The sequence below is a fragment of the Streptomyces sp. CWNU-52B genome (assembly GCF_047444975.1).
Taxonomy (GTDB): domain Bacteria; phylum Actinomycetota; class Actinomycetes; order Streptomycetales; family Streptomycetaceae; genus Streptomyces.
The window spans coordinates 1-193,547 of the sequence record NZ_JBLFJV010000024.1; the positions used below are offsets into that span (position 1 = coordinate 1).

General features: G+C 71.3%; 170 protein-coding genes, 1 other RNA gene, 2 pseudogenes and 1 riboswitch. Of the genes and pseudogenes, 90 read left to right on the forward strand and 83 right to left on the reverse strand.

Features of this window, described 5'->3' with window-relative positions; genetic code table 11:
- Positions 1-392: 392 nt before the first annotated feature.
- Entirely contained in the window at positions 393-1,364 is a 972-nt protein-coding gene (locus tag ACLVWQ_RS23215) for a peptidoglycan-binding domain-containing protein (RefSeq protein WP_414111056.1), read from the reverse strand.
- A 167-nt stretch (positions 1,365-1,531) separates the two neighbouring features.
- On the opposite strand from ACLVWQ_RS23215, the gene ACLVWQ_RS23220 reads away from it, so the two are divergent.
- From ACLVWQ_RS23220 to ACLVWQ_RS23230, 3 genes are all read left to right on the forward strand, one after another.
- Positions 1,532-3,610, forward strand: a complete 2,079-nt coding sequence (locus tag ACLVWQ_RS23220; protein WP_414111057.1) for a DHA2 family efflux MFS transporter permease subunit — start codon at positions 1,532-1,534, stop codon at positions 3,608-3,610.
- A 218-nt stretch (positions 3,611-3,828) separates the two neighbouring features.
- Positions 3,829-4,527, forward strand: coding sequence for a hypothetical protein (locus ACLVWQ_RS23225; protein WP_414111058.1), 699 nt, complete (start codon positions 3,829-3,831; stop codon positions 4,525-4,527).
- A gap of 5 nt (positions 4,528-4,532) precedes the next feature.
- The gene (locus ACLVWQ_RS23230) at positions 4,533-5,135 is read left to right on the forward strand and encodes a hypothetical protein (RefSeq protein WP_414111059.1); all 603 of its coding nucleotides are present in this window, start codon (positions 4,533-4,535) and stop codon (positions 5,133-5,135) included.
- A 70-nt stretch (positions 5,136-5,205) separates the two neighbouring features.
- Here ACLVWQ_RS23230 and ACLVWQ_RS23235 read toward each other — a convergent pair whose 3' ends face one another.
- A complete protein-coding gene (locus tag ACLVWQ_RS23235) occupies positions 5,206-5,616 on the reverse strand; it encodes a DUF1992 domain-containing protein (protein WP_414111060.1) in 411 nt (136 codons plus the stop codon).
- Positions 5,617-5,842: 226 nt separating this feature from the next.
- On the opposite strand from ACLVWQ_RS23235, the gene ACLVWQ_RS23240 reads away from it, so the two are divergent.
- Entirely contained in the window at positions 5,843-6,238 is a 396-nt protein-coding gene (locus ACLVWQ_RS23240; RefSeq protein ID WP_414111061.1) for a hypothetical protein, read from the forward strand.
- A 78-nt stretch (positions 6,239-6,316) separates the two neighbouring features.
- Here ACLVWQ_RS23240 and ACLVWQ_RS23245 read toward each other — a convergent pair whose 3' ends face one another.
- Positions 6,317-6,988 (reverse strand): O-methyltransferase, encoded by a 672-nt coding sequence (locus ACLVWQ_RS23245; RefSeq protein WP_414111063.1) that lies wholly within the window; start codon positions 6,986-6,988, stop codon positions 6,317-6,319.
- A 322-nt stretch (positions 6,989-7,310) separates the two neighbouring features.
- Between ACLVWQ_RS23245 and ACLVWQ_RS23250 the strand changes: the two genes are divergently transcribed.
- Entirely contained in the window at positions 7,311-9,416 is a 2,106-nt protein-coding gene (locus tag ACLVWQ_RS23250) for a bifunctional glycosyltransferase 87/phosphatase PAP2 family protein (protein ID WP_414111064.1), read from the forward strand.
- On the opposite strand, the gene ACLVWQ_RS23255 is transcribed toward ACLVWQ_RS23250, so the two are convergent.
- Positions 9,370-11,037, reverse strand: coding sequence for a hypothetical protein (locus ACLVWQ_RS23255; protein ID WP_414111065.1), 1,668 nt, complete (start codon positions 11,035-11,037; stop codon positions 9,370-9,372). The genes ACLVWQ_RS23250 and ACLVWQ_RS23255 overlap by 47 nt on opposite strands.
- A 158-nt stretch (positions 11,038-11,195) precedes the next feature.
- A complete protein-coding gene (locus tag ACLVWQ_RS23260) occupies positions 11,196-12,440 on the reverse strand; it encodes a cytochrome P450 (protein WP_414111066.1) in 1,245 nt (414 codons plus the stop codon).
- 304 nt (positions 12,441-12,744) lie between these two features.
- On the opposite strand from ACLVWQ_RS23260, the gene ACLVWQ_RS23265 reads away from it, so the two are divergent.
- Together ACLVWQ_RS23265 and ACLVWQ_RS23270 are read left to right on the forward strand one after the other, a co-directional pair.
- A complete protein-coding gene (locus tag ACLVWQ_RS23265; RefSeq protein ID WP_414111067.1) occupies positions 12,745-13,914 on the forward strand; it encodes a steroid 3-ketoacyl-CoA thiolase in 1,170 nt (389 codons plus the stop codon).
- Positions 13,915-14,292: 378 nt separating this feature from the next.
- Complete coding sequence (locus ACLVWQ_RS23270) at positions 14,293-15,189, forward strand: alpha/beta hydrolase (protein WP_414111068.1); 897 nt, start codon at positions 14,293-14,295, stop codon at positions 15,187-15,189.
- 83 nt (positions 15,190-15,272) lie between these two features.
- Here ACLVWQ_RS23270 and ACLVWQ_RS23275 read toward each other — a convergent pair whose 3' ends face one another.
- A complete protein-coding gene (locus ACLVWQ_RS23275; protein WP_414111069.1) occupies positions 15,273-16,202 on the reverse strand; it encodes an alpha/beta fold hydrolase in 930 nt (309 codons plus the stop codon).
- Positions 16,203-16,310: 108 nt separating this feature from the next.
- On the opposite strand from ACLVWQ_RS23275, the gene ACLVWQ_RS23280 reads away from it, so the two are divergent.
- Positions 16,311-16,784: a MarR family winged helix-turn-helix transcriptional regulator gene (locus tag ACLVWQ_RS23280; protein ID WP_414111070.1), complete on the forward strand. Its 474-nt coding sequence runs from the start codon at positions 16,311-16,313 to the stop codon at positions 16,782-16,784.
- 76 nt (positions 16,785-16,860) lie between these two features.
- Here the strand turns inward: ACLVWQ_RS23280 and ACLVWQ_RS23285 are convergent, their stop codons facing one another.
- Genes ACLVWQ_RS23285 through ACLVWQ_RS23295 form a run of 3 tightly spaced genes read right to left on the reverse strand, consistent with a single transcriptional unit; the run spans position 16,861 to position 18,153 of the window.
- Positions 16,861-17,055, reverse strand: a complete 195-nt coding sequence (locus tag ACLVWQ_RS23285; protein ID WP_414111071.1) for a hypothetical protein — start codon at positions 17,053-17,055, stop codon at positions 16,861-16,863.
- Positions 17,052-17,345, reverse strand: coding sequence for a DUF397 domain-containing protein (locus ACLVWQ_RS23290; protein ID WP_414111072.1), 294 nt, complete (start codon positions 17,343-17,345; stop codon positions 17,052-17,054). Before ACLVWQ_RS23290 ends, ACLVWQ_RS23285 begins: the two co-directional genes overlap by 4 nt.
- On the reverse strand, positions 17,293-18,153 hold the full coding sequence (locus ACLVWQ_RS23295; RefSeq protein WP_414111073.1) for a helix-turn-helix domain-containing protein: 861 nt from the start codon (positions 18,151-18,153) through the stop codon (positions 17,293-17,295). The genes ACLVWQ_RS23290 and ACLVWQ_RS23295 overlap by 53 nt, the downstream gene beginning before the upstream one ends.
- 97 nt (positions 18,154-18,250) lie before the next feature.
- On the opposite strand from ACLVWQ_RS23295, the gene ACLVWQ_RS23300 reads away from it, so the two are divergent.
- On the forward strand, positions 18,251-18,673 hold the full coding sequence (locus tag ACLVWQ_RS23300) for an ATP-binding protein (protein ID WP_414111074.1): 423 nt from the start codon (positions 18,251-18,253) through the stop codon (positions 18,671-18,673).
- 41 nt (positions 18,674-18,714) lie between these two features.
- Here the strand turns inward: ACLVWQ_RS23300 and ACLVWQ_RS23305 are convergent, their stop codons facing one another.
- The 3 genes from ACLVWQ_RS23305 to ACLVWQ_RS23315 all read right to left on the reverse strand — a co-directional run bounded on the left by ACLVWQ_RS23305 (position 18,715) and on the right by ACLVWQ_RS23315 (position 21,740).
- Complete coding sequence (locus ACLVWQ_RS23305; RefSeq protein WP_414111075.1) at positions 18,715-19,527, reverse strand: acyl carrier protein; 813 nt, start codon at positions 19,525-19,527, stop codon at positions 18,715-18,717.
- A gap of 394 nt (positions 19,528-19,921) precedes the next feature.
- Positions 19,922-20,347, reverse strand: a complete 426-nt coding sequence (locus ACLVWQ_RS23310) for a transglycosylase SLT domain-containing protein (RefSeq protein ID WP_414111076.1) — start codon at positions 20,345-20,347, stop codon at positions 19,922-19,924.
- A gap of 382 nt (positions 20,348-20,729) precedes the next feature.
- Positions 20,730-21,740, reverse strand: coding sequence for a hypothetical protein (locus tag ACLVWQ_RS23315; protein ID WP_414111077.1), 1,011 nt, complete (start codon positions 21,738-21,740; stop codon positions 20,730-20,732).
- A gap of 179 nt (positions 21,741-21,919) precedes the next feature.
- Here ACLVWQ_RS23315 and ACLVWQ_RS23320 point away from each other — a divergent pair, with 179 nt between their 5' ends.
- Complete coding sequence (locus ACLVWQ_RS23320; RefSeq protein ID WP_414111078.1) at positions 21,920-22,804, forward strand: helix-turn-helix transcriptional regulator; 885 nt, start codon at positions 21,920-21,922, stop codon at positions 22,802-22,804.
- Here the strand turns inward: ACLVWQ_RS23320 and ACLVWQ_RS23325 are convergent.
- The 5 genes from ACLVWQ_RS23325 to ACLVWQ_RS23345 are packed head-to-tail and all read right to left on the reverse strand — an operon-like array spanning position 22,801 to position 28,708.
- Positions 22,801-23,652 carry an ECF transporter S component gene (locus ACLVWQ_RS23325; RefSeq protein ID WP_414111079.1) on the reverse strand — a complete coding sequence of 284 codons (852 nt, stop codon included), beginning with the start codon at positions 23,650-23,652 and terminating at the stop codon, positions 22,801-22,803. The genes ACLVWQ_RS23320 and ACLVWQ_RS23325 overlap by 4 nt on opposite strands.
- On the reverse strand, positions 23,649-25,415 hold the full coding sequence (locus tag ACLVWQ_RS23330) for an ABC transporter ATP-binding protein (protein WP_414111081.1): 1,767 nt from the start codon (positions 25,413-25,415) through the stop codon (positions 23,649-23,651). Before ACLVWQ_RS23330 ends, ACLVWQ_RS23325 begins: the two co-directional genes overlap by 4 nt.
- A complete protein-coding gene (locus ACLVWQ_RS23335; RefSeq protein ID WP_414111082.1) occupies positions 25,412-26,677 on the reverse strand; it encodes an energy-coupling factor transporter transmembrane component T in 1,266 nt (421 codons plus the stop codon). Before ACLVWQ_RS23335 ends, ACLVWQ_RS23330 begins: the two co-directional genes overlap by 4 nt.
- A gap of 19 nt (positions 26,678-26,696) precedes the next feature.
- Positions 26,697-27,413 (reverse strand): SCO2322 family protein, encoded by a 717-nt coding sequence (locus tag ACLVWQ_RS23340; RefSeq protein WP_414111083.1) that lies wholly within the window; start codon positions 27,411-27,413, stop codon positions 26,697-26,699.
- The gene (locus tag ACLVWQ_RS23345) at positions 27,410-28,708 is read right to left on the reverse strand and encodes a prenyltransferase/squalene oxidase repeat-containing protein (RefSeq protein ID WP_414111084.1); all 1,299 of its coding nucleotides are present in this window, start codon (positions 28,706-28,708) and stop codon (positions 27,410-27,412) included. Before ACLVWQ_RS23345 ends, ACLVWQ_RS23340 begins: the two co-directional genes overlap by 4 nt.
- Positions 28,709-28,833: 125 nt before the next feature.
- Positions 28,834-28,912: riboswitch (cobalamin riboswitch) on the reverse strand.
- A gap of 88 nt (positions 28,913-29,000) precedes the next feature.
- Between ACLVWQ_RS23345 and ACLVWQ_RS23350 the strand changes: the two genes are divergently transcribed.
- Complete coding sequence (locus ACLVWQ_RS23350; RefSeq protein ID WP_414111085.1) at positions 29,001-29,801, forward strand: phosphotransferase; 801 nt, start codon at positions 29,001-29,003, stop codon at positions 29,799-29,801.
- A gap of 60 nt (positions 29,802-29,861) precedes the next feature.
- On the opposite strand, the gene ACLVWQ_RS23355 is transcribed toward ACLVWQ_RS23350, so the two are convergent.
- A complete protein-coding gene (locus tag ACLVWQ_RS23355; protein ID WP_414111086.1) occupies positions 29,862-30,950 on the reverse strand; it encodes a PP2C family protein-serine/threonine phosphatase in 1,089 nt (362 codons plus the stop codon).
- Between the two features lie 486 nt (positions 30,951-31,436).
- Here ACLVWQ_RS23355 and ACLVWQ_RS23360 point away from each other — a divergent pair, with 486 nt between their 5' ends.
- Positions 31,437-33,761: an ATP-binding protein gene (locus ACLVWQ_RS23360; protein ID WP_414111087.1), complete on the forward strand. Its 2,325-nt coding sequence runs from the start codon at positions 31,437-31,439 to the stop codon at positions 33,759-33,761.
- A gap of 61 nt (positions 33,762-33,822) precedes the next feature.
- On the opposite strand, the gene ACLVWQ_RS23365 is transcribed toward ACLVWQ_RS23360, so the two are convergent.
- Positions 33,823-34,845 (reverse strand): MBL fold metallo-hydrolase, encoded by a 1,023-nt coding sequence (locus ACLVWQ_RS23365; RefSeq protein ID WP_414111088.1) that lies wholly within the window; start codon positions 34,843-34,845, stop codon positions 33,823-33,825.
- 201 nt (positions 34,846-35,046) lie between these two features.
- Here ACLVWQ_RS23365 and ACLVWQ_RS23370 point away from each other — a divergent pair, with 201 nt between their 5' ends.
- Positions 35,047-36,504, forward strand: a complete 1,458-nt coding sequence (locus ACLVWQ_RS23370; RefSeq protein ID WP_414111089.1) for an aldehyde dehydrogenase — start codon at positions 35,047-35,049, stop codon at positions 36,502-36,504.
- 3 nt (positions 36,505-36,507) lie between these two features.
- Positions 36,508-36,741, forward strand: coding sequence for a ferredoxin (locus tag ACLVWQ_RS23375; protein ID WP_414111090.1), 234 nt, complete (start codon positions 36,508-36,510; stop codon positions 36,739-36,741).
- 165 nt (positions 36,742-36,906) lie between these two features.
- On the opposite strand, the gene ACLVWQ_RS23380 is transcribed toward ACLVWQ_RS23375, so the two are convergent.
- Positions 36,907-37,563: a TetR family transcriptional regulator gene (locus ACLVWQ_RS23380; protein ID WP_414111091.1), complete on the reverse strand. Its 657-nt coding sequence runs from the start codon at positions 37,561-37,563 to the stop codon at positions 36,907-36,909.
- A gap of 218 nt (positions 37,564-37,781) precedes the next feature.
- Between ACLVWQ_RS23380 and ACLVWQ_RS23385 the strand changes: the two genes are divergently transcribed.
- Genes ACLVWQ_RS23385 through ACLVWQ_RS23395 form a run of 3 tightly spaced genes read left to right on the forward strand, consistent with a single transcriptional unit; the run spans position 37,782 to position 41,043 of the window.
- On the forward strand, positions 37,782-39,212 hold the full coding sequence (locus tag ACLVWQ_RS23385) for a glycosyltransferase family 4 protein (protein WP_414111093.1): 1,431 nt from the start codon (positions 37,782-37,784) through the stop codon (positions 39,210-39,212).
- Positions 39,206-39,976 carry a methyltransferase domain-containing protein gene (locus ACLVWQ_RS23390; protein WP_414111094.1) on the forward strand — a complete coding sequence of 257 codons (771 nt, stop codon included), beginning with the start codon at positions 39,206-39,208 and terminating at the stop codon, positions 39,974-39,976. Before ACLVWQ_RS23385 ends, ACLVWQ_RS23390 begins: the two co-directional genes overlap by 7 nt.
- Complete coding sequence (locus ACLVWQ_RS23395) at positions 39,973-41,043, forward strand: prenyltransferase (RefSeq protein WP_414111095.1); 1,071 nt, start codon at positions 39,973-39,975, stop codon at positions 41,041-41,043. Before ACLVWQ_RS23390 ends, ACLVWQ_RS23395 begins: the two co-directional genes overlap by 4 nt.
- Positions 41,044-41,089: 46 nt before the next feature.
- Here ACLVWQ_RS23395 and ACLVWQ_RS23400 read toward each other — a convergent pair whose 3' ends face one another.
- Positions 41,090-41,383, reverse strand: a complete 294-nt coding sequence (locus tag ACLVWQ_RS23400; RefSeq protein ID WP_414111096.1) for a hypothetical protein — start codon at positions 41,381-41,383, stop codon at positions 41,090-41,092.
- A 268-nt stretch (positions 41,384-41,651) separates the two neighbouring features.
- Between ACLVWQ_RS23400 and ACLVWQ_RS23405 the strand changes: the two genes are divergently transcribed.
- Together ACLVWQ_RS23405 and ACLVWQ_RS23410 are read left to right on the forward strand one after the other, a co-directional pair.
- Entirely contained in the window at positions 41,652-42,113 is a 462-nt protein-coding gene (locus ACLVWQ_RS23405) for a nuclear transport factor 2 family protein (protein ID WP_414111097.1), read from the forward strand.
- Between the two features lie 46 nt (positions 42,114-42,159).
- A complete protein-coding gene (locus ACLVWQ_RS23410; protein ID WP_414111098.1) occupies positions 42,160-42,792 on the forward strand; it encodes a TetR/AcrR family transcriptional regulator in 633 nt (210 codons plus the stop codon).
- A 60-nt stretch (positions 42,793-42,852) separates the two neighbouring features.
- Here the strand turns inward: ACLVWQ_RS23410 and ACLVWQ_RS23415 are convergent, their stop codons facing one another.
- From ACLVWQ_RS23415 to ACLVWQ_RS23455, 9 genes are all read right to left on the reverse strand, one after another.
- Entirely contained in the window at positions 42,853-43,860 is a 1,008-nt protein-coding gene (locus tag ACLVWQ_RS23415; RefSeq protein ID WP_414111099.1) for an LLM class F420-dependent oxidoreductase, read from the reverse strand.
- Positions 43,861-44,000: 140 nt separating this feature from the next.
- The gene (locus ACLVWQ_RS23420) at positions 44,001-44,852 is read right to left on the reverse strand and encodes a hypothetical protein (RefSeq protein ID WP_414111100.1); all 852 of its coding nucleotides are present in this window, start codon (positions 44,850-44,852) and stop codon (positions 44,001-44,003) included.
- Positions 44,853-45,029: 177 nt separating this feature from the next.
- A complete protein-coding gene (locus tag ACLVWQ_RS23425) occupies positions 45,030-46,016 on the reverse strand; it encodes an N-acetylmuramoyl-L-alanine amidase (RefSeq protein WP_414111101.1) in 987 nt (328 codons plus the stop codon).
- A 45-nt stretch (positions 46,017-46,061) separates the two neighbouring features.
- Positions 46,062-46,718: a class I SAM-dependent methyltransferase gene (locus ACLVWQ_RS23430; RefSeq protein ID WP_414111102.1), complete on the reverse strand. Its 657-nt coding sequence runs from the start codon at positions 46,716-46,718 to the stop codon at positions 46,062-46,064.
- A gap of 626 nt (positions 46,719-47,344) precedes the next feature.
- Positions 47,345-49,135: an MFS transporter gene (locus ACLVWQ_RS23435; RefSeq protein WP_414111103.1), complete on the reverse strand. Its 1,791-nt coding sequence runs from the start codon at positions 49,133-49,135 to the stop codon at positions 47,345-47,347.
- Between the two features lie 166 nt (positions 49,136-49,301).
- On the reverse strand, positions 49,302-49,934 hold the full coding sequence (locus ACLVWQ_RS23440; protein WP_414111226.1) for a response regulator: 633 nt from the start codon (positions 49,932-49,934) through the stop codon (positions 49,302-49,304).
- A gap of 269 nt (positions 49,935-50,203) precedes the next feature.
- Positions 50,204-51,523: a sensor histidine kinase gene (locus ACLVWQ_RS23445; protein WP_414111104.1), complete on the reverse strand. Its 1,320-nt coding sequence runs from the start codon at positions 51,521-51,523 to the stop codon at positions 50,204-50,206.
- 14 nt (positions 51,524-51,537) lie between these two features.
- Positions 51,538-52,257, reverse strand: a complete 720-nt coding sequence (locus tag ACLVWQ_RS23450) for an ABC transporter permease (RefSeq protein WP_414111105.1) — start codon at positions 52,255-52,257, stop codon at positions 51,538-51,540.
- Positions 52,257-53,207: an ABC transporter ATP-binding protein gene (locus tag ACLVWQ_RS23455; protein WP_414111227.1), complete on the reverse strand. Its 951-nt coding sequence runs from the start codon at positions 53,205-53,207 to the stop codon at positions 52,257-52,259. The genes ACLVWQ_RS23450 and ACLVWQ_RS23455 overlap by 1 nt, the downstream gene beginning before the upstream one ends.
- A gap of 382 nt (positions 53,208-53,589) precedes the next feature.
- Between ACLVWQ_RS23455 and ACLVWQ_RS23460 the strand changes: the two genes are divergently transcribed.
- From ACLVWQ_RS23460 to ACLVWQ_RS23470, 3 genes are all read left to right on the forward strand, one after another.
- Positions 53,590-54,549 (forward strand): MaoC/PaaZ C-terminal domain-containing protein, encoded by a 960-nt coding sequence (locus ACLVWQ_RS23460; RefSeq protein WP_414111106.1) that lies wholly within the window; start codon positions 53,590-53,592, stop codon positions 54,547-54,549.
- Positions 54,550-54,640: 91 nt separating this feature from the next.
- Positions 54,641-55,717, forward strand: coding sequence for a Zn-dependent alcohol dehydrogenase (locus ACLVWQ_RS23465; protein ID WP_414111107.1), 1,077 nt, complete (start codon positions 54,641-54,643; stop codon positions 55,715-55,717).
- Between the two features lie 40 nt (positions 55,718-55,757).
- Positions 55,758-56,741 carry a 3-oxoacyl-ACP reductase gene (locus tag ACLVWQ_RS23470; RefSeq protein ID WP_414111108.1) on the forward strand — a complete coding sequence of 328 codons (984 nt, stop codon included), beginning with the start codon at positions 55,758-55,760 and terminating at the stop codon, positions 56,739-56,741.
- A gap of 150 nt (positions 56,742-56,891) precedes the next feature.
- On the opposite strand, the gene ACLVWQ_RS23475 is transcribed toward ACLVWQ_RS23470, so the two are convergent.
- Together ACLVWQ_RS23475 and ACLVWQ_RS23480 are read right to left on the reverse strand one after the other, a co-directional pair.
- Positions 56,892-57,068: a hypothetical protein gene (locus tag ACLVWQ_RS23475; protein WP_414111109.1), complete on the reverse strand. Its 177-nt coding sequence runs from the start codon at positions 57,066-57,068 to the stop codon at positions 56,892-56,894.
- Between the two features lie 396 nt (positions 57,069-57,464).
- Positions 57,465-58,652: pseudogene (locus ACLVWQ_RS23480) on the reverse strand (hypothetical protein); the annotation flags it as partial.
- Positions 58,653-58,905: 253 nt separating this feature from the next.
- On the opposite strand from ACLVWQ_RS23480, the gene ACLVWQ_RS23485 reads away from it, so the two are divergent.
- The 3 genes from ACLVWQ_RS23485 to ACLVWQ_RS23495 all read left to right on the forward strand — a co-directional run bounded on the left by ACLVWQ_RS23485 (position 58,906) and on the right by ACLVWQ_RS23495 (position 61,461).
- The gene (locus ACLVWQ_RS23485; protein ID WP_414111110.1) at positions 58,906-59,757 is read left to right on the forward strand and encodes a Nif3-like dinuclear metal center hexameric protein; all 852 of its coding nucleotides are present in this window, start codon (positions 58,906-58,908) and stop codon (positions 59,755-59,757) included.
- On the forward strand, positions 59,754-60,497 hold the full coding sequence (locus ACLVWQ_RS23490) for a zinc ribbon domain-containing protein (RefSeq protein ID WP_414111228.1): 744 nt from the start codon (positions 59,754-59,756) through the stop codon (positions 60,495-60,497). Before ACLVWQ_RS23485 ends, ACLVWQ_RS23490 begins: the two co-directional genes overlap by 4 nt.
- Before the next feature lie 280 nt (positions 60,498-60,777).
- On the forward strand, positions 60,778-61,461 hold the full coding sequence (locus ACLVWQ_RS23495; RefSeq protein ID WP_414111111.1) for a histidine phosphatase family protein: 684 nt from the start codon (positions 60,778-60,780) through the stop codon (positions 61,459-61,461).
- Positions 61,462-61,526: 65 nt separating this feature from the next.
- Here ACLVWQ_RS23495 and eda read toward each other — a convergent pair whose 3' ends face one another.
- The 4 genes from eda to ACLVWQ_RS23515 all read right to left on the reverse strand — a co-directional run bounded on the left by eda (position 61,527) and on the right by ACLVWQ_RS23515 (position 64,622).
- A complete protein-coding gene (gene eda / locus ACLVWQ_RS23500) occupies positions 61,527-62,180 on the reverse strand; it encodes a bifunctional 4-hydroxy-2-oxoglutarate aldolase/2-dehydro-3-deoxy-phosphogluconate aldolase (protein ID WP_414111112.1) in 654 nt (217 codons plus the stop codon).
- A 118-nt stretch (positions 62,181-62,298) separates the two neighbouring features.
- Positions 62,299-63,111 (reverse strand): peroxide stress protein YaaA, encoded by an 813-nt coding sequence (gene yaaA / locus ACLVWQ_RS23505; protein WP_414111113.1) that lies wholly within the window; start codon positions 63,109-63,111, stop codon positions 62,299-62,301.
- Between the two features lie 48 nt (positions 63,112-63,159).
- The gene (locus ACLVWQ_RS23510; RefSeq protein WP_414111114.1) at positions 63,160-63,786 is read right to left on the reverse strand and encodes a hypothetical protein; all 627 of its coding nucleotides are present in this window, start codon (positions 63,784-63,786) and stop codon (positions 63,160-63,162) included.
- Positions 63,783-64,622, reverse strand: a complete 840-nt coding sequence (locus tag ACLVWQ_RS23515) for a MerR family transcriptional regulator (protein WP_414111115.1) — start codon at positions 64,620-64,622, stop codon at positions 63,783-63,785. Before ACLVWQ_RS23515 ends, ACLVWQ_RS23510 begins: the two co-directional genes overlap by 4 nt.
- Before the next feature lie 104 nt (positions 64,623-64,726).
- Here ACLVWQ_RS23515 and ACLVWQ_RS23520 point away from each other — a divergent pair, with 104 nt between their 5' ends.
- Together ACLVWQ_RS23520 and ACLVWQ_RS23525 are read left to right on the forward strand one after the other, a co-directional pair.
- On the forward strand, positions 64,727-65,578 hold the full coding sequence (locus tag ACLVWQ_RS23520; RefSeq protein ID WP_414111117.1) for an AraC family transcriptional regulator: 852 nt from the start codon (positions 64,727-64,729) through the stop codon (positions 65,576-65,578).
- 19 nt (positions 65,579-65,597) lie between these two features.
- The gene (locus ACLVWQ_RS23525; protein ID WP_414111118.1) at positions 65,598-66,566 is read left to right on the forward strand and encodes a DMT family transporter; all 969 of its coding nucleotides are present in this window, start codon (positions 65,598-65,600) and stop codon (positions 66,564-66,566) included.
- Between the two features lie 59 nt (positions 66,567-66,625).
- On the opposite strand, the gene ACLVWQ_RS23530 is transcribed toward ACLVWQ_RS23525, so the two are convergent.
- The 4 genes from ACLVWQ_RS23530 to ACLVWQ_RS23545 form a co-directional block, all read right to left on the reverse strand.
- Positions 66,626-68,845 (reverse strand): xanthine dehydrogenase family protein molybdopterin-binding subunit, encoded by a 2,220-nt coding sequence (locus ACLVWQ_RS23530; protein ID WP_414111119.1) that lies wholly within the window; start codon positions 68,843-68,845, stop codon positions 66,626-66,628.
- Entirely contained in the window at positions 68,842-69,891 is a 1,050-nt protein-coding gene (locus ACLVWQ_RS23535; protein WP_414111120.1) for an FAD binding domain-containing protein, read from the reverse strand. The genes ACLVWQ_RS23530 and ACLVWQ_RS23535 overlap by 4 nt, the downstream gene beginning before the upstream one ends.
- Positions 69,892-69,893: 2 nt before the next feature.
- A complete protein-coding gene (locus tag ACLVWQ_RS23540; protein WP_414111121.1) occupies positions 69,894-70,409 on the reverse strand; it encodes a (2Fe-2S)-binding protein in 516 nt (171 codons plus the stop codon).
- A 114-nt stretch (positions 70,410-70,523) separates the two neighbouring features.
- Positions 70,524-73,547 carry an AAA family ATPase gene (locus tag ACLVWQ_RS23545; protein WP_414111122.1) on the reverse strand — a complete coding sequence of 1,008 codons (3,024 nt, stop codon included), beginning with the start codon at positions 73,545-73,547 and terminating at the stop codon, positions 70,524-70,526.
- 270 nt (positions 73,548-73,817) lie between these two features.
- Here ACLVWQ_RS23545 and rnpB point away from each other — a divergent pair.
- The 3 genes from rnpB to ACLVWQ_RS23560 all read left to right on the forward strand — a co-directional run bounded on the left by rnpB (position 73,818) and on the right by ACLVWQ_RS23560 (position 78,331).
- Positions 73,818-74,225, forward strand: an RNA gene (gene rnpB, locus ACLVWQ_RS23550) — RNase P RNA component class A.
- 236 nt (positions 74,226-74,461) lie between these two features.
- On the forward strand, positions 74,462-77,239 hold the full coding sequence (locus tag ACLVWQ_RS23555; RefSeq protein ID WP_414111123.1) for a hypothetical protein: 2,778 nt from the start codon (positions 74,462-74,464) through the stop codon (positions 77,237-77,239).
- 255 nt (positions 77,240-77,494) lie between these two features.
- Positions 77,495-78,331, forward strand: a complete 837-nt coding sequence (locus ACLVWQ_RS23560) for a hypothetical protein (protein ID WP_414111124.1) — start codon at positions 77,495-77,497, stop codon at positions 78,329-78,331.
- 54 nt (positions 78,332-78,385) lie between these two features.
- Here the strand turns inward: ACLVWQ_RS23560 and ACLVWQ_RS23565 are convergent, their stop codons facing one another.
- Both ACLVWQ_RS23565 and ACLVWQ_RS23570 read right to left on the reverse strand, forming a co-directional pair.
- Positions 78,386-79,024 (reverse strand): DUF6879 family protein, encoded by a 639-nt coding sequence (locus ACLVWQ_RS23565; RefSeq protein ID WP_414111125.1) that lies wholly within the window; start codon positions 79,022-79,024, stop codon positions 78,386-78,388.
- Entirely contained in the window at positions 79,017-79,286 is a 270-nt protein-coding gene (locus ACLVWQ_RS23570; RefSeq protein ID WP_414111229.1) for a hypothetical protein, read from the reverse strand. Before ACLVWQ_RS23570 ends, ACLVWQ_RS23565 begins: the two co-directional genes overlap by 8 nt.
- Before the next feature lie 224 nt (positions 79,287-79,510).
- On the opposite strand from ACLVWQ_RS23570, the gene ACLVWQ_RS23575 reads away from it, so the two are divergent.
- Entirely contained in the window at positions 79,511-79,921 is a 411-nt protein-coding gene (locus ACLVWQ_RS23575) for a hypothetical protein (RefSeq protein WP_414111126.1), read from the forward strand.
- Complete coding sequence (locus tag ACLVWQ_RS23580) at positions 79,918-82,074, forward strand: tetratricopeptide repeat protein (RefSeq protein ID WP_414111127.1); 2,157 nt, start codon at positions 79,918-79,920, stop codon at positions 82,072-82,074. The genes ACLVWQ_RS23575 and ACLVWQ_RS23580 overlap by 4 nt, the downstream gene beginning before the upstream one ends.
- 54 nt (positions 82,075-82,128) lie before the next feature.
- On the opposite strand, the gene ACLVWQ_RS23585 is transcribed toward ACLVWQ_RS23580, so the two are convergent.
- Positions 82,129-82,956 (reverse strand): MerR family transcriptional regulator, encoded by an 828-nt coding sequence (locus ACLVWQ_RS23585; protein WP_414111128.1) that lies wholly within the window; start codon positions 82,954-82,956, stop codon positions 82,129-82,131.
- Between the two features lie 271 nt (positions 82,957-83,227).
- Here ACLVWQ_RS23585 and ACLVWQ_RS23590 point away from each other — a divergent pair, with 271 nt between their 5' ends.
- The 3 genes from ACLVWQ_RS23590 to ACLVWQ_RS23600 all read left to right on the forward strand — a co-directional run bounded on the left by ACLVWQ_RS23590 (position 83,228) and on the right by ACLVWQ_RS23600 (position 85,324).
- Complete coding sequence (locus tag ACLVWQ_RS23590) at positions 83,228-84,004, forward strand: SDR family oxidoreductase (RefSeq protein ID WP_414111129.1); 777 nt, start codon at positions 83,228-83,230, stop codon at positions 84,002-84,004.
- Positions 84,005-84,123: 119 nt separating this feature from the next.
- Entirely contained in the window at positions 84,124-84,960 is an 837-nt protein-coding gene (locus tag ACLVWQ_RS23595; RefSeq protein WP_414111130.1) for an LLM class F420-dependent oxidoreductase, read from the forward strand.
- 175 nt (positions 84,961-85,135) lie between these two features.
- Complete coding sequence (locus tag ACLVWQ_RS23600) at positions 85,136-85,324, forward strand: hypothetical protein (protein WP_414111131.1); 189 nt, start codon at positions 85,136-85,138, stop codon at positions 85,322-85,324.
- Between the two features lie 16 nt (positions 85,325-85,340).
- On the opposite strand, the gene ACLVWQ_RS23605 is transcribed toward ACLVWQ_RS23600, so the two are convergent.
- From ACLVWQ_RS23605 to ACLVWQ_RS23625, 5 genes are all read right to left on the reverse strand, one after another.
- Positions 85,341-86,543 carry a hypothetical protein gene (locus ACLVWQ_RS23605; protein WP_414111132.1) on the reverse strand — a complete coding sequence of 401 codons (1,203 nt, stop codon included), beginning with the start codon at positions 86,541-86,543 and terminating at the stop codon, positions 85,341-85,343.
- Positions 86,544-86,578: 35 nt separating this feature from the next.
- Positions 86,579-87,580, reverse strand: coding sequence for a hypothetical protein (locus tag ACLVWQ_RS23610; protein ID WP_414111133.1), 1,002 nt, complete (start codon positions 87,578-87,580; stop codon positions 86,579-86,581).
- Complete coding sequence (gene fxsT / locus ACLVWQ_RS23615) at positions 87,573-91,547, reverse strand: FxSxx-COOH system tetratricopeptide repeat protein (RefSeq protein ID WP_414111134.1); 3,975 nt, start codon at positions 91,545-91,547, stop codon at positions 87,573-87,575. The genes ACLVWQ_RS23610 and fxsT overlap by 8 nt, the downstream gene beginning before the upstream one ends.
- Positions 91,544-92,854 carry an FxsC protein gene (gene fsxC, locus ACLVWQ_RS23620; RefSeq protein ID WP_414111135.1) on the reverse strand — a complete coding sequence of 437 codons (1,311 nt, stop codon included), beginning with the start codon at positions 92,852-92,854 and terminating at the stop codon, positions 91,544-91,546. The genes fxsT and fsxC overlap by 4 nt, the downstream gene beginning before the upstream one ends.
- A gap of 253 nt (positions 92,855-93,107) precedes the next feature.
- On the reverse strand, positions 93,108-94,370 hold the full coding sequence (locus tag ACLVWQ_RS23625; protein WP_414111230.1) for a radical SAM protein: 1,263 nt from the start codon (positions 94,368-94,370) through the stop codon (positions 93,108-93,110).
- Positions 94,371-94,730: 360 nt separating this feature from the next.
- Here ACLVWQ_RS23625 and ACLVWQ_RS23630 point away from each other — a divergent pair, with 360 nt between their 5' ends.
- Entirely contained in the window at positions 94,731-95,801 is a 1,071-nt protein-coding gene (locus ACLVWQ_RS23630) for a TIR domain-containing protein (protein ID WP_414111136.1), read from the forward strand.
- A gap of 43 nt (positions 95,802-95,844) precedes the next feature.
- On the opposite strand, the gene ACLVWQ_RS23635 is transcribed toward ACLVWQ_RS23630, so the two are convergent.
- Complete coding sequence (locus tag ACLVWQ_RS23635) at positions 95,845-96,717, reverse strand: hypothetical protein (RefSeq protein WP_414111137.1); 873 nt, start codon at positions 96,715-96,717, stop codon at positions 95,845-95,847.
- Between the two features lie 132 nt (positions 96,718-96,849).
- Here ACLVWQ_RS23635 and ACLVWQ_RS23640 point away from each other — a divergent pair, with 132 nt between their 5' ends.
- Together ACLVWQ_RS23640 and ACLVWQ_RS23645 are read left to right on the forward strand one after the other, a co-directional pair.
- Positions 96,850-97,500, forward strand: coding sequence for a hypothetical protein (locus ACLVWQ_RS23640; protein ID WP_414111138.1), 651 nt, complete (start codon positions 96,850-96,852; stop codon positions 97,498-97,500).
- 229 nt (positions 97,501-97,729) lie between these two features.
- Positions 97,730-98,392, forward strand: a complete 663-nt coding sequence (locus tag ACLVWQ_RS23645) for a DUF4333 domain-containing protein (protein ID WP_414111139.1) — start codon at positions 97,730-97,732, stop codon at positions 98,390-98,392.
- A 16-nt stretch (positions 98,393-98,408) separates the two neighbouring features.
- Here ACLVWQ_RS23645 and ACLVWQ_RS23650 read toward each other — a convergent pair whose 3' ends face one another.
- Positions 98,409-99,704 (reverse strand): PQQ-binding-like beta-propeller repeat protein, encoded by a 1,296-nt coding sequence (locus ACLVWQ_RS23650; RefSeq protein ID WP_414111140.1) that lies wholly within the window; start codon positions 99,702-99,704, stop codon positions 98,409-98,411.
- Positions 99,705-99,925: 221 nt separating this feature from the next.
- Positions 99,926-100,597, reverse strand: a complete 672-nt coding sequence (locus tag ACLVWQ_RS23655) for a GntR family transcriptional regulator (protein ID WP_414111141.1) — start codon at positions 100,595-100,597, stop codon at positions 99,926-99,928.
- 196 nt (positions 100,598-100,793) lie between these two features.
- On the opposite strand from ACLVWQ_RS23655, the gene ACLVWQ_RS23660 reads away from it, so the two are divergent.
- From ACLVWQ_RS23660 to ACLVWQ_RS23715, 12 genes are all read left to right on the forward strand, one after another.
- On the forward strand, positions 100,794-101,825 hold the full coding sequence (locus tag ACLVWQ_RS23660) for an amidohydrolase family protein (RefSeq protein ID WP_414111142.1): 1,032 nt from the start codon (positions 100,794-100,796) through the stop codon (positions 101,823-101,825).
- Between the two features lie 35 nt (positions 101,826-101,860).
- Complete coding sequence (locus ACLVWQ_RS23665; protein WP_414111143.1) at positions 101,861-102,727, forward strand: amidohydrolase family protein; 867 nt, start codon at positions 101,861-101,863, stop codon at positions 102,725-102,727.
- Positions 102,720-103,616 carry a hypothetical protein gene (locus ACLVWQ_RS23670; RefSeq protein WP_414111144.1) on the forward strand — a complete coding sequence of 299 codons (897 nt, stop codon included), beginning with the start codon at positions 102,720-102,722 and terminating at the stop codon, positions 103,614-103,616. Before ACLVWQ_RS23665 ends, ACLVWQ_RS23670 begins: the two co-directional genes overlap by 8 nt.
- A gap of 101 nt (positions 103,617-103,717) precedes the next feature.
- On the forward strand, positions 103,718-105,040 hold the full coding sequence (locus tag ACLVWQ_RS23675) for a cation:dicarboxylate symporter family transporter (protein ID WP_414111145.1): 1,323 nt from the start codon (positions 103,718-103,720) through the stop codon (positions 105,038-105,040).
- Positions 105,041-105,142: 102 nt separating this feature from the next.
- Positions 105,143-108,475 (forward strand): ATP-binding protein, encoded by a 3,333-nt coding sequence (locus tag ACLVWQ_RS23680; RefSeq protein WP_414111146.1) that lies wholly within the window; start codon positions 105,143-105,145, stop codon positions 108,473-108,475.
- A 164-nt stretch (positions 108,476-108,639) separates the two neighbouring features.
- Positions 108,640-109,092, forward strand: a complete 453-nt coding sequence (locus ACLVWQ_RS23685; RefSeq protein WP_414111147.1) for a helix-turn-helix transcriptional regulator — start codon at positions 108,640-108,642, stop codon at positions 109,090-109,092.
- Positions 109,093-109,167: 75 nt separating this feature from the next.
- Entirely contained in the window at positions 109,168-109,908 is a 741-nt protein-coding gene (locus ACLVWQ_RS23690) for a FadR/GntR family transcriptional regulator (RefSeq protein ID WP_414111148.1), read from the forward strand.
- A 172-nt stretch (positions 109,909-110,080) separates the two neighbouring features.
- Positions 110,081-110,518, forward strand: a complete 438-nt coding sequence (locus tag ACLVWQ_RS23695) for a VOC family protein (RefSeq protein ID WP_414111149.1) — start codon at positions 110,081-110,083, stop codon at positions 110,516-110,518.
- 162 nt (positions 110,519-110,680) lie between these two features.
- Positions 110,681-112,084 carry a GntP family permease gene (locus tag ACLVWQ_RS23700; RefSeq protein WP_414111150.1) on the forward strand — a complete coding sequence of 468 codons (1,404 nt, stop codon included), beginning with the start codon at positions 110,681-110,683 and terminating at the stop codon, positions 112,082-112,084.
- Positions 112,085-112,160: 76 nt separating this feature from the next.
- Positions 112,161-113,264 carry an isocitrate/isopropylmalate dehydrogenase family protein gene (locus ACLVWQ_RS23705; protein ID WP_414111151.1) on the forward strand — a complete coding sequence of 368 codons (1,104 nt, stop codon included), beginning with the start codon at positions 112,161-112,163 and terminating at the stop codon, positions 113,262-113,264.
- Entirely contained in the window at positions 113,265-114,743 is a 1,479-nt protein-coding gene (locus ACLVWQ_RS23710; protein WP_414111152.1) for a four-carbon acid sugar kinase family protein, read from the forward strand.
- On the forward strand, positions 114,737-115,612 hold the full coding sequence (locus ACLVWQ_RS23715; RefSeq protein WP_414111153.1) for a class II fructose-bisphosphate aldolase: 876 nt from the start codon (positions 114,737-114,739) through the stop codon (positions 115,610-115,612). The genes ACLVWQ_RS23710 and ACLVWQ_RS23715 overlap by 7 nt, the downstream gene beginning before the upstream one ends.
- A gap of 115 nt (positions 115,613-115,727) precedes the next feature.
- Here ACLVWQ_RS23715 and ACLVWQ_RS23720 read toward each other — a convergent pair whose 3' ends face one another.
- Positions 115,728-116,354, reverse strand: coding sequence for a TetR/AcrR family transcriptional regulator (locus ACLVWQ_RS23720; RefSeq protein WP_414111154.1), 627 nt, complete (start codon positions 116,352-116,354; stop codon positions 115,728-115,730).
- A 159-nt stretch (positions 116,355-116,513) separates the two neighbouring features.
- On the opposite strand from ACLVWQ_RS23720, the gene ACLVWQ_RS23725 reads away from it, so the two are divergent.
- The 3 genes from ACLVWQ_RS23725 to ACLVWQ_RS23735 all read left to right on the forward strand — a co-directional run bounded on the left by ACLVWQ_RS23725 (position 116,514) and on the right by ACLVWQ_RS23735 (position 118,867).
- Entirely contained in the window at positions 116,514-117,248 is a 735-nt protein-coding gene (locus ACLVWQ_RS23725) for an SDR family NAD(P)-dependent oxidoreductase (protein ID WP_414111155.1), read from the forward strand.
- A gap of 68 nt (positions 117,249-117,316) precedes the next feature.
- Positions 117,317-117,940 (forward strand): NADPH-dependent F420 reductase, encoded by a 624-nt coding sequence (locus ACLVWQ_RS23730; protein ID WP_414111156.1) that lies wholly within the window; start codon positions 117,317-117,319, stop codon positions 117,938-117,940.
- 36 nt (positions 117,941-117,976) lie between these two features.
- Entirely contained in the window at positions 117,977-118,867 is an 891-nt protein-coding gene (locus ACLVWQ_RS23735) for a TIGR03619 family F420-dependent LLM class oxidoreductase (protein ID WP_414111157.1), read from the forward strand.
- A gap of 258 nt (positions 118,868-119,125) precedes the next feature.
- On the opposite strand, the gene ACLVWQ_RS23740 is transcribed toward ACLVWQ_RS23735, so the two are convergent.
- The 3 genes from ACLVWQ_RS23740 to ACLVWQ_RS23750 form a co-directional block, all read right to left on the reverse strand.
- Positions 119,126-119,851, reverse strand: coding sequence for a polysaccharide deacetylase family protein (locus ACLVWQ_RS23740; RefSeq protein WP_414111158.1), 726 nt, complete (start codon positions 119,849-119,851; stop codon positions 119,126-119,128).
- Complete coding sequence (locus ACLVWQ_RS23745) at positions 119,848-120,519, reverse strand: glycoside hydrolase family 11 protein (RefSeq protein WP_414111159.1); 672 nt, start codon at positions 120,517-120,519, stop codon at positions 119,848-119,850. Before ACLVWQ_RS23745 ends, ACLVWQ_RS23740 begins: the two co-directional genes overlap by 4 nt.
- 331 nt (positions 120,520-120,850) lie before the next feature.
- Positions 120,851-121,438, reverse strand: a complete 588-nt coding sequence (locus tag ACLVWQ_RS23750) for a MarR family winged helix-turn-helix transcriptional regulator (protein WP_414111160.1) — start codon at positions 121,436-121,438, stop codon at positions 120,851-120,853.
- 130 nt (positions 121,439-121,568) lie between these two features.
- Here ACLVWQ_RS23750 and ACLVWQ_RS23755 point away from each other — a divergent pair, with 130 nt between their 5' ends.
- On the forward strand, positions 121,569-122,084 hold the full coding sequence (locus ACLVWQ_RS23755; RefSeq protein WP_414111161.1) for a YceI family protein: 516 nt from the start codon (positions 121,569-121,571) through the stop codon (positions 122,082-122,084).
- Between the two features lie 68 nt (positions 122,085-122,152).
- Here ACLVWQ_RS23755 and ACLVWQ_RS23760 read toward each other — a convergent pair whose 3' ends face one another.
- Entirely contained in the window at positions 122,153-122,722 is a 570-nt protein-coding gene (locus ACLVWQ_RS23760) for a DoxX family membrane protein (RefSeq protein WP_414111162.1), read from the reverse strand.
- A 163-nt stretch (positions 122,723-122,885) separates the two neighbouring features.
- Here ACLVWQ_RS23760 and ACLVWQ_RS23765 point away from each other — a divergent pair, with 163 nt between their 5' ends.
- Positions 122,886-123,212: a nuclear transport factor 2 family protein gene (locus ACLVWQ_RS23765; RefSeq protein WP_414111163.1), complete on the forward strand. Its 327-nt coding sequence runs from the start codon at positions 122,886-122,888 to the stop codon at positions 123,210-123,212.
- A gap of 708 nt (positions 123,213-123,920) precedes the next feature.
- Positions 123,921-125,576 carry an alkaline phosphatase D family protein gene (locus tag ACLVWQ_RS23770; protein WP_414111164.1) on the forward strand — a complete coding sequence of 552 codons (1,656 nt, stop codon included), beginning with the start codon at positions 123,921-123,923 and terminating at the stop codon, positions 125,574-125,576.
- Between the two features lie 263 nt (positions 125,577-125,839).
- On the opposite strand, the gene ACLVWQ_RS23775 is transcribed toward ACLVWQ_RS23770, so the two are convergent.
- Positions 125,840-126,841, reverse strand: coding sequence for a Gfo/Idh/MocA family protein (locus ACLVWQ_RS23775; protein WP_414111165.1), 1,002 nt, complete (start codon positions 126,839-126,841; stop codon positions 125,840-125,842).
- A gap of 126 nt (positions 126,842-126,967) precedes the next feature.
- Here ACLVWQ_RS23775 and ACLVWQ_RS23780 point away from each other — a divergent pair, with 126 nt between their 5' ends.
- From ACLVWQ_RS23780 to ACLVWQ_RS23795, 4 genes are all read left to right on the forward strand, one after another.
- Positions 126,968-128,299, forward strand: a complete 1,332-nt coding sequence (locus tag ACLVWQ_RS23780; RefSeq protein WP_414111166.1) for a Bcr/CflA family multidrug efflux MFS transporter — start codon at positions 126,968-126,970, stop codon at positions 128,297-128,299.
- Positions 128,227-129,429, forward strand: a complete 1,203-nt coding sequence (locus ACLVWQ_RS23785) for a serine hydrolase domain-containing protein (RefSeq protein WP_414111167.1) — start codon at positions 128,227-128,229, stop codon at positions 129,427-129,429. The genes ACLVWQ_RS23780 and ACLVWQ_RS23785 overlap by 73 nt, the downstream gene beginning before the upstream one ends.
- 110 nt (positions 129,430-129,539) lie before the next feature.
- The gene (locus ACLVWQ_RS23790; RefSeq protein ID WP_414111168.1) at positions 129,540-130,565 is read left to right on the forward strand and encodes a small ribosomal subunit Rsm22 family protein; all 1,026 of its coding nucleotides are present in this window, start codon (positions 129,540-129,542) and stop codon (positions 130,563-130,565) included.
- Positions 130,566-130,680: 115 nt separating this feature from the next.
- A complete protein-coding gene (locus ACLVWQ_RS23795; RefSeq protein ID WP_414111169.1) occupies positions 130,681-131,304 on the forward strand; it encodes a TetR/AcrR family transcriptional regulator in 624 nt (207 codons plus the stop codon).
- Here ACLVWQ_RS23795 and ACLVWQ_RS23800 read toward each other — a convergent pair.
- Entirely contained in the window at positions 131,283-132,134 is an 852-nt protein-coding gene (locus ACLVWQ_RS23800; RefSeq protein WP_414111170.1) for a glycerophosphodiester phosphodiesterase, read from the reverse strand. The two genes, ACLVWQ_RS23795 and ACLVWQ_RS23800, sit on opposite strands and share 22 nt — an antisense overlap.
- 168 nt (positions 132,135-132,302) lie before the next feature.
- Here ACLVWQ_RS23800 and ACLVWQ_RS23805 point away from each other — a divergent pair, with 168 nt between their 5' ends.
- Positions 132,303-133,034 carry a bifunctional DNA primase/polymerase gene (locus tag ACLVWQ_RS23805; RefSeq protein ID WP_414111171.1) on the forward strand — a complete coding sequence of 244 codons (732 nt, stop codon included), beginning with the start codon at positions 132,303-132,305 and terminating at the stop codon, positions 133,032-133,034.
- Positions 133,035-133,321: 287 nt separating this feature from the next.
- Here the strand turns inward: ACLVWQ_RS23805 and ACLVWQ_RS23810 are convergent, their stop codons facing one another.
- From ACLVWQ_RS23810 to ACLVWQ_RS23840, 7 genes and pseudogenes are all read right to left on the reverse strand, one after another.
- A complete protein-coding gene (locus ACLVWQ_RS23810; protein WP_414111172.1) occupies positions 133,322-134,329 on the reverse strand; it encodes a hypothetical protein in 1,008 nt (335 codons plus the stop codon).
- Positions 134,304-135,250, reverse strand: a pseudogene (gene efeU, locus ACLVWQ_RS23815) (iron uptake transporter permease EfeU). Before efeU ends, ACLVWQ_RS23810 begins: the two are co-directional and overlap by 26 nt.
- A 3-nt stretch (positions 135,251-135,253) precedes the next feature.
- Complete coding sequence (gene efeB / locus ACLVWQ_RS23820) at positions 135,254-136,558, reverse strand: iron uptake transporter deferrochelatase/peroxidase subunit (protein ID WP_414111173.1); 1,305 nt, start codon at positions 136,556-136,558, stop codon at positions 135,254-135,256.
- Positions 136,559-136,567: 9 nt separating this feature from the next.
- On the reverse strand, positions 136,568-137,728 hold the full coding sequence (gene efeO, locus ACLVWQ_RS23825; RefSeq protein WP_414111174.1) for an iron uptake system protein EfeO: 1,161 nt from the start codon (positions 137,726-137,728) through the stop codon (positions 136,568-136,570).
- A gap of 177 nt (positions 137,729-137,905) precedes the next feature.
- Positions 137,906-138,766 carry a heme ABC transporter ATP-binding protein gene (locus ACLVWQ_RS23830; RefSeq protein WP_414111175.1) on the reverse strand — a complete coding sequence of 287 codons (861 nt, stop codon included), beginning with the start codon at positions 138,764-138,766 and terminating at the stop codon, positions 137,906-137,908.
- Positions 138,763-139,872: a FecCD family ABC transporter permease gene (locus tag ACLVWQ_RS23835; protein WP_414111176.1), complete on the reverse strand. Its 1,110-nt coding sequence runs from the start codon at positions 139,870-139,872 to the stop codon at positions 138,763-138,765. Before ACLVWQ_RS23835 ends, ACLVWQ_RS23830 begins: the two co-directional genes overlap by 4 nt.
- On the reverse strand, positions 139,869-140,867 hold the full coding sequence (locus tag ACLVWQ_RS23840) for a heme/hemin ABC transporter substrate-binding protein (RefSeq protein WP_414111177.1): 999 nt from the start codon (positions 140,865-140,867) through the stop codon (positions 139,869-139,871). Before ACLVWQ_RS23840 ends, ACLVWQ_RS23835 begins: the two co-directional genes overlap by 4 nt.
- A 204-nt stretch (positions 140,868-141,071) precedes the next feature.
- Here ACLVWQ_RS23840 and ACLVWQ_RS23845 point away from each other — a divergent pair, with 204 nt between their 5' ends.
- From ACLVWQ_RS23845 to ACLVWQ_RS23855, 3 genes are all read left to right on the forward strand, one after another.
- A complete protein-coding gene (locus ACLVWQ_RS23845; RefSeq protein WP_414111178.1) occupies positions 141,072-142,583 on the forward strand; it encodes an HtaA domain-containing protein in 1,512 nt (503 codons plus the stop codon).
- A 117-nt stretch (positions 142,584-142,700) separates the two neighbouring features.
- On the forward strand, positions 142,701-144,185 hold the full coding sequence (locus tag ACLVWQ_RS23850) for an HtaA domain-containing protein (protein ID WP_414111179.1): 1,485 nt from the start codon (positions 142,701-142,703) through the stop codon (positions 144,183-144,185).
- 40 nt (positions 144,186-144,225) lie between these two features.
- Complete coding sequence (locus tag ACLVWQ_RS23855) at positions 144,226-144,870, forward strand: PhzF family phenazine biosynthesis protein (RefSeq protein WP_414111180.1); 645 nt, start codon at positions 144,226-144,228, stop codon at positions 144,868-144,870.
- Positions 144,871-145,152: 282 nt separating this feature from the next.
- Here ACLVWQ_RS23855 and ACLVWQ_RS23860 read toward each other — a convergent pair whose 3' ends face one another.
- Both ACLVWQ_RS23860 and map read right to left on the reverse strand, forming a co-directional pair.
- The gene (locus tag ACLVWQ_RS23860) at positions 145,153-145,812 is read right to left on the reverse strand and encodes a heme oxygenase (biliverdin-producing) (protein ID WP_414111181.1); all 660 of its coding nucleotides are present in this window, start codon (positions 145,810-145,812) and stop codon (positions 145,153-145,155) included.
- Between the two features lie 183 nt (positions 145,813-145,995).
- Positions 145,996-146,853: a type I methionyl aminopeptidase gene (map, locus tag ACLVWQ_RS23865; RefSeq protein ID WP_414111182.1), complete on the reverse strand. Its 858-nt coding sequence runs from the start codon at positions 146,851-146,853 to the stop codon at positions 145,996-145,998.
- A 58-nt stretch (positions 146,854-146,911) separates the two neighbouring features.
- Between map and ACLVWQ_RS23870 the strand changes: the two genes are divergently transcribed.
- Positions 146,912-147,142 carry a hypothetical protein gene (locus tag ACLVWQ_RS23870; RefSeq protein WP_414111183.1) on the forward strand — a complete coding sequence of 77 codons (231 nt, stop codon included), beginning with the start codon at positions 146,912-146,914 and terminating at the stop codon, positions 147,140-147,142.
- 205 nt (positions 147,143-147,347) lie between these two features.
- Here ACLVWQ_RS23870 and ACLVWQ_RS23875 read toward each other — a convergent pair whose 3' ends face one another.
- Positions 147,348-147,995 (reverse strand): hypothetical protein, encoded by a 648-nt coding sequence (locus ACLVWQ_RS23875; protein ID WP_414111184.1) that lies wholly within the window; start codon positions 147,993-147,995, stop codon positions 147,348-147,350.
- Between the two features lie 103 nt (positions 147,996-148,098).
- On the opposite strand from ACLVWQ_RS23875, the gene ACLVWQ_RS23880 reads away from it, so the two are divergent.
- The 3 genes from ACLVWQ_RS23880 to ACLVWQ_RS23890 all read left to right on the forward strand — a co-directional run bounded on the left by ACLVWQ_RS23880 (position 148,099) and on the right by ACLVWQ_RS23890 (position 150,297).
- Entirely contained in the window at positions 148,099-149,202 is a 1,104-nt protein-coding gene (locus ACLVWQ_RS23880; protein ID WP_414111185.1) for a sialidase family protein, read from the forward strand.
- Positions 149,203-149,256: 54 nt separating this feature from the next.
- Positions 149,257-149,961, forward strand: a complete 705-nt coding sequence (gene npdG, locus ACLVWQ_RS23885) for an NADPH-dependent F420 reductase (RefSeq protein WP_414111186.1) — start codon at positions 149,257-149,259, stop codon at positions 149,959-149,961.
- A 144-nt stretch (positions 149,962-150,105) separates the two neighbouring features.
- Positions 150,106-150,297 (forward strand): hypothetical protein, encoded by a 192-nt coding sequence (locus ACLVWQ_RS23890; RefSeq protein WP_414111187.1) that lies wholly within the window; start codon positions 150,106-150,108, stop codon positions 150,295-150,297.
- 13 nt (positions 150,298-150,310) lie between these two features.
- On the opposite strand, the gene ACLVWQ_RS23895 is transcribed toward ACLVWQ_RS23890, so the two are convergent.
- A complete protein-coding gene (locus tag ACLVWQ_RS23895) occupies positions 150,311-151,111 on the reverse strand; it encodes a site-2 protease family protein (protein ID WP_414111188.1) in 801 nt (266 codons plus the stop codon).
- A 190-nt stretch (positions 151,112-151,301) separates the two neighbouring features.
- Between ACLVWQ_RS23895 and ACLVWQ_RS23900 the strand changes: the two genes are divergently transcribed.
- Positions 151,302-154,691 carry an AfsR/SARP family transcriptional regulator gene (locus ACLVWQ_RS23900; protein ID WP_414111189.1) on the forward strand — a complete coding sequence of 1,130 codons (3,390 nt, stop codon included), beginning with the start codon at positions 151,302-151,304 and terminating at the stop codon, positions 154,689-154,691.
- A 5-nt stretch (positions 154,692-154,696) separates the two neighbouring features.
- On the opposite strand, the gene ACLVWQ_RS23905 is transcribed toward ACLVWQ_RS23900, so the two are convergent.
- The 3 genes from ACLVWQ_RS23905 to panB form a co-directional block, all read right to left on the reverse strand.
- Positions 154,697-155,524: an ABC transporter permease gene (locus tag ACLVWQ_RS23905; protein WP_414111190.1), complete on the reverse strand. Its 828-nt coding sequence runs from the start codon at positions 155,522-155,524 to the stop codon at positions 154,697-154,699.
- A complete protein-coding gene (locus ACLVWQ_RS23910) occupies positions 155,521-156,597 on the reverse strand; it encodes an ATP-binding cassette domain-containing protein (protein WP_414111191.1) in 1,077 nt (358 codons plus the stop codon). Before ACLVWQ_RS23910 ends, ACLVWQ_RS23905 begins: the two co-directional genes overlap by 4 nt.
- A gap of 217 nt (positions 156,598-156,814) precedes the next feature.
- Positions 156,815-157,690, reverse strand: a complete 876-nt coding sequence (panB, locus tag ACLVWQ_RS23915) for a 3-methyl-2-oxobutanoate hydroxymethyltransferase (protein ID WP_414111192.1) — start codon at positions 157,688-157,690, stop codon at positions 156,815-156,817.
- 208 nt (positions 157,691-157,898) lie between these two features.
- On the opposite strand from panB, the gene ACLVWQ_RS23920 reads away from it, so the two are divergent.
- The 4 genes from ACLVWQ_RS23920 to ACLVWQ_RS23935 all read left to right on the forward strand — a co-directional run bounded on the left by ACLVWQ_RS23920 (position 157,899) and on the right by ACLVWQ_RS23935 (position 162,925).
- Positions 157,899-159,473 carry an MFS transporter gene (locus ACLVWQ_RS23920; RefSeq protein ID WP_414111193.1) on the forward strand — a complete coding sequence of 525 codons (1,575 nt, stop codon included), beginning with the start codon at positions 157,899-157,901 and terminating at the stop codon, positions 159,471-159,473.
- A 173-nt stretch (positions 159,474-159,646) separates the two neighbouring features.
- Positions 159,647-160,285, forward strand: a complete 639-nt coding sequence (locus tag ACLVWQ_RS23925; RefSeq protein WP_414111194.1) for a TetR/AcrR family transcriptional regulator — start codon at positions 159,647-159,649, stop codon at positions 160,283-160,285.
- Positions 160,286-160,568: 283 nt separating this feature from the next.
- Positions 160,569-161,606, forward strand: coding sequence for an endonuclease/exonuclease/phosphatase family protein (locus ACLVWQ_RS23930; RefSeq protein WP_414111195.1), 1,038 nt, complete (start codon positions 160,569-160,571; stop codon positions 161,604-161,606).
- Positions 161,607-161,695: 89 nt separating this feature from the next.
- Positions 161,696-162,925, forward strand: coding sequence for an MFS transporter (locus ACLVWQ_RS23935; RefSeq protein WP_414111196.1), 1,230 nt, complete (start codon positions 161,696-161,698; stop codon positions 162,923-162,925).
- Between the two features lie 119 nt (positions 162,926-163,044).
- Here the strand turns inward: ACLVWQ_RS23935 and ACLVWQ_RS23940 are convergent, their stop codons facing one another.
- Positions 163,045-164,799 (reverse strand): NAD+ synthase, encoded by a 1,755-nt coding sequence (locus tag ACLVWQ_RS23940; protein WP_414111197.1) that lies wholly within the window; start codon positions 164,797-164,799, stop codon positions 163,045-163,047.
- 162 nt (positions 164,800-164,961) lie between these two features.
- On the opposite strand from ACLVWQ_RS23940, the gene ACLVWQ_RS23945 reads away from it, so the two are divergent.
- Positions 164,962-165,657 carry a DUF998 domain-containing protein gene (locus ACLVWQ_RS23945; RefSeq protein ID WP_414111198.1) on the forward strand — a complete coding sequence of 232 codons (696 nt, stop codon included), beginning with the start codon at positions 164,962-164,964 and terminating at the stop codon, positions 165,655-165,657.
- A complete protein-coding gene (locus ACLVWQ_RS23950) occupies positions 165,654-166,586 on the forward strand; it encodes an alpha/beta fold hydrolase (protein ID WP_414111199.1) in 933 nt (310 codons plus the stop codon). The genes ACLVWQ_RS23945 and ACLVWQ_RS23950 overlap by 4 nt, the downstream gene beginning before the upstream one ends.
- 6 nt (positions 166,587-166,592) lie before the next feature.
- Here the strand turns inward: ACLVWQ_RS23950 and ACLVWQ_RS23955 are convergent, their stop codons facing one another.
- From ACLVWQ_RS23955 to ACLVWQ_RS23965, 3 genes are all read right to left on the reverse strand, one after another.
- Positions 166,593-168,536 carry a protease pro-enzyme activation domain-containing protein gene (locus ACLVWQ_RS23955; protein WP_414111200.1) on the reverse strand — a complete coding sequence of 648 codons (1,944 nt, stop codon included), beginning with the start codon at positions 168,534-168,536 and terminating at the stop codon, positions 166,593-166,595.
- A gap of 204 nt (positions 168,537-168,740) precedes the next feature.
- Complete coding sequence (locus ACLVWQ_RS23960; RefSeq protein ID WP_414111201.1) at positions 168,741-169,373, reverse strand: DUF305 domain-containing protein; 633 nt, start codon at positions 169,371-169,373, stop codon at positions 168,741-168,743.
- A complete protein-coding gene (locus ACLVWQ_RS23965; RefSeq protein WP_414111202.1) occupies positions 169,370-170,047 on the reverse strand; it encodes a DUF3105 domain-containing protein in 678 nt (225 codons plus the stop codon). Before ACLVWQ_RS23965 ends, ACLVWQ_RS23960 begins: the two co-directional genes overlap by 4 nt.
- A 164-nt stretch (positions 170,048-170,211) precedes the next feature.
- On the opposite strand from ACLVWQ_RS23965, the gene ACLVWQ_RS23970 reads away from it, so the two are divergent.
- Entirely contained in the window at positions 170,212-170,643 is a 432-nt protein-coding gene (locus tag ACLVWQ_RS23970; RefSeq protein WP_414111203.1) for an RrF2 family transcriptional regulator, read from the forward strand.
- Positions 170,644-170,751: 108 nt separating this feature from the next.
- On the opposite strand, the gene ACLVWQ_RS23975 is transcribed toward ACLVWQ_RS23970, so the two are convergent.
- Positions 170,752-171,999 (reverse strand): globin domain-containing protein, encoded by a 1,248-nt coding sequence (locus ACLVWQ_RS23975; RefSeq protein WP_414111204.1) that lies wholly within the window; start codon positions 171,997-171,999, stop codon positions 170,752-170,754.
- A gap of 298 nt (positions 172,000-172,297) precedes the next feature.
- Here ACLVWQ_RS23975 and glnA point away from each other — a divergent pair, with 298 nt between their 5' ends.
- The 3 genes from glnA (at position 172,298) to ACLVWQ_RS23990 (ending at position 174,722) form a co-directional block, all read left to right on the forward strand.
- Positions 172,298-173,659 carry a type I glutamate--ammonia ligase gene (glnA, locus tag ACLVWQ_RS23980; RefSeq protein ID WP_414111205.1) on the forward strand — a complete coding sequence of 454 codons (1,362 nt, stop codon included), beginning with the start codon at positions 172,298-172,300 and terminating at the stop codon, positions 173,657-173,659.
- A 187-nt stretch (positions 173,660-173,846) separates the two neighbouring features.
- On the forward strand, positions 173,847-174,248 hold the full coding sequence (locus tag ACLVWQ_RS23985) for a peptidase inhibitor family I36 protein (protein WP_414111206.1): 402 nt from the start codon (positions 173,847-173,849) through the stop codon (positions 174,246-174,248).
- A 63-nt stretch (positions 174,249-174,311) separates the two neighbouring features.
- A complete protein-coding gene (locus tag ACLVWQ_RS23990; RefSeq protein WP_414111207.1) occupies positions 174,312-174,722 on the forward strand; it encodes a peptidase inhibitor family I36 protein in 411 nt (136 codons plus the stop codon).
- A 10-nt stretch (positions 174,723-174,732) separates the two neighbouring features.
- Here the strand turns inward: ACLVWQ_RS23990 and ACLVWQ_RS23995 are convergent, their stop codons facing one another.
- Together ACLVWQ_RS23995 and ACLVWQ_RS24000 are read right to left on the reverse strand one after the other, a co-directional pair.
- On the reverse strand, positions 174,733-175,218 hold the full coding sequence (locus tag ACLVWQ_RS23995) for an SgcJ/EcaC family oxidoreductase (RefSeq protein ID WP_414111208.1): 486 nt from the start codon (positions 175,216-175,218) through the stop codon (positions 174,733-174,735).
- 4 nt (positions 175,219-175,222) lie between these two features.
- A complete protein-coding gene (locus ACLVWQ_RS24000; RefSeq protein ID WP_414111209.1) occupies positions 175,223-176,188 on the reverse strand; it encodes a helix-turn-helix domain-containing protein in 966 nt (321 codons plus the stop codon).
- Between the two features lie 101 nt (positions 176,189-176,289).
- On the opposite strand from ACLVWQ_RS24000, the gene ACLVWQ_RS24005 reads away from it, so the two are divergent.
- On the forward strand, positions 176,290-176,814 hold the full coding sequence (locus ACLVWQ_RS24005; RefSeq protein WP_414111210.1) for a hypothetical protein: 525 nt from the start codon (positions 176,290-176,292) through the stop codon (positions 176,812-176,814).
- A 16-nt stretch (positions 176,815-176,830) separates the two neighbouring features.
- Here the strand turns inward: ACLVWQ_RS24005 and ACLVWQ_RS24010 are convergent, their stop codons facing one another.
- Positions 176,831-177,775 (reverse strand): LysR substrate-binding domain-containing protein, encoded by a 945-nt coding sequence (locus tag ACLVWQ_RS24010; RefSeq protein WP_414111211.1) that lies wholly within the window; start codon positions 177,773-177,775, stop codon positions 176,831-176,833.
- 130 nt (positions 177,776-177,905) lie between these two features.
- Here ACLVWQ_RS24010 and ACLVWQ_RS24015 point away from each other — a divergent pair, with 130 nt between their 5' ends.
- The 4 genes from ACLVWQ_RS24015 to ACLVWQ_RS24030 all read left to right on the forward strand — a co-directional run bounded on the left by ACLVWQ_RS24015 (position 177,906) and on the right by ACLVWQ_RS24030 (position 180,535).
- A complete protein-coding gene (locus tag ACLVWQ_RS24015; protein ID WP_414111212.1) occupies positions 177,906-178,844 on the forward strand; it encodes an NAD-dependent epimerase/dehydratase family protein in 939 nt (312 codons plus the stop codon).
- 28 nt (positions 178,845-178,872) lie between these two features.
- On the forward strand, positions 178,873-179,415 hold the full coding sequence (locus ACLVWQ_RS24020) for a dinucleotide-binding protein (RefSeq protein WP_414111213.1): 543 nt from the start codon (positions 178,873-178,875) through the stop codon (positions 179,413-179,415).
- A gap of 55 nt (positions 179,416-179,470) precedes the next feature.
- Positions 179,471-179,974 carry an SRPBCC family protein gene (locus ACLVWQ_RS24025; RefSeq protein ID WP_414111214.1) on the forward strand — a complete coding sequence of 168 codons (504 nt, stop codon included), beginning with the start codon at positions 179,471-179,473 and terminating at the stop codon, positions 179,972-179,974.
- Positions 179,975-180,037: 63 nt separating this feature from the next.
- Positions 180,038-180,535 carry an SRPBCC domain-containing protein gene (locus tag ACLVWQ_RS24030; RefSeq protein ID WP_414111215.1) on the forward strand — a complete coding sequence of 166 codons (498 nt, stop codon included), beginning with the start codon at positions 180,038-180,040 and terminating at the stop codon, positions 180,533-180,535.
- Positions 180,536-180,595: 60 nt separating this feature from the next.
- Here ACLVWQ_RS24030 and ACLVWQ_RS24035 read toward each other — a convergent pair whose 3' ends face one another.
- A complete protein-coding gene (locus ACLVWQ_RS24035; protein WP_414111216.1) occupies positions 180,596-181,078 on the reverse strand; it encodes a VOC family protein in 483 nt (160 codons plus the stop codon).
- A gap of 207 nt (positions 181,079-181,285) precedes the next feature.
- On the opposite strand from ACLVWQ_RS24035, the gene ACLVWQ_RS24040 reads away from it, so the two are divergent.
- Positions 181,286-184,291, forward strand: a complete 3,006-nt coding sequence (locus ACLVWQ_RS24040; RefSeq protein WP_414111217.1) for a bifunctional [glutamine synthetase] adenylyltransferase/[glutamine synthetase]-adenylyl-L-tyrosine phosphorylase — start codon at positions 181,286-181,288, stop codon at positions 184,289-184,291.
- A gap of 12 nt (positions 184,292-184,303) precedes the next feature.
- Here the strand turns inward: ACLVWQ_RS24040 and ACLVWQ_RS24045 are convergent, their stop codons facing one another.
- On the reverse strand, positions 184,304-185,239 hold the full coding sequence (locus ACLVWQ_RS24045; RefSeq protein WP_414111218.1) for a phosphatase PAP2 family protein: 936 nt from the start codon (positions 185,237-185,239) through the stop codon (positions 184,304-184,306).
- Positions 185,240-185,346: 107 nt separating this feature from the next.
- Positions 185,347-186,381, reverse strand: a complete 1,035-nt coding sequence (locus ACLVWQ_RS24050; RefSeq protein WP_414111219.1) for a LacI family DNA-binding transcriptional regulator — start codon at positions 186,379-186,381, stop codon at positions 185,347-185,349.
- A 496-nt stretch (positions 186,382-186,877) separates the two neighbouring features.
- Here ACLVWQ_RS24050 and ACLVWQ_RS24055 point away from each other — a divergent pair, with 496 nt between their 5' ends.
- From ACLVWQ_RS24055 to ACLVWQ_RS24075, 5 genes are all read left to right on the forward strand, one after another.
- Positions 186,878-188,152: an extracellular solute-binding protein gene (locus ACLVWQ_RS24055; protein WP_414111220.1), complete on the forward strand. Its 1,275-nt coding sequence runs from the start codon at positions 186,878-186,880 to the stop codon at positions 188,150-188,152.
- 103 nt (positions 188,153-188,255) lie between these two features.
- A complete protein-coding gene (locus tag ACLVWQ_RS24060) occupies positions 188,256-189,260 on the forward strand; it encodes a carbohydrate ABC transporter permease (protein WP_414111221.1) in 1,005 nt (334 codons plus the stop codon).
- Positions 189,261-189,273: 13 nt separating this feature from the next.
- Positions 189,274-190,185, forward strand: coding sequence for a sugar ABC transporter permease (locus tag ACLVWQ_RS24065; RefSeq protein ID WP_414111222.1), 912 nt, complete (start codon positions 189,274-189,276; stop codon positions 190,183-190,185).
- A gap of 54 nt (positions 190,186-190,239) precedes the next feature.
- Positions 190,240-191,925, forward strand: coding sequence for a glycoside hydrolase family 13 protein (locus ACLVWQ_RS24070; protein WP_414111223.1), 1,686 nt, complete (start codon positions 190,240-190,242; stop codon positions 191,923-191,925).
- A gap of 172 nt (positions 191,926-192,097) precedes the next feature.
- A complete protein-coding gene (locus ACLVWQ_RS24075) occupies positions 192,098-193,480 on the forward strand; it encodes an alpha-amylase (protein WP_414111225.1) in 1,383 nt (460 codons plus the stop codon).
- Positions 193,481-193,547 lie beyond the last annotated feature (67 nt).

The following is a 193,547-nucleotide window of genomic DNA, read 5'->3' on the forward strand; positions in this document are numbered from 1 at the left end:
TGCGGGTTGTGGGGGTTGGGGGGCGGGCCGGGGTTCATCGGCCGGATGCGGTTGTTCGGGATCTTCGGGGGGTTCGGGTCGAGGTTTTGGGGAGTGAGGGTGTGCGGTTGCACCTGGGGTGATGTCGGGTGCGGGCTCGGTGGGGGCTGGGTGCGCCGTTCCCCGCGCCCCTTGGGTGGGCTGGGGTTGTGTGTTGGGTGCGCCGCCGGTGGGGGCTGAGTGCGCAGTTCCCCGCGCCCCTAGGGGATGGTGGGCTTGAGGCCGGTGGTGAGTGCGGCCTTGGTGGGGGTTGAGCGCGCAGTTCCCCGCGCCCCTTAGGGGTTGGTTGTTGGGGTGTTGGTTGGAGTTGTACCCGGGGATCCGGGGGCCTGAACTTGTGGTTCCGGATGGGGTTATGGCTCTTTGGTTTCTGACTCCAGGCGCTGGCGGGTCAGTTGGTCGTAGATGCCGCGGTTCTCGTTGATGCCCCGGGTGAGTTGGTAGTTGCGTACCGCGTTCTCTGTTCGGTTGTCGTAGTCGCCGTCCGCGTTGCCCACGTACAGGGCCAACTGCTTGAGGCGCAGCTGTAGTTCGGTGACCTCGGGGCCCTCGTCGCCGGGGCGCAGCACCACCGGCTGTTCGGTTCGGTCCGTCGGTTCGGGGGACGGCTCGTCGGGGTCCGGCGAGTTCTCCTCCCCGGGCGCTCGCGTCGTGGCGGTCGTACGGGACGGAGTCGCCGACTCCGTCGGCTTCTTGTTCGAGGCGGCCGACTCCGTCGCACTCGCACTCGAACTCACGCCGGTCGACTCGGACGCCGAGGCCGACGTCGACGCCGACGGTGACGCGGAGTCCGGCGGGGGCCGCTCGGCCACGGACGCGTCCGGCACGCTCGCGCGTATGTCGTCCGGGGCCGCGTCGTTCCGCGACGGCGACTCGTACGAGAACAGTCCGCTCGCGAACCCGGCGGCCGCGACCACCACGGCAGTGGCACCCGCGCCCACGAGCGCGAAGCGGCGGCGTCGGCTGCCGGTCGTGTTCTCGGCGGGGTCCTCGGCGTCCGGGAAGTCGGCGAAGCCGGGGGGCGGTGAGGGCGGCGGGGGTGAGGGCAGGCGTGGCTCGGGGTGCTTGCGCTGTTTCGGGATCGCGATGGTTCCCGCGTCCTCGGGGACGTCCTCGGGGGTGCCCGCGGAAGCCTCCGCCCGTACCTCCAGGTCCACGTAGGGGCGTATGCGCAGCGGGTCGAAGTCCTCCGCGGCGGCTGCCTCGGCGGTCCGGGTCTCCAGCAGCTCGTCCGCCGCTCTGCGGGCGCAGCCGCATGTCGGAGAGCCCCCGGTCTCCCTGGGGGCCCCGCACTCCGGGCATATGTGGCCGCTGGGGTCGCTCACGTGTGAATCCCTCTCCGTACGAACTCCAGCGATTATGCAGACCCCCTCCACACAATCTCCGGGTTACCCCCGGAATCCCGGACACCTGGCCGAATTCAACAGGCCATAACCGGTCACACCGACCAGGATGGGGAGAGGAACGGGTTTCTCGTGGCCGGGAGGTCTTCATGGCCGAGGACGCACACCGCGCGCAGGGCAGGGATCACTCGCGCGGTGCCACCGCCGTGCCGCAGCACGTACAGGGCGGTGTCCTCGTCTCGATCGGGGCGCTGCTCCTGGGCATGCTGCTGGCCGCGCTCGACCAGACGATCGTGTCGACCGCGCTGCCGACGATCGTCAGCGACCTCGGCGGCCTCGACCACCTGTCGTGGGTCGTCACGGCCTACCTGCTGGCCTCCACCGCCGCCACCCCGCTCTGGGGCAAGCTCGGGGACCAGTACGGACGCAAGAAGCTGTTCCAGATCGCCGTCGTGATCTTCCTGATCGGCTCGGCGCTGTGCGGCATGGCGCAGAACATGCCCCAGCTGATCGCCTTCCGCGCCCTTCAGGGCCTCGGCGGCGGCGGGCTCATCGTGCTGTCGATGGCGATCGTCGGCGACCTCGTCCCGCCCCGGGAGAGGGGCAAGTACCAGGGCCTGTTCGGTGCGGTCTTCGGCGCCACCAGCGTCCTCGGGCCGCTGCTCGGCGGGCTGTTCACCGAGCATCTGAGCTGGCGCTGGGTCTTCTACATCAACCTTCCCGTCGGGGTCGTCGCGCTCGCCGTCATCGCCGCCGTGCTGCACATCCCGGTCCGCTCGCGGCGGCACACGATCGACTACCTCGGTACGTTCCTGATCGCGGCCGTCGCCACCTGCCTGGTCCTCGTCGCCTCGCTCGGCGGCTCCACCTGGGCCTGGGGCTCGGCGCGGATCATCGGCCTGGCGGTGCTGGCCGTCGTGCTCGCCGCGGCCTTCGTGGCCGTCGAGCGCCGCGCCGCCGAACCGGTGCTCCCGCTGAAGCTGTTCCGGATCCGCACCTTCGTGCTCGCCGCCGTGATCAGCTTCGTCGTCGGCTTCGCGATGTTCGGCGCCATGACGTACCTGCCGACGTTCCTCCAGGTCGTCCAGGGCGTGACACCCACCATGTCGGGCGTCCACATGCTGCCGATGGTGGCGGGGCTGCTGTTCTCCTCGACCCTGTCCGGGCAGATCGTCAGCCGCACCGGCCGCTGGAAGGTCTTCCCCATCGCGGGCACCGCCGTGACGGCCCTGGGCCTGGTGCTCCTCCATCAGCTCGACGTGGACAGCTCCACGGGCGAGATGAGCGTGTACTTCCTCGTCTTCGGCCTGGGCCTCGGCCTCGTCATGCAGGTCCTCGTCCTGATCGTGCAGAACGCCGTCACGTACGAGGACCTGGGCGTCGCCACCTCGGGCGCCACCTTCTTCCGCTCCATCGGCGCCTCGTTCGGCGTCGCCATCTTCGGCTCGCTCTTCGCGAGCCGCCTGGGCGACCAGCTGACCGACGTGCTCCGCGGACAGCGGCTCCCGCCGGGGCTGAGCGCCGACGCGCTGAAGTCCGACCCGAAGATCATCGGCGAGCTGCCTGCCCTGCTCCGGCCGCCGGTCGTCGAGGCGTACGCGGTCTCCATCACGGACGTCTTCCTGTACGCGGCCCCGGTCACCCTCGTCGGCTTCGTGCTCGCCTGGTTCCTGCGCGAGGACAAGCTGCGCGGCTCGGTGACGGCACCCGACGCCACCCAGACGCTCGCCAGCAACCCCGTCGAACGCTCCTCCTACGACGAGGTGTGCCGCGCGCTGTCCGTGCTCGGCACCCGCGAGGGGCGGCGGCAGATCTACGAGAAGATCACCGCCCGCGCCGGGTACGACCTGCTGCCCGCCGCGAGCTGGCTGCTGCTGCGCATCCGGCGGCACGGCTGGGCCGAGCCCGCCGCCCTCGCCGAGTACAGCGCGGTGCCCCTGCCGGTCGTCATCGCGGCCGCCCGGCAGGTGGAGGAGCGGCGTCTCGCCGTACGCGAGGGCCTCGACCTCGTCCTCACCGAGCAAGGCCGTGAGGTGGCCGAGCGGCTGTCCGGGGCCCGGGAGGAGTCCCTCGCCGAGCTCCTCGGCGACTGGTGGGGCCCGGACCGGCCCACCGACCTCGTCCAGCTCGTGCGGGAGCTCAACTCCGAGCTGTGCGGGTCCGACGGGGAGCGCCCGCACGAGGAGTCGGCGCCGCGGCCGGCCGACCGGACCCGCCTCGCCAAGTGAGACCGGTACGTGAGACCGGCGAGCGAGACGGGCGAGCGAGACGGGCGAGCGAGACCGGCGAAGTGCGATCCGCGAGTGAGGCCCACGAGGCGAGTCGACCCGCGGCCTGCTTGAGGTTCCGCGCGGTCCGGATCCGGGCCGCGCCCGTTTGGGTGTCCGCGTCCGGGCAACACGGGCTGTGAAGCGGCCCGCTGGGCCCCGAACCCGGAAGGCAATCCATGTCCACAGGCGTGATCATCGTTCTGATCGTGGTCGCGGTGGCCCTTGTCGCCGTCGTGGCCGCCCGGCTCGTGACGGCCCGCGGGGCGGGCGGCGGGCGAGGTCTGAAGCGGCGCTTCGGGCCCGAGTACGACCGGGTGGTCGCCCGGCACGACGGCGACACCCAGGCCGCCGAACGCGAACTCGAAGAGCGGGTGAAGCAGCACGGTTCGCTGCGCGAGCAGCCGCTGGACCCGGCGGCGCGCGAGCGGTACGCGGTCCGCTGGACCGCGATCCAGGAGCAGTTCGTCGACTCGCCGCGGGACGCCGTCGTCGAGGCGGACCGGCTGGTCTCCGAGGTGGCGGGCGCGCGCGGCTTCCCGGACGGCGACCGTTACGAGGAGCAGCTCGCCGCGCTGTCCGTGCACCACGCGCACCACGTGAACGGGTACCGGCGGGTCCACCTGGCCGCGCACCCGAACGCCGCCGGCGCGGACCGGGCCGACACGGAGGAACTGCGCGAGGCCCTGGTCGAGGCCCGCGCCCTCTTCGAGACCCTGACCTCCGCCTCTGCCTCCGCCGCCACCCCTGCCTCCGCCTCGGCGCGGAAGACCGACGCGGGAGGAGCGGCGACCACCACCCGGACCGACGACGACAGTGCCCGTGGCCGGTCGCACCTGCCGTGGGCGCTCAACAGGCGCGACGCCAAGGGGAGTTGAGACGCATGCCGGACCAGCGGAACGAACAGAGCGCACAGAACACGCAGCGCACACAGAACACGCAGCGCACCCAGAGCACCCAGAGCGAACCGAACGAACACGCCCGTGAGGAGCGTGCCCGCGAAGGCCGGGACACGCTCGTCGGCGAGAGGCTCGTGCCCGCTCCGGGCGGCCCCGCCACCGCCCCGGACACGGACACGGGTACAGGTACAGGTACGCGTACGGGTACGAGCGAGGGCACAGGCACGGGCGGCCGGAGCGGCGCGTCCCGTGAGGCCGTCCTCGGTGCCGAGGCGAGGGTGAACGCCGGGACCGCCGCCGGCACCAGCGGGCGGCTCATGCCGCACGGCGACGGCGACAAGTGGTCGTTGCGACTGCAGCACGCGGTCGCCGGGTTCGTCGACGGGCCCAAGGGCTCGGTCGAGGAGGCGGACCAGGTGCTCCAGGAGGTCGTGGAGCGGTTCACCGACGCCGTCACCGAGCGGCGGCGCGCCCTGCGCACGTCCTGGCAGACCACGGGCGGCGACAAGGACAGGGCCGAGACGGAGCAACTGCGGCTGGCCCTGCGCGACTACCGCGAGCTGACGGAACGCCTGCTGAAGATCTGACCCCACGGTGCCGAAGGTCTGACCCCACCGTGAAGGAGGCCCTGCCCGGGTGACGTGCCGGGGCGGGGCCTCAGTCGTGCCGGGCGCGGCGCTCGTGCCACGCGCGGACGATCTCCTCCACGTCGTACGGCTTGAGTCCCAGAGGCGGACCCGGCGGCGGCTTGAACATCATCTCGCGGATCCGCACGTTGATCTCCGTGACGATCTCCCGCACCACACGCTCCGAGGGCGCCGCGGCGGCCGCCTCCAGCGCGTCCTCGGCCTCCTTGCGCAACGCCAGCGTCGGAGGCAGTACGGACAAGCCCTCGCGGGCCATCTTCTGCTTGATCCACCACAGTTCGTCGTACGACGTGTCGGGGCCGCTCGGCAGCGGCTTGCCCGCACCGGCGAGTTCGGTGAACTCACCGCGGGCCTCCGCGTCGCGGATCTGCTTGTCGACCCAGGACTCGAAGCCGACCCCGGGAGGTTTGCGCTCGGTCATACGTCCATTGTGCCGGAGGGGTCCCGGGTCAGCGGGCCCACGGGACCTGGCAGCGGGCCCCGGCGGGACGTACGAGCACGCCGAACGGTATGCGACTGTGTCGGGCCGCGGCGGACGGTGGGGGTCCGGGCGAATTATCATTCGGCGGCGAAAGGTCGCCGGGCGTCCAGCACGTTCCGGCGCGGGACAATCGGAACGCGGGAACGCGGGGGACGAAGGAGCGCACGTGCTCGAACTCACCATGGCCACGGTGTCCGGTACGGACGCCGGCGCGACGGCCGGAATGCAGATGGCCGACGCGCCGAGCGAGCCGGGAGCCGTGCTGCGGGTGGGGCGCGACCGGGGCACGTGCCGCCTCGCGACGCCCGACGACTGGCTGTTCGTCTCCCGGGTCCACCTGGAGTTCCTCTGCGGGCCCGACGGGGTCTGGCAGGTGACCTGGCTGCGGGGCTCGCACGACGACCCCTCGTCCGAGGTGCGGCTCGTGCTGACGGGCGGGGTTCAGCAGGCCCTTCCGTACGGCGGCACGGCGACGCTGCCCACCGGCGGCTCCGGCGAGCTGATAGTCCAGGACCGTACGGGTCCGCGCAGCGTGAACGTGGGCTTCTACCACGAGGCCTGAGAACCCGGGAAGTCCTTGAGGGGGGCGGGGCCCCCTCTGTGGCGCGTCGGGGCGCCGGCGCCCCGGCCCGTCGCGCGTCTAGGGCAGCACGCGCGCCAGGGCGAACCCGTCGTACCCCTTCACCCCCACCGTCTGGATCGCCGTCGCGGTCAGCTCGGGGTGCTGGGCGAAGAGGTCGAGGGCCTCGCGGGTGCCCCGCACGCTCGGGTCGTCGGTGGTGGCGTCGGTGACGGCGCCGCCGCGGACGACGTTGTCGAGGATGATCAGGCTGCCCGGTCGGGTGAGCTTCACGGCCCACTCCACATAGCGGGCGTTGTTCACCTTGTCCGCGTCGATGAAGACCACGTCGAAGGGGTCGGGGTTCTCGTCGGCCAGCGTCCGCAGGCCGAGCAGGGCGGGCCCCACCCGGACCTCGGTGATCTTGTCCAGGCCGGCGCGGGCGAGGTTGTGCCGGGCCACCTCGGCGTGCTGTTCGCTGTACTCCAGGGTGATCAGCCGGCCGTCCTGAGGGAGCGCGCGGGCCAGCCAGATGGTGCTGTAGCCGCCGAGCGTGCCGATCTCCAGGATGCGCGTCGCGCCCTGGATCACGGCGAGGAGATGCAGCAGCTTGCCCTGGTTCGGGGCGACGTTGATCTGGGGCAGCCCGGCCGCGTCGCTGTCGCGCAGCGCGTCGGTCAGGGCGGCGTCCGGCGGGGCGAGGAGGCCGGTGAAGTAGTCGTCCACGTCGTGCCAGAGCTGCGGCTCGGTCATGCGGTAGGCCTTTCGTCTGTCTAGTTAGGTTCTCTAACTAGTTCTGTTGCCGAATATAGACGGTTACCCCCAGGTCGGGTGGTTGTATTCCCGTCACGGCCGCGCGTGGCGGCGTGCCGTGGAGCCGTATCGGCCGTACAACACATTCATCCGGGCGAAAGGCTGACGCACGTCAGGTGAAGTGGGGGTTGCCTGCGTCTCACAACGGGGGTGGTGCGAGCCTCGTAGAGTTCGAACGGGAAACAGACGCACGAGACCGATGGGTACTCATGGTGATGCATGAGGACACAGGGGATGAACGGGGCGGGAGGGCCGACGGCACGTGGCGAATGTGGAGCACGGTGGACGACCAGGTGATGCCTTCGGGGCGGCGGCGCCCGGGACGGCGAAGGCACGGCTGGGAGTGGTCCGCGCGGGCCTCTGGCTGATCGCCGCGGTCCTGGCGGTACGGCAGGTCGCCGCCGTCCTGAGTACGCCGAAGGGCGAGCGTCTGACGGAGCTGGAGACCTGGGTCGGACCCGACGGCGTGCTGCATGTGAACGGGTCGCTGTACGACTCGACGCGTTTCACGGGCACACCGTTCAGCGGACTCGTCCTCAAGCCCCTCACCAAGGCCGCCGAGCAGGCGCTCGGCTGGGGCTGGACCTTCGGCACGCTGCTGCTGGTCGTCGCCCTCGGCCTGGTCGCCGCGCGCGCCCTGCCCCAGCCCGTGGGCCGCCGTACGGCGCTGCTGGCCGCGCCCGTCGCGATCAGCCTGCTGATGCTGTCGCTCCCCGTGCGCAACGCGCTCTACCTCGGCCAGACCAGCATCATCCCGGTCCTGCTGGTGCTCCTCGGCTGTTTCGCCGTACGAGGGGAACGGGTCAGCGGGGTACTGATCGGCCTCGCCGCGGCCCTGCAGCCGACCGTCCTGCTCTTCGCGCCGCTCCTGTGGTTCACCGGCCGCCGCCGCGCCGCCGTCTCCGCCGCGCTCACCTTCGCCGCGTCCACCGCGCTCGCGTGGGCGGCGATGCCGCACGACTCGTACCGCTACTGGGTGCACCACCTGGCCGGGGTCGGTCTCGGCAGGCCCGCCGACGACCTCGCCAACCAGTCGCTGCACGGGGCGCTGCTGCGCCTCGGTGCCGAGGGCCCGCTGGAGATCGCGCTCTTCCTCGCGCTCGGCACGGCCGTCGCCGTGCTCGGCCTGCGCCGCGCCGTGCGCTACGCCCGCGACGGGCAGCTGCTGCTCGCCGTCGCGGTCACCGGCTGCGTCGCCGTCGCCGTGGCGCCGACCACCTGGCAGCACCAGCTGCTGTGGGTGCTGCTCGCGATGGCCGGCCGGGTCGGCAAGAAGGCGGGCGACCGGTACGTGTGGCCGGTCGCCGTCATCCTCGTGATGACGCTTCCGGCCAAGATGATGCTGCCGAACATGGCGGCGCTCTACCCGCTGCGTGACAACGTCGTGCTGATCGCCGCCCTCGCCGCGGCGGTCGCGGTCCCGTTCCTGTCCCGCACGTCCGAGCACTACCGCTCACCGATCCCGACCCGGTACGCGGATCCGGTGCCCGCGCGCTGGCGGCGGGTGCCCCTGCTGCCGTTCCTCGGCAGGGTCCTCACCCGGCCGAACCTCCTCCTCGAACTGCTGCTGATCCGCGTCGGCTACTCCGCGTACCAGCAGGTCAGACTCGCGGCGACCGGTGGTACCAACACCGGCGGCCGGGCCACCGCCGAGCACCACGGCGAGCAGGTCCACTCCATCGAGCAGTTCTTCTTCATCGACATCGAGCACTGGGTCAACCACACGGTGACGAAGGTGGGGTGGCTGGAGGACTTCTTCAACTTCTACTACACGTCGTTCCACTTCGTGGTCCCGCTCAGCGTCCTCGGCGTCCTGTACGCGCGCAGGCCCGCCGACTACCGCTGGGCCCGTGCGGCGCTCGGCTTCGCCACGCTGTTCGCGCTCGTCGGGTTCTGGCTCTACCCGCTGGCCCCGCCGCGCCTGATGCCGGGCCTCGGCTTCATCGACACCGTGCACGGCGTGCAGGACTTCTCCAAGCCGGACTACGGGACGCTGACCGCGCTCACCAACCAGTACGCGGCGATGCCCTCGCTGCACTTCGGCTGGTCGCTGTGGTGCGGGCTCGTCATCGCGATCCTCGCCCCGAAGTGGTGGATGAAGGCCCTCGGTCTGCTCCACCCGCTGTTCACGGTCTCCGCGATCGTGGCGACCGGCAACCACTGGGTGCTGGACGCGGTGGGCGGCGCGGCCGTCGTCGGCGCGGGCTTCGGGCTGACCTACCTGCTCCAGGGGCCCAGGCCCCGGCCGCTCGCGCTCGCGAAGGCGGCCAACGAGACCCACCCGGCCCAGGAGGCGCAGGCGGCCGAGGAAGCGCAGGCGGTCAGCAGCGGGGAGCCGGGCCCGGCGAAGGACCGTACCCCGAGCTGATCCGGTACTCACCCGGCGAGGTCACCGTCAGCCGCGTGAACTCGCCCTCCTTCTTGAGGCAGCCGCCCTCGGCGTACAGCCAGGGCGAGTAGGCGACCCGCACGGTCACCGTGCCGGGGCGTGGGACGCGCACCACGACCTCGGCGCTGTCGGCCCGTACGACCGACGCGGGCGACGACACCAGCGGCACCGCCCCGCGCACCCGGTAGACCCGCCAGTTCGTGTCCTGCCACACCGGCTCAAGCCAGGGTGTGCCGTCCCTGACCAGGCGTGCCTCGTCCTCCGCGAAGCCGTCCGGCTTTCCCGAGGGCAGCACGACGAAACCGACCGCCCACCGGTCCAGCCAGGCACGGTAGGTCTCCGCCGAGAACGTGCCGTCGTAGAAGAGCCGCCCGCGCTCCATGTCCAGCTGCCGGTTCCAGCCGCGCGCCAGGTTCACGTGCGGGGCGAGCGCGGTGGCCTCGCGGTGGTTGCGGGCCGGGACCACCTCGACCCGCGTACGGTCGGCGCCGAGCCGGTCCAGGGCCGCCACGACGCTGGTGGTGTCGTGGGCCCAGGCGGGCACCACCGTGGACACCTCCAGATCGTCGACGGTCTTCTTGCCGACCCAGCACACGGAGAAGACGAGCGCCATCGTGAGCGCGACCCGTCTCCTTCTGTTCCTGCGCCACCGGGACTCCACCGGGTCCCCTGAACCCGATGCCGATCCCGGTACCGCGAGCAGCGCGGCGAGCAGGGCGGCGGGGGCGAACAGTTCCGCGAGGCGCTCCACGTTCGTGCCGACCGGGGAGGGGACCAGGAACGTGAGGACCGTCCCGGCCGCGTACACGGCGGCGCCCCGGCGCAGCACCAGCCAGTCGCGCGGCGCCAGCGTCAGCACGACCACACCGAGCAGCGCCGGCGGCCAGATCCGGGAGGCGGGCATCAGCTGCTCGCCGGTGAACGGGAAGAGCAGCGTGGTCGCGCCCACCACCAGCACCGGGGGCACGATGAGCGCGGCGGCCCGCGCCCGGTCCCGTACGAGGGCGTGGCCGGCGCCCGCGACGACCAGGAACAGGCCCGCCACCGGGCTGGCCATGGCCGAGAGCGCCGCGTACGCCACGGCGGACGGTGTGCGCCGCTCCCGGGTCAGCGTCACACAGGCCGCGAGTGCGAGGGCCACGCCGAGTGCGAAGGTCGTACGCCCCGACGCGACGTTGCACCACAGGGCGAGTGACGCGAGCAGCGCGGGGCCGAGCGGGCGGCGGATCCCCGTACGGACGAGGAGGGCCGCGGCCAGCCAGGCGGCGACGAGCCCGGCCGCCACGGTGACCGTCCGCACGCCGAAGGCCGCCATCAGGTAGGGCGAGATCAGGCTGTAGTTGGCGGTGTGCATCCCGCCGTACCAGAAGAGGCTGTACGCCGAACCGCTGTGCCGGGAGGCGAAGTCGGCCCAGGCCTCCTGTGCGGCGAGGTCACCGCCGCCGGTGGCGAGGAACAGCCACCACAGCACGTACAGCGGAACGGTGGGAAGAGTGGCGAGGAGGGGCACCCGGTGCCGCCTCCAGACCGGTCGGAGGTCCCGCTTCCGGGAGGCCAGGACGCCCTCCGGCCGGATGGGGGACAGGTCGGCTGTGACCACGGCTCGGCGTTTCCGTTCGAAGTCTTCGAAGGTGTGAGTTGGCTGTGCCACCTGTGAAGACGCGCGACGGATCAAAAACGTTCACCGGGTACCGCCGGAAGGGGACCCGGGGAGGCGGGGCGCGGCGGAGGGGAACGCCCTGCCTCCCCGGGGTGTGGTCAACCGGCGCTGACCTGCAGCTCCTTCACACCGTTGAGCCAGGCCGAGCGCAGCCGGCGCGGGTCCCCGGCCAGGCGCATCGCGGGCATCGCGTCGGCGATCGCGTTGAAGATGAGGTCGATCTCCAGGGTGGCCAGGGACTTGCCGAGGCAGAAGTGCGGGCCGCCGCCCCCGAAGCCGAGGTGCGGGTTCGGGTCGCGTGCGACGTCGAAGACCTCGGGGTGGTCGAAGACCTCCGGGTCGTTGTTGGCGGAGGAGTAGAAGAGGCCGACGCGGTCGCCCTTCCTGATCTGCTTGCCGGCCAGTTCGGTGTCCTGGGTGGCCGTGCGCTGGAAGGAGACGACGGGGGTGGCCCAGCGGACGATCTCCTCGGCGGCGGTTGCCGGGCGCTCCCGCTTGTAGAGGTCCCACTGGTCGGGGTGGGTGAGGAAGGCGTGCATGCCGTGCGTGATGGCGTTACGGGTCGTCTCGTTGCCCGCGACGGCCAGCATCAGCACGAAGAAGCCGAACTCGTCGGAGGCGAGGTTGCCCTCGTTCTCGGCGGCCACCAGTGTGGTGGCGATGTCCTTGGCGGGGCACTGCTTGCGGTCGGCGGACATGTTCATCGCGTAGGCGAGGATCTCGGTGGCTGCCTCCTGGCCGATCTCCTCGGTGATGGCGTACTCCGGGTCGTCGTACGCGATCATCTTGTTGGACCAGTCGAAGATCTTGGCGCGGTCGTCCTGCGGGATGCCGATGAGCTCCGCTATCGCCTGGAGGGGCAGTTCGCAGGCGACCTCGGTGACGAAGTCGAAGGAGCCGCCGGGGCCCGCGTTGGCGAGGGCGGTCTCCACGATCCGGCCCGCGCGCGCGTGCAGGTTGTCCTCCAGGGCGCGGATGGCGCGCGGGGTGAAGCCGCGCTGGACGATCTGGCGGACCCGGGTGTGCTCGGGCGGGTCCATGTTGAGCAGGATCAGCCGCTGGGCGTCGATCGCGTCGCGCTCCATGTGCTCGTTGAAGCGGATGATCGCGGTGTTGAGGGTGGAGGAGAACAACTCGGGGTGCGTGGACACGTACTTGACGTCGGCGTGCCGGGTGACGGCCCAGTAGCCCTCGTCCCCGAAGCCGGCGAGGCCCGGCGCCTGGGGGATCCAGCGGACCGGTTCGGCGCGGCGCAGCTCGGCGAACTCCGGGAGGGGCACACGGTGGTGCAGCACATCGGGGTCGGTGAAATCGAACCCGTCGGGCAGCGCTGGACAGGGCATCGGCAACTCCAGTCGTGCGACGGTCGGGTCCCGACGGGTACGGCCCACCTCGCCGTCCTGACGGCCCATCAGAAGCCGGGATGTGCCGTGAAGGTAGTAACGGGTTCTACAAGAGGCAAGAGGCGCGGCACCCCGAATTCCGTGCGGGATTCGTGCAGATCACGACTTCGGGAGCTGCACGACCCTTGCGGTGACCGGCGCCGGGTCAGCAGACTGCACACAGAACTAGAACGCGTACTAGTTCAGCGTGGCGGGTGGGCCGGGACGCCCGCGCCGCGCGGGTGACCCGAGGAGAGGACTCCCCATGGCCGCGGAACCCGTGATCGTCGAAGCCGTACGCACCCCCATAGGCAAGCGCGGTGGCGCGCTCGCCAATCTGCATCCCGCCTATCTGCTGGGCGAGACCTACCGTGAACTCCTCGGCCGCACCGGTATCCAGGCGGACTGCGTCGAGCAGATCGTCGGCGGCACGGTGACGCACGCCGGCGAGCAGTCGATGAATCCGGCGCGCACGGCCTGGCTGACGATGGGGCTGCCGTACGAGACGGCGGCGACGACGGTCGACTGCCAGTGCGGTTCCTCGCAGCAGGCCTCGCACATGGTCGCCAACATGGTCGCGGCGGGCGTGATCGACGTCGGTATCTCGTGCGGCGTGGAGGCCATGTCGCGGGTGCCGCTGGGCTCCGGGTCGAAGCACGGCCCCGGCAAGCCGTTCCCCGACGAGTCGAACGTGGACCTGCCGAACCAGTTCGAGGCGGCGGAGCGGGTGGCCCGCCATCGTGCCCTGACCCGGGAGGACGTGGACACGCTGGGGCTCGTCTCGCAGGAGCGGGCGGCGGTCGCCTGGTCGGAGGAGCGGTTCAAGCGGGAGACGTTCGCCGTGCAGGTGCCCACGACGGAGGAGGAGCAGGCCGCCGGGCAGGGCATGTGGCGACTGGTGGACCGGGACGAGGGACTGCGCGACACCTCCATGGAGGCCCTCGCGGGGCTGAAGCCGGTCATGCCGCGGGCGGTCCACACGGCGGGCAACTCGTCCCAGATCTCGGACGGCTCCTCCGCGATCATGTGGGCGTCGAAGCGGATGGCGCGGGCGCTGAAGCTCCGCCCGCGCGCCCGGATCGTCGCCCAGGCGCTGGTGGGCTCCGACCCGCACTTCCACCTGGACGGACCGATCGACGCGACGAAGGCGGTCCTGGGCAAGGCCGGGATGACGCTGAAGGACATCGACATCGTCGAGATCAACGAGGCGTTCGCGTCGGTGGTGCTGAGCTGGGCGCAGGTCTTCGAGCAGGACCTGGCGAAGGTGAACGTGAACGGCGGCGCCATCGCCCTGGGCCACCCGGTGGGCGCCACCGGGGCCCGCCTCATCACGACGGCCCTGCATGAACTGGAGCGCAGGGACAAGGAGTTCGCGCTGATCACGATGTGCGCGGGCGGGGCGCTGGCGACGGGGACGATCATTCAGCGGCTGTAGCCGCCGGTCCGCCGAGATTTCGCAGCAGCCCGTTGCCGCCGGTGGCAACGGGCTGCTGCGGGCTGCCCGGGGGCGGGGCACCCGGAGGGGGCGTCCGCCCGCGGACGACCGGTCCGCCGACGGAACCGGCGACTTCACCGATGGCGCTGAGCCGGAACAGTCCTACGGTGTTGCTGTTTTTCGCACGCAGGACCGTGCACCACCGACGCGCATCCGAGAAACCCTCGTTGCTTCCGTGACGTGACACCACGTCCTCCCACCACGGGCTCACTCGCCCAGCCATGCGCAGGACACGCTCCACCGGAGTCACCGCTCCCGTGTCACCCACGGAACCTGGTGAAAGGACCGTTCGTGCACACACCCCCCACGCACACGCACATGCCCACGCCGCGCCCTCGCCGACCGCGCGGCCGGCTCACGGCACTGCTGACCGCGGTCGCCGCCCTCGCCGGTCTGACGACGACCTTCACGGGTACGGCGCACGCCGCGGACAACCCCTACGAGCGCGGCCCGGCGCCGACCAACGCGAGTATCGAGGCCGCGAGAGGCTCGTACGCCGTCTCGCAGACGACCGTGTCCCGGGCCAGCGTGACCGCTTTCGGCGGCGGTACCGTCTACTACCCGACCAGCACCAGCGACGGGACCTTCGGGGCGGTGGCCGTCTCGCCCGGGTTCACCGCTTCCCAGTCGTCGGTCTCGTGGCTGGGTCCCCGGCTGGCGTCCCAGGGCTTCGTGGTGATCACCATCGACACCCTCAGCACCCTCGACCAGCCGGCCGCCCGCGGTGACCAACTGCTCGCGGCCCTGGACTACTTGACGCAGAGCAGCAGTGTCCGCACCCGGATCGACAGCACCCGGCTCGGCGTCATGGGGCACTCCATGGGCGGCGGTGGTTCGCTCGAAGCGGCCAAGGACCGGCCGTCGTTGCAGGCCGCGGTCCCGCTCACGCCGTGGAACACGGACAAGACCTGGCCGGAGGTCCAGACGCCCACCCTGATCGTCGGAGCGGACGGCGACACGGTCGCCCCGGTCTCCTCGCACGCGGAGCCCTTCTACACGAGCCTGCCGTCCGGCCTGAACCGCGCCTACCTGGAGCTGAACAACGCCACGCACTCCGCCCCGACCTCGTCGAACACGACGGTCGCGAAGTACAGCCTCTCCTGGCTGAAGCGGTTCATCGACAACGACACCCGCTACGAACAGTTCCTGTGCCCGCTGCCTCCGGCGAGCACGACGATCGAGGAGTACCGCGGCAACTGCCCCCACACGGGCTGAGCCACTCATGACTTGTCCGCCGGCGTGCCCGACTGGCCGGCGGACAAAGTCGGTGGCGCACGCGGCTCGGACTCGCCTCGGACTCACTCGGTGTCGACCCGACCGGTGAACTCCAGTACGGCAGCCGCGAGTTCTTCAGGGGCCTCCTGGGCGATGAGATGCCCGACACCCTCAAGACGCACCGCGGTGACCTGCCCGGTGGTCACCTGGCGGAAGGTCGCCTCGGTGATTCCTCCGTGGCCGGCGCGCTCAACGGTGAGGACGGGGGCGGTGATCGGGTGGGTGGCGGCCAGGGCCTTGGTCGTGCCGTTGTCGGTGAAGATGCCTTGGTAGAGGCCCTCCGTGCCCCGCCAGGCGTTCGGGCGCGCGTAGGTCCGTACGAACTCGTCGACGTCGGTCTCGGTGATGGCGCCCTCCGTGCCGTTCATCAGGGGGAGCGCCCAGTCGGCCAGCAACTCGCGTTCGTGGCCCGGGAGGAGCATGCCGGGGATGCCCGGCGTGCCGAGGAAACCGACGTGCCAGGAACCGGAGTTGTTCACGTCGGCCAGGGCTTCGAGTCCGAAGCCGACCAGGGCCGTCTCGACCCCGGTGAAGCTGATGACGTCCTCGGGGTGCGTCGCCGCGAAGCGGAAGCCCGTGCCGCCGCTGATGTCCTGGCAGAGGAGATGGACGGGGCCCGCGCCGATGTGCGCGACGAGCTGATGCAGGTCCTCGGCGCTGACCGCCTCGCCGTACTCGGTGTCGCCGTTGCCGGAGTCGCCGAACCCGCGGAGGTCGGGGGCGAAGACCCGGTGGGCCTGTGCGAGCAGCGGGATCAGCTTGCGGAACGCCCACCAGGTCTCCGGCCACCCGTGCACCAGCAGGACGGGAGTACCGGTGGTGCCGGCGGAGACGTAGTGCAGCCGCGTTCCGTTGATGTCCGCGAGGTGGTGGGTGGCGCCGGGGATGGTCGCGCCGGCGGGCGTGAGGTGCGTGGAGGCGGCGATGGATGTGGATGCGGACGCGGACGTCATGAGGGGGCTCCTAAATTGACAACCTGGTTGTCTACTAAAGTAGGCAACCAGGTTGTCTACGTCAAGCGTGCCCGTGGGGAGGCCCAGGCCCGGCCGTATCCTGGCCGCATGTCCAGATCAGGCGCCGACCTCGCGCTGCTCCTGCTGGCCGGCTTCCGTACGTTCGCGGATCGGGCCACCGCCGAACTCGCCGAGCGCGGGTACGAGGATGTCCGGCCGGTGCACGACTTCGCCCTCCACTCGATCCTGTCCGGGGCCGACAGCGCCTCTGAACTCGCTCGCAGGATGGCGGTCACGAAGCAGGCGGCCGCCAAGACGATCGCCGTACTGGAGGAGCGCGGCTACGTCACGCGCGAGCCCGACGCGAGCGACCGGCGCCGCATGCGCCTCCGCGTCACCGAGCACGGCCTCGCCATGCTGCGGCAGGGCGAGGCGATCTTCGACGAACTGCGCAAGCAGTGGGAGAGCCAGGTGGGCGCGGAGTCGCTGTCGGCGCTTGAGGAGACGCTGCGGCCGTTCGTCGGCGAGGGGGCGATCCGGCTGGACTCACCGGGCTGGATCGCACGCGACCTGGACACGTAGAGGCTCCGGCGGGCAGAAGCTCCGCCGTACGGTCACGCTGGACGGCCTTGGCCGCCTTCGCTGTCGGGGGAAGGGGTTACGCGCAGTTCGCCCTGCCTTGGGTCTGCTGCTTTCGGGCTTGGTGGAGCTGGTCGCGGAACGACTGGACTTCTTCGTCGGTGACGGGGCCGTGTTCGGCCTCCGTCACCGTGATGAGTTCGTTGAGGTTGGCGCGCTCGATCGAGGTGGCCGCGCCGACCGGGCTCGAACGGTCACTCGCGCGTCTGTTCATCGGCCGTGGGTGGCCGTCGCCGTCCAGTTGAGGAATGTGGTGAAGGTGGCGGGGTCGAGGGTGAGGATCGGCCCCGCCGGGGTCTTTGAGTCGCGGATGGCGATGGTGATGGTGGCGGCGGTGGGTATGTCGGCGATCTCGACGCACTCGCCGCCTTGGTCGCTGCTGTACGTCGACTTGCGCCAGGCGAGGGGGCCGGTGAGGGCGCACTCCAGGCAGGAGCCGCCTGTGTCACCGCTATAGCTTGACTTGCGCCACCGAGTGCTTTTCGGACGTGAGTTGCTTCCCATAGCGTTCCTCCATCACGTGCCGGATCAGCGCTGCCGAGTCCTTCACCGACAGAGCCGCAGCCTGTAGATGATCGTAACGGAGTGAGCGAGACTCGACCGCGTCAGGATTGGCAGTGGGGTGCCCTGTTTCGTAGTCCTCGCTGTAGACGATGGTCGGGTCGCCTGCGAAGTGGAAGATGTCGAAGGAGCCCATCAGTCCGGCATGGGCCCCCACTTCGTACGGCAGTACCTGGATGTTCACGCGAGGGTTTCTCTCGTGGGCCAACAGGCTCAGCAGTTGCTCCCGCATGACCTTCTCGCCGCCGACTTTCTGGTGGAGCACCGCCTCGCTCAGCACCGCCCAGAACACAGGTGGTTCGGCCTTCTCGAAGATGTGTTGACGTGCGATTCGCGCAGCGGTCCGGCTGTCCAGGTCGTGATCGTTCACCGCGCTGAGCACGGCCCGGGCGTACGCCTTCGTCTGGAGCAGGCCGTGCACCAGTTGAGGCTGGAAGATGTAGATCGCTGTCGCCCGCGCCTCCAACTCCGCCACCTGCCGGAACCACGCAGGCAACTGACTGCGCATCACCAGTGTGACGAGTCTCGACAGCAGCCCTCCCGTTCCCAGCGCCGCGTCCGCCCGTTCGCTGAACTGCTGTGTGGGTAGTTTCCGGGCCGTTTCGATCTGACCGACCAGAGAACCGGTGTAGCTGACGATTTCTCCGAGTTGTTTTTGGGTCAGTCCGGCGGTCTCGCGATGGCGGCGCAACTCGAATCCGTAGTAGTCGAGCGGTGAAGCGCCTGGGTCGAGGACGTTGATGTGGGTCACGGCGGCCCCTCTCGTACGATCCGCAGCCAGGTCCACGGCGGAACCCGTTGCATTCATTCGGTAGCCGAGGGTAGTCATGTGGCGCCAGTCTTGTGGCGTGAACTACTACATTCCGCCCACCCTCGCGGGCCCCCGCTCCACCCAGTACCGCATGCGCCTCTCGGTCGGCGAGCACTCGCCCCGGTACGTCCGCCGCATCGTGCGGTCGTGCCTGCGCGAGTGGGAGATGGCCGAGCTGATCGAGGCCGTGGAGCTGGGCGTCACCGAGCTGCTCGCCAATGTCGTACGCCATGTCCCGGACCGGCGTTGTGTGTTCCTGCTGCTGCGGCAGACCGCGGGGGTCCGGGTGGAGATCGCGGACGGGTCCTCGCGGCTGCCCGTCCCGCCCACCGACCTGTCGCTGGACGCGGAAGGCGGTCGTGGTCTCGTCCTGCTCGACGCCGTGGTCGACAAGTGGGGAGTGGAGTCCAGAGCCGGCGGCGGCAAGGTCGTGTGGTTCGAGTGCGGGCGACGGCGCTGAAGGCCACCCTCGTTCGGGCGCGGGTGGCCTTCAGGCGGTGGTTACGCGCGAGGCAGCGAGGTGTTGGTGACCGGGAGCCGCTGTTCCGCGCCCGTCACATAGAGGTCCCTCGGTGCCGTGCGCAGCGTGAACGTGTCGTCGTAGTCCCGGACGCGCACCGAGATCACGAAGAAGCCGTCGTCCTCGGTGGTCGTCTCCTCGCGGTACTGGCTCTCCCAGTAGGTCTGCAGGAAGACCTCGGTGTCCCCGGGCTCGACCCCCTTGGGGAGGGTGACCTTGCCCTGGACGACGAGGACGTCGCCCGCCTTCACCTTCTTCCTGTTGACCGTGTAGCTGACGGAGCTGGACCGGGTGTCGGTGGCCACGAAGGTGTCCGCGAAATAGCCGTCCTGCGGGGTGTTGGGGTTGCCGTCCTCGTCGTACTGGGCCGTGATCTGCACCTCCTGCTGGACGTTGAGCAGGCTGCCGGCGCCCTCGTGGTCGATGCTGACGCCGGCGATGGTGAACTTTCCGTCGGCGTCGCTGACCGGCTTGCCCAGCTCGCGCGGTTCGTAGTACGTCGGGTCGATCGGGTCGCCCCACGGGTTCCAGGTGGTGAAGCGGACGACCTCCTCGACGGTGACGGGGATGTGGGGCGCCGGGGTGCCGTCGGCCTTGGTGACGGTGCCGGTGACGTCGACGCGGCGGTTGTCGTAGTCGGTGCTCGTCGGGTTGGTGCTCACGGTCAGCACGTAGGCGTCGCCGGGGGCCGCGTCCGCGGGCTCCGCCGAGGCGGCGGGGGCGGACAGGGCGCCTGCGGCGAGCAAAAGCGCGGCGGTGGCGGCGAGCCGCGTCGGTAGGGACTTTCTGGGCACAGTGAACTCCAGGCTCGGTCGGGACTGAGGAGTCGCGCCGGGCGGCACCGGTTCCGCCACGGCGCAGGTGTGCGACGCATCGGGTTCGACCGGCTGGGCGGAGCGGGAGTTGTACCTGTGCGGTTCTCGTTACGCGGCTGTGGCGGGAGGTGGTTTTGTGTGGATTTCGGGTTCACCTGGGCGTCGGCCGCAGGACGCCTGGATGTGTGGTGCGGTGCGGTGTGCGGTGCGACGTGAGTGGTGCGACGTGAGTGGTGTGTGGTGCGTGACGTGGTGGTCGGCTCGGGCATGACGAAGGCGGCGGCCCGGGGATCAGGGTCGCCGCCTTCGCGTGCGGGGGGTGCGTACGGGTCACGTACGGAGGTTGTGCGGTTGTGCTGTTGTGCCGGCCGGCTCAGTACCAGCCGTGGGTCTGCCAGAAGTTCCAGGCGCCCGTCGGGCTGCCGTAGCGGTCGTTCATGTAGTCGAGGCCCCACTTGATCTGGGTCTTCGGGTTCGTCTTCCAGTCGGATCCGGCCGAGGCCATCTTCGAGGCCGGCAGGGCCTGGACCAGGCCGTAGGCACCGGAGGAGGAGTTCGTGGCGCTGACGTTCCAGCCGCTCTCGTGCTCGACGATCTTGGAGAACGCCTTGTAGTCGGCGTCGTCGTGGATCATCTTCTGCGCGGTCGCCTTGGCCGAGACGGAGCTGGCCGCCGTGGGGGAAGCGGCCTGGGCGGGACCCGCCGCGAACACCATGCCGGACGCGGCGGCGGCGACAGCGGCACCGGTGAGGGCCGTCTTCGGGTTGGCGATGCGGCGGATGCGGGTGGAGAAGGGCACGGAGAACCTTTTCTTCGGGGACGGGGGCGGTCGCTCGTACGCCCTGACGTCAGTCCTGGCATGCGGTGGAACCGGGGCCCGGGGGCCCGTCGGTGCCTTGCGACTCCTCCAGAGAAACAGGCCGACAAGGCGTCCGCAATGCCCCCTTTTGCTAGTGATGGTCGTACCCGCCGCGAAAGGTCCCTCTGTGGCGTGGCTCTCAAACCGCAGGTCGGAGGGGGTGCGGCTGTGGGCATGACAAAGGGATCGGCTACGAGCGTGCTTAGTGGAGGACCAAGGTCCTGTGGGCCGCCTCACTGCCGTCGCCCCTCGGAGGTGACGGGAAGTAGTTGTCGCTTCTACAGCGTGCCGCCGGGGCGGGGGCCTGGGCTTGGGCCGGGTCTCAGCGGTCGTCGAGGGGAGCGGTGGTCAGGTCAGTGGCCAGGCGAGCTGTCAGAAGGTTGGCGTCCCCGCCCGTGGTGAGCGCACCGCTGCTGACGTAGACGGTGTCTTCGTCGACGGCGACGGCGGTCGTGTTCTGCAGGCCGTCGCTCTCGTCCAGGACCGTACGGTCGGGCCTGCCCGGGGTGATGAGTACGACCTCGCTGGGCAGGTTGAGGGCGGCCAGCAGTTGGTCACCGCGTCCCGTGAAGGCGAAGTCGTCGACGCTGTCCAGCCCCGAGGCCCTGATCCGGGGTGTCCCGGCCGTTCCCTTGCCCGTCAGCGGGATGCGGATGATCGTTCCCCGGTCGATGTTGGACACCCACACGGCACCGTTGTGCACCTTCACGCCGTTGGCGCCGAAGAAGCCGGCCGGGGTGGTCGGGGAGAGGTCAGGCCCCTCGGCCCAGACCGTCGCCGTCCCGGTGTGCGGGCGGACCCGCCACACCTTCCCCTGTGTGGAGTCGGTGATGTAGAAGTCCCCCGTGCGGTCGTCCCGGGCGAGCCCGTTGGCGAAACTCGCCGCCGGCAGGGCCGCGACGCGTACCGGTTCGCCGCCGGGGCGCAGCTTCCACAGGCCGGTGAGGTGCTTGTCGCCCGCGGAGTAGAGGAAGTGGAGAGTGCCGTCCTCGGTTCGCTCGACTCCTGTCACGGAGGCGGCTCCGGTGGTCGGGGTGTGCACGCCACCGTCCGCCGGGAGCGGCATGGTGGCCAGCACCTGGACGCGCCCGTCGAGGGAGACGTGTGCCACCTGCCTGGACAGGATGAGGCCGACGTCGGCCGAACCGTCGGGCTCCACGACGACGCTCTCCGCCACCTGCCCGTTCGGCCGGTCGAAGTGCGCCATGACGCGTGGGTCGGAGAGGGGTGGGGTGGCCGCTTCGGCCGGTGCCGGGACGGTGGTGAGCGCGATCATCGCGCCCGCGGTGGCCATCGCCAGGCGGACGGTCAGGTGTTTCTGCTGCTTCTGCACGAGTGGCTCCGAATGTGGTGCGTTGAGGTGCGTCGCGTTGAGGTGCGTTGCCGGTCCGGCCCGCACGCGAAACAGCGTCGATCTCCCCGTGCCGCACAGCCAGTGCCCCGCTCAACCCTGGAACCGCAGTACCACGCTGAGCGCCGTCCCCTGGGCGACGACTGGACGACAATGGGGCAATGATCCGCTCGGAGAACTCCCTGGGTGAGGCGTTGCGTGCCTGGCGTGACCGCCTCACGACGGACGACGTCGGCCTGCCGGCCACGGGACGCCGACGGACGGCCGGCCTGCGGCGCGAGGAAGTCGCGTCGCTCGCCGGAGTCTCCGTCGACTACCTCCTGCGCCTGGAGCAGGGCCGCGCCCGATGCCCGTCGCGCCACGTGCTCGCCTCGATCGCCCGTGCGCTGCGGCTGGAGGGCGACGAGGTGTGCCATCTGCATCTCGTCGCGGGGCTGCTGCCGCCGGTGCCAGGGCAGGTTCCGCATGAGGTGTCCCCGAGCGTCGACCGGCTCGTCAGCCGGTGGGGAGACATTCCGGTGGGGGTGTTCTCGGCCTCGTGGACCCTGCTGACCTGGACGCGGTCCTGGGTGACGCTGCTGGGCGACCCGGACGCCCGGCCACCGCGCGAACGGAACCTGGTGCGAGCGGTCTTCGCCGAACCGGCGCCGGCCGACCGTCGTTCCGCGCTTTTCCCCGCCGACCAGAGGGGCAACCCCGCCTTCAAAGCGGCTCTCGTCGCCGATCTGCGGCTGGCTCGTGCCGCGTACCCGGGGGAGAGGGAACTGGACGCGCTGATTCAGGAGACCGCGCGAAGCAGTGCGGACTTCCGGGAGCTGTGGGCCACCGCGACGCTCGGTTCGCGGCTCGGCGGCCGTACGCGGGTCCGGCATCCGCTCGTCGGCGAGATCGTGCTGGACGGCGACGTGCTGAAGGTGCCGGACCACGACGTGAGGATCGTGACGTACACGGCGGAGCCCGGCACACCGGACGCGGAGAAGCTCGACCTGCTGCGGGGTACCACCGCCCGCTCCGCGCTGCCGCTCTCCGCCGGGCGTTCCGGCTAGGAACGGTCCTCGAAGCTGACCGGTGTCTCGAAAGCCGCCCTCCGTGTGGCGCGGCGGAGTGCCTTGAGGACCGTTGCGCCCAGGGTGAGGGTCAGGACGACCGTCACCGTGGCCCGGCCCAGGTCCCAGCCGAGCGACGTGGCCAGGCAGTACGCGACGAAGCGGGCCAGGTTCGTGTGCACCGCGTCCGCCGGGTCGAAGGCGACGTTCGACGACAGCGCGTCCATGAAGGGCCAGCCCGCCAGGTTCATGAACGTGCCGTACGCGAAGGCCGCGAGGAAGCCGTACGCCGCCAGCATCGCCAACTCGCCCCTGCCGCGCAGCCGGTCGGGGCCCGGGAGCAGCCCCGCGCCCATCGTGAACCAGCCCATGGAGAGCATCTGGAACGGCATCCAGGGCCCGACCCCGCCCGTGAGCAGCGCGGACGCGAACATCGTGACCGCCCCGAGCACGAAGCCGAACCCCGGCCCCAGCACCCGCCCGCTCAGCACCATCAGGAAGAACATCGGCTCGATCCCCGCCGTACCGGCGCCGATCGGGCGCAGCGCGGCCCCGGTCGCGGCGAGCACCCCGAGCATCGCCACGGCCTTGGGGCCGAGACCCGACTCGGAGATCGTCGCCGCCACCACCCCGACCAGCAGCACGAGCAGCCCCGCGAACAGCCACGGCGCGTCCTTGGAGTGGGCGCCGACCTGCGAGGTCGGACCGCTGAAGAAGGGCCAGGTCAGCGCGGCGAGACCGATGACTCCGACCAGGACGAGGGCGGCGACGGAGCGAGGGCCCAGGTGGACGGGGCGGGCCTGGGGCTGTGGCTTGGGCTGGGATCGGGTCTGGGGCCGGGAGGTCATGACGACTCTCCGTCCGTCGGCTCGGGCGCGCCCAGCGCCTCGCGCACCTGGGACACCGTCAGCCACTTCTGCGGCGAGAGGACCTTGGTGACCTGCGGGGCGAAGGACGGCGAGGCGACGACGACCTCGGCCGTCGGGCCGTCGGCCACGGGTTCGCCGTCGGCGAGGATGACGACCCGGTGGGAGAGTTCGGCGGCCAGCTCCACGTCATGCGTGGCCAGGACGATCGCGTGGCCGTCGGACGCGAGCGACCGCAACAGGGTGACCAGGCGGGACTTGGCCGCGTAGTCGAGGCCGCGGGTCGGCTCGTCGAGCAGGATCAGGGGCGGTCTGGCCGTGAGCACGACGGCCAGGGCCAGGGTGAGCCGCTGCCCCTCCGACAGGTCCCGCGGATGCGTGCCGTCCTCGATGCCCGGCAGCAGCTCGGACACCAGCGCCCGGCACGTGCCCGGCCGGGCGCCCGCGTCGGCGTCCGCCGCCGCGCACTCACCGGCCACCGTGTCCGCGTACAGCAGGTCACGGGGCTCCTGCGGTACGAGGCCGACGTGGCGGATGAGTTCGCCGGGCGCCGTGCGGTCCGGCTGGAGGCCGCCCACGCGGACGGAGCCCGCCGCCGGGGGGACCAGGCCGACCAGGGCGGAGAGCAGTGTCGACTTGCCCGCGCCGTTGCGGCCCATGAGCGCGACGGTCTCCCCGGGGACGACGGTCAGGGAGACGTCGTGGAGCACCTCGGCGCGGCCGCGGCGGACCGCGAGACCGTCGACGACCGTCGTGCGGGCGGCGACGGGAGCCGGGACGGCTTCGGGTGTGCGTCTGCGGAAGAGGCGCGGGCGGCGGGAGCGGGCGGGTGCCACGTCGGCGCCCGCACCCGGGACCGCACCCGAGACCGCACCCGCACTCGCACCCGCGGCCGGCACGTCGTCCCCGGTCCTCCGGGGCTCCTCGATTCCCGCCAGGCGGTCCCGCAGCGGGCCCGCCTGGCGTCGGGCGTCCCGGACCGTCAGCGGCAGGGGCGACCAGCCGCCGAGCCGGCCCAGGGCCACCACCGGGGGGTACACGGGCGACACGGCCATGACCTCGGCGGGCGTGCCCAGCGTCAACGGGGCGCCCGGGGACGGGAGAAGAGCCACCAGGTCGGCGTACTGCACGACGCGTTCCAGGCGGTGTTCGGCCATGAGGACCGTCGTGCCGAGGTCGTGGACGAGACGCTGGAGGACCGCGAGGACCTCCTCGGCGGCGGCCGGGTCGAGGGCCGAGGTCGGCTCGTCGAGGACCAGGACCCTGGGGTGCGGGGTGAGGACCGAGCCGATCGCCACCCGCTGCTGCTGTCCGCCGGAGAGCGTGGCGATGGGGCGGTCGCGCAGTTCGGCCAGGCCCAGCAGGTCCAGCGTCTCCTCCACCCGGCGGCGCATCACGTCCGGAGCCAGGCCCAACGACTCCATTCCGTAAGCGAGTTCGTCCTCGACCGTGTCCGTGACGAAGTGCGACAGCGGGTCCTGGCCCACCGTGCCGACCACGTCGGCGAGTTCGCGGGGCTTGTGCGTGCGGGTGTCACGGCCCGCGACCGTCACGCGCCCGCGCAGGGTGCCGCCCGTGAAGTGCGGGACCAGCCCGCTCACCGCACCCAGGAGCGTCGACTTGCCGACCCCGGACGGGCCCACCAGGAGCACCAACTCACCCTCCGGGACGGCGAGTTCGATGCCCCGGACGGTGGGCTCCGGAGCCCCGTCGTACGTCACGGAGACATCCTCGAAGCGGATCATGAGGGCTCCTCGCCGAGGCTCTGGCCGGGGTTCTTGGGGGCAGGGACGGGGGAAGGGGCGGGGGCCGCGAAGGCCGGAGTCAGGCCGAGGAGGATCGCCGCCGCGGGCCACAGCGGGAGCGTCGGCGCCGTCAGCGGGACGACACCGGGGTGCAGGGCCGCGTAGGCGTAGGTGTCATGTGTGGCGTACAGGATCAGCAGCGCCGCGACGGCCGCCCCGGACGCGGCGACGAGCCAGGCGCGCACGCCCCACGCGTCCGGCCGGTACCGGGTGCGCAGCGAGCGGCGGCCACCGAGCCACAGGCCGCCGAGGGCCGCGCCGAGTCCGGCGAGCATCACGGGCAGACCGTAGGCGCCGCCCTCCGCGGTGAGCAGGCCGTACGTTCCCGCGCAGACCCCGACCAGACCGCCGAGGGTGAGCGCGGCGGTGGTACGGCGGACGGCCGGGGCCACCTCGGCGGTGCGGCCGTAACCCCGCGCGTCCATCGCCGCCGCGAGGGCCACCGAACGCTCCAACGCGCCCTCCAGGACCGGCAGTCCGACCTGGAGCAGGCCACGCACCCCGTTGTCGGGCCGGCCGCGCAGGCGCCGGGCCGCGCGCAGCCGCTGGACGTCCGCGATCAGGTTGGGGGCGAAGGTGAGCGCGACCACGACGGCGACTCCCGCCTCGTACAGGGCGCCTGGCAGTGATTTGAGGAGGCGGGCCGGGTTGGCGAGGGCGTTGGCGGCGCCCACGCAGATGAGGAGCGTGGCGAGTTTCAGACCGTCGTAGAGGGCGAAGACCAGGCCCTCCGCCGTGACCCGGCCACCGACACGGATGCCCTCCGCCCAGTCGGGGAGCGGGAGTTCGGGGAGGGTGACGAGGATGTGCGTACCGGGAATGGGGGAGCCGAGGACGACGGCGAAGGCCAGCCGGATGCCGAGCACGACGAGCGCGAGCTTGACGAAGGCACCGTACGAACGGGCCCAGGGAGCCTCCGTCCGGCGCGCCGCCACCACGTAACCGGAGACACCGACGAGCAGGGCGAGGAGGAGGGGGTTGGTGGTACGGGACGCGGCCGTTCCGAGCCCCAGCGCCCAGATCCACCAGGCGCCGGGATGGACGGCGTTGGTACGGGTCGCGTGCGGGGCGCGGAGGCGGTGCAGGGCCCTGCGGGTGCGCGCGGAGGCTCCGTGCCCGTGCCCGACCCCGTGTTCGTGGGCGCGAGCACCGCCGCCGGGGCCATCGGTGCCCGCGTCGGTGGTGGTGTCGCCGGTGGTCATCACGTGCGTCCCGGCCCCGTCAGCCGCGTCGCCGACGGGCCTGCCAGAGCGCGGCCGCGCCCAGCACGGCCACGGCGCCGATACCGGCCACCAGGCCCACCGAAGGGCCGCCGTCCCCGGATTCCCCCGATTCCCCCGATTCCCCGGATTTTCCGGGTCGGCTCGCCTTGTCGCCCGACTGCGCGTCGCCCGACACGGCTTCGCCGCAGCCCGTGCGGGGGTAGCCCGCGATGGCGCACAGCAGGGCGTTCGTGTCGTAACGCAGCGGCTTGGCGACGGAGGCGAGGGCGTCGGCGGTCGTCGCGTCCTCGTCGACGCGTGCGCACGCCGTACGCGGGCTCGGGTCCGGCGGTGTCGAACCGGCCGGCGCGTCCTTCGCCGTACCGAAGTCGAGGACGAGGGCGACCCGTTTGGTGCCCTCCTCCGCCGGCGTCCTCGCGCAGATCGTCGCGAAGCCGGCCTCCCCGCGGGGCTTCGCCGAGTGCTTCGAGTCCTCGCTCAGCGAGAAACGGAAACCCTGGACGTCACCGTCGGACGGCCGCGCGGTCGACGGGCCCTGTGCCGCGTACACCCACGTACCGCCCGCGCTGTCGCCGGACGCGCGGTCCCAGAAGGACCAGTAGCGGTAGCCGACCGCCTGGGCCTGCCCCGCCGTACCGAGCACGGCGAGCAGGAGGACCGGGATCAGCACCGTGATCAGCGTCGGGACGGGAAGGGTCGGGCGGCGGCGGGTCACGGCTGTTGCTTCTTCTTGGTGCGGGTGCTCAGGAGGAAGCCGATGCCGATGCCGCCGACCAGGCCGACCCCGACGATCCACCAGACGCCGACCCCGTCGTCGTCCTTGTCCTCGTCCTGCTCGTCCTTCCGCTCGGCGTCCTGCTCGGCGGAGGAGTCCGGGGCACCGGCCGCCGGGCCGGTCGCGCCGAGCTGCTTCACCAGGTCGGCGCCGCCGAAGTCGCGCGGGTCCGTCCCGGCGGCGTGCGCCGCGAAGATCAGCTGCGCGTACGCGGCCGGGCCGCTCTTCGCCGCCCAGGGGCCGGAGTTCTTCTCCAGCCAGGCCAGGGCCTTCGCGGCGTCGGCGGAGCGGCCCGCCGCCGCGAGCGCGACGACCGCGTCCGCGGTGTTGCCGTGGTCGGGCTGGTCCTCGGCGCCCGCGAGCGCGGACTGCAGGTGACCGGTCTCGGCGACCGCGTCGGCGAGGTACGTGGCACCGTCGGCCGCCGCCTGCTCCGGGGTGGGGGAGTCGCCGCCCGTGCACTCGGTGGGCGTGACGGACTCTTCGTCGTCCTTGTCGTCCTTGTCGTCCTTGTCGTCCGCGGGGTCGGCCACCAGGCCCTCGCCCAGGGCGCCGAGCACGCCCGCGGCCGTGGCGTCGGCGTTCGCCGCGAGCTTGCCCTTCTTGTCGGGCTGGAAGGCGAAGGCGCCCCCGCCGTCCTCGTCGCAGGGGACGGCGAGCCCGCGCAGGGCGTCGTACGGCGTCCGGTCGTCCTTGGACCGCAGGTCCCGCGGGTCGGTGTCCGCCGCCTCCAGGGCCCCGATCACGAGGGCCGTCGAGTTGGTGTCGCTGGCCCCGCCGGGGAGGTAACCCCAGCCGCCGTCCTTGTTCTGCGCGGACTTCAGCCACTTCACGGCCGCCCCGGTCACGGCGTCGTCCGTGTCGAGGGCTTCCAGGGCCTGGACCGCGGCGGCGGTGCTGTTCGTGTCGAGCTGCGTCTTGGCGTCGCACTTCGTCGCCGGGTCCGCGCGGTAGGCCGCGAAGCCGCCATCGGCGCACTGCTGCCCGGTGAGCCAGTCGACGGCCTTCGCGGCGGGCCGTACGCCCACCGTGTGCTGGGCGAGCAGCGCGAGCGACTGCCGCCAGACACCGTCGTACGTGGGATCGGCGGTGCCGTACAGACCCGACGGGGTCGACGGGGACGGGGCCTGGGACGGGGACGCGGCGGGTGACTCGTCGGCGAGGGCGGCCGGCGTGAACGCCGCGCCGATCACGGCGGTGGCGGCCAGTACCGCTGCGCTGCGGCGGACAAACATGATCGGCGGGTGCCTCTCCCTGCGGGGAGCCGGGCAGCCCGGGGCACGGGCGGCTCGGCTCCGTATGCCTCGACGGTGCCGGTCACCGGCGGTCCCGGTGACGCGAGCCGGTCACGTTCCGCACGGGGCAATCCGGCTCACCGCCCGTCAGGGACAGGGCGGTACACGGCTGCGGGTCAGCGCCGGATTTGCACCGGCTTCCCCCCGTACGGGTGTGATGACGACCTCCTCACTGTACCGGCCCGTAGCAACACCTCTGGGGCCAGGCCGCGCGGGCGGGTAGCTTCGGCGCATGGGGAGTCACGCACGGATCGGCGGGCGTCACCTACGGGTCGGCGGGCTCGTCGGATCGGGCCGCACGGCGGACGTCTACGCGCTGGAACACGGGGGAGAGGGGGAGCCGGACGGCGGGGCCTGGGTGCTGCGCCGCTACCGGGACAGCCGCGGTGACGCGTCCCGCGCGGCGGACGTCATGGCGTACGTACGTGACCACGGTTACCCCGTGCCACGGGTGCAGACGGCGGCCTCGCGGACCGACCTGGTGATGGAGCGGCTGACCGGTCCGACGCTGGTCGGGGCGATGACGGAGGGCGTGCTCACCCCGGCCGAGGCCGGAGCGTCGCTCGCCCGGCTGCTGTGTGCGCTGCACACGATCCCGGCCCGGCTCTCGACCGACCCCGGTGTCCGCGTCCTGCATCTGGACCTGCATCCGGACAACGTCCTGCTCACCCCGGCCGGCCCGATGGTGATCGACTGGGACGACACCGAGGAGGGGCCGCCCGGCCTCGACTGGAGCATGTCAGCGGTGATCCTCGCGCAGATCGCGGTGGCGGAGGGCGACCCCCGTGCCGCACCGGTGCGCGAGGTGCTGGCCGCACTGCTCGCCGGCTGCCCCGACCCGGCCCTTCTGACGGGGCCGATCGGTCGGAAGGGCCGGACGGGGCAGAAGGGTTCGACGGGCGGGCGCGGAGAGCTGGGCCGGGCGAGGGAGCGGCGAGCCGCCAATCCGACGATGAGCCGTACCGAGCTGGAACTCCTCGGCGACGCCGAGGAGTTGATCCGCGAGCTGCTGGCCGGCCGCGAGGACTTCTAGCGCCCCAGTGCCTCAGAGCCCCAGCGCCCCAGTGCCTCAGCGCCCCGTGCTTCTTGCCTTCTAAAGCCCTCGGTGGGCCGGGAGTTGTGCGGGGATCGTGGCCTGGGTGGGCTGGCAGAGGACGAGGGCCAGATCGTCCACGAGTGAGGCGCCCGTGTGGGTGAGGAGCCGGGAGTGGAGGGTGTCGAGGGCCTGGTCGGGGAGCGGGTCGCGCAGGGCCTGGGCCGCCTCCGTGAGGAACGGGAAGAACGTGCCGTCGGGTGCGCGGGCCTCGGTGAGGCCGTCCGTGTAGAGGAGGAGGCGGTCGCCCGGCTGAAGGCGTACGCGGTACTGGCGCGGATCGGGCCCGAGGCCCAACGGCAGCGTGGTGACAGCCGGTTCGAGGAGCTCGATGCGCTGGCCGGCGCGCAGGGGCGCGGGGTGACCGCAGTTGACCAGTCTGACCTCGCCCGGCGCGAACTCCGCGAGGAGCGCGGTGACGAAGTCCTCCGCGCCCAGATCCGGGGCGATACGTTTGTCCAGGCCGGTGGCGACTGTCGTCAAGTCCGGGACCGTGTAGGCGAGTTCACGGAACCCGGCCACCGTCTCGGCGGTCAGCCGGATGGCTTCGAGGCCGTGTCCGCGTACGTCGCCGACGAGGACCCGCAGGCCGTAAGGCGTCACCGCGACGTCGTACAGGTCCCCGCCGATCGCCGACTCGCTCACGGCGCAGTGGTAGCGCGTGGAGATGTGCGTGCCGGCGAGGTTCTGGGACAGCGGTCGCACGACGGCGGCCTGGGTGATCCGCGCGACCTCGCGCACCTCGGTGAGCTTCTCGGCGAGCCGCTCCCGCTGCCGCACGGTGTGCAGGGTGAGCGCGCCGCCGAGCACCAGCTGGGCCAGGGTGACCGCGGGCGTGACCTGGTCGAGCAGCAGCGCGGGCGCGGCGATGATCACGCAGACCGCCGAGGGCATGAGGAACCGTGCCTCGGAGAGCCTGCGCGGCTCGCCGGGGGCTCCGGGCCGACGGGCCCTGCCGTACTCGTCGAGCCGATCGGCCTCCCGGGGCTTCCCGAGTTTTCCGAGCTTCCCCAGCCGATCGCCTTTCCCTGATCCGCCTTTCCCTGGTCCGCCCTTCCCGGGTTCGTCGGTCCCGGGTTCGTCGTTCACGCCGGGCCGATCGTTCCTGCTGGGTCCGCTGGGTCCGCTGGGTCCGCTGGGTCCGGCGGTCCCTTGGAACCGTCGCCATCCGTCGAATCGCATCCACATCCGCATCCGCTTCGGCAGCCGTGATCGCGACCGCGGGCGCACCCGCGCCCGTTTCCGCTTCCGTGCTTGCGCCCACTGCTGAGGGCCCGAGGAGCGGTGTCCCGGCGCCTCCTTGCTGTCGCGGGTCATCCGCTTGTCCCGCCCTTTCCCCGCCACTTCACGACGGTCTCCGAATATGACCCTCCGGACCCGCACCGACAGGGAGTTGATCGCATCTCGCCGGAATGTGCTCGGAACTGACGGCGTACGACCGAGTTCGTGTCCGGCTCGACGGAGCGGTTCGAAGTGGACCGCCGGTCGCGTCACACTTGCTCGCGGACCGCATCCCACGGGGTGCCGTTCTTGAAGAGCGCGTGCGGCGCGGTGCGGTACGGGGAGGGGTGTTGCGTGCCTAACAGCAGGGCGGGGCAGGGACAGCCGGGGAATCTGCCCCCGGAGACACGGAGTTTCGTCGGCAGGTGGGACGAACTGGCCCGGCTCGACAAGCTCCTGGATCCGGTCGCGGGGCACGAACGCCTGGTGACGCTCGTCGGACCAGGCGGAGTCGGGAAGACCCGGCTCGCCCTGCGCGCCGCCCGCCGGGCCGCCCACCGGTATCCGGACGGCGTCTGGTTCGTGGAGCTCTCGCCGCTGCGGGCCCAGGGCCTGGTGGGCTTCGCCGTCGTGGAGGCGCTGCGGCTCGCCGACCAGTCGACGTCCCCGGTCGTCGAGGTGCTCGCCGACTGGCTGGAGGGCAAGGAGGCGCTGATCGTCCTGGACTCCTGCGAACACGTGCTGCCGGACTGCGCCGACCTCGCCCGCGCCCTGCTCACGGCCGCGCCCGGTGTACGGTTCCTGGCCACCAGCCGGGAACACCTCGGCCATCGGTCCGAACTGCGGATGGAGGTCGCCCCGCTGCCGGTGCGGGACGGCCGCACCGGAAAGGGCCGCACCGGAAAGGGCGACACCGGAAAGGGCGTACCCGCCAAGGCCGTACCCACCAAGGCCGTGCCCGCTCGGGTGGACCCGGCGCTCATACGGGACGAGCCCGGTGGCCCGGAAGGCCCCGGTGACGCCCTCGACCTGTTCGCCCAGCGGGCCCACGAAGCGCGTCCCGGCTTCGTGCTCGACGGGGCCTCCACCGACACCGTCGCCGCCATCTGCCGCCGGCTGGACGGGATCCCCCTGGCCATCGAACTGGCCGCGGCCCGCCTCTGCGAACTCTCCCTCGGCGAACTCGACGAACGGCTCGGCGAGCGGCTGCCGTCCCCGCTCGACCTGCTAGCGGCGGGGCCCGGCGAGGGCCCGCTGCGGCACCGCACCCTGCGGACGGCCATCGGCTGGAGCCATGAACTGTGCGCGCCCCTCGAACGGTTGCTGTGGGCGAGGCTCTCCGTCTTCGCCGGAGGCTTCGACCTGGCCGCCGCCGAGGACGTCTGCTCCGGCGGCCCCCTGTCCGCCGGACGCGTCGCGGCCCTGCTCGAACGGCTCGTCGAGCAGTCGATCGTGCAGCGCCACCACCCGGACGAACAGCACGAGCACGAGCACGAACACGAGCACATGGGCGGGGGCGTGAGCGGGGGTGGGGGCGGAGCCGATGACCGGTATCAACTCCTCGACAGCGTGCGGGAGTTCGGCGGCGACTGGCTGCGCGCCCTCGGCGAGGAACGGACCCTGCGGCTGCGCCACCTCGACCACTACGGGAGCCTCGCCCGCGTCGGCTGCGCGGAGTGGAACACCAGCCGTCAGGTGAGGTGGAGCGAGCGCATCATCGCCGAGCACGCCAACCTCCGTACCGCGATGGACTGCGCACTGTCCGAGCACGACGGCCCCACCGCCCTGCGCACGGCGGCCGACATCGGCTTCCTGTGGCGCCACTGCGGCTATCTGCGCGACGCGCAGCACTGCCTCGACCAGGTGCTCACCGCCGATCCTGAGCCAGGGCCCGACCTCGTACGGGCCCTGTGGGCGAGGGGAGCGGTCGCGCTGCTCCAGGGTGACCTGGACCGCGCCGGGCAGTGGGCGGCACGCTGTGAGGCGGCGGCCGTGGAGCAGGGTGACGCGGTGGCGGTCGTCGCCTCCGCGTACGTCACCGGCGGGCATCTGCTGCTGAGCGGCCGGCTCGGTGACGCGGCGGTGGTGCTGGCGGCGGCCGACCCGCTCCCGGTCCTCGACGACTGGCTGGGGGCCGCGCAGCTCCAGGTCAGGCTCGCGCTCTCGATGACCCACCTGCTGAGCGGCGACTTCGTCAGCTCCCGGGCGGTCGCCGAGGAGGTCCGCGCGGAGAGTGCCCGGCGCGGCGAGCGCTGGTCGCGTGCCTTCGCGGACTGCTTCGTCGCCCAGGTCGACCTGGACGAGGGCGACGTGGTGGCGGCGGTGCGCAACGCCCGTACGGCCGTCGCCGGGCACTCCCTGCTGAACAGCACGCTCGGGGTCGCCCTGACCCTCGACGTACTGGCGCGGGCGGTCGTCGCGACCGGTGACGGGCGGCGCGCGGCCCGCCTCCTCGCCATCGGCCAGCGCATCTGGGAACGCCTCGGCAGCGCCCAGATGAAATCGCCGGACCTGCGGTCCGCCCGCCACGCCTGCGAGCAACTCGTCCGGGGGAAGATCGGGGACGGCGCCTACACGAGGGCGTACGAGGAGGGCCTCGCCATGCCGTACGAGTGCGGCATCGCGTACGCGGTGGACGACGACCCGCCCGGCCGCTCCCACTCCCCTTCCCGTTCCTGACCGCCACCGGTGTCCGGGCGCGCTCGCCCGACCGGTGTCCGACGGCCCGTCAGGCAGCCCGTCAGACGGCCACGTACGTCACCGGATCGCTCCCCGGCACCGCCTCCGCGTGGCCCAGCTTCACCAGTCGGCGCAAGTGGGCCTCCGCCTCCGAGACCGCGATGTTCCGTGAGCCGTACGGGATGTCGGCCCAGGGGCGGTTCCACTCCATCAGCTCGGCGACCTGCCACAGGGTGAGCGGGGTGCTGAGCAGGGAGCGAAGACCGGTGAGACGCTCCTCGTGGTGGCCGAGCAACTCCCGTACCCGGGACGGGGCGTCGGTGAAGGCGTGCAGATGGGCGGGGAGCACCTCGGCCGGTCCGAGACCGCCGACGCGCTCCAGGGAGTCGAGGTAGTCGCCGAGCGGGTCGGGCTCGGTGTCGTCGTCCGGGTCCTCGTAGAGGCCGATGTGCGGGGTGATCCTCGGCAGCAGGTGGTCGCCGGAGAACAGGCGTCCGTTGCCCGGCAGCCGGGCCGGGTGGGCCTCCTCCAGGTGGAGGCAGACGTGGCCGGGGGTGTGGCCCGGGGTCCAGATCGCGCGCAGGCGCCGGCCCGCGAGGTCGAGGAGTTCGCCGGGGACGATCTCCCGGTCGGGGAGCGCGGGGGAGAGGCCGGGGAGGCGGGAGCGGGCGGTGCGCAGCGGCGCCACGTGCTCCTCGGGGGCGCCCGCGGCGGTCAGCTTGTCCGCCATGTACTGGAACCAGCGGCGGGGCCGGGTCTCGCGCGTGCGCCGCACGATGGCGATGTCGGCGGCGTGCATGGCGATCCACGCGCCCGACGCCTCGCGCACCTTGGCGGACAGGCCGTGGTGGTCCGGGTGGTGGTGCGTGATCACCACGCCGTGGACCTCCCCGACGGCCGTGCCGCACGCGAGGAGCCCTTCGGTGAGCGCGTCCCAGGACGCCGGGTCGTCCCATCCCGTGTCGATCAGCACCGGTCCGCGGTCGGTGTCGACGACGTACACGAGGGTGTTTCCGAGGGGGTTGTCCGGGATGGGGACCTCGACGGACCGTACGCCGCCGCCGTGATCGGTCACCTGTGGCATGAGCTCCCCTGTCGCCGACTCCCGTCACTATAACTAGAACCCGTTCCAATGGGAGCCCGTAGTGAGGTGGACCGGGGTGAAGTGCTGTGCGCTCCGTGGACTCCTCCCATTAGAACTGGTATCAGTTCCAGTGTCTGATGCATCGTCAGGAACGTGGTGTCGCGCACCCGTCAGGGAATGTCCTCGGAGAGGCAGTCGGTCATGACCGAACTCGTGGAACACGGACAGCTGTTCATCGGCGGGGAGTTGGCCGCTCCCCTGGGCCGGGACGTCATCGAGGTGGTCTCCCCGCACACCGAGGAGGTCATCGGCCGCGTGCCGCACGCCTCGCGCGAGGACGTCGACCGGGCCGTCGCGGTGGCACGCACCGCGTTCGACGAGGGGCCCTGGCCGCGCATGTCCCTCGACGAACGCGTCGAGGTGGTCACCCGGATCAAGGACGCGATCGCCGTACGGCACGAGGAGATAGCCCGGGTCATCTCCTCCGAGAACGGCTCCCCGTACTCCTGGAGCGTCCTCGGGCAGGCGCTCGGCGCGCTGATGGTCTGGGACGCGGCGATCACGGTCGCCCGGGGCTTCACGTACGAGGAGACCCGGGACGGCGCCCTCGGACGCATCCTCGTCAGGCGTGAGCCGGTGGGGGTCGTGGCGGCCGTCGTCCCGTGGAACGTGCCGCAGTTCGCGGCGGCGGCCAAGCTCGCGCCCGCGTTGCTGGCCGGCTGCACGGTGGTGCTCAAGCCGTCGCCCGAGGCACCGCTCGACGCGTACCTCCTCGGCGAGATCACGCGGGAGGCCGGGCTGCCCGAGGGTGTGCTGTCGATCCTGCCGGCGGACCGCGAGGTGAGCGAGTACCTCGTCGGGCATCCCGGGATCGACAAGGTCTCCTTCACCGGGTCGGTCGCGGCCGGGCGGCGTGTCATGGAGGTCGCGTCACGTCATCTCACGCGCGTGACACTGGAGTTGGGCGGGAAGTCGGCGGCGGTGGTGCTGCCCGACGCGGACCTCGGGGCCTGTGTGCCGGAGATCGTCTCGGCGGCCTGGATGAACAACGGCCAGGCGTGTGTGGGCCAGACCCGCATCCTGCTGCCGCGCTCGCGCTACGACGAGTTCGCGGAGGCGTTCACGGCGGCGGCGAGCGCGCTGGTGGTCGGCGACCCGCTGGACCCCGCGACCCAGGTCGGCCCGCTGGTCGCGCGGCGGCAGCAGCAGCGCAGCCTCGACTACATCCGCATCGGCCAGGAGGAGGGCGCCAAGGTCCTCACCGGCGGCGGGCGGCCACCCGGTCTGGACCGCGGCTGGTACGTCGAGCCGACGCTCTTCGGTGACGTCGGCAACTCCATGCGGATCGCCCGCGAGGAGATCTTCGGGCCGGTGATCTGCCTGCTCCCGTACGGCGACGAGGCGGAGGCGCTGAAGATCGCGAACGACTCCGAGTACGGCCTGAGCGGCAGTGTCTGGACGGCCGACACGGCTCACGGTGTCGACGTGGCCCGCCAGGTCCGTACCGGCACGTTCTGCGTCAACACCTTCAGCCTCGACATGCTCGGCCCGTTCGGCGGCTACAAGAACTCGGGGCTCGGCCGGGAGTTCGGGCCCGAGGGGTTCGGGGAGTACCTGGAGCACAAGATGATCCACCTGCCGGCCGGCTGGGAGGCCTGAGGGATGGGTGACCGCTGGCACGTCGAGGTCGACCGCTCGCTGTGCATCGGCTCGGCCCAGTGCACCCACCTCGCCCCGGCCGCCTTCCAGCTCGACTCCGCGATGCAGTCCCACCCCGCGGCCGCGGAGACGGACGCCAACGAGAAGATCCTGGAGGCGGCGGAGGGCTGCCCGGTGGAGGCGATCATGGTCACGATGGCGGGCAGCGGGGAGGCGGTGTTCCCACCGGAGGAGTGAGCCCCGGAGAGTTCCCGCCGGAGGGCTGAGTCCCGAGGGCGGCGGGGCCCGTCGGCCCTACCGCCGTCGGTCATGCCGACGTCGTGCGCGTAGGTGCTCGTCGTTGCCCGTCGTGCGGCCGAGAGAGGTGGCGCTCGCCTCCACCTGAGCCGGCCTCTGCCTGAGTCATCTCTCGTGAGGGTCTGTTGACGTCAGGTCGATCAGCCGGCACACCGTCTCGATGTCGATCTTCACCTGGGCTATGGAGGCGCGGCCCGAGAGCCAGGTGATCAGGGCCGAGTGCCAGGTGTGCTCGATGACGCGGACCGCGGAGAGCTGGGCCGGGGTGGGGTCGGCGAGGTCCATCGCGTCGAGGATGATCACCGTGGTCTGGCGGGAGACCTGGTCGACCTCCGGACTGACGCTGCGGTCGGCGAACGTGAGCGCGCGGACCATCGCGTCCGCGAGATGCGGTTCGCGCTGCAGCGCCCGGAAGGCCCGCATCAGGGTCTCCGCCACCCGTTCGGCCGCTGTGTCACCCGTCGGCGGTTTTTTGCGGAGCGTGCCATGCATATGGGCCAGCTGATCCTGCATGGTCGCGACCAGCAGGTGAACCTTGGAGGGGAAGTAGCGGTAGAGCGTACCCAGCGCCACCTGGGACGACTCCGCGACCTCCCGCATCTGGACCGCGTCGAAGCCGCCCCGGCTCGCCAGCTGCGCGCTCGCGTGCAGGATGCGCCGACGGCGGGCCTCCTGGCGCTCGGTGAGCGGCGGGGTGACCGGCTGCGCGGCCCGTGGGGGCGGTTGCGCGGCCTTCGCCGCAGGCTTGGTTTCCGCAGGCATGGATCCCGTTCCGTGACGTTCGTACAGCAGAGGCGGTGGTGCGGGTGGGGCGACAGCAGAGTAGGCCCGGCCGTGGCGTGAATCACCCGGGCCGACGCTCACAGGGTGGCTACCAGCCGGTAGATTCAGTGCTCCCTGAACGATCAAGTGTGAAACTTGTTCTAGATTACCGTCCCGAAGTAATCTCGCGGGAACGTGCTGGAAGAAGGGGGCCGAGAGTGACCCATGAGGCCATGGAGGCGGGCCTCCACGAGGGCTCGGCCACCGACGCCGACAGACCGCTGCGCATCGCGCTCCTCACCTATAAGGGGAACCCGTTCTGCGGCGGCCAGGGCGTCTACGTGCGGCACCTCTCGCGCGAGCTGGTCCGCCTCGGCCACCAGGTCGAAGTGATCGGCTCCCAGCCCTACCCGGTCCTCGACGAGGGCGAGGGCCTCGACGGGCTCTCCCTCACCGAGCTGCCCAGCCTCGACCTGTACCGCCACCCGGACCCCTTCCGCACCCCGGGACGCGACGAGTTCCGCGACTGGATCGACGCCGTCGAGGTCGGCACGATGTGGACCGGCGGCTTCCCCGAGCCCCTGACGTTCTCTCTGCGTGCCCGCCGCCATCTGCGCGCCCGGCGCGGCGACTTCGACGTCGTCCACGACAACCAGACGCTGGGCTACGGGCTGTTGGGGGACGTGGGCGCGCCGCTGCTCACCACCATCCACCACCCCATCACGGTGGACCGGCAGTTGGAGCTGGACGCCGCCGAAGGCCGCCGCCGACGGGCGTCGGTCCGCCGCTGGTACGCGTTCACGCGGATGCAGAAGCGCGTCGCCCGCCGCCTGCCCTCCGTCCTGACCGTCTCCGGCACCTCCCGCCAGGAGATCGTCGACCACCTCGGCGTACGGGACGAGCGGATCCACGTCGTCCACATCGGCGCCGACGCCGACCTCTTCTCCCCCGATCCGTCCGTGCCGAAGATCCCGGGCCGGATCGTCACGACGTCCAGCGCCGACGTGCCCCTCAAGGGCCTCGTCTTCCTCGTCGAGGCGCTCGCGAAGGTCCGTGCCGAGCACCCCGAGGCCCACCTCGTGGTCGTCGGCAGGCGCGCGGAGGACGGCCCGGTCGCCCAGCTCATCGAGCGCTACGGCCTCCAGGACGCCGTCGAGTTCGTGAAGGGCATCTCGGACGCGGAGCTCGTCGACCTCGTCAGGTCCGCCGAAGTCGCCTGCGTCCCCTCCCTGTACGAGGGCTTCTCGCTGCCCGCCGCCGAGGCGATGGCGACCGGTACGCCCCTGGTGGCCACCACCGGCGGAGCCATCCCCGAGGTGGCGGGCCCCGACGGCGAGACCTGCCTGGCCGTCCCGCCCGGCGACCCGGGCGCACTCGCCGCCGGGCTGAGCAGGCTGCTGGGCGACCCCGGCCTCCGTACCCGGCTCGGTACGGCCGGACGCGCGCGCGTGCTGGAACGGTTCACCTGGGCCCGCGCCGCCGAAGGCACCGTGGCCCGCTACCGCGAGGCGATCGCCGCCGCGGCCCGCCCCGGCCGGTCGGCGCCCGCACCCGGCACGGGTACGCCCCTCGCCACCTCCTCCGCCGCCGCTCCCGTGGACACGGCTTCCGTGGACACCCCTCATCGCGAAAGCAGGTCCACGTGCTGACCGTCGACTTCTCCCGGTTCCCGCTCGCCCCGGGGGACCGTGTGCTGGATCTCGGGTGCGGGGCGGGACGCCACGCCTTCGAGTGCTACCGGCGCGGCGCCCAGGTCGTCGCGCTGGACCAGAACGGCGAGGAGATCCGCGAGGTCGCGAAGTGGTTCGCCGCGATGAAGGAGGCGGGCGAGGCACCCGAGGGCGCCACCGCCACCGCGATGGAGGGGGACGCGCTGCGGCTGCCCTTCCCGGACGAGTCCTTCGACGTCGTGATCATCTCCGAGGTCATGGAGCACATCCCGGACGACAAGGGCGTGCTCGCCGAGATGGTCCGCGTCCTCAGGCCGGGCGGGCGGATAGCGATCACCGTTCCGCGCTACGGGCCCGAGAAGGTCTGCTGGACGCTGTCGGACGCGTACCACGAGGTCGAGGGCGGCCACATCCGCATCTACAAGGCGGACGAGCTGCTCGGCAGGATGCGCGAGGCGGGCCTGCGGCCGTACGGCACCCACCACGCCCACGCGCTGCACAGCCCCTACTGGTGGCTGAAGTGCGCGTTCGGCGTCGACAACGACAAGGTGCTCCCGGTGCGGGCGTACCACAAACTCCTCGTCTGGGACATCATGAAGAAGCCCCTCGCGACCCGGGTCGCCGAACAGGCGCTCAACCCCCTGATCGGCAAGAGCTTCGTGGCGTACGCGACCAAACCGCACCTGCCCGCCGGCCTCGTGGACGCGGCGCCCGTGGACGCGGCCCCGGTGGACGCTTCGTGACCACTCCGCGCACCGAACACCTCGTCCTGACAGGGGTGCTCACCGCGGAGGAGGCCGCACGGACCGTCCGGGGCATCCTGGAGGTGCAGCGCGCGGACGGCGCCATCCCGTGGTTCCGCGGCCACCACCTCGACCCCTGGGACCACACCGAGGCCGCCATGGCCCTGGACGCCGCCGGGGAACACGAGGCGGCGGGGCGCGCGTACGCGTGGCTGGCCCGGCATCAGAACGACGACGGCTCCTGGTACGCGGCCTACGCGGACGGCGACGCGGCCGACGTCACCGACCGCGGACGCGAGACCAACTTCTGCGCCTACATCGCCGTCGGCGTGTGGCACCACTACCTGGCGACCGGCGACGACGCCTTCCTGGACCGGCTGTGGCCGACGGTGTTCGCGGCGGTGGAGTTCGTCCTGGAACTCCAGCGGCCCGGCGGGCAGATCGGCTGGAAGCGCGAGGACGACGGCACGGCCGCCGAGGAGGCGCTGCTGACCGGGAGTTCGTCCGTCCACCACGCGCTGCGCTGCGCGCTCGCCATCGCCGAGGAACGCGAAGAGCCGCAGCCCGACTGGGAGTTGGCGCTGGGCGCGCTGCGCCACGCGATCCGCCGCCACCCCGAGCGGTTCCTCGACAAGGGCCGCTACTCGATGGACTGGTACTACCCGGTGCTCGGCGGCGCGCTGTCCGGCGCGGAGGCGAAGGAACGCATCGAACGGGACTGGGAGCGTTTCGTGGTCCCGGGGCTCGGGGTGCGCTGCGTGGTGCCCAACCCGTGGGTGACGGGCGGCGAATCGGCCGAACTCGCCCTGACCCTGTGGGCCGTGGGCGAGTCCGACCGCGCCCTGGAGATCCTTCAGTCGATCCAGCACCTGCGGGACCCGGCGTCGGGCCTGTACTGGACGGGCTACGTCTTCGACTCCGGGGCCGTCTGGCCCGAGGAGCTCACCTCGTGGACGGCGGGCTCCCTGCTCCTCGCCGTCGCCGCGCTCGGCGGCGACGAGGCGACCTGCGCGGTGTTCGGCGGCGACCGCCTGCCGCTGGGCCTGGACCCCGACTGCTGCCGGTAGAGGGCGGACCGGGGCGGGCCGACAGGGGCCCCGACGCGCGCGCCGCTCAGTGGCGGGAGACGCGGTTGGCGATCGCGTGCCCGACGAAGAGGTAGACGACGGCGGCGAGTCCGTAGCCCGCGACGACCCGGGCCCACTGCTCGTCGAACGTGAACAGGTCGTGCGACCAGCCGGCCAGCCAGCGTGCCGTGTCATGGGTGAACTGGACGAAGTCGTTGCCCTGGTTGGCGTCCAGCAGGTACATCAGGATCCAGAGGCCGATGATGACGGCCATGATGTCGGCGACGATCGCGACGACCGTACCGGCTTGATGGGAACCGTTGCGATATCGAGAGGACATGCCGTCCGGGTAGCCGCTGAACCCCGTATGAAACCTGGCATGTGACTCCGGGTGAAGGGGAGGGGTGCGTTCCGGCGCCCTGTTCAACGCCCTCAACGCCCACTCACGGCACGGCTGTTCGGTGTCCATGCCGATGACCGGCGATCCCGCGGGCCCAACTGAGGCGCCCCCCGCGACTTGCTTTTGCGACAACCTGTCGTAATGTTTACGACAGGTTGTCGCATAAACGGGAGGCCGTCGCCGCCCGGCACAGAGAAGAGGGCCCACCATGAACGCCACCGATCACGCGGAGATCATCCAGCTGTTCGGCCGCTACGCCGACATAGCGGACAAGAAGGACTTCGCTGAACTGCCCGGCCTCGTCCACACCGACCCGTTCACGATCGACTTCGAGTCGGTCACCGGCATGCCGCCGATGCAGACACCGCTCGGTGCCTACGCCGAGGTCCTGCGGAGCACCTTCGCGCCGTTCCTCGCGACCCACCACGCCATCACGGGCCACGTCGTGGACATCGACGGCGACCGCGCCACGATCCACGCCCACGTCCGTGCCGAGCACTGGCTCCCGCGGGAGCTCACCGAGGGCGGGCCCAACCGCTGGCTGGTGGTCGGCTTCTACGACAACGAGGCGGTCCGCACGGCGGACGGCTGGCGCTTCGACCGCGTGAAGCTGACCGCGACGTACCAGGAGAACGCCCACCTGGTGAGCGCGGCCCTGCCGCCCGAGTAGACACACCGGTGCGACAGGAGAGCCGCAGGGGAAGGAGAATGGCGGGATGCCGCGGATCAGGGGAGCCAGTATCGAGGAGCACCACGAGATGGTGTGGGCCGACCTCGCCGAGGCCACCCGGCAGTTGCTGCTCGAACGCGGCTACGAGTCGATCAACATGGGCCACATCGCGGCCCGAGCCGGCCTGGCCCGCAACACGCTGTACAACTACGCCCGCGACAAGAGCGCCCTGGTGCTGGCGCTGACCGAGCGCGCGAGCCGCCCGGCGGTCGAGCGGGTGGCCGCGATCGCCGCGCGGTCCGCGCGCCCGGCCGCGGAGCGGATGCGGGACATCGTCGAGGCGGTCCTGGAGGCGTCCATGGACCAGTCCATGCAGCTGATGTTCCGGCCGGGCTCGGGCCCCCTGGTCGACGAGCTGCCGAAGGGCCGGGACAGCCCGTTCCACGCGATCGTGGTCGAGGTGGAGAACGTCGTACGGGACGGCATCGCGCGCGGTGAGTTCCGGGAGGTCGACGACGTGGGGCTCGCGGTGGAGCTGCTGTCCGGTGCCATGCGCGCGGGCGCCGAACGCATCGGCAGGGACCCGGCCGCCTTCACGGACACGGTCCGCATGGCGCGGGAGATCGTCCTGGCGTCCCTGGCCCGCCACCCGGACGAGGGGCTGTCGGCCGGCGGGTGAAGTCCCGGGCGCGAGACCGGACCCCCGGTCCCCGGCCGCAGCCGGACCGCTCGGTTGAGTTCAGTTCAGCTCGGCCAGCGTCCGCAGCGTGTGCGGGTCGGGTGACAGGACGAGCAGGTCGGTCACCGGGCCCTTGCGCCACAACTCCAGCCGCTCCGCGATCCGTTCACGCGGGCCGACCAGGGAGATCTCGTCGGCGAAGGCGTCGGGCACGGCGAGTACGGCCTCCTCGCGGCGGCCCGCCAGGAACAGCTCCTGGACACGGCGGGCCTCCTCCTCGAACCCCATCCGCGCCATCAGGTCGGCGTGGAAGTTGCGTGCCGCGTGCCCCATGCCGCCGATGTAGAAGCCGAGCATCGCCTTCACCGGGAGCAGCCCCTCGGCGACGTCGTCACAGACCTTCGCCCGTGCCATCGGGGCGACGAGGAAGCCCTCGGGAGCCGCGCCCAGGGACGCCTCGTACACCTCCGTCCTCATCGGTGACCAGTACAACGGCAGCCAGCCGTCGGCGATCCGGGTCGTCTGCGCGATGTTCTTCGGGCCCTCCGCCCCCAGCAGGACCGGCAGTTGGGCCCGCAGCGGATGGGTGATCGGCTTGAGCGCCTTGCCGAGCCCCGTGCCGTCGGCTCCCCGGTACGGATGCGAGTGGAAGCGCCCGTCCAGCTCCACCGGGCCCTCGCGCCGCAGCACTTGCCGTACGACGTCGACGTACTCCCGGGTCGCCGTGAGGGGCGACCTGGGGAACGGGCGCCCGTACCAGCCCTCGACGACCTGCGGACCAGAGAGCCCGAGGCCGAGCATCACGCGTCCGCCCGAGAGGTGGTCGAGGGTGAGCGCGTGCATCGCGGTCGTGGTGGGGGAGCGGGCCGCCATCTGGGCAACGGCCGTGCCCAGCTTGATCCTTGAGGTCCGCGCGGCGATCCAGGTCAGCGGCGTGAAGGCGTCGGAGCCCCATGACTCGGCGGTCCACACCGAGTCGTAGCCGAGCCGCTCCGCCTCCCGCGCCAGGGTCACATGGTCGGCCGAGGGGCCGCGACCCCAGTAGCCGAGGGCGAGTCCGAGCCGCATACACCACTCCTGACAGTACGTCCTGACGGTGCGTCAGATGCCATCCGGGCCGGGCCGACTGTACGGGAACGGCCCCCCACCCGGAAGAGCTCCGAAGAGCGCTCGGGGTGGAGGGCCGTGAACGGGACGGCGGGGGCGGGTCAGCCCCGCTGGATCCCGGACGTGTCCTGAAGCACACCGCGGCGGCCGTCCTGCGTCTGCGCCACCAGGCTCGGGCCGCGCTGCTCGACGGCCAGGTACCAGGTGCCCGGCGCCAGTTCGGCGATCGGCGTCGGCGAACCGTCCTCCGAGAACAGCGGACGGGCCACCGGCACCGCGAACCAGAACGGCGAGAAGTCCCCGGCGGGCGGCTGCGCCTGCGGGGCCTGCGCCTGCTGGGGCTGGCCGGGCTGCGGCTGACCGGGCTGGGCGCCGAACGGCTGGCCCTGACCCGGCTGCGGCTGACCGCCGAAGGACGGGCCCGGCTGCTGGGCGCCGGGGTAGCCGTAACCGGCCTGCGGCTGAGCGCCGTAGGGCTGGGGGGCGGCGGGCTTGGGGGCGGGGACGAGCGCGCCCTTGAGGGCCGGGACGAGAGGGGTGGCGACCGCCGCACCGGCGAGGATCAGGGTGCCGATGAAACTGAGGATGAGGCCGATGCCCGCGCCGATGCCGCCGGCCCCGCCGTTGTTGTCGAAGCCGCCGGCCGGGTCGAAGATGTTCCCGAGCGCGCTCCAGGCGGCGAACACCGTGAAGGCGACACCGAACGGGGCGAGGTCGAGACCTGCGACCTTCGGCGCCTGCGGCAGGCCGTGGGCGACGATGATCAGTGCGGCACCGATGATGCCGGCCAGCGTGACGCTCAGGAGGACCGGGCCGCTGCCCCAGGCGTTCGGGATGTCGGCGCTGTCGGGGGCCCCGTCGATCGAGTAGATGTCGAGGAACGACGCGATCAACAGCAGAACCGCTGCTCCGATCACCACGCCGTCGCCTCGAGTGAGGGAGCGGATATTCACTTCAGGTCCTTCGTCAGTCGTCTCGTCGTCAGTAGAGGCGTCGCTGTCACCATGTCGCCTTCGGGCCGGGATGCCGCCGTCAGGGCGTGGTGCGAAGCGCAGGGGTGGCCCCATATCGTAGGGAAGACACTATCGTCCGCCCCGCACGGGTGTCCGCCCGGATGAACCCGTTGATCACTACCCGCGCAGGAAACTCACGATTCCCTCAGAGATTCCTTGCGCCGCCTTCTGTCGCCAAGTGCCGCTGGTCAGTTGCGCGGAGTCCTTGCTGTCGCGCATGTTGCCGCACTCGATGAACACCTTCGGAACCGTTGACAGATTGAGACCGCCGAGGTCTTCGCGTACGTCGATTCCGGTGCCGCCGCCGATGTAGTTGGAGGGCGGGCTTCCGGTGGTGCGCAGGAAGCCGCCCGCGACGCGCTCGCCCAGGGCGCGGGACGGCGCCACGATGGGGCGGGTGTCGGCGCCGCCGGAGTGCACCGGGCCCGGCAGGATCACATGGAAGCCGCGGTTGCCCGCCGCCGAACCGTCCGCGTGGATCGACACGGCGGCGTCCGCGTGGGCCTTGTTGCCGATCTCGGCCCGCTCGTCCACACACGGACCCCAGGGGCGGTCGCCGTCCTGGGTGAACTTCACGGTGGCGCCCTGCTTCTCGAGGATCGTGCGCATCCGCCGTGAGACGTCGAGGGTGAACTTGGCTTCCGCGTACCCGTCGTTGGTCGCGGTGCCGGTGGTGTCGCACTCCTTCCGGTTCGTCCCGATGTCCACCTTGCGGTTGATGTCGGTCGGGTGCTGGAAGTTGCCGGGGTTGTGACCGGGGTCGATGACGACGACCTTGCCTTTGAGCGGGCCGGAACCGGCGGGGGCCGTGGCGGCAGGGGGCAACGAGCCGGTGTCGTCACCGCCCCCCGGCGAGTCCTTGCCGTCGGCGGACGCGCCCGGCAGCTCGGACGCCTTCTCGGAGGCCGAGGCCGAGGCCGCAGCCGAGCCGGCGGCCGATGTGCGGGCGGCCGACCCGTCCCCGTCGGAGTCGCCCACCGCCTGCCACACCAGCCAGCCCGCCAGGGCTCCCGGCACCAGCGCGACGGCTGCGACGGTGAGGGGTCCGCGCAGGGGGCGGCGCGGGGGGCGTGGGGGTTCGAAGTCCGGGCCTACGTATGACACGGCTGCCACTTTACGGGTCGCGCCTGCCGGGTACGGGCCTGTCCCTCAGACGGCGGTGTCGGCGGCGGTGCGCCGCAGCACGCGCAGGGAGTCCGTCGCCGAGACCTCGGTGAAGGCGCCGGACTCCAGGGCTCGCAGATACACGCGGTACGGCGCCTGCCCGGTGAACTCGTCCACCGGGTCGGGGAACACGTCGTGGATGAGCAGCAGCCCGCCCTCGGCGACGTGGGGAGCCCAGCCCTCGTAGTCGCCGGTGGCGTGTTCGTCGGTGTGGCCGCCGTCGATGAAGACGAGGCCGAGCGGGGAGTTCCAGAACCCCGCGATCTGGGGGGAGCGGCCGACGACGGCGACCACGTGGTCTTCGAGGCCGGCCTTGTGGAGGGTGCGGCGGAAGGTCGGGAGGGTGTCCATGCGGCCGAGTTCCGGGTCGACGGTGGAGGGGTCGTGGTACTCCCAGCCGGGCTGCTGTTCCTCGCTGCCGCGGTGGTGGTCGACGGTGACGGCGGTGACGCCGGTGGTGCGGGCGGCGTCGGCGAGGAGGATCGTGGACCGTCCGCAGTACGTGCCGACCTCCAGCAGGGGGAGCCCCAGGCGGCCCGCCTCCACGGCGGCGGCGTGGAGGGCGAGCCCTTCCTTCACGGGCATGAAGCCCTTGGCCCCCTCGAACGCGTCGAGAACAGCGGGCTCGGGCACCGGGGGCATGAGCGTTCCTCCAGATCAGGTCACGGACACACATACGAACAGCCCCCATGCTGCCGCACCCGTGCGGTTCACCGCGGCCGGGAGGGCGTGGCGCCGGCGGCCCGGCTTCTGCTGCGGCCCCGGTGGGGGCGGGCCGCGCAGTTCCCCGCGCCCCTGGGGGGCGTGCCTCGTTTTTTTGGTGCGGGTCGGGTGGGGGCTGGTCGCGCAGTTCCTCGCGCCCCTGGGGGGTGTGCCTCGTTTTTTTGGTGCGGCCCCGGTGGGGGCTGGTCGCGCCGTTCCCCGCGCCCCTGACGGGCGCGCCCTTAAGGGGCGCGGGGAACTGCGCGCTCAGCCACGACGCACCTGCACCCGGGATCCGGCCGTCCGCGCCCTTAAGGGGCGCGGGGAACTGCGCGCTCAGCCACGACACCTGCACCCGGGATCCGGCCGTCCGCGCCCTTAAGGGGCGCGGGGAACTGCGCGCTCAGCCACGACGCACCTGCACTCGGGATCCGGCCGTCCGCGTCTTTAAGGGGCGCGGGGAACTGCGCGCTCAGCCATGACGCGCCCGCGCCCGGGACTCAGCCGAACCCGCCCCCCCCCCATGGGTCGCGGGGAACTGCCGCGACCTGACCCCCGCCGGGGGCCTACGCCAGTACCGCCGCGCTCGGAAGCGCAAGGTCCACCTCGACCGCCCGCACCCCACCGGGGTGACTCGCCCCGGAGGCCAGCGGCCCATGCCCCCCAGCCGTGACAGCCAGCACATACGCCCCCTCGGCCGGCACGGCCAGTGCGTACCCGCCGTCCTCCGAGGACAACGTCGCCCCCGCCTGCCGCCCCCGCCGGTCGATCAACGTGACCTTGGCCCGAGCGACCGGAACACCGTCGGCGGTCAGCACCCGGCCACGGAACCCGGCCCGGTGGTGGTCGTCCGCCAGCCCGGTGACCTGGTCCACCTGGAGCCCGAGCTCACGCTCGGACTCCAGCCCACCCTCGCTGGAAGCGACCAGATGCGGCTTCGCCGCGTTCACCGCCGCACGCCGCCCCGGCAGGAACGCCGCGAACACCAGCCCCACCAGCACCGCCCCCGTAGCGATCATGAAAGACACCCGGAAGCCGTGCATCGTGGGAACCGCGACCCCACCCACCTGGTTCGCCGTGTTCGCCAGGACCATGCCGATCACCGCGCTGGACACGGACGTACCGATCGAACGCATCAGGGTGTTGAGCCCGTTGGCCGCGCCGGTCTCCGACGCAGGGACGGCGCCGATGATCAGCGCGGGCAGCGAGGAGTACGCGAGACCGATACCCGCACCCAGGACCACCGCGATCACGATCGTCTGCCAGGCCGCACTCATCAGGCCGAGACCGGCCCCGTACCCGACCGCGATGATCGTCATGCCGATCATCAGCGTGACCTTGGGCCCGTACTTGGCGGACAGGCGGGCGTACACCGGCGCCGTGAACATCATCGTCAGGCCCAGCGGCGCCACGCACAGACCCGCCACGACCATGGACTGGCCGAGGCCGTATCCGGTCGACGCGGGCAGCTGGAGGAGCTGGGGCAGGACGAGGGAGACGGCGTAGAAGGCGACACCGACCATGATCGAGGTGAGGTTGGTGAAGAGCACCGCGGGCCGTGCCGTGGTGCGCAGGTCGACCAGCGGCGCCTTCAGACGCAGCTCCATCAGACCCCACAGCAGCAGCACGACCGCCGCCGCGCCGAACAGGCCGAGCGTCGTGCCGGACGTCCAGCCCCAGTCACTGCCCTTGGTGATCGGCAGGAGGAAGAGGACCAGTCCGGCGGAGAGCCCGAGCGCGCCCGCGATGTCGAAGGTGCCCACGGCACGCAGCGGGGACTCGGGTACGAAGATCAGGGTGAGCGCGATCGACAGGACCCCGAGGCCCGCCGAGGCGAAGAACAGCGCGTGCCAGTCGGCGTGCTGCGCGACCAGCGCGGCGACCGGCAGCGCGAGTCCGCCGCCGACGCCGATCGAGGAACTCATCAGGGCCATCGCGGAGCCGAGCTTCTCCAGCGGCAGCTTGTCGCGCATCAGCCCGATGCCGAGCGGAATGGCGCCCATCGCGAAGCCCTGCAGAGCGCGGCCGACGATCATCACGAGCAGTTCGCTGGTGAAGCCGGCGATGAGCGAGCCCACGACCATCACGGAGAGGCTGGCGATCAGCATCCGGCGCTTGCCGAAGAGGTCACCGAGGCGGCCCATGATCGGCGTGGACACCGCACCCGCGAGCAGGGTCGAGGTCATGACCCAGGTGGCGTTCCCGGGGGAGGTGCTCAGCAGTGCGGGCAGATCCTTGATGATCGGCACGAGCAGGGTCTGCATGACTGCGACAACGATGCCCGCGAAGGCCAGTACCGGGACGATTCCGCTGCCGTTCTGACTTCGGGTACGCGGGTTCGTCGTAGTCCGGGTCATACGTGTGGCCTCCAGAGGGGGAACAGAGTGGGTGCGGGTATGTGCAGGGTGAACCCCGTCTGCCCAGGCAACTATTCCGTTGCTTCGAACCGCTAACGAATTCTTGACCTTCTCATTACGCGCGCGGTCCGCCAGCCCCCTCATGAGGCCCTGCCCGAGGCCCCGTCTACAGCCAGCCTTGCTGGCGGGCCTCTCGCATCGCCTCCATGCGGTTGCGCGTGGCCGTCTTGCCGATCGCGGAGGAGAGGTAGTTGCGGACGGTCGACTCGGACAGGTGCAGCTTGGCGGCGATGTCGGCGACCGTCGCGCCGTCCACCGAGGCCTTCAGCACATCGCACTCACGGGCGGTGAGCGGACTGGGCCCGGCGCTCAGCGCGGCCGCGGCGAGCGCCGGATCGATGACGGTCTCCCCGGTCAGCACCTGGCGGATCGCCCGCGCCAGCTCCTCCACGGGTCCGTCCTTGACCAGGAACCCGGCGGCGCCCGCCTCCATGGCCCGCCGCAGATACCCGGGCCGGCCGAAGGTCGTGAGGATCAGCACCCGGCAGTCGGGCGTCTCGTCCCGCAGCAGCGCGGCGGCGTCCAGCCCGCTGATCCCGGGCAGTTCGATGTCCAGCAGCGCGACATCGGGCCGCGATTCCAGGGCCGCGCCGACGATCGCGTCCCCCGTGCCGACCTGCGCCACGACCTCGATGTCCTCCTCCAGCCCGAGGAGCAGCGCGAGAGCGCCCCGCATCATCCCCTGATCCTCGGCGAGCAGCACCCGGATGGACTTGGCAGGCCGATGATCCCGCGGCATCTCGTTCACCCCCCAACCCTAGGCCGCCCCAGCTCAGGTCTCGTGCTTCTGGCGGCGGAGGGGCGGCAGGGGCGCGGGGAACGGCGCAGTCTTTTGGTCTTTCGCCTTTCAGGGGCGCGGGGAACGGTGCAATCTTGTGCCTTTCGGGGGCGCGGGGAACGGCGCGGTCTTGTGGCTTTTAGGGGCGCGGGGAACTGCGCGCTCAGCCACAACGCCCCCGCACCCGCCCCCGCACCCGCCCCCGACACCTCACCCCACTCCCGGACACCTCACCCCACCGCCCCCACCGGCAACTCCGCCATCACCACGAACCCCCCACGCCCCCCAGGCCCCGCCTCCAAAGAACCCCCCGCCGCAGCGAGCCGCTCGGTCAGCCCCTTCAAACCGGTCCCACCGATACCCACGCCGCCGACCCCGCCCACGCCGCCGACCCCGCCTACGCCGTCGGCACCGCCCACACCGGCAGAGCCATCCGGCAGAACAGCGGCAGCCCCCCGCCCGTCGTCCGAGATCCGCGCCCTGACGCGTTCCGCGGACCCCACCACCGAGATCTCGCACCGCCCGGCCCCACTGTGGCGTACCGCGTTGGTGACCGCCTCGCGGACCACCCAGCCGAGCAGCGCCTCGCTCTGGGCGGACAGCGGCGGGCCCGACTGCCGCACCACGGGCTCGATGCCCGCCGCCAGCAGCGCCGAGCGCGCCCGGTCGAGATCCGTGGCCAGACTGCCCTCGCGGTACCCCGTGACCGCCTCGCGGATCTCGGTGAGGGCCTGCCGGCCGACCGACTCGATGTCGGAGACCTGGACGAGCGCCGCGTCCAGGTCCCGACGGGCGAGCCGCCGGACCGCCTCCGACTTCACGACGATGACGGAGAGCGTGTGCCCGAGCAGGTCGTGCAGGTCACGGGAGAAGCGCAGGCGTTCCTCCTCGACGGCCCGGCGCGCCAACTCCTCACGGGCGGCGCGCAGTTCACGTACGGCATCCGAAAGGGACAGGATCGCGGCGGTCACCATCGTGGACAGGAACGTGCCGTACGCGACGTTCACCGCACCCCAGCCGTCCCGCAGCCCGGCCACGACACCCGCGAGCGCGCTCAGCCCGACACCGGTCCCGCCGAGCCACCGCCCCCGCACGATCGCGCCCGCCGCCAGGCCGAGCAGCGGGAAGAAGAGGAGCCAGCTGCCCCCGTACAGGCCGCCGAGGAAGCACGTCACCAGGCCCAGCGCGATCAGGGCGCCCCGGGTGGAGCGGGCCTCGCGGGCCTGCTTGGTGAAGGCGCGGAACACCACGTGGATGTAGAGGGAGTTGAAGAGGAGGAGGCCGATGCCGCCGACCCACGGGTTCGGGGTCCTGCCCTGGAAGAGGTTGGAGAAGGCACCCATCCCCATCAGGAGCCAGGGCAGCAGCGCGAAGCCGTTCGGCGGCGGGGCCAACTGCTCCGGCAGCTTCCCCGCCCTGCGCCCGGCCCGCCGATCGGCCCCCTCGCCGGCCCGCTGGTCGGCGACGCACGCGGCGCGCTCGGCCCTCCGCCGGATCCACGCCTCCTGCCACCTGGACATCCGACGGCTGGCCCTTCGCAGCAAGGTCATCTCCCGGCCCCCGTTCAGACGGTCCGCGCGGACCTGCGGTACGAGACCACAGCGTACGAGCCGAAGGCCAGCAGCCAGCCGGTCAGCACCAGCACGGCTCCGAGCGCGGGCGCCCGCCCGTCGGCGACGGACGTACCGAGCTGCGCGAAGCGGTTGGTGGGGGAGTAGGAGGACAGGGAGCGCAGCCACCCGGGGAAGAGGCTCAGCGGGAACCACAGCCCGCCGACCACCGCCAGGGTGAGGTTGCAGACCATGTTCACCACGCCCGTGGCCTGCGCGGTCAGCCGGTAGCCGTTGCCGAGACCGAGCAGGGTGAAGGGGATCGAGCCGAGCCACAGCGCCAGCGCGATCACCGCCCACTTCCAGAGGTCGAGACGTACGCCGTTGACCAGGCCGCCGGCCGCGAGGACCGCCACGATCGCGGGCAGCACCGTCACCGCGCCGGTCAGCGCACGCCCGGCCACCACCTGGCGGGGGCTCATCGGGGTGATCCGCAGCTGGCGCAGCCAGCCGATGGTCCGGTCCTCGGCGACCCCGCCACCGGTGTTCAGGGCCGAGCCCATCGCTCCGTACGCGGCCATACCGATCATGGAAGCGGTCTTCCAGTCGCCGTCGGCGGCGCCACCGAGATTCGTGAAGAGCAGGTACATCACCACCGGCATCACGACACCGCCGATCATGAAACCGACGTCGCGCAGTGTCCGGCGCACTTCGAGCCGCAGATAGTCGAGCATCACACCGTCTCCAGGGAGGTCGAAGCGGACAGACCGGCGGCGGAGGCTGGTTCCGAACCGGAACCGGCGTCGGAACCGGCGTCGGAACCGGACGTCAGGGCCAGGAACGCGTCGTCCAGCGAGGCAGGTGCGACCTCCAGGCCGCGTATCGCGCCGAGCCCCGCGAGCGCGATCACCGTCGCGTCCGGGTCGTCGGACCGCAGCCGGGCCCGGTCCCCGCGCACCTCCAGGGAGACCACCCCGGGCAGCAGGGACAGCCCGTCCGTACCCGCGCCCGCCAGGTCGAAGGCGACGAGGCTGCCGCCCGCGGCCCGTCTGAGCTGCTCGCCGGTGCCGTCGGCGACGATCCGCCCGTGGTCCACGACGACGATCCGGTCGGCGTTGACGTCCGCCTCCTCCAGGTAGTGCGTGGAGAAGAGGACGGTGTGGCCGCGCCGCGCGTACGCCCGCATCGAGTCCCAGAAGGCGTACCGGGCCTCCACGTCCAGCGCGGCGGTCGGCTCGTCGAGCACGATCAGGGAGGGGTTGCCGACGAGGGCGACCGCGAACCGCACCCGCTGGGTCTGGCCCCCGGAGAGCCGGTCGACGCGCCGCCCCGCCAGCTCGGCGACGCCGGCGAGTTCCAGGGCCTCCCCGACGGGCATCGGCGCGGGGTAGGTGCCGGCCACGAACCGGACCAGCTCGCCCACCGTCACCCGGGGCACCGGCCGGACGTCCTGGAGCATGGCGCCCACCAGGCCGGCCCGTACGGCCTGTTCCGGGGCGGTGCCGAAGAGGCGTACGACGCCGTCGTCGGGCTGGTTCAGGCCCAGCAGGAGCGAGATCGCGGTGGACTTGCCCGCGCCGTTGCGGCCGAGCAGCGCGACCGTCTCGCCGCGGGAGATCTCCAGGTCGACCCCGTCCACGGCCCGTACCGCGCCGAAGGTCTTGACCGCCCCGGCGAACGACACGGCCGCCGCCGTCCCAGGTACCGCCGCCCCAGGTACCGCCTCTCCGGGTGCCGCTGTCCTGGCTGCCGCCTTCGTCCTCGTCCTCATCTTCGTCCCCGTTCTCGTCATGGGTGTGACGCTACGAAACGGGGGGTGGGTGCGGCAGATGCGCGATGTACGGACCCGGGCAGGACAAATGTCACGGTCGGGGCCCGTCGCGCTGCATCTGACATGGCGTCAGGAGTCTTCACATGTGCCCGGGGCTCGGCTATACAGGGGGTCGCCGGACTGGAACGCGTTCTAGAAGAGCTCTGCCGCGTTCCCCGGCCCAGAGTCGACCTCGGTGCGGCCGACGGTGCGGACGGCCGTGCCGGGGTCTTCCCGCCCGGCAGTCAGGAGCCCCATGCCCATCGACGTTGCCCAGGCACTCGCGGCCGAGCCCCGGTCCGCCCCGATCGCCTGGGATCACAAGGACGTCCTGCTCTACCACCTCGGCCTCGGCGCCGGCGCGAACCCCGACAAGGCGAGCCCCGCGACCGACCCCGACGAACTGCGCTACACCCTGGAGTCCAGGCTGCACGTCCTGCCGAGCTTCGCGACCGTCGCGGGCGCGGGCTCTCCCGGCGTGATCAGCGGCCTCTCCCTGCCGGGCATCGACGTCGACCTCGCCCAAGTCCTGCACGGCGGTCAGAGCGTCACGCTGCGCCGGACCATCCCGGTCGCGGGCGAGGCGGTCGCCACCGCCCGGATCGCCGCCGTGTACGACAAGGGCAAGGCCGCCGTCCTCGTCGTACGCACCGACGTCGCCGACGACGAGGGCCCGCTGTGGACCAACGACGCGCAGATCTTCGTACGCGGCGAAGGCGGCTTCGGCGGTGACCGCGGCCCCTCCACCCGCCCCGAACCGCCGACAGGGCCTCCGGACCGGACGGTCGAGCGCACGATCCGCGAGGACCAGGCGCTCCTCTACCGCCTCTCCGGCGACCGGAACCCGCTGCACGCAGACCCCGAGTTCGCCAAGCTCGCCGGTTTCGACCGCCCGATCCTGCATGGGCTGTGCACGTACGGGATGACGCTGAAGGCGGTCGTGGACACGGTGCTCGGCGGCGACGTGGGCCGGGTCCGCTCCTACGCCACGCGCTTCGCCGGGGTGGTGTACCCGGGCGAGACCCTGCGCATCCGCATGTGGCAGGACGGTGGCGGCAGTGGCGGCAGTGGCGGCAGTGGCGGTAGCGACGGAGGTGACGGCAGGGTCCGGGTGACGGTGGCTGCGGTCGACCGGGACGACGCGCCGGTCCTCACCGACACCGTCGTCGAACACACCGAGCACGCCGGACAGAGCGAGCGCGTCGAACACGCCTGAGCGAGTGCCGGTGGAGCTGGTGACCACTGAGTGTCGTACGTACGTTTCCGACGTTTCCGATGTTTCCGGCGTTTCCGAGGGGAGCCGCACCATGCGCGCAGCCGTACTGCACGAGATCGGACAGGACAAACTGGAGATAGTCGACGACGCCGAGGCGACGGGCTTCGGTCCCGGCCGGGTGCGGATCCGGGTGCGGGCCACCGGCCTGTGCCACTCGGACCTCTCGGCGATGGCCGGAGTCCTGCCGCAGCCCGCGCCGTTCATCCCCGGGCACGAGGGCGCCGGTGAGATCCTGGAGGTCGGCGAGGGCGTCACGAGCCTTGCGCCGGGCGACCGGGTCGTCGTCTGCTGGCTGCCCGCCTGCGGTGCCTGTCCCGCCTGCAAGCGCGGCCAGACCGAGCTGTGTCTGGCCGGGTTCATGAACGCCGGCACGCCCAACTTCAAGCGCCCCGGCGGCGATGTGTTCGGCTTCGCGGGCACCGGGACCTTCACCGAGGAGGTCGTCGTCGACGCGGGCTGCGCCGTGCCGATCCCGGACGACGTGCCCTTCGACATCGCCGCCCTCATCGGCTGCGGGGTCACCACGGGGCTCGGCGCCGCCCTCAACACCGCCGATGTGGAGGCCGGTTCGTCGGTCGCCGTCATCGGCTGCGGCGGCGTCGGCATCTCCGCGATCCAGGGCGCCCGGCTCAAGGGCGCCGCGGAGATCGTCGCCGTCGACCCCGTGCTCTCACGCCGCGAGGCCGCGCTGAGGTTCGGCGCCACCAAGGCCGTCTCGCCCGACGAACTCCCCGACGCCAAGCAGTCGGTGACCGCGGGCGAGGGCTTCGACTACGTCTTCGAGGTCGTCGGCCGCTCCGCCACCGCCCGCACGGCGTACGACAACACCCGGCGCGGCGGCACGCTCGTCGTCGTCGGCGCGGGCGCCATGGACGACTTCCTCCAGCTCAACATGTTCGAGCTGTTCTTCGACGAGAAGCGGATCCTGCCGTCCATGTACGGCGGAGGGGACGTGCTGCGGTCCTACGAGCGGACGATCGCGCTGTGGCGCGCCGGGCGCATCGACCTGGAGGGCCTGATCACCCACCGGGTGCCGCTGGGCGACATCAACGAGGCGCTCGACCAGATGCGTACGGGTGCGGCGCTGCGCACGTGCATCGAGATCTGATCCCTGGCTCACCCTGGTTCCCGCCCCTGAAAGGACCTTGATGTCACTGCCACTTGAGGGCCCGATGGAGGGTCCCGACGAGGGGCCGCTCGCAGGCCGGTCCGCCGTCGTCACGGGCGCGGGCCGCGGGCTCGGCCGGGCGGAGGCGCTGGAACTCGCCCGCCTCGGTGCCGCCGTCGTCGTCAACGACTTCGGGCAGTCCGGCCGGGACGGCTCCGGCGGTGCGTCGGCCGCGCCCGCCGAGGAGGTCGCCTCCGAGATCCGCGACGCCGGTGGCCGTGCGGTCGCGCACACCGGTGACGTGGCCGACCACGAACAGGCCCGGGAGCTCGTCGAGTTGGCGATCTCGGAGTACGGGCAGCTGGATGTGCTCGTCAACAACGCGGGCATCCTGCGCGACCGGATGGTCTTCTCGATGTCCGAGGACGAGTGGGACTCCGTGATCCGGGTCCATCTCAAGGGCCACTTCAACACCACCCACTTCGCGTCCGCGCACTGGCGGGCCCGGTCCAAGGCGGCGGACCGGCCGGTGTACGGGCGGATCGTGAACACCTCCTCGGAGGCGTTCCTCGCGGGCTCCGCGGGGCAGCCCAACTACGCGGCCGCGAAGGGCGGGATCGTCGGTCTGACGACCTCGACGGCGCTGGCGCTCGCGAAGTACGGCGTCACGGCGAACGTGATCTGCCCGCGCGCCCGGACCCGTATGACGGCGGACGTCTTCGCGGGTCTCGGCGGGGCGGACGGCGGAGGCGACGGACTCGACCCGCTGGCTCCCGAGCATGTCGCGCCGCTGGTCGGCTACTTGGCGTCCCCGGCGGCCGCGCGCGTCAACGGGCAGCTCCTCGTCGTGCACGGCGGAATGGTCGCGGTCGTCGAACGGCCGCGGGTGGCCGCGAAGTTCGACACCAAGCAGGACGCCTTCACATACGGCGAACTGGACGCGCTGCTCACGCCCCACTACGCGGACCGGCCGGTGGGGGAGACGTTCGCGGCGGCGGAGGTGCTGGGCCTCACCCACGAGTGACGGGTACGAGTGACAGGTACGAGTGACAGGTACGAGTGACAGGTACGAGTGACAAGAGGGTCCCCCATGCGGAACGGCCCCGCCCGACGAGTGTCGGACGGGGCCGTGTCGTGCCCGTTGTGCGTGTCGGGCGACAGGTCCTCGGTGTGGTCAGGCTCCTGTGTCGTGCTGTTCGGCCGGCCTGCGGTGCCGTCCGTGGGGGGTCGCCCCGTCCTCCTGTACGGAGACGGGCCCCCGGTGCCGGCCCTGAGCACCGTCGTCGTCGGCTTGCGCCGACATCCCCCACGGATCGGTGTTCGTCGTCTCCATGCTGTTTGTGTCGCTCATGTGGAATTCACCCCGTCAACAAGATCCTTCGGTACAGCGCCGAAGATTCTAACGGCCGGTTGTGACCGCCTCGGGGGGTGGTTGGGGTTACTCGGTGGTCACTTTGAGGGGGGTGAGCGGGGGCATGATTCCGGCGGTGATCCGCAGCGTCCGCAGCGCCGCAGGGGCCTCGGCGCTGACCTGCTCGACACACAGGGGCTGCAACGGCTCGGTGCCGGGGCCGGTGCCAGGGCCGGTGCCAGGGCCGGGAGGGGGGACGGCATCCCCTCCCGGAGCCCCGCTCCCCACCGCGCCTCCCGCCACCGCCACCGCCTGCGCCAGGCGTCGTCCCGCGAAGGCGTTCGCGACCACCCGCGCGGTCAGCGGTACGGTCGGAGGCGCCGCCGGCGATGCCGTCAGCGGTGCCTGCTGGAGCGGTACCGGGCGGGCCGCCGCGGGTTCCGGTTGGCCCGGGTCCGACGACCCACGCGGCGTTTCCCCGGGTCCCTCGGCCTGGCGGTCCGGATCTCCCGGGCCCGGACCGCCAGGACCGGCCCCCGTCCCCGTCCCCGCCCCCGGTCCCGTGGGTGCCTCCATCCAGGACACGCCGCACGGCACCGCCCCCGTCGCGTACGGCAGTTGCAGCACCCCGTCCCTGGTCCACCGGCCGGAGCCGGTCAGCCACCCCTCGGGCGGAAGGAGCTGATGGAGGCGGCGCTCCGCCGGGCGCCACACGCCGAGCCAGCTGCCCGAGGCACCGTCGATCCGCATCGCGACCGCGCAGCTCTCCGGGGTCAGCACCTGGCCCGGCTGGATCGCGAACGGCGTGACCGTACAGCCGTCCACGCGGAGATGGTCGGGGAACCTGACCGGGAGCGTGCTCCCCAGCACCCCCCAGCCGAGCCGCTCCCGCCCGGGGGAGGGCGCGTCCGAGCGGATCAGGAGCAGCCCGCTGTCGGCGTCCGCGAGCAGCAGCCGGTCGTCGCTGTCGTCGGTGATCTGCAGCAACGGAGACGTCTCGCCCCCGCGCCCCAGGTCGACCACCACCGTCTTGGTCCGGCCCCGCACCTCCCGGTCCAGCGCGAGCAGCCGGTCCTCGCCGCCCAGCCACACCCCGCCCGAGCAGCGGCCCGGCACCTCCGCGAGATGCTCGGGCCCGAAGGCGCCGCCCGCCACCAGCCACACGGCGGTCGATCGCGGGCCCACGGCAAGGGCGTACGCCCGTGTGCCGTCGGGAGTGGGGGGCAGCAGCCGCATCCCGGTGCCGGGCTCGGGGCATTCCACCGCGCCGAGCTGTACCTCGCCGGTCCCCGGGCCCGTCGGGTACAGCAGCGAGAACGCGTGCCGCCCGTCGGTGAGCCGGTGGATGAGCACCCGCCCGTCCGCCATCGGCAGCACCTCCGTGCCGGGCTCCTCGGGCTGGTTGCCCGGCAGTGGCACGGCATAGGGCTCGGGGCCGTCCAGTGTCCAGCGCTCCGGGAACCAGGACTCGCCGCTGCGGGTAAGTCGGGCCGCGTAGGACCCGTCGACGGTGATCACGCATCCTGCTCGCGTGGTCCGGTCGTTCTCGGACGCCGTCGCGGACTCGATCGCACAGGCCGCCATCGTTCGGTCACCTCCGGCGACGAAACTAGTTTTCGCACGCACAGGCGTGGGACCTGCAAGCAGCCCCTTCACACATAAGAGTGGCCAAGTTCCGATTCGCCTGTGGGAACGGAGACGGATGTGCTCGACGGGGTTCGGACGGCCGTGATCCACCCGCCCGCCGGCCCGCGGGCTCCGGGGCCGGGCGGTCACGGCCGGTCGAGTGAACCCGCGACCGGTGGGGTAGGGACACAAGGCAGGTAGCCTTTTGTTCGTGCCCCGTCTGTCTGAAGCAATCGCCGCGCTCGACGCCCTCTGGCCCCCGGGGAGCGCGGAGGCATGGGACGCGGTCGGGACGGTCTGCGGAGACCCCGACCAGCAGGTGTCCCGTGTCCTGTTCGCCGTCGACCCGGTCCAGGAGATCGTGGACGAGGCGGTGAAGCTGGGCGCGGACCTGCTGGTCACCCACCACCCGCTCTATCTGCGCGGTACGACGACGGTGGCGGCCTCGACCTTCAAGGGCCGGGTCGTGCACACCCTCATCAAGAACGACATCGCGCTGCACGTCGCCCACACGAACGCGGACCGCGCCGACCCGGGGGTGAGCGACGCCCTCGCGGGCGCGCTGGACCTGCGGGTCGTACGCCCCCTGGTGCCGGACCCCGCGGACCCCGAGGGCCGCCGGGGCCTGGGCCGCGTCTGCGAACTGGACCGGCCCGTCACCGTCCGTGAGTTCGCCGCGCGGGCGGCCGAGCGGCTGCCCGCCACCGCGCAGGGCATCCGCGTCGCGGGCGACCCGGAGGCGCTGGTGCGGACCGTCGCGGTCAGCGGCGGCTCCGGCGACAGCCTGTTCGCCGACGTACGGGCCGCGGGTGTGGACGCCTTCCTCACCGCGGACCTGCGCCACCACCCGGCGTCGGAGTTCATGGCGGCCGACGCCTCCCCCAGTCCTCTCGCGCTGCTCGACGCGGCGCACTGGGCCACCGAGTGGCCCTGGTGCGAGCTGGCCGCAGCCCAGCTCGACGAGATCTCCGACCGTCACGGCTGGGACCTGCGGGTCCATGTCTCGAAGACGGTCACCGACCCGTGGAACTCCCACTCCCCTTCACCTGGAGCCCCCAACTGAACGCCGCGCCCGCCGACCAGATCCGACTTCTCGACGTCCAGTCCTTCGACGCCCGCCTGCAGCAGATCGCCCACCGGCGGAGGTCGCTGCCGGAGCACGACGAGATCGAGTCGCTGACCAAGGACCTCACGCAGCTGCGCGACCTGCTCGTCGCCGCGCAGACCGAGGAGAGCGACACCTCCCGCGAGCAGACCAAGGCGGAGCAGGACGTCGACCAGGTGCGCCAGCGCGCCTCGCGCGACCAGCAGCGCCTGGACTCCGGTGCCGTCACGTCCCCCAAGGACCTGGAGAACCTCCAGCGCGAGATCGCCTCGCTGGCCAAGCGGCAGGGTGATCTGGAGGACGTCGTCCTGGAGATCATGGAGCGCCGTGAGTCCGCGCAGGAGCGGGTCGCCGAGCTGACCGGGCGGGTCTCGTCCGTCCAGTCGAAGATCGACGACGCGACGGCCCGCCGGGACACCGCCTTCGAGACCTTCGACGCCGAGGCCGCGACGCTGACCAAGGAGCGCGAGGTCGTCGCGGGCTCGGTCCCCGCCGACCTCATCAAGCTCTACGAGAAGCTCCGCGAGCAGCAGGGCGGCGTCGGTGCGGCCCGCCTCTACCAGCGCCGCTGCGAGGGCTGCCGCCTGGAGCTCAACATCACCGAGGTGAACGAGGTGAAGGCGGCGTCCCCCGACACGGTCCTGCGCTGCGAGAACTGCCGCCGCATCCTGATCCGCACCTCCGAGTCCGGCCTGTAGGCCCCACGAGGCGGCGGCCGGCATGACGGAGCCCCAGAGTTCCGCCCCGCCTCCGGTGGGGGCGCCCCGCAGGGGGCGCGGCGAACTGCGCGCTCAGCCACATCGGCCGTCCAGCCGGGCGACGGCCGGTGGTGCCCCGCAGGGGCGCGGGGAACTGCGCGCTCAGCCACATGGGGCGTTCAGTCGGGCGACGGCTGATGGTGCCCCGGAGGGGCGCGGGGAACTGCGCGACCAGCCCCCACCGGCGCTCAGCCGGACGACCGCGCTCGGCCCCCGCCCCGTGACCGAGCCGCCGCCGGACCTGGGCACCCCCACCACCCTCGTACTCCTCCGCCACGGCGAAACCCCCCTCACCCCACAGAAGCGGTTCTCCGGAAGCGGCGGCAGCGACCCGGCGCTGTCGGAGGCGGGCCACCGCCAGGCCGAGCGCGTCGCGAGCGCACTCGCAAACGCACACGCACACGCGAACGCGCACGGCCCCGGTCCCGTACCTCCCATCGAGGCCATCGCGTCGTCCCCCCTCACCCGCTGCCGCGAAACCGCCGAGCACGTGGCCGCCCGGCTGGGGCTGGACATCCAGATCGAGGACGGCCTGCGCGAGACGGACTTCGGCGCCTGGGAAGGCCTGACCTTCGCCGAGGTACGGGAACACCACCCCGACGACATGAACGCCTGGCTGGCTTCACCCGACGCCGAACCGACCGGCGGCGGCGAGAGTTTCGAAGCGGTCGCCGACCGTGTGGCGACGGCCCGCGACCACCTGCTCGCGGCCCACAGAGGCCACACCGTGCTCGTCGTCTCGCACGTCACACCGATCAAGACCCTGGTACGGCTGGCCCTCGGCGCCCCACCGGAAGCGCTGTTCCGCATGGAACTGTCGGCGGCCTCGCTCTCGGTGGTGGAGTACTACGCGGACGGCAACGCGACGCTACGCCTCCTCAACGACACATGGGCGCTGCGCTAGTTCGCCAGTTCCCCAGTTCCCCGGTTCCCCGCGCTCCTGACGGGGCGGGCGCGCGGGCGACCAGGTCACAGGGCGCCGCCCAGTGCCGCGGCCTCCCGGGCCAGCCTCTCCACCCGCGCCCAGTCACCCGCGGCGATCGCGTCCGCCGGGAGCATCCAACTCCCGCCCACGCACAGCACATTGGGCAGCGCCAGGTACTCCGGCGCGACAGTGGGACCGATACCGCCGGTCGGGCAGAAACGGGCCTGCGGAAGCGGCCCGGCCAGTGCCTTGAGGTACGCCGTGCCGCCGGCCGCCTGAGCCGGGAAGAACTTCATGTCGTGCACCCCGCGCTCCAGCAGCGCCACGACCTCCGACGTGGTCGACACCCCCGGCAGGAACGGCACCCCGGACGCCTTCATCGCGTCGAGCAGTACGTCCGTCCAGCCGGGGCTGACGAGGAAACGGGCCCCGGCGGCCACGCAGTCCGCCACCTGGGCCGGCGAGATGACCGTGCCGGCCCCGACCACCGCACCCGGCACCTCGTCCGCGATGGCCCGGATCGCGTCGAGCGCCACGGGCGTCCGCAGGGTCACCTCGATGGCGGGCAGCCCGCCCGCGACGAGCGCCCGCGCCAGCGGAACGGCGTCCGAGACGTCCTCGACGACCACCACGGGCACGACGGGCGCGAGTTCGAGCACGGACGAGGACAGCGCTGATGAGGACGGAGGGGAAGCCATGCGCTCATCCTGCACGCAGCGTGCATCGTGCGCAAAGGCCGTTGCGCAGGATGCAACGAAATGCCCTAGGGGTAGGGCCGAGCAGGGTAGGGCTGGGCGAGACCGGGCTGGGCAGGACTCAGTGGACCTCGTCCACCAGTACGTCCAGCAGCCACCCCTTGTCGTCGGCCCCGGCCCCGGCCTTGGCCCCGGCTTTGGCCGCAGGCGCCGCCACCTCCACGACGTACCCCATGTCCCGCAACGCCTCCACCAGCTCCGCGGGCCCCGAGGGCGCCGCCCCGGACTCCATCAGGCTCCGCACGATCCGCCCCTTGGTCGCCTTGTTGAAGTGGCTGACCACCTTCCGGGTCGGCGCGTGCAGCACCCGTACGCTCGCCGTCCGCTCCGCGACCTCGCCCTTCGGCCGCCACGCGGCCGCGTACGCCGAGGACCGCAGGTCCAGCACGAGCCCGCTCCCGGCCGCCTCCGGCAGCGCGGCGGCCATCGGCGCCCGCCAGTACGAGCCCAGCACCCCGAGGCCGGGCAGCTTCACACCCATCGAGCAGCGGTACGAGGGAATCCGGTCCGTCACCCGGACCGCTCCCCAGAGCCCCGAGAAGACGAGCAGCGACCGCGCAGCGCGCCGCTTGCCCGCGGTGTCGAGCGTGGCCAGGCCGAGGGCGTCGTACAGGACGCCGGTGTAGATCTCCCCGGCGGGCCGGGCCCCCGCGGTCCGCAGCTCCGTGTTCTTGGCGACCTCGCCCCGCAGGCCCTCGCTCAGCCCGAGCACCTCGCGCGCCTTCTCCTCGTCGGCCACGCACAGCTCGACCAGCTCGTCGAGAACCGCCTGCCGAGCCTCGGCGAGCCCCGGCAGTGACAGCGACTCCGTCTTCAGCGGCGCGCCCCGCCCGGAGGGAGCCTTTCCTTCGGACGGCGGCAACAACACGAGCACGGCGGTTCTCCCTGGGGCTTTCGGTACGTACGAGAAGCACCCGCCAGCCTACGGGGTCCCGCCCGCCCCACCTGGTACTGCTCCCTCCCGCCGCTCCTGTGCGAGGTCATGTACGAGGTCGCGTACGGCGCGGGCCAGCACGTCGGACTCGTCGGCGTGGAAGCGGATCAGCCGTACGTCCTGGGGGCGCCCGAGGAAGGTGAAGTGCCGTACCGGGGTGGACAGTTCGAGGGTGACCGTGGTCTGCGAGCCCACCGCCAGGTCGAGCCGGCCCGCGGCCCGCTCGTGCGTGGTGACCAGCTCGCGCCGTACGGAGGCGATCGCGGAGAGCGGGACGCGCAGGTCGACGTGGGCGGCCCGGCGGATGCGCAGGGCCGTGTCGTCGAGGACGTGCGGGCGGGTCACGGACGCCGCGTGCATGCCGACGACGAGCAGCAGGGTGTACACGTCCAGGGCGAGCACGACCCGGTGCACCGCGGGATGGTTCCGCAGGAGCACCGCCATGCAGGCGCTCTCCAGGGCGCACACGAACCCGAATCCGAGCATCACCGCGCCCTGCCCCCGCGCGTACCCGAAGGCCCGCCCCTCCCTCGTCCCCGGCCGCCGGGCGGCCCAGCGGCCGATGCTCACCAGCAGCCGCACCTCGTGGGCGAGGATCCGCCGCAGGGCCCTCATCGCGTGCGCTCCGCGAGCAGCCGGATCGTCCGCAGGACCGCCGCGGACTGCGCGGGCGGGAAGTCGTCGAGCAGGGCGTCCAGGAAACCGCCGTTGCCGTCCGACTCGGATCGGTTCGACTCGGATCGGTTCGACCCGGATCGGTTCGTCCTTGCTCCGTCCAGGTCGAACCGGTCCAGGTCGAGCCGGTCCAGACCCAGGCCCGCCAGGGCCTCGTCCGGCAGGCAGTCGGCGAGGGCGTGGGCGGCTTCCTCGACGCGTGGATCGGCCGGGTCGGCGTCGGCGAGCGCGTCGAGCAGCGCGTACGCCGCGTGCGTCCGTTCCAGGACGCCCGGCGTGTCGGCGGTGGCGCGCAGCGCCGACAGCAGGTGCTCGCGGTCCTCCGGGGTCGCGACCGCTTCGAGGAGAGCGATCATCTCGCGGTCCTTCGCGGCCATCGCCGGTTCGGGGTGACGGGTCAACTCACTGAAGATGGCGGCGAGTTCGGGGGAGACAGGTCCTTCGGCGGGCATGCCGTCCCCGTCGAGCAGGGCGCGCAGCCGCAGCCTCCTCGCCCGGATCGCCGCTTCCTGCCTGGCCAGGTCGTCGTCCAGTTCGGCGAGGACCTCGGTGAGATCGCGCCCGGCGTCGTCGGCGAGGACGTCCCGGACCTCGGTGAGGCCGAGCCCCAGCTCGGTCAGCCGCCTGATCCGGGCGAGCGCGACGACGTGCCGCAGCCCGTAGTCGCGGTAGCCGTTGGGGCGCCGCTCCGGTTCGGGAAGCAGCCCGAGGTGGTGGTAGTGCCGTACGGTCCGCGTCGTGACGCCGACGGTGACGGCGAGTTCTCCGATCCGCATGCCCTCAGTAGAAACGTTGACGCTACGTCGGGGTCAAGCCGGATGTGCTGTGGCGGGGCATGGAATCGCCGCCTGTGGCGTTGCCGTCCCCAGGGGGTGCGGCCATGGGGGCAGCGGGTGGGCGTGAACGGACGACCGGGCGCGAGCAGGCGGTCTGGACGAGGACGACCCTCGGCAGCTCCGGCCGGCCGCTCGACCTCCTGACGGCCCGGTTCGACCAGCACCGGTACGCGCCCCACGCGCACGACGAGTTCACCATCGGCGTCTGCGTCGGCGGCTCCGAGGTCATCGACTACCGCGGCGGCCGGATCCGTACGGGCCCCGGCTCGATCGTCGTCCTGGGCCCCGGCGAGGTGCACACGGGCGGCCCGGCCGCGACCGACGGCTACGCCTACCGCGCCCTGTACGCCGAGGTGCCCCTGCTCACCGAGGGCACCCTGGGCGTCCCGAACTTCCGCGAACCCCTCCTCGACGACCCCGAACTGGCCGCGGCCCTGCGCCGTACGCACACCGAACTCAGCGTCTGCCCCGACCCGTTGGAGACCGAGTCACGCGTGCCGTGGCTGCTGACCGCCCTCGCCCGCCGCCACTCCTCGGCCCGCCACGTGTGCGACACGGTCCCGGGCGCAGGCCGCGTGGCCGAGGCGGTACGCGACCGCCTCGCCGACGAACTCCTCGCCCCGCCGTCCCTCGCCGCCCTGGCCGCGGACCTGGGCCTGTCCCGCTACCAACTGCTGCGCGCCTTCCGTACGAGCATGGGGATGCCCCCGTACGCCTGGCTCGCCCAGTACCGGGTGAACCGCGCCCGGTGCCTGCTGGAGTCGGGCCACCGCCCCGCCGAGGCCGCCGCGCTGGTGGGCTTCGCCGACCAGGCGCACCTGACGCGCTGGTTCCGGCGGGTGCTCGGGGTGACCCCGGCGGTGTACCGCAACAGCGTTCAAGACTCCCGGCGTTGACCCGGCCGAGACTGGGCGCATGACTGCACGCGGCTGGTTCCTCTTCTCCATCATGGGAGTGCTCTGGGGCATTCCCTATCTGATGATCAAAGTGGCGGTGGACGGCGGGATGTCCGCGTCCATGGTGGTGTTCGCCCGATGTGCGCTGGGCGCGGCGCTGCTCCTGCCCTTCGCCCTGCGCCAGGGAAACCTGGCCGGAGTCGTACGAACGCACTGGCGTCCCATGCTGGCCTTCGCGTGCATCGAGATCATCGGCCCCTGGTGGACCCTGACCGACGCGGAGCGCCACCTCTCCAGCTCCACGGCGGGCCTGCTCATCGCGGGCGTACCGATCGTCGGTGTCGTCCTGGCCCGCTTCTTCGGCGAGACGGAACGCCTGGGTGCCCGCCGCGCGGCCGGCCTCGGGCTCGGCCTGGGAGGCGTGGCGGTGCTCACGATCCCGCACCTGACCGGCGGCGACGCGCGCTCGCTGGCGGAGATGCTGGTGACGGTGGTCGGCTACGCGACGGCCCCGCTCATCCTGACCCGCTACCTCAAGCAGGTCCCGACCCTCCAGCTGATAGCCCCCTGCCTGCTCCTCGCCGCACTCGTGTACGCCCCGGCCGCGGCGCTGAGCCGCCCGTCGGAGCTGCCGTCCTCCTCGGTCCTGGCCGCCCTGGCGGGTCTCGGCGTGATCTGCACGGCGCTGGCCTTCGTCGTCTTCCTGGAACTGATCAGGGAGGCGGGGCCCACCAGGGCGGTGGTCTTCACGTACGTCAACCCGGCGGTCGCGGTGACGGCGGGAGTGCTGTTCCTGGACGAGAAACTGACCGCGGGCGTGGCGGCGGCCTTCACCCTGATCCTGGCGGGCTCGTTCCTGGCGACGGCGACAGCGACGACGAAGGCGAAGGCGACGACCGCCACGACCACTGCCGCGTCACCAGACCCGGACCGGAACCCGGACCCGGACCCGGACTCGGATCCTCAAAGCATGACCAGGACGACGTGATCAGGGGCATGGGCATGGGCAGGGGCAGGGGCCAGGGTCAGGACTGGCTCGGGGCGCGGTCAGAGCATCAGCTGGTCGATCGTGATCGGCAGGGTGCGTAGGCGTCGGCCCGTCGCGTGGAACACGGCGTTCGCGACCGCCGCGGCCATACCCGCCAGTCCCACCTCGCCCACCCCCTTCGCGCCGACCGCGGTCGCCCGGTCGGGGCCGCCGACGAAGTGCACCTCGATGTCCGGGACATCGGCGTTCACCGGCAGGAGGTAGTCGCCGAAGGTCGCGTTGGCGATGCGGCCGGTGCCCGCGTCGGTCGCCGTGTCCTCGAACAGGGCCTGGCCGATGCCGCCCACGGTGGCGCCGACGATCTGGGCGGTGGCGGTCCGCTCGTTGAGGATGCGGCCGCCGTCGACCACCGAGACCACCCGGGCGACCCGCAGCCTGCCCAGCTCCGGGTCGATGCGCACCTCGACGAACTTGGCGCCGAAGGCACCGGCGATCGCCATGCCCAGGTCGTCCGCCCGAGGCGGCGTGCTCCTGCCGTCGGCGCTGAGTTCCTCCAGGCCGTGCCGGGTCAGGATGTCCTGGTAACTCTCGCCCCGGCGCGGGTCGTCACGCAGGTGGATACGTCCGTCGGTGACCGTGACCTCGGCCGGGGACACCCCGCGCAGCGGAGACCTGGCGTCGTCGCGCACGGTGTCGAGGAACTCTCCCAGCAGGCGGTCGCAGGAGGCGTGCACGGCGTTGCTGAGGGCACCCGTGAGCCCGGACCCGCCGGCCGGCGGCGAGTAGGGCATGTCGGAGTCGCCCAGGTCGAACCGTACGCGGGAGATGTCGAGCCCCAGCAGCTCCGCCGCCAGCTGAGCCATGATCGTGTACGTGCCGGTACCGATGTCGGTGGCCGCGCTGCGTACGTACGCCGAGCCGTCCCGGTGCACCGACGCCCTTGCCTGGCAAGGCAGTTGGAAGAACGGGTACGCGACGCCCGACAGCCCGTAGCCGACGAGCAGCCGGCCGTCGCGCATCGAGCCGGTCTCCGGGGTGCGCCGGGACCAGCCGAACCGCTCGGCGCCCAGCTCGTAGCACTCCCGCAGCGCCTTGCTCGACCAGGGAAGCCCGAGGATCGGGTGGACGTCCGCGTGGTTGCGCAGCCGGAACTCCAGCGGGTCCATGCCGATCGTGTGGGCCACCTCGTCGATCGTCGACTCCAGCGCGAAGTTGCCCTCCGACTCGGCCGGCGCGCGCATGAACCCGGGGGAGGGGATGTTCAGCCTGGCCTGCCGGTCACGGGTCAGCACATGGGGGCAGGCGTAGGCGGCGGCGGACGAGGTGGCGATCGGCGCGAAGTGGTCGTCCTCCATCGCCACCGACGCCGTGCTGTAGTGCTCGAAGGCGACGAGGTCACCGGCGCGGCTGGTGCCGACCCTGAGGCGCTGCACCGTGTTGGGCCGGTGGCCGACGGAGGTGAACATCTCCGGCCGGGTCAGGACCAGCTTGACCGGACGCTTCACCTCACGGGCGGCCAGCACGGTGAGGACCACATGCGGCCACACCCGCAGACCGGCGCCGAACGCGCCCCCGACGAAGGGCGCGAGGACCCTGATGCCGCTCTCGGGGATCTGGAAGATCGTGGCGAGCGAGGTCCGTACGTTGTTCGGCCACTGCGTCGAGTCGTGCACGGTGAGCGCGTCGCCGTGCCACGACGCGATCGTGGTCATTAGCCCGAGCGGGTTGTTGGTGTTGTCGGGGGTGGTGTACGTGCTCTCGACGACGACGTCCGCCTGCTCGAACCCGGCGTCGACGTCCCCCTTACGGGTGTCCATGCCCCAGGGATCGACGACGATCTCCGCCCGGGGGTCGTCGATGTCCAGCAGCGCCTTGCCCGCTTCGTACGCGACCTCGACCAGGCTCGCCGCATGGCGGGCCTGTTCCGGGGTCCGGGCCACCACGACGCCGATGTGCTGGCCGTAGTGCAGGACGCGGTCGTCCTGGAGCGGCACCGGCGGCGAGGTGCCCAGCTGTGTCACCGGGCCGCGTCGCAGCTCCGGGGCGGTCAGGTGGGTGATGACGGTCAGCACACCGGGTGCCCGCGCGGCCCGGGACGTGTCGATGCTCCGGATGCGGCCCGCGGCGACGGTGCTCCTGACCGGGGCGGCGTGCGCCATACCGGGCAGGGAGTAGTCGTTGGGGTAGTCGGCCTTTCCCGTCACCTTCAGCGGCGCGTCCATGCGTTCGAGACCCGCACCCACGATTCCGCCGGTTCCGAGTGGTGTCACGTCTGTCATGGCCGCACTCCCTCGGTCGTCGGTCCCTCGGTCGTCGGTCCTGTGGACGTCGCTCCTGTGGTGGTCGTTCCTGTCACCGTTTCGAGGGCGCGCACGAGCGTGCGCTTCGCCAGTTCCACCTTGAACGCCGTGCCGGGCAGCGGCCTGGCGGCCCGGAGCGCCGCGTCGGCGGCGGCCCGGAAGGTGTCCCGCCGCGGCGGGGCGCCACGCAGGGCGACCTCCGCCTCCCCGGCGCGCCACGGAACGGTGCCGACCCCGCCCAGCGCCACCCGGGCCTCCTGGATGGTGCCGCCCTCGACGAGCAGGGCGACACCGGCCGAGGTCAGGGCGAACTCGTACGAGGCGCGGTCCCTGACCTTGATGTAGTGCGACCGGGTGCCCTCCGCAGGGAAGGGGATCTCGACGGCGGTGATCAGTTCACCGTGCCGCAGGACGTTCTCGATCTGCGGGGTGTCGCCCGGTGTCCGGTAGAACCGCGTCAGGGGAATCGCGCGGGCGCCGTCGTCGCCCTGGACGTGGACGATCGCGTCGAGCGCCGTCAGCGGCACGGCGAGGTCCGAGGGGTGCAGGGCGATGCAGTGATCGCTCGTACCGAGAACGGCGTGCATACGGTGGACGCCCGCGACGGCGGCGCAGCCCGAGCCCGGCTCACGCTTGTTGCAGGCCGCCACGGTGGGGTCGCGGAAGTAGCGGCACCGGGTGCGCTGGAGCAGGTTGCCGCCGATGGTGGCCATGTTGCGCAACTGCGTGGAGGCACCCAGCAGCAGCGCCTCGCGCACGAACGGCAGGCGCCGGCGCAGTACGGGGTCGGCGGCGAGCTCCTCCATCGTCGTCAGCGCGCCGACGTGGACGGCCGAGTCGGTGTGCGTGATGCCCCGTAGGGGGAGCCGGGTGATGTCGACGAGCAGCCCGGGTGTCAGGACCCCGTCCTTCATCAGGTCCAGCTGCGTGGTGCCGCCGGCCAGGAACGACGCCCGTGGATCCCCGGTCACCGTGGCCACGGCACCGTCGGTGTCGAGGGGCTGGGCGTAGTCGAAGGGATGCATGGTCAACTCCCCTTCGCCACGTCGCGGATGGCCGCGCGGATGTTGGGATACGCGCCGCAGCGGCAGATGTTGCCGCTCATGAACTCCGCGATGTCCTCGTCGGAGTCGGCGCGCCCCTCGGCGATGAGGCAGACGGCGGACATGATCTGCCCCGGTGTGCAGTAGCCGCACTGGAACGCGTCGTGCCGCGCGAAGGCGGCCTGCACGGGGTGCGGTTCGCCGTCCGGCGACAGGCCCTCCACGGTGGTGATCTCGCGGCCGTCGCACTGGGCGGCCAGGACGAGGCAGGACACCACGCGCCTGCCGTCGACCGCGACCGTGCAGGCTCCGCACGCACCCTGGTCGCACCCCTTCTTCGCCCCGGTGAGGCCGAGGTGGTCGCGCAGCGCGTCGAGCAGGGTGACACGGGTGTCGACGTTGAATCGGTGGGCCGAGCCGTTCACATGGAGGGTGACGTCGATCTGTGGAACCGGAGGTGACTGGTCGACCGGGCGTGCTTCGGCTTCCAGGTGCGTCATGACGCCTCGATTCTCGCTTCGGTGACTCTCCTTCGCCTTCTCTGTCCGCCGGTATGGTCGCTCGGCTGCGGGCGCGTCGTACCCGGGGCGCTCACGGGTGTGGTCCCGGGACGGTCAGGAACCCTGCAACTGCTTGCGGGAGGAGACGCCGAGCTTCCCGAAGACCTTCCCCAGATGCCACTCGACGGTGCGGGGGCTGAGGAAGAGCCGGGCCCCGATCTCGGTGTTGGTGAGACCTTCCCGTACGAGCCGCACGATCTGGCTCTCCTGCGCGGTCAGTTCGACGGCGGTGTCGATGTGGGCGTGGGGGTGGGTGTAGGTGTGAGTGTGGGCATGGACGTGGGGGCCGTTGACGGCATCTGCGGTGCCGCTGGTGTCGGCGGCGGCGGCGGTGGGGCGGCGGCGCGTGCTCTCACCGGTCGCCCGCAACTCGCGCGCCGCCCGCTGGGCGAAGGCCCGCATCCCCATGGTGGCGAAACCGTCGTGCGCGGCGCGCAGGTGCTCCCGGGCGGCCCTGCGCCGCTTCTCCCGGCGTAGCCACTCCCCGAAGAGGAGGTGGGCGCGCGCCAGTTCACCGCGCGCCCGAGTGCGCCGCAGCCGGTCGACGGCCTCACGGTAGTGGCGCTCGGCCAGGTCCTTGGCCTGGTCCCCGGACTGCTCCTCGGTCCGGTCTTCCGTCCGGTCCCCGTCTTGGTCCCCGGCTTGGCTGGTGGCCTGGCCGGCGGCCCGGCCGGTGGTCTGGCCGGTGGTCTGGTTCGCGGAGGCCAGGAGCGCGCGTGAGCGTGCCTCGATGCCGAGGGCCCAGTCGGTCGCGCTGGGCCCGGTCACCTCGGTGAGCCGCCGCAGCGCGACCGCCGCGGCGGCCCGGTCTCCGCTGCGTACGGCGGCCTCGACGTACTCCCCGAGGGCCCAGGTGGGCGGCCCCATCTCCAGTACGCGGTACTGGGAGACGACGTCCCCGGCGGCCTTCAGGGCCTCGGCGTAGCGGCCCAGGCTGTTGCAGAGCAGAGCGCGGGCCCAGCCGCTCACGACGGGGCCGGCCCCCTCACCCCGGTGGAACGCCCCGTCGACGGCGGACCTGTCGAGGTCGGCCCACCGGCCCTCGTCCCCCTGCCACGCGCTCAGCAGCAGGGCGCCGTACACCGGGGGTGCGGTGCCCAACGCCTCGGACACCCGCCGGATCTCCGTGACCACGGACTCCGCCAGGACCAGCTCACCGGCGAGGACGTGCACGGCGCAGCGCATGGTCAGGGCGAGCGGAAGGACCGTGGCGTGTCCGGCCTCCCGTGCCAGGCGTACGTGCCGGGCGGCCAGCTCCGCCCACGCCGCGTCGTCCCAGACGCCGACGGCGGTCACCCCGGCCGGCCACAGCCACCGCAGCCCCTCCTCGGCGGAGAGGCCGGGCCCCGTGAACGCCGGCAGCGCCCGTTTCAGCGCCGGCAGCGCCGCGGTGTGCCCGTCGACGATCCGCGTGGCGATGCCGTCGAGCAGCAGATCGGCGGGCCGGGGACGGAGCGCGGGCGGCGCGGCGCGCGCCGCCTCGGCCGCCTCGACGTGGCCCGCGTCGAACGCGGGCGGCCCCGTGAACATCGCCGCCTCGATGGCCTCCAGGTAGGTCTCCCGGGCGAGCGCGGGATCGTGCGGTTCGATCCGGCCGGCCGCGGTGAACAGCAGGCCGGGTGCGTCGCCGCCGCGGTACGTGGTGAAGGCGATCCGGGCGCGCATCAGCTCGGTCCGGCCGCGCAGACCCTCGTCACGGGGGCCGAGAGGCCCGAGAGGCCCGGCTCCGGCGAGGGACAGCAGCCGCAGCGCGGTGCCGGGTGAGCCCGCCTCGTGCGTGGCGCGGGCGGCGACCAGGGCACGCTCCTGGCGCAGCACGGGGTCGGAGGTCAGGTCCACCGCCTTGGCCAGGAAGGCACCGGCGGCGGCCGGGCCGCCGCGCCGCCTCGCGAGCCGCGCCGAGCGCTCCAGCTCGGCGGCCACCGCCTCGTCGGGGCCCGGAACGCCGTGCGCCGCGTGCCACGTACGGCGGTCGCCGTCCTGCCGGGCGTCGGTGACCTGGGCCAGGACGCGATGGGTGCGGCGCCGTTCCTCGGGCGACGCCGCCCAGTAGACGTACGACCTGATCTCGGAGTGCACGAAACGCACCCGGTGGCCGATCTCGACCAGCCCGGCGGCGACCGCGGACCCGGCGGCGTCGACGCCGGTACCCAGGTGCTCGGCCGCCCGCCACAGCAGGGCGGGTTCGCCGGTGGGGTCGGCCGCGGCCGCCAGCAGGAACAGCCGTGTCGGTGACGGCAGTCCGGCGATCTGCTGCACCTGGGCGGCCCGGACCCGGTCCCCGACGGGCCGCGGCAGGCCGAAACCGCCGGCGAGTTCCACCGGGGTCGATCTCCTCGGCAGGTCCAGCAGGGCCAGCGGATTGCCCCGCGCCTCGGCGACGATGCGGCCCAGCACCTGGCTGTCCCACGGCCCGGTCAGGGCGGTACGCAGCAGGGCTTCGGCCTCCTGATCGGCCAGACCCGTCAGCGGCAGCTCGGGCAGCCCGGCCGGCAGCAGTTCGGCCGGCGGCAGTTCGGGCGGGCCGTTCGGCGGGGCGGCGGCCGGTTCCGGGGGCCAGGCGGTCGCGGGGTCGGTGCGCAGCGCGAACACGAGGGCCACCGGCTCGGTGCCGAGGCGCCGCGCGACGAAGGCCAGGGCGCGCAGGGAGGCGCGGTCCAGCCACTGCGCGTCGTCCACCACCCACAGCACCGGGCGGTGGTCGTGGGGCGGCGCGCCGGACAGCAGGCCGAGCGTGCCCAGGGCGACATGGAAGCTGTCCGGTGCCCGCTCGGACCCCTGCCCGAGGGCTCCGCTGAGCGCGTCCCGCTGCGCGGGAGGAAGGGAGCCGATGTGGTCCGCCAGCGGCGCGCACAGCTGGTGCAGTCCGGCGAAGGCCAGCTCCGTCTCGGCCCGGATGCCCGTCACCCGGGCCGTGCGGAAGCCCCGGGCCCGGCCGACGAGGTAGTCGAGCAGCGTGCTCTTCCCGACACCTGGCTCGCCCCTGACGACCAGGGCCCGGCCCGCACCGTTCCGTACGGCGCCGAGCAGCGCCTCGAGCTGGTCACATTCGTAATCTCGCCCTGGAACACGTGTCATCACCAGGCTGTCAGCCCTTCGAAGCACTTCGAACCCATTCCGGACAGAGCTGGACGACGGAGCTGAACGACGGAGCTGGATGACGCAGAGCTGAACGACGCGGAGCTGAACGACGGATCGCGGAAGGCTGTTCCGCGACCAATGTAAGGCTTTTGTGGGGCCTTCGTCCGGGCTTCGTCAGGGGATCCGGGGCGGCGACGGTGAGCCCGGTGGGGAACGAGCCGGGGCGAAGGCGGCGCGAACGCCCGGTAGCATGGTCGGCACGGCAGACGAGCCGGGCGGACGGCCGCGTGAAGCCCCTTCGGGGCGCTTCCCGAGGAACGTCCGGACTCCACAGGGCAGGGTGATGGCTAACGGCCACCCGGGGCGACCCGCGGGACAGTGCCACAGAAAACAGACCGCCAGGGGCTTCGGCCCCAGGTAAGGGTGAAACGGTGGTGTAAGAGACCACCAGCGCCTGAGGTGACTCAGGCGGCTAGGTAAACCCCACCCGGAGCAAGGTCAAAAGGAGCCGCTGTGAAAGGCGCGCTCTGCGCGGACGTCCGAGGGCTGCCCGCCCGAGTCCGCGGGTAGACCGCACGAGGCCAACGGCAACGTTGGTCCTAGATGGATGGCCGTCTCCCCGGCCGCCGCGAGGCGACCGGGCGACAAGATCCGGCGTACAGCCCGACTCGTCTGTCGCCAAGGGCCCATGATCAGGAAACATCCTGGTCAGGGGCCCTTTGTGCGGGATCGAGGGCTGGAGCGAGGGCTTGCTCGGAGGATGATCGGCCGTACTGGCCTGATCGCGTCGCCCGCCCGCCACCGGCGCCCGCTCACAGACAACCCACGGACCGCACTTCCCCTCCTAGGTGATGCGAGAGGCGCCCGGGGCCGACGGGACGCCTGCGCACGGGGTTTTGAGGAGTGGGCCATTGATCCGTGCCCGACGAATATGTGTGACCGCTGTGGCGGTGCTGGCGACCCTGGCGGGGTCGCCCGGACTGGCACAGGCCGAACAGCCGCAGGAATCCCAGCCGTTGAGTGCGGCGGACGACAGACCACTCCCGCCGGGGTGGCGGATCGGCGGGGAGGACGGGGCGCGTGAGCTGGTCTGGCGGGCGCCGAAGGCCGTGCCCATGGGGGACGCGCGGGTCGAGTTCCGTACCGGGGACCGGCTCCTCGGGGTGCCGAAGCAGGCGAGGGACGGGCGGACCTTCCGGCTCGCACTCGGCGGGACACCCCCCGAGCAGCTGACGGACCTTCGGGTCACGGCGGCGGGGCGCCGGCTGGACGCGCCGGCCGACGACACACGCAGGACCGGCTCGCACGCGGCCCGGCTGCCCGCGAAGGCGCCGGCGAGCGCCGTCGACCCGGGCGAACCCGGTTCGTACCGCACGGTCACCGGGACGTACGACCTCGACCCGGTGCGCCTGCCCGGGTTCGACACCCCGGTGGAGATGACCGCGGAGGTGGTGGCGCCCAAGGGTGCCACCGGCAGCCGGCCGCTCGCGCTGTTCCTGCACGGCCGCCACTACACCTGCTACAAGCCGGGCTCCGAGGACGACGTGACCGGCGACTGGCCCTGTGCCGACGGCTACAAGCCGATCCCGAGCCACCTGGGCTATCTGCGCGACCAGCAACTGCTGGCCTCGCAGGGCTATGTGACGGTGTCGATCTCGGCGAACGGCATCAACGCCCAGGACGGGCGGATCGAGGACGGCGGCGCGCAGGCGCGTTCCTCTCTGGTGCGCCGGCACCTCGCCCACTGGGCCGACTGGAACGCCCATCGCTCCGCCGCCCCGGCCGTCGTACGCGAGGCGGCGAAGGCGGACCTCTCCCAGGTCCTGCTCGTCGGCCACTCGCGGGGTGGCGAGGGCGTCAACCGGGCCGCCATGGACAGCCTCTATCCGCCACCGGCCGCCGAGGACGGCTACCGGGGCCCGGTGCGCTGGAAGGTGCGCGGGACCGTGCTCATCGGACCGACGATCTTCGGCCAGAACCCCGTCGCCGACGTGCCGTCCGTGACGCTGCTGCCGGGCTGCGACGGCGACGTGTGGGACCTGCAGGGCGAGAACTTCGTCGACGGGACGCGCGGGATCAGCCAGGGCACGGCACTGCACAGCGCGGTCTACGTGGTCGGCGCGAACCACAACTACTTCAACAGCGAGTGGACCCCGGGCGAGGCGGTCGCACCGGCCGGGGACGACTTCTGGACCGACCCGGAGCAGCAGGACCCGGTGTGCGCGCCGGGTGCCGCGACCCGGTTGACCGCCGCCCAGCAGCACAAGGCGGGCGCCACGTACATCGCCGCCGCGGCCCGGCTCTTCGTCGCCGGGGACGACCGGGTGCGTCCGCTGCTCGACGGTTCCGGCAAGCGGGCCCCGTCCGCGGACCCGGCCCGGGTGCTCACCCACGCGGTCGGCGGCCGGCGCAGCGGTGGTTTCCTGCCGGACGACGGGGCGGAGGTGACCGGCGCCCGGGTGTGTTCGGCGATCGACCCCGACCCGGCCGTGGCCTGTCTGGACCCGGAGGACCCGCGGACTCTCGGATCGTCACCGCACTTCGCGTGGTGGGAGACGGAACAGGAGACCGGCCGCAGCGCGGTGGACCTGAAGTGGTCCGCGCCGGGCACGACCGCGCGCATCACTGCGGCCGAGCCACTCTCCCTCCGCGGCTCCCAGGAGCTCGCGCTCCGCGTCTTCGTACCGCCGAACACGACCGGCACGGCCTTCGACGTGTCCGTCACCGACTCCTCCGACCGACGGGTGACGCTGGGCTCGGTCCGGGTGGACGGGCTCCCGGGCTCCGCGCGCACCGCCTCCTACTGGGCTCAGGAACTGCGCGTCCCGCTGTCGGCCGCGACCCGGGCCGGGCTCGATCTCGGGCAGGTCGAGTCCCTTGAGCTGACGCCCCGTTCCTCGTCCGGGCGAGCCTGGCTGATGGACGCCTGGGGCTGGGCGCCCGGCACTTCGGCGGTGAAGGCGGCCGCACTGCCGCGTGTCGACGTGGGCCGCACGATCGTCAAGGAGGGCGACTCGGGCACCCGCACCTACCGGGTCCCGGTCGAGATCTCCGGGCACGGCAGCGGGCAGGTCCGCGTGTACGTCGTCGACCCGGACAGCGGCCGGACCGAGAACCGCCTCGTGACCGTACGGCCCGGCAGCGACGCGATCGACGTGCCGGTCGAGGTGACGGGCGACACGGTCTACGGCTTCGACGTGGACCACGGCATCGCCGTCAAGGCCGTCCACAACGCGGTCGTCGGCAAGCACCGGGGCGGGGTCACCGTCGAGAACGACGACCCGGCCCCGGTGATCACCGTGTCGCCGGTCGCGGACCGGGTGACCGAGGGAGAGACGCTGACCTGGCGGCTGACCATGGACGCGCCCGCGGCGGCTGACTTCTGGCAGCCGGTGCGAGTGCTTCCGGTCACCGAGGGCGCCGAGCTGTCCACCAAGGACGTGGACCCGCAGTGGCTGAAGGACTGGTCCGGTGAGGAGCCCGACCCCGAGCGGCCGTTGTCCGACACGGGCCTGTGGGTGTGGATCAACTTCCCGCCCGGGAGCACCGAGGCGGACTTCACCGTGCCGACCGTGCGGGACGAGGTGACCGAGCCGACCGAGTCGACACGCCTCGTACTGACCGACGAGAACGCCGACCCGCTGCCCGACAGCCCGGCACTGACGGGCACGGTGCTCGACACCCCGTAAACCCCCCTGCCGCGGGGCCCGGCGGACCCGGGCCCCGCACTTCACCAGGCCGCACGGGTCCCGACGGTGAGGGTGAGTGAACTTGGGCGTACGTACGGGGCCCTTCGCGTGCAGGCCCAGCGCCGAACGCGCAACTCGACGGCACTGACTGTGTGTTGGGACGGCGGGCCTGTCGGCCCCAGCGCACATGAGGTGGCCAAACCTGAGTAGGCGCAACTTGGTCACGAGAAAGCAGAGTTACTGTAGGTTCCTGCTATGAAACAGGGCAAAGCAGTCGAGAACCCCGAGTCGCGCTTTTCCGCAGTGCTGGTGGGCGCGGCAAAGCTTCCAGGTGTGCGTATCAACAGGGAGGCATACCTTCGAAGCGCGCTGGCTCGCCACTGCTCCGAGGACGACATCCGAAGAGCGGTGGCGGAGAGCCCCGCGGCGGCCGGCATCACCGTCGAGGTTCTCGACAAAGTGGCCAACGACTCCATCCGCTTCGAAACCGCCAAGGTCAGCGCTCTCTCCGCGGCTGCCGGGATACCCGGCATCTTGGCTCTTCCCGCCACGGTGCCCGCCGACGTGGCCCAGTACTTCGGTCACATGCTGCGTATCGCGCAGAAGCTCGCCTACCTCTACAGCTGGCCCGATCTGTTCTCCGACGACGGCGACGACGTCGATGACGCGACCATGGGTGTACTCACGCTGTTCTTCGGCGTGATGTTCGGTACCCAGTCGGCGAACGCCGCTGTGGGGAAGGTCGCGGGGCTGATGGCTGAGCAGGTCGCCAAGAAGCTGCCCCAGAAGGCGCTCACCCAGGGTGTCATCTACCCGATAGTGAAAAAGGTGGCTGCTTACCTAGGCGTCCAGATGACAAAGCAGTCCTTCGCGAAGAGCGTCTCGAAGGCCATCCCCGTCGTCGGAGCCGTTGTCTCCGGCGGCCTCACTTTTGCGACGTACCTTCCGATGGCCAAGAGGCTGAAGAAGCACCTCTCCAGCTTGGATCTGACGAAGACGACACACCGAGTCGTGGTCGTGGACGTAGTGGATGCGGAAGACGTTCATGAGCTTGTCGTCACAGAACGCGCTGAGCGGCATGACCGCCCATGACGATGAGCAGGGCGATCCGCTGGGCGGTGTCGCCCCACCGTCGACACGGCCTGGTCAGCGGAAGTCCGAAGAGCCCGCCCCGCTCCTGGCGGGCCTGGGCGGGGGAAGCGGCTCGATCTCCCGGTCGAAGAAATCGTGGAAACCCTCGCCTCGCCCGTAGAGCGTATTGAATCCCGCATTGGTTTCCCGGATCAGTGACCGGTCGGTGTAACGGTTGGCTCCATCCGCGTTTCCTTCGTCGTCGTAGACGACCTCGTACATCACTGCATCGCCGAGAATTACCACTTCCGGAACCGGGCGGTTCTGCTCGATTCTCGAAATATCCCGGGCGTCGAGAATCTTGATGTCGTCACCCAGGTCCACGCGTACACGCAGGACGAACAACTCCCATTGCACGTACGGCGTGATCGGGAATTCCACCACGCGGAGGCGTCGGTGCGGAACCCCCAGCCGCCTCGCCCGACGGAGTTCCTGTGCGTAGTCCTCGCGGCCCTCGTCGGCCAAGGACCGGGCCCTGTTCCAGTCGCCCGCAGCGAAGGCCTCCCAGCTGGCGAAGCCGCGCTCCTCGAAGTGCTGACCACGCTCGAGCTTGTTCAGGAAGCCGATGCCGCTGGTGTAGACCCGGCCGAGGTCTGCGTGGTACGCGGGGCGATCCATGCGCTGGGAGACGCCGGCGGGGAAGGAGTCAAACACTGGGGATGTCCGGCTTCGCCGCGATGAGCATGTTCCTGGGGATGACCACCAGGCGTTCGTCCGAGCCGATCGAGACCCCGTCGGGCAGGTTCTCGGCGAGTGACTGGGTGAGGTCGCGGCCGATGACGGCGATGTCCCCGTTGGTGAGTTCCCAGATGTCAGGGCAGTCGGGAGTTCCGGTTGTATTTCCGAGTTCCTGAGGAGATTTCCCCAGACGCTGTTTGAAGGTCGTATCCGGATCTGCTTCCCAAGGCCTGACCATTTTCGTCGCCCTCTCGATCGGTCGGTAGGGTTCACCGTAGCGTCCGACGAGTTCGCCTGACCATGCGTCTAGGCTGGTCCGCGAGGGTAATGGCGAGTATTGACTCATACTTGTCTCATGTCGCTCGGGGGTGGAATGATGTTTCCTGGAAAGAGAATCATGCCACCACTGTGCAGGCACGTTTCTTCTATTTTTCTGCCAGCAAATGGGTGAACGGAGGGGTGATGGACCCGGAAGTGACGTCGCTCGCACAGAGCGCGGGAACCACCTTGGTCACGTTGATGGCAGCGGACGCCTGGCAGCACACGCGTGACGGGTTCACGCAGCTCTGGCGCCGGATGCAACCCGAACGGGCCGCGACCGTGGCCGCCGAGTTGGAGGCAGGCCGCGAGGATGTGCTGGCTGCCGTGGCGGCGCACGACCAGGAGACCCTGGACGAACTGCGCCTGCAGTGGCAGGGGTTCGTACGGCGCCTGGTCGTCGCCCGGCCCGCCGCCGCCGAAGAACTGCGCAGGCTGCTGGACGAACTCGATCCGGAGGGCTCGACGGCCCGACAGGTCACCCAGCGAGCCACCGCTTCCGGCCGGGCCCGGATCTACCAAGCGGGACGAGACCAGCACATCGCAGAGCGATGACAGGTGGGATGGACGGTCACGCCGAGGACCGTGGACGGGTTTTCCAGTCGTCCGGCGACCAGCACATCAACGAACACCACCACCACCACCATCACGGCGGTGACGGCCCCGGGCACAGTGGTCCGGACTCGGTGCGCAGTCCGGCAGTGGGGCGGCCTCCCGTCGTGCTGCGTGACCGCAGCGAGGTGATGGAGCGCCTGCGGGCGAGCGTCGGGGCGGAGCGCGGCGGCGAGGTCTACGTGCTGTACGGCATGGGTGGTTCGGGCAAGACAGCGGTAGCGTGCACGCTCTTCCAGGAGGTCGCCGGCGAACAGGGCCGGGCAGCTCTGTGGGTCAACGCCGCCGACCGTGCGAGCCTGCGCGGCGGCATGCTGGCCGTGGCCGCCGACCGTGGGGCGGGCGACGGCGAACTGCTGGCCGCCCGCAACGGTCTGCGTCCCGCGGCTGATCTCGTCTGGCGGTATCTCGACCGATCCGCCGAGCCCTGGCTGCTGGTCCTCGACAACGCCGACGAGCCGGAGATCCTGCGGGACGGCAGCTGGCTGCGCACCAGTCCACGCGGCATCGTCGTGGTGACCACACGCCGAGCGGCGGCCCGTTGGTGGCCGGGAGCCGAGCTTCAGCACATCGGCGTACTGCCGCGGGAGGACGCCGCGCTCGTGCTGCGCGACCTCGCCCCGCACAGTGGTACGACGGAGCAGGCGGCGCGGGTCGCGGACCGGCTCGGGCGGCTGCCGCTGGCCCTCACCCTGGCCGGAGGCTTCCTCTCTCACCAGGTGCTCGACCCCTGGACGATGGATGCCTACGGACATCATCTCGACGGAGACGAACGGGTGCAGTTGATCGACCGCGGAGCCGACGCGCTGTCCGAAGCGGACCCGCGGCATCTGGTGGGCCTGACCTGGCAGTTGACTCTCGACACGTTCGAGGCGCGCGGGCTGCCCGAAGCTGCGGCTCTGCTCGGACTGCTGGCCCGGTTCGCCGCCGAGCCTCTGCCGCTGGCCCTGCTCGATCACGAGGACATCGGCGCTGTCCTTCCCCGGTCCCGTACCGAGACGGCTCTGCGAGCCCTCCTCGACCAGTCGCTGTCCGAGCTGGTCGAGGCTGTCGGAGTGCGCTGCGTACAGAGCCATGGCGTGCTGCTCGACAGCGTCTGCGCCGCGACCCCCGCCGAGCTGGTGCCTGCCCTCGACGCGGCGGCCGTCCGACTGCTCGACGCGGCCGTACCCGGCGTACCCGATGCCGGACCGCACGAACCGCGACTGCGCCTGTTGGTGCCTCATACGCTGGCCCTGCTGCGACGGGTAGGCGAGCCCTCGGCCGTCGCCGCCGCCCTGGCCGTGGCGACGCGGCTGTCGGTCGCTCTGCACCGGACCGGTGACTACCTCTCCGCCTGGGAAACCTCCCGAACAGCCGCGGATCTCGCGCAGCGGCTGCTCGGCGCGGACGATCGTATGGTCCTGGCCGCCCGCTCCAGGGCCGGGCGGGCGCTGTTCCGGCTGGGCAGGTTCGCGGAGGCCGAGTCGGTGCTCTGCGGTGTCCGTACCACTCAGGAGGGCTTGTTCGGGGCCGACGACCCCGACACCCTGGACACCTCCTACGGCCTGCAACTCGTGCTGGCGAACCTCGGGAGACGCGAGGAGTCGGTCGCCATGCTCAGCGCCACCGTCGCCGGACGGTCGTCGGCGCTGGGCCCCGCGCATCCGCTGACGCTGCGCGCCCGCGCCAGCCTGCTGGAGATGCTGCCCGCGACCGAGGTGGTCACCGAGGAAGACGGTGCACTGCTCTCGTTGCCTTCGGAGTGCGCCCGGCTGCTCGGCCCCGATCACACGGTGACGCTGGGGGCCGGGCACAACCACGCGTGGGCGCTGTACCTCCTGGGCCGGTTCGACGCGGCGGACAGCGAGATCCGGTCGGTCACCGAGGCGTATGTGCGGCGCTTCGGACCGGAGTACCCGATCGTGCTCGCGGCCCGGCAGCTCTTCTCCCGGACCCGGGCCGCGCTCGGCCAGGTGGACGAGGCGATCGAGCTGATGACCGAGGTCGTCGCACGCCGGGAACGCGGCCTGGGCGCCGAGCACCCCTTCACGGTCGCGGGCCGGCAGCTCCTGGACACGTACCGGTCGGGCGACACGTCCCGGTCGGGCCGATGACGTGACGACGTACGCCGCGACGGGGAACGGCGGTCCCGGTTGGCGGAGATCCTCTCACCGGGCCTCCGCCGTCACCGGCCAGCAGATCTCCGTGCGGGTGGGGTTCGAGCCCTCCATCGTCAGGTAGTGCTCGCGGACGGGGCCGATCACGCCGATGTCGCGTTCCATCACGTAGCTGCCCAGTGCGCCGCACGTGCGGTCCGCGCTCTCGCGGTCGCCGGTGTGTACGGCGACGGCGTAGCGGGTGGCGGGGAGGCTGGTCTCCACCAGGCGGGTGCCGGCCGGGGCCGGCAGGTCCATGGGGACGAAGAGCGTGGCCCTGCCGACCTCGTCGGTGAAGAGTTCGCGGGTGACGAGTCCGCCCAGCGAGCCCTGTGAGCCCTGTGAGCCCTGCGAGGAGGCCCGGTCCACGTCGGCCAGGGCCGTGCGGAGCTCCTGCAAGGAGTCCTCGTACCAGGTGTAGTAGTCGTCCAGCTTGATCATCGCGGATACGGCCCACACGGGTGTGCGGGGCAGCGAGCGGAATTCGACCTCCAGCCGCGTGCTCTGCCCCGTCAGGAGTTCGCGCAGCGTCTGGACGGCCTTGCTGGTCTCCCAGAGCTGGTCCTCCATGCGCGTCAGGTGCGCGGCGATGATCGCGTTGCGGTCCTCGGTGGTCTCGGCCGCCAGCACCGCCTTGACGTCCGGCAGCGGCATGTCCATCCCGCGGTAGCAGCGGATGATCTGCGCCTGGGGGACCTGGTCGGTGCCGTAGTGGCGGTACCCGGTGTACGGGTCGGTGTGGGTCGGCTCCAGGAGCCCGACCTCGTGGTAGTACCGCAGTGCCTTCTTGCTCAGGTGCGTCATCAGAGCGAACTCGCCGATGGTGAGGCGTGCCGTCACGGCTTCTCCTTCTCGGGCGGGCCGCAGCAACCTGTCCGCAGCACCTGTCGCGGTACTCGGCGGTAATTGGCGGTACTTGGTGGTACTTGGCAGTACTTACTGGGGTGGGGGATCGCGGAACCAAGAGTAAGGGGCGGCTTCCCCCGTACCCGCTCCGGTCTGTTGCGTCACAGCCGGCCCGGCACCATTTGACCTTCCCCCTACAGGAAGGTCGACCGTCGGATGCAGCGGGGCCGGTCCACGGCCCTCCGTCAGTTGGATGGATCGCATCATGGTGCAGAACCTCACGGGCAAGACCGCGCTGGTCACCGGCGGTACCAAGGGAATCGGCGAGGCCATCGCCCGTCACCTCGCGGACGCCGGGGCCCGGGTCGCCACGACGGCCCGCAGCAAGCCCGCCGCGGGCGTGCCCGCGCACATCGACCAGTTCATCACGGCCGACCTCTCCACTGCGCAGGGCGCCGACGACGTCGCCACCGCGGTGCTGGAGGCGTTCGGCGGTATCGACATCGTGGTCCACAACGCCGGGGGCAGCGACGCGCCCATGGGGTCCGCCGCCAGTTTCAGCGACGTGGTCTGGGAGCAGACCCTGGCGCTGAACCTCCTGGCACCGGTCCGTATCGACCGGGCGCTCATCCCCGCGCTGCGGCAGGGCGGAGGCGCGATCGTGCACGTGACGTCCCTCGGCGCCGTCCTCCCCAGCGTCGTCACGGTGCCCTACGCGGCGGCGAAGGCCGCCCTGAGCAACTACAGCAAGGCGCTGGCCACGGAGCTCGGGTCCTCCGGGGTACGGGTCAACCGCGTCGAGCCCGGGTTCATCGAGACGGCCGGCACCCAGGTGTTCATGGACGACATGGCGGCGAGCGCGGGCACCGGCCGCCAGGCGGCGCGCCAAATGATCATGGACGCCCTCGGCGGGGTCCCGCTGGGCCGCCCAGGCCGTCCGGAGGAGGTCGCCGAGCTGGTGGGCTTCCTGGTCTCCGACGCGGCCCGGTACATCACCGGCACCGATGTGGCCATCGACGGAGGAGCCTTCCCCGCCGTATGACCCCGCCGTACGGCCCCACGGCGGCGGGCTGAGAGTCCAGTGCCGCCACCGCCACCGCCACCACCACCGCCGCCCTTGCTGTGGCGTCGACCCCGGCAGGCCCCAGGAAGGAATCCCCCATGAAGTTCGGTGTGAGCTGCACCTTCACCGACCAGTCAGTCCTGGCGCCGGCCGACTACGGCCGCGCCGTCGAGGAACGAGGATTCGACTCGGTCTTCCTTGCCGAGCACACCCATATTCCGGTCGAAGAGATATCGCCCTATCCCTTCGGTGACCGCCCGGCCTCGCTCTACCACACCATCGACCCGTTCGTGGCGCTCAGCGTGATGGCCGGTGCCACCGAGCGGCTGCTCCTGGGCACGGGGACAGCGCTCGTCGCCCAACGGGATCCGATCACCACGGCCAAGCTCATCGCCTCGTTGGACCTGGTGTCGAACGGCCGGTTCGTCTTCGGGGTCGGATCGGGATGGAACGCGGAGGAAATGGCGAACCACGGCGGAGACCCGGCCCGACGCGGGGCCGTCGCGGTCGAGCACGTTCTTGCCATGAAGGAGATCTGGCACCACGAGAAGGCGGAGTTCCACGGCGAGTTCGTGGACTTCGACCCCATCTGTTCCTGGCCCAAGCCCGTACAGCGACCGCACCCCCCGGTCTACATGGGCGGAGGCGAAAAGGCGTTCGCCCGGGTGGTGCGCGCCGGGGACGGCTGGTTCCCCAATCCCCAGTCGCCCGACGGGCTGAAGCCGAAGATCGAACGGCTGCGCGCACTCGCGGGCCGCGAAGTCCCGGTGACGGTGCTTCATACGGGGCCGGCCGAAGCGAGGAGCGTCGCGGGATACGAGGAGGCCGGTGTGGAACGGATCGTCTTCCCCCTCGACACCGAGGCCCCGGACCCGCTGGCCGCGCTGGACGGCCTGGTCGCACTGACCGCCCAACTGGCGGACGCCCGAGGCTGACGACAGCCCGAAGCCGAAGCCCGTAGCCCGCACCACGACGCCCGCAACCCGCAACCCGCCAACCCGCAACCCGCCGCCCAGGAGTGCTGCCCGGAGCGGTGTCGCCGAGGGCATCGACGCGTACGAGAGCGGGCCGGTCGGCGCCCTGCGCCGCTATCTGGCCGATTCCGACACGGTGATCGCCAACAGCGTCGGCGACCCGGCGAAGATGGCACGGGCCGTCATCGACGCCGTGAGCGCTCCGCGGCCCCCGCGGCGGCTGGTACTCGGCAGCGACGCCCACACCATGATCCAGCAGTCCCTCGCCGCCCGGCTCGCCGACCACGAGGCACAGCGGGAGTCGGCGGCGACCACCGACCGCTGAACCGGACCGCGGTGGTTCAGGCGGTCTTGCGCAGACGCGGGGGAATCCCGTCGGGCGGAGCGTCCGGTGAGGTGCCCTCAGGGGTGTCCTGTCCGGGCGACCGGCCCCAAGGGCTGCGCGACAGCAGCGCCGTCGAGGTCAGGTGCAGCACGTTCACGACCAGGATCGCCGGCGCGACGATCCCGACGGCGGTCGGCAGCGCGGGCTCCAGCAGGAGGGCCAGGATGATCGCCGTGATGCCGTTCTGCTGACTCAGGCACAGGGCGGCCCGGTCCCGGCGGGAGAACCCGAGGCCCACCATCGAGGCCACGATTGTCTGCGCCACGAACGTGGCCGCCCCCAGCACCGCCCCCGTGGCGAAGTCGGCGCCCCCGGCGAGCAGCAGGCCCAGCAGCAGGGTGGCCAGCACCAGCGCGGTGTTGGTCGCCCGTCCCAGCCACGCGCCCAGCGCCGGCCGGAAGAACAGCGCGGACAGCGCGAGCCCGAGCATCAGGAACTGCCAGGTGGCCGCCGCCAGCAGCGCCGCCAGGGCCACGTACTGGAGGACGCGCCGGGCCTGCTGGGGGCCGCGCAGGGCGGCGAGCCGGGCGCTGCCGGACGGCCCGCCGCGGTCGCGCAGCGCCGCCCACACCGCCGCCGCCACCGTCAGCAGGACGAGATTGCCGATCAGCGCCGTCGCGTAGTCCTGGGCGCCGGACGCGACACTCGCCGTGTCCTTGAGGACCATCGAACCCAGGATCACCACGAGCACGGTGGTCACCGGGTCGTCGAACGAGGCCCAGGCCGCGAGCAGGGACTTCGCGCGCCGCGACATGTCACGGCTCTCCAGCATCGCGGACACCGACAGCGGGTCGATCTGCGCCATGGCGACCGCGAGGACGAGGTACTCGGGATCGTCGGGGAACGCCACCCACAGCACCCCCGCGATGAACGCGGCCTTGAGTCCCACACCGAAGGTGATCGCGACGACGATGCGGTAGAGGTCGTCCCGCGCCTGCGGCCGGTGGATCCCCTGGGCGCTGCCGTACAGCCCGACGGCGAGCAGACCCGAGCTGAGCCAGCCGTACCAACCGCCGTGCGCGCCGACGTCCGGCGTCAGCCACTGGCCGGCCAGACAGCCCGCGCCGGCCAGGCACAGCGGCAGGAAGAGCGGACGCAGGATCCTGTTGACGGCGGCGCGCGCCGGCCGTGGAGTGCCGTCCTGGAGTGCCACGACCACGACCCCGTCCTTCCGGGCCGGAGCCCGTGTGTCGGTCAGCTCTCGCCCAGCGTGCCGCCGAGCCGGGCGACCTGCTGATCGGCCTGGGTGACCCTCGACTGGTCGAGGGTCACCCCCATGAGGAACCGCCGGTCGGGAAGGGCGTGGAAATACACGGCACCCTGCTCCACGTCGAGCACCACCTGCATCAGCTCGCCCCGCAGGATCGCCCGCAGCGACAGGTTCATGCGCTCGATGACACCGGGCAGCAGCTTGCCCATCCGGCTGTACCGGCCGCGCCGCCGGTCCGGGGTCTGCGCCCGGAAGAAGTCCACGAGCGCCGGGTGGTCGAAGATGTCGTAGCCCCAGGCCGTCGTCGGGGAGTGGTGGTACGCGATGTAGTGCAGCCCCTGGACGTCGAGCACCGACCGCAGGGCGTCCTCGATACCGGGCGGCGGGTCCGGGACCGTACGCCGGTTCTCGGTCACGTACGGGCCGGCCGGGAGGGACGCGTCGGGGGAGGGCGCCAGCTCGGGGGACTCGACGGGAGCGCTCACCCAGGGCTCGTCGTTGAACCAGGAGCCGTAGTTCAACGGGCTGTACCGCGCGGGCATCCGCAGACCGTTGACGCACTCGGCCATCCTGGTGTCCAGTTCGTCGAGGCGGTCCGTGGCCGAGGTGGCGCCGTAGAGATGGAATCCTGGTTCGACGAGATAGTAGAGAACGGCGCCCGACGGTACGCGCAGTACGGTGCGAATGAGTGCGCCGGTGCGCAGCGCCGTGAAATCCGGGCCGAGTTCTTCGAGGATGTAATACAGCTGGCGCCCGGTCCGCTCGTGGGAGGCGGATTCCGGGGAGAGCGCGGAGGTCCCGCCCGACGACTTCGCGGACGCGTCCAGGACGACTTTCGCCGTGTCGCCGTCATAGAGCACCAGGTGCGCGAGACCGTCGGAGTGAAGCAACCGGTTTAACTGATCCGCCAGTTGAACCATCGGTGTGGTCTCCCCGTCCGGAAAACGAATCGTGGCCTGCTCGGTGACGTCCGGAGGGTCAGACATCCCGTACCTCCAGATCCGCGCCGAGCCTCCGATACGGATCGTCCGCCAGGGCGGTCGCGAGGGGATGCCCGGCCATGAGTGGTTCGGAGACCCAGCGTTCGAGGTTTGCCCGCAGCCTGGATTCGCTCGGGTCGTCCGAGCCCGAGCCCGAGCCCGAGCCGGAAGCCGAGGCCAGTCGGTTGGCCAGTGCCGTCAGAGTCACCGGATGCCGCTCCCCCCATGCCGTGGGCTGTGCGCAGTCCTCGTGGATACCGATGTCCTCGGTACTCGTATCTCTTCCCAGTACGCTCCGGCAGTTGCTCTGGTTCATCCGTGCGACGAGTGAGTACCGATGACCGGAGTCGAATGAGTTTCCGAGTTGGTACGCCGCCTTCTGTGCGTGTGAGAGTGCCGTGCTTGGGTCCCCGGCCGCCAGTAGGTACAGCGCCATGTTGTTGAGGCAGATACTGGTGAAGGGGTGGGTGGGGCCGAACACCTTCTCGTAGCGCTCGCACAGGTCGGGCATGCTGTCCGCCGCGTCCGCGAACCGTCCTGAGGCGTGCAGCCCGATCGCGACGGACAAGTCGCAGGCCATGGTGCCGGGATGCTCGTCCCCCCAGTGCCTGGTGAACCCCGCTCGCGCGTCCTGCAGCCGCTTCAGCCCCTCGTCGACGTCCCCCTTGCGCACCAGGGTCATGCCCAGGCCGGCCAGCGCGCCCAGATAGCGGTGGGAGTCCTTTCCGGTGAGCATGCGGAAACGCTCGCAGCTGCGGGTCAAGTACCGCTCGGAGGCTCCCAGATCGCCCCGCTCGCGGAAGTACGTACCGAGATTGGCGTACGAGATCCAGGGCCGGAAGTCGTTCTCGCCGTACTGCCGCTTACGGATGGTGTAGGCGTCCCGGTCCAGCTCGATGGCCGCGTCGACGGTCTCCATGTAGAACTTGGACAGGGCCAGGTTGATGGCGGCGTCCAGCGTGGCGTTGTGCTCCGGGCCGATCACCCGGGACAGGCCGGAATGCGTTCGGCTGTCCTCCGAGAAGGCCTCCCGGAAGCGGCCGGTGGCACGCAGGTCGGCGGCGTAACCGCGGGCGGCCATCAGGGTGTACACGTCGTTGCTGTCGCGTTCGCGCTGGATCTGGACCGAGTGCTGGGACCGCTCCAGCGCGCACTTGTACCGGCCCAGGGCACGGCAGGCCGCCGCCACCTCGGACTCCATCCGCAGCACCACGGTCCGGCTGTCGCCGATGCCCGGGTCCGCGCGCCAACGGGCCAGGACGCGCTCGCCCAGGACCCGCGCCTCCTCCCACCGGTCCGTGGTCCGCCGGTGGTAGACCTGGCTGACGAGCCAGCGGTGCACCTGCGGGTCGGAGCTCTCCAGCGCGCCGGAGGGCTCCAGGTGCCGGTCGAGTTCGGCGAAGTCCTTCCGGTGCTCCGGTTCGTGCCGCTGGAGGTCGGAGGGCACCATCGCGGCCAGCACCGCCAGGGCCTCCGCGTGGGTCTCCGCCCGCTCCTCCGGGGTCATCCAGCCGCGCACCAGGTCCTGGAGGATGCGGTGCACCTTCAGCCGCCCGGCCTTCGGGTCCTCCACCGCGAGCGTGGCGACCGAGAGCTGGTTGAGCACGTTCCGCAGGCGCAGGGTGTCCTGGAGGCTCGGGTCGAGCCGGGCCAGCCGGCCGATCATGCCGGGCGACTCGATGACCCGCATGCCCACACCGTCCGCCGACAGGAAGGAGCACAGCTGCAGCAGCCGGGCGGCGGCGGGGAACTGGCGGCGCAGCCCCTTGAACCGCACCCGGTAGACCGCGTCCATCGTGCGGTAAGGACCCGGGACCTCGCCCGGGGCGTCGGACTCCAGCCGGTCGATGAGGGCGATGTACCGGTCCACCTGCGCGGGGGAGGAACTCAGCTCGGCCACCGCCGTGTTGAGCATCAACGGGTGGTCCCCGAGCCGCTGGGCCAGTCGGTCCAGGTCCTCGGTCTTCGCCCCGGGCAGCCCGGCGCGCAGGAGGCGCAGGCTCTCCTCGTGGGTGAACGACTCGATCTGCTGGGTCTCGTAACCGACGGGCCACTCGGAGGTGAGCGAGGTGATCAGGACGTGGCCGGGTCCGGTGGTCGGCACGTACGGGTCGAGTACGTCGATGCTGGGCGCCCCCTCGAAGACGAGCAGCCAGCGGGAGCAGAACCGCCCGGTCCGCAGGGCCGCCAGCAGGGCGGCCGGATCGTCACCACCGCCTGCGTCCCCGACGGCGGCGTTGAACTCCCGGGCCAGGGCGCGCAGCCCCGCCCGGATGCTGTCGTCGTCGGCCGCCGGGATCCACCACACCAGGTCGTACTGTGAGGCGAAGCGGTGCGCGTACTCCAGTGCCACCTGGCGCTTGCCGGAGCCCTTCATTCCCCACAGGACGTGCGGCGGGACGTGGTCGGCCGACGAGAAGGCGAACCCCTCGCGCAGTTCGCCCAGTTGGCGGGTGCGTCCGACGAACCGGACGTCCCGCATGGGCAGGGACACCACATCCGGCTGCCGGCCGGGGAAACGTGTCCGGTCCGCCGGGCGGAACGGGGCGTCGACGATCTCCGGCGGGAAGCGGGAGAGCAGTGCCCGGTGGGCCGCGCGCTCCTGCTGTCCGGCGAGGTTGACGGCGTCGTGCCAGTCGAAGTGCGGGGCCAGCCGCGCGGTGCTGATGCGCAGGCCCACGATCTTCGGCGGCTGGGCGCCGCCCACGGGCGCCCCCACCGCGAGGTTCGCGATCGTGCGTCCGGCGGCGGTGTCCTCCAGGCGTCGGGACAGCAGGGCGACGACGTAGTCGGAGTCGGGGCCGCAGTCCAGGCCGCCGTTGTCGTCCGCGTCCAGGTCGTCGGGGTAGGGCTCCGTCTCCGGCTGGGGCGGCTGCACCTTGACCCCGGCGCCGGCGAGCTGCTCGGCGATCCAGTCGCTCCACAGCTGGTCGTCGGGGGCGTTCAGCACGGTCACGGTCAGCGGGACGGCGTCCCGTCCCGAGTGGCCGGTCCAGGCGGTGTACTCCTCACGCAGCTCCCTGGGCGCCTGCTTGAACGAGGTCACGGCGCCGTCGGTGATGCGCTGTGCGGCCTTGACGCAGGCGCTCACCAGGGAAGCGCTGTGCAGCGGATGCTCGACCATGACGGCGAGGTCCTCCGCCAAGGAGAAGTGGGGCTGATACGGGATCAGCACCTCGTTCCAGTACGCGTCCAGCGACTCTTCCCCGGTGAGGCCCAGATACGGATCGAGCGCCGTGCGGGCCTCGGCGAGGGCCCGCTCGAAGCGGGTCGTCTCGATCGTGGTGTCGACGCGCAGGGGCATCACATGGAGCGTGATGTGCCTGGGCTGGGCCTCGATGCGCCGTGCGATGTCCCGGGCGCCCTCGATGGCCCGCCGGTGCAGGCTCAGTCCGATGACCACGGTGTCGGGCAGCGCGACCGTGCAGATGCCGGCGTCCGCCGACAGCCCGGCGCCGCTGTCGATCAGGATGTAGTCGTACTCGCTGTGCCGCATCCGGGAGCGCAGCGCCGCCAGGAACTCCCTGCCGTCGTCGGTGTCCTGGAAGAGGTCCCAGTCGAAGGCGCGCAGCCGGTCGCGGTACCGGTCGTCCTGTCGCCCGGGGCCCAGGTAGTACAGATGGCCGCCGTTGGGGAACGGGTAGTGGACGTCGACGTCGTAGCGCTTGAAGTCGGTGTGCTGCGGGTGCAGTTCCCGCAGGTGCTCCGCCCCTCGCTCCTGGCTGCTCGCCGTGGCCGCGAAGGTGGAGAACATGTCCAGGATCCCGTCGCTCATGCTCAGATCGCGATTCGGGAGGTACTTGGAGTAGTACAGGTGCAGGGCCGGGTCGTCCAGGTCCCAGTCGACGGTGAGGACCGACTTGCCCTGACTGGCCATGATCCAGGCGATGTTGGCCAGCGCCATCGTGCGTCCCGCGCCCGCCTTGTAGGAGGAGAAGGTAATGATCTTCGTCTGCCGACCGGGTGTGCTCATCCCCCGCCCCACGATTCCCTGGGTGTTCCACCGACCAGCGGCGACCAGGTCCCTCGGTTCCTGAGCCAGCCGGCCCGTTCGCGCTCCCTGCGCACGATCCGCTCCGCCGCGTTCTCCAGAAGCGGTTCATCCGCTCTTTCCGGTCTTTCCGGGAGCGCGCTCTCCTCCCCGGCCTCGGCGAAGGCGTCGGCCATCACCGCGGCCATGGCATGGGTGAGCGAGTCCGGGGAGCCCGCCTCGTGGTGCGAGGCACCGAGCTGCCGGGCCGGAGTCCGGGCCAGCACCTCACGCAGCCGGCCCGCGCTGAGCCGGCTCTCCTCGTCGAGGCGCGGCAGGACGGTGACGACCGCCGCGACGCGCGCCCCCGAACGCGCCAGTCGATCCCATTGCACCGGAAAGGATGAGTCGCCGGTCATCCACGGGTCCACCAGCACCACGACGACGGCGGACGCCTCCACCTCGCGCAGCGGGTCCGCGCCGGTGTCGTCCAGGGTGACGCAGGTCAGCCGCTCGACACCGCAGGCGTACGCCGCCCGCCCGGCGATCGCGGCCGCGGGCTCGTCGCTCCGGGGGTGAAAGGGACGCCACTCCTCCGCGGTCTCCGCGTAGGTGTCGACGGACCGGCGCAGCCGCTCCATGCCCCGTCGGGTGCCGGCCAGCAGAGCCAGCACCAGATGGCGCTCACGAGGCCGGCGGGTACGGGAGGGGGCCTGGCCCCGTCCGGCGCGCTGGGGGCGCGCGGTGCGCTGCGGATGCGACGGACCGAAGTACGGTTCCACGGTGCCGCTCTCTTCCGGTGGCATGGCGGGCAGCGGTGCTCTCGCGGCGCGTGTGAGGCGTTCGGCCACCCGGCGCACCAGCCTGCGGTAGCGCTCCTTGGCGCTCCGGTCGCGCTGCAGGCCGGGCACGTCCGGTCCCTGGTAGCCGTCCCCGAGGTCGTCCAGCAACTGGCCGGTACTCGCCACCGACCGGGGCAGTACGAGGGAGTCGGCCCGCCACAACACACCGACCAGGGCGTCCGCGGGCTCTCCGGTGCGCCACAGCCTGCGCTGCATGCGCTCACGGAAGAGGGACCACTCCAGGGCGCACCGGGGGTCGTTCAGATAGTCGGCCGAATAGAGCACGAGGAGGGAACGGCAGACCAGGACGGCGGGGTCGGGGCCGAGTGCGGGTTCCGCGCGCTGCAGGTTGCCTTCGTTGCGCGAGTGACGGCCGAGCATGCAGTAGATCTCGTTCTGGACGTCGGAGTGGAACCGCTGGACCGGTCCTCTGTCACCGGTCGAACTGGCATAACTCGTGTAGAACAACGGCCCCACCGCAACCCCCCAAGGGACCAACCTCCCGTACGACGATGGCTCGGCACCGCCCAATTGAGTCACGTCGGCATCGACACGCTCGCTGATCTGGTCGATCTTGTGCATCGATGCCAATTCGGGTCTATGATAGGCAATTTTGCCCTCATGGGGGCTGGTCTGAAACCGAGCCATCTCTCGGATCCCTTTGAAGTGGCTAAAAATTCCGGATATCAGTGCCGGTCGGCGGCTGATTTCGGGCAGGTGTTCAAGATCGGTTCATCGGTGATGTTCGGCTGTCGATGTGCTGGATGAGCCGAGTGAGGTCCAGACAGTACACCGACGGATTCGCAAATTCCTGTCCTCTGCCATAGCGGTGAGCACGGAGTCCGCCGCCGCAGATCTCCACCAGGACACATGATCGGCAGGTGGCGCACAGCGAGCCGACGCCGTGCTCCGGGGCGTCTGGCAGCGCCAATACGCCGTCGAAGGAATGGCTGAATATGTTGACACCCGTGTGTGACGCGCCGTCGGCCACGGCGTTGAGCGAGTCCGCCCACACGAGCGCCCCGTCCGTCTCCACCACCGCGACGGCGGCGGGCAGTGTGCCGATCGCCTCGGAGCTGCTGCCGGTGTGGTCCCGGCACATGCCGATGACCGATTCGAACAGCCGCACCCGCACCGGGCGTCCGCCGTCGTACCAGCGGTCGAACACCTCGCACAGCCAGTCGCCGTACGGCGCTCGCGGGCCCCCGGCGCCGGCCGGCGGGGCGTCCCAGGTCCCGTGGGGCAGGAGGAAGTCGACGGAGGGAGGGTGGTGGGCGATCAGCGCGTCGTAGGTCGCCGCCGGAGGGTTGGCGAGATCCACCGTGCACAGCAGGCCGCCGAAGAGCCGTCGGTGGTGCGGGCCGCCGAGCCGTGCGAGGGCCGCGGTCACTTGGGCGTGACTGCCGCGCCGCGTGCCGTCGTCCGCGCCGGCGTCGGCGCCTTCGTCCGTCGTGCCTTTGTCCGTCGTGCTCTTGTCCGTCGTGCTCTTGTCCGTGCCTTCGTCCGTATCGCGGCGGCCCCGGCGGCCCCGGTGGCGGTCGTGGGCCCGCTCGTCGCCGTCGAGGCTGATGCCGACGCTGATGTCGTGCCGCAGCAGTACTTCCAGCATGGCGTCGGTGAGCAGGGTGCCGTTGGTCTGGACGGCCAGCTCCACGCGGGCGCCCGTCGGTCCGACGGTCCGGCGCACCGAGGCCGCGAACCGGTCGATCACCGCCGGGCCGGCGAGCAGCGGTTCGCCGCCGTGCAGGATCACCCTGATCCGGCGCAGACCGTGCCGGCGCACATGTTCGGAAATCCGCTCCACCACGCGGTCCCGGACCGCCGCCGGCATCGTCCGCGGGCGCCTGCTCCAGCCCGTGTCCCACAATTCGAAAACGTAACAGTAGTCGCATGCGAGATTGCATCGGCTGTGCAGTTTCACAACGAATTGATCGAATGCTGTCAGTGCTGCACGTCCGTCAGGCGTCACGGAGACGTGAGGCATTGGCCATTGCCCGGCAGGGGGACAGTTTTCCTCGAAAGTGGGGCCTTCCCACCGGTGCGGCCGGACCGCGAGTGGCGTACCTTCGGTGGGTGCCCTGACGGGTGAAAGATGAGGGCGGGAAACCGAACCCGGTTTCGCTTGAGGAAGGTTCCGTGAACTCTTCAATCCATGCCCCCGTCCGTCCCGGTGGAGGGCAAACGCATCCTCACCGAACTGATCGGCAACATGGCGATGAGAGTCCCCCCATTCAGTTTAGGGATGACGCTGTCCTCCTGGTTAGGCGTCAATTGGCCAACATCCGCGACTCCCAGGCGTAAACGGGGGAGTGCGGGGACAAAGGGGGAGTGAAGGGGGTTGTTCATGGCAAGTTATTTCGTCACGAGTTACGGCGCCGCCGAGAATCCCTCGTACGCGGGGCGCTTCCACCGAGATCTGTCCGAGGAAGTGAACCGGCGGCTCGGCCGGAGGATCGAAGCCCGGACATGTGATCCCACCGTGCCGGCCGAGGAGCGCCGCAGGCGCGTCGCGGGGGCGGACGTGTTCGTCATGCTGTGGTCGTCGGAGTACTTCCACGACGGCGGCTGTCTCGGCGACTGGGAGCTGTTCGAGTACCGGCTGGGCCGCGTGCCCGCGCCGCGGCGTCCGGCCTGCCAGTCGACGCGGGTGCTGGTCCGCTGGCGGACCGCGGGCACCCCGCCACTCGGGATGCCCCGGCCGCGCATGATCGACGGGGACGTGACGGACGGCTACAACAAGCACGGGCTGTACAAGGTCGTGCGGGAGAACCCGGACTCGTCCGCCTACCGCAACGTCCTGGGGCAGTTGGCCGACCAGGTCCTTGACGGACTGGCCTCCCCGCTCCCGCCGCTGCCGCCCGACGACGTGCCCCCGCCGGCGGATCCCCCGGTCCTGCCGGGGCCCCGGCCCACCGTGGAGACCCCGCCGCCCGCACACCGGCCCCGCGTCCTGATCTCGTACGCGCACGACGAGGCGGACCCCGCGCACGCCGAGGAGACCAAGTCGCTGGCCGCGTTGCTGAAACGCGGGGGCATCGACGTGCGGTTCGACCAGGACGTGGACGACGAGCCGCAGAACTGGCTGCGCTGGATGCACGCCGAGCTGCTGGCGGCGGAGTACATCCTGACGGTGGCCTCTCCCGCCTACAAGCGGCGCGTCGAGCTCCGGGAGCAGGAGGGGACGGGCCGAGGGGCGACCTGGGAGGCCGCGTACATGCTCGACGAGGTCTATGACAACGCGGGCACCTGGCAGAAGCGCTTCCTGCGGATCGTCTTCCCGAGGTTCACCGTGGCGGACCTGCCCGCCTTTCCCGGTTCCGCCTCGGTCTCCGTCTACCGGATCGACCCCGTCACGGGGGGCGCGGACTTCGACCGGCTGCTGGCCTATCTGAAGAGGGGCCCGACGGCACCGTGACACCTCCGGGTGCCGTCGGCCCGTCAATCCCGTCGTCAGTCCGTCAGTCCGCCAGGCGTCCCAGTCCCAGGACGACCAGTTCGGCGATCTCGTCGGGGGAGTGGGAGGCGGCCAGACGCCGGTTCTCCTCCGGGGAAAGCCCGTTGGACGGCCTCGGGGCCTTCGCGTGGGCGCGCAGCCGTTCGAGGCCCGCGAGCAGCCGGGGGTCGGCCGGGGCCGCGTCCGGGTCGCCGGGGAGCCAGGCGCAGTCGTCGATCCCGAGGGCGCGCACGATGTCGACGGTCACACCGCCGAAACCGGCCGCCAGGTAGAGCGGTTGAGGGTCCCCGTGGCCTCCGTGGTCCGCGTCGGTTCCGTCGTCGCCGGGGGCCAGCGAGAGGAGGGCCTCCTCCAGCAGTCCTGGGAGCTCGCCCTGGAAGTCCGCGCGCCGTCCCCCGACGAGGAGCCGGCCGTCGGTACGGGCCCGCAGGTAGCGGCGCATGGCGGTGAGCGACGTACGGGCCACCTCGGGCGCCACGCTCTCGGCGGCCTCTCCGCGTCCGGCGGCGGGGTCGGTCTCCCGCCCGGCCGGATCGAGGCAGACGACGCGTCCCGCCGTGCCGAGATCGAGCCGGGCCCGCAGGTCCGACAGGGGCAGCCCGCGGTGTTGCGGCCAGGCCAGGCACACCAGCAGCGGCTGGTCCCCGCGTCCGTGCCGGGCCGCCTCGGCGGTGAGCACCGAGGTGTAGCCGTCGGGGCCGAGGTGTCCGCCGTAGGCGAGGTGACCACCCGCCTCCAGGACGCGCCGCGCGGTCCGCGCGAGCGACAGCCGCAGTTGCTCCTCGCTCGGTGCGAGGCGGTCCAGGTCGGGGCTCTGCGAGACCGACACGGCGAGGGTGCGGCCCGAGAGTGCGTCAGGAGCAGGCGGAGACGTCATGCCGCCATCATCTCAGTCCGGTGATCGAACCGCCGTCACCGCGCCCGGTCCGGGGTGTGCCAACAGCCCTGCGGCAGAGGTGATTTCACGACTACACTTTCTGGGGTGATCTTCGGGTTCTCTGGTCGTCGCGTGCTGCGCCTCCTAGGCGCGGCCGTCGGGGGCGGTGGCGCCGGAGCGGCCGCGTACGGACTGCGGAGCGTCGAGGGTCTTGCCGCGTTCGGCGCCGTCGGTGCCGCGCTGGGCGTTCTGGTCCTGCTGGGGGTCGACTTCTACCGCCGGACGGCCAGCCTCACCGAGGTGCGGATCACCGTGCCGCAGCTGAGCGAGCTGACCTTCGTCGTCAACGACCACACCCGGGCCGTCTCCTGGCAGCTCTTCGTCGAGTCGGTCACCCGGACCTCCACCCAGCGCCTCGACGACGGCGAGGGCTTCCTGCGCGAGGCCCTCGAATCGCTGTACGGGCTCTTCGCCACGACGCGGGACATCCTCAAGGCGGCCAGGCCCACCGCGCACGGGGAGGGCGTCACCGTCGAGTACCTGGCGGTGAACCTGCTCAACCAGCAGTTGCGGCCGTTCCTGTCCAAGTGGCATCCCCGGCTCAGGGAGTTCGAGAGGGCCCACCCCGAACTGGGCGAGTCCGACTGGCCGCAGGCGATGGAGTGCCGCCAGGAGCTGGCCCAGTTGCAGGACGCCACCAGGGAGTACGTCCTGAGCTTCGCCCGGCTGGCCGGCGTACGCGAGCCACATCTGATGCTGGGCACCGCCGCCCCCGCCAGGTAGACCTCGGTTCGGCCGGCCCGCGGACTTTGTGGGGCGAACGACCGTCACGCTCGGCGACCGGCGCGGGCTACTGTGCCCGTCGTGCGGGGTCGGCGCAGGCCGGGGCGGGCGCGTGCGATCTCACGTCCCCGCCGCCTCATGTCCCCGCCGCCTCACGTCCCTTTCGCTCGTGAGCGGGCCCACCGCCCGTCCGGGCCTTTCGATCTGAACGTCCGACCCGAGGAGTCCCATGCAGAAGTCAGCGCGGAGCCGGACGACGGCTCGGGTAACAGCGGGGGCGCTGGCAGTGCTGTTCGCCGCGGGCTGTTCGGCGAGCCTGGGCTCGAAAGAGGTGAGCAGGGGCGAGGTCGAGAAGCAGGCCTCGGCGGCCCTGAGCAAGCAGATCAGCGGGAAGATCGACGACCTCACCTGCGAGGACGACCTCAAGGCCGAGGTGGGCGAGACCGTACGCTGCGAGCTGACCGTGGACGGCGCGAAGCAGGGCATGACGGTCACCGCGAAGTCGGTCGACGGCGACAAGGTCAAGATGGGCTACAAGGTCGACGACGCCCCCGCCGCCGGTGGCTCCGCCGAGCCGGCGTCCTCGCCGCCCGCCCGGCCCACCGACGCGGCGAGCACCGGTACGGGCGGCGGCACCGGAGGCAGTACCGGCGGCGAGTCGGTGCCCAGGGCGGAGGTCGCCCGCCAGGGCAAGGCCGCCCTGGCGGCGCAGGCGGGCCGGCAGCCCGACGCCTTCTCCTGCCCCCAGGACCTGCCGGCCCGGGTGAACGCCGTCATCCGCTGTCAACTGTCCGCGGACGGCAGCCAGTACGGGGTGACGGTCACCGCGACGTCGGTCGTCGACGGCAAGGTCAACATGAGCTTCAAGGTCGACCAGACCCCGAACGGCTGACCCCGGGGGCCGTCCGTCATGCGGGCAGGGCGTGCAGCTTCTTGCCGTGCAGCGCGAAGACCCGCTTGCCGTCGGTGGCCACCAGCCACGCGTGGTAGTCGCCGGACCTGTCGTTGAACGTCCAGCGCAGGTCACCGGTCCTCACGTCGAGGGCGACGACACCGCCCTTCTTGTCGAGCTCCGTGGCCCCGTAGAGGACGCCGCCCGCCGTGACGTACTGCCGGGGCACCTGGACCTCCGCGTCCGCCAGGGCCTTGGACTGCCAGATCCTCTTGCCGGTCCCCGGCTCCACGGCCCACAGCGTCCGGCTGCTGTCGGCGACGTAGAGCACGCCCGCCACGACGGACGGCTCCTTGAACGTGGTGAGGTGCTCGGTCTTCACGGACCACTTCTCGGAGCCGTCGGACAGGCCGAAGGCCTGGAGCGTCTGCCCCTGCGGGACGATCACCAGATCCTCGTGGACGGCGAAGAAGCCGTAGTTCGTCTTCGCCGTCTTGTGCGTCCACACCTGCTCACCGGTGGCGGTGTCGCGCACTGTGAGGTTCTTCCTGATGTCGGTGTAGACGAGATGGCGGCCCCGGACGGAGGCGTGGATCCCGCTCTCCTCGGTGCCGAGGTCGCGCTGTTCCTTCCAGACCAGCTTGCCGGTGGCGCTGTTCAGCGCGGCGATCACGTTGGTGCGGGACGAGCCGTCGGCCTCGAGGATCTCGGCGATGACGTACACCTGCTTCTCGTCCACCGCGATCGGCTTCGGCTGCCGGTACTCCTTGCCCAGGTGGCTGCGCCAGGTCTCCTTGCCCGAGGCCGGGTCGTAGCCGACGACGGAGCCGTCGTACCTGCCGCTGGCCAGGTAGAGCGTGCCGTCGTCGACCAGCATCGGTGCTCCGGGGATCGCGCCGTCCGGCAGCGACCACCGCTCCTTGCCGGTCGCCGCGTCGAGGGCGGCCAGCGGGTCACCGCTCGCGATCACCACGCCGCCCGCGGCCACGAGTTCGTCGCTGTCGCCGTAGGTCTGCGCGGAGGTCGACTTCGTCCACAGCGGCTCGGGGGCCTGCCCGTCCTTGCGGGCGCCGCCGCCGGAGGCAGTGCCGTCGCCGGACGGCTTGTCGCTCTCGGAACTCCCAGAGCCCCCAGAGTCCCCGGAGCCCTTTGGGTGCCTTGAGCCCTTCGAGCCCGTGCTGTCCTTGCAGCCGACCGCTCCGGCCGTCAGGACCGCCAGCGTGAGGCCGCCCCCGGCCAGCCGCAGTACTCGCCGCCGGGAAGATCTCATCCCCGATGTGCCGATCCCCGACGTGCTGGCACCCATGGCCATGTCGACCTACCCCCGTGAAGTTCTCTGAGCAAGCTCTCTGAGCGGAAAGACGCGCAGGCCGGTGCCGTACCGGTGTACCGGTCTGCGGCAAGGAACGTTAGCCGCTGCCCGGCGCTGTGAGACATCCCGTCAACCAACCGGGACAACGCCGTGAACCAACCGGGACATCACCGTCCGTACGCCACCCGGGCCACCCGGGCCACCCGGGCCACCCGCGGTGCTTACGCGGGCGGCGGGGTCGGGTTCGGGGTCGCCCGGAGTTCCTCGATGACGCTCTCGACATGCGCGCGGGCCGCGGCTTCGGCGGCGGTCGCGTCGCCCGCGGCGACGGCGTCGATGATGGCGAGGTGCTGGGGGAGTGATCGTGTGGGGCGGCCGGGGCGCAGGGCCAGCCGGAACTGGTACCTGACCATCTGGCCGTTGAGGCGTTCGAGGAGGTTCGTGGCCACGGCCTGGCCGCTCGCCTCCGCCACCAGCTCGTGCAGCCGGCGGTTCAGGGCCGAGTACTGGTCCAGGTCGTGCGAGGCGACCGCCTCCCGCATCGCGGTGCCGATGCCCAGCAGCCGGTCCCGTTGCTCCGGGGTGGCGTGGGCGGCGGCCCGGCGTGCGCACAGGGCTTCCAGGGAGGCGCGGCACTCGGTGATGAGGATGGCCTCCTCGACCGGGACGACGCGTATACGGGCGCCGCGGCGGGGGACGAGTTCGACCAGCCCCTCGGCCGCGAGGTCCTGAAGTGCCTCACGGACGGCGCTGCGCGTGGCGCGGTAGGTGTCGGCGAGCTCCTGCTCGATGAGGCGCTGTCCGGGAGCCATGTCCCCCGCCGCCAGGGCCTGGCGGATGCCGCTCCCCACCACGCGCCGCCCCGCCTGACCGGTGACTCGCTTGTCCTGCACCTGCACCTGTACCGCCCCTGCCGTCCATGCCGCCGTGCAGTGTCCGTTGCCGCTCGGTCGCCGGTGAGTCTATCGGCGCCGCACGGGGCGTCCGACAAGCTTGCCAAAGTTTTCGTCAATAAGATTGTTAACAATTTCGTCCGCTGTTAGGTTGACGCCTGCTCCGCCGCACATGGCTCACCCCGCAAGGAAGCACATGATCATCGATTGCCACGGTCACTACACCACCGCTCCGGCCGCCCTGGGGGAGTGGCGGGACCGACAGATCGCCGCGTTCCACGACCCGGCCACGGCCGTGGCCCCCGGCCTCGCCGATCTCCGTATCAGCGACGACGACCTGCGGCAGAGCATCGAGGCGAACCAGCTGGACATGATGGACGAGCGCGGTGTCGACCTGACGGTCTTCTCCCCGCGTGCGTCGTTCATGGCGCACCACCTCGGTGATCTCGCCACGTCCGAGCGGTGGGCGGAGGTCTGCAACGACCTCTGTCACCGCGTCAGCTCCCTCTACCCGGAGCGCTTCGCGCCGGCGGCGATGCTGCCCCAGTCGCCCGGTGTGGACCCCGCGACCTGCATACCCGAACTCACCAGGTGCGTGGAGGAACTGGGCGCCGTCGCGGTCAACCTGAACCCGGACCCCTCCGGCGGCCACTGGACCGCGCCGCCGCTGACCGACCGTTCGTGGTACCCGCTCTACGAGAAGCTCGTCGAGTACGACGTCCCGGCGATGGTCCACGTCAGCACCAGCGTCAACCCCGCGTTCCACACGACCGGCGCGCACTACCTCAACGCCGACACCACCGTGTTCATGCAGCTGGTCCAGGGCGACCTCTTCACCGACTTTCCCACCCTGCGTCTGGTGATCCCGCACGGCGGAGGCGCCGTCCCCTATCACTGGGGCCGCTTCCGCGGGCTGGCCGCGGCGCTCGGAAAGCCGGACCTGGCGGAGCACGTCCTCGGCAACGTCTTCTTCGACACGTGCGTCTACCACCAGCCGGGCATCGACCTCCTGCTCGACGTCGTACCGGCCCGCAACCTCCTCTTCGCCTCGGAGGCGATCGGCGCGGTCCGCGCCGTCGACCCGGACACCGGGCACCACTTCGACGACACCCGCCGCTACCTGGAGCAGGCCGGGCTGTCCGCCACCTCACTGGCCGCCGTCGAGGAACACAACGCCCGCACGGTCTATCCCCGGCTGGACGCCCTGCTCCGCGGCCAGGGCCGCTGACTTCGCACACATACGCACGACATCGGAAGGTTCGCATGAGCGTCATCGACACGCACACCCATGTCATCTCACCGGACACCGAGCGATATCCGGTCGCGCCCCTCGGGGGACGGCAGTCCACCTGGTCGCAGCTGCACCCCGTGGACATCGCCGGGCTGGTCCGGGCGCTCGACGAAGCCGGGATCGCCAAGGCGGTCGTGGTGCAGGCGTCCACCGTGTACGGCCACGACAACCGCTACGTCGCGGAGGCGGTGCGCACGCACCCCGACCGGCTCGTCGGTGTGTACTCCCTCGACGCCATGGCACCGGACGCCGTCGAGCGGATCAGGTACTGGCAGGCCCAGGGCCTCTCCGGCTTCCGGCTGTTCACCACCGGTACGACGATGCCGGGTCAGGCGGACTGGCTGGGCCACGAGGACTCCTTCCCCGCCTGGTCGTACGCGCAGGAACAGGACATCCCGGTCTGTCTGCAGATGACGGTCCAGGGTCTGCCCGCGCTGCGGGACCTGCTGCGGCGGTTCCCCGGGGTGCGGGTCCTCCTCGACCACTGCGCACGCCCCGACCTGTCCGACGGCCGGCCCTACCGGCTGGCTCAGGAGCTGTTCGCCCTGGCGGAGTTCCCCGGCGTCCACCTGAAACTCACCCACCGGGCGCTGGCGGCCTCGGCCGCGGGCGAGTCCACGACCGCCGAGTTCCTGGCGGACCTGGTCGCGGCGTACGGGGCGAACCGCCTCGCGTGGGGGTCCAACTTCCCCGCGGCGGAGGGCACACCGAAGAGCATCCTGGCCGAGGCGCGGGAACAGGTCGCGAGCCTGCCGGCGGCCGACCTGTCCATGATCTTCGGCGGCACGGCCGCGGTCTTCTATCCGGCCCTCGTCACGGCGGGAGCCCCCGGTGCCTGAGCCCACACCGCTGCGGATCGCCCTGGCGGACCATCCGCACACCACGCCACTGAAGGACGGCACCCTCGGCGCCTCGGGCGTGCGCCTCGACTTCCAGGAGATCGCGCCCATCCACCGCGCGTTCGCCCCGATGGTCCGCGAAGGCGCCTTCGACGTCAGCGAGCTGGCCGTCGTCACCGCGCTCCAGGCCATCGCGTACGGCAGGCCGGTGGTGCTGCTCCCGGCCGTGGTGGCCTCCCGCTTCCAGCGCGGCTGCCTCATCGCCCACGCCTCGCGTCCGGTGACCCCGGCGGAGCTGCCGGGCAAGCGCGTCGCGGTCCGCTCCTTCACCCAGACCACGGGCATGTGGGTCCGCGCCCACCTCGCGGAGGACTACGGACTGGCGGCCCAGGACCTGCGCTGGATCACCCGTGACGGCGCCCACGTTGCCGAGTACGAGGACCCGGCGTTCGTCGAGCACACCACCGGTACCGCGAGCCTTCCCGACCTGCTGCGCGAGGGCCGGATCGACGCCGCCGTCCTCGGCAACGACCTGCCCGGCGGCGAGGAGTTCACCCCGGTCTTCCCCGACGCCGCCGAGCGGGACAGGGCGTGGTGGCGACAGCACGGGTTCATGCCCGTCAACCACATGGTGGCCGTGCGGGCGGCGACGTGCCGCGAGCACCCCGACGCGATCCGGGACGTCTACCGGCTGCTGCGCGAGGCGGACGCCACGGTGGAGCGTCCCGAGGGAGCGCCCCGCCCCACGCTCTTCGGCTTCGAGGAGCTGCGCGGGCCCGTCGAGTTCGTGATCGACGCCTGCCTCGCACAGGGCCTGCTGCCCCGCCGCCCGGACCTGGACGAGGTCTTCGGCCCCGCCCGGGAACTGCTGGGTCACGACGGCGACTGAGGACCGCGACTGAAGACGGCGACTGGGACGGACGCCCGAAGCAGCCACCAGACACCAGACATTCGATCGGCACCGGACATTCAACGGAGAAACCGGAAACGATGAACGAGACCACTTCCCCGGGCGCCCCCGCGACATCGGACGCGCCCCCGCAGAACAGCAGAACCCGCAAGCCGTTCTACCTCGACCTCGCCTTCCAGGTGCTCGCCGGAGTCGCCCTCGGCGTACTCGTCGGTGCCCTGGTGCCGTCGGTCGCGCAGCACGTCCAGTTCCTCGGCGACATCTTCATCCATCTGATCCAGATGGTCGTCGGGCTCATCATCTTCTGCACGGTCACGCACGGCATAGCCAGCGTGCGCGACCTCGGCAAGGTCGGCCGTATCGCGGTGCGTTCGCTGATCTACTTCGAGGTCATCACCACGATCGCGCTCGTGATCGGCCTCGTCGTGGTCAACGTGCTGAAGCCCGGCTCCGGGATGCACATCGACCCCTCGACGCTGCACACCGGCGCCTCCACCGCGGCACCGGCGAAGTCGGAGGGGTTCGACGACTTCCTCGTCGGACTGGTGCCGACCTCCGCCGTGCAGGCGTTCGCCGACAGCAGCATCCTCCAGATCCTCGTCTTCTCGGTGCTGTTCGCCTGCGGTCTCGCCTCCGTGGGAGAGAGGGCGAAGCCCGTCCTCGACGTGGTCGGCGGAGTGCAGCAGGCGCTGTTCTGGATCATCCGCAAGGTCATGCGGATCGCGCCCCTCGCCGCCTTCGGCTCCATCGGCTTCACCGTGTCCGAGTACGGACTGGGTACGCTGCTCTCCCTCGGGCGGCTGGTCGGGGTGTTCTACCTTGTCGTCGTCCTCTTCTTCGTGCTGGTGCTGTGGCCCGTGTCGCGGTACGCGGGAGTCAGCCTCCTGAAGCTGATGCGCTACTTCCGCGCGGAACTGGTCCTGGTCCTGGGCACCAGCTCCTCGGAGAGCGTCTTCCCGCAGCTGACCGCCAAGCTGGAGAAGCTCGGGGTGGACGAACCCGTGGTGGGCCTCGTCCTGCCCACGGCCTACAGCTTCAACCACGACGGCACCTGCCTGTACTTCGCCACCGTGAGCGTGTTCCTCGGCCAGGCCACCGGAGCGGACCTGAGCTGGACCGCGCAACTGGGGCTGCTGCTCGTGCTGCTGCTGACCTCCAAGGGCGGTGCGGGGGTGTCGGGTTCGGCCATCGCCGTACTGGCGCTGACGCTGAGTTCGACGGACAGCATCCCCGTCAGCAGCATCGCCCTGGTCCTGGGTGTGCACAGCATCCTCTCGGCCGCCTTCGTGTTCACGAACGTCGCCGGCAACTGCGTGGCCACCCTGGTCGTCGGCAAATGGGAGAAGGCGATCGACCGCGACCGGCTGCGTACGGAACTCGACTCCGGCTATCTCGCGGCCTGACCGCCTGACCGCAGCCGCGTGTAAACTCTGACGTGCACATTCGTGAGCTGATGCGTTCCGCGCAGAAGACCATTCGTATCGGTGCACTCGGGGGCCGTGGGCATGGCTGTGCCAATCCGTCCTGTCCCGTTCCACGGCGACGACCGGCCGGACGGAGATCCTTTCCTGCGGCTGCGGATCCTCGGTCCGTTACGACTCTGGCGCGACGGCGTGGAACTGGACACGGGCCCGCGACAACAGGCCTATCTGCTCGCGCTGCTCCTCGCCCGTGAGGGCCGGCCGATCAGCACCAGCGAACTGATCGACCTGATGTGGGACAGGGATGTCCCGGCCAGCGCCCTGAACGTCATCCACAAGTACGTCGGCGCCCTACGCCGCCTACTGGAACCGGAGTTACCCGCCCGCGGCACCGGTTCGTACCTCCATCGCCGCGGCAACGGCTATCTGTTCACCGCCGGTCCCGGCATGCTCGACCTGGTCACCTTCCGCGAGCGGGTGGCGGCGGCCACGACCGCCCTCGCCGAGCGGCACCACGAAGCGGCGCTCGACCACTACGCGGCGGCGCTCGGCCTGTGGCACGGCCCCGCGGGCGACGGCCTGATCCACGGACCCACCGCGGTACCGGTCTTCACGGCCCTGGACACCGAGTTGTACGACGCCTGCGCGGCGGCGGCCGAACTCGCCGTGTCGCTGGCCCGGCCCGAGCGGGTGCTCCCGGCGCTGCACCTGGCCGCGTCGATGGCGCCGCTGCACGAACCCGTCCAGGCCGGCCTCATCAACACCCTTGCCGCCGCGGGCCAGCAGGCCCAGGCGCTGTCGGTGTTCGGCACGGTCCGCGCCCGGCTCGCCGAAGACCTCGGTATCGACCCGGGCCCGGCACTGCGGGCCGCGCACCGACGGGTGCTCACGCAGACCGAGCGGTCGCGGTCGCGGTCGTCGCTGAAGCCGACGAAGCCGTCGCCGTTACCGTCGCCGCTCTCGCACCCGTCGCACCCGGCGGCCGTGACGGGTGCGAGCGGCGCGAAGAGCGGGAGCAGCGGGAGCGGTACGGGCGACAACGGCGGTGCCGCGCAGGCGGGTTCGGCCGCTGGACTGATCGGCCGGGCCGAGGAACTCGCGGTGCTGCGGCAGACCATGGAACCGGTGTTCACCGGCGGCACGGCGATCGGCGTCGTCGAGGGCGAGCCGGGCGTGGGCAAGACCTGCCTGCTGGAAGAGGTGACCGCTGAGGCGGAGCGGCGTGGGGCGCTGGTGGTCTGGGGCCGCTGCCTGGACGGCGACGGTACCCCCGCGATGTGGCCGTGGGTCCAGGCGATCGGCACGGTCCTCGACGGCCTGCCCGCCCCGGTCCGGGAGCAGTGGGTCACCGGTGAGCTCGGCCGTCTCGTCGAGCCGCACGGTGACGTGCTCGCCGCGCCGGTGCTGCCGGACAGCGGTCTGCGGTTCCGGCTGTTCGAGAAGGTCGTCGCCGTCATCGGCCAGGTCTCGGCCCAGCGCCCTGTGGTGCTCGTGATCGACGATCTCCAGTGGGCGGACGGCACCTCGCTGGAACTGTTCGCGCACGTGGCGATCAGGCTGCCGGCCGGCACCGTGATCCTGGGCGCGCTGCGCGACCGCGCGCCGACCCCCGGCTCGGAGCTCTCCCGGATGCTCGCCGCGGTCAGCCGGGTGCCCGGCCACCGCCGGTTCCGGCTCGGCCCGCTCGACGTGGCCGACGTGGCCGAACTGGTCCGCCGCGAAACCGGCCAGAACCCCGGCCCCGACGCGGCGCGCAGCATCTACGCGCGTACAGCGGGCAACCCCTTCTTCGTCCGCGAACTGTCCCGGCTGCTCGCCGACGGCGGCGTACTCACCCAGGACGCCGCCGCGCGGGCCGGGGTGCCGGGCACCGTGCGCGACGTCGTCCTCGACCGGATGGCGGGCCTCGACGGGGAGGCCAGGGACCTGCTGCAGATCGCCGCGCTCATCGGCCGCGACGTCGAGCTGGGCCTGCTCGCCCGCGTGGCGGGACTCGACGTGGAGAGCTGCCTGGAACGCCTCGAACCCGTGGGCGTCCTCGGCATGTTCGAGTCCATGCCGGAGGATCCGTTCTCGTTCCGGTTCGCGCACGACCTGGTCCGCGAGTCCGTGTCCGCGACGACACCGCCGTCGCGGGCGAGCCGGCTGCACCTGAGCGTCTCGGACGCGCTGGACGGCGCCGACCCCGACGGCGAGTTCGTCGCCGAGCGCCTCGCCCACCACCTGTGGGCCGCGGGGCCGCTCGCCGACCCGGCCCGCACCGCGGCCACCCTGGTGCGCGCCGGGCGGCGTGCGGCGGGCAAGTCCGCGTACGAGACCGCCGAGCGCCAGCTGAGGTCGGCCGCGCACGTGGCGCGGACGGCGGGCCTCGCGGAGCTGGAGCTGACGGCCCTGTCGCAGCTCACCGCGGTCGTCGGGATGCGGTCGATGTACGGGTTCTCGTCGCTCGACCTGCTGGAGCGCGCCGAGCACCTGGCCCGCGGCCTCGGCAGGGAGACGGAGGCGGCCGGTTTCCTCTACTCCCGCTGGGCCGCCCACGCCCAGGCCATCGAGCTCGACCGCAGCGGTCCGCTCGCGCGCCGGCTGCTGGAGCAGGGGCAGGCGTCCGCCGACCCGTTCGTGCTCGCCTGTGGTCTGCAGGCCTGGGGCATCCACCACTGGGACGTCGGCAACATCGGTGAGGCGTTCCGCTACCTCAGCCGGTCCAGACCCCTGGTCCTCGACCTCGCCCGGCGCGAGGAGAACCCGGTCAAGCACGACCTGCAGTTGCTCATGACCGGGATGCTCGCGGAGACCACCGCGCTGCACGGCGACGTCGGCGCGGCGCGGGCCCTGCTCGACCTGCTGGAGGACGTGGCGGGCGAGGACCCGTACATGGTCACGGTCTGGGCCACCATGTCGGCGAGGACCGCGTCGATAGCCGGGGACCCGGTGTGGGCGTCGCGCGCGGCGGAGCGGGGGATCGCCGTGGACCCCGGTTTCTCGTTCGTCTTCCTCGGCACCTACCAGCGCCTCGCCCGGTGCTGGGCGTCGGCCATGACCGGCGACGATCCGGCGGGCGCCGCAGTGGAGGCCCAGCGGATCATCACGGCGAACCTCCTCGACCCGCCGCGTTCCTGTGTCGCCACCTGGTACGGGCTGCTCGGTGAGATGTGGCTGGCGGCCGGGGCGCCGGCCGAGGCCGCCGCGGCCCTCGACCGGGCGGACCAGTTCCTCAACACCTGCGGCCAGCGTTACGCGGAGGGCCTTCTTCTCCTGTTGCGGGCACGGCTCCTTGGCGCTCGCGGGGAACCGGACGCCGTCGTGCGGGCCGCCGCCGAGAAGGCCCGAGCGCTGTCCGTCGAGCACGAGGCCCATCTGTTCGCCGACCGCGCCGGACGGTTCCTGGCCGAGCTCGACGAGTCCACCGGACCGTGACCGGGCCGCACCCGAACCGCGTTCCTGCTGGTCCGCCGCTGCCCGGTTCACAAAGTATCCACTGCTCATCAACTGCGCCCGCCTAGCTTGAGCCGCGGATAAGGACAGGGCCACGGGCTACGGCCACGAGTCTTCTCGGACCGGGGATTTCGGCGGAGGCGCAGATGACCGATCAGCACCGCGACAGGGCTTCGGACGTGACGTCCGCCATGGCAAGGGCCGCCATGAGCGTCATCGAAAGCCGCTTGGACAGGAACGACCTGTCCCCCGCGATGGTCGCCCAGGTTCTCGGCGTCCCGCTCCGGACCCTGCACAGGTCGTTCGCGGCGGCGGACGACTCGATCATGGCGTTCGCCCGCCGCCGCCGACTGCAGGAAGCCCACGACGAACTGGTGAGATCGGGAAACCCCGCCGCGGTCTCCGAGGTGGCCGCGCGGTGGCACTTCTCGGACGCGAGCCACTTCATCCGGCACTTCAAGTCCTGCTACGGCGTCACACCGGCCGCCTACTTGCGGAACCGGCGGGCGGCGGCGGCCGAGAACCTGCCCTGGGCGCCTGCCGAGGAGCGACGCGGGCAGCGCTCTCGGCGTACCCTTCGTGCGGCGACCGATTGTTGATACCAATTGTTCGTATCGAACGGTGTGGCAGCTTGCCTGCCGCGGGCGGAGCGGAAGCGGAAGAGGGGCAGATCAGTGGCCGAGACCGGTGCGGGCAGCGAGACTCGTCGTTCGGACGAGGTCGTTGCCGGATTGCTCCGGCGCATCCTGAGCGGCCGGCTGCGTCCGGGCGACCGGTTGCCGGCCGAGCGCGACCTGGCCGTCGAGTTCAACGTCTCCCGTACCGCTCTGCGCGAGGCCATCAGCAACCTCACCGGGCGCGGCCTCATCGTCTCCCGCGGCGGCAGCGGGCTGCGGATCACGGCCGTGGCCCCCGAGCGCGCCCACGAGGCCCTGTTCCTGTACCTGCGGGACAACGACCTGGACTACGCGGCGATCCACGAGGTCCGCGAGGTCATCGAGGTGCACACGGCCGGGGTGGCCGCGACACGGGCCGACGAGGAGGCGATCCGGGCCCTGCGCGCGGCCAACGAGGAACTGACCCGCAGCAAGGGTGACGTGTCGCGCGCCATCGCCGCCGACTTCGAGTTCCACCGGCTGGTCAGCGCGATCGCCGGGAACGACATCTTCAGCCTCATCCTGTCGTCCCTGCGCGGCGGTCTCATCGCCGTGCGCGAGCACAATCTCGCGCTGCGGCCCGCCCACGACGAGGCGTGCGCGTCCCACGAGGCCATCGCCGCGGCGATCGCCGAAGGCAACGCCGAGGACGCCCGCCGGCACATGGAGCACCACCTGCGCGCCGTCTTCACCTACTGGCAGAAGCGCGACACGAACGTCTCCGACACCGTCCCCTCGTACGCGGACCCGCTGACCTGACCTGACCTCTTCTCTTCCCTTCTCTCCTTTCCTTTCCTCTCCCGAACGAACGGCCGGTAGCCCCTGGGGCACCGGCTCTTTCGTTGTGCCTCCCTTTCAGCCATGGACATCCGGTCACACTGTTTGGTACCAATGACTGGTAATACCAATACGTAGACCTGAGAGGCCGTCCGTGTCCGAATCGGCAGCCGCACCCCACGCCCGTCTGATCGACCACGTGGCCGTGATCACGCATGACGCGGATCGCACCGTCGCCTGGTACGCCCAGCACCTCGGCCTGATCCCGACGCACGACGAGTACGTCGAGGCGGCCGGTGTCCGCCTGGCCTGGCTGTACCCCACAGCCGTCGAGGCGGGGGGAGAAGCCGCTGCTCTGCAGATCCTCCAGCCGCTCCGGCCCGGACCGGCCATGACCCACCTCCAGCAGCGGGGCGAGGGACTCCACCACATCTGCTTCGCGGTGGAGGACCTGGAGAAGTCCCTGCTCGCCGCCGGCCAGTCACCGGACGACGCCTTCGTGGGCGGTTACGGACTGCCGTGCGCGTTCCTGGAGCCGGGCCCCGGCAGCACCGTCATCGAACTGGTGCAGCGGCCCGTCCCCGCCGTCTGACCTCTCCCGCCCGGCCACCGCCGGAATGCTCCCCGTGGCAAAGGCGCCAAGGATGGAAACACTCATGAAGCTCTGTCAGTCACCTCTGCCCTCGCTGTCCTCGCTGCCACCTCTGGCACCTTTGGCATCGTCGGCAACACCGCGTCCGCGGACCGCGTCGTGATGGCCTCCGCGTCGGCCGAGGCCGTGGCCCGGACCGTCGTCGCGGCGCAGACCAGCGGTCACGACGTCCGCCTGATGGTCGTCCTGTTCGCGGGCATCGCCTTCGTGGCACTCACCGTCAGCGTTTTCAAGATCCACCCCGTCATCGCCCTGCTCAGCGGTGGCGTGCTCGTCGGACTCGCGGCCGGCCTCGGCTCGGCAGGCACCGTGGAGGCGCTGACCGACGGGGTCGGCAACACCCTGGGGCACACCGGCGTCCTCCTCGCCCTGGGGGCCATGCTCGGCGCGATCCTCTCCAAGTCCGGGGCCGCCTCACGCATCGTGGAGACCCTGACGAGCAAGGGCGGCAGCCGCAGACTTCCCTGGGTGGTGCTCCTCGCCTCGGTCATCATCGGCCTGCCGATGTTCTTCGAGGTCGGCTTCGTCACCCTGATCCCGATCGTGCTCCTGCTGGCCCAGCAGACCCGCACCAAGCTGGTGCTGCTCGCCTTCCCCCTGCTGGCCGGACTCGACGCCGCCCAGTGCCTGCTGCCGCCGCACCCCGGGCCGGTCGGCGCCGCGTCCTCCCTCGACGCCAACCTCGGCCTCGTCCTCCTGCTGGGCTTCGTCGTGGCGGCCCCCGCCCTCCTGCTGACCGGGCCGTGGCTGGGGCACGTCATGTCGCGCTGGGTGACCATGGAAACCCCGCGCGGCCTCGACCGGCTGTTCGCGACCGCGGACGAACAGGGTCCGCGCCCGCCCGGCCGCGCACGGTCCTTCGGCGTCATCCTCCTGCCCGTGGTGCTCATGCTGGGCAAGGCCGCCATCGACCTCTTCGCACCGGACAGCTCCGGATGGCCGCACGCCACCCTGACCCTGCTCGGCGACCCGCCGATCGCCCTGCTGATCTCCGTCATCGTCGGCATGTACGTCCTGGGCGCCCGGTCGGGCACGCCGCGCCAGGTCTACAACGACTGGCTGGGTTCCTCCCTGGGGCCCATCGCGGGCATCACCTTCATCGTCGGTTCGGCCGGCGGCTTCAGCAAGGTGATCGTCGAGTCCGGAACGGCCGACGCCGTACTCGACATGGCGTCCGGTCTCGGCGTACCGATCCTCCTGCTGACCTTCGGCATCGCCGCGATCCTGGTGACCGCGCTCGGCTCGGCGACCGTGGCGAGCCTGACGGCGGCGAGCCTGGTGGCACCGAGCGTCGGCAACCTCGACTCCGTGCACCTGGCCCTGCTCACCCTCGCGGCGGGGGCCGGATCGTCGTTCCTGCTGCACGTCAACAGCGCCGGGTTCTGGCTCAGCAAGGAGTACTTCGGCCTGTCCGTCGGCCAGAACGTCAAGGTCTGGACCCTCAGCCACATGGTGCTGTCCGTATCGGCCATGGGCATGGTCTGCCTGCTCTGGGTGATCGTCTAGCGGCCACCGGCAGCCCGTTCCGCCCCACCCCACCCCGGTCTCCGAGAAGACTGAGAAAACCGAGAAAGAGGACGACATGAACACGTACCGGATCGCCGTGGTAGCCGGTGACGGCATCGGCCCGGAGACCACCCGCGAGGCGCTGAAGGTCGCGAACGCGGCCGCGCGGATCGGCGGGTTCACCCTCGACTGCACCGAACTGGACGCGAGTGCCGGACGCTGGGTGCGTACCGGTGTGGCGATGCCCGACGAGCAGTACGACGCCTGCGCGGCGGCCGACGCCATCTACATGGGCGCCATCGGCCTGCCCGAGGCCCGCCACCCCGACGGCCGCGAGGTCAACGGCGACGTCATCTTCCGGCTCCGCTTCGGCCTCGACCTCTACGCCGGCATCCGGCCGGTCCACACCATCCCCTCGCTGCCCCAGCCCCTGACGCACGGGGAGAACATCGACTACGTCGTCGTCAGGGAGAACGTCGAGGGCCTGTACGCCTCCCGCGAGGGCGGCACCAACGTCCGCGGGGAGGTGGCCACCGACACGATCGTCATCACCCGCAAGGGCACCGAGAAGGTCGTACGGCAGGCGTTCGAGCTGGCCCGCTCCCGGCACGCCGCCAACCCCGGCCGCCCGGCCAAGGTGACCTGTGTGGACAAGGCCAACGTCCTGTCGAGCTACGCCTTCTTCCGGAGCGTCTTCGACGACGTGGCCGACCAGTACCCCGACGTCGAGCGCGACTACGCCTACGTGGACGCCATGACCGCCTACCAGGTCCAGCGCCCGCAGACCCTCGACGTCCTGGTCGCGGAGAACATGTTCGGCGACATCATCTCCGACCTGGCCGCCGCGACCGTCGGCGGCCTCGGCCTGTCCGGCAGCGGTGACGTCGGCGACGACCACGGCCTGTTCCAGTCCTCCCACGGTTCGGCGCCCGACATCGCGGGCCAGGGCATCGCCAACCCCGTCGCGGCGATCCTGTCGGCGGGCCTCATGCTCGACTGGCTCGGCCGCAGGCACGACGACAAGAGCGCACTCACCGCTGCCTCGCTCGTCGAACGCGCCGTGGACCGGGCCCTGCTCGACCTCGGCGGCCGCACCCCCGACCTGGGCGGCAGCGCCTCGACGCAGCAGGCCGGGGACGCGGTCGTGACGGCGCTCGAAACCCTCGCCCGGGAGGCGTGAGTGCGCACGGCGACACCGCTGCCCCTGGCGGAACTCCTGGCCGCCGCGCCGGCCGGCCGGGACGTCCCGGCCGGCGAACTGGAGGCCGCCGTGGCCGCCTCCCGCCGGGTCGTCGTCCTCGACGACGACCCGACCGGCACCCAGAGCATCCGGGACCTGCCGGTGCTCACCACCTGGTCGCCCGAGGACGTCGCTTGGGCCTTCGCCCAGGACACCCCGGGATTCTTCGTCCTGACCAACAGCCGCAGCCTGGCTCCCGACGACGCCGCCCGCGTCAACCGGGAGATCGCACGCGTCGTCCACGCGACGGCCGCCGCGACCGGGACCGACGTCGTCCTCGCCAGCCGCGGGGACTCCACGCTGCGCGGACACTTCCCGCTGGAGACCGACGTCCTCAGCGAGGAGGTGACCGCGGCCACGCGGGGAGTCGCCGGTATCGACGGCGTCCTCGTCGTGCCCGCGCTCATCGAACCCGGGCGGGTCACCGTCGACTCGGTCCACTGGATGCGTACCGACGCGGGCATGATCCCGGTCGGCGACAGCGAGTTCGCCCGCGACCGCACCTTCGGCTACCGGCACTCGGACCTACGGGACTGGATCGCCGAGAAGACCGAGGGACGCGTCCCGCGTGAGGCCGTGGCCACCGTCACGCTCACCGACCTGCGGACCGGGGGACCGGAGGAAGTGGCGCGCGTCCTGGGCGCACTCCGCACGGGCCGCCCGGTCGTCGCGGACGCCGTCACCGACGCCGACCTGCGGGTGCTGGCGCAAGGGGTGCTGCTCGCGGAGTCGAGGGGGCGTCGGTTCGTCTACCGGACCGGGCCCTCGTTCCTGCGGGCCCGCCTCGGCCAGCGCGCCAACCCGCCCGCCGACGCCGGTGATCTGCGGGCCGCCTCGCCGGAGGCGGACGACGCCCGCCGGGTGGCGTACCGCGGTCTCGTCGTCGTCGGGTCGCACGTCGACCTGACCACCCGGCAGCTCGACGCGCTGCGCGCGCACGGCGGGAGCACCGAAGTCGAACTCGACGTGGCGCAACTGCTCGACGCCGACAGCCGGGCGGCCCACATCGATGAGGCGGCCGGGCGCGTCGCCGGCCTCCTGCGGGCCGCCGGGCCCGCCGACGCCGTCGTGCTGCGCACGAGCCGCGCCTTGGTGGCGGGCCGCGACGCCGCGCACAGCCTCGACATCGCCCGCACCGTGAGCGCGGCCCTGGTCACCACGGTGAAGTCGGTCCTCACCGAGGTGCGGCCCGCCTACGTCCTGGCCAAGGGCGGCATCACCTCGTCGGACACCGCCACCCACGGGCTCGGCATCCGCCGCGCGTGGTCCCGCGGCACCCTGCTGCCCGGGACCGTGTCGGTGTGGGAACCGGTCGACGGGCCCGCGGCGGGCATCCCCTACGCCGTGTTCGCGGGCAACGTCGGTGACGACGACGGCCTGCGTGCCGCGGTGACACGACTCAAGGAGGCGGCATGCTGAGCCGCGGCACCGGGATACTCACCAGGGCGTCGGCCGAGGGCCGCGCGGTCGGGGCCTTCGCCACGTACAACCTCGAACAGGTCCAGGCCGTCGTCGAGGCGGGCCGGTCCACCGGCCGGCCGGTGATGCTGCTGGCCGGATCCAGCCACTTCGGCCACGCCGGACGCAGACTGCTGGCGACCCTCGCCCTGACCGCCGCGGAGGAGAGCGACCACGAGGTCGGTGTCCATCTCGACCACTGCCGCGACCTCGACGAGCTGCGCTGGTGCGTCGAGGCCGGCTACTCCTCGGTGATGTACGACGGCTCCCACGACCTGTACGAGGTCAACGTCAGCCGCACCAGGGAGGCGGTCCGCATCGCCCGGGACCACGGTGCGCGGGGCGAGGGCGCCCGGGACCACGGCGTATGGGTCGAGGGGGAACTGGGGGCTCTGGCCGGTGACGAGGACGTCTCCACCGCCGCCGGACCGCCCTCCCCGGCCGCGATGACCGACCCGGAGCAGGCGGCCGACTTCGTGGCGCGCACCGGCGTCGACGCCCTCGCGGTGGCCGTGGGCAACGTGCACGGCTACGCCCCGGACGCGCACCTGGACCTGGAGCGGCTCGCCGCGCTGCGCGCGGCGGTGCCCGTACCGCTGGTGCTGCACGGTGCCAGCGGACTGCCCGAGGAGGAGGTGCGGCGGGCGATCGGCCTCGGCGTGGCCAAGGTCAACGTGAACGCCGAACTGCGGCGGGCCTATCTCCGGGCGGTGACGGAGAAACTGCCCGACGTACTGCCGGGCGACGACGCCGTCGGGCTGTGGCGGGCGGGCCGGGAGGCGGTGCGGCGCAGCACCGTACAGAGCATCGGCGCGTTCGTACGCCTCTGACGGTGAGCCGGTCCCCGCACTCCAGCGGGTGGCGGCGGGGCGGCCGCGGTGACCGGTGGCGCGTCCGGTCAGGGTGCGGCGTCGCCACGTCGACGCGCAGTTTCCTCCCGCCGCGTCAGCTCGCCACTTCCTCCCGCCGCCGGTCGTCGGCGGTGGCGGGGAGGGCGTTGTCGATGAGGACGGCGGCGATGGCGGCGGCGGTGGGGAAGGCGTCCGCGTCGAGGACCCGGGTGCGGGCCGCGGCGCCGTCGATGAGCAGCGCGAGCTGCTCGCCGAGCTGTTCGGGGTCGGCGGCGCCGGCTTCGCGGGCGGCGTCGGCCAGCCGTGCGGCGACGGCCTTCTTGTACTCGCGTGCGTACTGGGATGCCGGGTGCTGCGGGTCGTGGAGTTCGACGGCCGCGGCGATGTAGGGGCACAGCGGCGTGTCCGGGGAGACGTCGAAGGCGGCGAGGAGCCGCTCGCGGGGCGTGAGGTCGGTGCGGTCGAACACACCCGACAGGACGGCGGGGTCGAACCGGCGCAGGTACTCGGCGACGAGTTCGTCCTTGCCGGCGAAGTGCTGGTAGGCCGTGCGCTTGGACACCTGGGCCGCCGCGCAGAGCTCGTTCATTCCGGTGCGGTTGATGCCCTGCTCGCGGAACAGCTGCTGGGACGCGCTGATGATGCGCTCGCGGGCGCCCCGGCCGCGGCGGCGGCCCGTGGGGCCCTTCTCCAACTCTGTTCTGGGTTCCGGCTCTGTCATGGGTCGATTCTAGCTCATTGGATACCGGGTGGTGTACATAGCTTGCGCCTCGCTCGGCCGCCCCGTACTGTAAGTGAACAGAGCGGTTTACATAACGCTGTCACTCCAGGTGCGCACGGCACCGAACGCGCACGGCACCGACGACCCGAGGGAACGACCATGGGAAAGCTCGACGGCAAGGTAGCGGTCATCACCGGCGGCACCACCGGCATGGCGCTGGCAGGCGCGAAGCTCTTCGTCGAAGAGGGGGCGTACGTCTTCATCACGGGCCGCCGCCAGGACGCCCTGGACGACGCGGTGAAGGAGATCGGCCGCAACGTCACCGGCGTCCAGGGCGACTCCGCCGACCTCGCCGACCTGGACCGCCTGTACGACACCGTCAAGCGGGAGAAGGGGAGCCTCGACGTGCTGTGGGCCAGCGCGGGCGGGGGCGAGCCCGCCGCGCTCGGCGAGATCACCGAGGCCCAGTTCGACACCTGGTTCGGGCTCAACGCCCGCGGCACCCTGTTCACCGTCCAGAAGGCCCTCCCGCTCTTCAACGACGGCGGCTCCATCCTCATGACCGGCTCCAACGCCTCCCTCGGCGGCTTCCCCGGCTGGAGCGTCTACGCCGGCAGCAAGGCCGTCCAGCAGGCCTGGGCCCGCGTCTGGCTCAACGAGCTCAAGGACCGCCGCATCCGCGTCAACGTCCTGACCCCCGGCCAGGTCGCCACCGCCAAGCAGGCGGAACTCTTCGACGAGGCCACCAAGCGCCAGTTCGAGTCCCTCATCCCCCGCGGCGAGATGGGCAGCCCCGACGAGATCGCCACCGCCGCCCTCTTCCTCGCGTCCGACGAGTCCAGCTACGTCAACGGCATGGAACTCGTCGCCGACGGCGGCACCACCGCCATCTGAACGACACGCCAGGCGCACGAACGAGCCAGAGCCACACCTCGTCGAGAAGCAGGAAGAGAGCACACCTCATGAGCGGCATCACCCTGATCGGTACAGGGAACATGGCCCGCACCATCGGCACGCGCGCGGTGGCGGGAGGCAACACCGTCGAGGTCATGGGACGCGATCGGTCCAAGGCCGACAGCCTGGCCGAGGCCCTGGGCGGCGGCGCGACGACGGGGGAGTGGGGCGCCGTCCCGGCCGGGGACATCGTCATCACGGCCCTGCTGTACGACGGTGTCGTCCCGGTCGTCGCCGAGTACGGTGACGCCCTCGCGGGCAAGGTCGTCGTCGACATCAGCAACCCCTTCAACGCGACGTTCGACGGGCTGGCCCACCGCGAGGAGACCTCGATCGCGCAGGAGGTCGCCAAGGTGGCCCCGGCCGGCGCCGCCGTGGTGAAGGCGTTCAACACCGTCTTCCGCCATGTCCTGGAGAAGGGCCGGCCCGACGTGTTCATCGCCGGTGACGACGCGCGGGCCAAAGCGGACGTGGAAGTCTTCGTCAAGAGCCTCGGGCTGCGCCCGCTGGACGTCGGTGGCCTGAAGATGGCGCACTGGCTGGAAGGAGTGGGCCTGGTCACGGTGGGCCTCGCCAACCGCGGGGTGGGCAACCTGGACTTCGCCCTCGGTGTCGCCGAACTCCCCGTCTGAGCGAAGGAGCTGACGGATCACGGAGAGGACCCGCCGATGAAGCTCGGTTTCACACTTCCCGTCATCGGGCCCGCCATCAGCGGCGCGGCCGGCCTGAGCGCGTTGTGCCGCGGGATCGAGGACCTCGGCTACGACACGCTGTGGGTCGGCGACCGCCTGGTCCAGCCGGTCGAGATGCACAGCGTCTATCCGGGGAAGGAGCAGCCGTACCCGCCGCAGATGAAGCGCTACCTCGACCCGGTGCTGCTGTGGACCGTCGCCGCGACGGCGACCAGCCGGGTGCGGCTGAACGCCGGCACGCTCAGCACCTTCTACTGGGAGCCGCCGCACCTGGCCCGGACGCTGACCACGCTCGACGTGCTCAGCGAAGGCCGCCTCGAAGTCGGTGTGGGACTCGGGTGGATGAAGGACGAGCACGACATCTCCCGCAGCGCGGACTGGCGTCGGCGCGGGCGGATGCTCGACGACCTGCTGGCGTTCCTGCACGAGTGGTGGACGGCCAACCCGGTGTCCTGGGACAGCGAGTTCCTCTCGCTGCCGCCGGTCCACGCCGACCTGCGCCCGGTGCAGGCGGGCGGCCCGCCCATCTGGGTCGGCGGTGCGAGCGAGGCGGCGATGCGCCGGGTCGGCCGCGCCGCCACCGGCTGGCTCGGGGTCGACTTCCTCCCGGACGAGGTCGCCGACCGGCTGTGGTCGCTCGCGCGCCGGGCGGCGCAGGAGGCGGGCCGCGATCCCGACGCGCTGAAGAAGGCCATACGCGTCAACGTCGAACCGGGCACGTCCGTCGCTTCGCTGGCCGACAAGCTCAAGCGCCTCGCCGAGTCCGGCGCGGACGAGGCGTACGTGGACGCGTACGCCCTGTTCCCCGACCTCGACCAGATGCTCGACTTCGCCGGCCGGTTGATCGCGCGCACCGGTCGGTCGTGACCAACGGGCCAAGGGTGGCGCCCGGTGCCCTGCGGAGTCGGCCGGGGGGTGCGTCGGTGACCTCGGCCGGCTGGAAGCCGGAGCCGGAGTCAGAGCGGGAGCCGGAGCCGGGACCTGACGCAGCGACGACGGCCGGCGCGGGGCCGGCCGTCGCGGTGAGCGGGGTGGTGTCGTCCTCCCCGCGCCGAGAAGCTGTCGCCGGGGCGACGCTTCGTGGGTGATGCGCGGAGGGCGTGCGGGAAGTGCAGGGCCGACGTGTCAGGGCGCCACGGCGCGGCCGGTCTGCGGGGAGATCCTCCCGGCGCACAGGCCTCGGGCGCTCAAGCCCTGCGCGATACGCGGGATCGCGGCGCGCGTGTTGGCGGCCCAGTCGTGCATGAGGATGACCTGGCCGTTGCCGAGCCGTCCGGCGGCCTGCACGATGGCATCCGTGCTCGCGCCGTTCCAGTCCTGCGAGTCCACGTCCCAGATGATCTCGGTCAGACCGTACTTGGCCTCGACCGTCCTCACTGTCGCGTTGGTCTCGCCGTACGGCGGCCGGAACAGCTGCGGCGTACCGCCGCCCGCGGCCGCGATCGCCTGCTGGGTCCGGGCGATCTCGGAGTCGATCTGCGACTGGCCGAGCTGGGTCAGATGCGGGTGCGTGTAGCTGTGGTTGCCCACCCACATACCGGCGTTGACCTGGGCCTTTACCTGGGACGGGTTGGCGGCGGCGTACTGGCCCTCATTGAACATCGTGGCCCGCAGCCCGTTCTGCGTGAGCGTACTGAGCAGAGCCGGTGTGCTGCCGGACGGGCCGTCGTCGAAGGTGAGCCCCACGTATCCGTTGCAGGCGGCGGCCCGCGCAGGCTCGGTGCTGACGTCTGCGTCTGCGACGGCGTCGGCGGTGAGAGTGCCCGTGGCGGCCAGTGCGACGGCGGCGAGCGTCGTCGTCAGGGAACGTGACACGAGACGTGCCCGGGAACGGGCGGTGCCGGTACTCATCCCGCCACCGTGATGTTGGAGTTGCCGCTGCTCTGGTAGCCCTCGGTCGCGAGGATCATGTAGTAGTTGAAGCTGCCGAGGGGCATGCCCGCTCGGGCCCAGGCGTCGAAGTGGTTGCCGCTGGTGATGCTGCCGCCGGTCCTCTTCGACTGCCTGACGCTCCAGTACTGGTTGAAGGTCCTCGTGCCTTCGACGGACGGGGCGTTGTACCGGGTCGTCTGGTAGATGTCGTACGTGCCGCCGTCGCTGGTGACGGTGCCCTTGTACGTGCCCGTGGGCCGGTAGGTGCCCCAGCTGTCGACGACGTAGTACTCGACCAGCGGGTTGGACGTCCACCCGTAGAGCGTCAGGTAGGCGTTGCCGGACGGGTTGAAGGAGCCCGAGTAGGTCACGGTCCTGCGGCTGCCGTTGCTCCAGCCCTTGCCGGCGACGAAGTTCCCGGTGTTGCGCCAGGTGGTGCCGTAATTGCCGCCGGAGCCCAGGTTCATGGAGACCGTGCCCTGCGCGTCGGTCCAGAACGAGTAGTAGTAGCCGTTGTTGGTGCCGGTCTGGTTCGTGGTGATGACAGTGTCGGCGTGGGCCGTGCCGGACAGAGCCAACGCGGTCCCGGCGCCCAACAGCATGGCGCAGGCCTGCCTGCGGCTCGGCTGTGCAGATGTGAGTTTCATGTGCGGGTTTCCTCCGTCTTCCACGAGAGGGGTTTGGTCGAGCAGTGTTGACCTGACCTCGTCAAGCGTCAATAGTTTCGTCCATGATTACGAAACATTCGCTGAGGATCAGATATCCGAGGACGGAAAACTCCCTGGTTGAGGCCGTGTTGTGCCTGTCGATGCGGCCCCGGCCGCGAGAGGGATCCGTCAGAGATCAATTGCTGGAGAAGGTAATCCCGAATGTTTCGAAGAATTCCACGCGGACTGTCCCCGGGGCGCATGGTCGAAAGTTTCGCTGCGTGCAGATGTAAAGCCGGCCGGCCACGCGGTCAAAGGTGCCCGGCGGTCGTTACGCGGTCTTCTCGGCGGTGTGGCCGTCCGGGTGGCTGTCAGGGTGACTGTCCGAGTGGTCGTCCGTGCGGCCCTCGGCGTCCGGGGTGGCGTGCAGCAGGGCGTGCAGTTGAGCGAACCGCTGCGTGCAGGCCGTCTGCGCGATGGCGTGCGAGACGGCCTCGGCCAGCGGACCCGTGGACTCGCTCAGCAGCCGGCGGGCCTTGTCCGTGAGTGCCACCTCGATACCGCGCCGGTCGCCGCACGCCGAGTTCTTGCTGATCAGCCCCGCGTGCTGCAGGCAGGCCACCTGGTAGGTCAGCCGGGTCTTCGGGCGGCCCAGCAGCTCCGCGATCCGGGTCATCCGCAGGCTGGAGCCCGGCTGGTCGGCGAGCAGGCACAGCACCAGGAACTCGTCGTGCGAGACGCCCATGGCGTCCTTGACCCGGGAGCGCAACTGCTGCTCGATCGCCCCGGCCGCGGCCAGCAGGCGCATCCAGGAGCGCAGTTCGGCCGGCAGCAGGCCGGCCCCCGGGTCCCCCGGCGCGCAGCCTCCGCCCGGCGGCTCGTGCGCGGGCGGGTCGGCGGGGCTGGAGGAGTCGGCCATGAGGTCGGAGTCTACCGGTTGTCCAATTTTGGATAAGCAGCTAGCGTGCTGTGTGCGATGTCATCCAAATTTGGACGACCACGTGCTCCCGTTCCGCCACCACCTCCCCACGACCATCAGGAGAAGTCCCATGACCGTCGCCGTGCAAACAGGCCTGTGGCAGCTCGACACCGTCCGCTCCGTCGTCGCCATCCAGCACAAGACGCTGTGGGGCCTGGTCACGGTGAAGGGCACGTTCAGCGGGGTCACCGGCGAGGGCGAGGTCCAGCCGGACGGCACCGCCCGCGGCACGATCACCCTGGACGCCGCGTCCCTGGACACGAAGAACGCCAAGCGTGACGAGCACCTGCGCAGCGCCGACTTCTTCGACGCCGAGCAGCACCCGTCCCTCGTCTTCGCCGTCCGCGACGCCGCGGTCCGTCCGGACGACACCGTGGCGATCATCGGTGAGCTGACGGTCCGGGGTGTCGGTCGCCCGCAGTCCGCCACGGCCACGGTCACCGAGTCGAGCGCCGACGCGATCACGCTCACCGCGGAGTTCACCGTGGACCGGGAGCAGTTCGGTGTGAGCGGGGGGCAGCTGGGCATGATCCGCGGCCTGACGACGGTCACGTCGACGCTCAGGTTCACGCGTACACCCGCGTAGTCGCGTAACCGCGGCGCTGCGCGACCGCCTCGGCCAGGAGGAGCCCGGGAGCGGGTCGGCGTGGTGGGTCAGTCCCTGAGTGAGGCCACGCCCTCCTCGTCGAACAGCTCTCCCTGCTCGCCCTCCTCCCGGCTCCGCACCCGCGCGTGGCGTGCCCCCACCACCGCCAGGGTCGCCGCGGCCGTCACCGCCAGGGCGACCGGCACCATCCAGTTCCGGTCGGCCGTGTGGCCCATGGCGTGGTCGAGGGAGTACCGGCCGGGGCCCGCGACGGCCAGGCCCGCCGCCGTGAGGCCCAGGGCCGCCGCGTGCTCGTAACCGCCGCTCTGGCTGAAGAAGCCGTTCGGCGCGTGCAGCGCGGCGGCTCCGGCCATCGCCCCGGCCGCGGACGCCCCGGCCGCCGGGGTCGCCAGGCCCAGCGCGAGCAGGGTGCCGCCGCCCGCCTCCGCCAGGCCCGCCGCAGCGGCGCTGGCCCGGCCGGGCGCGTACCCCACCGACTCCATGAACTCGCCGGTCCCGGCGAGCCCGCCGCCGCCGAACCAGCCGAAGAGCTTCTGCGCCCCGTGCGCCGCCAGCACTCCGCCGGTGCCGAGGCGGAGCAGCAGCAGCCCCAGATCGCGTCGGTCGAAACAGGTCACGGTTCCCGTCACTCCTCGCATGTCGTCGCGCACCGGCGAACGGCGTCGCAGGTCCTGGCGCATGGCCACGTCTGTTCACCGTCGCACCGAACAGCCGCCCGAGTGCGGGACCGCGCGGCCGTTCGGGTGGCGGACGCGCGGGCGCGGTGTGAGTGTGACGGACATGACGATTCAGGTGACCAAGCTCAGCCACCCGGCCGTGCGGGACTTCGTCAGTGCCGTGAACGCACACGACCGGGACGCCTTCCGGGCCGTCCTCGCGCCGGGCGCGACCATGGCCGACGACGGTTCGGACCGGGACCTCGACGACTGGACCGACCGCGAGATCTTCGACTCCCACGGCCATATGGAGGTCGACAACGAGTCGGACGGCGGCCTCGCCCTCGTCGCCCGCTACAGCAACGACGCCTGGGGCGAGATGAGGACGAGGTGGACCTTCACGGTCGACGGCGACGGCAGGATCTCCCGCTTCGAGACCGGCCAGGCCTGACCGGCCGCGCCACCTGACGGAGCAGACTGCCTGACCGATCAGGCAGTCTGCTCCGTCGGTGTGTGGGCAGCGGCTGCTGGTCCGTCAGGGAGATCCGGCCCTCCTCGATCACCGTGAGCCGTGAGCCGTGAGCCGTGAGCCGTGAGCCGTGAGCCGTGAGTCGCTGTGCGCGCCGGGCGATCGACGAGTCGTGCGTGACCGTACCGAGCACCGCGACCTTCGCGCCGGTCTCGGCCTTGCCCTGGGTGCGGGGCGGCTTTTCAGGGGGGCGGGGAAGTGCGCGACCAGCCCCCACCGACCCGCACATTCCGCTGTGTGGGGCAGCCGTTCCGTGACGCCGGGTCGTCACCGCGCGGTCCCGCGCGGGATCCCTCCCACCCGTGTGCCCGGAACGGCTGCCGCCTCCCCCTCGGTGTGGCTCGGAAGACCGGTGCTCCAAGTGTGAAGCTCTGGTGGAGGAGAGTCGAGCATAGGCCCGCTGCCACCTGGAATGTACCGGAGTGACCACCTCCGATTGTGCAGATCACAGCGGGCCCGCGCCCCGTCGGGAGTGCGCGGAGCCACGCCACCAGCCACAACGGGACGGCCTCCGTGCGGTCCGCCATCCGGAACTCATCCGTCCGACATCTGGCTGTTGTGTACGCGACAGCCCACCGTTGACCCTGGCCACTCCAATTCCTTGTACAACAACCGTCAGGGGAGGGCCAGATGACACCCGCAGGCCACCGGAGCCACCAGCAACCGTCGCAGCACGCCCCCGAACTCCGCGCCGCCGCCCGCCATTTCGGACGCCGCCGTTTCCTCACCGTCACCGGCGCGGCCGCCGCACTCGCGTTCGCCACCAACCTGCCGACCGCGGGTGTGGCGGGCGCCGCCGAACTCGACGCGGCGAAGATCACCGAGAACCCCTTCACCCTCGGCGTCGCCTCGGGCGACCCGCAGGCCGCCTCCGTGCTGCTGTGGACCCGGCTCGCGCCCACCCCGTACCAGGCGGACTCCGGGCTGCCGCCGGAACGCGTCACCGTGCGCTGGGAACTGGCCCACGACGAGCGGTTCCGGCACATCGTCAGACGCGGGGCGGCCGTCGCCCACCCCGAGTTCCACCACTCCGTGCACGTCGAGGTCGGGCACCTCGACTCCGACCGGGTCTTCTACTACCGCTTCCGCGCGGGCAGTTGGGTCAGCGAGACCGGCCGTACCCGCACTGCGCCCTCGTCCCGTGCGCGCGTCGACGAGCTGCGACTGGCCGCGGTGTCCTGCCAGGCGTACCACGAGGGGTACTTCACCGCGTACCGGCATCTCGCCGAGGACGACGTCGACGTGGTCTTCCACGTCGGCGACTACCTCTACGAGTACGCCGTCGACGCGGTGGGCGGGGCCCGCAACTACACCGACCGGGTGCTGCCGGACCTGTTCAACCACGAGACGATCACGCTGGAGGACTACCGCCTGCGGTACGCCCTCTACAAGACCGACCCCGACCTGCAGGCCGCGCACCTCGCCCACCCCTTCGTGGTCACCTGGGACGACCACGAGATCGAGAACAACTACGCGGACGGCATCCCGGAGAACTCCGTACCGCCGGAGGAGTTCCTGCTGCGCAGGGCCGCCGGGTACCGCGCCTACTGGGAGAACCTGCCGCTGCGCCGCCCGCAGCGGCCCGAGGGCCCCGACATGCAGCTGTACCGCCGTCTGAACTGGGGCCGGCTCGCACAGTTCGACATCCTCGACACCCGGCAGTACCGCTCGGACCAGGCGTACGGCGACGGGGCGGACGTCCCGGGGCCCGAGTCGGACGATCCGGCGCGCACCATCACCGGGGCGACGCAGGAGCGGTGGCTGCTCGACGGGTGGCACGCCTCGAAGGCGCTGTGGAACGTCGTGCCGCAGCAGGTCACCTTCTCCCAGCGGAAGTTCGACCTGACGACGCCGTCCCGGGTGTCGATGGACGCGTGGGACGGGTACCGGGCCTCGCGGGGGCGGGTGCTGGCCGGGGCGAAGGCCGCCGGTGTGGAGAACCTGATGGTGCTCACCGGGGACGTCCATGTCGGGTACGCGTTCGACATCAAGGACGACTTCGACGACGTCGGGTCCAGGACGCTCGGTACGGAGATCGTGACGACGTCCGTCACCAGTGGGCGGGACGGGGCGGAGCGGCCGGCCAACTGGGACACGTACATGCAGGCCAACCCGCATCTCAAGTTCTACAACGGGCGGCGGGGGTATACGACGGTGCGGCTCGGGCGGGAGGTGGCTCGGGCGGATTTCAAGACGGTGGAGGCGGTTACTGTGCCGGGGGCGGCGATCGTGACCGCGGCGTCATTTGTCACCGAGGTGGGTGAGCCGGGGCTCAAGCCGGTGTAGGAGGCTGCCTGCCCGGGGTGGGGCGGGGGCGGTGCGGTGTGTTGTCGGGTGCGGGTGCGTCGTGGCTTGTCGCGCAGTTCCCCGCGCCCCTAAAAGATTGCGCCGTTCCCCGCGCCCCTGAAAGCGACAAGATCGCGCCGTTGCCCGCGCCCCTGAGGACAAAAGACTGCGCCGTTCCCCGCGCCCCTGAGGGCAAAGGACTGCGCCGTTGCCCGCGCCCCTGAAAGCGACACGATTGCGCCGTTCCCCGCGCCCCCGCGAAATCAGGCTGTTTCTCCTGGGTAGGTGACTCCTGCTTGGGTGCGGGACTTGTCCAGGGTGCGCATTACCGCGAGGGTGCCTGTCAGGGGGACCAGGGGGGATTCCGTTTCGCCGGCTCGGAGGCAGCGCATCACCTCTACCGCCTCGTGCTTGAGGCTGGCGTGGGTGCCGGCTGCCGTGCTCGCGGTGAACTCCTCCGGGTCGCGGCCGTCGCGGTGCATCACGAAGCGGTCCGTGTGGAAGAAGCCGTGCGGGATGTCGATGCGGCCCTCGGAGCCCGTGACCGAGGCCGCCGTCGACGTGCCGCCGACCAGGGAGCAGTGCAGCGAGGCCAGCGCGCCGCTCTCCCAGGAGAGCAGCATGCCCGTCTGGAGGTCGACGCCCTCCTCGGAGAGCACCGCCTTCGCCACCACGTCGGACGGCTCACCGAGCAGCAGCTGCGCGAACGACACCGGATAGACCCCCAGGTCGAGCAGCGCGCCACCGCCCTGCGCCGGATCACGCAGCCGGTGCGTGGGAGGGAAGGGGCCCGACAGTCCGAAGTCGGCCTGGACCGTGCGGACCTCGCCGATCGCCCCGTCGTCCACCAGCGCCTTGAGCTGCCGGATCAGCGGGTTGCAGTACATCCACATGGCCTCCATCAGGAAGCTGTCGTGCTGCTTCGCCAGGCCGACCAGCTCCTCGGCCTCCCGCGAGTTCAGCGTGAACGCCTTCTCGCACAGCACGTTCCGCCCCGCCTCCAGACAGAGCCCGGCCGCCGCCCGGTGCGCCGAGTGCGGTGTCGCCACGTACACGACGTCCACCTCCTCGTCCGCCGCGAGGGACTCCCAGTCGCCGTACGCCCGCGGGATCCCGAACCGCTCCGCGAACCCCTTGGCGGACTCCTCGGTGCGCGACGCCACCGCCACCACCTCGGCGTCCGGCAGATCGATCAGATCCGCGGTGAACGCCGCAGCGATCCCACCGGTCGCCAGCACACCCCACCGCACGCGTTCCTCAGTCATCCCGACCCGACCCCTCGCTCCGTGCCCTCGACGACCTCGACGATCTCGACGGCTTCGACCACTTGTACGAGACAACCCGTACGAGCTGAGAGCATAGGTGGCGGATTCCACAGAGAGGGAGGGCACATGCCCGAGCGTGGCCGCACCGCGCAGGACCAGGACGGCCCGGACACCCACATGACGACCGACGCGGCGCTGGGCGGTCCGGTTGCCCGCCGCTCCGTCGGGCTCCTGGTCACGCTCATCCTCGGCGGGCTCACCGCCGTACCGCCGCTGTCCATGGACATGTACCTCCCGGCGCTGCCGGACGTCACCGACGCGCTGCACGCGTCCGCTGCCACCGTGCAGCTGACCCTCACCGCGTGCCTCGCCGGCATGGCGCTCGGGCAGTTGGTCGTCGGTCCGATGAGCGACAAGTGGGGCCGCAGACGGCCGCTGATCGCCGGGCTGCTCGTCTACATCGTCGCCACCGCCGTCTGCGCCGTCGCGCCCACCATCGAACTCCTCATCGCCTTCCGGCTGCTCCAGGGCCTCGCGGGCGCCGCCGGGATCGTGATCGCGCGGGCCGTCGTACGCGACCTGTACGACGGCATGGACATGGCGCGGTTCTTCTCCACCCTCATGCTGATCTCCGGGGTCGCGCCGATCATCGCGCCGCTCATCGGCGGGCAGGTGCTGCGCGTCACCGACTGGCGGGGCGTCTTCTACATCCTGACCGTCATCGGGATCGCGCTGACCGCCGTCGTCTGGAAGCTGCTGCCCGAGACGCTCCCGCCCGAGCGACGCCACGGCGGCGGCACCGTCGAAGCCCTGCGCACCATGCGCGGCCTGCTCGCCGACCGGGTCTTCACCGGCTACATGCTCACGGGCGGCTTCGCCTTCGCGGCGCTGTTCGCGTACATCTCCGCCTCGCCGTTCGTGATCCAGGAGATCTACGGCGCCTCCCCGCAGACGTACAGCATCCTCTTCGGCGTCAACTCCGTCGGCCTCGTGATCGTCGGCCAGATCAACGGCAAGATCCTCGTCGGCCGGGTCAGCCTCGACAAGGTGCTCGCGTTCGGCCTCACGGTGATCACCGTCGCGTCGGCCGCGCTGCTCCTGATGTCCACCGGGGTCTTCGGCGACGTCGGACTCGTCCCCATCGCCGTCGGACTCTTCGTCCTCATGTCGGCGATGAGCCTGTGCATGCCCAACACCAACGCGCTCGCCCTCATGCGCACCCGGCACTCGGCCGGCTCCGCGTCCGCCCTGCTCGGCACCTCCTCCTTCCTCGTCGGCGCGCTGGCCACCCCCCTGGTGGGCGTCGCGGGGGAACACACGGCCGTTCCGATGGCCGTCGTCCAGCTCGCGTGTTCACTGGTCGCCGTCGGCTGCTTCATGGCACTGTGCCGACCCTGGCGCAAACACACGGACGTGGCGGTGGACGTAGTGGTGGACGTGAAGGGAGCAGGGAGCTGAGCGCACCGAGACTGCGCCCCGGCACAGCGGAGCGTGCCGGGCTCGACCCCGGGGAACTCGACTGTCTCGTACGGGAGTTCCGCCGGCTCACCGACGGCGGCCGGCCCTGGGCCGCGGGCGCCGTACTGGTCGCGGGGCGCGGACCCGTGATCGCCGTCGAGGAGGCGGCGGGCTGGGCCGTGCGCTACTGCGCCTACGACGAGGAGCGGGACACCGGGGTGGAACTGCCCCGCGCGGAACAGGTGCCGGCGACCCCGCGCACCCCCTTCGACCTGGCCTCCCTCACGAAGCTCTTCACCAGCGTGGCGGCCGTGCAGCAGCTGGAGCGCGGCACGCTGGGCATCGACGCGCGCGTGGGGGCGTACCTGCCGGGCTTCGGCGCGGCGGCCGAGTACGGCATCACCGTGCGGCACCTGCTCACCCACACCTCCGGGCTGCGGCCCGAACTGCCGCTCTACGACTGCCCGGACGACCGGGCACGGCTCGCCCTGCTGCGGTCCGAGAAGCCGGTGACGGCGCCGGGCGGCGCGTACGGCTACTCGGACCTCAACATGCTGCTCCTCCAGCAGGTCCTGGAACGGATCACCCGGCGCCCGCTGGACGTCCTCGTCAAGGAGGGGATCACCCGGCCGCTCGGCATGACCGACACCGGCTTCGGGCCCTGCCCCGGCGCCGCCGCCACGGAGGACCAGCGGCGGCCCTGGGGCAAGGCCGACCGGGGGATGCTGCGGGGCGTGGTCCACGACGAGAACGCGTGGGCGCTCGGCGGGGTCGCGGGGCACGCGGGACTCTTCTCGACGGCGGCCGACCTCGCGGTCTTCTGCCGGACCCTGCTGGCGGGCGGCTCCTACGGCACCGCCCGGATCCTCGGCCCCGACTACGTCGAGCTGCTCCTGTCCCCGCCCGGACTCGGATTCGCCCTGGACCAGCCGTCGTTCATGGGCGCACTGGCCGGGCACGGAGCGGCGGGCCACACGGGCTTCACGGGTACGTCGCTGGTGCTGGACCCCTCGACGGACACGTTCCTGGTGCTCCTGGCGAACACCGTCCACCCGCGCCGCAGGCCCGCGGACAACGGGCCCCGCGCGGCGGCGGCGACCCGGCTGGCCAGGGCGGTACGGGACGCCTGAGGGGTGCCTGACGGACGCCTGAGGGGTGCCTTGAGGGGGGGCGGGAACGGTGCGGGAACGGCGGCGTGAGCGATGCGTGGCCCGGCGGGCGGTGCTCGTAGACTCCCCTCGTGAACGCCCCCGTTTCTCCTGCTTCCCCCGCTTCCCCCGCCTCTCCGGCTGAGACCTTGCGTGCGGCCCTCGCGGAGCTGCTCGACGGACTGCCGCCGAAGGTGGCCGCGCAGGCCGTCGAACGGCTGATCGCGAAGTACCGGGGGACCACCCCGACCGACGCCCCGATCCTGCGCGACCGCGCGGACGTGGCGGCGTACGCGGCGTACCGGATGCCCGCGACCTTCGAGGCCGTACGGGCCTCGCTGGACGCCTTCGCGGCGGTGGTGCCCGCGTGGGTGCCGGGCAGCCATGTCGACGTGGGCGGCGGCACCGGCGCCGCGACCTGGGCCGTGAACGCCACCTGGCCCGAGGAGCGGCCGGTGACCGTGCTCGACTGGGCCGAGCCTGCGCTCGCGCTCGGCCGTGAACTGGCCTCGCGCAACCCGCTGTTGAAGTCCGCCGAGTGGAGCCGCGGGCGGATCGGGGCGGGGCTCGCGCTGGAGAGCGCCGACCTCGTCACGGTGTCGTACGTCCTCGGTGAGCTGACCGACGCCGGCCGGGCGGCTGTCGTGGACGCGGCGGCGGGGGCCGGGCAGGCGGTCGTCATCATCGAGCCCGGTACGCCCGACGGGTACGCCCGGGTCATCGAGGCGCGGGAGCGGCTGATCGGTGCCGGGTTCCATGTCGCGGCGCCGTGCCCGCACAGCGCGGCCTGTCCCATCGTGCCGGGGGAGGACTGGTGCCACTTCTCGGCGCGGGTGAGCCGTTCCTCGCTGCACCGGCAGGTGAAGGGGGGATCGCTGGCGTACGAGGACGAGAAGTTCGCCTATGTCGCGGCGACGCGGTTCGGGGTGGAGCCGGTGGGGGCGAGGGTGGTGCGGAGGCCGCAGATCCGTAAGGGGCAGGTGTTGTTGGACTTGTGTGAGGGGGAGGGGGAAGGGGAGGGGCGGCTCGGGCGGTCCACCGTCACGAAGCGGCATGGTGCGTTGTACCGGGCGGCGCGGGATGTGGACTGGGGGGACGGGTGGCCGCCGGCGGAGTAGGGGTTCCTCGCCCCCGCCGACCCCCGCCAAAAGATTGCGCAGTTCCCCGCGCCCCTTAGGCATGCCTGGTTTTTGGCGAGACGGTTCGTCTTGTTGTGCTGGTAGTTTCGGGGGCATGGCTCCCGACTCCAACCGCCGCAGCGAACGCTCCCGCCGCGCCATCTACGACGCCGCCCTCGCCCTCGTCACCGAGGTCGGCTACCCCAAGACCACCATCGAGGGCATCGCCGCCCGCGCGGGCGTCGGCAAGCAGACGATCTACCGGTGGTGGTCGTCGAAGGCGGACGTCCTCCTGGAGGCGTTCATCGACCTGAGTGCCCAGGCGGCCGAGGCGGCGGCCAGGCCCGAGGTCATCGGGGAGCAGGCGGCGTACGAGATCCCCGACACCGGCGATCTGGAGGCCGACCTCAAGCTCGTACTGAGGTCCACCGTCGACGAACTGCTCGACCCCGCCTTCGAGGCCCCGTCCCGGGCCCTGGCCGCCGAGGGCGTCGTCAACGAGGAGGTCGGCAGGGAGTTCGTCGGCAAGCTCCTCGAACCCCAGCTCCAGCTGTACGTGAAGCGGCTGCGCTCCGCCCAGGCGCAGGGCGCCGTACGCGCCGACATCGACCCGCGCATCGCCCTGGAGCTCTTCGTCTCGCCGCTCGCCCAGCGCTGGCTCCAGTACACGGGCCCCATCACGTACGAGTACACGGACCGGCTCGTCGAGTACGCCCTCTACGGCCTCGCCCCGCGCTGACCCGCCGCCGCCCCGGCCAGCCGGCCCGGCGCGTCCGTGATGACCCCGTCGCAGCCCAGCGCGAGGACGCGGTCGCGCTGCGCCGGAGTCACCACCGTGTGCGCCCACACCCGCGGGACACCGGACCGGACGGCCCGTACGAGATCCCGGTCGCGGGCCCTGTGGTCCACGTCCAGGACGTCCACGAACGGCCGCCACCGCTCGGGCCGGTCCGTACGCATCTGCCGCGCCGAACGCCACAACTGCGCGAGCAGGCCCATGCGGTGTGCGCGCAGGGCCACCGCGGGGTGGTTGGAGTTGACCAGCACCGAACGGGTCAGACCGCGTTTCCTGATCATGGCGGCGACGGTCCGCAGGCTCGCCGGGTCCTTCGCCTCCAGCATCAGGACCACCCGCCCGCCGAACCGGTCCAGCACCTCCGCGAGCGTCGGCGGGCGCTCCGAACGCCAGCTGCCGGGCAGCGCGGCCCGGGGGCGCAGCCGCACCCCCTGCCAGTCGCGCCGGTCGAGCGCGCGCACCGGGCCGCCCAGGTAGGTCGTACGGTTCAGGGTCGCGTCGTGCATCACCACCACCGTCCCGTCGCGCAGCATCCTGGTGTCCAGGTCGAGCACCTGGGCCGTGCCGCGCTCGTACGCCGCCATGAGGCCCGACATGCTGTTCTCCGGGACCTCCCGGGCGCCGCCGCGGTGCGCGACGTGGACGACGCGGGGGAGCGCGGACAACGTCAGCGGGCCGGTGCCCCATTCCAGCGGGGCGACCGTGCCGCCCTGTCCCGAGAGGGCCAGGGACGTGAGACCGGCGATGACTGTCAGCGCAGTCCGTGTGACCATGCCGACACCGTAGGCGGGCACATCGTGTCAAAGTACGCAATGACACCCGATCCCTGTTCCGGGCGGGCATCGCCCCACCTACCCCGGATGTGGGCTCCGGCCCCCCGAAGCGCAGGATGGTGCGACCATGAGGCATGCTTTCCGCACAATAGCCAGGTGAGGGGATCGATGAGCGCAGAGATGGGCCGCCGCTCCGGTGGACAGGGCAGGATCTCCCAGTGGTTGCGCGGCCGGCGCCCACGACCGGACGCCGCGGACGACTCCGCGAACCGTGAGGAGCTGCTGCTCGCCGCCGCCGGAGCCGGGCTGCCGCTCGCGCCCGCCGCCCATCCTTCCGCCTACCGGTGTTCCTGTGACCGCGTCGGGTGTCCGACGCCGGCGCGCCATCCCGTCTCCTTCGCCTGGCAGACGCAGTCGACGACCGACCGGGCGCAGATCGAGCGCTGGGCGCGGCATCAGCCGCTGGCCAACTTCATCACCGCGACCGGCATGGTGCACGACGTGCTGGACGTGCCGGTGGAGGCCGGGCAGGAGGCGCTGGACCGGTTGCTCGCCGCGGGGATCGAGGTCGGGCCTGTCGCGCTGTGCGGGGACGACCGGATGCTCTTCTTCACCGCCACGCGCGGTACGCCCGAGGACGAGGACGAGTGGTGGCCGTGCGAGCTGGACTGCCATCCCGAGACGATGGACGAGCATCCGGGGCTGCGGTGGCACTGCCGGGGGTCGTATGTGCTGGTGCCTCCGGCGCGGTTGCCGGGGGAGCTGGTGGTGGAGTGGGTGCGGGGGCCTGAGTTCGGGTTGCCGGATCCGTTGTCGTTGCTCGAAGTGCTGACGGATGAATGTGCTCGGTATGCGGGGGAAGAGCGGGAGCATGTTGTGGCGTGGCCGCTTCGGGGGTGAGCGGGGTGCGGTGCGTTGTTTTGTGCGGGTGCGTCGTGGCTGGCCGCGCCCCCTGCGGGGCTTCGGCAGGGGTTCGTCTGCGGGTGCGTCGTGGCTGGTCGCGCAGTTCCCCGCGCCCCTAAAAGACTGCGCCGTTCCCCGCGCCCCTAAAGACAAAAGACTGCGCCGTTCCCCGTGCCCCTGAGGACAAAAGACTGCGCCGTTGCCCGTGCCCCTGAGGACAAAAGACTGCGCCGTTGCCCGTGCCCCTGAAAGTGTCGTTTCCCGTGTTTCTGGAGGGGTTTGGGTTACTCGCCCTTTGCTGCTGTCAGGCCCTGGATTCTGCTCAGGAATTTGATCTCGGGGTTCGTGGCTGACTTCGGGGGGTCCAGGACTGCCTGGTTCGAGGTGGATTCCAGGGTGAGGGACTGTTTGGGGTCGCCTGTCATCAGGGCCTTCACGTCGGCGTTGGTGACGTTGATGGGGACTCCCGGGGCCGCCGTCTGCTTCTGGTAGTGGCGGGTGGTGAAGAAGACCAGGGCGCCGCCGTCCGTGGTGCGCAGGCCCACCGGGGCGTAGCTGCCGGAGGCCAGCGGCTCGTCGATGTACTGCTGGGCGAGGCCGGGGCGGGCCGCGTTCTTCTCCCGGTCGGAGCGCCACTTGGTGGTGTGCGCGCCGGCGGCGAACGCGTCGTCGGCGCCGTCCTTCAGGTACGTCGCGTACCGCTGCGGCAGACGCGCGGGGGCGACCGCCAGATCCTTCGCGTCCGCCGTGACCGGCTGGGCCCAGCCGTCCTCGTCCTTCTCGAACTCCGGTATCTCGTCGGCCGCGGCGATCGTCAGGTACGAGACCTCCCACAGCGCGTTGACGTCGTCGCGGGTGAACACCAGCAGCCAACGGTCCTCGCCGCGCCCCTTGTTGGCCTTCGAGGCGGTGACGAACCAGCGCGGCCAGCCGGCCTTCTCGGGGATGGTGAACTCGGTGTCGGTGAGCTTCAGGGGCACATAGCCGGGGTTGCCGCCCGGCTGGTTCTTGCCACCGGCCTTCAGCTTCGCCCCGTCGATGTCGCCGAGGGCGCCCGTGACCCGGTCCGCGTCCAGGGACGCGTCGTTGGCGCCGTTCGCCTTGTTGTAGGCGGTGGTGAAGTCCTTCAGCGCACGCGTGGCCTCGGCCTTCGTGGCCGCGGGGAGGATCTCCCGTTCCCCGTGCACCACCACGCACCCGCTCGCCGTCATCGACAGCACGGTCACCGAGGCCGCCGTCAGCGCGCTCCGGCCAAGTCTGCGAGGCCTACGAGGGCCGTGATCCCTGCTCATCAGGTGCCTTCACCTTCCCCTTCCCGGAGGCGAACCCTACCCCCGCCCCGGGCCTCTTCGCGCACCTGGGCGTCAGACCTCCTCGCGCACCGGCGCGGGCGACTCGGCCCCGCCCCGCCCGGTCCGCGACGGGGCCAGGAAGAACGCCAGCGTCGGCACCAGATACGCGACCCACACGACGACCTGGACGACGGTGGGGTCGGGCTGGAAGTTCAGGACGCCCTTCAGGAGGGTGCCGTACCAGCTGTCCGGAGGGATGGTCCCGCTGATGTCGAAGGCCTTGTTCGTCAGGCCCGGCAGGAAGTCGGCCTCCTGGAGGTCGTGCACGCCGTACGCGAGGACGCCCGCCGCCACGACGACCAGCATGCCGCCGGTCCAGGTGAAGAACTTGGCGAGGTTGATGCGGACCGTGCCCCGGTAGAAGAGGTAGCCCAGCGCGATCGCGGTCAGGATGCCCAGCAGTACGCCGAGCAGCGGGCCCTGGGTGCCGTCGCTGGAGGCGCGCACGGAGGCCCAGACGAACAGGGCGGTCTCCAGACCCTCGCGGCCCACCGCCAGGAAGGCCGTCGCGACCAGCGCGGCCGTGCCCATCTGCAGGGCGGCGTCCAGTCTGCCGTGCAGCTCGGACTTCAGATGGCGGGCGGTGCGGCGCATCCAGAAGACCATCCAGGTCACCAGGGCGACCGCGATGATGGACAGGGAGCCGCCGAGGGCCTCCTGGGCCTCGAACGTCAGCTCCTGGGAGCCGAATTCGAGCGCGAAGCCGAAGCCGAGGGCGAGGACCACCGCGACGGTGATGCCGATCCAGATGGGCCTCAGGGCGTCCCGGCGTTCCGTCTTCACCAGGTAGGCGATGAGGATGCAGACGACGAGGCTGGCCTCCAGACCCTCGCGCAGGCCGATCAGATAGTTGCCGAACACGGCCTACTCCTCCTTGGGTTCCGTGGCGAACAGCGTGCGGCCCCACCAGTCGTCCTTGTCACGGACGCCGGGCGGGATCGCGAAGAGCGCTGAACCCACGTGCTGGATGTATTCGTTGAGGGAGTCGGCGGCCAGACTGCGCTGCACCGGGATGAAGCCCTTGCGCACATCGCGCTGGTAGGCGAGGAAGAACAGGCCGGCGTCCAGGCGGCCGAGCCCGTCGGTGCCGTCGGTGAAGGAGTAGCCGCGGCGCAGGAGGGTCGCTCCGGCGTTGGTGTCGGGGTGGGCGAGCCGTACGTGCGCGTCGGGCTTCATCGCCTTCAGGAACGGCTCGTCCCGCTCCCTGGCCTTGCCGACGGGTGCGCCCTCGCCCTTGTCACGCCCGAAGACGTCCTCCTGCTCCTGGAGGGAGGTGCGGTCCCAGGTCTCGATGTTCATCCGGATGCGCCGGGCCACCAGGTACGAGCCCCCGGCCAGCCAGGCCGAGTCCGGTTCGGTGTCCTTCTCCTCGACCCAGACGAACTTCTCCAGGCGGTCGGTCTCGGTGCCCGCGATGTTGCGGGTGCCGTCCTTGAACCCCATGAGGTTGCGGGGGGTCTGGGCGTCCGGGGTCGTCGACGACGTCTTGCCGAAGCCCAGCTGGGACCAGCGGATCACGACGGTGCCGAAGCCGATCCGGGCCAGGTTGCGGATCGCGTGCACGGCCACCTGCGGGTCGTCCGCGCAGGCCTGGACGCACAGGTCGCCGCCGCTGCGGTCGCGGTCGAGGTTGTCGCCCGCGAACTTCGGCAGGTCGACGAGGGCGTCGGGCCGCCGGCCTGCGAGGTCGAACTTCTCGAACAGGGAAGGACCGAAGCCGATCGTGAGGGTCAGCCGGGAGGGGGTGAGGCCCAGCGCCTCGCCGGTGTCGTCCGGCGGCGCCTCGGCGAGCCCGCCGTACGCGCCCTCACCGACCGCCCGCCCGGCGGTGAGCCGGCGGGCCGCCTCGGTCCAGTCCTTCAGCAACCGGACGAACGCGGCCCGGTCGTCGGTCTTCACGTCGAAGGCGGCGAAGTGCAGCCGGTCCTGCACCGGGGTGGCGATGCCCGCCTGGTGCGTGCCGTGGAAGGCGATCTCGGCACCCGCCCCGGCGGCGCTCTGCCCGGTGCCGTCGTCGCCCGACCCGGCCACCGCGACCGTGCCGCCGGCCGCCGCGGCACCCAGGACGAGCTGGGCACCGCCCCAGCCCAGCACCGAACGCCGGGAGGGAGCGGCCGGCGCGGGTCCCGCGGCCGGCGGTGCGGTTTCCTCGGGGGGCGTGTCCGTCACGGCCGGTCCCTACTTGGTGGTGACGACGGCGGCGGCGAGCTTGGACAGCGGCTCCGCGAGCGCGTTCACCGCGTCGGAGAGGTCCTTGCGGTCCGCCTTGCCCACCTTGTCGTACGAGGTGAACTCGTACGACGTCGTGTCCTCGCGGTACTTGTCCAGGAGCGTGTCGAGCGCCGCGAACTGCTTGTCCAGCTCGGTGACCAGCGCCGCGTCGTTCTCCTTCGCGACCGGCTTCAGCAGCTCGTACGACTTCTCGGCGCCCTCGACGTTCGCCTTGAAGTCGACCAGGTCGGTGTGCGAGTAGCGCTCCTCCTCGCCGGTGACCTTGCCGGTGGCGACCTCGTCGAGGAGTTCCTTGGCGCCGTTGGCCATCGAGGTCGGGGTGATCTCCGCCTTGCCGACCCGGTTCTGCCAGTCGGTGAGGTCCTCGATCAACTGGTCGGCGAGCGCGGAGTCGCGGGCGGTGAGCTTCTTGTCCTTCCACAGCGAGCGCTCCAGACGGTGCCAGCCCGTCCAGTCCTTCTCCAGGTCCTGGCCCTCCTCCAGACCGTCCTCGCGCAGGTCGACCTTGGGGTCGATGTCCCCGAACGACTCGGCGACCGGCTCGGTGCGCTCCCAGCCGATGCGCGAGGTGGCGTACGCCTTCTTCGCGGCCTCGACGTCCCCGGCCTTGACGGCGTCCGTGAAGACCTTGGTCTTCGGCAGGGTCGCGTCGGCCTGCTCCTGCGCGTACTGCCGGTAGGCGGCGACCGCCGCGTCAAGACGCGGGTCCCGCTCGGCGGTCTTCCCGCCGCCGGTGACCGTGACGTCCTGGCGGATGCCCTTGCCCTTCATGCCGGGCTTGCAGGCGATCCGGTAGTCGCCCGCCTTCACCTCGGCGGTGACCTTCTGGCGGGTGCCGGGGCCGATGTTCTCGCGCTCGGTGACGATCCGGTCGTCGGGGAACAGGAGATAGACCTCGGTGACCTTGGAACCCTTGTTGGTCACGTCGATCTGCACGTGCCCGGCCGGGATCTCCTTCTTCGACACCGCGCACGCGGTGTCCGTGGCCGTCACCTCGACGACGTGGTCGTCACTCGACGCGTCGCTCTTCTCGGTGCAGCCCGTGACAGCGGCCAGCGCCGCCGCGGTCGCGGCAGCGGTGACGACGGAGAGTCGGACGGCTCGCATACAGGCTCCAAGAGGTTCACAGGGAAGGCACAGTCGCCGAGTGAGGCTTGCCTAACTTATCTGAGGCTTACCTGACTGAAAGTCGCCTGTCCAGTGATTCAGCTCTCACGGACGCCACGCGGGTACGACCCGGTCACGGAGGCTTCAACCACCCCCCACGAAACGGTCAAAGGCGGGTCAAGAACCTCTGACCGGGGCCACCATCACGCCACCGGTGCGGGGGTGCGGGAACACCTCGACGGGCTGTCGGTAGACGTCCGAAAGCAGTCGGTCCGTGAAGACCTCGGCGGGTGCTCCGTCGGCCACCGCCTGCCCGGCGCACAGGACCACCACCCGGTGCGCGTACGCCGCCGCGAGTCCCAGATCGTGCAGCACCACGACCACCGCGTCCCCCGCGCGCGCCCTGTCGCGGCAGATCCGCAGCACCAACTCCTGGTGCCGCAGGTCCAGGGCGGCCGTCGGCTCGTCGAGCAGCAGCAGCCGGGCACGCTGCGCCAGCACCCGGGCGAGCGCGACCCTGGCCCGCTCGCCGCCGCTGAGCGCGGAGAAGGGCCGGGCGGCGAACTCGGTGACCTCGGTCGCCGCCATGGCCGACGCCACCGCGGCGTCGTCCTCGGCCTCCTCGGGCCGTCCGGCCCAGGGCGCCCGCCCCATCCGTACGACGTCCTCGACCGGGAACGGGAAGGAGAGCGAGGCGGACTGGGGGAGCACCGCACGGCGCAGGGCCAGTTCGTGCGCCGACCAGTCGGACAGGGGCCGGCCGTGGACCCGTACGACACCTTCGGCGGCCGGGAGATCGGCGGCGAGCGCGCCCAACAGGGTCGACTTCCCCGCTCCGTTGGGGCCGACCAGGGCCAGCACCTCGCCCGCGCGGGCCGCGACGTCCACGCCGGCCAGCACCTCGCGGCCACCGAGCCGCACCCGCAGCCCCTCGGCCTCGGCGAGGACGTCGCCGGGGACCACGGGCCCGGGAGGAGCGGTCCGCGTGCGGAGCCACCGGCGGCCCTTGCCCCCGTCCTCCCTCGTACGCTCCCTCATGCCCAGCCTCCTTGCCTGCGACGGGTTCTGCGCAGCAGCCAGAAGAAGAACGGGCTGCCGAAGAGGGCGGTCAGCACGCCGAGCGGCAGTTCGGCGGGCTCGGCGACGGTGCGTGCCGCGAGGTCGCCCGCGAGCAGGACCACCGCGCCGCCCAGCGCGCTGCCGGGAAGGAGGAAGCGATGGCCGGGGCCTGCCGCCATCCGCAGCAGATGCGGGACGACGAGGCCCACGAAGCCGATGACACCGGAGACGCTCACGGCGGCGGCCGTCAGCAGCGCGACGACCAGCACCAGCACCACACGGAGCCGCTCGACGTCCACCCCCAGGTGCCGGGCCGGGCGTTCGCCCAGGGACAGCAGGTCGAGCCTTCGCGCGTAGAGCGGCGCCACGGCGAGACCGGCCGCCGCGCACGGCAGCACCGCGAGGACCTTCGGCCAGGTCGCCTGGGAGAGCGAGCCCAGCTGCCAGAAGGTGATCTGGTTCACCGCGGCGGTGTCGGCCAGGAAGATGAACAGGCCGATCAGGGCGCCCGCGAAGGCGTTCACCGCGATCCCGGTGAGGATCAGCGTCACGACCTCCGTACGGCCGCCCGAGCGGGACATCGCGTACACGAGCAGTGCCGTGCCCAGGCCCGTGGCGAAGGCGAAGGCCGGGACCGTCCAGGTGCCGAGGAAGTTCAGGCCGAGCGAGATCGCGGCGACCGCGCCGACCGCCGCACCCGACGAGACGCCGATGACGCCCGGTTCGGCGAGCGGGTTGCCGAACACGCCCTGCATCAGCGCGCCCGCGCAGCCCAGCGAGGCACCGACGAGCAGCGCCAGCACGATCCGCGGGAAGCGCACGTTCCACAGCACGGACTCCGGGACACGGGCCAGTCCGTCGCCGCCCAGACCGGCGCGGTGCGCGAGGGAGGACAGGACGTCACCTGGCGGGATCTCGTACGCGCCGAGCCCGGCGGAGGCCAGCGTGAGCAGCAGGAGGAGACCGGCGAGAGCGAGGGTGAGCAGCCACGGCACGCCGCGCCCGCTCCCGCGTTCGCTCCCGCGTTCGCGCCGCGCGGAAGCGTCCTGGGCGCGGCCGGGGAGGGCCTTGTCGGTGACGGTCACTCGGCGGCGTCCCCGTACAACTGGGCGACGATGGACTTCAGTACCGCGTCCGTGCGCGGGCCGTAGTTGAGGAGGACGCCGTCCTCGACCGAGACGACCCGGCGGTCCATCCCGGCGGGGGTCTGCGCGACCCCGGGGATCTCGACCAGCCCTTCGACACCGCCGACGGACTCAAGTCCCTTGGACATGACGAGGATCGCGTCGGGGGCCGCCCGGGCGAGGGCCTCCGTGGTGATCGCGGTGAAGTCCTTCTCGAGGCCCGACTCGGCGCCCGCGTCCACCGCGCCGGCCGCTTCGAGCAGCGAGGTGGCGCCCGAGCCCTTGCCGCCGATCAGATACACGGAGGCGGAGCCGCGGAGGTAGAGGAAGGCGACCCGCGGCCGGTCGGTCCTGGCGGGAACGTCCTTGCGCGCGGCGGCGATCCGCTCCTCGGAACGCTTCGTGAGTTCCTTCCCCGCGGCCGGTACGCCGAGGGCGCGGGCCACCGCCTCGATGCGCGGGCCCACGTCGTCGAGACCCCGCGCCGGGGCGACGACGAGGACGGGTATGCCCGCGTCGCGGATCTGGCCCATCGCCTCCGCGGGCCCCGTGGTGGTCTCGGCGAGCACCAGGTCGGGCTTGAGGGACAGCACGCTCTCCGCGGAGACGTCGTGGTTGCGGGTGACCACCGGCAGCTTCCCGGCCTGGGCGAAGGTGGCGGTGATGTCACGGGCGACCACGTGGTCGCCGAGGCCGAGCGTGAAGACGATCTCGCTGAGGCTGCCGGAGAGCGGGACGACGCGATCGGCGTCCTCGACGGTGACGTCCTGGCCGTCGGACGAGCGGACGGTGACCGGGAGTCGGGGGGCCGGGGTGTCCGGGAGGGGCTCGACCCGGTCCGCGGCGGCGCCGGTCCCGGCGGCCGGCTCGCTCCTGGGCGACCCGCCGCCGGAGGTGCAGCCCGTCACCGTGAGCGCGAGCACCGCAAGCAGTGCACCCGCCACTCGTGTACGCATGCGTCCCACTGTCGCGTGGTTCCTCTCGAGTTCACCGGCCGGGCGGCCGGTCAGGTGGCGGACACCGTCAGCCGAAAAGCGTCCCGCGGTCCCCAGGTGTCCGGTCCCGCACTTCCCGCATCAGCGGACATAGCTTAGGTTAGCCTTACCTTTCTCGCCAGGATGTCATCGCATCCGGCCAGATCCACCCCGTCCGGAGGACCCATGCCCTCGCGACCGCACCCACGCGCCCATGTCTCCCTGCTCCGCACGGCCTTGCTGGGGGCGCTGCTCACCGTGCTGCTCCCGGCCGGCCAGGCCCACGCGGCGAGTCGGACCGTGCAGGGCGGCCGGCTCGACTGGGGCATCAAGTCCTCCTTCCAGAGCTATGTCACCGGGCCCATAGCGAAGGGCGGTTTCTCCCTCACGGGCGGCGCGGCCACGGTCGGCGGCAGCCAGTTCCGCTTCCACTCGGCGACCGGTACGTACGACGGTTCCTCGGGCGCCTTCGACGCAGGCTTCTCGGGCGGGGTCCACTTCCTCGGGCACGAGAAGGCCGACGGGAGCCACCAACTGGACCTGACGATCAGCCGCCCCACCGTCCGCCTCGCCGGCGGCGGAGGCACGCTCTACGTCGACGTCGTCAGCAAGGCGAAGGGCACCGGGGCGGTCACGACGTCCTCGCAGGTGCCCTTCGCCTCCCTCTCCTTGGGCGGCATCGACATGACGGGCGGCGGCGATGCCGTCCAGTTGAACAACCTGCCCGCCACACTGACCGCCCAGGGGGCCAAGTCCTTCGCCGGGTACTACACGGCGGGCACCGCCCTCGACCCGGTCAGCCTCTTTGCGGACGTACGGGCGGCGGCCACCGGAGCGGCCCGCGGCCCGTCCCCCTCACCGGCCGAGTCCGAGGCCGAGCCCAAGTCCGGTGAGGGCAAGACGACTTCGGGCCGGATCGAGGACGGCGCCGTCGACTGGGGGGTGCGCAGGACCTTCCGCGAGTACGTCACCGGAGCCATCGCCCAGGGCGAGTGGAAGCTCACCGGGGGCGCCCAGGACGGCGGTGCGCTCTTCCGCTTCCCCGAGGGCTCGGGCACGTACGACGAGAAGAAGCAGACCCTCGACGCGACCTTCGCGGGCGCCGTCCGGTTCACCGGCGAACAGGGCCTGGACCTGAAACTCGCCGGGCTCCGGGCCGAGGTGACGGACGGCGGAAAGGGCACGCTCTACGCGGACGTCACGAGCGGGACCGAAAGCGGGAAGCAGGAGACGCGGAAGGAGGGGACGCGGAAGCAGGAGACGCAGAAGGAGGAGACGCGGAAGAAGGTGCCGCTGGTCACCTTCACCGCGGCGGACCTCAAGCCGAAGAGCGGCCTCGCCCGGGTCACCGAGGCGCCCACCGAACTCACCGCCGCCGGTGCCGAGGCCTTCGGCGGGAGGTACAAGGCAGGCACGGAGATGGACCCGGTCTCCCTCGCCGTCGCCCTGACCGACGGCGTCGAACTGCCGGCTCTGCCCGACCTGGGCAGCGCCGAGTCGGCCACGCCGAAAGCCGCGGGCGCGGCGCCGGAGTCGAGGACGCCCGAGCCGAAGACCGAGGCCACCGCGAGCGACTCGGACGTCCCGGTCCTGCCCATCGGCCTGACGGTCGCCTCCCTGGCCGTGATCGCCGCAGCCGTCCTGATCGTCCGCAGGCGCCGCACACAACCGGCCGCAGAAGCCCCCGACGAGACCTGAAGCGTCCTACGAGCACTGAACTCGCTGTCGCCGTCCGCTGGTTGAGCGGACAGCGACAGGGGGCCACGTGACGACTCACCACGACTCACCCACACTGAACCGAGGAGATCCACGACCATGGCCGCCAATCGCCGCCGCCCCATAGCCCTCGCCGCCGCCTGCGCGACCGCCGTCACGCTCGGCGCCACCGCGCTCGCCGCGACGTCCGCCTCCGCCGCCGAAGTGCCGCTCAAGGGCTACGAGTTGACCTGGGGCATCAAGGAGTCGTACCGCAACTACGTCACCGGCATGGCGGCCGGCGCCTTCACGCCGGAGGCCGGTGCCACGCAGGCCGACGGCAACGGCGTGTTCACCTTCGTCAACGGCACCGGGAACTACGACTCCGAGGCGCACACCGTCGCGCTCGGCTTCGAGGGCTCCCTGAACATCGTCTCCAAGCCGCACGGCTTCGAACTCGCCCTGTCCGACCTGAAGTTCGACAGCAAGGCGGCCACGGTCACCGCCGATGTGACGAAGGCCGGTGTGACCGAGCAGGACGTGCCGCTCGCCGAGGTCACCGTCAACCGCACGATGACCGACATGGAGACCGAGCTGACCGAGGAGGCGGGGGTCGTCTTCGGCAGCTCGGCCTACTCGGGCGCGGCCGGTGACCCCCTGACGGTGGTGGAGAAGAAGGCCGAGTCGCCGGACCCGACGCCGTCGGACTCCACGACCCCGTCGACCACCCCCTCCACGACACCCTCCGGCACCCCGTCGACCACCCCCTCCACGGACCCGACGGGCTCCACGCCCCCGGCCCCCGAGGCCTCCGACGCCCCCTCCAAGGGGGACATCAGCTACGGCGCACTCGGCTGGGGTGTGAAGCAGTCCTTCCGTACGTACGTCGTGGACGGCGTGGCCAAGGGCAGGATCACCGTCTCGGGCGGGGCGGAACAGGCGTCGGGCAACGGCGTCTTCACCTTCCCCGACGCCACCGGCACGTACGACACGGACGCCGACACGCTCCAGGCCTCCTTCAAGGGCTCGGTCAACTTCAAGGGCCATGAGGACAACGGAAGTTACGGGCTCGACCTGACCCTCAGCGACCTGAAGGCGGAGATCGACGGCGGCTCCGGCAAGCTGACCGCCGACGTCGACAGCCTCGGCGAGAAGTCCGACGACGTGACGCTCGCCGAACTAGAGCCCGCGTCGGCCGACCTGACGGCCGAGGACGACGTCATCACCCTCGACGACGTCACCGCCACCCTCACCGAGGCGGGCGCGAAGGCCTTCGGCGGCTTCTACCAGGCCGGCGCGGAACTCGACCCGGTCGACATCGCGGTGGCCCTGACGGCGGACGCCGAACTCCCGGACGCGGACCCGACCTCGTCCGGCGGCACGGGCGGCACGGGCGGCACGACCGGCGGAACCACCGGCGGTGCGGGCACGACCGGTTCCACCACGGGCGGCGTGACCGGCAACCTCGCCTCCACGGGCTCCGACGTCCCCGTCGGCGCGCTGGGAGCGGCGGCCGCGGCCACGCTCGCGGCGGGCGCGGGCGTGGTGTTCGCGGTACGGCGCCGCCGCGCGACGGACTCGCTGACGGGCCCCGCCCAGGCCTGACGCGTACGCCTGTGTCGGTGCCATGGTGTTGGATGCCCGCGTGACTGATTACGATGTGCTGCGGGTCTTCTGCGGGCCGCGCGGCGAGTACGGCAACGAACTCGGCGTCGTACGGGACGGTTCCGTACTGCCGGACCGGGACGAGCGGCAGGCCTTCGCGGCCAAACTCGGTTTCAGCGAGACGGTGTTCGTCGATGACCCCGAGCGCGGGGTCATCGACATCTACACACCCAGCGTGCGGCTGCCCTTCGCCGGATACCCCTGCGTGGGCACGGCCTGGCTGCTCGACGTACCCGAACTCGTCACACCGGCGGGCGTGGTGGGCACACGGCTCGACGGCGAGTTCACCTGGATCGAGGCCCGCCCGGAGTGGCCGGAGCCACGCACCCTGCGCCGGTACGCCACGGCGGCGGAGGTCGACGCGCTGCCCGTACCGCCGCCGGGGGAGTGGCTCTACGCCTGGGCGTGGGAGGACGAGGCGGCGGGCCGGATCCGCGCCCGCGGCTTCCCCGGCCGGGGCGACGGCGTGGAGGAGGACGAGGCGACGGGCGCGGCGGCCCTACAACTGACGGCCCAACTGGGCCGAGCCCTGAACCTGACCCAGGGCAAAGGCTCCCAACTCCTCACAGCCCCCCAACCAGAAGGCTGGATAGAACTAGGAGGCAGAGTCCTCCTGGAACACTGACACTTCGGAGCCCGCACTGTTCCGCTCCACAGGGGCGCGGGGAACGGCGCGATCTTTTGTCTCTGAGGGGCGCGGGGAACGGCGCGATCTTTTGTCTCTGAGGGGCGCGGGGAACGGCGCGATCTTTTGTCTCTGAGGGGCGCGGGGAACGGCGCGATCTTTTGTCTTTAAGGGGCGCGGGGAACGGCGCAATCTTCTAGGGGCGCGAGGAACTGCGCGCCCAGCCCCCACCCACCCGCACCCACAACCCCGCGCACACAACCCCGCACCCCAGTGGAACGCTCACGCGCTGACGCTGAACTCTTCCCCCAACGCCCGAAACACCCCACTGTTCAAAGCGAACGCCCGCTTGCACTCACCGACGATCCGCTGCCTCTCCACCTCGTCCCCCGGCACCGCGTCGAGCAACTCGCGATACCCACGCTTGAACGCCGCGGGGTTCCCGATGTCCTCGAAGACATAGAACCGCACCCCGTCACCCTTCCGCGCGAACCCCCACGTCTTCTCCGCCGTGCCACGGATGATCTGCCCGCCGGAGAGATCCCCGAGGTAGCGCGTGTAGTGATGCGCGACATACCCGCCGGGCCAGCTACGGGCACACTCGGCCACCCGCTCCGCGTACTCCCGCGTCGCGGGCAGCGCGGTGAGGCCGTCGCGCCATCCCGCCCCCCGCAGATGGGCCAGGTCCCGCTCCAGCGAGGCGAGCCGCATCAGCTCGGGCTGGATGAACGGTCCCGCCACCGGATCGTCGGACAGATCGCGCGCGCCCGACTCCAGGGCCTCGTACACGAACCACAGCTGCTCGGTGTAGCGCGCGTACGCGTCCACGCCGAGCCTGTCGCCGAGCAGATCGCTCATGAAGGTCGAGGTCTCCGCCTCCACGTGCTGTTCGTGTGACGCGGTGCGGATGAGCGTCGAGAACGGTGTACTCGACGGGTTCATGAGGGCCTCCGGGACGAAGCGGGAGAGACGGGAGTCGGACCCATGTTCTATGGTTAGGCTTACCTAAGTCAATGGGTTTCCGACGCGCTGTCGGTAAAACCGTACCCCGGATCCCCGCCGTTCCCACACGAAAGAGCCGCCCGCTCCGGGAGGAGCGGGCGGCTTCTGTCGGATCGGGCGGACCTACGGCAGGGTCAGCACCTCGGCGCCGCTGTCCGTGACGACCAAGGTGTGCTCGAACTGCGCGGTCCGCAGCCGGTCCTTCGTGACGACGGTCCACCCGTCGTCCCACATGTCGTACTCGTACGTCCCCAGCGTCAGCATCGGCTCGATGGTGAACGTCATCCCGGGCTGGATCACGGTCGTGGCGCGCGGACTGTCGTAGTGCGGGACGATCAGCCCGGAGTGGAACGACGAGTTGATGCCGTGCCCGGTGAAGTCCCGGACGACGCCGTAACCGAACCGCTTCGCGTACGACTCGATGACCCGGCCGATGATGTTGATCTGGCGGCCGGGCCTGACCGCCTTGATGGCGCGGTCGAGCGACTCGCGGGTCCGCTCGACCAGCAGCCGCGACTCCTCGTCCACGTCCCCGACGAGGTACGTGGCGTTGTTGTCGCCGTGCACGCCCCCGATGTACGCCGTCACGTCGAGGTTGATGATGTCGCCGTCCCGCAGGACCGTGGAGTCCGGGATGCCGTGACAGATCACCTCGTTCACGGAGGTGCACAGGGACTTCGGGAAGCCGCGGTAGCCGAGCGTGGACGGGTAGGCGCCGTGGTCGCACATGTAGTCGTGCGCGACCCGGTCAAGTTCGTCCGTGGTGACGCCGGGCGCGATGAGCTTCGCGGCCTCGGCCATGGCGCGGGCGGCGATCCGGCCGGCGCGGCGCATCGCCTCGACGGTCTCGGGCGTCTGCACCTCCGGTCCCGTGTACGGGGTCGGCGCGGGCTTGCCGACGTACTCGGGGCGGCGGATGTTTCCGGGCACGGAGCGGATGGGGGACAGCTCCCCTGGGACGAGCAGCGACTGGCCAGACATGTCAGCGAGTCTAACCAGCGGAGATGGGGGAACATGGCGGTGGCGAGAGGAGATGGTCATGGCTCTGTTCAAGAAGCGGACGGTCGGCAAACCGGGCGAGTGGTACTACTGCCTGGAGCACAAGAAGGTCGAGGAGGGCCCCGATTGTCCGGGCAAGGACCGCTTCGGTCCTTACGCGTCCCGCACGGAGGCCCAGCACGCGATGGACACGGCCCGCGAGCGCAACCTGGAATGGGAAACGGACCCCCGCTGGCACGACGCCGCTCCGCGGGACCCAGAAAACACCTAACCCTTTTCTTCCCACCCACCCAAAGAGCCAGGCCCCGCGCCCCCACACCCCGCACCCCCACCCCTAGGGGCGCGGGGAACGGCGCGCTCAACCCCCACACCCCCGCACCCAACACACACCCCCGCACCCCCACCCCTAGGGGCGCGGGGAACTGCGCGCTCAACCCCCACCGACCCGCACCCGGCACACGAACAACCCCGCGGCCTCACCACCGCACCCGAGGCGGAGCCGTCAGGCTGTCCGTCAGGCGTGACAACCGGTCCCTGAACCGCCGCCGCCCCCGAACCCCCGGCACCACCCCCTCCCCGGCCGCCGCACTCACCAGATGCTGCACGGTGTCCAGATCCAGCCCGACGCCGTCGCCCACGCCGTCGCCCGCGCCCACGCCCGCGTCCACCCCCACCGCCGGCACCGCCAACGACTCGTGCGCCAACCCCCGCAGCTCACCACCCCCCGCCCCGAGCGCGAGCACCACCACCCCGCCCCGCCGCGCGTCATGCACCCGCTCCAGAAGCGGTGCCTCAGGCGTACCCGGCGCCACCACCAGCAGCGTCTCCCCCCGCCGAGCCGCCTCGATCCGCCCGAGCCCCACCGCCAGGTGCGCCGGAGCCGACGCCGACGCCCCGTGCCGTACGAGCGTCGGCGTCAGCTCCGGCGTGCCCGACCACGCCGCCTCGTCCACCAGATGCGCCGCCAGATGCCACGGCTCGTACTCCGCCGTCCCCACCAGCAGCAGCCCACCCCCGTGCGGCAGCACGGACGACCGCAGCGCCCCCGCGAACCGCCGCGCGGCCCCAGGCCACTCGGTCCCGGCGAGCACTTCACGCAACAAGGCCACCCGTACGGCATCCATACGTCCGCATCCTGCCGCAGCCGGCAACTCGTCAAGTGGAGTTCACCCTGAATTCGCCCGAGCTGGGCATGGTGTGCCACCCCGTCGGCAATGGGAGGTCTTCATGACGACGATCAGCGAGACGACGTCCGTGCCGTTCCGCGGCGGCCAGGAGGGCTACGCGAGCTTCCGTATCCCGGCCGTCGTCGCCACCGCGCAGGGCACCCTGCTCGCCTTCTGCGAGGGCAGGGTCGGCTCCCGCGACGACTTCGGCCACATCGACATCGTGCTGAAGCGGTCCACGGACGGCGGAACGACCTGGGGCCCCCTCCAGGTCGCCGCCTCGAACGGCGAAGCCCTCGCGGGAAACCCCGCCCCCGTCGTCCTCGACACCGGCAGGATCCTGCTCGTCCACGTCCGCAACGCCGCCCTCGCCACCGAGGACGCCATCCGCCGCGGCAAGGTGAGCGCCGCCGACGGACGCCGCGTCTGGATCCGGCACAGCGACGACGACGGACTCACCTGGTCGGCCCCGAGAGAGATCACCGAGCGGACGAAGAGAGCGACCTGGCGCTGGTACGCCACCACCCCGGGCCACGCCCTCCAGCTCACCACCGGACGCGTCGTCGTACCCGCCAACCACTCCCTCCCGCCGACCGGCACGGACAACGGCACCGAGGGCAGGTACAACGGCGGCCACTGCCTCCTCAGCGACGACCGAGGCGAGACCTGGCGCCTCGGGTACGTCGACGACAACCCCGACAACCACATCAACGCGAACGAGACCACCGCCACCGAACTCCCCGACGGCCGCGTCTACTTCAACACCCGCAACGACTCACCCGCCCCCGGCACCCGCGCCGACGCCTGCTCGTCGGACGGCGGCGCGAGCCTGCTCAAACCCTTCCGCCCGCAGGCCGGCCTCACCGGGCCGATCGTCGAGGGCAGCGTGCTCCAGCTCCGCGACCCCGACGTCCTCCTCTACTCCGGCCCCGCCGACCCCGGCTTCCGCGCCCTGATGACCGTCCGCGCCAGCACCGACGGCGGCATCACCTGGCGGACGGCGCACACCGTCGACGGACTGCCCGCCGCCTACTCCGACCTGGTGCGCGTCGACGCCGCCACGGTCGGGCTCCTGTACGAGACGGGCGACTTCAGCGCGTACGAGACGATCACCTTCCGGCGCGTGGCCGTGGCGGCTCTCACCCGAGTGACCGCCCTCACCTGAGTGACGGCTCTCACCTGACGGCACCGACCGGAACCGCGCACGTAAAGTCGGCCCATGACCTCTACTGACAGTGCACAGAAGGCCCCCGCCAAGGACCCCTGGGACCTTCCCGACGTCTCCGGGCTCGTCGTCGGCGTGCTCGGCGGCACCGGTCCGCAGGGCAAGGGTCTCGCCTACCGGCTGGCCAGGGCGGGCCAGAAGGTGATCATCGGTTCGCGGGCCGCGGAGCGCGCGCAGGCGGCCGCCGACGAACTCGGACACGGGATCGAGGGCGCCGACAACGCCGAGACCGCCCGCCGCAGCGACCTCGTGATCGTCGCCGTGCCGTGGGACGGACACGGCAAGACCCTGGAGTCCCTGCGCGAGGAACTGGCCGGCAAGCTCGTCGTCGACTGCGTCAACCCGCTCGGCTTCGACAAGAAGGGCGCGTACGCGCTGAAGCCCGAGGAGGGCAGCGCCGCCGAACAGGCCGCCGCCCTGCTGCCGGACTCCCGCGTCACTGCCGCCTTCCACCACCTGTCGGCCGTACTGCTCCAGGACCCGGAGATCGACGAGATCGACACCGACGTGATGGTGCTCGGCGAGGAGCGCGCGGACGTCGAGATCGTCCAGGCGCTGGCCGGCCGCATCCCGGGCATGCGGGGCGTGTTCTCCGGGCGGCTGCGCAACGCCCACCAGGTCGAGTCGCTGGTGGCGAACCTCATCTCGGTGAACCGTCGCTACAAGGCCCACGCGGGCCTGCGCCTGACCGACGTGTAACCGGTCGGACCAGCCGGACCGGTCCGACCGGTCCCGGCGGGGCGGAGCGCGTACGGGCGTGTTCCGGACGTGGGGGACACTGGAACCGAGCAGTGTCCCCTCTCCCGATCCCCGTACCCTCCCAGTTCCTCCAGGAGCCGACCCGTGTCCCGACTCGCCCTCTACGCCCTCGTCGTCTGTGTCCTGGCCACCGCGGCGGCCGTCGTCTCGTTCACCAGGGGCAGCCTGCTGGGCATCGTGTGGGTGCTGCTCGCGGGCCTGTCGTCCAACATGACCTGGTACTACCTGCGCCGGGACCGGGCGCGGCGCAGGGCGTCGTCGTCCGTCACGGGCTGACCGGACCCGCCCGTCACCGGCCGATCGAGCAGTACTGGTCGGTGTCGGTCCAGAACCGGTACAGGTTCTGCCCGCAGTACGTGTGGATCTCGTCGATGCCCAGGGTCCGCAGCAGCGCGTCGATCGCGTCGAAGAACTGGCCGTTGATCTCCGGGATCCACAGGATCGCGAAGACGAAGAGCAGCCCGAACGGCGCGAACGGCTCCACCTGACGACGGATCTTGTACGAGAGCCAGGGCTCGATGACGCCGTAGCCGTCCAGGCCCGGGATCGGCAGGAAGTTCAGCAGCGCGGCCGTGACCTGGAGCAGCGCGAGGAACGCGAGGGCGTACCGGAAGTCCGCCGGTACGCCGTCCAGCGCGTCCAGCCAGAACGGGGCCGTGCAGACCACCGCGAACAGCACGTTCGTCAGGGGCCCCGCCGCCGAGATCAGGCTGTGCTTCCAGCGGCCCCGGATCCGGCCCCGCTCGATGAAGACCGCGCCACCGGGCAGACCGATGCCGCCCATGATGACGAAGAGGACCGGCAGCACGATGCTGAGCAGCGCGTGCGTGTACTTCAGCGGGTTCAGGGTCAGATAGCCCTTCGCGCCGATCGAGATGTCGCCGCTGTGCAGGGCCGTGCGCGCGTGCGCGTACTCGTGCAGACAGAGCGAGACGATCCACGCCGCCGTCACGAACAGGAAGACGGCGATACCGGGCTGCTCGGCGAAGTCCGTCCAGGTGGCCCAGCCGGTCACCGCCGCGACGGCCACGATCCCGATGAACACGGGGCTGATCCGCCGGTCGCTGTGCCGGCCTGTGGCGGTGGTCATGGGGTGGGGCTCCCTGGAATGCTGGAATGTTCGAACGGGCTGGGCGTGCCGGGTAGACCGTACCGGTGGTCCGGGAGGAACGTCCTACGAAGGGCCGGAGGTTCCTGCGGCCCCCCATTCTCGTCCCCGCCCGCCCCGTGGTTCATGCCGGTACAAAATCCGGGGCAGGTCCGGGGCGCCGACAGGGACAATGGTCTTCGTGCGCTACCGCATCCTTGGCACCACCCAGGCACTCCGTACCGACGGCACGCTCGTCCAGGTCGGCGGGGCGCGGCTGCGCGCCCTGCTGACCGTCCTCGCGCTGCGCCCCGGCCGGACCGTGTCCACCGCCGTACTGGTCGACGAGGTCTGGGGCGCGGACCCGCCCGCCGACGCCCCGGGCGCGCTGCAGGCCCTCGTCGGCCGGCTGCGCAGGGCCCTCGGCGCGGACGCGATCGGCTCCGCCGAGGGCGGCTACCGGCTGCGCGCGACGGCCGACGACGTGGACCTGCACCGTTTCGAGCGGCTCGCGGGCGAGGGCTCCCGCGCGCTGGCCGACGGCGACCCGGGCAAGGCGGCCGTCGTCCTCGACGACGCCCTCGCGCTCTGGCGGGGTCCCGCCCTCGCCGACCTGCCCGACCGCACCGCGGAGTCGGCCCGCTGGGAGTCCCGCCACCTCGACGCCCGGCGTGCCCGCCTCACCGCCGCCCTCGCCCTCGGGGAGGCCGAACAGTGCCTGCCCGACCTCACCGCACTCTGCGACGCCCACCCCCTGGACGAGCCCCTCCAGCTGCTGCGCCTGCGCGCCCTGCGCGACGCGGGCCGCACCGCGGAGGCCCTGGCCGGCTACGAGGCCGTACGCCGGCTCCTGGCGGACCGGCTGGGCACGGACCCGGGGCCGGAACTGCGGTCGCTGCACACGGAGTTGCTGCGCGGCGCCCCCGCCGGACACGACCATGCCCATGCCAATGCCCATGCCGGTCCCGGCGCCGGGCCAGGTCCCGCGCCCGCTCCCGGTCGCCGTCCCGTTCCCGAGCCCGCCTCGTCCGGCCCCGGTGCCGAGCCGCCACCACGCGAGCGTCCCGCGCCGGTCCTGGGCAACCTCCGGGCCCGGCTCACCTCCTTCGTCGGCCGGGGCACCGACCTGGCGACCATCCGCGGCGATCTCACGTCGGCCCGCCTCGTCACCCTGCTCGGACCGGGCGGCGCCGGGAAGACCCGGTTGTCGCAGGAGGCCGGGGAGAGCGTCGCGGAGTCCGTGCCGGACGGGGTGTGGCTGGCCGAGCTCGCGCCGGTCGACGACCCGGAGGCCGTCCCCGAGGCCGTCCTCACCGCGGTCGGGGCGCGGGAGACCGTGTTGCGCAGCGCCGGGGCCGAGGAGCTGCGGGTCGCCACCGACCGGCACGACGACCCGGTCGTGCGGCTCATCGAGCACTGCGCCAAACGCCGCATGCTGCTCGTCCTCGACAACTGCGAACACGTGGTGGACGCCGCGGCCCGGCTCGTGGAGCAACTGCTCGAACGCTGCCCCGGACTGACGGTACTGGCCACGAGCCGCGAACCCCTGGGCGTACCGGGGGAGTTGCTGAGACCGGTCGAGCCGCTGCCCGAGCCGTACGCGCTGAAGCTGCTCGCCGACCGGGGCGCCGCCGCCCGGCCGGGGTTCCGGGTCGAGGACGATCCGGAGGCCGCCGCCGAGGTCTGCCGGCGGCTGGACGGGCTGCCGCTCGCCATCGAACTCGCCGCCGCCCGGCTGCGGATGCTCACCCTGCGCCAGATCGCCGACCGCCTCGACAACCGCTTCCGCCTGCTGACCTCCGGCAGCCGTACGGTCCTGCCGCGCCAGCAGACCCTGCGCGCCGTCGTCGACTGGTCCTGGGACCTGCTCGACGAGGACGAACGCGACGTCCTGCGGCGGCTGTCCGTCTTCGCCGGCGGCTGCGACCTCGCCGCCGCCGAGGCCGTCTGCGGGCCCGCCGCACTGGAGGCGCTCGGTTCGCTCGTCGACAAGTCCCTCGTGGTGGCCGGCCCTTCGGGCACCGGCGAGGGCGCGATGATGCGCTACCGGCTCCTGGAGACCGTCGCCGAGTACGCGGGTCAGCGGCTCGACGAGTGCGGCGAGCGCTTGGCGGCCGAGCGCGCCCACCTCACGTACTACCGCGAACTGGCCCGCACCACCGACCCGTTGTTGCGCGGCCCCGGCCAGCGCGAGGCCATCGAACTGCTCCAGCTGGAGAGCGAGAACACCCGCGCCGCACTCCAGCACGCCGTCGCCGAGGGCGACGAGCAGGAAGCGCTCTGCCTCGTCCTCTCCCTCGCCTGGTACTGGCAGATCCGCGATCTGCGCATGGGCACCCGCAACTGGACGCGGGAGGTCATGGCCCTGGGCCCCGACCCCTTCGCGCCGCCCACCGCGCACGCCGTCCCGCTGTACGAGTCCTGCATCGCCGAGCCGCCGCCCATGAGCCCGGACGTCCTCGTCGAGGCCAGGCGCGGCGTCCACCTCCTCCATCTCGCCTGTATGGACCTGGAGCTGGACACCTGGCAGACCCCGGAGGCCGAGGCCAAGCTGCGGGCCGTCACCGAGGCCTACGAGCCAGGCTATCCGCAGGTCTGCCGCAACCCCGGCTATCTCTGGTTCTTCGCCGTGCTGCTGACCGGCGACATGGAGCAGCTGCGCCGGGTCATCGACGCGAGCGTCGAGACCAGCCGTGCGCTGGGCTCCGGATGGGAGCTGGCCGTCTCCCTGCAGATGCGCGCCAACATGCTCGCCAACCGCACCGACTGGGCGGGCGACGCGACCCGGGACGCCGACGAGTCGCTGGAGATCTTCGTCCGGCTCGGAGACGCCTGGGGCGCCGCCGAGGCGCTCTCCGCGCGGGGCGAGGCGTACGAGCGCAAGGGTGAGTACCAACTGGCGGCGGCGGACTACGCGACGGCCATCACCCACGTCGACCGTCTGGGTGCCCGCGCCCAGGTGGCCATCCTCAACACCCGGCTGGGCAGTGTGCTCATCGACTCGGGCGAGACCGGGCGGGGCGAGCGGCTGCTGCGCGAGGTCCTGGAGCAGGGCAACGGCGCCCAGAACGAGGCCATGCCGGGGGCCCGGCTCTTCCTCGCGATGTGGCTCGGCCGTACCGGCCGGGTCGCCGAGGCCCGGGTGCAGCTGGAGCGGCTGTGGGACGACTTCGGCGCGGTGCGGTTCGTGGTCTTCGACGGGTTCGTCCTGGGCGTGGAGTCCTGGCTCGACTCGTTGGACGGTCTGCACGACGAGGCGCTGGTGAAGGCGCGCGGAGCCCTGGAGCGGTCCCAGGACCCGCTGACGGAGATGATCGCGCCGCACATGGTCTCGGCGCATCTGACCGTTGCCGCCATCGCGCTGACCGGGGTCGACGGCGGCCGGCACGCCGCGGACGCCGCACGGTGCCTCGGCGCGGCCGACGCGCTCCTGCCGTCCGGGCACCTGCGGGCCGTCGCGGAGCGGGAGATGCGGGCCCAGGCCGAGGCGGTGGTCCGCGAGGCCCTCGACGAGGCGGCGTACGACGCCGCGTACGCGGCGGGCGGCGGCCTCTCCTTCGAGGAGGCCGCCGCCCTGGTGTGACGCGCTCAGCTCTTGGTGCGGTACTTGTGGATGGCGATCGGGGCCATCACGACGGTGATGACGACCGACCAGCCCAGAGTGATCAGGACGTCGTGGGCGACCGGCTGGCCGCCGTTCATCAGACCCCGGGCCGCGTCCGCGAGGGACGACAGCGGGTTGTAGTCGGTGAACGTCTGGAGCCAGCCCGGCATGGTGGACGGCGGCGAGAAGATCGACGAACCGAACTGCAGGGGCATCAGCACGAGGAACCCCATTCCTTGGATGGCCTGGGCGTTCTTCATCGCCACGCCCATGGTCAGGAAGATCCACATCACGGAGGAGCCGAAGATCAGGGCCAGGCCGATGGCGGCGAACAGGCCGGGGACGTTCGACACGGACAGGCCGAGGATGAAGCCGACCGCGAGCAGGATCGCCGTGGCGATCAGCAGCCTGCCGATCTCGACCGCGATCTTGGCGATCAGGACCGAGGCGCGGGAGATCGGCAGGGACCGGAAGCGGTCCATCACCCCCGTCTGGAAGTCCTGGTTGAAGCCGGTGCCCACGCCCATGGCGATGTTCATGCCCATCATGGCCATGAGGCCGGGGACGACGTAGTTGACGTACTCGTCCTGGTTGCCCTTGCCGGCGATCGCGCCGCCGAAGACGAACACGAAGAGCAGCGTGAACACGATCGGCATCAGGACGGCGTCGAACATCGACTCCGGGTCCTTGCGGATCCACAGCACGTTGCGGCGGACGAGGGCGCTGATGTGCCGCAGGTGGGCGCGCAGGCCGACGTTGGGATCGTCGTCGGTGCCGAGCGCCGTGGGAGCGTCGATGACGGTGGCGCTCATACGGCGGCCTCCTCGTAGGAGCGGTCGGCCGGGAGGTCCCGCGCATCGCTCGGCTGGTTCGGACTGTTCGGGTCGGCCGGGTCGGTGGCACGGTGGCCGGTGAGGGAGAGGAACACCTCGTCCAGGCTGGGCAGTTCGGTGCGGAGGTCGGCGAGGGTGATGCCGCGGGCGGTGAGCGCGCCGACCACCGCGGTCAGCTGCTCGTCGCTGAGGATCGGGACGAGGACCGTGCCGGTGGCGATGTCCAGCGTGGCGCTGCCGGGACCGGTGAGGCCGAAGTCGTCGAGCGCGGCGGCCGTGGGGCGCAGCTCCAGCGGGTCGGCCGGGCGGATGCGCAGGACGCGGCCGCCGACCTTCGCCTTCAGGTCGTCGATGCCGCCGTTCGCAATGACCTTGCCGTGGTCGATGACCGTGAGCTCGCTCGCGAGGTGCTCGGCCTCTTCCATGTACTGGGTGGTGAGCAGGACGGTGACACCGTCGCGGACCATCCGCTGGACCTCGCTCCACACTTCTTTCCGCGTCCGCGGGTCCAGGCCGGTCGTCGGCTCGTCGAGGAAGAGGACGGTCGGGCTGCCGATCATGGACGCGGCGAGGTCGAGGCGGCGGCGCATGCCTCCGGAGTACGTGCTCGCCGTGCGCTTGGCCGCGTCGGTGAGCGAGAAGCGCTCCAGGAGTTCGTCGGCGCGGGTCCTGGCGTCCTTGCGGGTCAGGTCGAGGAGCCGGCCGATCAGGTAGAGGTTCTCGCGCCCGGAGAGCTTCTCGTCCACGGAGGCGTACTGACCGGTGAGGCCGATCACGCGGCGGAGGCGGCGGGGCTGGCGCAGGACGTCGTAGCCGGCGACGGTGGCCCGGCCGGAGTCCGGTATGAGGAGGGTGGAGAGGATGCGTACGAGGGTCGTCTTGCCCGCGCCGTTCGGGCCGAGGACGCCGCGGACGGTGCCTTCGCGTACGTCCAGGTCCACGCCGTCCAGTGCCTTGGTCTCGCCGTAGTGCTTGACCAGTCCCCGCACGGTGACGGCGTGGGTGCCGGTGCCGTTGCCCCCCGGCTGGGGATCTTTGTCGATTCGCGTCATGGCAACCAAACTGCCACCCCCCACCGACAAACCACCGACAGCCCACCGACAGGCTCCGCCGGGGGCCGGGTGCGCAGTTCCCCGCGCCCCCAGGTACCTGGGGGCGCGGGGAACTGCGCAACGGGGGTTCGGGGGCGGAGCCCCCGGGGGAAACGGCAGCCCGCCGATGGGGGAAGTCGGCGGGCTGCCTTCGTGCCGCAGTGGTCCGGTGGTGGGACTAGTGGACGGAGTGCTCCTCCTGAGGGAACGTTCCGCCGACGACCTCGTCCGCGAACGCCTTCGCCGCCCCGCTCATGACCCCCCGCAGATCCGCGTACTGCTTCACGAACCGCGGCATCTTGCCCCCCGTGAGCCCGAGCATGTCGGTCCACACGAGAACCTGCGCGTCCGTCTCGGCCCCCGCCCCGATCCCGACCGTGGGAATGTGCAGCACCCGGGTGACCTCCGCGGCCAACTCCGCCGGCACGAGTTCGAGGACCACCGCGAACGCCCCCGCGTCCTGCACGGCCTTGGCGTCACGCAGCAACTGCTGCGCGGCCTCCTCCCCGCGCCCCTGGACGCGGTACCCCATGGAGTTCACGGACTGGGGCGTGAGCCCGATGTGCGCCATCACGGGGATCCCGGACTGCACGAGCAGTTCTATCTGCCCGTGCGAGCGCTCGCCGCCCTCCAGCTTGACGGCCCCGACCCCGGCCTCCTTGACCAGCCGGGTGGCCGACCGCAGGGCCTGCACCGGCCCTTCCTGGTACGACCCGAACGGCAGGTCGCCCACGATGAGGGCGCGCGAGGTGCCCCGTACGACGGCGGCCGACAGCATGGTCATCTCGTCGAGCGTGACGGGCACGGTCGTCTCGTAGCCCAGGTGGCAGTTGCCCGCCGAGTCGCCGACGAGCATGACCGGGATACCGGCCTCGTCGAAGACGGACGCGGTCATCGCGTCGTACGCGGTGAGCATCGGCCACTTCTCGCCGCGCTCCTTGGCGACCGTGATGTCGCGCACGGTGATACGGCGTGTGCCCTTGCCTCCGTACAGCGCCCTGGTGTTGTCGCTGCTGCTGTCGGTGGTCTTGCGGGCAGCCGAAAGCTGCGTCATTGCAACGGCTCCTTCTGTCATCTCGAAGCGCCCTCACGGCGTCTCCGGACCGCCTCCATGGTGGCACCTCGTGCCACCGAACGGCTAGGGGGTGCGTCCGGCGTCACTCCGGGCGGAGCCTCAAGCGCGGGCCCGGAACACGTAAGGGCTCGGTAAAGGATTCCGATACGATACGGTCTCGTATCGGATATCGCCTAATCTCGTCGGCATGACAACTCCCGCCGACACCGCCTCCCGGATACCGGAGGCCGTGCACCGACGACGCTGGGCGATCCTCGGTGTCCTGATGCTGAGCCTGCTGATCGTCGTCCTCGACAACTCGATCCTGAACGTGGCGATCAAGACCATCGCGACGCCCGCCCCGACCGGTCTGGGAGCCACCCAGAGCGAGCTGGAGTGGGCCATCAACTCCTACACCCTCGTCTTCGCCGGCCTGCTCTTCTCCGCGGGCCTCCTCGGTGACCGGCTCGGCCGCAAGAAGGTCCTGCTCGGCGGCCTCCTCGTCTTCGGTGTCGGCTCGGCGCTCGCGGCCTCCTCCGGCTCCCCGGTCGAACTCATCTCGTTCCGCGCGGTGATGGGTCTCGGCGCCGCCTTCGTGATGCCGGCCACCCTCGCGGTCCTGATGAACGTCTTCGAGCGCGACGAGCAGCCCAAGGCGATCGGCATCTGGGCCGGCGGCGTCGGTCTCGCCATCGCCATCGGCCCGATCACCGGAGGGGTCCTGCTCGACCACTTCTGGTGGGGCTCCGTCTTCCTGATCAACGTGCCGATCGTGATCGTCGCCCTCGGCCTGATGGTCTGGCTCGTCCCGGACTCCCGCGACCCGAAGCCCGGCCGGATCGACCCGGTGGGCGTGGTGCTGTCCGTCATCGGGCTCGTCCTGCTGGTGTACGGCATCATCAAGGGCGGTCAGCTCGCCGACTTCACGGACCCCACGGTCCTGGCGACCATCGGTGCCGGACTCGCCGTACTCGTCGGCTTCGTCGTGCACGAGAAGCACAGCGACCACCCGTCCGTCGACGTCGACTACTTCAAGGACAAGGTCTTCTCCGCGGCCATCTCCGCCATCGCGCTGGTGTTCTTCGCGCTGATGGGCGTGACCTTCTTCGCCGTCTTCTACACCCAGAGCGTCCGCGGGTACTCGCCGCTGCAGACCGGCCTGCTGATGCTGCCGCTGGCCGTCGCGCAGCTCGTCTTCGCGCCGCGCGCCCGGCTGGTCGTGGCCCGCTTCGGCAACAAGGCCACCACGACGGGCGGCATGCTCACCATCGCCGCCATGCTGGCCGCGTTCGCCCTGCTGGAGGCGGACACGCCGATCTGGGTCCTGGAGGTCGTCTTCTTCCTGATGGGGACCGGGATGGCGCACATCATGACGCCGACCAGCGTCGTGATCATGCAGACCCTGCCCCGCGAGAAGGCGGGTTCCGCCTCCGCGCTCAGCAATACGTTCCGCCAGGTCGGCGGCGCCCTGGGCATCGCCGTACTCGGCTCGGTCCTCTCGGCCGCGTACCGCTCGGGCATCGAGGACAAGCTGCCCGTGGCCGCCCGGCACACCGCGGGCGAGTCCATCGAGGCGACCCTCGGCTTCGCCGCGAAGCTCGGCCCGAAGGGCGACGCCCTGGTCGGTCCGGCCAACGACGCCTTCCTGCACGCGATGCACGTCACCGCCCTGTGCGGCGCCGGTGTCGCCCTCGTGGGCGCGGTGGTGGTGGGTCTGTTCCTGCCGGGCCGCACCCCGGACCCGGCCGAGAAGGAGCCGGAGCTGGTGGGCGCGGACCACTGACCGCACGCACCACCGACGGCACGCACCACAGCGCGACGGGGGTGAGGTGACCGGGGTGATGCGACGGGGGACGGAGAACCCAGGGACAATCGGTTCGGGACGGGACCTCTGGGCAGCAGCTCTGGTCAGGACCTCGGGGCAGGACACGGCACGCGAGAGGGCGGAGCGGACACGTGGGCGTCGCGAAGCGGGAGGCGGGCGCGGCCGGGCGAGGCGGCGGGGCCGCCAGAGGACGCCCGCGCAGTGAGGCGGTGGAGCGCTCGATCATCGAGGGCGTGATGAAACTGCTGGAGGACGGCGTACCGCTCGCGGAGATCTCCATCGAGCGGGTCGCGCGCGTCGCCGGTGTCGGCAAGGCCACCATCTACCGGCGCTGGAGCGGCCGCGAGGAGCTCTTCTGCGACGTGATGCGCACCGCCGAACCGCCCGACCCGGAGCTGCCCGGCACCTCCATGCGCGAGGACCTGATCGTCGTACTCGAGTCGCTGCGGCGGCGCGGGCTGGCCAACCGCTCGTCGGCGATCATGCACAACGTGTACGCCCAGATGAAGAGCAGTCCCAAGCTGTGGGCGGTGTACCACGCGACGGTCATCGAGCCGCGCCGCCTGATCACGCTCGACGTGCTGCGGCGCGGCCAGGCGAACGGCGAGTTCCGTGCGGACGTCGACGTCGAGCTGGCCAACGACCTCTTCATGGCCCCCATGCTCGTCCGCGCGGTCATCCGCCCGGACGCGGAGCTGGAGGAGGGGCTGCCCGAACGGATCGTGGACACGGTCCTGGCGGGCCTGGGGCCGGACTCCGCGGCCCCCTGAGCCGGCAGCGAACGCGCGCGGTCGCTGTGATCACTCGCACTCGATCCCACCTGATCGCTCCCGATCGCCACCGACCGCTGTCGGTCGTACGTGATCGGACGTGATCTCGAATGTGCGTGTTCCGTCACAGACCACCCCACCTGGCGCGGTCCCGGAACTCGGCGCACCTGCTCGGTCGTCCTCGTGCCCGTACGGCCGTCATGCGACGGCGGGAACGACCGCGATCATCCCCTAGGGTCTTAGGCGCGAGGACGATGTGAACGGCAGTTGGTGAGGCGACGGTATGGCGCAGGCGTACATGACGGAGACGGGCAGCGGTGGCCAGGATTCCGACCGCAGGGGAACCCGGATTCGCCGCCTGCTCACAACCCTCCGTACCGACCGGGGGATCTGGCGCCGGGGGATCGTCCTCGGCGTGTTCGCCCTCCTGCTCGCCCTGGTGATGGCGGTGCACGCGCAGATCCCGAACAAGATCGGCAACCTCGGCAGTCTCCTGGAGACGTTCCTGCCCTGGCTGGGGCTGGCCGTCCCGGTGCTGCTCGCCCTCGCGCTGTTCCGCAGGTCCGCCACCGCGCTGCTCGCCGTGCTGGTGCCCACCGTCGTCTGGGCCAACCTCTTCGGGGGACTGCTCATCGACAGGACGGGCTCCGGCGGGGACCTCACCGTCGCCACGCACAACGTCAACGCGGACAACCCCGACCCGTCCGGCACGGCCCGCGACGTGGCCGCCTCCGGCGCGGACGTGGTGGCCCTGGAGGAGCTGACGATCTCGGCGGTCCCGGTCTACGAGAAGGCCCTCGCCTCGACGTACAAGTACCACTCCGTGCAGGGCACGGTCGGCCTGTGGAGCAAGTACCCGCTGAGCGGCGCCGCTCCCGTCGACATCAAGCTCGGCTGGACGCGCGCGATGCGGGCGACGGTCACCATGCCCGAGGGCAAGCTCGCGGTGTACGTGGCGCACCTGCCCTCCGTGCGGGTGAAGATGGAGGCCGGGTTCACCGCCCGGCAGCGCGACAAGAGCGCCGACGCGCTGGGCAAGGCCATCTCCCACGAGAAGCTGCCGGACGTCGCCCTGCTCGGCGACCTGAACGGCACGATGAACGACCGCGCGCTGAACGCCGTCACCGCCCAGATGCGCTCCACCCAGGGCGCGGCGGGCAGCGGCTTCGGGTTCAGCTGGCCGGCGTCGTTCCCGATGGCCCGGATCGACCAGATCATGGTCAGGGGCGTCGAGCCGATCACCTCCTGGACCCTCCCGGAGACCGGCAGCGACCATCTCCCGATCGCCGCCCGCGTGAAGCTCTCGGCAACCGCTTCGTAACCCCGGGGAATACTGGACCTGGGAGGCTTTGTTCCGTACGTGAACATAAAGCGCACGGAACACCGCTCACCCCTTTGAAAGGCCCTTTCATGCCCCTGGCCCTGCTCGCCCTCGCCGTGGGCGCCTTCGGCATCGGCACCACCGAGTTCGTGATGATGGGTCTGCTGCCCGACGTCGCGGACGACCTGGGCATCTCGATCCCCACCGCGGGGCACCTCGTGTCGGCGTACGCGATCGGTGTCGTCGTCGGCGCCCCGCTGCTCGCCGCGGTGACCGCGCGGATGTCCCGCCGCAAGGTGCTGATCGGGCTGATGGTGCTGTTCGTCGCGGGCAACTCGCTCTCGGCGTTCGCCCCCGACTACCACTGGCTGGTCGCCGCCCGGTTCCTGAGCGGCCTGCCGCACGGCGCCTTCTTCGGTGTGGGCGCCGTCGTCGCCACCGGCCTCGTCGCCCCCGAACGCAAGGCCCGCGCCGTCTCCCTGATGTTCCTCGGCCTGACCGTCGCGAACATCGCGGGGGTGCCCGCCGCGACCCTGGTGGGCCAGAACCTCGGCTGGCGCGCCACGTTCCTGGGCGTCAGCGTGATCGGCCTGGCGGCCATCGCGTCCCTGGCGCTGGTGCTGCCCCGCGACCACGCGCACGGCTCCGCCGCCGGGCTGCGCGGCGAACTGGCGGCGCTCAGGTCGCTTCCGGTCTGGCTGGCCCTCGGCACGACCGTCGCGGGCTTCGGCGCGCTCTTCTCCGCGTACAGCTACATCACGCCGATGCTGACGGACTCCGCCGGGTACGCCGACTCCAGCGTGACCCTGCTGCTCGCGCTGTTCGGCGTGGGCGCGACGGCGGGCAACCTGCTCGGCGGCCGCCTGGCGGACCGCTCGATGCGCGGAACCCTCTTCGGCGGGCTGGTCTCGCTGGTGGCGGTCCTGGCCCTCTTCCCGGTCATGATGAGCACCGCGTGGAGCGCGCCGCTCGCCGTGGTGCTGCTCGGCGCGGCGGCGTTCACCACCAGCTCCCCGCTGCTGCTGATGGTCATGGAGAAGGCGTCCGCGGCCCCGTCCCTGGCCTCCTCCGCCAACCAGGCGGCCTTCAACCTGGCGAACGCGGGCGGCGCCTGGATCGGCGGCCTGACCCTGGCAGCGGGCTTCGGCACGACGTCCCCGGCCCTGGCGGGCGCGGCCCTGGCGGTCCTGGGCCTGGGCATGGCGACACTGGCGTACACGGTGGACCGCCGCAGGGCCACCCCCCGCCCCGGCCGCCTGGTGGCCACCCACGTCCCGCACCCCCACAGGGAACACAGCAAGACGAACGCGCCTCTTTAGGGGCGCGGGGAACTACGCGGCAAGCCCTCACCGGGCCCGCAGCGAACAGGCGCCGCCAGGCAGAAAAAAAGGGGGGCGCCCGGTGCAAAACCGGGCGCCCCTCCCACGTAACCGCACCGTCAACTGCCTTCACGCCACAAACTGGTGATGGGCAACCGCCGGTCCTTGCCGAACCCCTTCGCCGAGATCTTCGTACCCGGCGGATACTGCCGCCGCTTGTACTCAGCCGTATCGACCATACGAAGCGTCCTCGTCACCACCTCGGCATCGAACCCGGCAGCCACGATCGCGTCGGCCCCCGTGTCCCGGTCCACATACAGCTCAAGAATCGCGTCCAGCACGGGATAGTCCGGCAACGAGTCCGTGTCCACCTGTCCGGGCCGCAACTCGGCACTGGGCGGCTTGAGGATCGAGTTCTCCGGAATCGGCGGGGTCTGCCCCCGCTCGACCGCCGCCCGGTTGCGCCACTCGGCGAGCCGGAAGATCGACGTTTTGTAGACGTCCTTGATCGGCCCGTACGCGCCCACGGAGTCCCCGTACAGCGTCGAGTACCCCACCGCCAGCTCGGACTTGTTGCCCGGCGCCAGCACGATGTGTCCCTCCTCGTTGGAGAGGGCCATCAGCATGGTGCCGCGCAGCCGCGACTGGAGGTTCTCCTCGGCCAGACCGGTGAGCCCCAGCGACCCCATGTACGCGTCGAACATCGGCTCGATCGGTACGGTCCGGAAGTTGAGCCCGGTCCGCCGGGCCAGCTCGGCCGCGTCGCCCTTGGAGTGGTCCGAGGAGTACTTGGACGGCATGGACACGCAGTACACGTTCGCGGCGCCGAGTGCGTCGCAGGCGATCGCGGCGACGAGGGCGGAGTCGATACCGCCCGAGAGCCCGATCAGCACGGAGCGGAAACCGTTCTTCGCCACGTACGCCCGCAGCCCCACCACCAGCGCTGAGTACACCTCCTCGTCGTCGTCGAGCCGCTCGGCGTACCCGCCGGAGAGCTCCGCCTCGTAGGCGGGCAGCGGCTCCTCGGAGAGGACGAGGTGATCGATGCGCAGCCCGTCGTCCACGACACCGGACGGCGCCTCGGCGGCGGCCGCGGGCAGCTCCAGGTCGAGGACGACGCAGCCCTCGGAGAACTGGGGCGCCCGCGCGACGACCTCACCGTCCCGGTCGACGACGATCGAGTCCCCGTCGAAGACGAGCTCGTCCTGACCGCCGATCATGGCGAGATACGCGGTCGTGCAGCCGGCCTCCTGCGCGCGCTTGCGCACGAGGTCGAGCCGGCTGTCGTCCTTGTCGCGCTCGTACGGCGAGGCGTTGATCGAGATCAGCAGACCGGCCCCGGCGGACCGCGTCGCGGGCACCCGGCCGCCCTCCTGCCAGAGGTCCTCGCAGATGGCGAGCGCGACGTCGATGCCGTGCACCCGTACGACCGGCAGGGTGTCACCGGGTACGAAGTAGCGGAACTCGTCGAAGACGCCGTAGTTCGGCAGGTGGTGCTTGGCGAAGGTGAGGACCACCTCGCCGCGGTGCAGCACCGCGGCCGCGTTCCGCGGGGCGCCGGCCGGCTGGCCGTACCGGGGCTGGGCCTTCTCGGAACGGTCGAGGTAGCCGACGACGACCGGCAGCTCCCCGAACCCTTCGTCGGCGAGCCGGGCGGCGAGCGCGTGCAGCGCCGCGCGGGACGCCTCCACGAAGGACGACCGCAGGGCCAGGTCCTCGACGGGGTACCCGGTCAGCACCATCTCGGGGAACGCGACCAGATGCGCTCCCTGCTCGGCGGAGTGCCGGGTCCAGCGGACGATCGCCTCGGCGTTCCCGGCGAGATCGCCGACGGTCGAGTCGATCTGATTCAGAGCGAGGCGTAGTTGAGGCACGGGACCCAGTGTAATCGTCAAAGCGACGCAATGGGGCGGGGGCGCCCCTTTGAGGGCGAGGGGCTGTGCCGAAACGCGGCTCCGTCGCGTGGGCCGACAGGCCCCGCCGACCGGCGGCCGACGACATGCGCGCCCCACCCCGCACACCGACCATGGTGGTCGATGACAACACCCCGCACCCCCACAGCCACCGCCGCCCTCCTGGCCCTGGGCGCCCTCGCCTACTCCGCGTGGGCATGGGAGGCGGTCCTCACCACGGGCCTCCCCCCGGCCCACACCTACGTGAGTGAACTCGCCGCGGCCGACCAGCCGTACGGTGCCCTGTTCCGTACGACGGACCTGCTCGCGGGCGTGCTCGTGGCAGCAGCGGTCCTGTCCCCGCTCCGCCCGCCGCCCGCCGGAGGCAGAGCCGCGTGGGCCGGCCGGGCGGGACTCCTGCTCTTCGGCGCGGCCACCGCCGTGGACTCCCGCCTGCCCCTCGGCTGCACCCCCACCACGAATCCGGCGTGCGCCGCACAGGAGCGGGCGGGCACGCTGCCGTGGACCCACTCCGCGCACACCGTGAGCAGCACGGTCGCCCTGTGCGGCATCCTCGTCGCCATGGTGGTCCTCACCCGCACGGCCCGCTGGGGCCCGGCTCTCGTGGCGCTCGAACTGGCCGCCACGGTCTGGACGCTGGCCGCGATCGCCGCGCTGGAGAGCGGTCACGACGGCTGGGGTGTCGGCGTCGCCCAGCGCCTCCAGGTCGGCGTCATCGCGATCTGGCTAGGTGCCCAGGCCGTCTCCTCGGTGCGGGCCCGAGGCCCCGCCACCCGGGCGGCCGTACGCGCCCCCGCGCCGGACGCGGCCCGGCCATGACCTTCGTCCACCTCGCCGGAGTCCCGCACCACATCCAGGTGGACGGCACAGACGCGGACGGCACAGGCGCGGGCGGCACCGGCCCGGCCTGCCTGCTCAGCGCCGGCCTGGGCCTGTCCTGGTTCGACTGGGACCCCGTCGTGCCCCTCCTCGCCCCGCACCGCACGGTCGTCCGGTTCGACCGGCCGGGGCTCGGGCTCAGCGGGCACGCGCGCGCGTGGCCCACGCTCACCGGCGAGGCGGAGCGCATCGCCCGCGTGCTCGACGCGGCCGGTGCCGGCGCGCCGGTCACCGTGGTCGGCCACTCGCTCGCCGGTTTCCACTGCGAGGCCTTCGCCCGGCTCCACCCGGACCGGACGGCGGGGCTCGTCCTGGTCGACTCCAGTGTCGAGGAGCGGCCCCGCCCGCGCCGCGCCCCCGCCCTCCGGGACACCGCCACGCGCGCGTGCGGCACGCTGCTGGCGGGCGCGGGCCTGCCACGGGCACTGGGCCCACTCCTGCGCCGTACGGCGGTCGGAGCCGCACGCGGGCCCGAACCCGGGGCCGTGCACCACCGGGACGGCGGCTCAGCCCGTGACGACCGCGACCTCGTCCGGCGCGCCTACTCCACCAGCCGGGTCCTGCGCGCCGTACTCGCCGAGAACGCCCGCTACCGCGACCAGGCCGTCGAACTCGACGCCCTGCGGGAGCGGCGCCCGCTGGACGCGCCCGTCACCGTGCTGGCCGCGTACGCCGGTGGTCCGCGGCGGTGGCTCGACCGGCAGGAACGCCTGGCCGAGCGGCTCGGCGGCACATTTAGGATCTCCGCCCCCGCCGGTCACCTCGTCATGCTCGACCGCCCCGAGGACGTGGCGGACGCGGTCCTGGCGGTCACCCGGACGCGCCCGCCCCGCACCGACGAGGGCGAGGGACGGGCGTACCGGATGTGAGACGCCTCAGCGGCGGCGGTACGAGGTCACGTAGCCCGGTGCGGGCGAACCCACCCCGGTCACGTCGTCGTACCCCCGGACGGCCTTCAGGGAGCTGTCCTTGCCGAGGCTGCGGACCGAGGTCAGCAGACCCTCCGACGCGTCGAACGAGTTGACGAAGTCCACCCGCGCCACCGCGAGGTCGCGGCCCGTCGGGCGGTCCGTGACGTCGTGGTAGAGCTTCGTGCCGTACCGGTCGTAGATCGCCGGGTTGGCGAACCCGATCGGGTGGCCGCCGCGCGCCTGCTGGGCGAGCGCCTGGACACCCGCGACGACCGGCGAGGCGAGCGAGGTGCCGCCGATGCGGTACTCGTCGTACTTCTGCGACCCGTCGGGGAAGGTCTGCGACTGCCCGACCAGGAAACCGGTGTTGGGGTCGGCGATCGCGGCGATGTCGGGAACCGTCCGCATGGCCGTCCGGCCGTTCGCCTTCGCCAGCCGCGACGGCACGACACCCCGCTGGTAGAACGGCTGCCTCACCGTCGCGCTGGTACCGCCGCCCGCGCCCGAGGTGTACGCGCCCGGGAAGTCGGTCCAGCTCTTCCCGTCGTCCGACAGCCCGGCCCTGAGCGTGCCCCAGCCGGTCTCCCACTGGTACGTGTCACCCTTGCCGACGGCGAGCGAGGTACCGCCCACCGCCGTCACCCACGCCGAGTTGGCCGGGGTGTCGACCTGCTTCGTACCGGTGTTGGCGACCTCGTCGCCGTTGTCGCCGGACGAGAAGTAGAAGCCGATGCCCTCGATCGCGCCCAGCTGGAAGACCTGGTCGTAGGCGGCGGCGAGGTCCGGCGTCTGGTTGGCCTCGATGTCGCCCCACGAGTTGGAGACGATGTCGGCGAGGTGCCCGTCGACGATCTTGCCGAGCGAGTCGAGCAGATCGTCGTCGTAGCAGGACGAGGCGCCCACGTAGACGATGTCCGAGCCGGGCGCGACCGCGTGCACGGCCTCGACGTCGAGGGTCTCCTCGCCGTACCAGCCCGCCGCCCCGCACTCCTCGGTCCGCGTGTACCGGCCGGGCAGCACCTGCTGCAACTGCCCGCCGCGGTACGCCGCGTCACCGTGCTTCGCCGCGTAGGTGGCGGCGTCGGCCGCGATCGTCGGGGAGGCGTACGCGTCCGTGATCGCCACGGTCACGCCCTTGCCGGTCGCCCTGCCCGCCCCGTACGCGGCCCGCAACTGCTTGCCGGTGTACCCCTTCACGGCGTACGGGACCTTCGTGCCGTACGCGCTCGGCAGCGTCGTGGCCGTCTTCGAGCCGTAGTACGAGGAGAACGGCCCGGCGTTGTGGAACACGGCGTCCGGCGGCGGCAGCGTGTCGGAGTGGTCCGCCTTGTGCGGGGCGTTGTCCAGGCCGGTCACCGTGAGGACGGCGCCGTTCAGGGAGGCGGGCGCGGAGGCCGCCTTCGACGGCGCCCGGTAGGTCTTCTCGCCCTTGGCGTAGTTGTGCAGCTGGGTGCTGAACGCCTTCTCGGCGTCCGCCACTTCACCCGTCACGGAGACGTAGTGCGTGCTGGTGCCGGTGACGGTCAGCCCCGCCGACCTCAGCCAGGCGGTCACCTCCGCCACCTGGGCCCTGGTCGCGCCGAAGCGGGCCTGGGCCTGCCCCGCGCTGAGGTACTTCCCGTACGAGGCCGACGACGGGTCGGAGACGGCCTGGGCGTAGGCGCTCAGGCCCGCCGCGTCCCGTCCCGCGAGATAGACCCGGGCCGAGACCCGGGAGCCGTTCGCCGTGTCTCCCTTGTCCGCTCCGGCCGTGGCCCACAGGGGTTTGGTGCCCTGGAGGGTGTCACGGCCGGCCGGGCCGTCGGATGCGTGGGCCGCGGGTATGCCGAGGGCCAGCGCGCCGGCGAGCAGAGGCAGTGTCGCCGCCATGCTCACACCGGTGCGCACCGCGGCACGATTGGATCTCATGGAAAAACCCCCAAAAAGGATCATTGGTTGGGGGCCACTCTTGCTATGAACTGTTCATGCCAGGGGAATGGCCGGGGCATGGCTGGGCCAAGAAGCACCCAAGGAACCGTATACGCAAGGGTTTTGAGGCTCGATGACCCATATCGGCCGTCCTGTGCCGAGGTGTGATGCGCGTGCCCCGGACCTGGCGGGTCGGTCGGCGGGTCAGTGCAGAGGCTTCGCGCCGCGCTTCTCCAGCAGGTCCGACATCAGCCGCATCTCCGACTCCTGGGCCTGCACCATGCCCTGCGCGAGCCGGCGCTCCACCCCGACCTGGCACCGCTCCACACAGCCCTCGGCCATGTGCACGCCGCCCACGTGATGGGCGTACATGAGCTGCAGGAAGCGGATCTCGGCCGCCTTGCCGGTCAGTTCGCGCAGCGCGTCCATCTCGGTGTTGGTCGCCATGCCCGGCATGAGCGCGCCGTCCTCGCCGGAGCCCATGCCGGCCATGCCCATCCACTTCATGGGCGGGTCGGCGGACACCTTGGGCAGCTCCCACAGGTCGAGCCAGCCGATCATCATGCCGCGCTGGTTGGCCTGCGTCTGCGCGATGTCGTACGCGAGACGGCGCACCTCCTCGTCGTCGGTGAGGTCGCGCACGATGTACGACATCTCGACGGCCTGCTGGTGGTGCACGGACATGTCACGGGCGAAGCCGGCGTCCGCCGAACCGGCGGCGGGAGGCTTCATCCCGGAGTCGTCGCCGTCGGCGACCGCGTAGGTGATCGCCCCGGCCGCGACGAGGACGGCCGCGGCGGCACCGGCGATCCAGCCGGCGGACTTCGACCTCCTCACTGGGAGAGGCCGTTGGTGCAGGCGGCGCCCGGCTCGGGCGTCTGCTTGCCCTGGACGTAGGTCTCGAAGAACGTGGCGACGTCCGGGTCGCTCGCGCCCGTCACGGTCCGCTGGTGGCCCCACGCGGAGAGCATGACCGGGGCCTCCTGGTCCTCGACGGGGCTCATCAGCGAGTACGGCGTCTTCTTGACCCGCTCGGCGAGCGCCTTCACGTCGGCGTCCGACGCCTTGCCGGTGTACGTCACCCAGACCGCGCCGTGCTCCAGCGAGTGCACGGCGTTCTCATTGGCGATGGCCTTGTCGTAGACGTCGCCGTTGCAGTTCATCCAGACCTGGTTGTGGTCACCGCCGACCGGGGGCTCCATCGGGTACTTCACGTCCTTGGTGACGTGGTTCTGCGTGAGCTTGGTGTTCCACTCCCGCACGCCGTCCTTGCCGGTGACGAACTTCCCGGACCCCGACTTGGAGTCGCTCGCCGAGCTGTCCTTGTCGTCGGAGGAGTCGGACTGCGAGCTGATCACGAAGGCGCCGCCGGCGACGAGACCGGCGACGACGATCACGCTCGCGGCGATCGTGAGGAACCGGTTGCGGCGCTCACGGGACTGCTCGGCGCGTCGCATCTGCTCTATCCGCGCTTTGCGTGACGTGGTGTCTGTCTTCTTGGCGGAACCCATGGGGTGGTCCTTCTGGGGGAAAGGGGCAGCGGAGTGGTCAGCTGATCGTAGTGGGGGAGGAGGGGATGTATACGGGGAGCCCGCGGGAATGGCCGAACGGGCGGGAGTCCGCCGGTCTCGGACAATAAGTTGAACCGTGGATGCGCATTATCTACGCTGCCGGTATGCGGCTGTTGCGATCGACCGACCTGGCACTGCGCGTCCTGATGCGACTCGCGGTCGCCGACGGGGTGACACCCACGACCCGGCAGGTCGCGGCCGGTGTGGAGGTGCCGTACACGCATGCCGCGAAGGTGGTCGCCGAGCTTCAGCACCTCGGGCTCCTGGACGCCCGCCGCGGCCGAGGCGGCGGGCTGACCCTCACAGAGAAGGGGCGTACGGCCTCGGTCGGCGCGCTCGTGCGGGTCTTCGAGGGGGAGGGTGACGTCGTCGACTGCGAGGGGGCCGCGCCCTGCCCGCTGCACACGGGGTGCCGGCTGCGGGTCGCCCTGCGGCGGGCCCAGGAGGCCTTCTACGCGTCCCTGGACCCACTGACGATCACGGACATGGTGAGCGCCCCGACGGGCCCACTGCTACTGGGCATCACCATGAGGTAGGGGTTGCGCCCCTGGGTGTCCAGGGGCGCGGGGAACTGCGCGGCCGCCCCCCCCGCCGGCCCGCAGCCGCAGTGCGACCCCGCGCCTTCGGTTGGCCGCGCCGCCCCGTCAGCCCGCCGGCTGCGCCAGCCACAGGTCGGGCCCGAAGACCTCGTAGTGGACGTCGGCGGGGGCGACCCCCTTGTCGATCAGACTGCCGCGTACCGCCCGCATGAAGGGCAGCGGCCCGCACAGATACGCCCGCGTACCCGACGCGACCACCAGCGACGAGAGATCGACCAGACCCGTCCGGTCGGCAGGATGCCCCGGCTCCGGCCGCTCGTACCAGAAGTGCGCCCGCGCGTCGGCGAGCTTCTCCACATAGGCCTCGTGCTCGTCCCGCAGGGCGTGCTCGGCCGGGGACCGGTCCGCGTGCACCACGGTCACCGGAGCGCGGTGTCCGGTGGCCACGAGCTGCTCCAGCATGGCGATCATCGGCGTCACCCCGATACCGGCGGAGGCGAGGAGCACCGGCGTCCGGGGTCCGGCGTCGAGCACGAGATCCCCGTACGGGGCGGACAGTTCGAGTGTGCTGCCGACCTGCACGCGCGCGTGCAGGTGGTTGGAGACCTCCCCGTCGGGCGCCGCGCCGCCGTGCACCCGCTTCACACCGATCCGGCGTACGGCGGAGCCGGGCGCGCCGATGAGGCTGTACTGGCGTGACTGGCGGGCCCCGTCCGGCAGCTCGACGCGGACGGAGACGTACTGGCCGGGCCGGAAGGCGGGGGCGGGGGCGCCGTCGGCCGGGCGTATCAGGAAGGTGGCCACGTCGGCGGTCTCCTCGACGCGTTCGACGACCTCCCAGACGCGCCGGCCGCCCGCGGCGCCCGTGCCGCCCGCGGCGTTCGCGCCGCCCGTGCCGTCGGCCCCGCTCGCCGTCGCCGCGTACAGCCGCTTCTCGATGGCGATGAGGGCGTTCGCCATCAGCCAGTACACCTCGGTCCAGGCCCTGGCCACCTCCGGGGTGATCGCCTCGCCGAGCACGTCGGCGACGGCGGCGAAGAGGTGCTCGTGGACGACGGGGTACTGCTCGGGGGTGATGCCCAGGGAGGCGTGCTTGTGGGCGATGCGGTGCAGCATCGTGTCGGGCCGCTCGTCGGGGTGCTCGACGAGCCGGCCGGCGAAGGCGGCGAAGGCGCCCGCCAGGGCCTGGCGCTGGGTGCCGGAGGCCTGGTTGCCCCGGTTGAAGAGGTCGCGCAGCAGCTCGGGGTGGGCCGTGAAGAGCCGCGCGTAGAAGCGGTCGCTGATCTCTCCCAGGGCCCCGCCGACGGCGGGAAGGGTGGCGCGGACGGTGGCGGCGGACTGCTCGGACAGCATCGGGGCTCCTCGGCTCGACTGCCAGTACGGTATTAAAAGTTGCATCTGAGATGCAACTTTAAACGACGGGGCAGAGACGGCGGGAGCCGGGCATTACATGCACGGCGCTCAGCAGGCAAGATGGGCGGCAGAGCAGCAGTACATCTGCCGTACGTGAGGCGTTCGGACGGAGGTCGGCCGGGCGATCAAGGTCCGCAACGCGCATGAAATGCTGTTGTGGTGTGATGCGCAGGTGCCCGACCGCCTTCCTGGGACGGGAGCAGGCGGCCTGACCAGCAAGATTGGGTGGAAGCGGAAGATGGACAAGCAGCAGGAGTTCGTGCTCCGTACGTTGGAAGAGCGCGACATCCGGTTCGTACGCCTGTGGTTCACGGACGTGCTGGGCTTCCTCAAGTCCGTGGCCGTGGCCCCGGCGGAGCTGGAGCAGGCCTTCGACGAGGGCATCGGCTTCGACGGGTCGGCCATCGAGGGCTTCGCCCGCGTCTACGAGTCCGACATGATCGCCAAGCCGGACCCGTCGACCTTCCAGGTCCTGCCGTGGCGCGCGGAGGCGCCCGGCACCGCCCGGATGTTCTGCGACATCCTGATGCCGGACGGCTCACCGTCCTTCGCGGACCCGCGGTACGTGCTGAAGCGGGCCCTGGCCAAGGCCTCCGACCTGGGCTTCACCTTCTACACGCACCCGGAGATCGAGTTCTTCCTGCTGAAGGACAAGCCGGTCGACGGCTCGCGCCCGACCCCGGCGGACAACTCCGGCTACTTCGACCACACCCCGCACAACGTCGGCATGGACTTCCGCCGCCAGGCGATCACGATGCTGGAGTCGATGGGCATCTCGGTCGAGTTCTCGCACCACGAGGGCGCGCCGGGCCAGCAGGAGATCGACCTCCGGTACGCGGACGCGCTCTCCACGGCGGACAACATCATGACGTTCCGGCTGGTCATGAAGCAGGTGGCGCTGGAGCAGGGCGTCCAGGCGACGTTCATGCCGAAGCCGTTCAGCGAGCACCCGGGTTCGGGGATGCACACGCACCTCTCGCTCTTCGAGGGCGACCGCAACGCGTTCTACGAGTCGGGCTCCGAGTACCAGCTCTCCAAGGTGGGCCGCTCCTTCATCGCGGGCCTGCTGAAGCACTCGGCGGAGATCGCCGCGATCACCAACCAGTGGGTCAACTCGTACAAGCGCATCTGGGGCGGCTCCGAGCGCACCGCGGGCGCGGGCGGCGAGGCCCCCTCGTACATCTGCTGGGGGCACAACAACCGCTCGGCCCTGGTCCGCGTGCCGATGTACAAGCCCGGCAAGACGGGCTCGGCGCGGGTGGAGGTCCGCTCCCTCGACTCGGGCGCGAACCCGTACCTGTCGTACGCGGTCCTGCTGGCGGCCGGCCTCAAGGGCATCGAGGAGGGCTACGAGCTGCCGCCGGGCGCCGACGACGACGTCTGGGCCCTCTCGGACGCCGAGCGCCGCGCGATGGGCATCGAGCCCCTGCCCCAGAACCTGGGCGAGTCCCTCACCCTGATGGAACGCAGCGAACTGGTCGCCGAGACACTGGGCGAGCACGTCTTCGACTTCTTCCTGCGCAACAAGCGCCAGGAGTGGGAGGAGTACCGCAGCGAGGTCACGGCCTTCGAGCTGCGGAAGAACCTGCCGGTGCTGTAAGGGGCAGCCACCGGAGCAGGGATGTTCAGCTGCTTCGACACTCGGGGCCGACGGGCGTGGACCGTCGGCCCCGAGTGCTGTCTGTGACTGGCACCCATGTTCTATGTGGAATGCGGAAGCCGAACTTAGCCTGCGTGCAGAGTAATTCTCCCTTGTTCCCCCTTCTCGACGAAGCGGAGTCAGAGCGATGAGAACGCGTGCGCTGACAGGAATTTCGGCTGCGGTTCTGGCCGTCGGCGGTCTGCTGGTTTCAGGAACTCCTGCGGCGGCTGCCGAATCCGACTGCGGGGCAGGACGGATCTGCCTCTTCAAGGACTACGACTACAACGGCAGGATTCTGGAGATCACCGCGATCGGAACGCGCGTCGACAACCTGAAGGGCTGGGACTTCAACGACGCGACGTCGTCGGTGGTCAACAACTCGTCCGTCACGGTGAGGCTGTACCAGGACCTCAACCAGGGCGGTAAGTACGTCGTGGTGGCGCCGGGCCAGCGGATCGCGAATCTGAGCAGCGTGCCGATCTACAACGCCGACGGGTCGTATTTCGGCGTGAACACCTTCAACGACCGGACGTCCTCCACCTGGTAGGGCCGGCGGCAGCTTCAGGCCCCTTGTTCTGTTTGTGCCTACCCGCCAACCGGAAGGTTTCTCGTGCGGTTTCGTATTCTCTCCGCCGCGTCCGTCGCATCAGCCGTGACTCTGGCGGTCGGCGCCGCGCTGATCGCGGCGCCCTCGGCGAGCGCGGCGGAATCCGACTGCCCCTCGGGTCAGATCTGCCTGTTCAAGGACTACAACTACGGCGGGTCGATGCTGTGGATCTCCCGCTTCGGAACATCCGACTCCGACCTCAAGAGGGAGGGGTTCAACGACGTCGCGTCCTCGGTCGTCAACAACGCGTCGTGGAGCGTCAGGCTGTATCAGGACGTCTACTTCGGCGGTAAGTACATCGACGTGGCGCCGGGTCAGCGGATCGCGAATCTGAGCAGCGTGCCGATCTACAACGCCGACGGGTCGTATTTCGGCGTCAACACCTTCAACGACCGGATCTCCTCGACGCAATGACGTTTCGCCGTCAGCCCTTTTCCGGGGCCCCGGCGGCCAGGGACTCCAGTACCGCCATGCTTTCCATGGAGAGCAGACGCGCGTTCTCCAGAGCGACGACCACCCAGCGGTCGTCGCGCCACTCCGTGACGAAGAGCTGCATGGAGACGCGCGTCGGCGGTGGCTGCTCCTCGCCCGGCATGAGCATGCTGACGCGACCGTGGACCACGCCGACGCCCCCGCCGACGATCCGGGCGAACGGCACCTCGCCCCGCACCAGCCGGGAACCCTTCAGCACCGTCCCGAAGAGCTCCGCCTGCACCGCGACCATCTCCGCGCGGCTGCGGTAGATGGTTCCCTCCAGCTCCACGAACAGGGCGTCCTCGGCGAAGTCGGCGAAGAAACCGGCGGCGTCCCCCCGGTTCCAGGCCTCGTACATCCGGCCCGGAATGGCACTCATCGCCTCGACCGACTGTTCCGTCGGCTGTTCCGTCGGCTGTCCCATCGACTGCTCCATGTGATCACCTTTCTGTGCTGTACGCGCCTCCATCCTTGTCGCGCCCGCGGGCGGGCGCCTTGACTGTCCGTGCACGGTTGTTGGACGTCAGCGCGGCCGCGTTGTAGCCGAACGTCGCCTTGAAGAGCCTGCTGAAATGCGCCGGATCGGCGAATCCCCAGCGCGTGGCGACAGCCGAGACCGTCCGGTCGCTCCGCGCCAGGTCGGCGCGGCACCGCTCCAGGCGGCGCCGGCGGATGAGGGCCGCGACGGTCAGGGGCTGGTCCTCGAAGAGCCGGTGGAGCCGGCGTACCGCGATGTGGTGTGCCGCGGCGATCCGGGCCGGAGTGAGGTCCCGGTCGGACAGCCGCGCCTCGATGTAGCCGAGTACGCGGTCGCGCAGCACCTCGTCGGGGTCCGGGTGCGCGTCGCCCAGCTGGGCCTCCAGCGCCACCGACACCAGCTCGATCACCGCGGCCGCCGACCGGTCCGCCTCCCTGGTGCGGAACCCCGTCAGCGACCGGGCCATGTCCCGCGCGAGCGAGGACACCAGGGCCGCGGGGCCCCGGTCGCCCCTGATGCGTACGCCGGCCAGGCGGGCGGCGTCACCGGGGCGCAGCCGCAGCTCGCGCCGGGGCACCAGCATGGTCACGTGCGTGCAGTCGGTGCTGGCGAACCGCACGGGCCGCGCCGGGTCGATGAGCACGAGGTCGGTCGGCCCGAGCTCGGCGGTGCCACGGCCCTGCTCGACACGCGCGTGCCCCCGCGTCATCAGGTCGATCTGCCACAGCTCCGCGTCGTCGGCGCGGGCACAACGCGCGTCCCGGAAGCACTCGCCCTCAGGCGTGGTCAGCTCGATCAGCTTGAGGGACCCGAGGTCGCGCGCCAGGACACTGGCCCGGAACTCCCCACTGTCGTGCCGCCCACTGAGCACAGGCGGCAACCCACTGGCCGCGAGCGACTCCTGGAAGTTCTCGATGTCGGTGAACACGCACTTCACGGTAGCGTCGCCCGGCGGCCGTTCCGCCACGGTCGTGGCGAGCGGGTGCCCCTGCCGGACGGCGGCCGGTGTCGATCGGAACTCACTCGGGGGTGGCTGTGGATGTGCTCGGGACGTCCATAACCGGTCTGGTCGCGTTGGTCGGAGTGGCGCTCGGCGGGTGGCTCTCCCTGCGGAACCAGGACCGGATGTGGAAACGCGACCACGAACGTCACTGGCGGGACATCCGGCTGCGGACCTATGACGACTTCATGCGTTCCCTGCGGAGTTACGTCGCCTTCGTGGTCGAAGGCGACACGCGGATCGATGCGGCTCCGCACCCGACGATCCCCGGTGAGCAGATGCCGCTCTTCGACAGCGCGGGGCGGCCCTACAAGGAGAGCCTTGAGGCGGCGCTGATGGCGGTCCGGCTGGTGTCCTCGCGTCTTGAGACGGTTCGCGCGTGCATCGGGACGGTCGCGGCGGCGCGAGAGGTGGCGGCCGCTCGGGCCACGCTTCCCGCGGGGAGCGTTCCGTCGAATCTGTTCGAGGCCCTCTGGGCGGCGGAACACGAATTCCTCAACGCCGCACGGATCGAAGTCGACCTTCCGGCGCTACCCGACATGCGGCGCAGGTGACAGGAACCTGCTGAACCTACGGCGTGGGCGTGGGCGCGGCCGTGGCCGTGGTCGCGGGGTCCGTGAGCTGCGTGCGTACGCCGCGAGGTACGCGTACGCCGTGACCGCGCAGGTCGGCGATGAAGCGCGCGGTCAGTGGGTCCGGTTCCGTGGGTGTCACCGCCACCAGTTGTCTGGCCCACCGCGGTGAGAACGACCGCACCGCGCCAGGGAAGCCGTCGCTGAGCGCGCTCACGGGACACACCGCGACGCCCAGACCTGCGGCCGCCAGTTGGGGTGCCGCGGCGGTCACCGATGTCCTCATCACCGTCTCGGGGTGGACCCCGGCGCGGGCGAGGGACTGGTCGAGCCAGACGCTGAGGCCGTTGTCCGCCGCGAAGTGGACGAGTGGCACGCCTTCGAGGTCCTCGATGCCTACCGTCGGCTGCTCGGCCAGCGGGTGGCCGGTGGGCGCCGCCAGCACGATCTCCTCCTCGGCGACGGGGGTGACCGTGAAGCGGCCGGGCGGCGGGGCGGACATCAGCACCACGTCGACCTCGTCGGAGTCGAGGAAGCCCAGGATCTCGTCCATCGAGGTGGATTCGCGCAGGGTGATCGCCACCTCCGGACGGCGCCGGTGCCACTGGCGCATGACCGGGGCGAGCAGCGTCACCGTGAGGCTCTGCGCACAGGCCAGCCGCAGGACCCCGCCGGCCGCCTGACCCGCCGCACGCGCCGACCTCACCGCGGCGGCGGCCGCCTCGATCGCCCGTCTGGCGTCCGCGACGGCGGCGCGCCCCGCGGGGGTGAGCTTGACCCCTCGGGGTTCGCGGCGCAGCAGGGTCGTCCGGGTCTCGCGTTCGAGCACGGCGATCTGGTGGGAGACCGCGGGTTGCGACGAGTGCAGCAGCAGGGCGGCCTGCGTGATGGACCCGGAGTCCGCGACCGCGACAAGGCACTCCAGCGCCCGAAGAGAAGTCATCCATTTATTTTATCGCAGACCTTCCAACCATGAATCGCTTCGAGGGAAGACCTTCGGGGTCGTCCATTGCTACAGCTCACGAGACCTTTTCACCGACACGGATTCACCGACACAGACCGAGGAGATATTCATGGCGCACGCGTTCGTCACGGGCGGTTCGGGGTTCATCGGCCGGGCGCTGGTACGGCGGCTCCTCGGCGAGGGCCACACGGTCCGCGTCCTGGTCCGGAGCGAGGTGTCGGCCGCCAAGGTCTCGGCGCTGGGTGCCGAGCCCGTACGGGGCGAGTTGACCGACCCGGCCACGTGGCAGGAGGCGGTGGTGGGCAGCGACGTGGTGTTCCACCTGGCCGCCGAGACCGACGTCACCGCTGACCGAGAGCGTCATGAACTGGTGTCGGTCCGCGGCACTCGGGCAGCCGTCGACGCGGCCCGCCACGCGCGGGTCCCCCGGTTCGTCCACTGCGGGAGCGAAGCCGCGCTGCTCGCCGGCGACCCGCTCGTGGAGGTCGACGAGACCGCGCCACTGCGGCCCGACTCGGAAGCTGCCTACTGCGCGGTGAAGGCCGTCGCGGAGCGGATCGTGCTCGACGCGAACACCCCGGAGTTCGCCACGGTGTCGATCCGCCCGAGGTTCGTCTGGGGCCCCGACAGCATCCTCGTCGACGGACTGGTGGCGGCGGCGAAGGCGGGGCGGTTCGCCTGGATCGACGGCGGCCGGCACACGACGGACGTCACGTTCGTCGAGAACGCCGTCGAAGGACTCGTCCTCGGCTGGCTGCGCGGCCGGCCGGGCGAGGCCTACTTCGTCACCGACCGGCACCGCGTCGACCTGCGCGAGTTCATGGAGACGCTGTTCGAGATCCATGGCGTCGAGACCAATGGCGTCGACACGCCGATCCCGGACCTGGACGCCGAGACTGCCGTGCGAGAGATCCCTGTTCCCGTTCGGTGGTTCCTCGGGCAGCCGTGCACCTTGCGGACGGAAAAGGCCGTGGCCGAGCTGGGATACGAGCCTGTCGTGTCGCAGGCCGCGGGCCTGGACGCGGTCAGGAATTCCGTGGCCGTGTAAGCGGCACATTCAGAAAAAGGAGATCGAAATGAAGATTGTCACCATCGGAAGAGGAACGATCGGCGGAGGGCTCGGCGACCTCTGGCGGGCGGCGGGTCATGACGTCACCGGGCTCGGCCGTGACGGCGGGGACGCGTCGGACGCCGACGTCGTGCTGGTCGCCGTACCCGGCGACAAGATCTCGGCCGCCCTGAGCACGGTGACCGGACTTGAGGGAAAGATCGCGATCGACGCGACGAACATCCTGCCCGCGCGGCACGGCGCGTTCCCGTCGTACGCCGAGGAAGTGCAGTCCTTCACCCGCGGCCCGGTGGCCAAGAGCTTCAACATGAACTTCGGCGCGCTGTTCGGCGCGGTGCGTGAGCAGCGCGTACGGCCGAGCAATTGGTATGTCGCGGACGACGGCGCCACCGAGGTCACCGAGCGGCTCATCCGCGACGCCGGTTACGACCCGGTGCGCGTCGGAGATCTCTCGCGGGCCCGTGACTTCGAGAACGCGGTCTGGCTGCTCATGGGCAGCCGGCCGGTCGGCGGCGTGTTCTACCGGTTCGCCGTTCCGGGTGAGCTCTGACCGAATCAGTTAATTCTCTCGAAACATCGAAACATCCAAGAAGGAGAAACAGCCGATGTACGAAAAGGTGAACTGGCCCGAGCGGTACGACCCGAAGAGCTCGGCCATCTACGCGCTCAACGACATCGACGTGAAGGCGCCGCCCGAAGTGGTCTGGAAGCTGCTCGTCGACGCCGAGAACTGGTGGAGCTACTTTCCTCCCGAGGACCAGGTCAAGATCCTGAGCGGTGAGCCGGAGCTGACTCTCGGAACCAAGTACAGCCGGGTGACGGTCGGGTTCCCGATGAGCCTGAATGTCACGGAGTACGAAGAATTCAGCAGGCTCGCGTGGGAGACGGTGGTCGACGGCGACGAAACCGGTTCGAGCGCGTACCACGGCTGGGTCGTCACGCCCACGGACGACGGCTGTCACGTGCTGACCGAGGAGACGCAGCAGGGCCCCTTCTTCCTCGAAGAGCTCGGGCGCAAGAACCCCGGTGCGCTCTACCGCTACCACCAGGACTGGATCGAACGCCTGGCCCGCGCCGCCGAGACGGAAGCGGCGAAGCGCGCGGGCTGATCCGCCTTTCCCTTCAACGTGCTCAACCAACGTGCTCAACACACGCAACATACGGAGATCGATGTGTTCGAAGCAGTGAATTGGCCGGCAGCCATGGTGCCCAGCCGGTCTCCGATCCACTTCACCAACGAACTGGAGGTCGCTGCCTCTCCGGAAATGGTCTGGTCCCTGCTGGTGGATCCCGAGGCCTGGCCCCTCTTCTACCCGGGAGTCGAGCACGTCGAGCTGCTCGACGGCCATGACTCGCTCAGGCTCGGTACGCGGTTCGAGACCAATCTCGCCGGCCAGGACGTCTTCGCGTCCGTGCAGGAATTCGAACCTGTCACGCGGATCGCCTGGGGCGGCCACCCCAAGGCCGCGGAGGATTCAAAGGCCCATCACGCCTGGATCATCACCCCCACGCCGAAGGGATGCCATCTCTGGACCGAGGAGACGATGCAGGGACCGTTCTGGATCGAATTGGCGAAGGCGGCGCCGGACGTTTTCTGGCGCACGCACGAGCAACTCCTCGCGGCACTGGCCAAGGTCGCGACGGAGCACGAGGGCGCTCTCGCCGGATGAGTACCCAGCCCGTCCTGGGGGTTGCCGGCTGGCGTTCACGCTGACCGGTGACCGCGACCGTCACCGTGACGGTGCCTGTCCCTGTTCCTGTACCTGTCCCTGTCCCTGTCCCTGTGTCGCCAGGTCCGTCAGCAGCTTGTGCAGGGGCTTCGTCGCGCGCTCGCGGAACTCCTGGACCGCCCAGCCGTTGCCGTCCGGGTCCGTGAAGTACATGAAGGTGCCGCCGTCCTGGGGCGCGTACTGGACGGGCTCGGTGATCTCCAGGCCCCGCGCGGTCAGCTCCTCGTACGCGGCCTTGGCGTCCGCGACGACCAGCTGCATGCCGTGGTACGTGCCGGGGCGTGGGGTTCCCGTCGGGCTGGGGATCCCCTCGGCGAGCGCGATCGAACAGCCCGAACCGGGAGGTGTCAGCTGGACCACGCGCGCACCCGGCATCACCTCCGCGTCGAGGTCGACGTGGAAGCCGACCTTGTCCTGGTAGAAGGACTTCGCCCGGTCGATGTCGGTGACCGGCAGCAGGACCACTTCAAGGGCCATGTCCATGGAACGACTCCTCTGTCGTGCGGCTACCCGTACCTCCCACCGAAGCCGAAAACGGCCCCCCGCGCCAGGCGGGGAGCCGTCACGGACGATCGCCCGTACGTGCCCCGGCGCTTCCCCGGGGCTCTGCGGTTAGGCTCAAGGCCGTACGACCTTGATCGTGCGGAGCGCGCGGATTCGCGCGGAGCGTGTGGGAGGACGGAGACGGGAATGTCGGTGCCGGGGCGCAGGAGCAGTACCTTCTCTCGGCTGCTGCGGCACGGTTTCACCGATCCGTCGGCCGCCGAGCGGCTGCTGGACAGCCCGGAGCTCGCGGCGGTGACGAACGACCCGGTGCTGTTCGACGCGCTCGGGGCCACCGCCGACCCGGATCTGGCCCTGCTCGGACTCGTCCGGATCGTCGAGGCCCAGGAGGACGACGCGGGGCGGCGCGAACTGCTCGACACGCTGATCGCGGCGAAGCCGCTGCGCGACCGGCTGCTCGGGGTGCTCGGCGCGTCCGACGCGCTCGGCGACCACCTCGCGCGCCATCCGCTCGACTGGCAGGCCCTCGTCACGTACGAGCCGCAGGACCTGCACCCGGGCCTGGCCGAGTTCGAACGCGGACTCGCCGAGGCGACCGACCCCGTGTCGCTGCGGGTCGCCTACCGGCGGTGCCTGCTGTCCATCGCCGCCCGTGACGTGTGCGGGACGACCGACGTCACGCAGGCCGCGGCGGAACTCGCCGACCTCGCGACCGCCACCCTGCGCGCCGCGCTCTCCCTCGCGCAGGCCGCCGCGCCCGCGGACGCCCGGATCTGCCGGCTCGCGGTGATCGCCATGGGCAAGTGCGGCGGCCATGAGCTGAACTACGTCTCCGACGTCGACGTCATCTTCGTCGGTGAGCCCGCCGACGGTGTGGACGGCGCCGACGAGGACGAGGCGATGCGGGCCGCCACCCGGCTCGCGGCCCATCTGATGCGGATCTGCTCCGAGACCACCGTCGAGGGATCCATCTGGCCCGTCGACGCCAACCTGCGGCCCGAGGGACGCAACGGCCCGCTCGTGCGGACGCTCAGCAGCCACCTCGCCTACTACCAGCGCTGGGCCAAGACCTGGGAGTTCCAGGCCCTGTTGAAGGCGCGGGCCGTCGCGGGGGACACCGAGCTGGGCGAGAAGTACGTCGCCACCCTGTCCCCGATGGTCTGGCAGGTCGCCGAGCGGGACAACTTCGTCGCCGACGTGCAGAAGATGCGGCGGCGCGTCGTCGAGAACATTCCGCCCGCCGAGATCGAGCGGGAGCTGAAGCTCGGGCCCGGCGGACTGCGGGACGTCGAGTTCGCCGTGCAGATGCTGCAGTTGGTGCACGGGAAGGTCGACACGTCGTTGCGCAGCGGCACCACGCTGGACGCCCTGAAGGCGTTGGCCGCGGGCGGGTACGTGGGGCGCGTCGACGCCGTGCAGTTCGACGAGGCCTACCGGTTCCTGCGGTCCATGGAGCACCGCATACAGCTCTTCCGGCTGCGGCGCACCCATCTCGTGCCCGAGGACGACGCCGATCTGCGGCGCATCGGACGGTCGTTGGGGCTGCGCACCGACCCCGTCGCCGAGCTGACCCGTGAGTGGAAGCGGCACGCCGGGGTGGTGCGGCGGCTGCACGAGAAGCTCTTCTACCGGCCGCTGCTCGACGCCGTCGCCCAACTCGCGCCCGGCGAGAGCCGGTTGAGTCCGGGTGCGGCACGCGAGCGGCTGGTCGCCCTGGGGTACGCGGACCCGGCCGCCGCGCTCAGGCACCTGGAGGCGCTGGCCTCCGGGGTCTCCCGCAAGGCGGCCATCCAACGGACCCTGCTGCCCGTCCTGTTGGGCTGGTTCGCCGAATCCGCCGACCCCGACGCGGGGCTGCTCAACTTCCGCAAGGTCTCCGACGCGCTCGGCAAGACGCCCTGGTACCTGCGGCTGCTGCGGGACGAGGGGGCCGCCGCCGAGAACCTCGCGCGGGTCCTGTCCGCGGGCCGGCTCGCCCCCGACCTGCTGCTGCGGGCGCCCGAGGCCGTGGCCCTGCTCGGCAACGGGTCGGGCGGCGGGCTCGTTTCCCGGACCCGCGCCCACCTGGAGCAGGAGATCCTCTCCGCGGTGGGCCGGGCCGGCAAGGGGGAGGCCGCGGTCACCGCCGCGCGTGGCGTCCGGCGCCGGGAGCTGTTCCGTACGGCCGCCATCGACATCGTCAGCTCGTACGGCACCGAGGAGACACCGGCCGACCCCGAGCAGGGCGCGCTGGTGGACCTGGTCGGCGGCGCCATCTCGGACCTGACGGCGGCGACGCTCGCCGGCACCCTGCGGGCCGTCGTCCGCGACGGCTGGGGCGAGACCCTGCCCACGCGCTTCGCCGTCATCGGCATGGGCCGCTTCGGCGGCCACGAGATGGGTTACGGGTCCGACGCGGACGTGCTGTTCGTGCACGAGCCCCGCGAGGGCGTGCGCGAGGAGGAGGCCGCGCGGGCCGCCAACACCGTCGTCTCCGAGATGCGCAGGCTGCTGCAGATCTCCAGCGCCGACCCACCGCTGCTGGTCGACGCCGACCTGCGGCCGGAGGGCAAGTCAGGTCCGCTCGTACGGACGTTGAAGTCCTACGAGGCCTACTACCGCCGCTGGTCGCTCGGATGGGAGTCGCAGGCGCTGCTGCGGGCCGAAGTCGTCGCAGGGGACGCGGAGCTGGGCCGGCGGTTCCTGGACATCGCCGATCCGCTGCGGTACCCCGCACAGGGGCTGGGCGACGACGCCGTACGGGAGATCCGGCGGCTGAAGGCCCGGATGGAGACCGAGCGGATGCCCCGCGGGGCCGATCCGACGCTGCACACCAAGCTGGGGCGCGGCGGGCTGTCCGACGTGGAGTGGACCGTGCAGTTGCTGCAGCTGCGGCACGGCTCGGCGGAGCCGGGGCTGCGGACCACGCGTACCCGCGAGGCGCTCGCCGCGGCGTGCGCGGCGGAGCTGATGTCCGGGGAGGACGCCGGGACCCTGGACGAGGCGTGGGTGCTGGCGACCCGGGTGCGCAACGCGGTGATGCTGGTGCGCGGGCGGGCGGGCGACACCTTCCCGTCCGACGGGCGGGAGCTCGCCGCGGTGGGCAGGTACCTGGGGTACGGGCCGGGGCACGTGGGGGACATGCTCGACGACTACCGGCGCACGACACGCCGAGCACGGGCCGTGGTGGACGAGCTGTTCTACGGGGGCTGAGCACACGGTGTGCTACCCGCCGCCCTCGCCCCTTCTGTCCCTCCCGCCCCGCTCGGCGGCCGGTGAGGGCAGGCGCTCGTTCCCGGCCGGGAAGGCACCCTTCGGCGGGACCAGGCGCGGGACCAGGCGCGGGAGTGCGTGCGGCAGGGCGCCGTACCAGAGCCTCGCCACCGTGAAGCCGAAGGCCAGGCAGATCATGCCGCCCACCGCGTCCAGCCAGAAGTGGTTGGCCGTGGCCACGATGACCACCAGGGTCGCCGTGGGGTAGAGCAGGCCCAGGACGCGGACCCACGGGACCGAGGCCAGCGCGAAGATCGTCAGGCCGCACCACAGGGACCAGCCGATGTGCATGGACGGCATCGCCGCGTACTGGTTCGACATGCTCTTCAGGTCGCCCGAGGCCATGGAGCCCCAGGTCTGGTGGACCACGACCGTGTCGACGAAGTCGTTGCCGTTCATCAGACGGGGCGGGGCCAGCGGATACAGGTAGTAACCGGCCAGGGCCACACCCGTGGTGGCGAAGAGGACCAGACGGGTCGCCGCGTACCGGCCCGGGTGGCTGCGGTAGAGCCACACCAGGACACCGAGGGTCACCACGAAATGCAGGGTCGCGTAGTAGTAGTTCATGCCGACGATCAGCCAGGTCACCGAGTTCACGGCGTGGTTGACGGACTCCTCCACGGCCAGCCCGAGGTGGTGCTCCGCGCGCCAGATCCAGTCGGCGTTCCGCAGGGCCTGGGCACGCTGTTCGGGGACGGCGTTACGGACCAGTGAGTACGTCCAGTAACTCACGCCGACGAGCAGGATCTCGAACCAGAGCCGGGGCCGGCGGGGCGTCCGCAGCCGCCGCAGGAGACGGTGTCCCGCGCGGCTGTCCGCGTCGTCCGCGACGGGCTGTGAAGGGGTCTGTTCCTGGCCTTCCAGAGTCGTCACGGTGCTCTCACCCATAAGACAGAGTCTGCCAGACGAGCCTTACTTCACCGATCATCCCTCGGGTGGGTCCTGGTCGCACGTCCTACGCCGGAGGTAGGTGACGTACGGCTTCCTTCTACTTCCTACGCACGATTTCGGTCCCCGGGGGACGAGGCCGTCGACCCCCGCACGACCAGTTCCGGCATGAACACGAACTCGCTGTGGGGCGCTGGTGTCCCGCCGATCTCCTCGAGGAGCGTGCGCACCGCGGCCTGGCCCATGGCGGGCACCGGCTTGCGGACCGTGGTCAGGGGCGGGTCGGTGAAGGCGATCAGCGGGGAGTCGTCGAAGCCGACCACGGAGATGTCCTTGGGGACGTCGAGGCCGCGCTGCCGCGCCGTCCGTATGGCGCCCAGCGCCATCATGTCGCTCGCGCACACGATCGCCGTGCAGTCACGGTCGATGAGCGCCGAGGTGGCCGCCTGCCCGCCCTCCAGCGTGTACAGCGAGTGCTGGACCAGTCGCTCCTCGATGTCGGAGGTGGCCAGGCCGAGCAGGTCCTGCATCGTCCGGACGAAGCCCTCGATCTTGCGCTGCACCGGCACGAACCGCTTGGGTCCCAGGGCGAGACCGATCCGGGTGTGGCCGAGCGAGACGAGGTGGGTGACCGCCAGAGCCATCGCCGCCCGGTCGTCCGGCGAGATGAAGGGCGCCTGCACCTTCGGTGAGAAACCGTCGATGAGGACGAACGGCACGCCCTGGCCGCGCAGTTGCTCGTAGCGCTGCATGTCCGCCGAGGTGTCCGCGTGCAGTCCGGAGACGAAGATGATGCCGGCGACCCCCCGGTCGACCAGCATCTCGGTCAGCTCGTCCTCGGTGGAGCCGCCCGGGGTCTGCGTCGCGAGCACCGGGGTGTAGCCCTGCCGGGTCAGCGCCTGGCCGATGACCTGGGCCAGGGCCGGGAATATCGGGTTCTCCAGCTCCGGGGTTATCAGCCCGACCAGCCCCGCGCTGCGCCGGCGCAGCCGTACGGGCCGTTCGTAGCCCAGTACGTCGAGTGCGGCCAGTACGGTCTGGCGGGTGGTGGCGGCGACGCCCGGTTTCCCGTTCAGGACCCGGCTGACGGTCGCCTCGCTCACCCCCGCCTGCGCTGCGATGTCGGCAAGCCGTGTGGTCACGGGACGGGACTGTACCGGCCGGGAAACGCCTTGCCCACCGGACGAACGCCGTGTGCGGGCACTGGGACGGCCCGCTCCGGGCTGCTGCGTCATCGCGTTCCCTCGTGTTCTGGTCGGCACCTGTGGTGCTGGTCGACCGATGTGGTCGGTGCGTGCGGTCCGTGTACGCCCGTGGCGCGCGGTGTTCTGCAAGGCGCCGATGGGCCGATGATCCCTGTGACGCACGGGTATGGCAAGAGCTTGCAGAGTCTTGCACATGGGCCCTGTACCCGGTGAACCGCCCTGTATCAAGGCTTCGGGGCGGCCGAGGGGAGGTCACGGCGGGGTAACTGTCCCTCGGTCTTGCACTTTTTTGCTGCAAGGTCTTTCGCGCCGCTTACATCGCTGTTACGTTCACGTCGCCCGGCGGCGGCAACGGTGCGGCCGGCGAGTCGGCAGGGACGGCGGACGGGTCCGCCCCCCTCAGCACACGGGCTTTCACCCTCAAGGAGAACTCATGCGGCGTGGCATAGCGGCCACCGCACTGGTGGCGTCCCTCGCCCTCGCGGCGACGGCCTGCGGCGGCGACAGCGACGACAGTGGCAAGGCGGACGGCCCGGTCACCATCACCTGGTGGGACACGTCCAACGCCACCAACGAGGCACCGACCTACAAGGCCCTCGCGAAGGAATTCGAGAAGGCCAACCCGGACATCAAGGTCAAGTACGTCAACGTGCCCTTCGACCAGGCGCAGAACAAGTTCGACACCGCCGCGGGGTCCAAGGGCGCCCCGGACATCCTGCGCTCCGAGGTCGGCTGGACCCCCGCGTTCGCCAAGAAGGGCTTCTTCCTGCCGCTCGACGGCACCGAGGCCCTCGCGGAGCAGGACAAGTTCCAGTCCAGCCTGATCGAGCAGGCCAAGTACGAGGGCAAGACGTACGGCGTGCCGCTGGTCACCGACACCCTCGCGCTGGTCTACAACAAGGCGCTCTTCGAGAAGGCCGGCATCGACGGGGCGCCCGCCACCTGGGCCGACCTCAAGAAGGACGCCGCCACCGTCAAGTCGAAGACCGGCGTCGACGGCTACTGGGGCTCCACGCAGGCCTACTACGCCCAGCCGTTCCTCTACGGCGAGGGCACCGACACGGTCGACGCCGGCGCCAAGAAGGTCACCGTCGACTCGCCCGCGGCGGTCAAGGGGTACGAGACCTGGCAGGGCCTGTTCGACGGCAAGGGCCTGCACAAGGCCGACACCACCGCCGACGCGTACGCCCACATCCAGGACGCCTTCGTCAACGGCAAGGTCGCCTCGATCATCCAGGGCCCGTGGGAGATCACGAACTTCTACCAGGGCTCGGCCTTCAAGGACAAGGGCAACCTCGGTATCGCCACCGTCCCGGCCGGCGGCAGCGGCAAGGCGGGCGCCCCGACCGGCGGCCACAACCTGTCCGTGTACGCGGGTTCGGACAAGGCCCACCAGGACGCCTCGCTGAAGTTCCTGAAGTTCATGACCTCGGCGAAGTCCCAGGAGACCGTCGCGCTCAAGAACTCCACGCTGCCGACCCGCGACGACGCCTACACCACCGAGGTCAAGTCCGACCCGGGCATCGCCGGCTACCAGGGCGTCCTCGCCGCCGCCCAGCCGCGTCCGGCACTGCCCGAGTACAGCTCGCTGTGGGGTCCGCTCGACACCGAGCTCCCGAAGATCGCCGGCGGCAAGGTGTCCCTCGACAAGGGCCTGAGCAGCGCGGAGACCTCGATCGCCAAGCTGGTCCCGGACTTCAGCAAGTGAGCCCTGGTGGCCGCCGGACCCGGCGGCCACCGGCCCTGTCTCTGCCCTGTCTCCGAGCAGCCAGCCCCCGAGCAGCCACTGATTTTCCAGAAGGTGTCGAACCATGACAGTCGTCATCGACCGCGCGACCGGCAGGCGCCGCGGTGACCGGGCCCCGCGCCCCGGCCCCCTCCAGCGCCTGAAGCACGCGTACCAGAAGTACTGGTACGCGTACGCGATGACCGCCCCGGTGGTCGTCGTGCTCGGGGTGCTGGTGCTCTATCCGCTGGTGCGCGGCATCTATCTGACGTTCACCGACGCCAACAGCCTCAACTCGGCCCGCACGATCGGCGTCAACCACATCGACGCCACGTACAAGTTCATCGGCCTGGACAACTACGCGGACATTCTGTGGGGCCCGACCGCCTACGACCGCTTCTGGTCGCACTTCATCTGGACGATCGTGTGGACGGCCGTGTGCGTGCTGCTCCACTACGCCATAGGCCTCGGCCTCGCGCTGCTGCTCAACCAGAAGCTGCGCGGCCGGACCTTCTACCGGCTGATCCTCGTCCTGCCGTGGGCCGTGCCGACGTTCGTCACCGTCTTCGGCTGGCGGTTCATGCTCGCCGACGGCGGCATCATCAACTCCGTGCTCGACGCGGTGCATCTGCCGTCACCGCTGTGGCTGGAGGACACCTTCTGGCAGCGGTTCGCCGCCATCATGGTCAACACCTGGTGCGGAGTGCCGTTCATGATGGTCTCGCTGCTCGGCGGACTGCAGTCCATCGACAGCGTCCTGTACGAGGCGGCCGAGATGGACGGCGCCAACGCCTGGCAGCGCTTCCGGCACGTGACCCTGCCGGGTCTGCAGTCGGTCAGCTCCACCGTCGTACTGCTCGGCGTCATCTGGACGTTCAACCAGTTCGCCATCATCTTCCTGCTCTTCGGCGACACCGCGCCGGACGCGCAGATCCTCGTCACCTGGGCCTACTACCTGGGCTTCGGCCAACAGCCGCGCGACTACGCGCAGTCCGCCGCGTACGGCGTCCTGCTGCTGTCCATCCTGATCGTCTTCACCTCCGTCTACCGCCGCTGGCTGGCCCGCAACGAGCAGCAGCTCGCGATCTGAGGCAGGAGTCCCCATGAGCACCACGACAGTCACGACCCCCGCCCCGGCCGACAAGGTCCCCGCGGGCACCGGGGCGGCGGGCAAGGGACCGCGGCGCGGTGAACGCAGCCGCGCCGGAGCCCTGACCTCGCACGGCATCCTCGGCGTCGCGAGCCTGATCGCGCTCTTCCCGATCGTCTGGCTGATCTATCTGTCCCTCGGCCCGGACAAGGACGACTATCTGCACCCCGGGGGCATCCTCGGCAAGATGACGTTCGACAACTACACGTTCGTGTTGCGGCACACGCCGTTCTTCGACTGGCTGAAGAGCACACTCATCGTGTCGCTCGGCACGACCGTCATCGGCGTCCTGGTCGCGGCCACCACCGGGTACGCGGTCTCGCGCATGCGTTTCCCCGGCTACAAGAAGTTCATGTGGGTGCTGCTGGTGACCCAGATGTTCCCGGTCGCCGTCCTGATGGTCCCGATGTACGAGATCCTCAGCGAACTCCAGCTCATCGACAACTACGTCGGCCTGATCCTCATCTACTGCTCGACGGCCGTGCCGTACTGCGCCTGGCTGCTCAAGGGCTACTTCGACACCATCCCCTTCGAGATCGACGAGGCGGGGCGCGTCGACGGTCTCTCGCCCTTCGGCACGTTCGCGCGGCTGATCCTGCCGCTCGCCAAGCCGGGCCTGGCCGTCGCCGCGTTCTACAGCTTCATCACCGCGTTCGGCGAGGTCGCGTTCGCGTCGACGTTCATGCTGTCCGACACGAAGTACACGTTCGCGGTCGGGCTGCAGAGCTTCGTCAGCGAGCACGACGCGCAGCGCAACCTGATGGCCGCGACGGCCGTGCTGGTGGCCATTCCGGTCTCCGCGTTCTTCTACCTTGTGCAGAAGAACCTGGTCACCGGCCTGACCGCGGGCGGCACGAAGGGGTGACCCCTCCCCGTGTCTGAATCTGATCGTGTGACTCCGTTACGTATCAAGGAAGTTATGAGCCAGCAGCACTCCGCCGACTCGGCGCCGAACTCCGCTCTCGCCACCGTGGCCGACCGTCGCGACTGGTGGCGCGACGCGGTGATCTACCAGGTCTATCCGCGCAGCTTCGCCGACAGCAACGGCGACGGCATGGGCGATCTGGCGGGCGTACGTTCCCGACTCCCGTACCTGCGCGACCTGGGCGTGGACGCCGTGTGGCTCAGCCCCTTCTACGCCTCGCCGCAGGCCGACGCGGGCTACGACGTGGCGGACTACCGGGCGGTCGACCCCATGTTCGGCACCCTGCTCGACGCCGACGCGCTGATCCGCGACGCCCACGAACTGGACCTGAGGGTCATCGTCGACGTCGTCCCCAACCACTCCTCCGACCAGCACGAGTGGTTCAAGCGGGCCCTCGCGGAGGGGCCGGGCTCGCCGTCGCGGGAGCGCTACCACTTCCGGGCCGGGCAGGGCGAGCACGGCGAACTGCCGCCCAACGACTGGGAGTCCATCTTCGGCGGCCCCGCCTGGACCCGCGTCACCGAGCCGGACGGCACCCCGGGCGAGTGGTACCTCCACCTCTTCGCGCCCGAGCAGCCCGACTTCGACTGGGACCACCCGGCGGTCGCCGACGAGTTCCGCTCGATCCTGCGGTTCTGGCTCGACATGGGCGTGGACGGCTTCCGCATCGACGTGGCCCACGGCCTGGTGAAGGCGGCGGGGCTGCCCGACCTCGGATCCCACGAGCAGCTGAAGCTCCTGGGCAACGATGTCATGCCGTTCTTCGACCAGGACGGCGTGCACGAGATCTACCGCCAGTGGCGCGTGGTGCTCGACGAGTACTCGGGCGACCGCATCTTCGTCGCCGAGGCGTGGACGCCGACCATCGAGCGCACCGCCAACTACGTGCGCCCCGACGAACTCCACCAGGCCTTCAACTTCCAGTACCTGAGCACCCATTGGGACGCCGAGGAGCTGCGTTCCTGTGTCGACCGCACCCTCGATGCGATGCGTCCCGTGGGCGCCCCCGCCACCTGGGTGCTCTCCAACCACGACGTGACCCGGCACGCGACGCGGTTCGCCAACCCGGCCGGGCTCGGCACCCAGATCCGTACCGCGGGGGACCGTGAACTGGGCCTGCGCCGGGCGCGCGCGGCGACCCTGCTGATGCTCGCGCTGCCCGGGTCCGCGTACCTGTACCAGGGCGAGGAGCTGGGGCTGCCGGACGTCGTCGACCTGCCGGACGAGGTCCGCCAGGACCCCGCGTACTTCCGCGGCGCAGGACAGGACGGGTTCCGCGACGGGTGCCGGGTGCCGATCCCGTGGAGCCGCGAGGGTTCCTCGTACGGGTTCGGCAGCGGCGGCAGCTGGCTCCCGCAGCCCGCCGGGTGGGGCGAGTCGAGCGTCGAGGCGCAGGCCGGTGTCGCCGGCTCGACCCTTGAGCTGTACCGGTCCGCGCTCGCCGTGCGGAGCGAGCGGGCCGACCTCGGCGCGGGCGACCGTGTCGAGTGGCTGGAGGCGCCCGCGGGCGTCCTCGCCTTCCGCCGCGGGGCGTTCGTGTGCACCGCCAACACCGCGGGCGAGGCGGTGACCGTCAGCTCCTACGGGCGGGTGCTGCTCGCGAGCGGCGAGGTGACCGTGACGGACGACGGCGAGGCGAAGCTGCCCGCCGACGTCACCGTGTGGTGGACCGCGGGCTGAGGCCACCCGGCAAGCGTGCCCAAACCGGTCTCAACGGACCGGCTCTGCAAGAACTTTCAGGAATTTTCGGAAGCCCGCCTTCCCCTTTGGGAGGCGGGCTTCTACGATCTGCGGCACCGCACAGCTGCTGAATGTTGCAGCAAGAACCTTCAACGGAGAAGGGATCCCCCACATGGCCAAGAGAGCTCTCTCCTGCGCGCTCGGCCTGGCGGCCGCCGTGCTCGTCGTCCCCGCGAGCACCGCAGGCACCGCCCAGGCCTCCCCGCCCGGCACCAAGGACGTCACCGCCGTCCTCTTCGAGTGGAACTTCGCGTCCGTGGCGAAGGAGTGCACCAACCGGCTGGGCCCCGCCGGTTACGGATACGTCCAGGTCTCGCCGCCCGCCGAGCACATACAGGGCTCGCAGTGGTGGACCTCGTACCAGCCCGTCAGCTACAAGATCGCCGGCCGGCTCGGTGACCGTACGGCCTTCCAGAACATGGTCAACACGTGTCACTCGGCCGGTGTGAAGGTCGTCGCGGACACCGTGATCAACCACATGTCGGCGGGCAGCGGCACCGGTACGGGCGGCTCGTCCTACACGAAGTACGACTACCCGGGCCTGTACTCCGCGCCCGACTTCGACAACTGCACCTCGCAGATCAGCAACTACCAGGACCGCGCGAACGTCCAGAACTGCGAACTCGTCGGGCTGGCCGACCTGGACACCGGCGAGGAGTACGTCCGCTCCGCCATCGCGAAGTACCTCAACGACCTGCTCTCGCTCGGCGTCGACGGATTCCGCGTCGACGCGGCCAAGCACATCCCCGAGACCGACCTCGCCAACATCAAGGGCAGGCTGAGCAATTCGTCCGCCTACTGGAAGCAGGAGGCCATCTACGGCGCCGGCGAGGCGGTCCAGCCCAGCGAGTACACCGGCACCGGTGACGTGCAGGAGTTCCGGTACGCGTTCGACCTCAAGCGGGTCTTCAACAACGAGAACCTCGCCTACCTGAAGAACTACGGGGAGGGCTGGGGGTACATGAGCAGCGGCGTCTCGGCCGTCTTCGTCGACAACCACGACACCGAGCGCAACGGCTCCACGCTGAGCTACAAGGACAACGCCAACTACACCCTGGCCAACGTCTTCATGCTGGCGTACCCGTACGGCGCGCCCGACATCAACTCCGGTTACGAGTTCTCGTCCACGGACGCGGGGCCGCCCAACGGCGGGTCGGTCAACGCCTGTTACCAGGACGGCTGGAAGTGCCAGCACGCCTGGACCGAGATCCAGTCGATGGTCGCCTTCCGCAACGCCGTGCGGGGTGAGTCGCTCACGAACTGGTGGGACAACGGCGCGGACGCGATCGCCTTCGGCCGGGGTGGCAAGGGTTTCGTGGCCATCAACCACGAGTCGTCCTCGCTGACCCGGACGTATCAGACCTCGCTGGCGGCGGGCACGTACTGCAATGTGCAGGCCAACACGACGGTGACGGTGAACGGGTCGGGGCAGTTGACCGCGACGCTCGGGGCCAACACGGCGCTGGCGGTGTACGCGGGCAAGCCGAACTGCTGAACGGTTGTTCGGCTGCGGGTGGGTGGGGGCTGGTCGCGCTTCCCTGCGGGGCTTGGGCCGTTGTTGG

Bases quoted from the DNA above. Each gene is read 5' to 3' on its own strand.
- ACLVWQ_RS23220 (WP_414111057.1), top strand. From the start codon at position 1,532: ATGGCCGAGGACGCACACCGCGCGCAGGGCAGGGATCACTCGCGCGGT.
- ACLVWQ_RS23225 (WP_414111058.1), top strand. From the start codon at position 3,829: ATGTCCACAGGCGTGATCATCGTTCTGATCGTGGTCGCGGTGGCCCTT.
- ACLVWQ_RS23230 (WP_414111059.1), top strand. From the start codon at position 4,533: ATGCCGGACCAGCGGAACGAACAGAGCGCACAGAACACGCAGCGCACA.
- ACLVWQ_RS23235 (WP_414111060.1), bottom strand. From the start codon at position 5,616: ATGACCGAGCGCAAACCTCCCGGGGTCGGCTTCGAGTCCTGGGTCGAC.
- ACLVWQ_RS23245 (WP_414111063.1), bottom strand. From the start codon at position 6,988: ATGACCGAGCCGCAGCTCTGGCACGACGTGGACGACTACTTCACCGGC.
- ACLVWQ_RS23260 (WP_414111066.1), bottom strand. From the start codon at position 12,440: ATGCCCTGTCCAGCGCTGCCCGACGGGTTCGATTTCACCGACCCCGAT.
- ACLVWQ_RS23265 (WP_414111067.1), top strand. From the start codon at position 12,745: ATGGCCGCGGAACCCGTGATCGTCGAAGCCGTACGCACCCCCATAGGC.
- ACLVWQ_RS23270 (WP_414111068.1), top strand. From the start codon at position 14,293: ATGCCCACGCCGCGCCCTCGCCGACCGCGCGGCCGGCTCACGGCACTG.
- ACLVWQ_RS23275 (WP_414111069.1), bottom strand. From the start codon at position 16,202: ATGACGTCCGCGTCCGCATCCACATCCATCGCCGCCTCCACGCACCTC.
- ACLVWQ_RS23280 (WP_414111070.1), top strand. From the start codon at position 16,311: ATGTCCAGATCAGGCGCCGACCTCGCGCTGCTCCTGCTGGCCGGCTTC.
- ACLVWQ_RS23285 (WP_414111071.1), bottom strand. From the start codon at position 17,055: ATGAACAGACGCGCGAGTGACCGTTCGAGCCCGGTCGGCGCGGCCACC.
- ACLVWQ_RS23290 (WP_414111072.1), bottom strand. From the start codon at position 17,345: ATGGGAAGCAACTCACGTCCGAAAAGCACTCGGTGGCGCAAGTCAAGC.
- ACLVWQ_RS23320 (WP_414111078.1), top strand. From the start codon at position 21,920: ATGATCCGCTCGGAGAACTCCCTGGGTGAGGCGTTGCGTGCCTGGCGT.
- ACLVWQ_RS23325 (WP_414111079.1), bottom strand. From the start codon at position 23,652: ATGACCTCCCGGCCCCAGACCCGATCCCAGCCCAAGCCACAGCCCCAG.
- ACLVWQ_RS23330 (WP_414111081.1), bottom strand. From the start codon at position 25,415: ATGATCCGCTTCGAGGATGTCTCCGTGACGTACGACGGGGCTCCGGAG.
- ACLVWQ_RS23335 (WP_414111082.1), bottom strand. From the start codon at position 26,677: ATGACCACCGGCGACACCACCACCGACGCGGGCACCGATGGCCCCGGC.
- ACLVWQ_RS23345 (WP_414111084.1), bottom strand. From the start codon at position 28,708: ATGTTTGTCCGCCGCAGCGCAGCGGTACTGGCCGCCACCGCCGTGATC.
- ACLVWQ_RS23350 (WP_414111085.1), top strand. From the start codon at position 29,001: ATGGGGAGTCACGCACGGATCGGCGGGCGTCACCTACGGGTCGGCGGG.
- ACLVWQ_RS23365 (WP_414111088.1), bottom strand. From the start codon at position 34,845: ATGCCACAGGTGACCGATCACGGCGGCGGCGTACGGTCCGTCGAGGTC.
- ACLVWQ_RS23370 (WP_414111089.1), top strand. From the start codon at position 35,047: ATGACCGAACTCGTGGAACACGGACAGCTGTTCATCGGCGGGGAGTTG.
- ACLVWQ_RS23375 (WP_414111090.1), top strand. From the start codon at position 36,508: ATGGGTGACCGCTGGCACGTCGAGGTCGACCGCTCGCTGTGCATCGGC.
- ACLVWQ_RS23380 (WP_414111091.1), bottom strand. From the start codon at position 37,563: ATGCCTGCGGAAACCAAGCCTGCGGCGAAGGCCGCGCAACCGCCCCCA.
- ACLVWQ_RS23400 (WP_414111096.1), bottom strand. From the start codon at position 41,383: ATGTCCTCTCGATATCGCAACGGTTCCCATCAAGCCGGTACGGTCGTC.
- ACLVWQ_RS23405 (WP_414111097.1), top strand. From the start codon at position 41,652: ATGAACGCCACCGATCACGCGGAGATCATCCAGCTGTTCGGCCGCTAC.
- ACLVWQ_RS23410 (WP_414111098.1), top strand. From the start codon at position 42,160: ATGCCGCGGATCAGGGGAGCCAGTATCGAGGAGCACCACGAGATGGTG.
- ACLVWQ_RS23415 (WP_414111099.1), bottom strand. From the start codon at position 43,860: ATGCGGCTCGGACTCGCCCTCGGCTACTGGGGTCGCGGCCCCTCGGCC.
- ACLVWQ_RS23430 (WP_414111102.1), bottom strand. From the start codon at position 46,718: ATGCCCCCGGTGCCCGAGCCCGCTGTTCTCGACGCGTTCGAGGGGGCC.
- ACLVWQ_RS23435 (WP_414111103.1), bottom strand. From the start codon at position 49,135: ATGACCCGGACTACGACGAACCCGCGTACCCGAAGTCAGAACGGCAGC.
- ACLVWQ_RS23440 (WP_414111226.1), bottom strand. From the start codon at position 49,934: ATGCCGCGGGATCATCGGCCTGCCAAGTCCATCCGGGTGCTGCTCGCC.
- ACLVWQ_RS23445 (WP_414111104.1), bottom strand. From the start codon at position 51,523: ATGACCTTGCTGCGAAGGGCCAGCCGTCGGATGTCCAGGTGGCAGGAG.
- ACLVWQ_RS23450 (WP_414111105.1), bottom strand. From the start codon at position 52,257: ATGCTCGACTATCTGCGGCTCGAAGTGCGCCGGACACTGCGCGACGTC.
- ACLVWQ_RS23460 (WP_414111106.1), top strand. From the start codon at position 53,590: ATGCCCATCGACGTTGCCCAGGCACTCGCGGCCGAGCCCCGGTCCGCC.
- ACLVWQ_RS23465 (WP_414111107.1), top strand. From the start codon at position 54,641: ATGCGCGCAGCCGTACTGCACGAGATCGGACAGGACAAACTGGAGATA.
- ACLVWQ_RS23470 (WP_414111108.1), top strand. From the start codon at position 55,758: ATGTCACTGCCACTTGAGGGCCCGATGGAGGGTCCCGACGAGGGGCCG.
- ACLVWQ_RS23475 (WP_414111109.1), bottom strand. From the start codon at position 57,068: ATGAGCGACACAAACAGCATGGAGACGACGAACACCGATCCGTGGGGG.
- eda (WP_414111112.1), bottom strand. From the start codon at position 62,180: ATGGCTTCCCCTCCGTCCTCATCAGCGCTGTCCTCGTCCGTGCTCGAA.
- ACLVWQ_RS23510 (WP_414111114.1), bottom strand. From the start codon at position 63,786: ATGAGGGCCCTGCGGCGGATCCTCGCCCACGAGGTGCGGCTGCTGGTG.
- ACLVWQ_RS23515 (WP_414111115.1), bottom strand. From the start codon at position 64,622: ATGCGGATCGGAGAACTCGCCGTCACCGTCGGCGTCACGACGCGGACC.
- ACLVWQ_RS23520 (WP_414111117.1), top strand. From the start codon at position 64,727: ATGGGGGCAGCGGGTGGGCGTGAACGGACGACCGGGCGCGAGCAGGCG.
- ACLVWQ_RS23525 (WP_414111118.1), top strand. From the start codon at position 65,598: ATGACTGCACGCGGCTGGTTCCTCTTCTCCATCATGGGAGTGCTCTGG.
- ACLVWQ_RS23530 (WP_414111119.1), bottom strand. From the start codon at position 68,845: ATGACAGACGTGACACCACTCGGAACCGGCGGAATCGTGGGTGCGGGT.
- ACLVWQ_RS23535 (WP_414111120.1), bottom strand. From the start codon at position 69,891: ATGCATCCCTTCGACTACGCCCAGCCCCTCGACACCGACGGTGCCGTG.
- ACLVWQ_RS23540 (WP_414111121.1), bottom strand. From the start codon at position 70,409: ATGACGCACCTGGAAGCCGAAGCACGCCCGGTCGACCAGTCACCTCCG.
- ACLVWQ_RS23545 (WP_414111122.1), bottom strand. From the start codon at position 73,547: ATGACACGTGTTCCAGGGCGAGATTACGAATGTGACCAGCTCGAGGCG.
- ACLVWQ_RS23560 (WP_414111124.1), top strand. From the start codon at position 77,495: ATGAAACAGGGCAAAGCAGTCGAGAACCCCGAGTCGCGCTTTTCCGCA.
- ACLVWQ_RS23570 (WP_414111229.1), bottom strand. From the start codon at position 79,286: ATGGTCAGGCCTTGGGAAGCAGATCCGGATACGACCTTCAAACAGCGT.
- ACLVWQ_RS23575 (WP_414111126.1), top strand. From the start codon at position 79,511: ATGGACCCGGAAGTGACGTCGCTCGCACAGAGCGCGGGAACCACCTTG.
- ACLVWQ_RS23580 (WP_414111127.1), top strand. From the start codon at position 79,918: ATGACAGGTGGGATGGACGGTCACGCCGAGGACCGTGGACGGGTTTTC.
- ACLVWQ_RS23590 (WP_414111129.1), top strand. From the start codon at position 83,228: ATGGTGCAGAACCTCACGGGCAAGACCGCGCTGGTCACCGGCGGTACC.
- ACLVWQ_RS23595 (WP_414111130.1), top strand. From the start codon at position 84,124: ATGAAGTTCGGTGTGAGCTGCACCTTCACCGACCAGTCAGTCCTGGCG.
- ACLVWQ_RS23610 (WP_414111133.1), bottom strand. From the start codon at position 87,580: ATGTCTGACCCTCCGGACGTCACCGAGCAGGCCACGATTCGTTTTCCG.
- fxsT (WP_414111134.1), bottom strand. From the start codon at position 91,547: ATGAGCACACCCGGTCGGCAGACGAAGATCATTACCTTCTCCTCCTAC.
- ACLVWQ_RS23625 (WP_414111230.1), bottom strand. From the start codon at position 94,370: ATGCCTCACGTCTCCGTGACGCCTGACGGACGTGCAGCACTGACAGCA.
- ACLVWQ_RS23630 (WP_414111136.1), top strand. From the start codon at position 94,731: ATGGCAAGTTATTTCGTCACGAGTTACGGCGCCGCCGAGAATCCCTCG.
- ACLVWQ_RS23635 (WP_414111137.1), bottom strand. From the start codon at position 96,717: ATGACGTCTCCGCCTGCTCCTGACGCACTCTCGGGCCGCACCCTCGCC.
- ACLVWQ_RS23645 (WP_414111139.1), top strand. From the start codon at position 97,730: ATGCAGAAGTCAGCGCGGAGCCGGACGACGGCTCGGGTAACAGCGGGG.
- ACLVWQ_RS23650 (WP_414111140.1), bottom strand. From the start codon at position 99,704: ATGGCCATGGGTGCCAGCACGTCGGGGATCGGCACATCGGGGATGAGA.
- ACLVWQ_RS23660 (WP_414111142.1), top strand. From the start codon at position 100,794: ATGATCATCGATTGCCACGGTCACTACACCACCGCTCCGGCCGCCCTG.
- ACLVWQ_RS23665 (WP_414111143.1), top strand. From the start codon at position 101,861: ATGAGCGTCATCGACACGCACACCCATGTCATCTCACCGGACACCGAG.
- ACLVWQ_RS23675 (WP_414111145.1), top strand. From the start codon at position 103,718: ATGAACGAGACCACTTCCCCGGGCGCCCCCGCGACATCGGACGCGCCC.
- ACLVWQ_RS23680 (WP_414111146.1), top strand. From the start codon at position 105,143: ATGGCTGTGCCAATCCGTCCTGTCCCGTTCCACGGCGACGACCGGCCG.
- ACLVWQ_RS23685 (WP_414111147.1), top strand. From the start codon at position 108,640: ATGACCGATCAGCACCGCGACAGGGCTTCGGACGTGACGTCCGCCATG.
- ACLVWQ_RS23700 (WP_414111150.1), top strand. From the start codon at position 110,681: ATGGCCTCCGCGTCGGCCGAGGCCGTGGCCCGGACCGTCGTCGCGGCG.
- ACLVWQ_RS23705 (WP_414111151.1), top strand. From the start codon at position 112,161: ATGAACACGTACCGGATCGCCGTGGTAGCCGGTGACGGCATCGGCCCG.
- ACLVWQ_RS23715 (WP_414111153.1), top strand. From the start codon at position 114,737: ATGCTGAGCCGCGGCACCGGGATACTCACCAGGGCGTCGGCCGAGGGC.
- ACLVWQ_RS23720 (WP_414111154.1), bottom strand. From the start codon at position 116,354: ATGACAGAGCCGGAACCCAGAACAGAGTTGGAGAAGGGCCCCACGGGC.
- ACLVWQ_RS23725 (WP_414111155.1), top strand. From the start codon at position 116,514: ATGGGAAAGCTCGACGGCAAGGTAGCGGTCATCACCGGCGGCACCACC.
- ACLVWQ_RS23730 (WP_414111156.1), top strand. From the start codon at position 117,317: ATGAGCGGCATCACCCTGATCGGTACAGGGAACATGGCCCGCACCATC.
- ACLVWQ_RS23735 (WP_414111157.1), top strand. From the start codon at position 117,977: ATGAAGCTCGGTTTCACACTTCCCGTCATCGGGCCCGCCATCAGCGGC.
- ACLVWQ_RS23740 (WP_414111158.1), bottom strand. From the start codon at position 119,851: ATGAGTACCGGCACCGCCCGTTCCCGGGCACGTCTCGTGTCACGTTCC.
- ACLVWQ_RS23745 (WP_414111159.1), bottom strand. From the start codon at position 120,519: ATGAAACTCACATCTGCACAGCCGAGCCGCAGGCAGGCCTGCGCCATG.
- ACLVWQ_RS23750 (WP_414111160.1), bottom strand. From the start codon at position 121,438: ATGGCCGACTCCTCCAGCCCCGCCGACCCGCCCGCGCACGAGCCGCCG.
- ACLVWQ_RS23755 (WP_414111161.1), top strand. From the start codon at position 121,569: ATGACCGTCGCCGTGCAAACAGGCCTGTGGCAGCTCGACACCGTCCGC.
- ACLVWQ_RS23765 (WP_414111163.1), top strand. From the start codon at position 122,886: ATGACGATTCAGGTGACCAAGCTCAGCCACCCGGCCGTGCGGGACTTC.
- ACLVWQ_RS23770 (WP_414111164.1), top strand. From the start codon at position 123,921: ATGACACCCGCAGGCCACCGGAGCCACCAGCAACCGTCGCAGCACGCC.
- ACLVWQ_RS23775 (WP_414111165.1), bottom strand. From the start codon at position 126,841: ATGACTGAGGAACGCGTGCGGTGGGGTGTGCTGGCGACCGGTGGGATC.
- ACLVWQ_RS23780 (WP_414111166.1), top strand. From the start codon at position 126,968: ATGCCCGAGCGTGGCCGCACCGCGCAGGACCAGGACGGCCCGGACACC.
- ACLVWQ_RS23795 (WP_414111169.1), top strand. From the start codon at position 130,681: ATGGCTCCCGACTCCAACCGCCGCAGCGAACGCTCCCGCCGCGCCATC.
- ACLVWQ_RS23800 (WP_414111170.1), bottom strand. From the start codon at position 132,134: ATGGTCACACGGACTGCGCTGACAGTCATCGCCGGTCTCACGTCCCTG.
- ACLVWQ_RS23805 (WP_414111171.1), top strand. From the start codon at position 132,303: ATGAGCGCAGAGATGGGCCGCCGCTCCGGTGGACAGGGCAGGATCTCC.
- ACLVWQ_RS23810 (WP_414111172.1), bottom strand. From the start codon at position 134,329: ATGAGCAGGGATCACGGCCCTCGTAGGCCTCGCAGACTTGGCCGGAGC.
- efeO (WP_414111174.1), bottom strand. From the start codon at position 137,728: ATGCGAGCCGTCCGACTCTCCGTCGTCACCGCTGCCGCGACCGCGGCG.
- ACLVWQ_RS23830 (WP_414111175.1), bottom strand. From the start codon at position 138,766: ATGAGGGAGCGTACGAGGGAGGACGGGGGCAAGGGCCGCCGGTGGCTC.
- ACLVWQ_RS23840 (WP_414111177.1), bottom strand. From the start codon at position 140,867: ATGCGTACACGAGTGGCGGGTGCACTGCTTGCGGTGCTCGCGCTCACG.
- ACLVWQ_RS23845 (WP_414111178.1), top strand. From the start codon at position 141,072: ATGCCCTCGCGACCGCACCCACGCGCCCATGTCTCCCTGCTCCGCACG.
- ACLVWQ_RS23850 (WP_414111179.1), top strand. From the start codon at position 142,701: ATGGCCGCCAATCGCCGCCGCCCCATAGCCCTCGCCGCCGCCTGCGCG.
- ACLVWQ_RS23860 (WP_414111181.1), bottom strand. From the start codon at position 145,812: ATGAACCCGTCGAGTACACCGTTCTCGACGCTCATCCGCACCGCGTCA.
- map (WP_414111182.1), bottom strand. From the start codon at position 146,853: ATGTCTGGCCAGTCGCTGCTCGTCCCAGGGGAGCTGTCCCCCATCCGC.
- ACLVWQ_RS23870 (WP_414111183.1), top strand. From the start codon at position 146,912: ATGGCTCTGTTCAAGAAGCGGACGGTCGGCAAACCGGGCGAGTGGTAC.
- ACLVWQ_RS23875 (WP_414111184.1), bottom strand. From the start codon at position 147,995: ATGGATGCCGTACGGGTGGCCTTGTTGCGTGAAGTGCTCGCCGGGACC.
- ACLVWQ_RS23880 (WP_414111185.1), top strand. From the start codon at position 148,099: ATGACGACGATCAGCGAGACGACGTCCGTGCCGTTCCGCGGCGGCCAG.
- npdG (WP_414111186.1), top strand. From the start codon at position 149,257: ATGACCTCTACTGACAGTGCACAGAAGGCCCCCGCCAAGGACCCCTGG.
- ACLVWQ_RS23895 (WP_414111188.1), bottom strand. From the start codon at position 151,111: ATGACCACCGCCACAGGCCGGCACAGCGACCGGCGGATCAGCCCCGTG.
- ACLVWQ_RS23900 (WP_414111189.1), top strand. From the start codon at position 151,302: ATGGTCTTCGTGCGCTACCGCATCCTTGGCACCACCCAGGCACTCCGT.
- ACLVWQ_RS23905 (WP_414111190.1), bottom strand. From the start codon at position 155,524: ATGAGCGCCACCGTCATCGACGCTCCCACGGCGCTCGGCACCGACGAC.
- ACLVWQ_RS23910 (WP_414111191.1), bottom strand. From the start codon at position 156,597: ATGACGCGAATCGACAAAGATCCCCAGCCGGGGGGCAACGGCACCGGC.
- panB (WP_414111192.1), bottom strand. From the start codon at position 157,690: ATGACGCAGCTTTCGGCTGCCCGCAAGACCACCGACAGCAGCAGCGAC.
- ACLVWQ_RS23920 (WP_414111193.1), top strand. From the start codon at position 157,899: ATGACAACTCCCGCCGACACCGCCTCCCGGATACCGGAGGCCGTGCAC.
- ACLVWQ_RS23930 (WP_414111195.1), top strand. From the start codon at position 160,569: ATGGCGCAGGCGTACATGACGGAGACGGGCAGCGGTGGCCAGGATTCC.
- ACLVWQ_RS23935 (WP_414111196.1), top strand. From the start codon at position 161,696: ATGCCCCTGGCCCTGCTCGCCCTCGCCGTGGGCGCCTTCGGCATCGGC.
- ACLVWQ_RS23945 (WP_414111198.1), top strand. From the start codon at position 164,962: ATGACAACACCCCGCACCCCCACAGCCACCGCCGCCCTCCTGGCCCTG.
- ACLVWQ_RS23950 (WP_414111199.1), top strand. From the start codon at position 165,654: ATGACCTTCGTCCACCTCGCCGGAGTCCCGCACCACATCCAGGTGGAC.
- ACLVWQ_RS23955 (WP_414111200.1), bottom strand. From the start codon at position 168,536: ATGAGATCCAATCGTGCCGCGGTGCGCACCGGTGTGAGCATGGCGGCG.
- ACLVWQ_RS23965 (WP_414111202.1), bottom strand. From the start codon at position 170,047: ATGGGTTCCGCCAAGAAGACAGACACCACGTCACGCAAAGCGCGGATA.
- ACLVWQ_RS23970 (WP_414111203.1), top strand. From the start codon at position 170,212: ATGCGGCTGTTGCGATCGACCGACCTGGCACTGCGCGTCCTGATGCGA.
- ACLVWQ_RS23975 (WP_414111204.1), bottom strand. From the start codon at position 171,999: ATGCTGTCCGAGCAGTCCGCCGCCACCGTCCGCGCCACCCTTCCCGCC.
- glnA (WP_414111205.1), top strand. From the start codon at position 172,298: ATGGACAAGCAGCAGGAGTTCGTGCTCCGTACGTTGGAAGAGCGCGAC.
- ACLVWQ_RS23985 (WP_414111206.1), top strand. From the start codon at position 173,847: ATGAGAACGCGTGCGCTGACAGGAATTTCGGCTGCGGTTCTGGCCGTC.
- ACLVWQ_RS23995 (WP_414111208.1), bottom strand. From the start codon at position 175,218: ATGGAGCAGTCGATGGGACAGCCGACGGAACAGCCGACGGAACAGTCG.
- ACLVWQ_RS24010 (WP_414111211.1), bottom strand. From the start codon at position 177,775: ATGACTTCTCTTCGGGCGCTGGAGTGCCTTGTCGCGGTCGCGGACTCC.
- ACLVWQ_RS24015 (WP_414111212.1), top strand. From the start codon at position 177,906: ATGGCGCACGCGTTCGTCACGGGCGGTTCGGGGTTCATCGGCCGGGCG.
- ACLVWQ_RS24020 (WP_414111213.1), top strand. From the start codon at position 178,873: ATGAAGATTGTCACCATCGGAAGAGGAACGATCGGCGGAGGGCTCGGC.
- ACLVWQ_RS24025 (WP_414111214.1), top strand. From the start codon at position 179,471: ATGTACGAAAAGGTGAACTGGCCCGAGCGGTACGACCCGAAGAGCTCG.
- ACLVWQ_RS24035 (WP_414111216.1), bottom strand. From the start codon at position 181,078: ATGGACATGGCCCTTGAAGTGGTCCTGCTGCCGGTCACCGACATCGAC.
- ACLVWQ_RS24040 (WP_414111217.1), top strand. From the start codon at position 181,286: ATGTCGGTGCCGGGGCGCAGGAGCAGTACCTTCTCTCGGCTGCTGCGG.
- ACLVWQ_RS24045 (WP_414111218.1), bottom strand. From the start codon at position 185,239: ATGGGTGAGAGCACCGTGACGACTCTGGAAGGCCAGGAACAGACCCCT.
- ACLVWQ_RS24055 (WP_414111220.1), top strand. From the start codon at position 186,878: ATGCGGCGTGGCATAGCGGCCACCGCACTGGTGGCGTCCCTCGCCCTC.
- ACLVWQ_RS24060 (WP_414111221.1), top strand. From the start codon at position 188,256: ATGACAGTCGTCATCGACCGCGCGACCGGCAGGCGCCGCGGTGACCGG.
- ACLVWQ_RS24065 (WP_414111222.1), top strand. From the start codon at position 189,274: ATGAGCACCACGACAGTCACGACCCCCGCCCCGGCCGACAAGGTCCCC.
- ACLVWQ_RS24070 (WP_414111223.1), top strand. From the start codon at position 190,240: ATGAGCCAGCAGCACTCCGCCGACTCGGCGCCGAACTCCGCTCTCGCC.
- ACLVWQ_RS24075 (WP_414111225.1), top strand. From the start codon at position 192,098: ATGGCCAAGAGAGCTCTCTCCTGCGCGCTCGGCCTGGCGGCCGCCGTG.